The organism is Slackia heliotrinireducens DSM 20476 (genome assembly GCF_000023885.1).
In the GTDB taxonomy this organism is placed as follows: Bacteria; Actinomycetota; Coriobacteriia; order Coriobacteriales; family Eggerthellaceae; genus Slackia; species Slackia heliotrinireducens.
Map to the genome: position 1 here is coordinate 980,066 of NC_013165.1, position 230,686 is coordinate 1,210,751.

200 protein-coding genes, 15 tRNA genes, 2 other RNA genes and 1 other annotated feature (2 of these 218 cut by a window edge) are annotated in these 230,686 nt (G+C 60.7%); of the genes, 180 read left to right on the forward strand and 37 right to left on the reverse strand.

The genetic code is table 11. The features are described 5' to 3' along the window. The 9 genes from SHEL_RS04125 to nifJ form a co-directional block, all read left to right on the forward strand. Positions 1–1,745, forward strand: partial view of a Tat pathway signal sequence gene (locus SHEL_RS04125; RefSeq protein WP_012797999.1) — the 3' portion only. Its footprint begins 163 nt before the window's first position; 1,745 of the gene's 1,908 nt are visible here — the last part of the coding sequence; its start codon lies off the left edge, out of view; its stop codon occupies positions 1,743–1,745. A 93-nt stretch (positions 1,746–1,838) separates the two neighbouring features. Beyond that, positions 1,839–1,976 (forward strand) — a sequence feature (ribosomal protein L10 leader region). A gap of 64 nt (positions 1,977–2,040) precedes the next feature. Beyond that, positions 2,041–2,562, forward strand: a complete 522-nt coding sequence (gene rplJ, locus SHEL_RS04130) for a 50S ribosomal protein L10 (protein WP_012798000.1) — start codon at positions 2,041–2,043, stop codon at positions 2,560–2,562. 129 nt (positions 2,563–2,691) lie between these two features. Continuing rightward, positions 2,692–3,066, forward strand: coding sequence for a 50S ribosomal protein L7/L12 (gene rplL, locus SHEL_RS04135; RefSeq protein WP_012798001.1), 375 nt, complete (start codon positions 2,692–2,694; stop codon positions 3,064–3,066). A 186-nt stretch (positions 3,067–3,252) separates the two neighbouring features. Beyond that, complete coding sequence (ybaK, locus tag SHEL_RS04140) at positions 3,253–3,738, forward strand: Cys-tRNA(Pro) deacylase (RefSeq protein ID WP_012798002.1); 486 nt, start codon at positions 3,253–3,255, stop codon at positions 3,736–3,738. Positions 3,739–3,801: 63 nt separating this feature from the next. After that, positions 3,802–3,876: transfer RNA gene (locus tag SHEL_RS04145), tRNA-Glu, on the forward strand. 125 nt (positions 3,877–4,001) lie between these two features. Further along, complete coding sequence (locus SHEL_RS04150; protein ID WP_012798003.1) at positions 4,002–6,671, forward strand: PD-(D/E)XK nuclease family protein; 2,670 nt, start codon at positions 4,002–4,004, stop codon at positions 6,669–6,671. Continuing rightward, the gene (locus SHEL_RS04155; protein ID WP_012798004.1) at positions 6,664–10,419 is read left to right on the forward strand and encodes a UvrD-helicase domain-containing protein; all 3,756 of its coding nucleotides are present in this window, start codon (positions 6,664–6,666) and stop codon (positions 10,417–10,419) included. Before SHEL_RS04150 ends, SHEL_RS04155 begins: the two co-directional genes overlap by 8 nt. Then, the gene (locus SHEL_RS04160) at positions 10,416–10,856 is read left to right on the forward strand and encodes a very short patch repair endonuclease (RefSeq protein WP_012798005.1); all 441 of its coding nucleotides are present in this window, start codon (positions 10,416–10,418) and stop codon (positions 10,854–10,856) included. The genes SHEL_RS04155 and SHEL_RS04160 overlap by 4 nt, the downstream gene beginning before the upstream one ends. 372 nt (positions 10,857–11,228) lie before the next feature. After that, on the forward strand, positions 11,229–14,822 hold the full coding sequence (gene nifJ, locus SHEL_RS04165) for a pyruvate:ferredoxin (flavodoxin) oxidoreductase (protein WP_012798006.1): 3,594 nt from the start codon (positions 11,229–11,231) through the stop codon (positions 14,820–14,822). Between the two features lie 105 nt (positions 14,823–14,927). On the opposite strand, the gene SHEL_RS14235 is transcribed toward nifJ, so the two are convergent. The 3 genes from SHEL_RS14235 to SHEL_RS04180 all read right to left on the reverse strand — a co-directional run bounded on the left by SHEL_RS14235 (position 14,928) and on the right by SHEL_RS04180 (position 19,564). Next, positions 14,928–16,457, reverse strand: coding sequence for a RyR domain-containing protein (locus tag SHEL_RS14235; RefSeq protein WP_012798007.1), 1,530 nt, complete (start codon positions 16,455–16,457; stop codon positions 14,928–14,930). A 94-nt stretch (positions 16,458–16,551) separates the two neighbouring features. Beyond that, complete coding sequence (locus tag SHEL_RS04175; protein ID WP_012798008.1) at positions 16,552–19,179, reverse strand: TIR domain-containing protein; 2,628 nt, start codon at positions 19,177–19,179, stop codon at positions 16,552–16,554. A 154-nt stretch (positions 19,180–19,333) separates the two neighbouring features. Beyond that, positions 19,334–19,564, reverse strand: coding sequence for a helix-turn-helix transcriptional regulator (locus SHEL_RS04180; RefSeq protein ID WP_012798009.1), 231 nt, complete (start codon positions 19,562–19,564; stop codon positions 19,334–19,336). 302 nt (positions 19,565–19,866) lie between these two features. Here SHEL_RS04180 and SHEL_RS14240 point away from each other — a divergent pair, with 302 nt between their 5' ends. The 6 genes from SHEL_RS14240 (at position 19,867) to SHEL_RS04210 (ending at position 24,586) form a co-directional block, all read left to right on the forward strand. Continuing rightward, positions 19,867–20,613: an ankyrin repeat domain-containing protein gene (locus tag SHEL_RS14240; protein ID WP_012798010.1), complete on the forward strand. Its 747-nt coding sequence runs from the start codon at positions 19,867–19,869 to the stop codon at positions 20,611–20,613. A 22-nt stretch (positions 20,614–20,635) separates the two neighbouring features. Then, on the forward strand, positions 20,636–21,424 hold the full coding sequence (locus tag SHEL_RS04190) for a DUF6273 domain-containing protein (protein WP_012798011.1): 789 nt from the start codon (positions 20,636–20,638) through the stop codon (positions 21,422–21,424). A gap of 22 nt (positions 21,425–21,446) precedes the next feature. Continuing rightward, positions 21,447–21,872, forward strand: coding sequence for an ankyrin repeat domain-containing protein (locus SHEL_RS04195; RefSeq protein WP_012798012.1), 426 nt, complete (start codon positions 21,447–21,449; stop codon positions 21,870–21,872). Between the two features lie 66 nt (positions 21,873–21,938). Next, entirely contained in the window at positions 21,939–22,715 is a 777-nt protein-coding gene (locus SHEL_RS04200) for an ankyrin repeat domain-containing protein (protein WP_012798013.1), read from the forward strand. Between the two features lie 126 nt (positions 22,716–22,841). Continuing rightward, entirely contained in the window at positions 22,842–23,039 is a 198-nt protein-coding gene (locus tag SHEL_RS04205; protein WP_012798014.1) for a hypothetical protein, read from the forward strand. A gap of 302 nt (positions 23,040–23,341) precedes the next feature. Then, a complete protein-coding gene (locus tag SHEL_RS04210) occupies positions 23,342–24,586 on the forward strand; it encodes a BspA family leucine-rich repeat surface protein (protein WP_012798015.1) in 1,245 nt (414 codons plus the stop codon). An 88-nt stretch (positions 24,587–24,674) separates the two neighbouring features. Here the strand turns inward: SHEL_RS04210 and SHEL_RS04215 are convergent, their stop codons facing one another. After that, on the reverse strand, positions 24,675–25,952 hold the full coding sequence (locus tag SHEL_RS04215; RefSeq protein WP_012798016.1) for an aspartate aminotransferase type Ic: 1,278 nt from the start codon (positions 25,950–25,952) through the stop codon (positions 24,675–24,677). 428 nt (positions 25,953–26,380) lie between these two features. Here SHEL_RS04215 and SHEL_RS04220 point away from each other — a divergent pair. From SHEL_RS04220 to map, 11 genes are all read left to right on the forward strand, one after another. Then, a tRNA-Tyr gene (locus SHEL_RS04220) sits at positions 26,381–26,464 on the forward strand. A 5-nt stretch (positions 26,465–26,469) separates the two neighbouring features. Continuing rightward, a tRNA-Thr gene (locus SHEL_RS04225) sits at positions 26,470–26,545 on the forward strand. A 50-nt stretch (positions 26,546–26,595) separates the two neighbouring features. Continuing rightward, positions 26,596–26,672, forward strand: a tRNA-Met gene (locus SHEL_RS04230). Between the two features lie 86 nt (positions 26,673–26,758). Then, positions 26,759–27,961: an elongation factor Tu gene (tuf, locus tag SHEL_RS04235; RefSeq protein ID WP_012798017.1), complete on the forward strand. Its 1,203-nt coding sequence runs from the start codon at positions 26,759–26,761 to the stop codon at positions 27,959–27,961. Between the two features lie 117 nt (positions 27,962–28,078). Then, positions 28,079–28,228, forward strand: a complete 150-nt coding sequence (gene rpmG / locus SHEL_RS04240) for a 50S ribosomal protein L33 (protein ID WP_012798018.1) — start codon at positions 28,079–28,081, stop codon at positions 28,226–28,228. Positions 28,229–28,240: 12 nt separating this feature from the next. Further along, a tRNA-Trp gene (locus tag SHEL_RS04245) sits at positions 28,241–28,316 on the forward strand. Between the two features lie 100 nt (positions 28,317–28,416). Then, positions 28,417–28,797: a preprotein translocase subunit SecE gene (gene secE, locus SHEL_RS04250; RefSeq protein ID WP_012798019.1), complete on the forward strand. Its 381-nt coding sequence runs from the start codon at positions 28,417–28,419 to the stop codon at positions 28,795–28,797. Positions 28,798–28,800: 3 nt separating this feature from the next. Continuing rightward, positions 28,801–29,337: a transcription termination/antitermination protein NusG gene (nusG, locus tag SHEL_RS04255; RefSeq protein ID WP_012798020.1), complete on the forward strand. Its 537-nt coding sequence runs from the start codon at positions 28,801–28,803 to the stop codon at positions 29,335–29,337. A gap of 92 nt (positions 29,338–29,429) precedes the next feature. After that, positions 29,430–29,918 (forward strand): 50S ribosomal protein L11, encoded by a 489-nt coding sequence (rplK, locus tag SHEL_RS04260; protein WP_012798021.1) that lies wholly within the window; start codon positions 29,430–29,432, stop codon positions 29,916–29,918. 63 nt (positions 29,919–29,981) lie between these two features. Beyond that, entirely contained in the window at positions 29,982–30,692 is a 711-nt protein-coding gene (gene rplA / locus SHEL_RS04265) for a 50S ribosomal protein L1 (RefSeq protein ID WP_012798022.1), read from the forward strand. Positions 30,693–30,794: 102 nt separating this feature from the next. Next, a complete protein-coding gene (map, locus tag SHEL_RS04270; protein WP_012798023.1) occupies positions 30,795–31,574 on the forward strand; it encodes a type I methionyl aminopeptidase in 780 nt (259 codons plus the stop codon). A 62-nt stretch (positions 31,575–31,636) separates the two neighbouring features. Here the strand turns inward: map and murJ are convergent, their stop codons facing one another. After that, a complete protein-coding gene (gene murJ / locus SHEL_RS04275) occupies positions 31,637–33,385 on the reverse strand; it encodes a murein biosynthesis integral membrane protein MurJ (RefSeq protein ID WP_126513749.1) in 1,749 nt (582 codons plus the stop codon). 78 nt (positions 33,386–33,463) lie between these two features. Between murJ and SHEL_RS04280 the strand changes: the two genes are divergently transcribed. The 21 genes from SHEL_RS04280 (at position 33,464) to SHEL_RS04380 (ending at position 55,735) form a co-directional block, all read left to right on the forward strand. Next, complete coding sequence (locus SHEL_RS04280) at positions 33,464–34,324, forward strand: NAD(+)/NADH kinase (protein WP_012798025.1); 861 nt, start codon at positions 33,464–33,466, stop codon at positions 34,322–34,324. A 19-nt stretch (positions 34,325–34,343) separates the two neighbouring features. After that, positions 34,344–35,951 carry a CTP synthase gene (locus tag SHEL_RS04285; RefSeq protein WP_012798026.1) on the forward strand — a complete coding sequence of 536 codons (1,608 nt, stop codon included), beginning with the start codon at positions 34,344–34,346 and terminating at the stop codon, positions 35,949–35,951. Positions 35,952–35,992: 41 nt separating this feature from the next. After that, entirely contained in the window at positions 35,993–36,922 is a 930-nt protein-coding gene (locus SHEL_RS04290; RefSeq protein ID WP_012798027.1) for a site-specific tyrosine recombinase, read from the forward strand. A gap of 329 nt (positions 36,923–37,251) precedes the next feature. Next, entirely contained in the window at positions 37,252–37,686 is a 435-nt protein-coding gene (locus SHEL_RS04295) for a division/cell wall cluster transcriptional repressor MraZ (protein WP_012798028.1), read from the forward strand. A 26-nt stretch (positions 37,687–37,712) separates the two neighbouring features. Then, complete coding sequence (gene rsmH / locus SHEL_RS04300; RefSeq protein ID WP_012798029.1) at positions 37,713–38,669, forward strand: 16S rRNA (cytosine(1402)-N(4))-methyltransferase RsmH; 957 nt, start codon at positions 37,713–37,715, stop codon at positions 38,667–38,669. A gap of 33 nt (positions 38,670–38,702) precedes the next feature. Next, entirely contained in the window at positions 38,703–39,218 is a 516-nt protein-coding gene (locus tag SHEL_RS04305; protein ID WP_012798030.1) for a hypothetical protein, read from the forward strand. A gap of 20 nt (positions 39,219–39,238) precedes the next feature. Continuing rightward, positions 39,239–40,912, forward strand: a complete 1,674-nt coding sequence (locus SHEL_RS04310) for a peptidoglycan D,D-transpeptidase FtsI family protein (RefSeq protein ID WP_012798031.1) — start codon at positions 39,239–39,241, stop codon at positions 40,910–40,912. Positions 40,913–40,958: 46 nt separating this feature from the next. After that, on the forward strand, positions 40,959–42,380 hold the full coding sequence (locus tag SHEL_RS04315; protein WP_050749526.1) for a UDP-N-acetylmuramoyl-tripeptide--D-alanyl-D-alanine ligase: 1,422 nt from the start codon (positions 40,959–40,961) through the stop codon (positions 42,378–42,380). Further along, positions 42,380–43,405 carry a phospho-N-acetylmuramoyl-pentapeptide-transferase gene (gene mraY / locus SHEL_RS04320; RefSeq protein WP_012798033.1) on the forward strand — a complete coding sequence of 342 codons (1,026 nt, stop codon included), beginning with the start codon at positions 42,380–42,382 and terminating at the stop codon, positions 43,403–43,405. The genes SHEL_RS04315 and mraY overlap by 1 nt, the downstream gene beginning before the upstream one ends. A gap of 137 nt (positions 43,406–43,542) precedes the next feature. Continuing rightward, entirely contained in the window at positions 43,543–45,012 is a 1,470-nt protein-coding gene (murD, locus tag SHEL_RS04325; RefSeq protein WP_012798034.1) for a UDP-N-acetylmuramoyl-L-alanine--D-glutamate ligase, read from the forward strand. A 12-nt stretch (positions 45,013–45,024) separates the two neighbouring features. Beyond that, positions 45,025–46,458, forward strand: a complete 1,434-nt coding sequence (locus SHEL_RS04330; protein WP_126513750.1) for an FtsW/RodA/SpoVE family cell cycle protein — start codon at positions 45,025–45,027, stop codon at positions 46,456–46,458. After that, entirely contained in the window at positions 46,455–47,555 is a 1,101-nt protein-coding gene (murG, locus tag SHEL_RS04335) for an undecaprenyldiphospho-muramoylpentapeptide beta-N-acetylglucosaminyltransferase (protein ID WP_012798036.1), read from the forward strand. Before SHEL_RS04330 ends, murG begins: the two co-directional genes overlap by 4 nt. A gap of 50 nt (positions 47,556–47,605) precedes the next feature. Beyond that, positions 47,606–49,000 carry a UDP-N-acetylmuramate--L-alanine ligase gene (gene murC, locus SHEL_RS04340; RefSeq protein WP_012798037.1) on the forward strand — a complete coding sequence of 465 codons (1,395 nt, stop codon included), beginning with the start codon at positions 47,606–47,608 and terminating at the stop codon, positions 48,998–49,000. A 5-nt stretch (positions 49,001–49,005) separates the two neighbouring features. Further along, a complete protein-coding gene (murB, locus tag SHEL_RS04345) occupies positions 49,006–49,917 on the forward strand; it encodes a UDP-N-acetylmuramate dehydrogenase (RefSeq protein ID WP_012798038.1) in 912 nt (303 codons plus the stop codon). Next, positions 49,904–50,929, forward strand: a complete 1,026-nt coding sequence (locus SHEL_RS04350) for a cell division protein FtsQ/DivIB (RefSeq protein WP_232001628.1) — start codon at positions 49,904–49,906, stop codon at positions 50,927–50,929. The genes murB and SHEL_RS04350 overlap by 14 nt, the downstream gene beginning before the upstream one ends. Before the next feature lie 200 nt (positions 50,930–51,129). Next, on the forward strand, positions 51,130–52,269 hold the full coding sequence (ftsZ, locus tag SHEL_RS04355) for a cell division protein FtsZ (RefSeq protein WP_012798040.1): 1,140 nt from the start codon (positions 51,130–51,132) through the stop codon (positions 52,267–52,269). Positions 52,270–52,358: 89 nt separating this feature from the next. Then, positions 52,359–53,129 (forward strand): purine nucleoside phosphorylase YfiH/LACC1 family protein, encoded by a 771-nt coding sequence (locus SHEL_RS04360; protein ID WP_169304499.1) that lies wholly within the window; start codon positions 52,359–52,361, stop codon positions 53,127–53,129. A gap of 39 nt (positions 53,130–53,168) precedes the next feature. Then, complete coding sequence (locus SHEL_RS04365; protein WP_012798042.1) at positions 53,169–53,873, forward strand: YggS family pyridoxal phosphate-dependent enzyme; 705 nt, start codon at positions 53,169–53,171, stop codon at positions 53,871–53,873. Positions 53,874–53,893: 20 nt separating this feature from the next. Then, complete coding sequence (sepF, locus tag SHEL_RS04370) at positions 53,894–54,571, forward strand: cell division protein SepF (RefSeq protein ID WP_012798043.1); 678 nt, start codon at positions 53,894–53,896, stop codon at positions 54,569–54,571. Further along, positions 54,572–54,826, forward strand: a complete 255-nt coding sequence (locus SHEL_RS04375) for a YggT family protein (RefSeq protein ID WP_012798044.1) — start codon at positions 54,572–54,574, stop codon at positions 54,824–54,826. 45 nt (positions 54,827–54,871) lie between these two features. Continuing rightward, entirely contained in the window at positions 54,872–55,735 is an 864-nt protein-coding gene (locus SHEL_RS04380; protein ID WP_012798045.1) for a DivIVA domain-containing protein, read from the forward strand. A gap of 313 nt (positions 55,736–56,048) precedes the next feature. On the opposite strand, the gene rnpB is transcribed toward SHEL_RS04380, so the two are convergent. Continuing rightward, positions 56,049–56,407: RNase P RNA component class A (rnpB, locus tag SHEL_RS14655), an RNA gene on the reverse strand. A gap of 85 nt (positions 56,408–56,492) precedes the next feature. Here rnpB and SHEL_RS04385 point away from each other — a divergent pair. The 3 genes from SHEL_RS04385 to SHEL_RS04395 all read left to right on the forward strand — a co-directional run bounded on the left by SHEL_RS04385 (position 56,493) and on the right by SHEL_RS04395 (position 57,545). Further along, positions 56,493–57,134 carry a thiamine diphosphokinase gene (locus SHEL_RS04385; RefSeq protein ID WP_041422489.1) on the forward strand — a complete coding sequence of 214 codons (642 nt, stop codon included), beginning with the start codon at positions 56,493–56,495 and terminating at the stop codon, positions 57,132–57,134. Between the two features lie 236 nt (positions 57,135–57,370). Next, a tRNA-Gln gene (locus SHEL_RS04390) sits at positions 57,371–57,444 on the forward strand. 24 nt (positions 57,445–57,468) lie between these two features. Continuing rightward, positions 57,469–57,545 (forward strand) — tRNA-Glu (locus SHEL_RS04395). A 93-nt stretch (positions 57,546–57,638) separates the two neighbouring features. Here SHEL_RS04395 and SHEL_RS04400 read toward each other — a convergent pair. Beyond that, the gene (locus SHEL_RS04400) at positions 57,639–59,042 is read right to left on the reverse strand and encodes a CCA tRNA nucleotidyltransferase (RefSeq protein WP_012798047.1); all 1,404 of its coding nucleotides are present in this window, start codon (positions 59,040–59,042) and stop codon (positions 57,639–57,641) included. 191 nt (positions 59,043–59,233) lie between these two features. Here SHEL_RS04400 and SHEL_RS04405 point away from each other — a divergent pair, with 191 nt between their 5' ends. The 9 genes from SHEL_RS04405 (at position 59,234) to SHEL_RS04445 (ending at position 72,947) form a co-directional block, all read left to right on the forward strand. After that, positions 59,234–61,825, forward strand: a complete 2,592-nt coding sequence (locus SHEL_RS04405; protein WP_169304500.1) for a BTAD domain-containing putative transcriptional regulator — start codon at positions 59,234–59,236, stop codon at positions 61,823–61,825. A 116-nt stretch (positions 61,826–61,941) separates the two neighbouring features. After that, entirely contained in the window at positions 61,942–64,704 is a 2,763-nt protein-coding gene (secA, locus tag SHEL_RS04410) for a preprotein translocase subunit SecA (RefSeq protein WP_012798049.1), read from the forward strand. 7 nt (positions 64,705–64,711) lie between these two features. Then, positions 64,712–65,821 (forward strand): peptide chain release factor 2, encoded by a 1,110-nt coding sequence (prfB, locus tag SHEL_RS04415; protein WP_012798050.1) that lies wholly within the window; start codon positions 64,712–64,714, stop codon positions 65,819–65,821. Between the two features lie 25 nt (positions 65,822–65,846). Continuing rightward, entirely contained in the window at positions 65,847–66,683 is an 837-nt protein-coding gene (locus SHEL_RS04420; RefSeq protein WP_012798051.1) for a transketolase, read from the forward strand. After that, positions 66,676–67,623 (forward strand): transketolase family protein, encoded by a 948-nt coding sequence (locus tag SHEL_RS04425; RefSeq protein WP_012798052.1) that lies wholly within the window; start codon positions 66,676–66,678, stop codon positions 67,621–67,623. Before SHEL_RS04420 ends, SHEL_RS04425 begins: the two co-directional genes overlap by 8 nt. Positions 67,624–67,756: 133 nt before the next feature. After that, complete coding sequence (gene ftsE / locus SHEL_RS04430) at positions 67,757–68,692, forward strand: cell division ATP-binding protein FtsE (protein ID WP_012798053.1); 936 nt, start codon at positions 67,757–67,759, stop codon at positions 68,690–68,692. Continuing rightward, positions 68,685–69,602, forward strand: coding sequence for a permease-like cell division protein FtsX (ftsX, locus tag SHEL_RS04435; RefSeq protein ID WP_012798054.1), 918 nt, complete (start codon positions 68,685–68,687; stop codon positions 69,600–69,602). The genes ftsE and ftsX overlap by 8 nt, the downstream gene beginning before the upstream one ends. Positions 69,603–69,617: 15 nt before the next feature. Further along, a complete protein-coding gene (locus SHEL_RS04440; protein ID WP_012798055.1) occupies positions 69,618–70,877 on the forward strand; it encodes a S41 family peptidase in 1,260 nt (419 codons plus the stop codon). An 18-nt stretch (positions 70,878–70,895) separates the two neighbouring features. Beyond that, positions 70,896–72,947 carry a ribonuclease R family protein gene (locus SHEL_RS04445; RefSeq protein WP_050749527.1) on the forward strand — a complete coding sequence of 684 codons (2,052 nt, stop codon included), beginning with the start codon at positions 70,896–70,898 and terminating at the stop codon, positions 72,945–72,947. A gap of 40 nt (positions 72,948–72,987) precedes the next feature. Here SHEL_RS04445 and ssrA read toward each other — a convergent pair. The 3 genes from ssrA to smpB form a co-directional block, all read right to left on the reverse strand. Then, positions 72,988–73,353, reverse strand: a transfer-messenger RNA (tmRNA) gene (ssrA, locus tag SHEL_RS14795). A gap of 127 nt (positions 73,354–73,480) precedes the next feature. Continuing rightward, on the reverse strand, positions 73,481–74,179 hold the full coding sequence (locus SHEL_RS04450) for a hypothetical protein (protein WP_012798057.1): 699 nt from the start codon (positions 74,177–74,179) through the stop codon (positions 73,481–73,483). A 10-nt stretch (positions 74,180–74,189) separates the two neighbouring features. Continuing rightward, on the reverse strand, positions 74,190–74,657 hold the full coding sequence (gene smpB / locus SHEL_RS04455) for an SsrA-binding protein SmpB (protein WP_012798058.1): 468 nt from the start codon (positions 74,655–74,657) through the stop codon (positions 74,190–74,192). Positions 74,658–74,921: 264 nt separating this feature from the next. Between smpB and murI the strand changes: the two genes are divergently transcribed. The 5 genes from murI to SHEL_RS04480 all read left to right on the forward strand — a co-directional run bounded on the left by murI (position 74,922) and on the right by SHEL_RS04480 (position 77,465). Next, positions 74,922–75,827 (forward strand): glutamate racemase, encoded by a 906-nt coding sequence (murI, locus tag SHEL_RS04460; protein ID WP_174259103.1) that lies wholly within the window; start codon positions 74,922–74,924, stop codon positions 75,825–75,827. 40 nt (positions 75,828–75,867) lie between these two features. Then, a complete protein-coding gene (gene rph, locus SHEL_RS04465; RefSeq protein ID WP_012798060.1) occupies positions 75,868–76,590 on the forward strand; it encodes a ribonuclease PH in 723 nt (240 codons plus the stop codon). Positions 76,591–76,602: 12 nt separating this feature from the next. Beyond that, a complete protein-coding gene (gene rdgB / locus SHEL_RS04470; RefSeq protein WP_012798061.1) occupies positions 76,603–77,193 on the forward strand; it encodes an RdgB/HAM1 family non-canonical purine NTP pyrophosphatase in 591 nt (196 codons plus the stop codon). Between the two features lie 118 nt (positions 77,194–77,311). Further along, a tRNA-Pro gene (locus SHEL_RS04475) sits at positions 77,312–77,388 on the forward strand. Between the two features lie 3 nt (positions 77,389–77,391). Continuing rightward, positions 77,392–77,465, forward strand: a tRNA-Gly gene (locus SHEL_RS04480). 66 nt (positions 77,466–77,531) lie between these two features. On the opposite strand, the gene rlmD is transcribed toward SHEL_RS04480, so the two are convergent. Further along, entirely contained in the window at positions 77,532–78,857 is a 1,326-nt protein-coding gene (gene rlmD / locus SHEL_RS04485) for a 23S rRNA (uracil(1939)-C(5))-methyltransferase RlmD (RefSeq protein WP_012798062.1), read from the reverse strand. 50 nt (positions 78,858–78,907) lie between these two features. Between rlmD and SHEL_RS04490 the strand changes: the two genes are divergently transcribed. The 4 genes from SHEL_RS04490 to ndk all read left to right on the forward strand — a co-directional run bounded on the left by SHEL_RS04490 (position 78,908) and on the right by ndk (position 81,876). Continuing rightward, positions 78,908–78,983 (forward strand) — tRNA-Arg (locus SHEL_RS04490). A 487-nt stretch (positions 78,984–79,470) separates the two neighbouring features. After that, positions 79,471–80,001, forward strand: a complete 531-nt coding sequence (locus SHEL_RS04495; RefSeq protein ID WP_012798063.1) for a peptidylprolyl isomerase — start codon at positions 79,471–79,473, stop codon at positions 79,999–80,001. 48 nt (positions 80,002–80,049) lie between these two features. Then, on the forward strand, positions 80,050–81,417 hold the full coding sequence (locus SHEL_RS04500; RefSeq protein WP_012798064.1) for a tetratricopeptide repeat protein: 1,368 nt from the start codon (positions 80,050–80,052) through the stop codon (positions 81,415–81,417). Positions 81,418–81,468: 51 nt separating this feature from the next. After that, a complete protein-coding gene (ndk, locus tag SHEL_RS04505; protein WP_012798065.1) occupies positions 81,469–81,876 on the forward strand; it encodes a nucleoside-diphosphate kinase in 408 nt (135 codons plus the stop codon). 108 nt (positions 81,877–81,984) lie between these two features. Here ndk and SHEL_RS04510 read toward each other — a convergent pair whose 3' ends face one another. After that, positions 81,985–82,638 carry a TetR/AcrR family transcriptional regulator C-terminal domain-containing protein gene (locus tag SHEL_RS04510; RefSeq protein ID WP_012798066.1) on the reverse strand — a complete coding sequence of 218 codons (654 nt, stop codon included), beginning with the start codon at positions 82,636–82,638 and terminating at the stop codon, positions 81,985–81,987. Between the two features lie 389 nt (positions 82,639–83,027). On the opposite strand from SHEL_RS04510, the gene SHEL_RS04515 reads away from it, so the two are divergent. From SHEL_RS04515 to SHEL_RS04540, 6 genes are all read left to right on the forward strand, one after another. Continuing rightward, positions 83,028–84,185, forward strand: a complete 1,158-nt coding sequence (locus SHEL_RS04515) for an acyl-CoA dehydrogenase family protein (RefSeq protein WP_012798067.1) — start codon at positions 83,028–83,030, stop codon at positions 84,183–84,185. A gap of 257 nt (positions 84,186–84,442) precedes the next feature. After that, a complete protein-coding gene (locus SHEL_RS04520; protein ID WP_012798068.1) occupies positions 84,443–85,198 on the forward strand; it encodes an adenine nucleotide alpha hydrolase family protein in 756 nt (251 codons plus the stop codon). 18 nt (positions 85,199–85,216) lie between these two features. After that, positions 85,217–86,110, forward strand: coding sequence for an electron transfer flavoprotein subunit alpha/FixB family protein (locus SHEL_RS04525; protein ID WP_012798069.1), 894 nt, complete (start codon positions 85,217–85,219; stop codon positions 86,108–86,110). 396 nt (positions 86,111–86,506) lie between these two features. Beyond that, the gene (locus tag SHEL_RS04530) at positions 86,507–87,835 is read left to right on the forward strand and encodes an FAD-dependent oxidoreductase (RefSeq protein WP_012798070.1); all 1,329 of its coding nucleotides are present in this window, start codon (positions 86,507–86,509) and stop codon (positions 87,833–87,835) included. Continuing rightward, positions 87,832–88,128: a ferredoxin family protein gene (locus SHEL_RS04535; RefSeq protein WP_012798071.1), complete on the forward strand. Its 297-nt coding sequence runs from the start codon at positions 87,832–87,834 to the stop codon at positions 88,126–88,128. Before SHEL_RS04530 ends, SHEL_RS04535 begins: the two co-directional genes overlap by 4 nt. A 151-nt stretch (positions 88,129–88,279) precedes the next feature. Further along, complete coding sequence (locus tag SHEL_RS04540) at positions 88,280–89,446, forward strand: acyl-CoA dehydrogenase family protein (protein ID WP_012798072.1); 1,167 nt, start codon at positions 88,280–88,282, stop codon at positions 89,444–89,446. A gap of 163 nt (positions 89,447–89,609) precedes the next feature. Here the strand turns inward: SHEL_RS04540 and SHEL_RS04545 are convergent, their stop codons facing one another. Beyond that, entirely contained in the window at positions 89,610–90,806 is a 1,197-nt protein-coding gene (locus tag SHEL_RS04545; RefSeq protein WP_012798073.1) for an acyl-CoA dehydrogenase family protein, read from the reverse strand. Positions 90,807–91,099: 293 nt separating this feature from the next. On the opposite strand from SHEL_RS04545, the gene SHEL_RS04550 reads away from it, so the two are divergent. Next, entirely contained in the window at positions 91,100–92,050 is a 951-nt protein-coding gene (locus SHEL_RS04550; RefSeq protein WP_012798074.1) for a LysR family transcriptional regulator, read from the forward strand. Positions 92,051–92,129: 79 nt separating this feature from the next. Here the strand turns inward: SHEL_RS04550 and SHEL_RS04555 are convergent, their stop codons facing one another. From SHEL_RS04555 to SHEL_RS04570, 4 genes are all read right to left on the reverse strand, one after another. Beyond that, complete coding sequence (locus tag SHEL_RS04555) at positions 92,130–92,714, reverse strand: hypothetical protein (RefSeq protein ID WP_012798075.1); 585 nt, start codon at positions 92,712–92,714, stop codon at positions 92,130–92,132. A 53-nt stretch (positions 92,715–92,767) separates the two neighbouring features. Continuing rightward, positions 92,768–94,417: a medium-chain fatty-acid--CoA ligase gene (gene fadK / locus SHEL_RS04560; protein ID WP_012798076.1), complete on the reverse strand. Its 1,650-nt coding sequence runs from the start codon at positions 94,415–94,417 to the stop codon at positions 92,768–92,770. 108 nt (positions 94,418–94,525) lie between these two features. Then, a complete protein-coding gene (locus SHEL_RS04565; RefSeq protein WP_012798077.1) occupies positions 94,526–95,758 on the reverse strand; it encodes a CaiB/BaiF CoA transferase family protein in 1,233 nt (410 codons plus the stop codon). Between the two features lie 459 nt (positions 95,759–96,217). After that, complete coding sequence (locus tag SHEL_RS04570; RefSeq protein ID WP_012798078.1) at positions 96,218–97,540, reverse strand: MFS transporter; 1,323 nt, start codon at positions 97,538–97,540, stop codon at positions 96,218–96,220. Positions 97,541–98,153: 613 nt separating this feature from the next. On the opposite strand from SHEL_RS04570, the gene SHEL_RS04575 reads away from it, so the two are divergent. The 13 genes from SHEL_RS04575 (at position 98,154) to SHEL_RS04635 (ending at position 111,970) form a co-directional block, all read left to right on the forward strand. Next, positions 98,154–98,630 carry a ribosome maturation factor RimP gene (locus tag SHEL_RS04575; RefSeq protein ID WP_012798079.1) on the forward strand — a complete coding sequence of 159 codons (477 nt, stop codon included), beginning with the start codon at positions 98,154–98,156 and terminating at the stop codon, positions 98,628–98,630. Positions 98,631–98,679: 49 nt separating this feature from the next. Further along, a complete protein-coding gene (gene nusA / locus SHEL_RS04580; RefSeq protein ID WP_012798080.1) occupies positions 98,680–99,885 on the forward strand; it encodes a transcription termination factor NusA in 1,206 nt (401 codons plus the stop codon). A 33-nt stretch (positions 99,886–99,918) separates the two neighbouring features. Then, complete coding sequence (gene infB / locus SHEL_RS04585) at positions 99,919–102,744, forward strand: translation initiation factor IF-2 (protein WP_012798081.1); 2,826 nt, start codon at positions 99,919–99,921, stop codon at positions 102,742–102,744. A gap of 102 nt (positions 102,745–102,846) precedes the next feature. After that, complete coding sequence (gene rbfA / locus SHEL_RS04590; protein ID WP_012798082.1) at positions 102,847–103,263, forward strand: 30S ribosome-binding factor RbfA; 417 nt, start codon at positions 102,847–102,849, stop codon at positions 103,261–103,263. A 5-nt stretch (positions 103,264–103,268) separates the two neighbouring features. Further along, positions 103,269–104,279: a DHH family phosphoesterase gene (locus SHEL_RS04595; RefSeq protein ID WP_012798083.1), complete on the forward strand. Its 1,011-nt coding sequence runs from the start codon at positions 103,269–103,271 to the stop codon at positions 104,277–104,279. Next, on the forward strand, positions 104,276–105,280 hold the full coding sequence (gene truB, locus SHEL_RS04600) for a tRNA pseudouridine(55) synthase TruB (RefSeq protein ID WP_012798084.1): 1,005 nt from the start codon (positions 104,276–104,278) through the stop codon (positions 105,278–105,280). Before SHEL_RS04595 ends, truB begins: the two co-directional genes overlap by 4 nt. Further along, complete coding sequence (ribF, locus tag SHEL_RS04605; protein ID WP_012798085.1) at positions 105,264–106,184, forward strand: riboflavin biosynthesis protein RibF; 921 nt, start codon at positions 105,264–105,266, stop codon at positions 106,182–106,184. The genes truB and ribF overlap by 17 nt, the downstream gene beginning before the upstream one ends. 57 nt (positions 106,185–106,241) lie before the next feature. Next, positions 106,242–108,098, forward strand: coding sequence for a DNA primase (dnaG, locus tag SHEL_RS04610; protein ID WP_012798086.1), 1,857 nt, complete (start codon positions 106,242–106,244; stop codon positions 108,096–108,098). Positions 108,099–108,313: 215 nt separating this feature from the next. Further along, positions 108,314–109,429: an RNA polymerase sigma factor RpoD gene (gene rpoD, locus SHEL_RS04615; protein ID WP_126513878.1), complete on the forward strand. Its 1,116-nt coding sequence runs from the start codon at positions 108,314–108,316 to the stop codon at positions 109,427–109,429. A 25-nt stretch (positions 109,430–109,454) separates the two neighbouring features. Continuing rightward, positions 109,455–109,529, forward strand: a tRNA-Ile gene (locus SHEL_RS04620). 369 nt (positions 109,530–109,898) lie between these two features. Next, positions 109,899–110,537, forward strand: coding sequence for a hypothetical protein (locus SHEL_RS04625; protein WP_050749529.1), 639 nt, complete (start codon positions 109,899–109,901; stop codon positions 110,535–110,537). Positions 110,538–110,576: 39 nt separating this feature from the next. After that, entirely contained in the window at positions 110,577–111,656 is a 1,080-nt protein-coding gene (locus SHEL_RS04630) for an alpha/beta hydrolase (RefSeq protein ID WP_041422492.1), read from the forward strand. A 2-nt stretch (positions 111,657–111,658) separates the two neighbouring features. Then, a complete protein-coding gene (locus tag SHEL_RS04635; protein ID WP_012798090.1) occupies positions 111,659–111,970 on the forward strand; it encodes a TfoX/Sxy family protein in 312 nt (103 codons plus the stop codon). 25 nt (positions 111,971–111,995) lie between these two features. On the opposite strand, the gene SHEL_RS04640 is transcribed toward SHEL_RS04635, so the two are convergent. Both SHEL_RS04640 and SHEL_RS04645 read right to left on the reverse strand, forming a co-directional pair. Beyond that, positions 111,996–112,463 carry a helix-turn-helix domain-containing protein gene (locus tag SHEL_RS04640; RefSeq protein WP_012798091.1) on the reverse strand — a complete coding sequence of 156 codons (468 nt, stop codon included), beginning with the start codon at positions 112,461–112,463 and terminating at the stop codon, positions 111,996–111,998. A gap of 201 nt (positions 112,464–112,664) precedes the next feature. After that, on the reverse strand, positions 112,665–112,964 hold the full coding sequence (locus SHEL_RS04645; protein ID WP_012798092.1) for a hypothetical protein: 300 nt from the start codon (positions 112,962–112,964) through the stop codon (positions 112,665–112,667). A 260-nt stretch (positions 112,965–113,224) separates the two neighbouring features. Between SHEL_RS04645 and SHEL_RS15075 the strand changes: the two genes are divergently transcribed. Then, positions 113,225–113,929 (forward strand): CBS domain-containing protein, encoded by a 705-nt coding sequence (locus SHEL_RS15075; RefSeq protein WP_012798093.1) that lies wholly within the window; start codon positions 113,225–113,227, stop codon positions 113,927–113,929. Further along, the gene (locus SHEL_RS04655) at positions 113,919–115,385 is read left to right on the forward strand and encodes a protein kinase domain-containing protein (RefSeq protein ID WP_012798094.1); all 1,467 of its coding nucleotides are present in this window, start codon (positions 113,919–113,921) and stop codon (positions 115,383–115,385) included. Before SHEL_RS15075 ends, SHEL_RS04655 begins: the two co-directional genes overlap by 11 nt. Before the next feature lie 3 nt (positions 115,386–115,388). On the opposite strand, the gene SHEL_RS04660 is transcribed toward SHEL_RS04655, so the two are convergent. After that, entirely contained in the window at positions 115,389–116,171 is a 783-nt protein-coding gene (locus tag SHEL_RS04660) for a hypothetical protein (protein ID WP_012798095.1), read from the reverse strand. An 85-nt stretch (positions 116,172–116,256) separates the two neighbouring features. Next, positions 116,257–117,177, reverse strand: a complete 921-nt coding sequence (locus tag SHEL_RS04665; protein WP_012798096.1) for an acyl-CoA thioester hydrolase/BAAT C-terminal domain-containing protein — start codon at positions 117,175–117,177, stop codon at positions 116,257–116,259. A 338-nt stretch (positions 117,178–117,515) separates the two neighbouring features. On the opposite strand from SHEL_RS04665, the gene SHEL_RS04670 reads away from it, so the two are divergent. From SHEL_RS04670 to SHEL_RS04780, 23 genes are all read left to right on the forward strand, one after another. Further along, a tRNA-Val gene (locus tag SHEL_RS04670) sits at positions 117,516–117,590 on the forward strand. A gap of 3 nt (positions 117,591–117,593) precedes the next feature. Next, positions 117,594–117,668, forward strand: a tRNA-Asn gene (locus tag SHEL_RS04675). A 240-nt stretch (positions 117,669–117,908) separates the two neighbouring features. Beyond that, a complete protein-coding gene (locus tag SHEL_RS04680; protein WP_012798097.1) occupies positions 117,909–118,904 on the forward strand; it encodes an N-acetylmuramoyl-L-alanine amidase family protein in 996 nt (331 codons plus the stop codon). A gap of 205 nt (positions 118,905–119,109) precedes the next feature. Further along, on the forward strand, positions 119,110–119,268 hold the full coding sequence (gene rd, locus SHEL_RS04685; RefSeq protein WP_012798098.1) for a rubredoxin: 159 nt from the start codon (positions 119,110–119,112) through the stop codon (positions 119,266–119,268). Positions 119,269–119,472: 204 nt separating this feature from the next. Next, positions 119,473–121,017: a L,D-transpeptidase gene (locus tag SHEL_RS04690; RefSeq protein WP_012798100.1), complete on the forward strand. Its 1,545-nt coding sequence runs from the start codon at positions 119,473–119,475 to the stop codon at positions 121,015–121,017. A 58-nt stretch (positions 121,018–121,075) separates the two neighbouring features. Further along, positions 121,076–123,169, forward strand: a complete 2,094-nt coding sequence (locus SHEL_RS04695; protein ID WP_050749630.1) for an ABC-F family ATP-binding cassette domain-containing protein — start codon at positions 121,076–121,078, stop codon at positions 123,167–123,169. Then, entirely contained in the window at positions 123,159–123,638 is a 480-nt protein-coding gene (locus SHEL_RS04700; protein WP_012798102.1) for a tRNA (cytidine(34)-2'-O)-methyltransferase, read from the forward strand. The genes SHEL_RS04695 and SHEL_RS04700 overlap by 11 nt, the downstream gene beginning before the upstream one ends. Before the next feature lie 20 nt (positions 123,639–123,658). Further along, positions 123,659–124,333 carry a site-2 protease family protein gene (locus SHEL_RS04705; RefSeq protein WP_012798103.1) on the forward strand — a complete coding sequence of 225 codons (675 nt, stop codon included), beginning with the start codon at positions 123,659–123,661 and terminating at the stop codon, positions 124,331–124,333. A 9-nt stretch (positions 124,334–124,342) separates the two neighbouring features. Then, positions 124,343–125,122 (forward strand): segregation and condensation protein A, encoded by a 780-nt coding sequence (locus SHEL_RS04710; protein WP_012798104.1) that lies wholly within the window; start codon positions 124,343–124,345, stop codon positions 125,120–125,122. Positions 125,123–125,127: 5 nt separating this feature from the next. Next, positions 125,128–125,859: an SMC-Scp complex subunit ScpB gene (scpB, locus tag SHEL_RS04715; RefSeq protein WP_012798105.1), complete on the forward strand. Its 732-nt coding sequence runs from the start codon at positions 125,128–125,130 to the stop codon at positions 125,857–125,859. Continuing rightward, complete coding sequence (locus tag SHEL_RS04720; protein WP_012798106.1) at positions 125,859–126,608, forward strand: pseudouridine synthase; 750 nt, start codon at positions 125,859–125,861, stop codon at positions 126,606–126,608. Before scpB ends, SHEL_RS04720 begins: the two co-directional genes overlap by 1 nt. A gap of 218 nt (positions 126,609–126,826) precedes the next feature. Beyond that, the gene (aroA, locus tag SHEL_RS04725; protein WP_012798107.1) at positions 126,827–128,146 is read left to right on the forward strand and encodes a 3-phosphoshikimate 1-carboxyvinyltransferase; all 1,320 of its coding nucleotides are present in this window, start codon (positions 126,827–126,829) and stop codon (positions 128,144–128,146) included. Positions 128,147–128,291: 145 nt separating this feature from the next. Further along, positions 128,292–128,963 carry a (d)CMP kinase gene (gene cmk / locus SHEL_RS04730; protein WP_012798108.1) on the forward strand — a complete coding sequence of 224 codons (672 nt, stop codon included), beginning with the start codon at positions 128,292–128,294 and terminating at the stop codon, positions 128,961–128,963. 27 nt (positions 128,964–128,990) lie between these two features. Then, positions 128,991–129,797, forward strand: a complete 807-nt coding sequence (locus SHEL_RS04735) for a lysophospholipid acyltransferase family protein (RefSeq protein ID WP_012798109.1) — start codon at positions 128,991–128,993, stop codon at positions 129,795–129,797. Between the two features lie 51 nt (positions 129,798–129,848). Then, positions 129,849–130,679: a 4-hydroxy-3-methylbut-2-enyl diphosphate reductase gene (gene ispH, locus SHEL_RS04740; RefSeq protein ID WP_012798110.1), complete on the forward strand. Its 831-nt coding sequence runs from the start codon at positions 129,849–129,851 to the stop codon at positions 130,677–130,679. A gap of 12 nt (positions 130,680–130,691) precedes the next feature. Further along, the gene (locus SHEL_RS04745; protein ID WP_012798111.1) at positions 130,692–132,065 is read left to right on the forward strand and encodes a DUF512 domain-containing protein; all 1,374 of its coding nucleotides are present in this window, start codon (positions 130,692–130,694) and stop codon (positions 132,063–132,065) included. Between the two features lie 2 nt (positions 132,066–132,067). Further along, a complete protein-coding gene (gene der, locus SHEL_RS04750) occupies positions 132,068–133,384 on the forward strand; it encodes a ribosome biogenesis GTPase Der (protein ID WP_012798112.1) in 1,317 nt (438 codons plus the stop codon). 6 nt (positions 133,385–133,390) lie between these two features. Further along, on the forward strand, positions 133,391–134,035 hold the full coding sequence (plsY, locus tag SHEL_RS04755; RefSeq protein ID WP_012798113.1) for a glycerol-3-phosphate 1-O-acyltransferase PlsY: 645 nt from the start codon (positions 133,391–133,393) through the stop codon (positions 134,033–134,035). Between the two features lie 45 nt (positions 134,036–134,080). Next, on the forward strand, positions 134,081–135,073 hold the full coding sequence (locus SHEL_RS04760) for an NAD(P)H-dependent glycerol-3-phosphate dehydrogenase (RefSeq protein ID WP_012798114.1): 993 nt from the start codon (positions 134,081–134,083) through the stop codon (positions 135,071–135,073). A 251-nt stretch (positions 135,074–135,324) separates the two neighbouring features. Next, entirely contained in the window at positions 135,325–136,269 is a 945-nt protein-coding gene (locus SHEL_RS04765) for a DUF4428 domain-containing protein (protein WP_012798115.1), read from the forward strand. 113 nt (positions 136,270–136,382) lie between these two features. After that, a tRNA-Pro gene (locus SHEL_RS04770) sits at positions 136,383–136,459 on the forward strand. Positions 136,460–136,767: 308 nt separating this feature from the next. Next, entirely contained in the window at positions 136,768–137,448 is a 681-nt protein-coding gene (gene pyrE, locus SHEL_RS04775; protein WP_012798116.1) for an orotate phosphoribosyltransferase, read from the forward strand. A 131-nt stretch (positions 137,449–137,579) separates the two neighbouring features. Then, the gene (locus tag SHEL_RS04780; protein ID WP_012798117.1) at positions 137,580–138,059 is read left to right on the forward strand and encodes an HIRAN domain-containing protein; all 480 of its coding nucleotides are present in this window, start codon (positions 137,580–137,582) and stop codon (positions 138,057–138,059) included. A gap of 146 nt (positions 138,060–138,205) precedes the next feature. On the opposite strand, the gene SHEL_RS04785 is transcribed toward SHEL_RS04780, so the two are convergent. Genes SHEL_RS04785 through SHEL_RS04800 form a run of 4 tightly spaced genes read right to left on the reverse strand, consistent with a single transcriptional unit; the run spans position 138,206 to position 141,449 of the window. Further along, a complete protein-coding gene (locus SHEL_RS04785; protein ID WP_012798118.1) occupies positions 138,206–139,144 on the reverse strand; it encodes an AEC family transporter in 939 nt (312 codons plus the stop codon). A gap of 6 nt (positions 139,145–139,150) precedes the next feature. Further along, complete coding sequence (locus SHEL_RS14810; protein ID WP_012798119.1) at positions 139,151–140,005, reverse strand: carbonic anhydrase; 855 nt, start codon at positions 140,003–140,005, stop codon at positions 139,151–139,153. Between the two features lie 8 nt (positions 140,006–140,013). Continuing rightward, entirely contained in the window at positions 140,014–140,646 is a 633-nt protein-coding gene (locus SHEL_RS04795) for a ribonuclease domain-containing protein (RefSeq protein ID WP_012798120.1), read from the reverse strand. A 2-nt stretch (positions 140,647–140,648) separates the two neighbouring features. Next, complete coding sequence (locus SHEL_RS04800; protein ID WP_012798121.1) at positions 140,649–141,449, reverse strand: MBL fold metallo-hydrolase; 801 nt, start codon at positions 141,447–141,449, stop codon at positions 140,649–140,651. 150 nt (positions 141,450–141,599) lie between these two features. On the opposite strand from SHEL_RS04800, the gene SHEL_RS04805 reads away from it, so the two are divergent. Then, complete coding sequence (locus SHEL_RS04805) at positions 141,600–142,817, forward strand: glycosyltransferase (protein WP_012798122.1); 1,218 nt, start codon at positions 141,600–141,602, stop codon at positions 142,815–142,817. Positions 142,818–142,985: 168 nt separating this feature from the next. Here the strand turns inward: SHEL_RS04805 and mscL are convergent, their stop codons facing one another. From mscL to SHEL_RS04830, 5 genes are read right to left on the reverse strand one after another with little or no spacing between them, the layout of a single operon-like run. Then, positions 142,986–143,384, reverse strand: coding sequence for a large conductance mechanosensitive channel protein MscL (mscL, locus tag SHEL_RS04810; RefSeq protein WP_012798123.1), 399 nt, complete (start codon positions 143,382–143,384; stop codon positions 142,986–142,988). A 14-nt stretch (positions 143,385–143,398) separates the two neighbouring features. Continuing rightward, the gene (locus SHEL_RS04815; RefSeq protein WP_012798124.1) at positions 143,399–144,469 is read right to left on the reverse strand and encodes a 4Fe-4S dicluster domain-containing protein; all 1,071 of its coding nucleotides are present in this window, start codon (positions 144,467–144,469) and stop codon (positions 143,399–143,401) included. Beyond that, positions 144,470–145,948, reverse strand: a complete 1,479-nt coding sequence (gene gltX / locus SHEL_RS04820; protein WP_012798125.1) for a glutamate--tRNA ligase — start codon at positions 145,946–145,948, stop codon at positions 144,470–144,472. It abuts the gene before it with no gap. Between the two features lie 3 nt (positions 145,949–145,951). Then, complete coding sequence (locus SHEL_RS04825; protein ID WP_012798126.1) at positions 145,952–146,809, reverse strand: lipoprotein intramolecular transacylase Lit; 858 nt, start codon at positions 146,807–146,809, stop codon at positions 145,952–145,954. A gap of 1 nt (position 146,810) precedes the next feature. Continuing rightward, complete coding sequence (locus SHEL_RS04830) at positions 146,811–148,172, reverse strand: carboxylate--amine ligase (RefSeq protein ID WP_012798127.1); 1,362 nt, start codon at positions 148,170–148,172, stop codon at positions 146,811–146,813. 271 nt (positions 148,173–148,443) lie between these two features. Between SHEL_RS04830 and metK the strand changes: the two genes are divergently transcribed. The 5 genes from metK (at position 148,444) to SHEL_RS04855 (ending at position 155,216) form a co-directional block, all read left to right on the forward strand. Then, positions 148,444–149,706 (forward strand): methionine adenosyltransferase, encoded by a 1,263-nt coding sequence (gene metK / locus SHEL_RS04835; RefSeq protein ID WP_012798128.1) that lies wholly within the window; start codon positions 148,444–148,446, stop codon positions 149,704–149,706. A 92-nt stretch (positions 149,707–149,798) separates the two neighbouring features. Then, positions 149,799–151,886, forward strand: coding sequence for a replication restart helicase PriA (gene priA / locus SHEL_RS04840; protein ID WP_012798129.1), 2,088 nt, complete (start codon positions 149,799–149,801; stop codon positions 151,884–151,886). A gap of 197 nt (positions 151,887–152,083) precedes the next feature. Next, a complete protein-coding gene (gene def, locus SHEL_RS04845) occupies positions 152,084–152,626 on the forward strand; it encodes a peptide deformylase (RefSeq protein WP_012798130.1) in 543 nt (180 codons plus the stop codon). A gap of 55 nt (positions 152,627–152,681) precedes the next feature. Next, complete coding sequence (gene fmt / locus SHEL_RS04850) at positions 152,682–153,620, forward strand: methionyl-tRNA formyltransferase (RefSeq protein WP_050749531.1); 939 nt, start codon at positions 152,682–152,684, stop codon at positions 153,618–153,620. Continuing rightward, positions 153,621–155,216: an RsmB/NOP family class I SAM-dependent RNA methyltransferase gene (locus tag SHEL_RS04855; protein ID WP_012798132.1), complete on the forward strand. Its 1,596-nt coding sequence runs from the start codon at positions 153,621–153,623 to the stop codon at positions 155,214–155,216. A 56-nt stretch (positions 155,217–155,272) separates the two neighbouring features. Here the strand turns inward: SHEL_RS04855 and SHEL_RS04860 are convergent, their stop codons facing one another. Then, complete coding sequence (locus SHEL_RS04860) at positions 155,273–155,749, reverse strand: methylated-DNA--[protein]-cysteine S-methyltransferase (protein WP_012798133.1); 477 nt, start codon at positions 155,747–155,749, stop codon at positions 155,273–155,275. 109 nt (positions 155,750–155,858) lie between these two features. Here SHEL_RS04860 and rpe point away from each other — a divergent pair, with 109 nt between their 5' ends. From rpe to holA, 33 genes are all read left to right on the forward strand, one after another. Beyond that, positions 155,859–156,554 carry a ribulose-phosphate 3-epimerase gene (rpe, locus tag SHEL_RS04865; protein ID WP_012798134.1) on the forward strand — a complete coding sequence of 232 codons (696 nt, stop codon included), beginning with the start codon at positions 155,859–155,861 and terminating at the stop codon, positions 156,552–156,554. A 6-nt stretch (positions 156,555–156,560) separates the two neighbouring features. After that, positions 156,561–157,739 (forward strand): cysteine desulfurase family protein, encoded by a 1,179-nt coding sequence (locus SHEL_RS04870; protein ID WP_012798135.1) that lies wholly within the window; start codon positions 156,561–156,563, stop codon positions 157,737–157,739. Positions 157,740–157,768: 29 nt separating this feature from the next. Next, the gene (locus SHEL_RS04875; protein ID WP_012798136.1) at positions 157,769–158,644 is read left to right on the forward strand and encodes a Nif3-like dinuclear metal center hexameric protein; all 876 of its coding nucleotides are present in this window, start codon (positions 157,769–157,771) and stop codon (positions 158,642–158,644) included. Positions 158,645–158,649: 5 nt separating this feature from the next. Beyond that, complete coding sequence (locus SHEL_RS04880; protein ID WP_012798137.1) at positions 158,650–159,378, forward strand: zinc ribbon domain-containing protein; 729 nt, start codon at positions 158,650–158,652, stop codon at positions 159,376–159,378. A 124-nt stretch (positions 159,379–159,502) separates the two neighbouring features. Next, complete coding sequence (gene rpmB, locus SHEL_RS04885; RefSeq protein ID WP_012798138.1) at positions 159,503–159,691, forward strand: 50S ribosomal protein L28; 189 nt, start codon at positions 159,503–159,505, stop codon at positions 159,689–159,691. A 337-nt stretch (positions 159,692–160,028) separates the two neighbouring features. Then, positions 160,029–160,376, forward strand: coding sequence for an Asp23/Gls24 family envelope stress response protein (locus SHEL_RS04890; RefSeq protein ID WP_012798139.1), 348 nt, complete (start codon positions 160,029–160,031; stop codon positions 160,374–160,376). Between the two features lie 38 nt (positions 160,377–160,414). After that, positions 160,415–162,046, forward strand: a complete 1,632-nt coding sequence (locus tag SHEL_RS04895) for a DAK2 domain-containing protein (RefSeq protein ID WP_012798140.1) — start codon at positions 160,415–160,417, stop codon at positions 162,044–162,046. Between the two features lie 20 nt (positions 162,047–162,066). Continuing rightward, the gene (gene recG, locus SHEL_RS04900) at positions 162,067–164,238 is read left to right on the forward strand and encodes an ATP-dependent DNA helicase RecG (protein WP_012798141.1); all 2,172 of its coding nucleotides are present in this window, start codon (positions 162,067–162,069) and stop codon (positions 164,236–164,238) included. A 1-nt stretch (position 164,239) separates the two neighbouring features. Next, on the forward strand, positions 164,240–164,833 hold the full coding sequence (gene rsmD / locus SHEL_RS04905) for a 16S rRNA (guanine(966)-N(2))-methyltransferase RsmD (RefSeq protein ID WP_050749634.1): 594 nt from the start codon (positions 164,240–164,242) through the stop codon (positions 164,831–164,833). Next, positions 164,833–165,312 (forward strand): pantetheine-phosphate adenylyltransferase, encoded by a 480-nt coding sequence (gene coaD, locus SHEL_RS04910; protein WP_012798143.1) that lies wholly within the window; start codon positions 164,833–164,835, stop codon positions 165,310–165,312. Before rsmD ends, coaD begins: the two co-directional genes overlap by 1 nt. A gap of 134 nt (positions 165,313–165,446) precedes the next feature. Continuing rightward, positions 165,447–165,914 carry an ATP synthase subunit B family protein gene (locus tag SHEL_RS04915; RefSeq protein ID WP_012798144.1) on the forward strand — a complete coding sequence of 156 codons (468 nt, stop codon included), beginning with the start codon at positions 165,447–165,449 and terminating at the stop codon, positions 165,912–165,914. Beyond that, positions 165,911–166,462, forward strand: a complete 552-nt coding sequence (locus tag SHEL_RS04920) for a YceD family protein (RefSeq protein ID WP_012798145.1) — start codon at positions 165,911–165,913, stop codon at positions 166,460–166,462. Before SHEL_RS04915 ends, SHEL_RS04920 begins: the two co-directional genes overlap by 4 nt. Before the next feature lie 105 nt (positions 166,463–166,567). Further along, entirely contained in the window at positions 166,568–166,759 is a 192-nt protein-coding gene (gene rpmF, locus SHEL_RS04925) for a 50S ribosomal protein L32 (protein ID WP_012799938.1), read from the forward strand. 78 nt (positions 166,760–166,837) lie between these two features. Beyond that, positions 166,838–167,824, forward strand: coding sequence for a phosphate acyltransferase PlsX (gene plsX / locus SHEL_RS04930; protein ID WP_012798147.1), 987 nt, complete (start codon positions 166,838–166,840; stop codon positions 167,822–167,824). Beyond that, positions 167,821–168,723 carry a ribonuclease III gene (gene rnc / locus SHEL_RS04935; RefSeq protein ID WP_012798148.1) on the forward strand — a complete coding sequence of 301 codons (903 nt, stop codon included), beginning with the start codon at positions 167,821–167,823 and terminating at the stop codon, positions 168,721–168,723. Before plsX ends, rnc begins: the two co-directional genes overlap by 4 nt. Before the next feature lie 3 nt (positions 168,724–168,726). Further along, on the forward strand, positions 168,727–172,251 hold the full coding sequence (gene smc / locus SHEL_RS04940) for a chromosome segregation protein SMC (protein ID WP_012798149.1): 3,525 nt from the start codon (positions 168,727–168,729) through the stop codon (positions 172,249–172,251). A gap of 8 nt (positions 172,252–172,259) precedes the next feature. Continuing rightward, complete coding sequence (gene ftsY / locus SHEL_RS04945; protein ID WP_012798150.1) at positions 172,260–173,174, forward strand: signal recognition particle-docking protein FtsY; 915 nt, start codon at positions 172,260–172,262, stop codon at positions 173,172–173,174. 3 nt (positions 173,175–173,177) lie between these two features. Further along, complete coding sequence (ffh, locus tag SHEL_RS04950) at positions 173,178–174,614, forward strand: signal recognition particle protein (protein ID WP_012798151.1); 1,437 nt, start codon at positions 173,178–173,180, stop codon at positions 174,612–174,614. Between the two features lie 250 nt (positions 174,615–174,864). Further along, on the forward strand, positions 174,865–175,866 hold the full coding sequence (gene gap, locus SHEL_RS04955) for a type I glyceraldehyde-3-phosphate dehydrogenase (protein WP_012798152.1): 1,002 nt from the start codon (positions 174,865–174,867) through the stop codon (positions 175,864–175,866). Positions 175,867–175,938: 72 nt separating this feature from the next. Further along, positions 175,939–177,123 (forward strand): phosphoglycerate kinase, encoded by a 1,185-nt coding sequence (locus SHEL_RS04960; protein WP_012798153.1) that lies wholly within the window; start codon positions 175,939–175,941, stop codon positions 177,121–177,123. A gap of 3 nt (positions 177,124–177,126) precedes the next feature. Then, complete coding sequence (gene tpiA / locus SHEL_RS04965; protein WP_012798154.1) at positions 177,127–177,897, forward strand: triose-phosphate isomerase; 771 nt, start codon at positions 177,127–177,129, stop codon at positions 177,895–177,897. Between the two features lie 149 nt (positions 177,898–178,046). Then, positions 178,047–178,958: a prephenate dehydrogenase gene (locus SHEL_RS04970; protein WP_050749635.1), complete on the forward strand. Its 912-nt coding sequence runs from the start codon at positions 178,047–178,049 to the stop codon at positions 178,956–178,958. A gap of 55 nt (positions 178,959–179,013) precedes the next feature. Then, on the forward strand, positions 179,014–180,102 hold the full coding sequence (gene aroC, locus SHEL_RS04975; RefSeq protein WP_012798156.1) for a chorismate synthase: 1,089 nt from the start codon (positions 179,014–179,016) through the stop codon (positions 180,100–180,102). Then, positions 180,102–181,310: a chorismate mutase gene (locus SHEL_RS04980; protein ID WP_169304501.1), complete on the forward strand. Its 1,209-nt coding sequence runs from the start codon at positions 180,102–180,104 to the stop codon at positions 181,308–181,310. Before aroC ends, SHEL_RS04980 begins: the two co-directional genes overlap by 1 nt. 113 nt (positions 181,311–181,423) lie before the next feature. Next, positions 181,424–181,678 carry a preprotein translocase subunit SecG gene (gene secG, locus SHEL_RS04985; RefSeq protein WP_012798158.1) on the forward strand — a complete coding sequence of 85 codons (255 nt, stop codon included), beginning with the start codon at positions 181,424–181,426 and terminating at the stop codon, positions 181,676–181,678. A 68-nt stretch (positions 181,679–181,746) separates the two neighbouring features. Continuing rightward, a tRNA-Leu gene (locus tag SHEL_RS04990) sits at positions 181,747–181,835 on the forward strand. Positions 181,836–182,663: 828 nt separating this feature from the next. Next, entirely contained in the window at positions 182,664–183,674 is a 1,011-nt protein-coding gene (gene aroF / locus SHEL_RS04995) for a 3-deoxy-7-phosphoheptulonate synthase (RefSeq protein ID WP_012798159.1), read from the forward strand. Positions 183,675–183,704: 30 nt separating this feature from the next. Then, positions 183,705–184,784, forward strand: coding sequence for a 3-dehydroquinate synthase (gene aroB / locus SHEL_RS05000; RefSeq protein WP_012798160.1), 1,080 nt, complete (start codon positions 183,705–183,707; stop codon positions 184,782–184,784). A gap of 259 nt (positions 184,785–185,043) precedes the next feature. Beyond that, positions 185,044–185,667, forward strand: a complete 624-nt coding sequence (locus SHEL_RS05005; RefSeq protein WP_232001646.1) for an RNA polymerase sigma factor — start codon at positions 185,044–185,046, stop codon at positions 185,665–185,667. A 5-nt stretch (positions 185,668–185,672) separates the two neighbouring features. Further along, positions 185,673–186,785 carry a DUF4179 domain-containing protein gene (locus SHEL_RS05010; protein ID WP_012798162.1) on the forward strand — a complete coding sequence of 371 codons (1,113 nt, stop codon included), beginning with the start codon at positions 185,673–185,675 and terminating at the stop codon, positions 186,783–186,785. A gap of 332 nt (positions 186,786–187,117) precedes the next feature. After that, positions 187,118–187,849 carry a ComEA family DNA-binding protein gene (locus SHEL_RS05015; protein ID WP_012798163.1) on the forward strand — a complete coding sequence of 244 codons (732 nt, stop codon included), beginning with the start codon at positions 187,118–187,120 and terminating at the stop codon, positions 187,847–187,849. A gap of 136 nt (positions 187,850–187,985) precedes the next feature. Further along, positions 187,986–190,031, forward strand: coding sequence for a DNA internalization-related competence protein ComEC/Rec2 (locus SHEL_RS05020; RefSeq protein WP_169304502.1), 2,046 nt, complete (start codon positions 187,986–187,988; stop codon positions 190,029–190,031). Positions 190,032–190,040: 9 nt separating this feature from the next. Continuing rightward, positions 190,041–191,024, forward strand: a complete 984-nt coding sequence (gene holA / locus SHEL_RS05025; protein ID WP_012798165.1) for a DNA polymerase III subunit delta — start codon at positions 190,041–190,043, stop codon at positions 191,022–191,024. A 151-nt stretch (positions 191,025–191,175) separates the two neighbouring features. Here the strand turns inward: holA and rpsT are convergent, their stop codons facing one another. Beyond that, a complete protein-coding gene (rpsT, locus tag SHEL_RS05030) occupies positions 191,176–191,664 on the reverse strand; it encodes a 30S ribosomal protein S20 (protein ID WP_012798166.1) in 489 nt (162 codons plus the stop codon). Positions 191,665–191,872: 208 nt separating this feature from the next. On the opposite strand from rpsT, the gene yihA reads away from it, so the two are divergent. The 21 genes from yihA (at position 191,873) to SHEL_RS05135 (ending at position 214,658) form a co-directional block, all read left to right on the forward strand. Further along, positions 191,873–192,478 carry a ribosome biogenesis GTP-binding protein YihA/YsxC gene (yihA, locus tag SHEL_RS05035; protein ID WP_012798167.1) on the forward strand — a complete coding sequence of 202 codons (606 nt, stop codon included), beginning with the start codon at positions 191,873–191,875 and terminating at the stop codon, positions 192,476–192,478. A 71-nt stretch (positions 192,479–192,549) separates the two neighbouring features. Next, on the forward strand, positions 192,550–194,355 hold the full coding sequence (gene lepA / locus SHEL_RS05040) for a translation elongation factor 4 (protein WP_012798168.1): 1,806 nt from the start codon (positions 192,550–192,552) through the stop codon (positions 194,353–194,355). Then, positions 194,355–195,473, forward strand: a complete 1,119-nt coding sequence (gene hemW / locus SHEL_RS05045) for a radical SAM family heme chaperone HemW (RefSeq protein WP_012798169.1) — start codon at positions 194,355–194,357, stop codon at positions 195,471–195,473. Before lepA ends, hemW begins: the two co-directional genes overlap by 1 nt. Further along, positions 195,457–196,482 carry a tRNA dihydrouridine synthase DusB gene (gene dusB, locus SHEL_RS05050; protein WP_012798170.1) on the forward strand — a complete coding sequence of 342 codons (1,026 nt, stop codon included), beginning with the start codon at positions 195,457–195,459 and terminating at the stop codon, positions 196,480–196,482. Before hemW ends, dusB begins: the two co-directional genes overlap by 17 nt. Positions 196,483–196,654: 172 nt before the next feature. Next, positions 196,655–197,665 (forward strand): heat-inducible transcriptional repressor HrcA, encoded by a 1,011-nt coding sequence (gene hrcA, locus SHEL_RS05055; protein ID WP_012798171.1) that lies wholly within the window; start codon positions 196,655–196,657, stop codon positions 197,663–197,665. Positions 197,666–197,685: 20 nt separating this feature from the next. After that, complete coding sequence (gene dnaJ, locus SHEL_RS05060) at positions 197,686–198,813, forward strand: molecular chaperone DnaJ (RefSeq protein ID WP_012798172.1); 1,128 nt, start codon at positions 197,686–197,688, stop codon at positions 198,811–198,813. Next, entirely contained in the window at positions 198,800–200,029 is a 1,230-nt protein-coding gene (gene mtaB / locus SHEL_RS05065; RefSeq protein WP_012798173.1) for a tRNA (N(6)-L-threonylcarbamoyladenosine(37)-C(2))-methylthiotransferase MtaB, read from the forward strand. Before dnaJ ends, mtaB begins: the two co-directional genes overlap by 14 nt. An 8-nt stretch (positions 200,030–200,037) precedes the next feature. Next, positions 200,038–200,439, forward strand: a complete 402-nt coding sequence (locus tag SHEL_RS05070) for a diacylglycerol kinase family protein (protein WP_012798174.1) — start codon at positions 200,038–200,040, stop codon at positions 200,437–200,439. A gap of 9 nt (positions 200,440–200,448) precedes the next feature. Beyond that, positions 200,449–200,940, forward strand: a complete 492-nt coding sequence (gene ybeY / locus SHEL_RS05075; RefSeq protein WP_012798175.1) for an rRNA maturation RNase YbeY — start codon at positions 200,449–200,451, stop codon at positions 200,938–200,940. Between the two features lie 261 nt (positions 200,941–201,201). Continuing rightward, positions 201,202–201,546: a 50S ribosomal protein L19 gene (gene rplS, locus SHEL_RS05080; protein ID WP_012798176.1), complete on the forward strand. Its 345-nt coding sequence runs from the start codon at positions 201,202–201,204 to the stop codon at positions 201,544–201,546. Positions 201,547–201,635: 89 nt separating this feature from the next. Beyond that, positions 201,636–202,412, forward strand: coding sequence for a ribonuclease HII (locus tag SHEL_RS05085; protein WP_012798177.1), 777 nt, complete (start codon positions 201,636–201,638; stop codon positions 202,410–202,412). A 273-nt stretch (positions 202,413–202,685) separates the two neighbouring features. Next, a complete protein-coding gene (locus SHEL_RS05090; RefSeq protein WP_012798178.1) occupies positions 202,686–203,189 on the forward strand; it encodes a YraN family protein in 504 nt (167 codons plus the stop codon). Between the two features lies 1 nt (position 203,190). Continuing rightward, on the forward strand, positions 203,191–204,684 hold the full coding sequence (locus SHEL_RS05095; RefSeq protein WP_012798179.1) for a YifB family Mg chelatase-like AAA ATPase: 1,494 nt from the start codon (positions 203,191–203,193) through the stop codon (positions 204,682–204,684). 2 nt (positions 204,685–204,686) lie between these two features. Then, on the forward strand, positions 204,687–205,646 hold the full coding sequence (dprA, locus tag SHEL_RS05100; protein WP_012798180.1) for a DNA-processing protein DprA: 960 nt from the start codon (positions 204,687–204,689) through the stop codon (positions 205,644–205,646). 44 nt (positions 205,647–205,690) lie between these two features. Further along, entirely contained in the window at positions 205,691–207,049 is a 1,359-nt protein-coding gene (gene trmFO, locus SHEL_RS05105) for a methylenetetrahydrofolate--tRNA-(uracil(54)-C(5))-methyltransferase (FADH(2)-oxidizing) TrmFO (protein ID WP_012798181.1), read from the forward strand. Then, complete coding sequence (locus SHEL_RS05110; RefSeq protein WP_012798182.1) at positions 207,042–207,983, forward strand: tyrosine recombinase; 942 nt, start codon at positions 207,042–207,044, stop codon at positions 207,981–207,983. Before trmFO ends, SHEL_RS05110 begins: the two co-directional genes overlap by 8 nt. 130 nt (positions 207,984–208,113) lie before the next feature. Beyond that, a complete protein-coding gene (locus SHEL_RS05115) occupies positions 208,114–209,010 on the forward strand; it encodes a hypothetical protein (RefSeq protein ID WP_012798183.1) in 897 nt (298 codons plus the stop codon). 93 nt (positions 209,011–209,103) lie between these two features. Beyond that, the gene (gene uvrA, locus SHEL_RS05120) at positions 209,104–211,986 is read left to right on the forward strand and encodes an excinuclease ABC subunit UvrA (protein ID WP_012798184.1); all 2,883 of its coding nucleotides are present in this window, start codon (positions 209,104–209,106) and stop codon (positions 211,984–211,986) included. A gap of 90 nt (positions 211,987–212,076) precedes the next feature. Next, complete coding sequence (locus tag SHEL_RS05125; protein ID WP_012798185.1) at positions 212,077–212,559, forward strand: GNAT family N-acetyltransferase; 483 nt, start codon at positions 212,077–212,079, stop codon at positions 212,557–212,559. 97 nt (positions 212,560–212,656) lie between these two features. Beyond that, on the forward strand, positions 212,657–213,025 hold the full coding sequence (locus SHEL_RS05130; protein WP_012798186.1) for a VOC family protein: 369 nt from the start codon (positions 212,657–212,659) through the stop codon (positions 213,023–213,025). Between the two features lie 247 nt (positions 213,026–213,272). Continuing rightward, complete coding sequence (locus tag SHEL_RS05135; protein WP_012798187.1) at positions 213,273–214,658, forward strand: MATE family efflux transporter; 1,386 nt, start codon at positions 213,273–213,275, stop codon at positions 214,656–214,658. Between the two features lie 81 nt (positions 214,659–214,739). Here SHEL_RS05135 and gdhA read toward each other — a convergent pair whose 3' ends face one another. Continuing rightward, the gene (gene gdhA / locus SHEL_RS05140) at positions 214,740–216,095 is read right to left on the reverse strand and encodes an NADP-specific glutamate dehydrogenase (RefSeq protein ID WP_012798188.1); all 1,356 of its coding nucleotides are present in this window, start codon (positions 216,093–216,095) and stop codon (positions 214,740–214,742) included. A gap of 257 nt (positions 216,096–216,352) precedes the next feature. Between gdhA and SHEL_RS05145 the strand changes: the two genes are divergently transcribed. From SHEL_RS05145 to SHEL_RS05160, 5 genes are all read left to right on the forward strand, one after another. Continuing rightward, the gene (locus SHEL_RS05145) at positions 216,353–216,835 is read left to right on the forward strand and encodes a zinc-ribbon domain-containing protein (RefSeq protein WP_169304503.1); all 483 of its coding nucleotides are present in this window, start codon (positions 216,353–216,355) and stop codon (positions 216,833–216,835) included. 77 nt (positions 216,836–216,912) lie between these two features. Then, positions 216,913–217,398, forward strand: coding sequence for a ribonuclease HI (gene rnhA / locus SHEL_RS05150; protein WP_012798190.1), 486 nt, complete (start codon positions 216,913–216,915; stop codon positions 217,396–217,398). A 133-nt stretch (positions 217,399–217,531) separates the two neighbouring features. Then, positions 217,532–217,810 (forward strand): hypothetical protein, encoded by a 279-nt coding sequence (locus tag SHEL_RS15080; RefSeq protein WP_126513752.1) that lies wholly within the window; start codon positions 217,532–217,534, stop codon positions 217,808–217,810. Positions 217,811–217,951: 141 nt separating this feature from the next. Beyond that, on the forward strand, positions 217,952–220,663 hold the full coding sequence (locus SHEL_RS05155; RefSeq protein WP_012798192.1) for a tetratricopeptide repeat protein: 2,712 nt from the start codon (positions 217,952–217,954) through the stop codon (positions 220,661–220,663). Between the two features lie 46 nt (positions 220,664–220,709). Next, a complete protein-coding gene (locus tag SHEL_RS05160) occupies positions 220,710–222,239 on the forward strand; it encodes an AAA family ATPase (RefSeq protein ID WP_012798193.1) in 1,530 nt (509 codons plus the stop codon). Between the two features lie 79 nt (positions 222,240–222,318). Here the strand turns inward: SHEL_RS05160 and SHEL_RS05165 are convergent, their stop codons facing one another. Then, the gene (locus SHEL_RS05165; RefSeq protein WP_012798194.1) at positions 222,319–222,735 is read right to left on the reverse strand and encodes a flavodoxin domain-containing protein; all 417 of its coding nucleotides are present in this window, start codon (positions 222,733–222,735) and stop codon (positions 222,319–222,321) included. A gap of 353 nt (positions 222,736–223,088) precedes the next feature. Further along, positions 223,089–224,339, reverse strand: a complete 1,251-nt coding sequence (gene sstT / locus SHEL_RS05175; protein ID WP_012798196.1) for a serine/threonine transporter SstT — start codon at positions 224,337–224,339, stop codon at positions 223,089–223,091. Between the two features lie 278 nt (positions 224,340–224,617). On the opposite strand from sstT, the gene SHEL_RS05180 reads away from it, so the two are divergent. Further along, positions 224,618–225,616: an IS1595 family transposase gene (locus SHEL_RS05180; RefSeq protein WP_012797493.1), complete on the forward strand. Its 999-nt coding sequence runs from the start codon at positions 224,618–224,620 to the stop codon at positions 225,614–225,616. A 119-nt stretch (positions 225,617–225,735) separates the two neighbouring features. Here the strand turns inward: SHEL_RS05180 and SHEL_RS05185 are convergent, their stop codons facing one another. Beyond that, positions 225,736–228,981, reverse strand: a complete 3,246-nt coding sequence (locus SHEL_RS05185) for an AAA family ATPase (protein ID WP_012798197.1) — start codon at positions 228,979–228,981, stop codon at positions 225,736–225,738. 1 nt (position 228,982) lies between these two features. After that, positions 228,983–230,128, reverse strand: coding sequence for an exonuclease SbcCD subunit D (locus SHEL_RS05190; protein ID WP_012798198.1), 1,146 nt, complete (start codon positions 230,126–230,128; stop codon positions 228,983–228,985). Positions 230,129–230,274: 146 nt separating this feature from the next. On the opposite strand from SHEL_RS05190, the gene uvrC reads away from it, so the two are divergent. After that, a protein-coding gene (uvrC, locus tag SHEL_RS05195; RefSeq protein WP_012798199.1) for an excinuclease ABC subunit UvrC crosses the window boundary here: on the forward strand, positions 230,275–230,686 show its start. The gene runs 1,589 nt beyond the window's last position; 412 of the gene's 2,001 nt are visible here — the first part of the coding sequence; the start codon lies at positions 230,275–230,277; its stop codon lies off the right edge, out of view.

Consider the following 230,686-nt stretch of genomic DNA (forward strand, 5'->3'; position numbering starts at 1 on the left):
CCAGCATGACCAAGAAAGGCAAGGTCATCGCCATCATCGTGCTTCTGCTCGTGCTTGCCGGCGGATACTGGTGGTTCCATCCCGCGCTGAGCATCAACAACATCGACCTGTGGGTCGTCGTGGGCGCCATCATGGTGGCCGTGTTCATGCTGCTGCGCGGCGTGCAGCTCAGCTACGACAAGGGCATCGGCGGAAAAGAGAAGGACGCAGCGAAAGCGAAGCGGTTCAAAGTCATCTCGTATCTGCCGCTGATCGTGGTGGCCATCGGCGTCATCGGCCTGCTTCTGTCCATGTCATTCTTCCCGGGCAACGCCAAGAAGTACGCGAACATCCTGCAAACCGAGAACATGGAATTCACCCAGGACATCGAAGAGGTCAACTACAGCGAGATTCCCGTAATCGACCGCAGCTCCGCCGTCCTTTTGGGCAACCGTACCATGGGTACGATGTCCGACCTGGTCAGCCAGTTCGAGATCTCCACGCTGTACAGCCAGATCAACTACAATGACACGCCTGTCCGCGTTAGCCCTCTGGGATATGCCGACCTGTTCAAATGGCTGCAGAACCGCTCGAACGGCATTCCCGCTTACGCAATCGTGGACATGACGTCTCAGGATGCCCAGATCGTGCGTCTTGAGGGCGACCAGACCATCAAATACTCTCAGAGCGAGCCTTTGGCCCGCAACATCGACCGCTACGTGCAGCTGAAGTACCCCTTCTACATGTTCGGTGAGAAGTCCTTCGAAATCGACGAGGACGGCCACGCATGGTGGATCTGCCCGGTCCGTTCGTTCACCATCGGCCTGTTCGGCGGTGAGACCGTCAAGCGCGCCGTCCTGGTGGATGCGTCCACCGGTGAGACCCAGGACCTGGCGGTCGAAGACATCCCCGAATGGGTGGACCGCGTGTACCCCTCCGAGCTGCTTATCCAGCAGTACAACTGGAAGGGCGCCTACACGAACGGTTGGATCAACAGCTGGTTGGGCCAGAACGGCGTGGTTCAGACCACTCCCGGCACCGACAACTCCCTCGGATACAACTACATCGCCATCGATGATGACGTGTGGATGTACACCGGCGTCACCTCTGCCACGGCCGACAACTCCATCGTCGGATTCGTGTTGGTGAACCAGCGTACGGCCGAGAGCCACTTCTATTCGGTGGCCGGTGCGACCGAAGAATCCGCCATGGGCTCCGCCGAAGGCCAGGTTCAGAACCTTCGTTACGAAGCCACCTTCCCCATCTTGATCAACGTGGCTGACACGCCCACCTACTTTATGGCACTTAAGGACGGTGCAGGCCTGGTCAAGAAGTATGCCATGGTCGACATCGAACGCTATCAGAACGTTGCGGTGGGCGACACGGTTGGCGAAACCCAGAAGACCTACGTGGCACTTCTGGCCACCAATGGCGCCATCGGCGGCGACACGGCTCCGGATAGCATCGCAAACACCTCCGGCGTCATCGAGACGGTGGCGACGGCGGTCATCGACGGCAACTCCCATTTCTACCTCACCCTCGAAGGCGATGACCACATCTACGACTTCGCCCTGCCTGGACTGGTGGAAATCGTCGCGTATGTCCCTGGCGACAGGATCTCGTTCGATTACATCCCCGGCGATACGCTGTGCGTTGCCCAAAGCGTCAGTGGCAGCAAAGCGTCGACCGACTCGATCGCCGTTACGGAGGAGGCTCCGGAAGAAGGGGCGGGCGAAGAGCCGGCTACCCAAGGTGCAGCTGCGTAGTTTTGTGACGTGGTTGTGTTGACCTGCAGATTAACTTGACGCAGGTCTCCATGCTCGATAATATGTCCACTTGCGTTCGAAAGAATGCAAGTGGACAATTTAGTTCCGCTGCCGAAGACAGCAGGCACCCGATTGGGTTCAATTGCGAAAGCAGCCAGCCGAGGTGGTAAGCAAATGGAATTTTGCGGCCCCTGAGTCTTCATGGCACGGGGGCCGTTTTCTTTTCGTTTTGCAAACCGGTCCCACCCACTGATGTGGCGGAACGTGGATGTGAAACGAAAAGGAGGTGAAATACATGCCGAACAAGAACAACATCGCTTCCGTCGAGAAGATCACCGAAGAGCTGAAGGCAGCCAACGCCATGTGGGTTGTTGACTACCGTGGTCTGACCGTGAAGGAGGCTGAGGTCCTGCGTCGCGCTGTCCGTGAGGCAGGCGGCCACATGAACGTGCACAAGAACACGCTGGTCAAGCTGGCGCTCAAGGGTCTCGATCAACCCACTCTGGATGATATCCTGGCTGGTCCTTCCGCATTCATCTTTGCCGATGGCGACCCCGTTGCCGCCGCAAAGGTCGTCAAGGAGTATGCGAAGGACAACGAAAAGATGGTTATCAAGGGCGGCGTCATGGAGGGCAGCGCCCTCACTGCAGACGACGTCGAGGCCATCGCTTCTCTGCCTTCGCGCGAGCAGCTGTACGGTCAGATCGCCGGCGCTATCTCTGGTATGGCTCGCGGTCTGGCGGTCGCCCTCAGCGGCCTGCCCCGCGGTCTGGCAGTGGCTACCGCCGCTGTCGCCGAACAGAAGGATGCTGCATAGCATTCGCCCATGCGGCCTAGCCGCATAACACTGCAGCGTTCTTCGTTGCGAAACGTAAAGTAAGCGCCTAAAGGAACGGCGCACATTTGGACAGATCGCATACCGCGGTCATTTTGAAAGGATACTATCATGGCTCTGACCAATGAAGAGATCATCGAGGCATTGAAAGAGATGACCCTGCTCCAGGCTTCCGAACTCGTTAAGGCTATCGAGGAGACCTTCGGCGTTTCCGCCGCTGCTCCCGCTGCCGTTGCTGTCGCTCCCGCTGGCGACGCTCCTGCTGCTGCTGAGCAGACCGAGTTCGACGTCATCCTCGAGGGCTTCGGCGACAACAAGATCGCCGTCATCAAGGCCGTCCGTGAGATCACGGGCCTGGGCCTGAAGGAAGCCAAGGCTGCTGTCGAGTCTGCTCCTGCTCCCATCAAGGAGAAGGTTGCCAAGGAAGAGGCCGAGGACCTCAAGGCCAAGCTCGAGGCTGCTGGCGCTGCTGTCACCGTCAAGTAACTTCGATTCCTTCAAGGAATTCGGGGCGGGGGATGCGAGTCTCCCGCCCTTTTTCTATTCGCAGGTCGAATGCGTTTGAAGCTCGGGCGGTGCGCCGAGCCGACGGGGAGGGCCGTCGGCGCTTCACAATAGCCAGGTGCTGGCTTAGAATGCGAAGGCGACCGAACTGACAAGAAGGGAAGGGCCATGGCTGCCGACAAGTCGAAAGACAAGACCAATGCGATGCGCATGCTGGATGCTGCGAAGGTCGAATACCGGGTGGAACACTACGACCCCGACCTGCCTTTGTCTGGAACGGAAATCGCGAATCTGTTAGGCCAGGATACCGACCAAGTGTTTAAAACCCTGGTCACGGTGGGCAAGAGCGGAGATCATTACGTGTTCATGGTGCCCGTCGAGGCGGAGCTCGACCTGAAGAAGGCCGCCCAGGTAGCGGGTGAGAAGAGCATCGCCATGATTAAATCGAAGGAGCTGCTTCCTCTGACCGGCTACGTCCACGGCGGCTGCAGCCCCCTGGGCATGAAGAAGCTCTTCCCCACGTTCATCGACGAGACAGTTACACTGTTCGACGTGTTCATGTGCTCTGCGGGCAGGCGAGGTTGCCAGATTCAACTCACGTTGGAGGACCTTTTGAAGGTGATTCCTGTTGAGGTTGTGGATGTAACTGCATAACTTGAAAATTTTACTTGCATCATTTCGGCAGCCTTGCGATAATACACGGGCTGCAAAAAGCATGTCCCCATAGTCTAGAGGTCAGGACGCGGCCCTTTCAAGGCTGAGACACGAGTTCGATTCTCGTTGGGGGCACCACCAAAATCTCCCCGCTTTCGAGCGGGTTTTTTCTTTTCTAGGGCATTGTCGGTCGATGCACGCTCCTTGGGACACCTCGGCAACTCAGGTGGAGTACAATGAGCCAATTGTAGATAGGGGTGTTTGTGAACCAGATTGTGTTGCTTCCGTCATACGCGCAGGCCCAAGAGCACCGAAAGGCTCTGGCCGACGTCGGCAGTCCGACGGCTTTGGGTGTCCAGGTGACCACGCAGGATGCGTGGCTGGATGAGCTGTGGTCTCTTTTCGGGGACGGACGGGCCATCGTGGATTCCATGACACGGGACATGCTGCTGGCGTATGCCATGCGCTCCACCGGCGATTTCCCCGTCACGCCCGGCACCCTCATGCTCATATCCCGCATGGTGAAGGAGGGCATGGGCCTGCCTGCTTTCATGAACGCCATGAAGGGGTCTGTACCTGTTACCATCACCCGGACCGAACGTGCGTTGCTAGGCTGTGCTTCCGAATACCATGTCGTGCTTTCCCGTGCGGGGCTTGTTGAGCCGGGTGAGGTCATGGCTGCGTTGCCTGGCTGCGTGCCCAATCGCTATGACTTGACCGTCAAAGGATTCGGCCTGCTGCATCCCGGTCAGCGGGCGTTCTTCGAGGCCATGGGGGGCGGTTCGTTTGCCGAGGAGCCGGCAAGCGACCGCGTGCACGCCCTGGATCAAAGCATCGAAGCGTCTTTTCTGTTCCCGGGCGGCGCCTATGCGCGTCCGTCTTTGGTGGCGGACCAAATTGCGGCATCATGCGCGGAGGGTGCTACGGCCTTTGTGGCCTGCAAGAAACCGCTGGACGTGTACGAAGCGTGCGCTCCTCTTTTGGCAGCCCAGGGCATCACCTGCGGGGTTCGGGCCCGCAAGCGGTTCTTCGACACGGCCTTCGGACGGGCGATCGTATCGCTGTACGAATTCAAATCCGCAGACGAATGCCGTCCAGCGCTGCTGACCGATTTCCTTACGTCTCCGTTTTCGGGGGTGGGCCGAAGGACCGCTTTCGATTTGGACGCCCGCATGCGCGGCAACCGTCTCATCACGAAGGAGGAGTGCCTCGCCCGGGTTCTGGGCGAAAGTGAGCAGGCTCGCTATTGCGACGAGATAGTTTCCGACCTCGATGCCAGCATCCTCATTGGAAGCCTCATCGGGTCTATGCAGGGCAGAAGCGACTGGAGCGATGCCTGCCGTGTCGAGCAGATTGCGGCGGCGTTCGCGCTGCGTCGGGTCATGGAGACCGCTCGCGCATGCGGGCTGGATCTGCCATGCGCCATGATGTTCCTCGAGTTCATGTACGTGAACGTGTCCCAGGCCACGGCCGAGCCGCCCCAGGTGCTGTTCGCCACGCAACAGGAGGCCTCGAACTACCGTCCAGGGTCTTTCGATGTGGTGGTTGCCACCGAGCTGGACAGCGTGTCCTACGCCGTGAAGAACCGGACTGACTCGGTCACGACGTTGTTCGAGAAGCTTGGCATCGATTCCAAAGATGACGCGCTGGCCCGCGTACGTCGCAATTTCGTGGCAACGGAGAATTTGGCCCGCGTTCAGTTCGTCTGCGAGCGCGCCATGAACGACGAGGATGCCAACCCGACATACCCCTGCATCCCGTTGCAGGAATTCATAGATTGCTACCGCGAGAACCCATCGGCCACCGATGACGTGGACGAGACTTACGGCTTGCCGCAGGAGCTTTTGGCCACCGTCAGGTCGAAAGGCGAGGAGGCGCTGTACGAGAATGCGGCGCACGACCTGCAGCCCCAGCAGCCGCAGGTTGTGGTCGACCGTCCGGTTGCAGGGCAGGTGAGCGATGGGTCGAGACATCTCGTGGTGCTGCCCCGCATCGACCGCACGTGCGTCGTGGAGACGCCTTGCCTGTCGCCCAGCCAGATTGAAAGCTATCTGGAATGCCCGCACAAGTGGTTCGCCCATCGCAGGCTGAGGCTCGAAGGCATCGACGAAGGATTCGGGGCCGTCGAGATGGGCGATTTCGCGCATGCGGTGCTGAACGACTTCTACACGGTGTTCATGGAGGAGGGTCATGCCCGCGTGACGGCCGACAACCGAGACCGCGCGGTGGAGGTGCTTGCCGCATGCTTCGACGGGCGCCGAGCCATCCAGGCCGAACCTGCGCACGGAAGGCAGCGGCGCAACCGCTTGGTCGCAACGACCTCGGTGGAGGAGCTGCAGATCGACGCGCTTAAGGACAAGCTGGTTCGGTTCGTCTTGCGAGAAGCGAATATGCTGCCCGATTTCCATCCCCATCTGCTGGAATATGAGATTCCTATCGCGCAAGCCGTGGATTACGCCGGCGTGAAGGTGTTCGGACGGGTGGACCGCGTGGACATAGACGAGGCAGGACGAGCCGTCGTTATCGACTACAAGGGTTCGGTCAGCGAGCGCTACGCTGCGTTCGGAGAAGGCGGCGTGCTTGCAAACGGCAAGGTGCAGGCCCTGATTTACGCTCAGCTGCTCAGGCGTCATCTGGGGTTGGACGTGCGCGGTGCGCTGTATATCTCTTACGGGAAGACGCCTGTCATTCGCGGCGCCTACGACGGCAGCCTGATGGGCAAACTCGACCTGCCCGGATGCAAGGTTGCCACCTGCGAGTTCCACCCCGTCGACGGACGGGATTTCGGCTCGGTGCTGGATGAGACCGAGGAGCGGGTTGCCGAGCATATCAAACATCTTCTCGAGGGTATCATCGAACCGGCTCCGGCCTATGCAACGGTGTGCGACTGGTGCCCCGTCAAATCCTGTCCGAAGCGAGGCGCAGATGAATAAAGAAACGCTCACACCTCCTCAGAGGGCAAGCGTCGAAACTTTGGACCGGCCGCTTGTCATTTCTGCAGGTGCCGGCAGCGGCAAAACGTTCACGTTGACGCAGCGAATCGCCTGGGCTTTGCTTCCCGGCTCGGGCGAGGGGGGCGATCCTTTCGTCGACAGCATCGATGAGGTCATGGCCATTACGTTCACCACCAAGGCGGCCCAGGAGATCAAGGCGCGTGTGAAGAGTACCCTACGGGCGGAAGGCATGGTGGAGGAGTCGCTGAAGGTCGATTCCGCGTGGATCTCCACCATCCACGGGATGTGTTCGCGCATCCTGCGGGAACATGCGTTGGAAATCGGCATCGACCCGGCGTTCACGGTGTTGAACGAAGCGGACGCGACCGACATGATGGAGCGTGCCATCCAGACCGTGCTCTCCCAGGCCGATGAGCTGATGTCTCCCGAAGGCATGGACGGGCTGTTCGCCGAGTACTCCATCAGACCCAACGCTTTCGGCGGCGAATCCATCGAGCGCATGATTCGCTCTTTGGCAAATGCGGCGGCCTCGTCGCCTGCGGGATTCGATGCCCTGCGCGTGCCGCCAGAAGGGCGCGGTTGGACAGACCTGCTTCGTGCAGCGTGGCAGACCTGGGAAGACATGGGCGGGGTGGTGCGCAACCTGAAGGCCAGCGCCACCAGGGATGCCCTGCTTGCCAAGGGGGATGACGCCGCCGAGGCGGTGCAGGCCTTGCTTATGTCAGGGGAGGAGCCTACTCCTGAGGCGTGCCTGGAGATTCTTTCCCAGTTCCCCGATCCGAACGGCCGTATCGGACGCAGCGACGAGGCGTATTGCGAAGGCAAACCGAGGTGGAAGCAGATGTGGTCGCTTTTGGCGGGAGAGGCTTTGTGCAAGCTGTCTCGCCCGTTCGTCAACGATCTGATCACCTTGTCCAAACGGGTGCTTAAGGAATACGAGGCCCTGAAATCGGCGGCGTACGCACTGGACAACACCGACCTTCTGGTACTGGCGTTCAGGGCGTTCGACCAGCATCCCGAAATAGCCGACCAATACGCGCGAACATTCAAGCTGGTCATGATCGACGAGTTCCAAGACACCGACCAGCTGCAGATAGACATGATCTCCCACATGGCGGGCGAAGGTTTGGAGCGGCTGTGCACGGTGGGCGACGCCCAGCAGAGCATCTACCGTTTCCGCGGGGCGGACGTGGACGTGTACCGCCGGCATGTGGAGCGGATGCAGAAGCGCGACGATGCGGTGTATGTGGAGCTGCACGATAACTTCCGCAGCCATGCAGACGTGCTGTCGTTCGTGGACTGCCTGTTCGGCCGAAGCTGGATGTTCGGCGATGCCTTCATGTCGTTGGCGCCTGGCCGAAACGAAGCCAAGGTGAAGCGGCCGTACCGCAGCGACACACCTCGCATCCAGCTGCAACTGGTGGAACGGGAGCAGCGCGACACCGCCGCCGAGAGGGCGACTGGAGCCGACGCCTGCCGCATCGAGGCGCTGGGCATCGCGAAGCGGTTCTCCGAGCTGCGCCGGGCCGGCCATCCGTCGTCCGACATGGTGGTGCTGCTGGGGCGTATGACCAATGCAGACGTGTACGCCCAGGTCCTGCGCGATGCGGGTTTCGAGTGCGTCATAGCGGGCGGCTCCCTGTTCGGCAAGATGCCCGAAACTCTTGTGGTGCTGCGCCTTCTGCAGGTCGCAGCCGACCCCAACGATGCACCGGCGCTTTTCGAAGTGCTGACCAGCGATATGTTCGCCCTGTCCGCCGACGACCTATTAGAGCTCGCCACGGACCGCACGGCGAAGGAAGGCCTTCGCAAGCGGGACATCTCCAAGGGGCTGTTCCGCCTGCATGCCGATATGGAAGAGGGGATGCCGGCAAGCCCGGCGCTCAGGCATGCGGTGGAGGTGCTTCGGGACATGTGCTTCCGGGCGGGCAGCGATGCGCCTGATCGGATTTTGACTGAGGCGCTGGTGCGCTCCGGATGGCTTTCCCGCCTGCAGGAGCAAGGGGCCCAGGGCATGGCCGTCGCCGGCAACGTTCTCAAAGCCGTGCGCATGGCAGGCGACATCTGCCAAGAGAACGTGTGCGGCGTTGCCGCTGCGGCCCGGGAGATGGCGGCCCGGCTCGAAAGCTGCAAAGAGGCGCCGGGTGCCCTGTCGGCGGAGGCGGGCGACTTCGTGCGCATCATGACCATCCACGCCAGCAAGGGCCTTGAGTTCCCGATCGTCGCTGTGGCCGATTTCGCGAAGGAACGCCGCTCGTCCGCAGGAAAATTCATGTGCGAAACCATCCGCGGCACAACCTATATATCCCTCATGCCTGGCAACTCCGCCTCCGATCTCGAGGTGCTTACCAAGCGTGCGAAGGCCTATGCATCCGTCGACCCCGAAAAAGATGACGTTGACCTGATAGGGGCCATCGAAAGTGCGGCGTCCCAAACGGAGCTGCGCAGCCTGTTGACCGCTTACGGGATTCAGCAGGAAAAGGAGGAATCCCAGCGTCTGCTGTACGTGGCGTTGACCCGCGCCAGCGAGTCGCTGTTCGTATCGATGCACGTGAAACGGACCAAGCAGCCGGCGGTCTACATCGACACGATGTCCGACATCCGTGCAGGCCTGATGGCCGCGCAAGGTAATGCCGAAGGCGATTTTCCTGATCAGGCCGGCGTGCCGGTGCCGCTTGAGTACGGCGGTTCCGCTCCGGCGCTGTTCACCCGGCTTCCCATCTCACGTGACGTATCGGGCGGCCTGTCCTATCCCGATGCGCTGCAGGGGTTTGCGGCTACGCTTGTGCCCACACAGGCGAGTTCCACCGTGACGTTGCCTGATCCCGGGCGGGGCATCGTGGCCGTGGACGGTGCGCCCAGCGTGTTCGACCGGGGCAACGTGCGTAGCTACTCGTCGTTGGAGGAAGCGCTGCCGGCGGGCTTTCTAGAGGGCGAGACCGATGCGTTGGGGACTGCATCCCCGTCGCCTTTCGGTGCGGTTTCGCTGTCCTACGAAACCGAAGACTCCCGAGCCGCCTACGGATCGTCTCAGGATGTGCTGGACGACCCCTTCGCCGATGACGACGCGTTCTGGGATGAGCTTGCGGCCGACTTGTCGTCCGACACGGACAAGGCGACGGATGTGGGATCGGCGTTCCACGCGCTGGCCCAATGGTCGGTCGAAATGGCGAACGGGCAGGTGGAAGGCGAGGGCCATGCGGTTCCTCTTCCTGTTCCCGACGCGCAGCGCATCGCTGCGGTCATGAAGGTCAACGGAGTGGATGCGGCTAGCCATGTCCGCCTTGAGGAAGCGTTGCTCCGCTGGTACGGAAGTGACGCATGCGCCCGAGCGCTGGCCTGTAAGAACCTTCAGGCCGAAGCCCCGTTCTTCGTGACGGTCCCGGATGATGGCGGCACGGAGCTGTATCTGGAGGGCTCCATCGACCTGCTGGCTTCCGATGGAGGCTTCGATCAGGCTTACATCGTCGACTACAAGACCGGCGGGCACGAGGACGAAACGTCTGAGAAGCTGCAGACCAAGCACCTTCTGCAGGCAACATGCTATGCGTATGCGCTGTTCACGCAGGGATATGGTCGGGTCGACCTTTCTTTCGTCCGCGTCGAGCAGGAAGACGCCGATGCCCCAGGCCAGCCCCAGTGCGTGAACTACTCCTTCACGCTCGAGGACGCCCCCGTCTTGGCGAAGCGCATCCTGTCGGCCTACAAGGCAGGCGGGCGGTCATGACGAGCAAGGCTCCCCATTTCGAGAACGTGTCTCCGGCCGTACACAAGAGCATGACGTCGAACAAGGGCAAGAACACCAAGCCTGAACTGCTGGTGCGCAAACGACTTCGCGAAGACGGGCTTCTGGGGTACCGCGTGCACTGGAAGGTGCCGGGGCACCCCGATGTGGCATGGCCTGGCAAGAAGGTCGCGATCTTCGTCCACGGCTGCTTCTGGCACCGTTGCCCGCACTGCCAGCTTCCCGTGCCGAAGACGAATCAGGAATACTGGATCCCTAAGTTCGAGCGCAATGTCGAGCGGGACCGAGAGAACATTGCCAAGCTGGAATCCGACGGTTGGCGCGTGCATGTCATTTGGGAATGCGAGTTGAAAAAGAAGAACGTCGAGGCCACGTTCGACACGCTTCTGCCCGAACTCCATAAGGAATTGGGCAAGTAGCGGACACGCTCCGTCGCCGTAGCTTATCATGCGGGTGAGCGGCGGTCCTCATTCGATAAGAGCCGTTTGCCCCTCGTATCGCCCCGATGCTTCCGCATCGTTTTGCCGAACCTCGCATTTTCGAGAGGGGTTCTCCACGGAGCCGACACATTTTAATCCGCTTGCCGACAAGAGCGGCGTCACTTGCCGTTGAACACCGAAATCGTTCAGGAACGCGCGGTTCGCACTGATATAGTTACGACGTATTTGTGCGTTCTGTCGAAGGTCCAAAGGGTGGGCTGCAGGCGCATGGCTTTAATCTCGAGGGCGCTCCTTCGACTAGCGCCTTCCACGGACCTTTAGGCTGAGCTCTGACCTTCAAAGGGGGAAGACATGACACGAAAATTCAAGTCGATGGATGGCAACAACGCCGCGGCGTACGTATCCTATGCGTTCACCGAGGTTGCCGGTATCTATCCGATTACGCCGTCGAGCCCGATGGCAGACCTGGTGGACCAGTGGTCTGCTCAGGGTCGGAAGAACATCTTCGGCACCACCGTCAAGGTGTGCGAGATGCAGAGCGAAGGCGGCGCCGCCGGCACCGTGCATGGCTCGCTGACCGCGGGCGCGTTGACCACCACCTACACCGCTTCCCAGGGCCTGCTGCTCATGATCCCGAACATGTACAAGATCGCCGCCGAGCAGCTGCCGGCCGTCTTCCATGTGAGCGCGCGTACCGTGGCAACCCACGCGCTGAACATCTTCGGTGACCACTCCGACGTCATGGCATGCCGTCAGACCGGCTTCGCCATGCTGGCCGAAAGCAACGTCCAGGAGATCATGGACCTGTCTGCCGTGGCTCATCTGGCCGCCATCAAGGGCCGCGTTCCGTTCCTGAACTTCTTCGACGGCTTCCGCACCTCCCATGAGATTCAGAAGGTCGCCGTTTGGGATTACGCCGACCTCGCCGAAATGTGCGACTTCGACGCTGTGAACGCATTCCGCGACCACTGCCTGAATCCCGAGCATCCCGCCATGCGCGGCAGCCATGAGAACGGCGACGTGTTCTTCCAGCACCGCGAGGCCTGCAACAGCGTGTACGACGCACTGCCGGCCGTGGTTGAGGATTACATGCACCAGGTCAACGCCAAGCTGGGCACCAACTACGAGCTGTTCAACTATTACGGCGCCGAAGACGCCGACCGCGTGATCGTGGCCATGGGCAGCTTCTGCGACGTTGCCGAAGAGGTCATCGACTACCTGAACGCCCACGGCGAGAAGGTGGGTTTGATCAAGGTTCGCCTGTACCGTCCGTTCGTGTCTGCGAAGTTCGCGGCGGCGCTGCCGAAGACCTGCACCAAGCTGGCTGTTCTGGACCGCACCAAGGAGCCGGGTTCGCTGGGCGAACCTCTGTACCTGGATGTCGTCAGCGCTCTGGCTCATGAGGGCATCACCGGAATCACGGTGTGCGGCGGCCGTTACGGCTTGGGTTCGAAGGACACCCCGCCCGCATCCGTGTTCGCCATCTTCAAGGAGCTCGAGAAGGACGACCCGAAGCGCGAGTTCACCATCGGCATCGTCGACGACGTGACGAACCTGTCCCTCGAAGAGGATCCGAACTGCCCGAACACCGCTTCCGAAGGCACCATCGAGTGCAAGTTCTGGGGTCTGGGCGGCGACGGCACCGTCGGCGCGAACAAGAACTCGATCAAGATCATCGGCGACCATACCGACAAGTACGTGCAGGCTTACTTCCAGTACGACTCCAAGAAGACCGGCGGCATCACCGTCAGCCACCTGCGTTTCGGCGACACGTTCATCCGCAGCCCGTACTATGTGAACAAGGCCGACTTCGTTGCGTGCCACATGCCTGCATACATCACCAAGGGCTTCCCGATCGTCCGCGACGTCAAGCCGGGCGGCACGCTGCTCATCAACTGCCAGTGGGATCTGGAAGAGCTCGAGCATCATTTGTCCGCCGAAGCCAAGCGTTACATCGCGGCAAATGATATCAACCTGTACACCATCAACGCCATCGACCTGGCCATCGAAATCGGCATGGGCAAGCGTACCAACACCATCCTTCAGTCCGCATTCTTCGCGCTGGCCAATGTTTTGCCTGCCGAAGAGGCCATCCAGTACATGAAGGATGCCGCCACGAAGAGCTACATGAAGAAGGGCCAGGACGTGGTGGACAAGAACCATCGCGCCATCGAGGTGGGCGCAACCGCCTTCGTCAAGGTCGACGTGCCCGCATCCTGGGCCGACGCCGTTGACGAGACCGTGGTTGAAGAGCTTGAGGGACGCCCCGAGCTGGTCAAACAGGTCCAGGGCATCATGCGGCCGATCGGTCTGATGAACGGCGACAGCCTGCCTGTTTCCGCCTTCATGGATCACGTGGACGGCCAGTTCGAATTGGGCGCCGCCGCATACGAGAAGCGCGGCGTTGCCGTGAGCGTCCCTGCTTGGAACGCCGAGAAGTGCATCCAGTGCAACCAGTGCTCTTTCGCCTGCCCCCATGCCACCATCCGTCCGTTCGCTCTGGACGCCGACGAAGCCGCCGCTGCGCCTGAGAACACCGTGCTGCTGCCGATGAAGGGCAAGGCCAAGGACCTGTATCAGTACACGCTGGCCGTCTCGCCGATGGACTGCATGGGCTGCGGCGTTTGCGTTGACGTGTGCGCGGGCAACCAGTCAATCCTGAGGAAGAACCCTGAAGCCAAGCCCGAAGAGCTGGTGCTGCACATGGTTCCGTTGGAGAACCGACTGGACGACCAGAAGGTGTTCGACTACTGCGTGGCCAACGTGGCCGAAAAACCCGAAATCCAGGGCAATACCGTGAAGGACAGCCAGTTCAAGCAGCCGATGCTCGAGTTCTCCGGCGCCTGCGCAGGCTGCGCCGAGACCAGCTACGCACGCCTGGTGACCCAGCTGTTCGGCGAGCGCATGTACGTGGCCAACGCCACGGGCTGCAGCTCCATTTGGGGCAACCCGGCTGCGACCAGCCCTTACACCACCAACAAGCAGGGCTTCGGTCCCGCATGGAACAACTCCCTGTTCGAGGACAACGCCGAACACGGCCTGGGCATGCTGCTCGGCTACGAAGCGGTGCGCGACAAGGTCATGGGCGAGACCATGGAACTGGTTGCCCAGGATTGCGGCGACGAGCTTACCGATGCAGCGCTGGCCTGGATCAATGCGCGCAACGACTCCGCTGAATCCAAGGTTGCGGCAGCTGCCTTCATCAAGCAGCTGGAAGCTGCGGCGCAGGGCGAAGGCGAAGCTGCCGAATTGGCGCAGGGTATCCTTGAGAACCGCGAGTTCCTGACCAAGAAGAGCTTCTGGATCTTCGGCGGCGACGGCTGGGCATACGACATCGGTTACGGCGGCTTGGACCACGTCATGGCAAGCGGCAAGGATGTCAACATCTTCGTCTTCGACACCGAGGTGTACTCCAACACCGGCGGTCAGGCCTCCAAGGCGTCCAACATCGGCCAGGTGGCGCAGTTCGCCGCGGCCGGCAAGGAAATCAAGAAGAAGAGCCTGGCCGAACTGGCCATCTCCTACGGCTACGTGTACGTTGCCCAGGTGGCCATGGGTGCCAACCCGAACCAGACCATCAAGGCCATCGCCGAGGCCGAGGCGTATCCCGGACCGTCCATCATCATCGGCTACAGCCCCTGCGAGATGCACTCCATCAAGGGCGGCATGAAGAACAGCCAGGCCGAGATGAAGCGTGCGGTGGAATGCGGATACTGGAACCTGTACCGCTACAACCCGGCTGCCGAGCCTGGCCAGAGGTTCACGCTGGACAGCAAGGAGCCCGCAGGCGGTTACCGCGAGTTCCTGATGAACGAGGCACGCTACAGCCGTCTGACCCGCGAGTTCCCGGAGCGCGCTGAGGAACTGTTCGTGCGCAACGAGGCTGCGGCCATGGAACGCTACAACCATCTGGTGAAGCTGAAGGAGATGTTCTCCGAGGCATAAGGCCTGAAGGTCCATATGGAAACGAAAAGGGAGGGGCTTCGGCTCCTCCCTTTCTTGTTCGCCCCGCTGTTCAGGGGCGGGGTGCACGATTCGTATCGCTTCGGGTTATCGGGTGATGCACAGGCCTCGGGAGGCGAGCAGGGTGGGAAGGTTGCGAAGCTGACGTCGGTTGCAGTCTCGGGCCCGCTCGGGCAGCGCCTCCCAGGGAACCAGGTAGGGCGACTGCTTGGCGGCTGTGTCCTTTGTCGGAGACAGTGTCCAGCCGGCGGCAATTCGCTCTGCAAGCCAGCGTCGGTGCTCCAGAACCGCCAGACATTCCACCTCGCTGGGGGAGAGCCTGTCCACACGCTGGTCTGGGTAGCAGGTGCCGATGGGAGAGATTCGGTATCCCAGGATCTTCAACATGTCGGGAATGCTCTGGATACGCTGGATGCCCGACATGCGCAGGTCGACGGGTTGGTCGTCGTAGGTTTTGAATTCGGGGGAGCCGCCCAGCTCCGTCTGGCCGGAAAGATACACGTCGTAGGAGGACCGGGCCAAGTCTGTGATGATGTCCTCGTGGACGGTTCCGCCGTCCATCGTTAACAGGTCCACGGATTCGACGGCCAGGGGGCGGGCGACGTGCGGACCGTAGACGGCGCAGACCAGCGTGTTCCAGACGAGCTGCTCTTTGTAGATCAGCCACGGGGGCAGAACGGTTCCGTAGCCGTCGGCTTCATAATCGGGATTCATGGCGCGTTGGGCGCGAATGATTTGGAGCAGGTCGCCTACCGGCATGTCCTGCCAGCGGGATTCCATGTCGTCAGCCGAGATTTCCCGCTCGTATCCGTCCAGGGCCTCGCGGAACGAGTCTACGAAATAGCCTCGGGCGGATTCTGCATACCCCACGCGTTTGAAGCAGGCGTCCAGCTCGGACACGACGAGCAGCATGATGTCGGCATTGTCGTACCAGCCGCCGGCTACCATGGGGATGCGGTCCTGCAGACACCACGCCGGCAGGATGTCGAAAAGGGCGTCCAGCGGATTTCCGCCTTCGAGGGTCTGGTAGATTCGGGCCTCGGCCTCCACGTCGGCAACCAATCGCACGATGTCCGCCGCCTGTTCGGCGGGCTTGTATCCGGCAATCTCCAATGCGCAGGTCCGAAACTCTGGAACGGGACCTTTCCCGCCGTTCTTCCCATCGGCGCCGCGGCGGTTGTTGACCGCGAAGGGTGGGCAGAAGCGTCCGAAAGTGGCAGTGACGTCCTCGGGGTCGAGGGTGTTCAGGCGCAGGGTGTGGCTGTTCCACACGGCGATGCTCTTCAGACAGGCACGGGCGTCGCAGGCGTCGGGAAACGTCGAGACGATGCGATCCTCATAGGCCGCCAGCCAGTAATTCGCGTTGAACAGCATGCGGTCCACGGCGCTTTGGGTGCCCCTTGCAAGGCCTTGCCTGTCGTCGGATGCGACGGCTCCGTTGTCGGCGGAGGCGCCTTCGGTGGCGAAGACGTAGGCCTGATAGGCGGCGATGATGGTTTTCAGGACCTCGATGGGTTTAAGCGGGTTGCCGGCGGATGCACGTTTGCGCTCCTCGGCGCGAAGGGCCTCGCGGGCGGCGTCTGCAGCGGTTGGCGGCAGAGGCTTTCGTTTCGTCATCGTCGGCTCCTTTGGTCGGCTTGGTCTGCTTGCCTATGATACGCCTGTGCCAGGCCTTGCCATTGGGCAATGCGCGGGCCGTGGCGCGGACGCGTCATTTCGTCTGGGCCAGGATGCTGCAGGCCAACTCCACGAGCTGGTTGCGGCTGTAGTAGGGCATGGTGAAAACCCCGAGGGCGTCTTCGGCATATATTTCGGTTTCGTCGGCGGATACCGCTATGCCGCAGTAGATTTCGCTTTCGACGGTGAGCCGGCCGTCTTCGATGCGGAGGACATAGAGCGTGGGGAAGTCGTCTGACGCGTCGGCATCGGGGTTGTATGTGGAGGCGAACACGCGGGTTGCATCGCTTGAGAACCTTGCCGTATGCAGGGCCGGCAAAGTCTCTTCGCAGGTTGCCACGGCATTGCCTTGCGGGTCGAGCAGCATGCAGCACCCTGATTCGTCCTGCGCGAATACGCCTATGCCATCAGGGGATTCGACGGCGATCCGAGCTCTGTCGGGCATGGTGTCCAGAGCTGCATCTTGCGTAAGCTGCAGGGCTTCGGCGGCTACGGTCTGTGCGTCGTCTGCGCAGGGCGTTCTTTCGAGCACGTTCCATTGCAAGTCGGTGCGCCATACGGAGATGAGCGACGGGTTGTCAGCGGAACGGCCTATGTGCAGGAACGGCGTGCGGGTGCCGCCGACATAGCTCAGGCCGTTGCCCGCGCTGTCCAGACGAAGGCCTGAATCAAGGTCCATGATAGAGTCGAACCCTTCGGGGGCAAGAGGCTGGCGGATGAGGGTTTTTCCGTCTGCCAACGTGATAAGCAACGCTCCGACAATCGGTTCCTGGTCGCTCCAGATGAAATCGACCTGCACTATGGGCGCTTCAAAGTCGGTTGTGTAAAGGACGGAGCCGTCGGTGCGATCGATGGCGACAAGCGAGGTGCCTGCTCCTGCAATCAGGGCACCCTCGCCTAGATTGGCGATGCCGTAAACGCGAGGTATGCCGTAGTCGAGTGCCGTATCTCCCGACGTGCCGACGGTGCGCCCCGACGATTCGCCGTCGAACTGCCAGATCAGATTCATGTCGGCGTCGAAGGCCTGGATCGCGTAGGGCGTGGCAAGCGATCTGGCAAGCGCGTCTGCATCGTAGGAGGTCACAAAGCAGATGTCATCTGCAACAACAAGGGATGACGCATTCGGATGGGCGAGGGCTGCGGCATGCATGCAGGTGTCGTCGGCGGCCGCCATGTCGATGTAAGCGACGGTATCGCCGGCTGCGACGAAAACGTCGGAGGCTAAGGTGCCGAAACCCATGAGCACAGGTTCGGTTCCGGAGGCGTGGTTCGCGCTGATGGTTGCAGAGGGGTCGTCAAGTCCCGGATTGGGAAGGGTTTTGGTCCCGATGCCGTGCGAAGAGGCCGTGTCTACGACGCCGACGTTCAGGTCCTCGCCGTCCAGCCCGACAAAGCCCAAGCTCTTTCCGTCCGCTGAGACGGTCTGGCCGAAGGTTGCGACGTTCTCGACGTTCCACACGAGGTGCCCGGATGTCGTGTCAAAGCAGGCGAACACGCCGGGGTGCCCGGTGCCCATGCAATAGAGCACATCGCCCCAAGCGGCAAGGCGCAGCAGTTCGGGGGTCTGCTCGAAGGGCGTATCGCCGGGTAAGTCGCAGGTGGCGCGCAATGCACCGGTTGCTGCATCGTAGATGTTGATCTCGGCCCGGTCGTCGATGGTTGCAAACCAGGTGTATTCGGGATTGACGGTCCAGGACACAATAGGACGTTTATGCTCGAGCGTGTAGCAGGGCGACCACCACATGTCGGATTGAGGGTAGGCGCCGACAGCCTGCTCCAAGGCGCGTTGCGCTTCGGGGGTGAGGGCATCCGGGTCGTCGGAAACTGTGGCCAGGATGGCGTCGAGCGCCCCGTATCGGTCGCCGGAGGCGAGCAACACGTCGGCGTCTGCTGCCGCATGGCGCGACTGTTCAAGCCGGGTTTCGACCTGACTGGCTTCGATCTGGGCGTTCTTGGCGTGGGTGTAGAATCCGGTCGCCGTTGCGGCTATGGCGAAGGCGGCGACGATGCCTGCGACTCTGCGGATCTTTCGGACTCGTTCGCGCTGGCGCAGGTCGTCGAAGCCGCAGCCCACGATGCCTGCGATAAGTCGGAGGGCTTCCTGCCTGAAGGGCAGGTTCGTTGCGGGGCGGAAGTCGGCGGCCACATGGCTTGTTGCCCGAAGCCCGAACGACCCGTCGGCGTCTTTCGCCAGGATGTGGGACAGCGCCGGCGGAATTCCTTCTTTGGAGGCACCGTCTGCCAACGCGAGGAATATGCGCTCGCGGCCGTGGTAGGTCGCGAATTCGACGACCTCGCGGTTCACCCATGCGCTTTCCGGAGTCTTAGGCGAACAGACGACGATGAGCGTCCGGGAGCGCCGCAGGGCGTTGGAAATGCGCGTCGGCAGCTCGCCTGAGGCGGGCAGTTCGTCCTGGTCGCGGAAGACGCGTCCGAGTTTGCGGCTGGCGGCGGGGGAGTTCACGCCGCGGGGCAACCGATAGGCCTCGATGGCGGATTGGATGCGTTTTGCCAGGTCGGTGTCGCGATCAACATGGCGGTAGCTGATGAACGCCACGTATTCGTACTCGTCGTAGGAAGGTGCGAAGGGCTGCTGAGCTCCGCAGTGCGGGCAGAATGCGGCGTAATCCGCAATCTCGCTGCCGCAGGCGACGCATCCCATGACCGTTTCCTTTCACTATTCGAACGAACTCATACTACCATGGGTGGCAAAACAGGTGGTGGCGAGCGAAGGGCGCGCGCCCCTCGCATTGGGCAATGGTACGGAATCGCAGGAGTTATAGTTCAAACAGAAGGATTGATTGCCGAATAAGAGGCTAGTAGTGGAACAGCTCTTCGAAGGCGACGTCCAATCCATCAGCGATGCGCATGAGCGTGCTTATGGTTGGATTTGCCGTGCCGGATTCGATTCGGTTAAGGGTGACTCGGTCGAGTTCGAGCACTAATGCCAGGCGGCGTTGGGACATGCCCTTTTCCTCACGGAGCTTGGCTATGCGCACTCCGAGCTTTCGTTTGGATTCGATATGTTCGACAAATTTTTCGGTCATATGACAAGCCTACGCGCCGTGTTTGGTTTGACGGTAGGATATAACCAACCGTTTCCACCAATATCAAAGACCTCTCTGTAGGCGGAGCCGTGAAGGGCAAATGCGAATCACTGTGCCATGCTGAATCTAATCGTATTGTCTTGCCCCAATAGCAATCGATTTGATTCGGCAGAAACTAGCGACCTTTAATCAATTTGGCTTAATGCCAAAGGGGATGTCGCCTCCTTCGCGGTCTGCCTGATGTATCATGCATGGTAGGATAAACCCTACCAAACGGAGGAGAATGTAGGGAAGGTAGTTCGATGTATTTCATCTATGGAGAGAAGGATTCAGCGACGGCCGATCTTTGTAGCAGGCTGTTTGCAGGGAGGTGTGATCGGTTTCAAATAGACGCATTTCTGCGTAGTGGGGCAGATCCAAATGGGCATGTGATGTATTCGCAAAGTGAAATGCCTGCATACTCGAAACAGATAATCTCCCCTTTGGGTATCGCTTGTCTGATGGGGGATTATGAATGTGCTGCCGCTTTGATAGAACGAGGGGCTCGGTGCTGGGACTTCCAAGTGGGGTTGGTGGGCGAGGCGGCGAGAGGAGGAAACGCGCGTATTGTTGACCTGCTCGTGCGAAACGGCGCCAGCGTCGACGGAGAGAACGGCTCTTACCAGAACCCTCCTTTGGTCAGGCTGAGCTGCACGCCGCTTGATGATTGGAGGATGGCGGAATGTCTGCTAAAGCATGGTGCCTACCCTGACATTATGGCTCAAAACGGAGTATTCCCTTTGTATTGTGCCGCCCAGATAGGCAACGTTCAGATGATGAAGTCTCTACTGGAGTACGGTGCGCGAATCAACATGACCACGCCAAGGGGCAATACTGCATTGATGAATGCATGCGATGAAGGAGAGACTCAGGCTGTGAAGCTTCTGTTGGACGAAGGCGCTGATGCCAGCCTGAGAAATGCCATGGGTAAGACATGCATGGATTTTGCTCGTCAGAACGGTTATGGCTGGATTGTACAACTTCTAAATGATTACGGAGTGCGATGGTAGTGTTACTGGAAAGGGGTTCTTCATGGGAAGCGTAACGGGTGTTTATCCAAAAAGCCGGATGGATGATTACTCATGGGATGAACTGGCGCGAATCGCTAGGGTGATGTCTGCCGCTGGTGGCAAGTGGCGGGGAATCGAGGTTGCGAAAGAGTACAACTTGTGTACACCGAGCGGCTCGCTTAATGGTGCTCAGAAAAAGACCTTGAGGTTAAAAAACGGCCTGTGTACGGATGCCGTGATTATCGGTCTTATGCACGATAAACGTGCGTATTCTGACGACCTTGCAGGCATCTCCTTCCAGACCGTTAATTGCGTAACGTTTGTTCCCATGAACAGTTATGGAGGCAATAGGTACGGTTGGCAAGGGTCTGATTTGAGGCATTGGCTCAACTCTGAATTTCTACGTTTCCTGCCCGACGACTTATCAAGAAGTATCATCCCTGTCGAAAAACGGACCAACAACAAAGGGAAGACGAATGGTTCAAGTGATGTAACGGAAACGAATGATCAGATCTGGGTTCCGTCTCTTGTGGAGCTTGTAGGGCTGCTGGATAGGGACAGCTTTCTTGACCATGCCCGTTTTACTGCAGACATCTACAACGCAGAAGGAAAGCAATATGAGCTATACAAATACTACGATGTTGTCTTCGGGGGAGGCTGTAGCGAGATAAGCAAAGAATGGTGTTGGTGGGAACGGAGTTGCTTGCCGACGTACGACGATCTGTGGTGGGTTGTGAACAAGATGGGATTCGTCGACCGGTCGAGGGACCCTGCGTCAAATGGCGGCGTTGCTCCGTGTTTTTGTTTGTGATGCAGATAGGAGGACAGTGGAGATGAGACCCGAGCATCGATTCGAATTCGACACGATCATGTGTCTGCAGCATGGTCTGTACGATGAATTTGAGAGCCGTCTTCAATATTGCAAGCAAGGGGTGTTCTGCAATTTCGACCAGACATTCGAAAACGACCTTGATGGTTTGAACTTCATTACATGTGCGGCCGAGATTAACAGCTGTGAAGGCATTCTCCGCTTGGTTAAATATGGGGTGGATGTGGATATGCCTAACATCTATGGGCAGACCCCGTTGTTTGTGGCTTTGGAATGCGGGCATATTGAGGCGGCCGAACTGCTTATATCGTTGGGAGCCGACCTTCGCCATAAAGATGTTGATGGATACGGTGTTGGAGAGCATTTGGTGATGGGGTTCAAACGAAATCCCAGCATGCGCCAATGGATCGATGACCTGATGGCGAATTGATTATTAATAATTCGGCAGTGACAAATCGAGCATGGTGCCGAATGCATTCAACCGTTTGGAGGGACGATGATTGTCAACAGCGATATTGTGAGGCTTGGGTTTGCCGATTTCGATCGGCGGCAATTCATTATTGATGACATAAATAGAACCAGCGAAGATCTGAAAGCTTCAGCATACATGAAAGGAGAGCTCGACTATGATGAGTGGAATCCTTTTATGGCGGAAGACCCGTCTTACCGATATGCGCCGATAACGGAGTTCGACAGACGGGTCATCAAGAACTACTACCTGCTCTTCAGTGCGCTGAACTTTGATTCCCTGCATGCTGAGAAGGCGTTGAGCTTAGGGGCCGACCCCAATGTGCAGTGCCTTGTTGGAGGAAGGCGCTACTATCCACTCATAGCAGCTGCCACTTCCGGCGATTCTGAAACGGTCAAGGTTCTTGTGGAGAACGGTGCCGACGTGAATATCCAACAGTTAAACGGCGAATGCGCTGTGGCCTTGGCATCTTCGTTCGATCATTACGACATGGCGAGGTACCTTCTGGAGCATGGCGCTAACCCCAATTTGGAAGCTCGAGGAGGAATAACCGCTCTTGCGGTTGCCGAAAACTCCAACATGGTAAAGCTGCTTTTGGCTTATGGCGCCGACCCCAACATTCCTGATTCGGATGGCGATTTGCCCATAGTCGCAAGAATCGACAATGACGATTTCTTATCGGCGGGTGTTCTGGTGCAAGCAGGAACAGATTTAGATTGGAAAAACCACATGGGAGAGAGCGCTCGTGAGCGAGCCATCCGCGTTGGTAGTGATCTCATGCGTCGTGTAATGGGTTGTGATTAGGCATAAAACTGTCCTGCTGGCTTAGGAGGGGGCGAAAGGCTACCCCGGTCATTGCCCAATGGGTCGGCAGCATTGGCCGTATATTCTAATCGTCCCAGATGAGACCACAACCGAGGGGAGGACACGATGGCAAGGCGAGGTTATTCCGGCGGAAGCGGACGCAGCGGCTACAGCGGAGGCGGCTTCACGAACTCCCGCACGGGTTCGTATGTGTCGTCGGCCCGGGCGCACCAGCACGTCGGCCAGAGCTTCGGCGGATACACGAAAGCAAAAAGCTCGTCGACAGGCAACTACTATATGGCGCCGAGCAAAGGCAAAAAGTAGCGAATTCGAACGACGCGGGCCCCGTTTGCGCAAGCAGGCGGGGCTTCGTCATCTAGAGTTCGCATAGGCCCAGGGCTCAGGGGGACAAACGGAGGCTAGCATCGGGCTTTGCCGCCGTTCGTTTCCGAGCAGTCCAAATCGGGTGCCTGCGCCTGGGCTGGGCGGTGGGACAGCAGGCGCGTGAGCAGATGCCGAGTTTTTACTGGTGGGTCATATGTGGCGCAGAAAGCAATGCGGTCGGCTGGTATGATCGGGCGCCGTCTTTCGGGGGCGGTACGGCGAAAGCAGTTTGGGAGGTGGATATGGAACGTGCGCATGAGGCATCTTCGACGGTCTGGGCATTCGATATGAACGGAGAAGGTGCCGAAGAGGAGATTCATTATAGGATAGACGGCGGGATTCTCTATATTGGCGGGCAGGATATGGCAGGATCCCAAGTTGCGACGGCCAAAGAGCTGGGCGGGCGGCCTGTCGGTATGCCGTGGTGCTATAACAAACGTATTGTCGAGGCGTGCATCGTCCAGCCAATTTCTCCCGTCGGGCGTTTCGATTTCGCAGGCATGTCCAAGCTTCGGGCCATCCATGGTTTGGAGCTGCTGGACACGTCCCGCATTACCGATATGGCCGGCATGTTCTCGGACTGCGAATCGCTCGCCGCCTTGGATCTGACGCGCTTCGATACATACAATGTTACAAACATGATGCATATGTTCAGCGGTTGCGAATCCCTCGAATCACTGGATTTGACGTCGTTCAACACTGCCCGCGTCACGAATATGCAGTCCATGTTCGAAAACTGCGTCTCGCTCAGGTCCGTCGACCTCTCGACTTTCGATACCTTTGCCGTAACAACCATGGAAAGCATGTTCGCAGGGTGCGAATCAGTCGGGGCATTGGACCTTTCATCCTTCGACACCACCCGCGTTTCCACTATGAAATACATGTTCAGCCGTTGTTCGCGGTTGGCTTCCGTCGATCTGGCGTCATTCGACACGTCCGTCGTGACGGATATGCAAGGCATGTTCGAGGAGTGCTCGTCGCTTACATCCCTCGACCTCTCGTCTTTCGACGTCTCCCGGGTGAAGGATCTGTCTTACATGTTCGGCCTGTGTACGTCGCTCGAATCCGTCGACCTGCGCGCCTTTGTCACATCGGCGGCCGAAAGCATGCTGGGAATGTTCCTCGGCTGCTATTCCCTTACATCCCTCGACCTGTCCTCTTTCGACACGTCTCGAGTCACATCCATGTGGTGCATGTTCCTTGGCTGCTTGTCCCTCCGGTCCGTGGACGTGTCGTCGTTCGACACGGCTTGTGTGAGCGACATGGCGATGATGTTCCAAAACTGCCTGGAGCTTGAGTCTTTGGACCTCTCGTCGTTCGACACAACCCAGGTCACCAGGATGGTCGGCATGTTTATGGTGTGCAGGTCGCTTGCGTCTTTGGATGTGTCGTCCTTCGACGTTTCCAACGTTGCCGATATGTCCTACATGTTCTCCCATTGCGACTCTCTCGATTTCGAGCAGCTGCCGCAATGGGCGCGCCCGTAGGCCTCGGGACGGTAGACGTTTTGCGTGCAGAAAGAAAGCGCCACCGGCGGATCCGATGGCGCTTCTCATTCGTGTGGTGCGGCGGTGCCTATGCCAGCAGCGACTCCACGGTTGCAAGCTTCGCGCTGCAGCAGAAGACCTCGAGGGCCTGTTCCAGCTCCTCCAGCGGAGGCAGGGTGGGGGCGATGCGGATGTTGCGGTCCAGCGGATCCTTGCCGTAAGGCCAGGTTGCGCCTGCGCCGGTCATCACGACGCCGGCCTCCTTGGCCAGCTGCACCGTGCGCTGGGCAGTGTTGGGCGCGCCGTCGAAGCTGATGAAGTACCCGCCGTTGGGCGTGCTCCAGGTGGCGCCGGTTTCGCCGAGCTCCGCTGCCAGCGTGTTCACGACCAGCTCGAACTTCGGGCGGATGATTGCGGCATGCTTCTTCATGTGCTCGTCCAGCCCTGCGCGGTCTTTCAAGAACTTCACATGGCGAAGCTGGTTCAGCTTGTCGTAGCCCACGGTTTCGGTGCCGATGCGCTTGCGGATCACGGCGATGTTGTCTGCGCTGGCGGCGACGGCTGCGATGCCGGCTCCGGGCAAAGTCACCTTCGACGTGCTGGCGAACTTGAAGTAGCGGTCCGGATTGCCGGCGGCGACGCAGGTGCGGGCGATGTCCAGCACGCGTTCGCGGCGTTCGGTCTCGTCGTACAGGTCATGCACGCAGTAGGCGTTGTCCCAGAAGATGCGGAAATCCTTGGCGGCAACGGGCATGCTCGCCAGGCGCTTCACGACCTCATCGGAATACGTCGTGCCCGTGGGGTTGGAGTACTGGGGGACGCACCAGATGCCCTTGACTGCCGGGTCGGCCACCAGCTCTTCGACCTTGTCCATGTCGGGGCCGTCGGCTCTCAGCTCGATGGGAATTAGCTCCATGCCAAGCGTTTCGCAAATGCGGAAGTGGCGGTCGTAGCCAGGGGAGGGGCACAGCCATTTGATGGTGCCCTGGTCCTTCCAGGCGGGCTCGCCGGAATAACCGTACAGGACTCCGCCTGCAACCAAGTCGTACATGATGTTCAGGCTGGAGTTTCCGAAGACGCAGACGTTGGCGGGGTCGTGGTCCATCATCTCGGCCATAAAGGTTTTTGCTTCTGGAATGCCGTCCAAGACGCCGTAGTTGCAGCAGTCGGTGCCGTCGGAGGCGATCAGGTCCCCGTCGGATGTAACGCAGTCCAGCATGGGCAGGCTCAGCTTCAGCTGCTCGCCGCCAGGCTTGCCGCGGGCCATGTTCAACTTCAGATTGCGGGCCTTCAGCTCGCCGTACGCCTCTTCCAGCTCCGCCTTAAGCGCCAAGAGCTCTTCGTGTGCCAAGTCTGCGTATGCCATCTTCTCTCCTTTATATAGTTAAGCAAGGCAAATCGAAGCCTTCTATCAACCAGATAACTTTACCGCAATGCAGCGAGCTTGTGCGCGGCGTTCGCCAGGTGGATGCAATTCTCATCCATGCAAGCGGAAGCGCAGCACGGACCATCTGTCCCGATTCAGCAGTAAACGGTTGTGAAAAACGAAAAATAGGATGTGGGGAATTTATCGACGAAATTGTGGCATAATGCCCGAAAGTAGCATTGGAGAAAGCGATAAGGCCAGCTCAACCGCAGAAATGTGGAGATGTGAAGATGGATACGCCCGAGGGCGTGTCGGCTGTTGACAGGGTGGGGTGGCTAGCGTATTATTCATTCGCTCGCTGTTCGAGTCGTCGAAATGCGAGCAGGCAGCTTGACAAGTACACATAGTATCGAGCACTTTTCAAAACTGGGCGTGTGCCCGAGTGGTTAAAGGGGACGGGCTGTAAACCCGTTGCTTCGGCTACCTAGGTTCGAATCCTAGCGCGCCCACCAGTTTTGCCCGTGTAGCTCAGTCGGTAGAGCACATCGTTGGTAACGATGAGGTCACCGGTTCAAGTCCGGTCGCGGGCTCCAGTTGTTTTTTTGCTGGCAGCCTCCAATCGGGGGGTGCTTGCGATACATATGGCGGTGTAGCTCAGTTGGTTAGAGCGCACGGTTCATACCCGTGTTGCCACTGGTTCGAGTCCAGTCACCGCTACCATTTAGATAGAACATGCGCCTCGAAAGAGGCGCATGTGCGATATCAAGACCTTTGGTCTTCCGACCCAACCTTTTAGAGGAGGAACAATGGCAAAAGAGAAGTTTGAGCGTTCTAAGCCGCATGTTAACATCGGCACCATCGGTCACGTTGACCATGGCAAAACGACGCTGACTGCCGCCATTTCCAAGACCCTGTCCATGAACGACGGATCTCATGGTACTGCTCATGCAGACTTCACTGCCTTCGAAGACATCGACAAGGCTCCTGAAGAGCGCGAGCGCGGCATCACCATCTCCATTGCTCACATCGAGTACGAAACCGACAAGCGTCACTACGCTCACGTTGACTGCCCCGGCCATGCTGACTACGTCAAGAACATGATCACCGGTGCTGCTCAGATGGACGGCGCTATCCTGGTTATCGCCGCAACCGACGGCCCCATGGCCCAGACCCGCGAGCACATCCTGCTCGCCCGTCAGGTCGGCGTTCCCTACATCATCGTCTTCCTGAACAAGTGCGACATGGTTGACGACGACGAGCTCATCGAGCTCGTCGAGATGGAAACTCGTGAGCTCCTCACCGAGTACGAGTTCCCCGGAGACGACCTGCCCATCATCAAGGGCTCCGCTCTGAAGGCTCTCGAAGAGGATCCCGAGTGGGTTGCCCCCATCTGGGAGCTCATGGACGCCGTTGACGAGTACATCCCCACTCCCGAGCGCGACGTCGACAAGCCGTTCCTGATGGCTGTCGAGGACACCATGACCATCACCGGCCGTGGTACCGTTGCAACCGGCCGTGTCGAGCGTGGTGTTCTGCACCTCAACGACCCGCTGGAGATCGTCGGCATCAAGGAAACTCAGACCACCGTCTGCACCGGCATCGAGATGTTCCGCAAGCTGCTTGACGAAGCTCAGGCTGGCGACAACATCGGCTGCCTGCTCCGTGGCATCAAGCGCGAGAACATCGAGCGCGGCCAGGTTCTGTGCAAGCCCGGTACCGTGACCCCGCACACCGAGTTCGAAGGCCAGGTCTACATCCTGACCAAGGAAGAAGGCGGCCGTCACACCCCGTTCTTCAACAACTATCGTCCGCAGTTCTACTTCCGCACCACGGACATCACCGGCTCCGTCAAGCTGCCCGATGGCGTCGAGATGGTTATGCCTGGCGACAATGTCACCATCGTTGGCGAGCTGATTCACCCCATCGCTATGGAAGAGGGCCTGAAGTTCGCTATCCGCGAGGGTGGCCGCACGGTCGGTTCCGGCCGCGTCACCAAGATCATCAAGTAACTTTGCTGATCTGACTTCGATTTGAAGCTGGGCCCGATTCGTCGGGCCCAGCTTATGAAGTGCTTAGAAATGTGTGTGCTGTCATGAGGCTATACGCTATTAACTAAAGGAGATTTCATGCGCACGTTGGTCACCCTGGCATGCACTGAGTGCAAGCGCCGCAATTACACGACCAAAAAGAACAAGCAGAACAATCCCGAGCGCATCGAGATGAAGAAATACTGCAAATGGTGCAAGACGCACACGTTGCACAAGGAAACTCGATAGACTAAGGAAAACACGCCAGTAGCTCCAATGGTAGAGCGGCGGTCTCCAAAACCGCATGTTGTGGGTTCGAGTCCTACCTGGCGTGCCAGCTTGTTCAAGCAGCTTGCGTGTAAGCTGCTTGTTTTGGGTTTAAGGATATACGCTTTTTGGAGGCGCTTCGGCGCTTTTCCAACGCTTAAGGATAGGGTATGGCGAAGAAGTCTAAAACACAGAGGGCCAAGCATTCCGCTGCACGTCAGGCTCGCAAGGCAGAAGCCGCCTTGCAGGTAACTGACGAGGGCGCTGCTTCCGAGGATTCTGCGAAGGCCAAGGCTGCGATCGAAAAGAAGTCGGATAAGAAGGCCGAAGCCAAGAAGGCAGAAACCAAGAAGCCGAAGAAGGAACGCTTCAAGTTCCTCAAGGACGTGAGTGCTGAAATGAAGCGCGTCACGTGGCCGAGCCGTCCCGAGGTCATTCGTTGGAGTGGCGTCGTGGTCGGTGCTTTGCTGTTCTTCGGCGTCTTTGTTGCCGTTCTCGACAACCTGATCGTCACGCCCTTGATCGTCGCTCTTTCGAATCTGGGGGCGTAAATTATGGCTAAGAAGTGGTACGTCCTGCATACCTATTCCGGGTACGAAAACAAGGTGAAGCAGACCCTCGAAAGCCGTGTCGAGATGATGGGCCTCGAGGATAGCATCGTCGATATACAGATCCCGACCGAGATGGTTACCGAAATCAAAGAAGGCGGCCGTCGCGTCGAGAGCGAAAAGAAGGTATTCCCGGGCTACGTGCTGGTCCGCATGGAGATGAACAACCAGAACTGGTCGGTCGTTCGCAACACTCCCGGCGTCACCGGTTTCGTTGGCGGACAAGGCGAACCTGAACCGCTGACCCGCGAGGAATACAACAAGATCATGAAGCGCACCTCCGTTAAGGCGGGCGCTCCGAAGAAGACCTCCACTTCGCTTGAAGTGGGGCAGTCCGTGAAGGTCACCAGCGGCCCCTTGGCCGATTTCGACGGCACCGTTTCCGAAGTGTCGCCCGAAGCCGGCAAGGTGAAGGTCCTGGTTTCGATCTTCGGCCGCGAGACCCCCGTCGAGCTTTCGTTCGACCAGGTAGCTCGCATTTAACTGGTAATCAGTCCTATGTGCCTCAGTGGACAGGGCTTCTCGCATAGGTAACTGATCATAACTGGAACCTACAAGGTAAGGAACACGTAACAATGGCTGAGAAGAAAGTAACTGGCTTCATTAAGTTGCAGATTCCTGGCGGCAACGCAACCCCGGCTCCTCCGGTTGGTCCCGCGTTGGGCGCTCAGGGCGTCAACATCATGCAGTTCGTTCAGGCTTTCAATGCCGAGACTGCAGACAAGAAGGGCACCATCATCCCCGTCGAGATTACCGTCTACGAGGACAAGTCCTTCACCTTCATTTGCAAGACCCCTCCTGCAGCTGTGCTGATCAAGCAGGCTCTGGGTATCGAGCATGCCAGCGGCATCCCGCAGCTCAAGTTCGTCGGCACCCTGTCCGAGGATCAGCTGCGTCAGATCGCCGAGACCAAGATGCCCGACCTGAACGCGAACGACATCGATGCCGCCATGAACATCATCGCTGGCACCGCTCGTTCCATGGGCGTCCGTGTTGAAGGCCGCGAGATGAAGAAGACCTACGTCCCGTCTCGTAAGGTCGCCGAAATGCTGAAGAACTCGTAAGAGTCGCTTTAACGTAGTGGAAGGGCGAGAAGCGCCCGCCAACACCACGAAAGGAATTCATTCATGAAGAAGACCAAGAATCAGAAGGCAGCTGCCGAGAAGATCGAAGCCGGCAAGCTGTATGCACCCATCGAGGCTGCAACCCTCCTGAAGGAAGTTTCCTCCGCGAAGTTCGATGAGACGGTTGAAGTCCACTTCCGCCTCGGTATCGACACTCGTAAAGCCGACCAGCAGCTCCGTGGCATGGTTGCCCTGCCCAACGGCTCTGGCAAGCAGGTCCGCGTCGCCGTCTTCGCCGAAGGCGCCGCTGCTGAAGCCGCAGAGGCTGCCGGTGCAGACATCGTCGGTTCTGACGATCTCGTTGCCGACATCCAGGCCGGCAAGATCGACTTCGACGCTGCTGTAGCAACGCCGAACATGATGTCCAAGGTTGGCCGTCTCGGTAAGATCCTCGGCCCCCGCGGCCTGATGCCGAACCCCAAGCTCGGCACCGTGACCCCGGACGTCGCCAAGGCGATCGCCGACCTCAAGGGCGGCAAAGTCGAGTACCGTGCCGACCGTTACGGCATCGCCCATGTCATCCTCGGCAAGGTGAGCTTCACCCCTGAGATGATCGCTCAGAACTACGGCGCTGTGTATGATGAGATCGCTCGCATGAAGCCGGCCTCTGCTAAGGGCCGCTACATGAAGTCCATCACGCTCAGCTCCACGATGGGCCCTGGCATCCCCGTTGATCCTGCTGTCAACCGCATGTTCGACAAGGCTGCTGAATAACACCTTACCTCTTAGCATAACGGAGACCCGCCTCGGCGGGTCTCTTTTGTTTTACCCGGGCTGTGCTAGAATGGCCGCGTTCGTACCTAAGGAAGTGAATCTATGGCTGTTATATTGAAAAGCCTTGCTGAGATCGAGGCCATGAAAGAAGCAGGCAGGCTGTCCGCAAAGGTGCTGCGCATAGTAGGCGCGGCCGCAAAGCCCGGCGTATCCACTTTGGAGCTTGACCGGCTCGCCGAAGAAGTCATCAGGGCGGAAGGCGGCATTCCCGCCTTCAAGGGGTACGGAGGTTTCCCCGGAAGCATCTGCGCCTCTGTCAACGATACCATCGTCCATGGCATCCCCAGTGCGAAGACCATCCTTCGCGACGGCGACATCATCTCAATCGATACAGGAGCAACCGTAGACGGTTGGGTGGGGGACAACGCCTGGACCTATCCCGTGGGCCGCATCTCCGAGGAGAAGAAGAAGCTGCTGCAGGTGACCGAGCAATGCATGTGGGAGGGCATAGCCGCGGCACGCCCTGGCAACCGCCTCGGCGACATCGGGCATGCGGTCCAGTCCCTTGCGGAATCGCATATGTACGGCGTAGTCCGCGAATACGTCGGCCACGGCATCGGGCGCGTCATGCATGAAGACCCGAACGTTCCCAACTATGGTCGCCGCCATTGGGGAATCACGTTGGAGCCTGGTCTGGTCATCGCCATCGAGCCCATGATCAACATGGGCACCCGCAAAACGAAACCCATGAACGACGGGTGGACGGTGAAGACCCGCGACGGAAAGCCCAGCGCCCATTTCGAGAAGACCATTGCCGTAACGCAGGACGGTCCCATCTTGATAACGGTGGAGGAGGACCACCGCCGCCCTGTAGACGACTAGACGCCTATGAAAAACGGCCGCTGCGAGCGGCCGTTTTCTTTTTGATTCTATTCGCCCTGAATCTAGCGGCGGAAAAGCCTTCCGGTGATTCTTCCGGTAAGCCGGCTTATCATGGCGGATTCGGGCATCTTCAACTTGATGGCCAGGCCGTAGGTTGTAAACAGCGCTACCAGTCCGCCGACGACGATCATGATGAACGCGTGCGCAATCGAGCCGTCCAGCATGATTTCCGCATTCGGAGCACCGGATCCTCCGATGTCCGCAGGCGCAGGCGCACCGCCACCGAACAGGTAATGCAGCGCCACCAGAACGACGGCGCCTGCCGCTGCGCCGGCAAGACCGATGGCCAGCGATTTGACGCCTGTGCTGATGACGTTGCGGTAGCCGATGGCGCCGAAATGCCTGCGCAGCTGCACGAAGCACAGCACGTCGACGATGGCGAAATACACGGTCTCACTCAACGCTATGCCCGCCATGCCCATAGCGCCGCCCTTGAATACGAGGTGCGTGCCGAAAACGAGCGTGAAGGCGATTTGAGCTACGGCCGCAATGACGATGACGGCAACGTATTCCCTCATGCGACGCAGCGCCGAAAATACGCGCTGCATGTAGGACTGCACGCCGTAAAGTGGAAGCGATATAGAGAACACCGCCAAGTACAGCGCGATGGACAGGATGTTGTCGGTGGTGAAGGCGCCGATGTGGTAAAGCGTCACCAGCGGGATGGAGAAGACGATCAGGTACAGCGCGAAGGGAACCATGAAGAACAGGATTTGCGACGTGCCTGAAACAATGCTACGTTTGAAGCCCTCCATGTTGTCCTTCGCGAACATCTCGGAGATCTCCGTGAACAGCGCCGTGGTGATGGGGACGGTCAAAAAGGCGTAGGGCAGGTTGTACCACAGGCGCGCGTACGTGATGATGGACGGACCGTTTCCGACCACGTCGTAGGCGGCCGCGTTCTTGATGGACACGATGAGGAAGCCGATGGCCGTGGCGATGATGGTGGGCACGCCGATGGACAGCGTCTCCATAAGGGCCGGGTCTTTCAAGTCGATGCGGAACCTGAGCTTGATGCCGTTCTTTTTCAGGGCCGGGATCTGAATGGCCATCTGCACGAAGATGCCAAGGGGGTTGCCGATGCCCAGGATGACGTTCGCCAGATGGGGGTCATGGGGCGCCACCATGGCATACAACACGAACGTAGCGGTGACCACCACGTTGTTCAGGATGGGAGCGGCGCTGTACCAGATATAGTCGCGGGATGCGTTGAGCAGGCCGCTGACGATGGCCGATACGCCGTAGAACAGGATTTGTATGGAGAAGAACCTGAAGAAGAATACTGCGTCGTGCATGTTCTTCTGGTCGCTCAAGAAGCTCTGCGTGAAAATGAGCTGCGGAGCGAAAAGCACGCACAGAAGCGCGATGATTCCTAAGAATATGCAGGTCAGGCTTAGGATGTTGCTGGCGTACTCGTTACCTCGTTCGGCTCCGAGCTTCTGCTTGACGGACATGTAGACCGGCAGGAACGCCGTGGTCAAGATGCCGGCCAAAACCATCTCGTACAGCATCTCCGGCAGGTTGTTGGCCACCTGGTAAGAGCTGGCCAGGACGGTTGCGCCCAAGGCATACGCCATGGCCCAGGTGCGGACGAATCCAGTGATGCGCGACACGATGATGAAGAAGCTCATCATCGCCGCGGATTTTCCTACCTGCTCGCCGACGCCCGTTTCCTGCTCGGGCTCGGCGGACAAAGGTGCATCGGCATCGTCTGCGTTTCTATCCTGTAAGGATTTCTCCCGTGGGTTCATCATCATCTTTCGGTTTGGGTATAATGCATTAATTATGTGCATGATAGCGCGTGCATGAGTGGAATGAAACGAGGCTCTATGAACATCCTGATTATCCGCAACAGCGCAAATCCGGCGGCATTCGACGCATCGATGCTGCTGTGCGCCTATCTCGACTCTCAGGGCATTTCACACCGGGAAACGGAAACCATGCCGCTTTCTATGGAGTCGGTGCAGGACGTCACCACCGAATTGGACATCCCGTCTTTCGACATGGTCGTGTCCTTGGGCGGCGATGGCACCATGCTGCATTCGGCTCGCCTGGTGGGCAAGCATCGCGTGCCCATCCTGGGCATCAACTTCGGCCATCTGGGATTCTTGGTCAACTCTTCCGAGGACGGCGTCGTTCCTATCGTGGCGGCGGCTCTGGCGGGGGACGTCGTTCGTGAAGAGCGCGCCAACCTGCATATCGACCTGATTAACTACGACGACGAGGTCATCGCAAGCCGGTTCGCCCTCAACGAGCTGGCCGTCACCCGCGGGGAGCTGGGCCGGGTTATCGATTTCGACATCCGCATCTCCGGCGATTACGTCATGGCCATGCGCGGTGACGGCCTGGTGGTGTCTACCGCCACGGGTTCCACCGGCTATGCCCTTTCCGCCGGCGGGCCTTTGGTGTCGCCTCTCTTCAAGGGGCTGATCGTGGTTCCGCTGGCACCGCATACGCTTCTGTCCCGCACCATCCTGACGGATTCCAGCGACATCGTCGAAATCGATCTGGAGCGCAATTCCGAAACCCGCGAGGCAAGCCTCTTCGTGGACGGCGAGCTCATCGTTCCCGACGAGCGCATCAAGCGCGTCCTGGTGCGCAAATCGAACAATCCCACCGTCGTCCTTCGCTACAAGAGCAAGGGCTTCTACAGCGCCATCTCCAATACGTTCTTCAAGGTTGGGTATTAACACGTAGGAAGGATTCGCAATGGCCAAGCACATCTTTGTAACGGGCGGCGTGGTCTCTTCGCTTGGCAAGGGGATAACCGCAGCATCGCTGGGACACCTTCTGAAAGCTCGTGGCTTCAAGGTCACCATGCAGAAGATGGACCCGTACCTCAACGTCGATCCCGGCACCATGAGCCCGTTTCAGCACGGCGAGGTGTTCGTCACCGACGACGGTCAGGAAACCGACCTCGACCTGGGCCATTACGAGCGCTTCATCGATGAGAGCCTGACCCGTGACTCCAACTTCACCCAGGGCTCCATCTATCAGGGCCTCATCTCGAAAGAACGCCGTGGCGACTTTTTGGGCGGTACCGTGCAGGTCATTCCCCATGTGACCAACGCCATCAAGGAGCGCATGCGCCGCATCGCCGACCAGACCCGCGCCGACATCGTCATCTCCGAGATTGGCGGCACCATCGGCGACATCGAAGGCCAGCCCTTCATCGAGGCTGCCCGCCAGTTCAAGAAGGACATGCCCGACGGCGACGTCATCTTCGTGCATTGCACCTTGGTGCCTTACATTGCCGCCGCCCACGAGGTGAAGACAAAGCCTACGCAGCATAGCGTGAAGGAGCTCCGCTCCATGGGCGTCCAGCCCGACTTCATCGTGTGCCGCTCCGACCACGCCATTACCACGGGCGTCCGCGAGAAGATAGCGCTGTTCTGCGACGTGCCTACCGAAAACGTCCTGTCCTGCATCGATGCGCCGAGCATCTACTCGGTGCCTTTGTCCCTGTACGACCAAGAATTCGATACCAAGGTGCTGGACGCTTTGGGCCTGCCTCATTACGAAATCAACCTGGAACCGCTGAGGGCATTCCTAAGCGCTCAGGACAACTGCGAGAAGGATGTGGACATCGCCATCGTCGGCAAGTACGTCAGCCTGCCCGATGCGTACCTGTCCATCATGGAAGCCCTGCGCCACGCCGGCGTCGCCAATTCGGCGCTGGTTCATCTGCATCTTGTCGACGCCGAGAAGGTGACTGAACAGACCGCCCCCGAGCTGCTGGGCGGCATGAGCGGCATCCTGGTTCCGGGCGGCTTCGGGCAGCGCGCCTTCGAAGGAAAGATTGCAGCGATCAACTACGCCCGCACCAACAACGTGCCCTTCCTGGGCATCTGTCTGGGCCTGCAGGCCGCCATCTGCGAATACGCCCGCAACGTGGCGGGGCTCGCCGGGGCGACGTCCGCGGAGTTCGACGAGAACGCCGAGCACCAGGTGGTTGCCATGATGCCTGATCAAGTCGATGTTGACGACAAGGGCGGCACCATGCGACTGGGCGCGTACCCCTGCAAGCTCATCAAGGGGACCAAGGCCTACGAAGCCTACGGCGAAGAGGTCGTCTACGAGCGCCATCGCCATCGCTACGAAGTGTCGAACGTGTACCGCGATGTGTTGACCGAGGCCGGTCTGGTCATTTCGGGCGTGTCCCCCGACAACCGTCTGGTCGAGATGATCGAGCTTCCTGGCCATCCGTGGTTCGTGGCCAGCCAGGGCCACCCCGAGTTCAAAAGCCGCCCGACCCGTCCGCATCCGCTGTTCATGGCGTTTGTCAAGGCGTCCCTCGACCGGCAGGCCGAAGATTAAGGCCTAAGACCTATATGGCTCGGGCATCTAAAAAGAGGACATTGGACGAAGGGAGCGCTGCAGTCGCTCCCTTTCTTCCCGACCGCAACGATTATCTGGCCTATTTGTCCGTCGAGCGCGGTTCCTCGTCGTTGACGGTGGGTTCCTACGCGACCGACCTGAACGACTACATCTCCTTTTTGGGGGAGCGGGGCGTGCCCGACAGCGCCGCCATCACCCGCGACGATGTGGTGGCCTACGAATACGACCTGCGCCGCCGCGGCTATGCTGACTCCAGCATCGAACGGCATCTGTCGGCGCTCAAGGGCTTCCATCGGTTTTTGGTGGGAGAGGGTGTGACGAAGGGCAACCCCGCAGACCTGGTGTCGCTTCCCAAAGTCCCCGACCGCCTTCCGGACGTGCTGTCCGTATCCGAAGTGAACGAGCTGTTGGACCAGCCGTTCAAGGATGGTCCTTTGGGTCTGCGCGACCAGGCCGCATTGGAGCTGCTGTACGGATGCGGCCTGAGGGCGAGCGAGCTCATATCCCTCGACCTGGGAGATGTGTTCTTCGCCGAAGGCATCCTTCGGGTCATGGGCAAGGGGTCCCGCGAGCGCATCGTGCCCATTGGCGGCAGCGCGCAGCGGGTTCTTCTGGATTATCTGGAAAACGGCCGTCCCAAGCTGGCCAAACCCTCGAAAACCGACGGCGCCGTCATACTGAACGCCCGAGGTGGAAGGCTTTCCCGCCAGGCATTGCACACGATCGTGCGTACGGCCGGCGCGACCATCGGGCGACCCGACCTGCATCCCCATACGCTGCGGCATTCGTTCGCCACCCACATGCTGGAGGGCGGGGCGGACCTGCGAACCATCCAAGAGATTCTGGGGCATTCCGACATCTCCACCACGCAGATTTACGTGCATGTGGACCGTTCCCACATCCGCGAAGAGTATCTGGCGGCCCATCCTCGCGCCCATCTGAAGGCTTAGCCCGCCTACGTAGGAGCCTCCTTCGGTGTGTTGCGCGTTGTTTCGGGGGCCATTCATGGGATGGTCTCCCACCACGGCCGCATTGCGAATATTTCTGTCACATTTTCTCCCATTTTCTTTGGCCCACCATTCACGGTGGGTCTTTTTCTGTCTGGCACAACATCTAGTGCGGACCATGGATAAAACCGGACTTCCAATCCATATGAGGTGTGCCGGTGGGGGACGATACAGAGGCGATTTGTCTCAAAATGTTGCGAAATGTCATGAAGTGGGATAGAATGTTCGCCATCGGAACGGGAGTACTGTCTGCGAAGGAAGGGGGAAGCCCAATGGCCGCCTTGTTCGGCGAGTATCGCCACAAGATCGATGCCAAAGGCCGCATTTCTCTTCCCGCTGCATTCCGTAAGGCCCTGACCGAGGACACCCAGTTGGTCACCGTCCCCGACAAGACGCAGGGTTCCCTGTCGATCTACACCGTCGAGACCTACGAGGCATGGGTTGCCATGCTGTTCGAGAAGCGCGGCGGGTACGATCCCAGCAACCGCGACCACGTGCTTCTGAGGAAGAAGCTGAACTCGATCGCCACGCCCGGTTATCTGGACAGCGCGTATCGAATCAGCGTCTCTCCGAAGAACCGTGAGCTCGCCGGCTTGGACAAGGACGTCGTCCTCATCGGCGACACCGACCATTTTGAAATCTGGGATGCAAAGCGTTGGGATGACTTCTCTGAAGACATCGACCTCGATTCGTTGATGTTCTCGTAATGAACGAATCCCGAGACGTGAGCACGATGACAAACGAATATCGGCATACACCGGTCCTGCTCGCCGAGTGCCTCGAACACTTACACCTTCAAACACAGCACACGTTCGTGGATTCCACGCTCGGCGGTGCAGGACACTCTTATGAAGCGGCAAAGCTTCTTGGACCCGACTCCCTTCTCATCGGCATCGACCAGGACCAGATGGCTCTGGATGCGGCGCGCAAGCGCCTCGAGACCCTGGGGGAGGATGCGGCTCCGAAGCTGAAGCTCCTTCGCGGCAATTTCGGAAACCTTGACGATTTGCTGGTTGAGGCGTGTGTCCCGGGAATCGATGCGATTCTGTTCGACCTGGGAGTTTCGTCGCCTCAGATTGATTTTGTGTCAAGGGGGTTTTCCTTCAAGGAGGATGCTCCTCTCGATATGCGGATGGATCCGGGGAACCAAACCATAAACGCAGCAGAGCTCATCAACACCTTAAACGAACAAGAGCTCACCCGGATCATCTACGAAAACTCCGATGAGCGGTGGGCCAGCCGGATCGCGAGCTTTATCGTGGCAGCTCGCGAGACGGCTCCCATCGAGACGTCGGGCCAGCTTGTCGACATCATCAAGGCGGCCATCCCGGCGTCGGCCCGACGCGCGGGCGGGCATCCCGCGAAGCGCACGTTCCAAGCGTTGCGCATCGAGGTGAACTCCGAGCTGACGGTGCTCAAGAGTGGTTTGGAGGCGGCCATCCGTTGGTTGAATCCAGGCGGCAGGGTGGCGGTCATCAGCTACCACTCCCTTGAGGACCGAATCGTCAAGAACATGTTCGCGGAGCATTCGAGGACGTGCACATGCCCGCCGGAACTTCCGGTGTGCGTATGCGGTGCAAAGCCGGTACTCAAAGTCATCACACGCAAGCCCATCCTCCCGACGGAGGAGGAGATTGCGAACAATCCGCGCGCACGCAGTGCGAAGCTGCGCGTGGCTGAGAAGTTGTAATTCTGCGGCGCCGAGTTTAGGAAGGAGACGCCCATGGGTCGTTATGACGACATGTATGCCTATCGTGGAACATCTCGCGTGTATCGCGGCGACTACCTGTATGGTGCGGCCGCTCCCTCCCGTAACTCCGGGGCTCCCGCAACCGATCCCGAGATCGGTTATATTCCTGGTACGCGGTCCAATCCCGACGTAAGCGTTCTGCCCAGCAGCATCATCGGCATGATGCGCCTTATCGCCATCGTGGCGGTGGCCCTTGCCATCATCTGCTGCGCGCGTGTGGCGCTGACCGCCGGCAGCATCAACGTTGCCATCGAGACCAGTGCCACCAATGCGCAGATTGAAGAGGCCCGTTCGGTTGGGGACGACCTCGAGGTTCAGCAGAGCCGTCTGGCCAATGCGACCATCATCCGTTCCCAGGCTTCGCGCCTCGGAATGGCGGCCCCCGAATCCACCATGGTCATCAACCTGAGTGACGACGTGGTCGTCACCGACGCACAAGGCAACCTCTCGCTTTCTGGCAGCCTGACGGCCATCGCGGCCGAAGGCTAGCAGCGCGGGGCGGTTGTACGATGCCGACCATTCCTGGTTCCCGCACGCTATCGGGCAGAGTCCTCATCATATTCGTCGCTTTCCTTATCGCCGCGCTTGCGCTCGTCGGTAGGTTGGCGTATCTGCAGCTCATCAAAGCACCCGAATACGCTTCGATGGCCGAATCCAGCCGAACCGTCAACGTGACCATACCTGCGAAGCGCGGCACAATCTACGACCGCAACGGCAACGTGCTGGCCACCAGCGTCGATGCGACGACCATCTACTGCGATCCCACCATGGTGGACGATCCGCGCGAGATGGCCGACGCCCTGGCCGAATGCCTGGGCGGCAAATCCGACGACTACCTGGCCCTCATCACGCAGGACACCACGTTCGTGTACGTGAAGCGCAAGGCCGACGTGAACAAGGCCGAGAGTCTTAAGGAAAAGGGCCTTTCCGGCCTGTATTTCCTGCCGGATTCCCGTCGCGTGTACCCGTACGGCAGTTCCGCCGGCCAAATCGTCGGCGCGTCGAACATCGACGACGTGGGCATCACGGGACTCGAGCTGTACTACGACGACATCCTGTCGGGCGTGCCGGGCAAGATGGTGTATGAGCAGTCGGCCACGGGCATTCCCATTCCCAATGCGACCGTCGTGGAGCGCGACGCCGCCGACGGCCAGGACATCATCATCTCCATCGATATCGACATGCAGATCTATATGGAGGAGCGCCTGTCCCAGGGCGTCGCCGACATGGGCGGCTCTGACGGCACGGCTGTGCTGATGGATGCTGCAACCGGCGAAATCTACGCCATCGCCTCCACTCCGTACTTCAATCCGGGAGACCTGAGCGAAGTGGAGGACGGCGCCACGTCCATCAAAGCCATCACGTCCGGTTTGGAACCCGGCTCCATTTTCAAGACCGTGTCGGCAACGGCCATTCTCGAGAACGGGAAGATGACTCCCGACACCGAGGTGTTCTGCCCGGCGTATCTGGCCGTCGATGAGTATTACATCGAGGACATGCACGAACGCGGCGACATGACCATGACGTTCCGCGATATCATCCGCGATTCGTCCAACGTCGGCATTTCGCTGTCCGTCGACGAGTATCTGGGTTACGACAAGCTGTATGACAAGATTCTGGAGTATGGCTTGCATAGCGCGACGGGCGTCGATTACCCCGGCGAGGAAGTCGGCTTCCTGAGCGATTATTCGGAATGGTCCATGACCCAGGCGTACAACATCTCCTTCGGTCAGGGCATCACCTGCACGCCGCTGCAGATGACGCGGTTCTACGGCGCCTTGCGTAACGACGGCGTGGCTGTGACGCCGCACTTCCTGGTGTCCCTGCCTCAGTCGGGCGAAACGCCGGAATACGAGACCGAACAGATCATTCAGAACACCGAGGCCGTGCCGACCATGGTCGACATGCTTCAGACGGTCGTTGAGGAAGGCACGGGCGTGGACGCCCAGATGGAAGGCTTTACGGTTGTTGGCAAGACGGGTACGGCCGAATTCGCTCTCGAGACCGGCGGGTATTCCACCACCATGTCGAACCGCGACTTCGTCGGGTTCCTTCCGAACTCGACCTCCTCGTTGGTTTGTTATGTGGGCGTCGACCATGTGCCTGTGACGGGCGCGGTCACGCCGATCTTTAGGGATATAATGACGTTCGCCGTTGACCAATACCGAATAGCAGAACAGTAATTTCCGACCGCCTGCGGGCGGTCGTGCTGACGTAGTGAGGACTCGCATGAGATTTAACGCTGAACAGATATGCCGTGCCACGGGCGGGGCGATGCTGGTGGAACAGACCGGCGAAGTGTGCGATCTTACGGGACTGAGCTGGGATTCTCGCACCGTTCAACCCGGGTATGTCTACGCCGCCCTGCCTGGGCAGCGCGTGGACGGCCACGACTTCCTTCCTCAGGCGTTTTCTGCGGGCGCAGCATTGGCATTGGTCAGCCGCGATCTGACGGAATCAGAGTCGGAGGCGGCCCGTGCGGCGCATGCCGCCGTCGTCAAGGTTGACGATGTGGCCCGGGCGATTTCCGATTTGGCTGCGGCCTGGCGCGATGTGCTGAAGGCCGAGATCGTAGGCGTGACCGGATCGGTGGGCAAGACCACCACCCGCAGCCTCATCTACGGGGTGCTGGCGTCGGCCTTCGAAGCCGACTGCACGAAAGGCAACTTCAACAACGAGCTGGGCATGCCCTACACGCTGCTGCAGACGGAGCCGTCCTGCGAGGTGCTGGTGCTGGAAATGGGTATGGACGGCCTGGGGCAGATCGCCGATCTGGCCCGCATCGCCCGTCCGAAGTACGGCGTCATCACCAACGTGGGCGTGTCCCACTTGGAGCGCCTGGGCACCCGCGACAACATCGCCCGCGCTAAGGCGGAAATGGTGGAGGGTCTGCCCGATGGGGAAGGCGTGGCCTTCCTGCAGGCCGACGGCGAATATACGGATTTCATCATCGAGCATGCCCGCGCCGTCGAGCGCGGCATCCGCATCGTTCGCTTCGACGGAACCGCCGAGAACTCCGATGTATACGCCACGGACATCGCCGTGGACGACCAGGGCCGTCCGTCTTTCACGCTCAACGCCCGGGGCGAATCCGCGTCCTGCACGCTTTCCGTCCGCGGCGTCCACAATGTGACCAACGCCTGCGCCGCAGCTGCGGTGGGGCTTGAGTTTGGCATCGCGCTTGACCAGGTGGCTGCTGCGCTTTCCGGCGTAGAGCCCGAATCGGGGCGCCAGGCCCTCAAGCGTTCGAGCCGCGGCTTCCTCGTATTCGACGACGCCTACAACGCCAGCCCCGAAAGCATGGCCGCCGCGTTGAATGTGCTCGCGTCGTTTTCTGCTTCAGGCAGGCGCATCGCCGTGCTTGGGGACATGGGCGAGCTGGGATCGGCCGAGGTCGAAGGGCATATCAATACCGGAAAGGCTGCCGCGCAGGCTGGCATCGACATGCTGGTGTGTGTGGGGGCTATGTCGCGATACATCGCTGACGCTGCCCGCAAGGGCGGTATGGCGGTAAAATCGGTTATCGAAGTTGCCGATGCCGATGCCGCAGCGACCACGGTGCTCGACATTGCGCAGCCCGGGGATGTGGTGCTGGTCAAAGCGTCGCATTTCATGGGGCTCGATCGTGTTGTTGAAAGGGTTGTTTCCTGATGTTCATGACAGCGTATCCGACATTCCAGGTTTTCCTGGGATTCATAATCGCGGCAGGCTTGACCATGCTTTTCATGCATCCGTGGATCAAACTGCTGAAAAGCACCCATATCGGGCAGCAGGTCCGCGCCGACGGTCCCCAGAGCCATCTGGTGAAGCAGGGCACCCCCACCATGGGCGGCGTGGTCATGCTCATCGCGGTCGTCATCGCCATCGTGCTGGTGGCGCCGCTTAAGTTCGGCACCATCGTCACGCTGCTGGCAACGGTTCTCACCGGCGCCTTGGGCCTGTTCGACGATGCGTCCAAGGTCATCCACGAGCGCTCGCTGGGCCTGACGCCCAAGGGAAAGCTTCTGGGCCAGTTCGCCATTGCCACGGCATTCACGCTGATCGTGGTCAACTACTGCGACATCGACCCCCACATCGCCATACCGTTTCTGCCCGCCATCGACCTGGGGGTGCTGACCACCACCATCGGCGGGTTCCAGATTCCGTGGCTGTACGTCATCTTCTGCAACGTGCTGCTGGCTGGCCTGAGCAACGCCGTCAACCTGACCGACGGCCTTGACGGCCTTGCTGCGGGCACGGTCATGGTCACCATGCTGGTCATGGCCGCCATCGCCTACCATGAGGACATCCTTGCGCTGTCCGTGTTCGGCGCCACCATCGCCGGCGCATGCATCGGCTTCCTTTGGTTCAACTCCTACCCGGCGGACATCTTCATGGGCGACACGGGCTCGCTGGCTTTGGGAACCGCCCTGGGCTGCATCGCCATCATGACGAAGACCGAAGTGTACTCGCTGGTCATCGGCGGTCTTTTTGTGGCTGAGGCCCTGTCGGTCATGCTGCAGGTGGTCCACTACAAACGCACGAAGAAACGCCTGTTCCTAATGGCGCCGCTCCACCATCACTTCGAGAAGAAGGGCTGGAGCGAAACCAAGGTGGTCATCCGTTTCTGGATCGTTTCCGGCGTGCTGGCGGGCATCGGCTTCGTGCTGTACTTCGCGCAGACGCTGGTAGGGTAGGGCCGGGCTTTCGCCTGAGGCCCTTCGGTAAAGGAATCGACGGAGCGCCGCCCGCAAGGCGCGGGGCTCCGTTTTCGAGTCGTGTTCATGTTTCGGGCATGTGCACGACTGTCGGTTGTTAAGGAAAGAGGTTCGCCATGGACGCTGGATACATCGACGGCTGCAAGGCTGCACCTGTACACATCGGCAACGTGCTGGTGCTCGGCCTGGGCAAGAGCGGACGTGCTGTAAGCGAATACTGCTTGGGACTTATCGGCACGCGAATCGACAACCTGGTCATCGCGGCGGGCGAGCAAAACGAATCCGCCGCTACGTTCGCCCGCGAGTGCGAACGTCGTGGCGCCACGGTCGTGTTCGACACCTACGTGTTCGAGGGATCCTACGACCTGTGCATCGCGAGCCCCGGCATCTCCCAGTTCTCCCGTTTCTACGAGAACGCTGCGGCATGCTCCGCCGAGGTCATCAGCGAGGTTGAGTTCGCATGGCGCGAAAGTCGCTCCGAATCCGTATGGATCGCCATCACCGGAACCAACGGCAAGACCACCACGACCACGTTGACCTATGAGATTCTGAAGGCCGCAGGGCTGCCCGTGGCGGCCGTAGGCAACATCGGCAACACCTGCATCGAGGCCGTGGCGGAAGACCAGGCGACGTATTACGTGGCCGAGGTGAGCTCCTTCCAGCTGGCGTCCATGAGCAAATTCGCTCCCGACGTGGCGGTTCTGCTCAACATCACGCCTGATCACCTGTACTGGCACATGACTTTCGAAGCTTACGTGGACGCGAAGAAGAGCGTCTATTCCCGTATGAAGCAGGGCGTCGTGGTGATCGACGCAGTCAACGACATCGCCCGCAGCTGCGTCAAAGAGTTCAAGAACGACCCCGACCGCGGCTTCTCCTACATCCCCATCGGCTGTGCGGCCGGCCTCGACCACAGCATGGCCGAGGCGTGCGGATCCGAGAACGCGGCGTACATGCGCGGCGACGACCTGCTCATTAAGCGCGGCGACGAGGTCATAGACCTGCTGAACTTCAAAGAGCTGAACATCAAGGGCGGACACAACGCATCCAACGCGCTGGCCGCCGCATGCGCGGCCCTGTCCGTGGGCGTCTCGGTTCCCGATGTGCGCCGTGCGCTGCGCGCGTTCAAGCCGCTGGAGCATCGCATGGAACCCTGCGGATCCATCGACGGCGTGAATTTCATCAACGACTCCAAAGCGACCAACGTCGACGCGACCTTGAAGGCCCTGGACTCCTTCGAGTCGGGCAAGGCCGTGTTCCTGCTGGGCGGCCACGACAAGGGAACCGACCTGGCGGAACTGGCCGCGAAGGCGGCTGCGAACTGCAAGGCGGTCGTCTGCTTCGGCGCCGCCGGCAAGCGCTTCTACAACGCGTTCGATGACATGAAGGATGCGAAGGTCAAGCGCCTGCTTACCGATCATATGGAAGACGCCTTGGACGCCGCCATCTCCATCTGCGAGCCCGGCGATTCCGTGGTCCTTTCTCCCGCTTGCGCGTCGTTCGACGAGTTCGACTCGTTCGAACACCGCGGCAGGGTGTTCAAGCACCTGGTCGCCTTCCGCGCCTACTCCAAGAAAGGCGAGTAGGCGCCCATGGCCATGAGCTCTGAAACAACCGGTACCGCCTCCAGGGTGAGCGAGGCCCGCGATGTCCGCATGCAGGCGGACGCGCGTGGCGTGCCCGCCAGCATCATGATGCCCAGGCTCATGCTCATCGTAACCACCTTGTGTTTGGTGCTGTTCGGTCTGGTCATGGTGTTTTCCGCCTCAACGGTCCAGCAGATCGCCAGCGGCTCGAGCATCCTGTCCTCCGTGGGCAAGCAGGCCGTCTGGGTTTTGGCCGGTGCCCTCGGGGCCTATGGTCTGGCACGCTTCGTCCCGTACCAGGTGTGGGAAGGGCGGTGGTCCAACGTCGTCTGGGTGGGCGCCTGCCTGCTGCTGCTGGCGGTGGCGGCCTTCGGCACCGAAATCTACGGCGCGAAACGCTGGCTCTATATCGGCGGCATGAGCATGCAGCCGTCCGAGTTCGCCAAGATCGCCTTCGTGCTTATGGCGGCCAAGATGATGCAGAAGCTGGACGAGGGAACCCTTCGCGGCGGACATCTTGTGGCATTCATCATCATTGTGTTCATGATTCCTATTGCCGTTCTGCTGAAGACCCAATCCGACCTGGGAACGACCCTCATCATCCTGCTGGGCGTCATCGCGGTGCTTTGGCTGGCGGAGATTCCGCTTGCGTTGATCGTAGGCGGTGTTGCGCTCGTCGGGGTCCTCGGCGTCCTGGCTATTGCCTTGGGCGGATTCCGATCGGCCCGTATCCAGGTGTGGCTCAACCCTTGGAACGACGGCAGCGACGGATTCGGCACAGGATTCCAAATCATCCGATCCATGTACGCGTTCGCGTCCGGCGGATTGACCGGCGTGGGCTTGGGCTACTCCCACGAGAAGTACCTATATCTTCCCATGGCCGATTCCGACTTCATCTTCTCGGTGGTGGGTGAGGAGCTTGGTCTGCTCGGCTGCGTCGCACTGATAGTGTTGTTCCTGCTGTTCCTGTTTGCAGGTCTGGCCATCGCTCACAAGGCCCCCGACATGTTCGGGCGCACGTTGGCGGGAGGCATGACCGTCATGCTGGTTGGCCAGGCGTTTTTGAACATGTCCTGCGCCTGCGGCCTGCTGCCCACCACGGGCAAGCCGCTGCCGTTCGTTTCGTCGGGCGGTTCGTCCATGCTCGCATCCATGATCATGGTCGGCTACATCCTGTCGGTTTCGTTCGGCTCCAATACGCTGACCACATATGAGAAACGTCGAAACGACCTGCGCGTGGTGTCTGCCAAGCCGGCGCGCGAATCGCAGCCGACCCGCCGCAGGGTGCAGAAGGACCCGGCAGACATCGGTGGTGTGAGCTGGGACAGCTTCAGCCGCCGACGGACGAATGCAGGTTCCGACCTGCCGCTGGCATCGGGGCGTTCAACCAATGGCAGATCTTCTGAATCATCAACATCAAGCGGCTCACGAAGGAGGCGCTCATGAAAATAATCCTTTCAGGTGGCGGCACCGCCGGTCACATCAATCCGGCACTGGCGTTGGCCGAGGTCTTGAAGTCCCAAGGTCACGAGGTGTTCTTCGCCGGCACGCCCAACGGTGTGGAGGCTCGGCTCGTGGGCAAGACGGACATTCCGTTCACGCCCTTCGAGGCAGCCGGCTTCGACCGCGAGAAGCCGTGGACCCTCGTCACGTCCTCGCTCAAGATCCTGGGCTCGATTGGCAAGGCCAAAAAATGGATGCGCTCCATCCGCCCCGATGCCGTTGTGGGTTTCGGCGGATACGTTTCCATCCCCGTCGGCACGGCAGCATCTCAACTGGGCATTCCGCTTGTGGTGCACGAGCAGAACTCCGTCATGGGTATGGCCAACAAGTTCCTGGGCAAGCGCGCCAAGGCGGTCGCGCTCACCTACGATGTTGCCGCCAAGGATGTGGAAGACAGGTCCAAGGTGGTCGTGACGGGCAACCCCGTGCGTTCGTCCATGCTTTCGGCCACCCGCGAAGAGGGGCGCGCAATGCTGAACGTGCCCGAGGACGCCTTGATGCTGCTGGTTTTCGGCGGCAGCCTGGGTGCGAAGCACATCAACGAGCGCATCTGCTCTCTTAAGGACGACCTGCTGGGCCGTGACAACCTGTATGTGGTGCACATCGCGGGTCCGAAGCAGTACGACGCTTGCCGCGAGCTGCTGAACCTGACCGACGAAGAGGCCAAGCGCTGGATCCTCATCCCGTATCAGGACCGCATGGCGGAAACGCTTGCTGCAACCGACTGCATCGTGTCCCGTGCAGGCGCAACCTCGCTGGCCGAGATTTCGGCGCTGCGCATCCCGTCGCTTCTGGTCCCGTTCCCGTTCGCGGCCGAAGACCACCAAACCACCAACGCCAAGTCCTACGTGGAATGCGGTGCTGCGTACATGATCGCCGACGCCGACCTGGATTCCCAGGACTTCGTCGACAAGCTGCATTCGCTTATAGACGACCCGGCCGTCCGCGCATCCATGGCGCAGGCAGCCGCTGAACTGAAAACCGAAGACGCCTCTGCCAATTTGGCGGAGGTTGTCATACGTGCTGCTCAGGCCCGATAGACGCACGTACAATACCCGACGGTCACTATCCAGCAAGGGGGAATGACTTCATGGCCGAACATACTAAAACCATCCATTTCGTCGGTGTCGGCGGAGTGGGGATGAGCGGTATCGCCCGCATCGCTGCCGACTTCGGCATGAAGGTCAGCGGCTCCGATATGGCTTCTTCCGCATACACGAAGCAGCTCGAGGACATGGGCATCAAGGTGTTCGTCGGGCACGACGCCGCCAACGTGCCTGAAAACTGCGATGTGGTTGTGGCGTCGACCGCAATTCCGGACACCAATCCCGAAATCGTGGCGGCCCGCGAACGCGGCATCGAGGTGTGGCAGCGCGCCCATATGCTGGCCGAATTGGGACGCGGCCTGAAAACCCTGGCCGCTGCAGGCACCCACGGCAAGACCACCACGTCGTCCATGCTGGCGACCGCCATCGATGCGCTGGGGCTCGACCCTACCTTCGTCGTCGGCGGCATGGTGGATGCGTACAAGACCAACGCTAAATCCGGTACGGGCGAATACTACGTGGTCGAAGCCGACGAATCCGACGGGTCGTTCCTGAACCTGTCGCCGTACGTGGCGCTGGTCACCAATGTGGAGCCCGACCACCTCGACCATTACACCGGCGGCATCGACGAGATCCGCGACACGTTCGCGAAGTTCATGTCCTCGGTGCCTGACGAAGGCGCCTGCGTGGTGTTCGGCGACGACCCCGAGCTGGTTCGCATTGCCCGGGCAAGTGCCAAGCGCGTGTACACCTACGGCCTTGGCGAGGGCAACGACATCGTCGTGTCCGGATATTCCACCAAGGGCATTTCCAGCACTTTCGACCTGAGCATGCCCGACGGCTCCAACGTCACGTGCACGTTGAAGAAGAACCCTGGCCTGCACAACGCGCTCAACGCCGCAGGCATCCTGGGCGTGGTGTTCGCGCTGGGCCTCGATGTGGCCGCCGCCGCAGAGGGCATCGCCGATTACACGGGCGTCCGTCGCAGGTTCGACCTGGTGGGTGAGGCAGCAGGCGTGACCGTTGTCGATGACTACGCCCATCACCCCACCGAGATCAAGGCGACGTTGTCCGCGGCTGCGGGCTTGGATTTCAAGCGGGTGTTCGCGCTGTTCCAGCCCCATCGCTACAGCCGTACGGCTTCTTTGACCGATGAGTTCGGCAAGGCCTTCGCAGATGCCGACGTGCTGCGCATCATGGACGTCTATCCGGCAGGGGAGGCTCCCATCGAAGGCGTGTCCGGCAAGCTGATCGCCGACGCGGTCGAGGCCTTCGGCGCTCCGACCGATGTGGCATACCTGCCAGACAAGGACGAGGCTGCGGCGCGCGTGCTTGAGGAGCTTCAGCCGGGCGACATCCTGTTTACCATGGGTGCAGGTGACGTGACCAAGCTGGGTCCCGCCATCGTCGAAGAGCTCAAGCGCCGCGAAGAGGCTTAGGGCCTGTGACGCGCAACGCAATCCGGCTGATGGGCGAGGATTTCGAGGGCGAGGTCCTCGAGAACGAGCCTCTCAGCCGCCACACCACATATCGGATCGGCGGCCCCGCGCGCCTGTATGCGCGGGTCGAGTCGCTGCATGCCCTCATAGCGTTTTCCGAATACTGTGTCGAGCAGGGGATTCCCTGGTTCGTGCTGGGCCGTGGGAGCAACCTGCTGGTCAGCGACGCGGGGTTTCCGGGTGCCGTCATAGTGCTCGGCCAGGGCTTTTCCTCCTGTTCCTACGACGATGCGGCCCACGTCTTCACAGCGGGTGCGTCGTGCCCGCTGTCGCGGGTGGTCCACATGGCCTACGAGCGCGGGCGTGCCGGTATGGAATTCGCGGTGGGTACCCCAGGGAGCGTGGGCGGAGCGCTGCGCATGAACGCTGGAAGCCGGCACGAATACATCGGAAGCCGGGTCCTTTCAGTCACCTCCTACCGCCCTGGCGAAGGCCTTGTGCGGCATCGGGCTGCGGATATCGAATGGGGATACCGTGAAAGCACGTTGCCGAATGACGAAATCATGCTTGAATGTGAGCTGTCTTCTTTCGACGGCGATCCAGAGATGATCCGTGCGAGAATGGACAATGCGATGTCGCTTCGCCGCAAGACCCAGCCGCTCGCCGCACCATCCTGCGGCAGCGTGTTCAAGAATCCGAAGGGTGATTCGGTGGGGCGCCTGATCGAGAACGTCGGATTGAAGGGTGCGCGCTGTGGTGGAGCCCAGATATCCGACCTGCATGCGAATTTTATCGTGAACTGCGGCGATGCTCGGGCGGATGATGTGCTGACGCTCATGCATCGCGTACAGGACGCCGTGGCCGAAGCTTACGGCATAGAGCTTGAACCGGAGGTCCGCTTCCTTGGTTTCGCGTAGGAACTCGACATACGGCCAGCGCGGCTCGTCCACGTCCACCCGGTCTTCCAGGTCGGGTGCGTCGCGCACGTCCTCGAACCGTCCGGTACGGTCGAGCGCGTCGCGCACCGGCAGCGTCGGTTCCACCCGCAGGTCTGGGTCTGCCCGGACGCCCCAGCGCACGGGTTCCACCCCTCGGGTGACCTCGGTCCGCGTCGGAGATGTGGCGCGCGAGAACCGTTCGGTCCGCGCCCAGCGTGCCTACAGGTCCTATCTGTCCCGCGTGATTGCCGTGCTTGCGGTGCTCTTCGCGCTGGCGATCGCCGGGGTGGCGGTGTATTCTTCGAACCTCTTCGCTATCGAGGAGGTTACCGTCGAAGGCGTGCAGCACCTCACAGGCGAAGAAATGGCCCAGCTGGCCGCCGTTCCTTCAGGCACCACGCTGCTGCGTGTCGACGCGCAGGCCATTGAGGAGAACCTTCTTCGCGACGCATGGATCGAAAGCGTCACGGTCGACCGCGACTTCCCCCATACGTTGAACCTGGTTGTTACGGAGCGGCAGGTGGGAGCCACCGTGGTCATCAGCACCGAAGAGGGCGCCTCGTCTGAGCTTTGGGCCATCTCCCAGGACGGCATCTGGCTGTGCCCCATTCCCGATCCGGATTCCGAGGCGGCCCAGACCATCAGCCCGCAGATCTACAAGGATGCCGAACAGGCGCTCAGAGTGTCCGGCGTCGCATACGGCGTGACGCCCGAGGTGGGCACCGTCTGCTCCGACGAGAGCATCAACAATGCCCTCAATATTGTCACCAACATGACCACCGAGCTGAAAGACCAGGTGAAAGAGGTATCGGCGGAGGCCCCCGAAAGCGCCACGCTCATGCTGGACTCCAATGTCGAAATCGCCTTCGGGGCTGCCGAGGACATCCGCGACAAAGAGCGCATCTGCCTTCAGATACTCGAGGAGAACCCGGGCAAGGTGGCCTACATCAACGTCCGTGTGGTCTCAAGCCCTACGTGGCGCGCCGCATAGCCCTGCCGATGGGGCAGGTACCTGCAGGTATATATGAATCTTTGGAGCTTAACTGGGACACTTTGCCCTGCTCTCGCTTGCATTGTCGTTATCTTCGTGTAAAGTGGTTCTGTCACGCATGTTCTTTTGAACGGCATGTCAAAATGCAGTTGAAACAGAGAGAACGCAGCCGAAAAACATAGCACTTCTGGAGGAAGACAATGTCTAACAATATTGGTTCGGATCGTTTGGCAGTCATCAAGGTCGTCGGTGTCGGCGGCGGCGGCACCAACGCCGTCAACCGCATGGTCGAAGCCGGCATCAAGGGTGTCGAATTCATCGCCATCAATACCGACCGTCAGGCCCTCAGGCTCTCCAACGCCGACAAGACCATCCACATCGGCGAAGAGCTGACCCGTGGTCTGGGCGCTGGCGCCAATCCTGAAATCGGCGCACAGGCCGCCGAAGAGTCCCGCGCCGAAATCATCGACGCGCTGGCCGAAGCGGACATGGTCTTCGTCACCGCCGGTGAAGGCGGCGGCACCGGTACCGGCGCTGCCCCCGTGGTCGCCGAGATCGCCCATGAGGAAATCGGCGCTCTGACCGTCGGCATCGTCACCAAGCCCTTCGGCTTCGAAGGCCGTCTGCGCCGCAACCAGGCTGAGCAGGGCTGCGATCTGCTTTCCCAGAAGGTCGATACCCTCATCGTCATCCCCAACGACCGCCTGCTGGAGGTCGTTGACAAGAAGACGTCCATGATCGACGCCTTCCGTCTGGCTGACGACACCCTGCGCCAGGGCATCCAGGGCGTCACCGACCTGATCACCATCCCCGGCCTGATCAACCTCGACTTCGCGGACATCCGCACTGTCATGAAGGATGCCGGCACCGCCATGATGGGCATCGGCTTCGGCGTGGGCGAGAATCGCGCAATCGACGCCGCCACCCAGGCCATCAACTCCAACCTGCTGGAAACCTCCATCCAGGGTGCCAGCCGCGTCCTGTTCTCCATCGCCGGCGGCCCCGACCTCACTCTTGCCGAGATCGACGCTGCAGCCCGCGCGCTGGAGTCCGTGGTCTCCGAGGATGCCAACATCATCTACGGCCAGATCGTCGACGAGTCCCTGGGCGACCAGATCCGCATCACCATCATCGCGACGGGCTTTGCCCGCGGCACTCAGTCCGCTATGGACTTCGACGCTGCTCGCAACGACCTGTTCGCTTCCACGGCACCTGCCGCACCGAAGCGCGAGACCTTTACGGCCAACGCAAGCCACCCCACCTCTCCGGTGGCCGCGGCTTCCGCATCGTCCCGCGTGACCGATGAGGAGTACATTCCCGACTTCCTGCGTCGCCGCTAGGACACTTCCTTACCGGCATGCGCATGCCTGATCGCATACCGCCGTCGACCCTCGAACTGCCCTATCCGAGCATGTCCGAGGGTCGACGTGTGTCTATTTCCTTTTATACCGACGAGGCCCTGTTCGAAGCCTGTGGCGTTCGCATGGCGTTCACCGAGCGTTTCGGGGGTGTAAGCGAAGGGCCTTATGAATCGCTTGACCTGGGCACGGCCGCCGCGGGGCTCTGCGATGCGCCTGAGCGAACGGCCGAGAACCGCTCCGTTGCCGCGCGTGCGTTGGGTGCCCAGGGCATGCCCCTCATCGTGCCGAACCAAGTCCATAAAGACACGGTTGTCGTCTGCGGCGATATCAGCGAGGTGTCGGACGTGCAGAAGGCGGCAGACGGTGGCGCCGATGCCGTCGTCGTGACGTGTTCCGGTGTGGCGGCAATGCTTCGCTTCGCGGATTGCGTCCCGGTCGTCGTGGTCTCTCCAACAGGGGCGTTCGCCGTCGTGCACGCAGGTTGGCGAGGCGTCGTGGCCCGCATCGTCGAAAAGGCAATCTGTTCCCTTGCCGAAAAGGATGGAGCGTCCGTTTTCTCGTACAATGCATATATCGGACCGCATATACGCCCTTGCTGCTTCCAGGTGGGGGAGGATGTAGCCCTTACGTTCTCCCGCGAATTCGGTGCCGAGGTTGTGGGAGACGACCGCCACGTGGATATGGTCGCGGCCCTCACCCAAAGCATGACGCGCGTAGGGATGAACCCCGACCGCATCGCCGATTTGGGCGTCTGCACGGTTGAGGACGAGAGGTTCTTCTCGTACCGCCGCTCGGGTGGAGATTGCGGCCGCCACGGAGCCATGGCGTTCCGGATTTAGACCGGCAGCCTGATTGATCAAAGGATGTGAACTGAGCATATGACATTGGAATCTAGGTACGGAACCATCAAGGGGCGGGTAGAGTCCGCCTGCGAACAGGCCGGACGCCCCGCCGATGCGGTGCGAATCATCGGCGTGTCCAAGACCGTCGGACTCGATTCGGTCGCCGAAGCCACCAAGGCCGGCATCCACGATTTCGGGGAGAACCGCCCCGACGAGCTCGTTCGCAAGCATGATGCGTTTCCTGACGAACGTTGGCATTTCATCGGGAACATCCAATCCCGCCAGCTGTCGAACGTGGTCGGCCGTGCATACCTGATTCACTCCCTGTATCAGGAGTCCCATGCGGCGAAAATAGACCGTCTGGCTGCCGAAAAGGGCATCGTCCAGGACGTTCTCATCGAGGTGAACGACGGCGAGACCAACAAGCAGGGCGTCGACCCCGACAAGGTAAAGGAAATGGTCGAGTTCTGCGAAGGTCTCGAGCACGTTCGGGTGAAGGGTCTCATGATCATGGCGCCCATCGGCTCCGCAGAAGAGGCTTCGAAGACCTTCGCCATGCTTGCCCGCGTGCGCGACGAAGTCGTCGAATCCTTCTCGCAACAGGGGAAAGACGTGCAATTAGGTGAACTTTCAATGGGGATGAGCGATGATTACCTCGAAGCGATTCCCCTTGGAGCTACCATGGTTCGCATAGGACGTGCTATATTCAGCGATGAATATGACGCGATTCTTGACAATTAATCGACGAAAGCAGGTTTGCAATGCCATTCCAACTTCCGAGCTTTGATGGACTCAAGGACCGTATCGGCATCGGCGGTCAGCAGGAGTCTTCGTCCCGTCGTTCTCGTCGTGCGTATGATGACGAGCCGGAAGACGATTACGGTTATGAGGATTACGGCGAGTACGGCTACGATGACGACGCCGACTACGCCCAGGAAGGCTACGTGGCTCCGTCGGCTACAACCTCGTCCATGCCCCGTTTGGTGACCGCTGGCGACATCCGCGCGCACCGTGCGACGGCCTCCACGGATTCGGACAGCCGCGTCAGCAGCCGCGAGGCGTACCGTTCCTACGGATCTTCCGATACCAGCGGAACCGACAATCGCTCCGCAGGCCTGCAGAGCCTGTTCACTCCCTCCGAAGGGTCCGACACCTATGCGGCCCGTCGCATGTCCCGCGTGCTTACGATCGTCGAGCCGAAGACCTACGAAGACGCCGAACGCGTGGCCAACGGCCTGAAATCCGGCGACATGGTCGTCCTGGCCCTTCGCGATACCGATGAAACCCTGTCCAAGCGTATCCTCGACTTTTCCTTCGGCGCGGCCAGCGTTTTGGGCGCCCAAGTCGACTGCGTTGCCAGCCGCGTGTACACGTTGGCTGCCGGCGAGGGCTTGACGGCAGATGAAACCACCAGACTTCGCATGCAAGGTTTGATGTAAATGCTGAAATATCTGATTGTCCAGCTAGCGAACATCTACACGACGATCCTGTTCGTGTATGTGCTCATGTCTTGGATTCCCAACAAGCGCGGAATCATCGCTGACATCGACACGGCTCTCGGAAAGCTATGCGACCCGTTCCTGCGTCCTTTCCAGCGCATCATCCCGCCCATCGGCGGCATGGTGGATGTGTCACCGATATTTGCCCTGATTGTATTACAATTCGTGGTGCAACTGATTGTCCGCATACTGTAGCGCCTAGGCGTATTGCAGATTAAACGAACCAGAAAAGGAGCTCGTATGGCCATCAATTCAATTGAGATTCAGAACAAGACGTTCACCGTCACCCGCAAGGGTTACGACATGGACGAAGTCGATGTGTTCCTGGAGCATGTCGGCAAAGAGATCGACGGCCTGAACGCCGAGATCGAGCGTCTGATCGACCAGGTGCAATCTCTGCGCACCCAGCTGAACAACGAAGAGGAAATTGATCTGGATGCCGCTTTCGCCGAGCCGGTCATCGCCGATGAATACGTTGAGGAAGAAGAGCCCGAGGCTCCGGCCCCCGTGTTGACGGAAGACGAGAAAGATGCCCGCATCGCCGAGCTCGAGGCCCAGGTTGCCGCCGAGAAGGCAGATGCCTCCGTCATCGCCGATGCCCTGCTTACCGCACAGCGTTCCGCCCAGCAGGTCACCGACCGCGCTAACGCCGACGCCCGCAAGATCAAGGCTGACGCCGAGTCCGATGCTGCTGGCATCATCAACCGCGCCAATGTCGAGCGTGAGAAGATCGAAGTCGCCATCGCCGACCTCGAGGACACCCATCAGGCCACCTGCGAAGCCTACGCCGCTTCTCTGCGTGCCTTCGTCGAGGACGCCACCCAGAAGATCGCCGAGATTGACGAGGAGCTCGCGCGCGCCAAGAACAACACCCATGTGCGCTCCCAGGGCAAGGCTCAGCAGCCCATGCAGGGTCAGGTTCAGCCTCAGCCGATGTACAACGCGGCTGCCACTGCTTATCAGCAGCCGGTAGGCCAGGCTCCTAACGGTGCCGTGAACGCCGTTCGCCCGACTCCCTATCCGCAGCAGCCTGCTCCCATGGAGAAGGACCTGAGCGGTTACGGCGACGCTTCCGACGCGTTTGATTTGGGTGACATCGACTAAACATCCCGATTGCCGCTGTGAGGCGCTCTGACGTGCGGACTTGCCCCCTTATTCGATTCTCTGCGCGGCCGTAAGGCCGCTCGGTCGCGAAGCGGGGCAATCCGCCTCCGTCAGAGCGCCTCTTGCTGTCTTTGCCTGATCCTTATCCAACTCTTATTGAAACGGCGGGGCACTTTGTCCCGAGGAAGGCCGTCACGCCGGAGCGCTGTTCCTTTCGGCAAAGCGCGCCTCTTCGCTGGCATGGTCGGGCTCGGGTTCGGTGCTCTTCGTTTTGATTCAGAAAAGACGAATGCCACCCTGATGGGTGGCATCATGCCTTAGCGGGCCTGTAAGCCGGGTTCTGTCTTTGAAGACGGCCATTTATCTTGAGTACATGTCACCATGCACCTCTAGCAGGCTACCCGCACGCACGGAGAGGCTGAACCGTATCGCGTGCCTATTTGCCCTTGCTTCGGATGGGGTTTACCAAGCCATGCCGTTGCCGGCATGCTGGTGCGCTCTTACCGCACCTTCTCAGCTTTTCTCTTAACCGCTTGCGCGGCCAGTGGGAGTTTCCTTTTCTTCAGCACTTTCCGTCGGGTTTCCCCGCCCGGCCGTTAGCCGGCATCCCGCCTCTGGAAGCCCGGACTTTCCTCATGGGGGCAAGCCCCACGCGACCGTCCGGCCCGCATAGCCCGCACATTGTAGCACTAGGGAGGGGAAGTGGTGTACCATGCAGACGCTGCCGGCGGACCGAAACCACAAGGAGGCTACGAATATGGACATCGCGAAGACCTGCGCCATCGTGGGTGCCTCGGATTTCAACGCGGAGCACTTCTTGGCGCACCCGTTCGGTTTCGTCATTGCAGCCGACGGCGGATTGGCCCATTTGGAAGCATGCGGCGCGCATCCCGATATGGCATTGGGCGATTTCGATTCGTTGGGCTATGTGCCCGAGCGTCCGGTCGTCGAGCGTCATCCCGTCATGAAGGACGAATCGGACCTGGAGCTTGCCATCGACAGGGCGCTTGAGTTCGGATGCGCGGACATCGTGCTGTATGGGGCTCTGGGCGGCCGTGCAGATCACACCTATGCTACGCAGCAGACGATGGTGCACGCCGTCCGCCATGGGGCAAGGGTTTATGCCGTCGGTGCCGACCATATGGAAACCGTGCTGCATGGCCCCGCAGCTTTGGATTTGCCGGCATGTTCTGCGGAAACGTTTTCCGTGTTCGCCGTAAGCGACAGGGTGGAGGGACTTTGCGAGTCGGGCTCGCTGTACGAAACGGACGGCCTCGTTTTGACGAACGACCTGTCGAGGGGGCTGTCGAACGAGTTCACCGGTTCCCCTGTACGCATAACCCTTGAGTCGGGCGACCTGATCGTATTTCTGCCAGTTCTTCCGTTGGTCGATCTGTAGGGATTCACCACCTTCTGGAGCTCAGATAGAAATCAGGTTCAGTTCAGGTTCGGTTCAGGAAGAAATCAGGAAGAAATAAGGCTCAGTTCAGACTCGTTGTGGATAACTTCGGGAGGGGGGAACCTCGATTGTGCCGAAGAGTGGCCGAATTATGAACGATTTGTAGAGCGGTTGACAGATGGACATGATGTCGGTAATATTCTCACTCGCGCTTGACATGCGACTCGCAAACAAATTGGGGTGTCGTCTAATGGCAGGACAGCGGTTTCTGGTGCCGTATGTGAGGGTTCGACTCCTTCCACCCCAGCCATTACCTTAAGCGCGATTGACATATGGCCCGGTCGTCTAGCGGTTTAGGACGCCGCCCTCTCAAGGCGGAGATCGGGGGTTCGAATCCCCTCCGGGCTACCACGACTTCCGAGGTCGCGAGCTTATTTCGCTCGCGGCTTTTTTATTTTTAGATGGTGTTGCAGGAATCTCCGGGGCGGTGCGGTTCAAGCCGCATCAATGCGCGATGCGGTCATCCAAAAAGGCCAGAAGGTCGTCGCGCGTGTTGTTGACGAGCTCGTCGATTACGGCGTCAAGAGCAGCCTCCAGCGCAGCGCCCACGCTCGGGCCCGCAGGAACTCCCCGCGCTATGACGTCCGTACCGTCAATGGCGAGGTCCTTGATGTCGAAGGCGGCTTCTTTTTTCAGAACGTCGTCGAGAACCAAACCGACTTCCTCTGCGATGGCGGCCCGTTCCTGATGCTCGGGGGCGTGCGCCAAAGCGTCGGCCTTTTTCAGCTCGAGCAGCTCCCTGAGCATACGCACGTTCCCGCCAAGCCGGCGCAGGGCCTTCCTGACGCTTCGGGGCGTTGGAGATATCCTGTCGTCGTGGGCTCCGACCAGCGTGCAGATCTCCGCTGCCTCGTCCTCACGCAGCTTCAGCCTGCTGCAAACCTGCTCGGAGATAACGGCTCCGGCGGCGGCGTGGCCGGGGGAGTGCCCCACGCCTTCTTCGTCAATACGGAACACTTCGGGTTTGCCGATGTCGTGAAGAAATGCGGCGTAGCGCAGCACGCGCTGCTGGGGCGCAAGGCTTACGGTGTAGGCGGTGTGCTCCAGTACGTCGTAGATGTGGTATTTGGTTCGCTGGTCGAGCCCTTTCATGGGCAGGGCCTCAGGAATGAACACGCCGATGACGTCGATCCAATCCATGATGGCTTGGCGTGCGTGGTCTCCTTGGAGCAGGCGTGCGAATTCGGCCTCGATACGTTGCGCCGGTGCGTGTTTGAGCAACGGGGCTGACGCGAGGGCGGCTTCCTTCGTCCGGCTTTCGACGTCGAATCCCAATTGGGAAGCGAACCGTGCGGCGCGCAGGATGCGAAGCGGGTCCTGCCAGAACCGCTCGGAGGGCTCGCCGACTGCCCGTATGGTTTCATTCGAAATATCCTTGACGCCGCCGAACGGGTCGAGGATTCCGCAGTTTGGATTGAAAGCGAGCGCATTCATTGTGAAGTCACGCCGCAAGAGGTCCTTTTCGACGGAATTTGTGAAGCGGAATCGGGAAGAAGGTTCCCAAACTGAAAGTTTCCGATGCTCGGCGTTTTGAAACGCGATTCGGGTGCCTTCGATGGGCTCCTCGGTGCGGAATGTGGTGATCTCGACGAGGTGCGCACCAGTGTTCACCGTCACGGTTCCGCGGTCCGTGCCGGTTTCGTAAACCTTGAATCCCTGGGAGCTGAAAAGGTCGCGAATGGTTTCCCACCGCGCTGACGTGCTGATATCCAGGTCATGGGGAATGCGCCCCATCAGCATGTCGCGCACGTAGCTCCCCGTGACCCAGGCTTCGTGGCCTGCGGCCTCCAACGCGTCGACGATGCTGGCTGCATCGGGCGGAATCGTTATGTCGTGCAGCTTTCCCATGTGTTGAAGTTTAGTGCATACCAGTGTGGAAAACGTTGGGGATTATCTGTCGATAGATAGTGGGTAACACGATTTTAACCTTTTGTGCCCTATGGGTTCCAGGACTAAATACAACCAGACATAGAATCGAACCTCCCTATGACGCACGTAGGGGAAAGATGTTTGGCGTGCGAGTACTGAGGAGTTTGAGCATGAAAGGATTTTTGCGCAGATGCGCTTGCAACGGGCATAGGCCGCAGGCATTGGGGCTTGAAAGCCGATGCTCCCGAGGGCGGCTCGCCAAAAAGATGCTGCAGGAGCGCGGTGTCCCCCGCATACTTGTGGCGCCCACGGGGTTCGGGAAGACATCGTTGGTCGCCGAATATGCGCAGGACATCTTCGAATTCAGAAACACGTTTTGGATCGATTGCACCGATCCGTGTTTTCTGCGGGAGCTGGATGCCAAGCGGTTGGGGCTTCAGCTCGTGGAGGCCGGCGGCGAAGGCTTTCTCGCCGTGTTCGACGACGTGCCCTATCTGGACGATGCCCGTGCCGAAGAGTTCTCCGAAACCATCGACAGCCTGGTGGATTCGGGGTGGGAGGTCGTCGTGTCGACAACACCCGCGTTCTCTTCCATCCTCGATCACCAGACGGTTTGCGTGCGTGTGACCGCTGAGGACCTGCTCGTCGACGATATGGAATACGAAGGGTCGAAGGACCTGTCCTTTATGGACAAACGGGTTCCCATGAAGGACGTCCGCCGCCAGTCGCGCGTGCCTGCCTTGGTTTGGGGGATGCGTCCCGACGTGGACCGGTTCGCCTTGCATTTGGTCGACGACCTTCCGATCGAGCTTCGGCTGTCGCTGTTCATCATGCTGGTGCTACAGCATGGCGTTATGGAGGACGTGACCATCTTCGGACGCGGCGTGAAGAAGGACACGAGGCGTTTCTTTATGGAGAGCTACCCGTTTCTGGGCGTCAATACGGTTTCGGAGAGTTTCGATGCATGCATCATGGACATCGGCCACGTTAGGATGGCTTTCGGCGGCTGCCTGGATGAGATGGTGGCACACTCCTCGAACATGAACGTGGACTCCCTGATTCAGAAAATGGCGGACTATCTGGTGTCGAAGCGCCGCTACTTGCGCGCATGCGAGGTCATGAGCACGTTCTGCTCGCGGTCGAAGCGGGCGTCCTGGCTTACCCAGAAGCAAGGCATGCTTCTGCGCGTGGGCCAGCCGCTGCTGGTTCTGGACCTGTACGAAAGCCTGGGCGAGGGCAAGGGGGCCTGTTCGGCCGAGTTGACGCTGGCCGCCTCCTATGCAGCAGCCCTGCTCGACGACGATGGCCGGTGCGTTCGCTATGCCCTTTCCGTCGGCTCCGACCCCCAGGCCCTGCCTTGGCAGCGGGTGCTCGGGTGCTGCCTGTGCGTGGCCCGCGGCAAGGCGGAAACCAAACAGGGGGCAATCGATGGACTCGAGAAGATGATCTCCGAGAGCCCGTTTGACGGGTACAAGGGGAAAGACGCTCCGCTAGTGAGTGCCCAGGCCATGCAAACCATGCTTCGTGCCATGTGGGATGTGGGGATGGATGACATGCATTACGAAAGCGAACTGGAGGAATGCGCGGATGACCTGCCGAAAAGCCGCGTTGGCGTCCTGATTCTCATCCAGGCGCTGCAGGCGTCCGAACGGCGCGGCGCCCAGCAGGTCCCACTGGCAGACGGCGACCTCATGTCAAACGCGATGCACCTGTCCGACATCGCGCGCGGCTGTTTGTCGACCCGGCGCAGGAAGCTCATGATCCCCGACATGCTGGAAGCGCTGCTCTGCGAAGCTATATGCAACCACGCCGACACGTACCGTGTGCCGCGCCCAGAGACCTCCCCGGAGCGCCAGCACTACATCCGCCTGCTTGTGAACTCCCTCGAAGGGCAGAAGAAAACCGTACGCGCGCGGATGGAGGATGTGGGCGCACCTGCCCAGATCGTTGCGAGCCAGGTGACGCCGGTCCAGGTCATCGATCAGGTTCCTCCGATGTACCTGCGGCTGTTCGGCGGCTTGCAGATACGCATAGGGGATACGGACCTGGGGCCGGACGACCTGAGGAAGGCGAAGACCAAGACGCTGCTCGCCGTGCTCGCCCTGGCGCATTGCCGGGAGGTGCCGCGCATGCGAATTCTGGAGGTGATGTGGCCTGGTTCGCCCAAGAAGAAGGCGCTCAACAACTTCTATTCCCTCTGGTCGTCGCTGCGCCACTCGTTGGAGCTGGAAAGCGGGGAGTGCCCGTATCTGGTCCGGCACCAGCTGAGCTGTATGCTGGACGGCCGCTACGTCACGAGCGATGTCGACGAGCTGGAGAGGTTGTGCGGCAGGCTCATGTTCGACGACCCTGACCCGGATGCCTGGATGCCGATTTACAAGGTGATCCAGAACCAGTTCTCCAACGACCTCATGCCGGCCGAGGAAAACAACGCCTACATCATCTCGATGCGCGAATTCTACCGTTCCCGGATCATCGACTCGTTGGTGCACGGCGCGAACCGTCTGTACGACATCCAGGAGTACCAGGCCGCGCTGTGGTTCGCCAGGGCGGGGTTCGAACGCGATTCACGGAGGGAAGACACGTGTTGCGCGCTGATGAAGGCGCAGATTGCAAACGGTCAGTCGGACGCGGCGGTATCCGTGTACATGCACCTGTGCTCGTACCTGAACGAGGAATTGGGCATCGACCCCTCGGCGCAGGCGCGCCGTCTGTACGAGCGGGCGATTCTGTGCTCCGATGATGGTTCTTTCCTTGGGTGATGGCAGCAGAGATGGGTTGTACGGTTCGACTGTGGTAAAGTTCTACCGATTATGGACACATGTGCGCCGCTTTTGCAGAGCGGTGCGTTTCAGAACATAACGACAAAAGAGGTACTATGGGATTTCTTTCCAAGCTGCTTACGTTTGGCGAAGGCAAGCAGCTCAAAGGCTACCAGGCGAAGGCGGACCGCATCGGAACGCTGGAGCCGTCCATGCAGGCTCTTTCCGATGACGAGCTGCGTGCGCTGACCGCCGCGTACAAGGAGCGTGTCGCCAACGGCGAATCGTTGGACGACATCCTGCCCGAGGCTTTCGCAGCTGTGCGCGAAGCCAGCGTTCGCACGCTGGGTCTGCGCCATTTCGACGTGCAGCTCATCGGCGGCATGGCGTTGCATGAAGGCCAGATTGCAGAAATGAAGACCGGCGAAGGCAAGACCCTCGTGTCCACGCTCGCGGGCTATCTGAACGCCCTGTCCAACGACGGCGTCCACGTCGTCACCGTCAACGACTACCTGGCCCGCCGCGACAGCGAGTGGATGGGCCGCGTATACAAGTTCCTGGGCATGGAAGTCGGCCTGATTCAGAACGGCATGCGCCCCAAACAGCGCATCCCGTCCTACAAGGCCGATGTCACGTACGGCACCAATGCGGAGTTCGGTTTCGACTACCTGCGTGACAACATGGTGACCCGTGCCGGATCCCGCGTCCAGCGCGGGCACAACTTCGCCATCGTCGACGAGGTCGACTCCATCCTTATCGACGAAGCCCGCACGCCGCTGATCATTTCCGGTGCCGGCGTGAAGGCTGCCGACACGTACAAGAACTTCGCCCGCGCGGTCCGCGGGCTGCAGCGCGACCAGGATTACGTCCTCGACGAGGCCAAACGCACGATTGTCGCCACCGAGATCGGTCTGGCGAAGATCGAGGCCCGCTTGGGCATCGACGACATCTACGCCGACCCTTCGGCCCAGCTGGCCAACCACCTGCAGCAGGCCCTGAAGGCGGAGTACGTCTTCCATCTGGACATCGACTATGTGAAGACCAACGGCGAGATCAAGATCGTCGACGAGTTCACGGGCCGCATCATGGAAGGCCGCCGTTACTCGGAGGGCCTCCACCAGGCATTGGAGGCCAAAGAAGGCGTCCGCATCCGCGAGGAGAACCAGACGCTTGCCACCATCACGCTGCAGAACTACTTCCGTCTGTACAAGAAGCTCTCGGGTATGACCGGTACGGCCATGACCGAGGACGCCGAGTTCCGCCAGATTTACAACCTGCCCGTTGTCGCCATTCCGCCCAACAAGCCGGTTATCCGCATTGACGAGAACGATCTCATCTACCGAACCCTCAAGGGCAAGTACAACGCCGTTGCCGACGAGGTGGAACAGCGTCACGCCGCCGGCCAGCCGTGCCTGGTGGGTACGGTCTCCATCGAGAGCTCCGAGCTGCTCTCCCGCATTCTGGATAAGCGCGGCGTTCCACATGAGACCTTGAACGCCAAGAACCATGAGCGCGAAGCGAACATCGTCGCCCAGGCAGGTCGCGTGGGTGCGGTCACCATCGCCACGAACATGGCAGGCCGCGGTACCGACATCCTGCTCGGCGGCAACCCCGAGATTCTGGCCGAAGACATTCTGGCGGAGTCGAACATCGACCCGGCAGAAGCCACCGACGAGCAGCGCGCTTTGGCGCTGCAACAGGCGAAAGCCATCACCTCCGCCGAGCATGACCAGGTCATCGCGGCGGGCGGTCTGGCCGTCATCGGCACCGAGCGCCACGAATCCCGCCGTATCGACAACCAGCTCCGCGGCCGTGCCGGCCGTCAGGGCGACCCGGGCCTGACCCAGTTCTACCTGTCGCTGGAAGACGACCTCATGCGCCGCTTCGGGTCCGATCGCATGGATTCCATCGGGCGTATGATGGAGAAGACCGACATCCCCGAGGACATGCCCATCCAGCATTCCATGGTGTCCAAGGCCATCGAAAGCGCCCAGCACCAGGTCGAGGCAATGCATTTCGCCGCTCGTAAGAGCGTTCTGGAATACGACGACGTCATGAACCTGCAGCGCACCGCCATCTACGACGAGCGCAATGCCATTCTGGACGGCAAGGACATGTCCGAGCGCATCGAAAGCATCGTTCAGGATGCCGTAGAGGCCGTGGTCCAGGACTGCTGTCCGGCCCGCACCGCCAGCGACGACTGGGACATCAAGGGTGTGAACTCCTGGGTGGCGGACATGACCGGTTTGGGCGGTTTCGACGCGAGCCAGGTCGACCACGACGACGACCCGGCCACACTGACCGACATCATCTGCGACCACCTGCTCGAGGTGTACAAGGGTAAAGAGGAGATCCTCGGACACGAGGTCATGCGCGGTCTGGAATCTCAGGTCATGCTTCGCATCATCGACGTTCGCTGGATGAACCATCTTCAGGAGATGGATTATCTGCGCACAGGCATCGGCCTGCGTGCCATCGGCCAGCGCGACCCTCTGGTCGAGTACAAGGGGGAGGCGCACGCCGCCTTCGCCAACTTGACCTCCGGCATGTACGAGGACTTCCTGCGCACGATGCTGCGTCTGCAGGTGGCAACGCCCGAAGAGGCCGAAGCCGTCGAATCGCAAGATCACCCTGATGCCTTGGCCGGCAATGTGAACTACTCGTCGCCCGAAGCCGCGTTGGAAGGCGCCGGCACCGCCAACGCCGCCCGTGCGGCCGCAGCCGCCGCGACTCCGCAGGCTCCCAAGGCCGCGATGCAGAAGGCCAAGACCTACCGCAAGGATGAAGACGACGACCCGTATGCGAATGTGGGCCGCAACGACCCGTGCCCTTGCGGAAGCGGCAAGAAGTTCAAGAAGTGCCACGGTATGTACCGATAGGGCAGTCATGGCTGAAGAACAGATACAACTGGCGTCCCTCGACGAGCTGGCAGAACGAGTAGCTGCTGCTCGAGAGTACCGGCATATTAACGAGAACGAATCGCTGCTCGAGAAGCTCAACGAAGAGATAGCTTCGCCAGATTTCTGGAACGATTCCCAGAACGCCTTGCAGGTGTCCAAGCGTGCCAGCGAGGTGCGCTCGATTCTGGATGAGTATGAGCACGTCGCCAGCTTGCTGGAAGATGCCCGCACAGCCGACGAGCTTTCCGCAGACGACGAGATGTTCGCCGAGGAGCGCGACGAGCTGCGCAGGCAGCTGTCCGACTTGCTGGACGGGCTGGAGGTGTCTTCCTGGTTCTCGGGCGAAATGGATCCTTGCGACGCCATCGTTTCCATCAATCCCGGGCAGGGCGGCCTGGAGGCGCAGGACTGGGTCGACATGCTGTACAAGATGTACAGCAAATACGCCGAGAAGAAAGGCTGGAAGGTCAGGCTTCTCGACATCACCCCAGGTGAGGTCATCGGTTTGGATCGCGCCGTCATCCAGATCGAGGGCAAGAACGCCTACGGCATGCTTCGCAGCGAGAACGGCGTGCACCGCCTGGTGCGCATCTCGCCGACGGATGACAAGAAGCGCCGTCAGACCACCTTCGCCGGCGTTGAGGTTCTGCCCGTGGTCGACGACGAGATCGAGGTCGATCTGAACGTGAACGACGTGCGCGTCGACGTGTACCGCTCGAGCGGACCCGGCGGCCAGTGCGTCAACACCACCGACTCGGCGGTCCGTCTGACCCACATTCCCACAGGCATCGTGGTGACGTGCCAGAACCAGAAGAGCCAACTTCAGAACAAAGACGCCGCATTCAAGGTCCTGCGTGCTAAGCTGTACGAGCTTGAACGCCAGAAGCGCGAAGAGGAGATCGACGCGCTGCGTGGCGAACGTATGGACAACAGCTTCGGCAGCCAGATCAGAAACTATGTCCTTTATCCGTATCAGCTCGTAAAGGACTTGCGGAGCGGGATTGAAACTGGGAATGTTGACGCCGTCCTCAGCGGGGACATAGAGGAATTCGTTATCGGCTATCATCGCTGGCGTGTCGCACAGCGATTGGCATAAGTGCGCATCGGGGGAAAGGACGATAGTGGACTTGAGAGAGTTAGAGGCCAAGGCCTTGGACCTGCGGGTGGATATCATCACCATGCTCGAGCAGGCCAAGAGCGGCCATCCGGGCGGATCGCTGTCCGCGGCCGACATCATGACGGCATTGTATTTCGGCGGCATTATGAACCACGATCCGAACAACCCGACCAAGGAAGACCGTGACAGGTTCGTGTTGTCCAAAGGCCACGCAGCGCCAGCGCTGTACGCCGCATTGGCCGAGGCGGGGTATTTCCCGAAAGAAGAGCTGGTGACATTGCGCAAGCTTGGCAGCAAGCTGCAGGGCCATCCCGATTGCAAGAAACTTGCCGGCGTTGAGGTTTCGACCGGTTCTCTGGGCCAGGGCCTGTCCATCGCGGCAGGCATGGCATGCGGTCTGAAGCTCAAGGGCGCCGAGCAGACCGTGTACACGCTTTTGGGCGACGGCGAATGCCAAGAGGGCCAGGTCTGGGAGGCGGCAATGTTTTCCGCCCATCGCAACCTGGACAACCTGGTGGCTATCGTCGACCACAACAAGCTGCAAATCGACGGCAACATCGAAGACGTGTGCTCGCCTGAAGATCTGGGCGACAAGTTCCGTGCTTTCGGCTGGCAGGTGTTCGTCTGCGACGGCAACGACATGGAAGCCGTCATGGACACGCTGACCTCGGCCAGGGGAATCCATTGCGGAAAGCCCAAGGCGGTCATCGCGGAAACCACGAAGGGCAAGGGCGTTTCGTTCATGGAAGGCCAGGCAGGATGGCACGGCAAGGCTCCCAACGCCGAGCAGTCCGCCCAAGCCGTTGCAGAGCTTACCGGCAAGGAGGTCGAACATGTCTAACGAGAAGAAGGCCACCCGTGCCGCTTACGGTGCGACCCTTATCGAGCTGGCCCAGGCGGGGCTGCCTGTCGTTGCCGTGGACGCCGACCTTACCGGCTCCACCACAACCAAGAAATTCGGCGACGTCTATCCCGACCGCCTGTTCAATGTGGGCATCGCCGAGCAGAACATGATCGACGTGGCCGCCGGCCTGTCCCTCACTGGAAACATCGCCTACACCGGTTCGTTCGCCGTGTTCGGCACGGGCCGCGTGTACGATCAGATCCGCAATACGGTCTGCTACTCCAACCTCAACGTGAAGATCGCCCCGACCCATGCCGGCGTCTCCGTCGGTCCTGACGGCGGCAGCCATCAGATGATCGAGGACATCGCCCTTATGAGGGTCCTGCCCAACATGAAGGTGCTTGTTCCCGCCGACTACGAAGCCGCCCGGGCGGCCCTTAAGGTTGCAGCCGAAACCCCCGGCCCCGTGTACATCCGCATGGGCCGCGCTTCGGTTCCCTGCGTGTACGAAGAGGGCAAGGAGCTCGAGATGGGCCGCGCCTACGTGCTGCGCGAAGGCACCGACGTGACCATCGTCGCATGCGGCGTCGAGATCAACGAGGCGCTGATCGCCGCCGACCAGCTTGCCGAAGCGGGCATTTCCGCCGAAGTCATCGACGCGTTCTGCGTCAAGCCCCTCGACGAGCAGACCATCCTGGCGTCTGTCGCCAAGACCGGATGCGTTGTGACCGCTGAAGAGCACTCCGTCATCGGAGGCCTTGGCGGAGCCGTGGCGGAGCTGCTGGCCGAGACGACCCCGGTGCCGATGTACCGCATCGGCATGCGCGACGTGTTCGGCACCTCCGGCGAGTTCGAAGAGCTTATGGCCGCTTTCAAGCTGGACGCCGCCGCCATCACAGAAGCTGCAAAGAGCGTTATTTCTCGCAAAAACGCCTAGTCGCAGCCTTGTTTTAACCGAATAGCCGTACCTGCGCGCAAGTGGGTATTCTGTGACTGCCGCCTGATAGGGCGGCAGTCGCGGTAAAATGGCCTGGTTGAGTCCAGTAACTATTATTTGAACGGAGCATTCTGTGACGAACACCAATGACGCGTCCGATCGCGCCGCAAGTCCTACGGGCGAAATGGCTCCCGTAACGACTGTGCGTCATGCTCAGCCGACTCGCAGGCGTATGTCGGATCAAGCAACCGGGTCTTTCGCACCCATCACGTTTGATCAGCAAACCAATCGTTTCCCCAACAATGCGGACCTTTCGGAGGCCCTGCCATCCTTCTCCGAGGAGGATTTCGAGCAGCAGCAGTCCATGGGTTCGCCCGTCATCACCTTCGAGCATGTGACCAAGGTGTATCCCGCACAGCCCAACCGTCCCAGCCTGCATGACATTTCCGTGCAGATCTTCGCTGGCGAATTCGTGTTCCTGGTGGGCCACTCCGGATCGGGCAAATCCACCTTCATCCGTCTGATCACCCGCGAGATCAAACCGACCGACGGCAAGATCTACATCGCCGATGAGGACCTGACCACCATGCGCAACTGGCGCGTGCCGTACCTGCGCCGCAACATCGGCTGCGTGTTCCAAGACTTCAAACTGCTCCCGAACAAGACCGTGTTCGAGAATGTGGCCTTCGCCTTGGAGGTAATCGGCAAGAGCCGTCACGTCATCAAGACCCAGGTCCCCGAGGTTCTGCGCCTCGTCGGCCTTCAGGACAAGCTGAACAAGCGCCCCGACCAGCTTTCCGGCGGCGAACAGCAGCGCGTGTCCATTGCCCGCGCCATCGTCAACCGTCCTCCGCTGCTGGTGTGCGACGAGCCTACGGGTAACCTCGACCCGCAAACCTCTCGCGGCATCATGGATTTGCTGGAGCGCATTAACCGCACGGGCACCACGGTGCTTGTGGCAACCCACGACCGCGAAATGGTCGACAACATGCGCCGTCGCGTCATCGCTTTGGACAACGGCCAGCTGACCCGCGACCAGAACAAGGGAGTTTACGGTTACGATGTCTAGTCTGATTTACTTTTTCAAGGAGTCGTTGACGGGTTTCACCCGCAACCTGGGTACCACCCTCGGCTCCATCATCACCATTTTCCTGTCGCTGTTCATCATCGGCCTGTTCCTGGTGAGCGGTGCCATTGTGAACAACATCGTCCTGTCCGTGGAGGACAAAGTCTCCATCACCGCATACATCGGCGACGAAGCCGAGCAGGAAGCCATCGACGCCATGATGGCAACCATCGAAGGTATGGATGGGGTGGAGTCCGTGAACTTCACCTCCAAGGAGCAGGCCCTCGAGAATTTCCGCAATTCCACGAGCTCCAATCCCGAAATCGTAGATCAGCTGGACGGCATGAACCCGCTGCCGGCGTCCATCGACATCGAACTTGATGAGGCTCAAGAGGTCGAAGACGTGGTCGCCCAGATTCAGGAGAACCCTGACTTCCAGGCGATCTGCGACAGCCCCGACAACCCTGCCGACAGCTTGCGCTTCGGCGGCCAAGAGACCGTGGAGCGCCTGTTCAGCGTGACGAACTACATCCGCTATATCGGCATCGCCCTGATTGCTCTGCTGGTCTTCATCGCCTTGGTGTTCATCAACAACACCATCCGTCTGGCCATTCTGGCCCGTCGTCGTGAGATCGGCATCATGCGTCTGGTCGGCGCTTCCAACGGATTCATCCGCGGGCCCTTCCTGATGGAGGCTTCGCTGCATGCGGTCATCGGCGCCGTTCTGGCCATCGGCTGCCTCGAGGTCATCCGCCGCATCGCTTTGCCGCACGTGTCGGAGGCTCTCATGTGGCTGCCCATCGAGCTGTCCACTCATACGTACCTGCAGATGTATCTGCTGCTCGTCGTTGCCGGCCTGATCATCGCCGGCATCGGCTGCACGTTCGCCATGGGCCGTTATCTGAAGGTGTAACCCGGATCGACGCTCATGCAGCATAGCGCACCTACGAAACATATCGACAAGAGCACGCGCGATAAGAAGATTGTAAAGCTCATGCTGGTCTTCATCTGCGCGTGCGCTTTGTTTGCCGCAGGCTTTACCGTACGCGGATACGCTCCGCTCATGGACCGGCTGGGGTTCCAGACCAACGCTGACCCGTCGAAGTCTGCGGAACTGGCACCCGAACAGATTGCGCCCGTCGCCCGTCGCGTGAACGAGGTCGACGGGGTTCTGTCCAGCGGTGCCCTGCATTCCTACGATGACGACGATGCGACGCGGGCGGCCATCGAGGCGTTTCTGACCTCCACTGGCGACCCCTTCGCGCATTATTACGACAGCAACCGGTACACCACGTACGTGACCACATCGAATGCGAACTATCCCGGCGTGGGCGTGTTCTTCGCGGAGTATAACGGTCAAGCCTACGCGCTGGACGTCTTCGAAGGGTCGTCTGCGGCGGAGGCCGGCGTGCAGTCGGGCGACTTCGTGGTGGCCATCGACGGCGACCGCTCCCAAACTTGGACTGCGACCGAAGCCATCAACGCCGTGCGCCGCGAATCCGGCTCCAACGTAGTCATCACGTGGCGTCGCGCTCAGTCGTTGGATTCCACGGAGGGTGAAGAATACACCACTACGCTGGTGACGGCTGAATACGATGAGCCGAACGTGCTGACGCAGCTTGTGGGCGATGTGGGCTACATCACGCTCGAGCAGTTCACTCAGAACGCCGACGCCATGCTGAGCCAGGCCATCGCCGAGCTGACGGACCAGGGAGCCAAGGCGTTCGTGCTCGACCTGCGCGACAATCCGGGCGGCTATCTGTCGAAAGCGGTCGACGTGGCATCGCTGTTCATTCCGAGCGGCGTTGTCGTGCAGATCGATACGGCGTCGACGTCATCCACCCGTTCGGTTTCGGGGGCCGTGGCCACTGATGCGCCGCTGGTCGTGCTGATTAACGGCAACACTTCCGGTTCTGCTGAAGTGCTCGTGGCGGCATTGCGCGACACGGGCCGGGCCACGGTGGCAGGTACCACGTCCATGGGCAAGGGGTCCGTGCAGATCATCACGCCTCTGTCGTTCGGTGGCGCCGTGCGTTACACCGTCGCCCAATACAAGTCGCCAAGCGGCTACGTCATCGACGGTAAGGGCATTTCTCCCGATGTCACTATTGCTCTGGGAGCGAATTCTTCGGAAGACAACCAGAAGGTCGTCGCCATCGAAACCGCCCAGTCCCTGATCTCCTCGTAGTTCTGATCGGAGGTCGATATGGCTAAATCCCGTTCACGCGGGCCGAAGACGCGTCGGGTGAACCGTGCGCGCCCCCGCGGCGTTCTCAACATGACTTCCGCCGGATACGCCTTCGTGCAGACGGCGGAAGGGGAGTTCTTCATTCCCGCATCCAAAGTGCACGACGCGTTCGACGGTGACGTGGTCGAGGTGTCGCGCCTGTCTTCCTCTGAACGGGGGAGCTACGCGCAGGCCGGACCCGACAGGCCCGCCGCGCGTGTGGTGCGAGTCGTGCTGCGGGCTCATGAATCCATCGTCGGTCGCTACGAGGTCGCCGAACCTTTCGGCATCGTGGTGCCCGAAGACCCGCGCATCAAGCACGACATCTTCACGCTGAGGGCGGATGCGCCCCATGTGCAGCATGGCGACATCGTTCGCGTGCGGATGACCGTCTACCCGAATCGCCGCGAGCCGGCACAAGGCGTGGTGGAGGAGGTTCTGGGGCATGTCGGAGATGCCGGCATGGACGTGGAGCTCATAGTGGCCCGTCACAAGTTGGAAACCAAGTTCTCGCCGAAGGTCCTGGAAGACGTGGCCCATGCTGCGGTGGGCGAAGCCGAGGCGTTGTCGTCCGGCGATTACCGCGACATCCGCAATCGCGTAGTGTTCACCATCGATCCGGCGGATGCGAAGGACTTCGACGACGCGCTGTCTTTTGACAAGGTGGGCGGCTACTTGCGCCTGGGAGTGCATATCGCCGACGTATCCCATTACGTTCCCTGGAACTCGCCGACCGACCTGGAGGCCCGTCGCCGGTCGACGAGCGTGTATCTGGTCGACCGCGTGGTTCCCATGCTTCCCGAGGTGCTGTCCAACGACGTCTGCTCGCTGCGGCCGCGCGAGCCGCGCCGCGCCATGACGGTGGATCTGTACCTTACCGAAACGTTTTCGGTCCATCACGTGGATGCGTACCCGTCGATCATCGAATCCTGCGCCCGGCTTGACTACGACACGGTCCAGGAATGCTTCGACCGCGTTGCTGGAGGCGAACGTCCTGCCGCCGTTTCCATGTTGCAGGACGTTTGCAAAGATCCCGAATCGGTGCTGGTCCGCCTGTTGGGGCTCAAACGCGTCTCAGTCGGATTGCACGAACGCCGCCTCAAACGGGGAGGTCTGGACTTCGATGGCGTCGAAGCGAAGGTTCGGCTGGATGACGAGGGTCGTCCCGTGGGCGTCGATATCCGAAAGACAACCCAGGCGACGTCCCTGGTCGAAGAGGCTATGATTGCGGCCAACGAGGCAGTGGCCAGGCTTTTGCGCGACGGCGCCATCCCGTCCATCTACCGTGTGCACGAACCGCCCGCAACCGGGGACCTGTCGGCGCTGATTCCGATTCTGCAGGAGTTCGGATACGACAGCGACGTCTCCATGTCCCGGTTCGCCGCAGGCGACCCCTTCGCCATTCAGAAGGTGATCGCCAAGGCGAAGGGCCGGCTGGAGGAGCCGCTCGTGTCCACCCTTGTGGTGCGCGCGATGACGCAGGCCCGCTACGTGGACGCCTGCGAGCCGCACTTCGGGCTGGGAAGCGAGGCATACACGCATTTCACGAGTCCTATCAGGCGGTATCCCGACCTGGTGGTGCATCGCATGCTCAAGGTGAAGCTGTTCGGGCGCACCGAGACCACATCCGCCGAAGAGGCCGCGCTGGCGACCATTGCGGCCCATGCGTCCGAAATGGAACGCAAGGCCGAAACCGCCGCCCGCGAATCCCAGGAGCTCAAGCTGTTCGAGCTTCTGGAGGAACACATCGGCGAAGAGTTCGACGGCCTGGTTTCGGGTGTGACGGCGTCGGGCTTCTTCGTGCGGCTGGACGACACGTCCGAAGGCTTCGTGTCGCTGCGCCGTGCCCAGGAGTATTTCATCCTCGACCCCGAGCGCTACACGCTGACCGGTTCAGACAGCGGGGTGGTGTACCGGCTGGGAGCCCGCGTCCGCATCCGCGTGAGGGACGTGTACCCGTTCGAGCGCAAAGCCGACTTCGATCTTGTGGCGCGGCTGAGCAGCGCCACCTTGCCCAAGTACAAGGGATAAAGAAAAGGCCGCCCCGAACTGGGACGGCCTTCGACGTTGATGGTGGAGGCGCGGAGAATCGAACTCCGGTCCATACTAGATTCCCGGTCAGGCTCTACAAGCTTAGTCTGGGATCGGGTTTCGGGGGTGCTCGGCTCTCAGACAAGCGTTGCAACCCCTAGCCGGTTCGGTCTTTATTCGAGCCATACCGACTACGTGCTCGAATGCATCTCCCTAAGAATGACGTCGCAGCGGGCTCGGGAGCGTTTCCCGCATTGACGAGCTGCTATTTAATTAAGCAGCAAGGGCCATACGGCCAGTATTGTAAGATTTGCCAATTAACTTGACGGTACCCCTGTTTAGCGTGGCGAGGAGACCACGGCCTGCTCCTCACTTCAAACCTACCATGTCGAAACCAGTCGCCCCCGTAAGAGCCGCACGTGGCGGTAGATGAAGGATGTGCTCCACCATCTGCGTTTGTCAATGTGCCAGGTGAAAACCTGAGAAACGTACCTTAGCACCATCGGGCCAAATGTCAAGCGGTGCGAAAGGGCTTACTTGAACCATTCCCTCGGATCGACGACGCTGCGGATATCGTCCATGGCCTCTTTGAACTCGCGTGCGGTCTGCGCGGTTTCCTTGGCCAGGTTGATTCCGTTCTCGGCGCCCTTCTGCACGTCGCCTTGGGTGATGCCCCACATGATTTCCTCGTCATCGGGGTCGACTTCCTCCTCGGCGGGGCAGTAGTCGTAGTATTCGCATTCGTCGCAGTTGCCGTCGCATCCCGCTTCGTAGTAGGCGTAAGCCGCATCGAACAAGGCCCGTTCCTCATCGGTCAGGGGCTCGTCTTCCTCTTCGGCGGGTTCGTCTTTGGTCTCGTCCTCGGTCTGGGTCATGTCGGCTTCGCCTTCGACCTCGTCCGCCGTTTCCTCAGCAGGGGCTTCTTCGTCGGAGGCCTGCTCGGTCTTCTCTTCGGGCTCGTCGTCTTCCTCGTCCTCAAAGCCGGCGTCGCAGTAGTCGTAATACTCGCAGGAATCGCAATCGCCGTCGCATCCGGCCTCGTACATCTCGCGCCATTCGCGGCGCCAGTCCTCCTCGGTCTTGGGCTCGAATTTCTCCTTCAGACGTTGGAACTCTTCGTATTCGCGCTCTTCGGCCGTCTTGGTGTCGGCGGCCTTGGTGCTCTTCTTGGCTGCGGGTTTAGCGAAGCCGCGCTTGGCTGCGGCAGGCTTCTTGCGAGAGAACAGTGCCATAGATATCCCCCTAATAACGGTTGCGTGACTTCAGGGCACGCTCGATTTCCCGTTTTGTATCGCGTTCTGCCATGCTGGCTCGCTTGTCGTGCAGCTTCTTGCCGCGGGCGACTGCAAGCTCGACCTTGACCAGGCCGTTCGGCGAAAAATAGATGTTGAGCGGAACCAGTGCGAGGCCTTTCTCTTTGGCCTTGGAGTCCAAATAGCGAATCTGCCTGCGATGAAGCAGCAGTTTGCGCTTGCGGTCGGGATCGACGTTGAAGTAGCTGCCGTTGGAATACGGCGCGATGTGCAGACCGTGCAGCCATACTTCGCCATGGCGGACCAACGCGTAGCAGTCCGTGAGCTGGCAGTTGTTCTCACGCAGCGAACGAACCTCGGTGCCCGTCAGCACGATGCCGGCCTCGAAGGTCTCGACGATCTCGTAATCGTGCAACGCACGGCGGTTTTTGGCGATCTGTTTCTTGTCCTGGGCCACGCGAGTCCAACGCCTTTCCGATTTCCAGAGCGGTTCCAATCTCAAATATTATACAGGTTGCAGTCGCGTGTTCCTACGGGCTTGCGCTCGGTCACGGAAATGAAACACGCCTAGCCATACGGTCTGCGGCGAACCGCTCGGTGTTATCCCCATTCGCAACGCCTGGGAGCGCGAGGCTAGGACCAGCCCCTATGGGGAATAGACGCTATCGGGCCGGATTCGCGCGAGTCCAGTCCGAAATGCGCTATGCTGGCATGCATGAACATGACTTCCGCATCAAACATACGCTATGGTTCGCAGTCGTGGGACAATGCGCCCATCGGCGTGTTCGACTCCGGCTACGGCGGGCTGACCTGCGCCCGCGAGATTGCAGAGCTCATGCCCAACGAATCCATCGTCTACTTCGGCGACACGGCGCGCTGCCCCTACGGTCCGCGCGACCAGGCCGAGGTCGACTTGTTCGTCCAGCAGATCGGCGCCTGGCTTATGGACAAAGGCGTGAAGATGCTGGTCATAGCCTGCAACACGGCCACAGCCGCAGGTCTTGAGCACGCCCAACAGACGTTTTCGGTTCCCATCCTGGGAGCCGTGGAACCCGGAGCCCGCGCCGCCGCCCGCACCACGAAGAACCGCAAGGTGGGCGTCATCGGCACGAAGGGCACCATCGAAAGCGGCTGCTACCCGCGGGCCATCCGCAACATCGATGCCGGCATCACGGTGTTCAGCACCGCCACGCCTCGGTTCGTGGAGATCGTCGAGAACGGCATCCGTCTGGCCAAAGGCCCCTTCGAGGATTTGACCAGCTCTGTGTCGAAGGTCTATATCCGCCCGGAATTCCGCACCATCGCCATCGAGTACCTGGAGCCTTTGCGCCGTTGCGAAATCGATACGCTGGTGCTGGCATGCACGCATTACCCCATGCTGAAAGCCCTGATCGGCGGTGTCATCGGCACGAATGTGCGGCTGGTTTCGTCGGCCGAAGAGCTGGCCAAGGACGTGCACGACGTGCTGTCTATGCGCGGGCAGCTGGCCGATCCCAACCATGTAGGGGAGCACCGCTTCTTCACCACGTCGACCGATGTGGACGAGTTCCAGGCCTTCGGGTCCCGCGTGTTCAACCGTCAGATCGAACGGCCTTCCTACGTTTCCCTCTCCGAGCTGGAAGGGTAGCGCCGTCGAATTCCAACAATTTCCAATGGGAAGGAGCCCCATGTTTGCAACCCGTGTCGACAACCGTGCCGACCGAGCCATTCGTCCCGTCACCTTGGAACGGGGCGTCATGAAGAACGCTACCGGCAGCTGCCTCGTGAAATTCGGGGACACCCACGTGCTTTGCGCGGCCACCATCGAGGAGCGCGTGCCCGGCTGGCGCAAGAACTCTGGCCTCGGCTGGGTGACGGCCGAATACGCCATGCTTCCCGCATCCACATCGAAGCGGACGCCCCGCGAATACAAGGGTCGAAAGGGCCGCAGCCAGGAGATCGAACGCCTGATCGGACGAAGCCTGCGCAACGTGTGCGACATGGGCGCCATGGGCGGCGAGGTTCTCATGACCGTGGACTGCGACGTTCTGCAGGCCGACGGCGGCACTCGGACCGCATCCATCACGGGTGCATGGGTGGCGGCCTACGACGCCTTCGAGATGTGGCGGAAATCGGGCAAATGCAAGCGCAATCCGCTGTTCGGGCAGGTCGCGGCCATAAGCGTCGGCATGGTGGGCGGAAGGCTTCTGCTCGATCTGGATTATCGGGAGGATTCCAAGGCCGAAATCGACATGAACGTGGTGATGAACGCCAAAGGCGAGTTCATCGAGATCCAAGGCACCGGCGAGCAGGCTCCCTTCGGGAAGGCGACGCTTGATGACATGCTGTCCATGGCGCAATCCGGCATCGAAGAGCTGTTGGCGCTGCAGCGCGCAGCCGTCCAGCTGTAGGGGAGGTTCCGTATGAAAAAGGTCGTTATCGCAACCAACAACGCCCACAAAGTGGAAGAGATCAGCACGGCGCTGGACTTCGAGGGTTGGGAGTTTCTGAAGCTGAGCCAAGTCGATCCGTACGAGGAGCCGGAAGAGGACGCCGACACCTTCGAGGGCAACGCGCTCATCAAGGCGCGGGCGGCCCACGAGCACACGGGTCTGGCGGCACTGGCCGACGATTCGGGCCTGGTGGTGGATGCCTTGGGCGGCGCGCCCGGGGTGTTTTCCGCCCGTTACGCCGGTGTGCACGGCGACGACGAAGCCAACAACGCGAAGGTCTTGGCCGAGCTGGAAGGCGTGCCAGACGAGGAGCGCACGGCGCGGTTCGCCTGCTGCATCGCGTTCGTGGATGAGGACGGCACCGAGATCACAGCCACGGGCACCATCGAAGGCCGCATCGCCCACGGGCTTGCGGGCGACGGCGGGTTCGGCTACGACCCCATGTTCCTGCCCGACCATTTCAACGGGGAGAAAACGTTAGCCCAGGTCACGCAGGATGAGAAGAACGCCATATCGCACCGCGGCAATGCGTTGCGGGCTCTTAAGGAGAAGCTCGCCTAAGTGGTGCGGCGCTGCGATTCGTCGGCGTTTTGTGCAGGCGGCGGTTTTCGGGGCAACGTGTTCTTGATGATGCCCTGTGGTTTGGTATAATATCCAATCGCTGTCGCGAGGCAGGACCCGGGACGTGGCGCAGTTTGGTAGCGCGCTTGCTTTGGGAGCAAGATGTCGCAGGTTCGAATCCTGTCGTCCCGACCATTTGCGGGTGTAGTTCAATGGTAGAACTCCAGCCTTCCAAGCTGATAACGCGGGTTCGATTCCCGTCACCCGCTCCAGAAATTAGGAGCGCTGACCAGTTGGTCAGCGCTTTTTTCATGTTTCAGCCCCGATTCTTCAGATCGTCAGTTCTTGCGGTTCGTGAAGATGCTGACTATTTCGACATGGTGGGTCTGGGGGAACATGTCCACCGGCGTGGCCTTGACCAGTTCGAACCCTTGATCTTCAAGTCGCTTGACGTCGCGGGCCCACGTGGCGGGGTCGCAGCTCACATAGGCGAGTCGACGGGGACCGGCCGCGGCTATGGCAGGAATGATCGTCGCGTCCAAACCGGCGCGGGGCGGGTCCACCAGCAACGCGTCCAGATGTCCCAAGCCCGGCAACTCGCGGGCGGCATCGCCGCCGATGACGTCGATGTAGAGCCCCTCTTCCTCGGTGATGCGACGCAGGTCGCGCACGCTGGAGCCGTAGCTTTCGACCGCCATGACTTCGGCGCCGGTCTTCGCCATGGGGATGGTGAAGGTGCCCACGCCGCAGTACAGGTCGGCTACCACTGAGCCTTCGTCGATTTCGAGCCCGTCCAGGGCCAGTTCCACCAGGGTTTCGGCCTGCTCGGTGTTCACCTGGAAGAACGACGGGGCGCTCACCTTGAACGGCTGGCCTGCGACACGTTCCTTCCAATATCCGTCGCCTGCTAGCAGCTCGACGCCTTTGAGCTTGCGGGCCTTCTTCCCTTCGCCTGTCATGACACGAACGATGCTCGTACACTTCATGGCGTTGCCCAGAGTTTTGGCCACGGTCGCTCTGGGGAAGGGACCGGGGGTGGTCCAGAGCGCGATCTCGGTGGATCGGGTGCGGGCCGACTGCCTGACGCCGACGCGGTAGATGCCCAGGTCGTTCGAACCGCTCAGGTAACGCAGGGCTCCCTTGAGGGCTTTAGGCGTCTTGCTGAGCGGACCTTGGGCCAAAGGACACGAGTCGACGGGCAGCACATCGTCGGATCCTCGGCGGTGCAGCCCCATGAGAAAACCACGTTTCGGGTCGATTTGGCACCCGAATTCAAGCTTGTTTCGGTATCCGAACTGCTTGGGGGAGGGTTTGCATTCCGCAACGATGGCCTCGGCCCGGTCGGGGTCGAAGTGTGCGGTGCGCTGCAGCTGGGAAACCACGTTGGCGCGCTTTTCGACGAGCTGCCAATCGTAGGCAACGTGCTGCCAGCCGCACCCTCCGCATACGGATGCCAAGGGGCATTTCGGGGTGACGCGATGTTCGGAAAGGGACACGATTTCCTTAATTGAACAGGTAAGATAGTTACCGTTGTCCTTCTCGACCGCAACCTCGAGGACGTCGCCGGGGCAGGCGCCGTCGACGAATGCGGCGCGGCCGTCGGACAGGTGTCCGATTCCCGCGTCGCCGTAAAGAAGGCGTTCGATGGTTATTTGTTCAGACATGGCCCCTCGTTTCATTTGGAAAAGGTTTGGTCTATAATACCAGTCGCCGTGCCCTTGTAGCTCAGGGGATAGAGCGTCTGCCTCCGGAGCAGAAAGCCGCAGGTTCGAATCCTGTCAAGGGCACCATCTGAGCATACCGACGTTCGCCGCCTTCAGGCGGCGTTCGCTTTTTGGGCCATATCCGGCAAACACAGATGCAGTCTTGTCGGTTGGCGTGCAATCTGGAGCGTTTAGGTTTTTACAGCCTCGCTCACAGCTCTCGATTGCGGTTGCAAACGAATAGCGGGATCGTTTCGGGCCCGTTTTTGGCGGGAGGAGGCGGTTGCGGGCGCAGGTCTTCGGGGCGAACGCATGAAGAGGATCGTGTTTCCGTTCGAACGAATAAGGCTGCGCTTCGGATGCCCTCGGCGGCGGACATTTCTTCTCGATTGGGTAGATTTGGAGGCAGAAACGTGGAATGGCCGTGTTATCCGTCCCTCCATAAAGCAACTATTCGCTGAATATTCAAGGAATTTCGCATAGGAAATGAATAACCTGATAAACTGACTGACGTATGAGTTTTTACCGCCTGTTCCTAAACGCCACAGGTTCACACGACAAAAAGGAGCGAGACATGGCACTCTACACACCGGCATACAAACCGAATGGTAATGAAATTGCGGTCATCAAGACCTCCAAAGGCACTATCCGCTGCCAGCTGGCGGGCAACGACGCCCCCATCCATGTTGGCAACTTCGTCGAACTGGCCCAGAAGGGCTTCTACGACAATCTGAAGTTCCATCGTTACGTCCCGAACTTCGTCATCCAGGGTGGATGCCCCAATACTCGCGACATGACTCCCCAGCAGGTCGCTTCCGGCATGCCCGGCCCCTCTGGCAGGCCCGGCACCGGCAATCCCGGATACAGCATCCATGAGGAGTACACCACCAACCCCAACAACAGCCACGAGGACGGCGCGCTGGCCATGGCCCGCTCGCAGATGCCCAACTCCGCAGGTTCCCAGTTCTACCTGTGCCTGGGTGCCCAGCATTTCCTGGATCCCAACTACACCGTGTTCGGGCAGACCATCGAAGGCAAGGACGTCATCGGCACGCTGCGTGCAGGCGACGTCATCGAGACGATTGAAATTGAAAACGCGAATTAAAGACCGACGTCACGTCATGTCTGTTTCGTTGTAAGGAAGTAACCGTTTATGGAAAATACCTACATCGATCAAGCGAAGGCCGCTTACGCCTCCCATGATTTTGCAGGCGCCATCGAAGCGTATACGCAATGCCTGCAGGACGAGGAGGTCGAAAAGGCCCCCGGTGATACCGGGTTCCTGTACCACCAGATTGGCAACAGCTATTTGCAGATGCGGGATTTCGAATCCGCCATCGGCGCGTACAGCCAGGCCGTCGCCGACAGCGCGTACGACGCCTGCGGCGCGGTCAACTGCAACATGGGCAAGGCCTATGCGGCTCTGAAGGATTATGAGAACGCAGTAGCCTGCTTCGAAATCGCCACGTCCGACGCGAAGTACGCGTCCCGCTACAAGGCCCATCTGGGCATGGGCAATGCTCTGCTGCAGCTGGGGAAGAACGCCGAAGCCGGCGCCGCTTTCCGCGAGGCCGCTCTGGACCCTGCCAATCCCGACCCCACGAAGGCCCTGCTCAACCTGGGCGTGTGCTTCATGGCTCTCGACCGTCCCCAGGCGGCCGTCCAGTCCTATGAGAGCGCGCTGCAGTTCGACATGGACCCCGCAATGCGCAACAAGATGCAAGCCAACCTGGGCCAGGCCTATGTCGCCTGCGGCCAGATGCAGAAGGCCATGAACGCCTTCGAAGCCGCCCTTGCCGACAAGACGTACTTCCTGACCGGTTCGGCCAGCGTCGACTACAGCAAGGCCGCCACGGCAGTCGCAACGGGCACCGCATCCATCGCGCCTGTCGACGTTCCCCAGTCCGACATAGGGCTGCAGGATATGACCGGCCTTGACGTCGCCGCCGATGGCATGCCCATCGACACCGACATGCAGTATGTGGATGATCCTACGCACTATCCGGCAGACCACTACGGCTATGAGGTCGACGACGGCTACGCCTCCGGCGACGACCGCTTCTTCAACGCGACGGACGAGGAGCTTGAAAGCTACTCCAAGAATATCGCCCGCCAGGACCGCAAGCGTCGCAACGTGGGTTTGAAGATCCTCGTGTTCTTCTTCGTGCTGCTGCTGGCCGCCGCTGCTGCAGGCGTGTACCTGTACACCCAGGGCTACGGCTATCCTCAGCAGCAGGACGTCGTTGCCGACCTGTTCGCCAACACCGACAACGCCGCCGAATACTTCGTCGACGGCCTGGCCGATGCCGATATCGCCGAAATCATGAACGAGGTTGTCCAGGACGACAGCATCACCATCGACGGCGTCGACAGGTCCATGTCCACCTCTACGGTGTATGTGACTGCAAGCACCTCCGAGGGCGGGGATGTCAACTACAAGGTCAGCCTTGCGCGCGACATGATTGGCTGGAAGGTTTCTGACGTCGAGCTGTTCTTCCCGTCCGAAGAGCAGTCTGAATAAAGCGGATTTCAGGGCCGAACCGCGGCCTTCAGATAGCGAAAGGAACAAGGAATGGCAATCGAAAAGACCTACTCCATGCTCAAGCCCGATGCGGTGCGCAACCACCACATCGGAGAGATTATCGCGCGCATCGAGCGTGCCGGGCTGACCATCGAACGCATGGTTCTGGAACCGGTCACTCCTGAACAGGCGGCTGCGAACTATGCCGAGCATGAAGGCAAGCCCTTTTATGATGGGTTGATCGCTTACATCACCAGCGGTCCCGTGGTCAAGATGGTTGTTTCCGGCGAAGGCGCCGTCAAGAAGATGCGCACGCTGATGGGACCCACCAACCCGGCCGAAGCCGCCCCCGGAACCATCCGCGGCGATTTCGGCCTGATCATGGATGAGAACGTCATCCATGGTTCCGACTCCGTGGCTTCCGCCGAGCGTGAGATCAACATCTTCTTCGGCGAATAACCGACACGTCATATCGAAACGAAACGAGCCCGCACCTGCGGGCTCGTTTTACGTTGCGCGTCAATCGGGGGTTAGCTGCGCAAAGGGTTTTGGAGCGGTTCGGCGGCGCTACGCCATGCGGCGAAGCTGCTGCTGGTTGATCTGTTCTTCCAAAGACGAATGAACGATGTTGGTGAAATGCTTCATGTCCTCGAGGATGTCCTCGTCATCGGATGTGGAAAGCTTCGTGATGATGTATGTGATGATGGCGCCCGAGTAGAACTCCGCCAGAAACCGGATGCTGGATTCGGAAAGCCAGCGGTTGCTCAGGATGAAGCGGATGTCGTCTTCCAGTGCGGGCGTGTACAGGTTGATGAGGTACGTCCGCAGGCTGTCGGGTTCGTTGGACCTCAAGGCTCTCCTATAGTAGGTCTTGCGCTCCTGAAGGACATCGGCGAACGCACGCAGAAACTCCGACGAGTCGAGTGAACGCACGCCCGTCTTGAGCCGCACGTAGTAGGGGAGGTCCGGCATGGACTCTTCGGTCATGGGCTCGAAAACCAACTGGGATTCTTCGAATCGGTCGCGCAGCATGCGCGCCAGATCGCTGCGGAAGATCCAGCGAATGAGGTGCGTCTTGCTCTCAAAATGATAGTAGAACGTTTTGCGGTTCTTTTGGGATGCGGCAACGATGTCCGAAACAGAGATTTTGTCAAAGGGCAGATTTTCGGACAATTCTACAAAAGTGTCCCCAAGAAGCATCATTGTGTCGATGGATCCCATGCGCCGACCTCCAATCTGTTTCAGCCATTCTTTCCAATACGCTTGATTGAACTCGGATTATCACTGATGTGTCAACCAGTATCATACGCGCTTTTGCTACGGATATGAAGATTAGCACAACAGATATTCAATTCTGACCCCTAAGCGGATGGCCTAGCAAAACCCCTGATAGACTACTAAAAAGCCCTGTTAAAGCAGTAAAAAGGCAAGAAACTCCGATACTTTACCATTGATATATATGAAGTGGTTATGAATGGTTGATATGGCCACAAATCGGTACAAAATTGAGAAGTTGACCATCCCTAAATGATATGGAGCGACGTAAAGTCTTAGCTGTCATATGGAAGGCGTAGCTTCCGTACCAAAGGACTCAATATAAGGAGGACGTAATGGATTTCGCATTGACCGACGAGCAAGAGCTGTTGCTGGAAAGCGTACGTGAATTCTGCGAGCGTTACTTTACCGAAGACGTCATCAAGGAAATGTACGAGAAGGGCGATATGCCTGACGAAATCGCTCTGGCCTATGCAGAGAACGGCTTCGGCTTGATGGGCATCCCCGAGGAATACGGCGGAATCCCTTGCGACAAGGTCACTCTGGGCCTCATGATCGAAGAGCTCTACCGTTCCTCCGGCTGCATGCACATCCTGTACCAGAACTCCCTGTCGATGTTCGACATCATGGAGTTCGGCACCGAAGAGCAGAAGCAGCAGGCTGTCGAACACTACATGGAGACCGGCTGGCCCATCGCTTCTCTGTCCATCTCCGAGCCGGGCGCAGGCTCCGACAACGGCTCCATGACCTGCACCGCTGTGAAGCAGGAGGATGGCACCTATCGTCTGAACGGTCAGAAGACCTGGGTTACCATGGGCGCCAAGCTTCCGTACACCATCGTGGTCGCCAAGGACGAGGACCCCTCTCGCGAGAACCGCAACATGAGCCTTTGGTACATCAACATGGACCGCGAGGGCGTTTCCACCGCTCCGCTGCATAAGATTGGCCAGCAGTGCATTCCGTTCTGTGAGGTCTACCTGGACAACGTCGTCGTTACCGAGGAAGACCGCATGGGCGAGCCGGGCAAGGGCTTCATGATGCTGATGAAGAACTTCGAGGTCGAGCGTGCCTTCATCGTCGCCGAGCAGGTCGGTCTGGCTCAGGCGGCTCTGGAAGACGCCACCAAGTACGCTAACCAGCGCATCGCCTTCGGCAAGCCGATCGCCCGTCAGGAAATCATCATGGAGTACCTGACCGACATGGAGATCGCCGTCCAGAACACCCGTAACATGCTGTACAAGACCCTCTGGCAGCTCGACAACGGCATCCCCGTGCAGCTGGAATCCGCCCTGCTCAAGCGCTACGGCTGCTCCGAGTGCTTCAAGGTCGCCGACAAGGCCCTGGGCATCTACGCCGGCCTCGGCTACACCACCGAAGTCCGCATCGGCCGCATCTGGGCCGACCTGCGCGGCAACATGTTCGGCGGCGGTACGCACGAGATCATGGCCTACATCGCCGGCCGTCAGGTCGCCAAGAAGTACGCCGACAAGTAGTCAGGCGCCTTCCATCCGGCATGCCGCCGACGAAGGCGGCCATGCAATGGCATGCAACATCCGGCGTCGGCGCTGCATCCGCAGCACACAGCCGACGCCGGTTTCAAGCAAACGTTATCCCGATGGAAACATTTGCCAACAGCGCCAAGCAAGCACCCGCAAGTCGTGTTCGCATCGTAGCCCAGCCAAGCAAAAGCCAGGTGCTGGGCAGGCGCAGACAGAACAGGTTTCAACGGATCCGAAAGGAAAGGAACGTAATGAAGATCGCAGTTGCAATCAAGGTCGTTCCGGACGACCAGGACATCCAGGTCGCAGCCGATGGCTCGCTGGATTACTCCAAGGCTAAGAACAAGGTCTCCGAATACGACAGGAACGCCATCGAGGCTGCAGCCCAGCTCGCAGCCGCTGCCGGCGACTCCAAGGTTTACGTCGTTACCGTGGGTGGCAAGGGTATCGATGACTCCAAGACCAAGAAGGACATCCTGGCCCGTGGCGCCGACGAACTGTTCATGATCGCCGACGACGCCGCTGCCGACCTGGACGCCAACGCAACCGCTGCCGCCCTGGCCGACCTGGTCGCCAAGGTTGGCGACGTGGACGTCATCGTCTGCGGCGACGGTTCCGCCGACAACTACGCCCAGCAGGTCGACGTTCAGCTGGCCGCCAAGCTCGGTCTGCCTTCCGTAAACGGTGCGACCAAGATCACCCCGGCCGCTGGTTCGCTCACCGTCGTGCGCGCTCTCGAGGACGCGGTCGAGACCGTCGAGATCCCGACCCCCTGCGTCGTCGCCGTGGCTCCCGACATCGCCGTGCCCCGCATTGCCGGCATGAAGGACATCCTCGCTGCTGGCAAGAAGCCGATGGACGTCTCCGGTGCCGCCAGCGCTTACACCAACACCCTGGAAGTCGTCGACTGCAAGGCTCCCGAGCAGGCTGCTCGCGCTTGCGAGATCGTCGACGCCGGTGATGAAGCCACTGCCAAGATCGTTGCCGCCATCAAGGCTGCGCTGTAAAGAAAGGGTAGCAAGACAATGAAGGCATTTGTTATTGCAGAACATTCTGACGCGGCTGCCCAGCTCGCCGCTGGCGCCCGTACCGTGGCCGACGAAGTCGCCGTTGCCGTGATCAACGCCGAGGTGCCCGCAGGCATCGCCGACGCCGCCTACCATGTGGCCGTTCCCGAAGGCGCCATCGCTGACGACGCCTATGGTGCCATCGCCACCGTTCTCGACGCTGACGTCGTCATCGCCGAGCCCACCCGTCACGTCAAGTCCGTCGTCGGTCGTCTGGCCGCCGCCAAGGGCGCTGCCGTGATCACCGACTGCCTGTCCATCGCCGACGGCGCTGCTGTCAGCATGTACTTCGGCGGTGTTGGCCAGATCACCCGCAAGGCCAAGGGCACTGCATTCTACACCGTGGCTCCCTCCGTGTTCGGCGATGCTGCCGCATCCGGTTCCAACGGTGCTGCCGAGGAACTGGCATGGGTCGCTCCGGCCAACGCTGCCAAGCTGGTCGCCTCCGAGCCGGTCGTCAAGTCCGGCGTCGATTTGACCAAGGCCGATGTCGTCGTGGCCTGCGGCCGCGGCTTCGTGGGCAAGACCGGTCTGAACACCGAGCTCATCGGCGTCGCCGAGCAGATCGCTGCCAAGACCAACGGCGGCGTGGGTTGCTCCCGTCCGCTGGCTGAGGGCGTCGAAGGCTCTGACTTCGATTCCTACATCGGCGTTTCCGGTCTGCAGCTGACCCCGAAGGTCTACATCTGCGCCGGCATCTCCGGTCAGATGCAGCATATGGTCGGTTGCAACCGTTCCGGCGTGATCATCGCCATCAACAAGGACAAGAACGCTCCTATCTTCAAGCAGTGCGACCTGGGCGTCGTGGGCTCCGTCGAGGATGTCCTGCCTGCTCTGGCAGCTGCGCTGTAAGCACTTCTCCACTGAAGCGGCGAGGGCTGTCTCCGCGCCGCTTCAGTGGCTCTTTTTGTCCATCAACAAGCTTTACTGTTGGGCGAGATTGAGCACCTTCGCGTCTGTCGTACCTTTTTCGTGTGATGCAACGAGCTGGTTCGCATGGCATGATGGTTCGTGCATAGGATACGGTTTTCCTATGGGCAGACGCAAAGGACTCATGCGGTTTTTCAAATGGGGGATACGACGTCTGGATTGGTGCCGTCCTTCGGTTTCAAAAAGCCGTTTCGGCCGTAGGCTATGTGGTAAGGGGGTTGGGTTCGCTCTGGAAACCCTGCGGGTTCCCAAGGCAAATCGCAACCGCATACGTTGGCGTGACAACGCCTGATTACGACAAAGAAAGGATGTGGCACCATGGCTGATTTTGAGCCTGATTTCGATGCGATCGTCGTCGGCGCAGGCCTAGCCGGCTCCGTGGCCGCATACGAACTCGCGAAGGCGGGCAAATCCGTCCTCGTCGTAGAACGCGGCAACTTTGCAGGCGCCAAAAACATGACCGGCGGGCGCATCTACGCCCACTCGCTGCACAGCGTGTTCCCGGACATGGACTTCTCGGAGCTTCCATTCGAGCGCAAGGTTTCGCATGAGCGCATCTCGCTGATGGCTCCGGATTCCAACTTCACCATCGACTTCACCTCCGAGGACCTGACCAAGGATGGTCAGGAGTCCTACACCATCCTGCGCGCCGTGTTCGACCCGTGGTTGGCCGAGCAGGCTGAGAACGAAGGTGCCGAAATCATCTGCGGCATTCCCGTGGAAGACCTCCTCAAGGACGAGGACGGCTCCGTCACCGGCACTGCTGGCAAAATCTACGGCGTGCGTGCGGGCGAAGACGAAATGACCGCATCCGTGGTCATCCTCGCAGATGGCGTCAACTCCCTGCTGACCGAGAAGGCCGTCGGCTACAAGCGCCCCGAAGCCAAGTTCATGGCTGTCGGCGTCAAAGAGGTCTACGAGCTTTCCGAGCAGCGCATCAACGACCTGTTCCAGGTTGCTGACGGCGAAGGTGCTGCATGGCTGTTTGCTGGCGATGTCACCCATGGCCTGTTCGGCGGCGGCATCATCTACACCAACAAGGATTCCATCTCCATCGGCATCGTCGCAGGCATCGAAGCCATCGCGAACGGCGCCACGCGTCCTGTTTACCAGATGCTCGAGGATCTGAAGGCCCATCCGGCCGTGGCTCCTGTCCTGAAGGACGCCAAGATGGTAGAGCACTCCGGCCACATGGTTCCCGAAGGCGGCATCAACATGATGCCCGAGCTGACCGGCGACGGCGTCATCGTCGCTGGCGACGCGGCCATGATGTGTGTCAACCTGGGCTACACCGTGCGCGGCATGGACTACGCCGTGGCCGCCGGCCAGTACGCCGGCCAGGCCGCTGTGGAGGCCCTTGATGCTGGCGACACGTCCAAGAGCGGCCTTGCCGGTTATGTGAACCGCCTGAACAACTCCTTCGTCCTGAAGGACCTCAACCAGTTCAAGCTGGTCCCCGGATTCATGGAGGGCTTCGACCGCATGTTCTGCGGCTATCCCGAGATGATTCGCGACATGATGAACAAGATGTTCGTCATTGATGGAACGCCTGTTCAGCCCATGAAGAAGACCATGATGCCTATCGTGAAGGAAGTGGGCTTCATGAACCTCTTCAAGGATGTGAGAGGAGCAATGAAGGCCCTATGAGCAACATCGAGATCGAGGTGAACGTTGACGAGTACCTGTCGCTGAACAAGTACGAGGTCGACGAGGAGAACGCACACATCGAAGTGGACCTTGAGGGTTCCGATGCGGAATTCGACAAGCTGATTCGCGTGTGCCCTGCGGCGCTGTACAAGCGCGATGAGGACGGCAACAAGTCCTTCGACTATGCCGGCTGCCTGGAGTGCGGCACCTGCCGTATCGCCTGCGGCGACACCATCATCAAGAAATGGGTCTACCCCGGCCCCACCATGGGTGTCGAGTATCGCTTCGGATAATGGGATAAACGGCGCATAGTATTTGATGCTCAACTTGCGAGGATGCTCTACAATGAAGCGGGGCATCCTCGTTTTGCGTATATGGGGCGAAAGATTGGTCCCGTATGCGGGTTCGAGGATAAGAGAGAAAAAATGACGGAAAGGCCATGCCATGTACGATGGTCTAAGCAGAGATGAGCAAAGGCTGCTCAATCACGTTCGGGAGTACGGAGAGAAGTACTTCACCCCGGCGTCCATTTCGAAATGGCGCAAAGATCAGGGATTGCCGGACGAGGTGGTCAAAGCTTTTGTGGATTTGGACTTCAACGGGTTCGGGGTCATCCATCGAAGGAACCACAGGACCTACGACCTGTTCGCACAAGTGCTGGTCATCGAGGAGCTGAGCCGTATTTCCGGAGCCTGCCTGCCGTTCCAGAACGATCTTCTGCAGCTGCAGATCCTGGAGGCGTTCGCCAGCTCGGCACAGACATCGCCGTTCCGCACCGAATACCAGGACACAGGACGTCTGTCCTATGCTCTGGCCATCTCTGAGCCTGAGGCCGGCTCTGACACCCGCAGCATGCGCACGCACGTGACGCGTGAAGGCGATACGCTGGTCATGAACGGAACGAAGATGTTCGTGAACAACGGGGAATACGCTCCTGCGCTGCTCGTGTCGGCTTATGACAAGACCGGAGACGACGGCGAGCCGGAATTCTCGTTTTGGATGGTCCCTCGTTCCGCCGCGGGCATCTATGCATACCCGGAACAGAAAATCGGCCAATCCATGCTTCCGTTCGCCACCGTCAGGTTCGACAACGTCGAGGTTAAGGAATCATGGCGGCTTAAGGGCTCTTCCAAGGGCTTCTCCCAGCTGTACAGCCTTCTGGAGTACGGACGCGTGTTCACGTGCGCAGCGGCCCTCGGAGAGGCTCAGGCGGCCATGGAGGACGCCGTTGCGTGGGCCCGCGGACGCGAGGCCTTCGGACAGCGCATAGCGGATCTTCAGCAGGTCCAGATGAAGCTGACTGAGATGGAGGTCAAGCTGACCAACATGCGCAATCTGGTTTACGGGGCCGCGCGGGAATACGACAGGGGAGAGCATAAGCGCCTGAGCGTCGCCCTGATGAAATACTACGTGCCCAAGGCGGCGACCGAGGTGGCAAGCGATGCCATGCAGATTCTGGGCGGCCGCGGATACATTCAGGAGAACAGGGTTTCTTCCATCTGGCAGGACTGCCGCGGCTACCAGTTTGCCGACGGTACCGACGAGGTCATGGTCGTCATCGCTGCACCGCTCATTCTGGAGCAATACAAGGCCTCGAAAAACAATCGATAACGGCGTTTCGCACCGCAATACGAAAGCCCCGCTGCTCGCACTTGCGCAGCGGGGCTTATTCTGTGTCGCGTTGACCTCACCATAACAGAAAGAAGACCGCCGGCAAAGGCGGTCTTCTTCGCTTTTGAAGCTAAGGTGTCCTGATGGGACGTCTGAGTATAACTTAGAAGTTGTACTTGACGACGCCGCCGAACTTCTGGCACTCGCGAGCGATGGTGATCTTCTGAACGTTGGGAGCACCTTCCTCGAGCCACATGGCGCGGCAGTCACGATACAGACGCTCGGTCGGGCCGTAGGGGCTGTCCTCGAAGTAGCCGTCGCCACCGAAGATCTCCAGCATCTCGTCGGAGACTTCCTTGACGGTCTCGATGGAGACCAGCTTGCAGATGGCGGCCTTCTCGGTGACGTACTCGTTGTACGGATCGATGTCGTAGTCGCGAGCGAAGTCGTAGATGGCGCAACGCAGGGTGTGGATGTGAGCCTGCATGCGGGCGATCTTCTCTTTGATCATCTGGCGAGAAGCGATCGGCTTGCCGAAGGTGATGCGGTCATTGGCGCGCTTGAGGGTGATCTCGAGCATACGCTGAGCCATACCGAGGTTGGACATGGCGATGTGGACGCGGGAGACGGAGAGGGAGTGGATGGCGACTTCCATGCCCTGGCCCTCTTCGCCGAGCAGGTAGATGGGCTCGAGTTCAACGTTGTTGAACTTCAGGCCTGCATGGCCGGCGCCGCGGCAGCCCATCATGTGGGGCATTTCGACGATTTCGAAGCCAGGAGCATCGTTGGGAACGAAGAATGCGGACAGGCGGGAATCCTTGTCGCTTTCGGGGTCGGTCACAGCGATGACGTAGGTGAAGTCAGAGCAGTCGGTGTGGGAGATGAGCCACTTCTCGCCGTTGAGGACGTAGTTGCCCTTCTCGTTCTTCAGAGCGGTGGTGTGAAGGTCAGCACCGGTGCCGCCAGTCTGCTCGGTGATGGCGAAGTTGCAGTAGATGGTCTTGTCCTGGAACTTGTCCATGTACTTGGCCTTGAGCTCCGGTTTGCCGTAGTCGTCAAGGATGCGCCAGTTCATGTCAGCGGCATGATGGAGATGCATGCGCATTCCGCCAGGGCCACGGGAGAACTCTTCCTGGACGCGCAGGATCTCGAGCTCGTTGAGGTTCCATCCACCGTACTCTGCGGGCAGGTAGAAGCGGTACAGATCGTTCTTGATGGCGAGATCATAGAACTCCTGCGGGAACACGTTGGTGACTTCGACCTCCTTCTGAATCTCCTCAAAAGGACCTTCCACCAGTTCGCGGATCTGCTTGAGGTAAGCCTCAAACTGCTCGTCGGTGATAGTCGCGTTCGGATTCATTAAAACCTCCTTCAGTAGGTAATCCGTAGAGCCCCGTTCAGCAGAACTCTTTCATGTCTGTCATTATGGGGGCCTGACCTCGGAATATCCAATTAGAGTCACCATGGCAATATCGTGTAACCTATCAGAACGGCTCATAATAAACGGAAATTATGGATAGCATGTATACCTATCGTGGCAACTTGTGAATAACACCACACTATTGCAAGATTGACCCTGTACCGACGTTCGGATTTTCAGTTTTATAAGCATTGACGATATTTCAGCTGAAAAGTGTCTCGGAGGTAACATCAATGAGCATGAACCTTTCGCAGCTTTATTATTTTCGGAAACTTGCGGAACTTCAGCACTACACGAAGGCGGCGAAAGAGCTCTACATCACCCAGCCTGCTCTGTCCGATGCCATCAAGTCTTTGGAGAAGGAGCTGGGCGTTCCTCTGTTCCAGCGCAAAGGCCGCAACGTGTGCCTTACCAAATATGGAAAAGAGTTCGCGGTCTACGTAAACGATGCCTTGCGCGAGCTGGATAAGGGCATCGCCGTCATGAAGGAGTACACGGGCAGCCTGTCCGGCCGCATCAACATCGGCGGCATCTACACCATCACCGGCGACTATCTGCCGGCTTTGCTGCGTTCCTACCATGCCGAATACGGCGACGCCGTGAAGTTCGTGGTTTCCCAGGGCGTCACGTTAGAGCTTATCGAGGACTTGAAGAACGACAAATACGACGTGGTGTTCTCGGCGTTTAAGGACAACGAGCCTACGCTGCGATTCTTCCCGGTTGTGGCCCATCAGCTGGTCGCCTGTGTGAAAGCGGACCACCCCTTGGCCGAGCGCAAGTCCATTCGAATGGATGACCTGCGCAAATGCGGGTTCGAAATCTACACCTACCGCACCGACATCCCCATCGGAGCCGAGGTTGCGGCCGTGACTGACGAATACGGCATCAAGACGCATCAGCGCTTCGACGACGAGATCACCCTGTGCGGCATGGTGTCCAACGAGCGAGACGATTCCGTGGGCCTGCTCACGTACACCATCGGCATGAAGCCCTTCACAGACCTGGTCATCATTCCCATCGACGACCGCGACGTGCCGGTGGACTTCCACCGCATGTACATGGTGTACAAGAAGGACGAGTTCAAGAACCGCGCCTTGGAAAGCTTCATCGACCTTGCGAAGGAGTTCGTGCCTCCTGAGGGTACGCTTCCCACCTGCAAAGTGGTTCGCGAGAACGCCGAGTAAAACCCTTACGGTATACGAAAGCCGCCCGATCGGGCGGCTTTTTTCGTCGGATGAGGAATGTTTCGTGCGGCTTCGAGCGTTATTTCTCCAGCTTCAGCAGGCTGATGCGGGTCATGGGCTTGCGGACGATGCCCAGACCCTTGATGTGGTAGTAGATGACGAAGCCGCTCTTGCACCGGAAGGCGCATTCCTCGCAGGGCTGCTTGTTGCAGTAGACGTAGGCGTCCTCCCGGGCCAGTGCGAAATACAGGGGAGGGAACTTCTTCGGCAGGACGTATTTCATCTGCATGCCAGTGAAGGTTTTCAGGGCGACCCAGTCCACCTGGTACAGGTCCTTGTTCTTGATGGTCCAATCCACAACGATGCAGTTGTTGTTGAAGCCGCCGTCGATGCGGTAGTCGAGCTCGACGCCTTCGGGCAGGTCGTCTTCGGTCAGGATCTGCTGCCGCTCGGGCAGGCCGCCGTCCTCTTCGCCCAGATACATGTAAGGCATCTCGGCGACGACGGTGGAGCCGGATCCCGAGTAGAAGATGTCGTTGGCTCCGCCGAACCCGACGGTCACATCGCCGTTGGCATCTTGGTAGAACGGCAGGTCGTTGTCGCTGATGCGCGGCTTGAATCCGTTGCGGGTGCGGGTGATGCTGAACTCGCGTTTCTCGGCCACGATGTACCCCCTTTAAGCATGCGGTCGGCGCTGATGGCCGACCGTCGTTCATTCTATTCTTCGGGAAGCCCCATGCGGCGCTTCAGAATGCGGAGCAATTCGTTGCGACGCACTTTGCCCGTGGGCGTGCGGGGAATCTCGTCGATCAGTTCCAGACGCTCGGGCCACAGGCGCTTGGAGACTCCTTTTTCGCGCAGGTGTTCCAAAAGGTCCGCCAGCTCGGGCGTGTGTTCCAGATGGGCCGCCGGCACGGCGAACAGGCAGATGCGTTCGCCCATGCGGTCGTCGGGCGCGCCGATGGTGGCTTGGTCGACGATGTCCGCCCAGTCCATGACGTTGTCGTCCACTTCAAGAGCGGAGATGTTCTCGCCGCCGCGAATGATAATCTCTTTCTTGCGGCCGTTGATGCGGATGCGGCCTTCTTCATCCATGTAGCACAGGTCGCCGCTGTAGAACCAGCCGTCATCGTCGAGCGCCTTGTTCGTTTCCTCCGGGTTGTTGAGGTAGCCCACGAACATGTGGGGACCGCGGCTGATCTCTTCGCCCTGCACGCCGCAGGGGACGGGCTTGCGGTTCTCATCTACAACGCCGACTTCGATTCCCTCCAAAGCCACACCCGACCAGGCTCCGTTCCATTCGGTGCACTTCTCAGGCGGCACGTAGGCGTGCGGGCAGCTTTCCGTGGAGCCGTAGCACTCGCAAAGCAGGATGTTGTGCCGTTTGGCGCGCTCGATGAGGCGGCTGGGCAGAGGAGCGCCGCCGCTCAGGAATAGTTTGAGCGTGGGCACATGGCTGTGCGCGGCCTCGAGCTCGGTCAGGATATCCATGATGAAGGGCGTGGCGCCCATGGACCAGGTGACCTTCTCTTTGTTGATGATGCGGATGGCGGTGGATGCCTTGAACCGCTCTTCCAGAACGGTGGTCTGTCCCAGCAGCATAGGCGAGATCAAACCGTGGAAGAATCCGGTAGCGTGGTTGAGCGGGGACGGCATAAACATGATGTCGTCGCTGGTCAGGTGCAACCCGCCAGTGAATGCGCGCTCCGAGAACAGGATGTTGTTATGGGTGAGGAGCGCTTGTTTGGGCTTGCCGGTCGTGCCGCTTGTGGACAGGATGCAAGCCACGCTGTCAGAGGACGCATTCGGGAATTCTGACAGCGGCTCATAGGTTTCGATGACTTTGGCATAGGTCATCAGGTCGGAGTTTGCCGGCTTCCCGTTCTTGTCGAAAAGCAGCACTCGGGAAGCGTCCAGGGTGTCGACGCGCTCGATGCACTCCAGGGCCATGGGCTCGTGGTCTATCGAACGTTCGTAGGTGGGGCAGATGAACGCGCGCGATCCGACCAGGTTCATGACGTAGACCAGATCCTCCACGCTGAAGTTGCGCGGCAGCGGATGCATGACGGCGCCGGCTTTGGTGATGCCCAGGTAGAAGATGCAGAATTCCGCCCAGGTAGGGAACTGGAAGGTGACGATGTCGCCGACTTCGACGCCCGCATCGACGAGCCATGCCGCGACGCGTGAGGAAAGTTCATCGCATTCCGCATAGGTGTATGAAGCGCCGAGGTCGTCCTTGACGTAGGTCTTATCGGCGAATGCCTTGCACTGGCGAGCCCATACGTCTGCGATGGTGTCTTCGGTCCAGTAGCCTTTTTCGTAGTACTGTTTCTTGGCTTCTTCGTTGATCTTCAAATCAGTGATCATGGCGCGTGCTTCCCTCTTGGCTCGGTGGTGCTGGGGTTAAAGAAAGGGCAGGCTGAGCCACCTGCCCTTTCTTTTTGCTCATTTGGGATCGGGTGTGCCCGTTGGAACTTAGATGAGCTCGTCCAGGCTGGTAGCGCCCTTGATGGAACCGTCGGCCAGAGCGGCAGCGATCTGCTCGTCGGTGTAGCCGAGCTCCTTCATGACGGCCTCGGTGTCTTCGCCGAGCTTGCCGGTGGGCTCGAAGGGAGCCATGTCGTTGATCTCGAACTGAACCGGGATCGTGGGGCACCAACGGCCGCCCTTGGGATAGGGGACCTGCTTGATGTACTCGTTCTCGATGGCGTTCTGGTCTTCGTAGATGTCCGTCGGGGTCTGAGCAGGCTCGCAGGGCATGTCGTTCTCTTTGAACATCTTGAGCAGCTCGTCGCGGGTGAACTGAGCGAAGCCCTCGTCCAGGATGCGGACGACCTGAGGAGCCAGGCCCTTGCCGTTGACGGTGAAGATGTCGGCCATATCGGTGTCTTCCAACAGGTCTTCACGATGGATGAGCTTCAGGACGCGCGGCCAGTCGCGGTTGTACTCGGGGAGGCACAGGACGACCCACTTGCCGTCGCCGGAGCGGAAGACGTTGTTCAGCGGGTTGTTGACCTCGAGGCGGCTCTTGGGGTAGGGGTTGCCGTACTGGGCGGAAACCATGCCCGTGGACAGGGCGTAGATGCCGGCGTGCTGCAGAGCGCAGGTGACGTAGTCGCCTTCGCCGGTGGTCTCGCGGCCGATGACGGCAGCCAGGATGCCTGCGGCCAGGAACATGGAGGCCTGGAAGTCACCGTAGCCGTTGGTGGGGATCATAGGGAAGGAGTCCTTGTCGACGGTGGTGCCGAAGACGCCGCCGCGGCCCATGTAGCAGGTGACGTCGAAGCCGGCAGCATCCTTCTCGGCGCCGACCTTGCCGTAGCCCAGGCCGTGGCCCATGATCAGGCGAGGATACTTGGCATGCAGGCTTTCCCAGTCGAGGCCCATCTTGCGCAGGGACTTGGTGCGGTTGTTGGTGATGAAGATGTCAGCGTCAGCGAGCAGCTTGTTGAACGCCTCAAGGCCGGTTTCGGACTTCAGGTTCAAGCTGATGCAGCGCTTGTGCATGTTTGCCATGTCGAAGGCGAGGTTTTCGTCGTCGGCCATCGGCATGCCGTAAACGGGAGCCTGGTTGACGCGGGTAGGGTCGCCCTTGGCGGCTTCGACCTTGATGACCTCGGCGCCCATTTCACCGAGCACGCGGCCGGTCGTGGGGGTGGCGAGGAAGGTGGTAAGATCGACGACCTTAAGACCCTTGAGTGGTTGCATAGTCTGACCTCCTTGGTTTCCGCTTCAGCGGAACCTCGTAATGGGTGGATATAGAAAAACCACTTACGACCTGCAAGCGGTCATTCTCCGGATGGAAACGAAACGGTGTGCCTTCGGGTAATCTCGGAATAGGTTTCAGACGGATCGACGGTGGGTCTTCCCAGGGCCGACCACCTTTCTTGTCTTTATTATGGTGGACGTGTGAAGAGGTGTCTAATCGTTGCTTTGAGGTATCTTCAGGCCTATTCATAGGCTCGATTTATGGTTGGCCAAACAATGCGATTCTGTGCTGTTCATCTGCGGTTATATGCATTGCGACAACCAGGGGGAGAAGGGTGTGGGGCGAAGGTTCCAACCGGGGCTGCGGGGCCGGAAAAAAGAAGAACCCGGCCCTCTTTGGGAGCCGGGTTCCAATGCGATCGCTTTTTGCAAGCGCTGTGGGCTATCGAATGTTAAGGCTTAGTCCTGAGGAGCCATTGCGCTCTTGCCGAACAGACCCTTCCAAGCAGCCACCAGGTAGGCGCTCATGGCGCAGGAGATCAGGGCTGCGACGAGCAGCAGGATCATCATGACCCAGACGGCCTGGGTTTCACCCACGGCAGAGGTCATGCTGCCGACGATGAAGGGCAGGAAGACGGAGGCGAAGCCCATGAAGGTGTAGTACATACCGACGTTACGACCGCGAGGACCGGGGCAAACCGTCTGACGCAGGGTGACGCCAGTCTGGAGCATGCCGCCAGCAGCGCCGAAGCCGAGCAGGGCGATGGCGATGTAGACGACGCCGGCACCGAGGCCGAGAGGCAGGGCCAGGATGACCATGGCCAGAGCGACGGTGGCGATGATGGAGTCGATCAGGATGACCTTGATCGGGCTCCAGCGGAGCTTGCCCATCATGAATGCCCAGAAGAGGACGGCGATGATGGAACCGGCGGTGTAGATGGAGGTCATGCCTGCAGCGGCAACGTCGGACAGGCCGAGGTTGTTGATGCCGAAGGCCTTGGAGTACTGCTGTGCGCCGTACATGATGAACATGATGATGAAGCCGAAGAACAGGGTGACGAAGTTCTCGAGGCCGTTGGGCTTACGCAGCATGGCGTCCCTAGCAGCCTGGATTTCAGCTTCGGCAGCGTTCTTGGCGCCGGCGGTATCCTTCTCGACACCCTGCTTGCGCTCGTCGTCATACACGAACGGGGTGATGATGGCCAGCACGGTGGCGATGACGGACATGACGATGGGGATCCAGATGTTGATGTGCCAGTTGGCGCCGGAGTTCATAGCGGCGAACAGCGGGTACACGATACCGGACACGGAGATGACGGCCTTGATGCCGATGGTGGTGGAGCCTGCATACTTCGGCGAAGCCTCGGCGATTGCCGGGTACAGAGCGCCATCCCAGAAGCCAGACGTAGCAACGCCGGACAGGAAGCCTGCGACGCAAGCGACGGTAGCGCTGTTGGTGACCAGGAAGATCACGAAGCAGATGATGTACAGGACGCCACCGAGGACAGCGGGGATCTTACGGCCGATGCGGTCGGAAATCTCGCCGCCGATCCAGACGCTGACGAACTTGCCGACGCCGGTCCAGGTGATGGCCAAAGACACGGCAGCGGCGCCAGCGGCGAAGGCTGCGGAGTTGGGGTCAGACATGTCAAATCCCCACTGAGTGGCGAAATTGACCTTGTTCTGGCTAAGAATGATTGCCTGGACGCCATGGGTCAGGTAGCACATGTACGTCGTGGCGATAGCGAGAAGGTACTTCTTCGCTTGTTGAGCTGCACTCACTACAATCTCCTCCTAATGTTGATTGATTCGGCTCAATATGGAGATCACCATCCGCCGTCTTTGAAACTCGCCCACATAGAATTTCAACGACTGCGGACCGTTCTCTTCACCACGTATTATCCATAACCCCGATATCGAACGCCAATAGATTCAATTGCGGGTTTTCTGGTCGATTCATAGAGGAAAACATTCGATTTGCCTCTTGACTTAAAATCGGTGGATATAACGGTACAGAATGGCCGGTATAAGGCGTTATCGGGTGAAAAAGTACCGTTCGCTGAATATTTGTAACGTATTGGTTTTCATATCGCTTGGCTTGTGCATAGGATGCGTTTATAGGAAGGCGCCCACAATGGGAGTATCTCTTATATGTAAATCCTTATGGCAAACCGAGTCCTTCTCCGTACCCAAGGCGCATTGGGGCGAGATGCTTCGTTTGTGGAGCCGATTGCGCCCCGCTTGAAGCGGCAATGTCCCGTGTGGTATAAAAGATGAGGTTTCAGCAGGAACCAATACAACTTTTTCGGTCTTTGAGAAAGTGGGCTTTGTCCCGCTTTCTTTTTGTATGAGGACCCGATACGTGCAAGTGAGTGCAAAACGGAAGGAGGTCAGGATGCTGTCTGCAAAAGAAGCCGAGCTGCTGGCTTCGTTGGAGCCCCGCGCTCAGCAGGAGGGTATGGAGATCGTGACCATCGAAATCGTCGGTTCGCGAAAAGCGCCCACCATCAGGGTGTACCTCGATACGCCTGAAGGCGTCACATTCGACGACATCGCTGCCGCCCAGGTGTGGGTGAACGAGATCGTCGAGGAAATCGACCCGTTTCCCGGAGCGTATACGCTCGAGGTGAGCTCCCCGGGCATCGATCGCCCCTTGCGCACCCCCGAGCATTTCGCACGGTTCGCGGGCGAGGATGTGTATGTCATGACCGCCAAGCCCTTCGACGGACAAAGCAGGTTCAACGCGCAGCTCAACGGGTTCGACGAGGAGTCCGGTTGCGTGCTCATCGGCTTGGAGAGTGGCGAAGAGCTCGCCATCGCTCTGAACGATGTGAAGAAAGCTCACGTCAAAGGCAAGATTGAATTCAATTAGTACCGAACGGGCCGCATGCAGCCCACCTATATATAGAAAGGAAAACGCCATGTCTTCTGAATTGATGGATGCCCTTCAGGCGCTGGCCCATGAGAAGAAGATCGACGAGATCTACCTCATCGAACGCCTCGAGGCCTCCCTGGCCAAGAGCTACCAGTCCATTCTCAATCTGGAATGGGATGCTCGCGTGACCATCGACCGCACCACCGGTCAGATCTACGTGTACGAGCTCGTCCCCACGGGCGAGATGGACGAAGATGGCTACTGGACCGAGTTCGAAGAGCGCGACGTAACGCCTTCCAACGTAAGCCGCATCGCAGCCCAGAACGCCAAGAGCGTCATCGCCTCCATCGTCCGTGAAGCCGGCCGCCAGAGCATCTACGACGAGTTCCGTGACCGCGTTGGCGACATCGTCACGGGCACCGTGCTGCAGGGCACGCCTGACTTCACCATCGTGAAGATCCGCGACGGCGTCGAGGCCGAGCTGCCGCATTACGACGAGAAGCGCAACCCCGGCGAACGCAACGAGGTTCCCGCAGGCGAGCGCTACCGCCACAACCAGCGCATCAAGACCCTGATCATCGACGTCCGCGACCCCAATTCCGTGGAGAACCGCGGTCGTGGCGACCAGGCCCGTCCCGCCATCGTCGTGTCCCGTACCCATCCTGACCTGATTCGCCGTCTTTTCGAGCTCGAGGTTCCCGAGATCTACGACGGCATGGTCGAGATCAAGTCCATCGCCCGTGAGCCCGGCGCTCGTTCCAAGGTGGCCGTGGCTTCCCGCGAGCCCAATCTGGACCCGGTGGGTGCCTGCGTCGGCCCCAAGGGCAGCCGCGTGCGCATGGTCGTCGAGGAGCTGCGCAACGAGCGCGTCGACGTCATCCAGTGGTCGGAAGACCCCGCCAAGTACGTCGCCAACGCCTTGAGCCCGGCCCGCGTCACCCGCGTGTCCGTTGATGAGGAAAACCAGTACGCGACTGTCATCGTGCCTGACGACCAGCTGTCTTTGGCCATCGGCAAAGAGGGTCAGAACGCCCGTCTGGCGGCTCGCCTGACCGGCTGGCACATCGACATCAAGTCCACCAGCTTCGCTGGACAGCCGGCCCCCGAGGTCAACATGCTCATCGACGAGGAGCCCGAGGATGAGGACGTCGAGTTCTGCTCGTACGTTTCCGAAACCGGCGTCGCCTGCCGCAACCACGCCCGCCCCGGCAGCCGTTTCTGCGGCATTCACGCCGAGTACGAAGAGAAATAGCTCTTCAGAGCAAGGATAGAGAAGGAGTACCGCATGCCGAATATGAGAGTTCTGGAATTAGCCAAAGAATTCGGTATGGACAGCAAGGAGCTTCTTGCGAAGATCCATGATCTGAAGATCCCCGCCAAGAGCCATGCTTCGCCGCTTACCGAAGAGAACGTCGAAAAGATCCGCAAGGCGCTGGCACCCGAAGTCGGTGCCGCCGCAGCGGGCCTCGACAGCAAAGAAGCCGCTGCCCTGAAGGCCGAGCAGGAGGCGGAAGCCGCCAGGAAGGCCGAAGAGGAGGCGGAGCGCCGCAAGGCCATGGAGCACGAGCGCGCCATGCGTGACGCCGAGCGTGCCGCCCGTGGCGTTTCGACGCCTGCGCCGGCCCCCGAAGAGCCTGCGCACACGGTGAAGCCGGCCCCGAAGGTCTCTTCGGGCCTGTCCAGCCTTGCCCAGCAGATAGAGGAGCAGCGCCAGGCCGAAGCGGAGCGCAAGGCCAAGCGCGAGGCCGAGGCCCGCGCTGCCAAGCTGTCAGCCGAGGTGGCCAAGAAGAAGGCCGTGGCAGAGGCTCTTGCCAACCGTAACGGCAAGAAGTCTTCCGCCAAGACCGAGGAGACGGTCCAGCGGGCCCCCAAGAAGCCCGCGCCGGCTCCCACGCCGACCCGTCGCACCTCCGCGTTCAACTCGCTGCTTTCGCAGATAGAGTCCGAGAACGCGCGCATTAACGCCGAGGCGGAGGAGCGCAAGGCCGCCAAGAAGAACAGCAACCGCAATGCCGGCGGCAACCGTCCTGCGGCTGCCCACAACGACGGCAAGGCCGGCGTTCAGGACAACCGTGGCGGCAAGAAGCGCGGCAAGCGCAACGAGCATCGCTTCGAGCCCGATGTGCCTGAGCTGAACGCCCAGGAAGCGGCGTCCGGCGAGGACAGGTATGCCCAGATGGCCGTTCAGGCCGAAAAGCTGCAGCGCGACAAGGTGCTGGCCGAGGCCCGCGCCGCCGTGGCCGCAGCCAGCAGCAACGAGGGCGAAGGCCGTCGCCGCAAGCGCAAGGAGAAGCGCGAGGCCGAGCAGCGCGAGCGTCTGGCGATGGAAGCCATCGAGCACGGCATCGACCCCGACCTGGTGCTCGACGACAGTGTTGTCGAGGTGGGCGAGGGCGTAACCGTCGGCGAATTCGCCGAAGCCCTGGGCGTTCCCTCCAGCGACGTCATCAAGCGACTGTTCATGCTTGGGCAGGCGTTCACCGTCACCCAGACCATGCCTGAGGAGATGGTCGAACTGATCGCCGACGACATGGGCCGCAAGGTCCGCATCGTGTCGCCGGAGGAGGAGTACGCCATCGTCTACAACGACTCCGAAGAAGACCTGAAGCCCCGCCCGCCGGTGGTCACGGTCATGGGCCACGTCGACCACGGCAAAACCTCGCTGCTCGACGCCATCCGTTCTTCGGGCGTCGCCCTGTCCGAGGCCGGCGGCATCACCCAGCACATCGGCGCATCGGTGGTCAACGTGCAGGGCCGTCAGGTCACGTTTATCGACACCCCCGGCCACGAGGCGTTTACCGCCATGCGTGCCCGCGGTGCTGAAGTGACCGACGTTGTCGTTCTGGTCGTTGCGGCCGACGACGGCGTCATGCCCCAGACCGTTGAGGCAATCAACCACGCAGAGGCCGCAGGCGTGCCCATCGTGGTTGCCGTCAACAAGATCGACAAGCCCGGCGCGAATCCCGACCGTGTGCGCCAGGAACTTGTGGAATACGGCGTCATCCCCGAAGAATGGGGCGGCTCCAACATGTTCGTCAACGTGTCCGCCAAGAAGAAGGAGGGCATCGACGATCTGCTCGAGACCATCCTGCTGCAGGCTGACGTGCTCGAACTGAAGGCCAACCCCGACGCCATCGCATCCGGCTTCGTCATCGAGGCGAACCTGGACAGGGGCCGCGGCCCTGTTGCCACCGTTCTGGTGCAGCGCGGCACCTTGAAGCCTGGCGATGTGGTCGTCGCAGGTCAGAGCTATGGTCGCGTTCGCGCCCTGGTCGACCCGCGCGGCAACCACACCAAGGCCGCCAAGCCTTCCGACCCGGTTGAGATCTTGGGTCTGGGCAGCGTGCCTACCGCAGGTGACGAGTTCCGCGTATTCGAAGAGGAGCGCGACGCCCGCAAACTGGCCGAAGAGCGCCAGATGCGTGCCCGCCTCAAGGAGCAGGAAGCCCGCGGGCATGTCTCCCTGGACGACTTGTTCAGCCGTATCGAAGAGGGCATGGCCGACCTCAACCTGGTGGTCAAGGCCGACGTTCAGGGTTCCATCGAGGCTCTGCGCGACGCCTTCGCCAAGATGGACCAGTCCGAGGTCCGCATCAACATCATCCATGCCGCTGTCGGCGGCGTGACCGAGACCGACGTCACGCTTGCTGCCGCGTCGGACGCCATCATCATTGGCTTCAACGTGCGTCCCACGGCCGGCGCCCGCAAGTCCGCCGAGCGCGAGAAGGTCGACATCCGCCTGTACCGCGTCATCTACCAGGCCATCGAGGACATCAATGCCGCGCGCGTCGGCATGCTTGCCCCCGAAATCATCGAGCGCGACACCGGTTCGGCCGAGGTCCGCGACGTGTTCCGCGTACCCAAGGTGGGCAACGTCGCCGGCTGCTACGTCACCGAAGGCGAGCTGTCCCGCGACGACCGTGTCCGCGTGGTCCGCAACCAGACCATCATCTTCGAAGGCACGTTGTCTTCGCTGCGCCGTTTCAAGGACGACGTCAAGACGGTCAAGCAGGGCTACGAATGCGGCATCAGCGTCGACGGCTACAACGACGTCAAGGTGGGCGACATGATCGAAGGTTACCGCATCGAGCAGGTCGCACGTACCGAATAACCGCTGAATATCGCGGCCTGAACTGCGATATCACAAATACGCGCCTGTCGCTTCCTCTTTTTCGGGGGAGCGCAGGCGCCTTTTGCACAAGGAGGATTGGCCATGAAGCAATCGAACGCCAACCGTAAAACCAACGAGCAGGCCAGGGAGATTCTGGCGAATATTCTGCTGTTCGAGGTGTCCGACCCGCGTCTGAGCATGGTGACCATCACCGGATGCGAGGTCAGCTTCGACCGCAGCTACTGCAACGTCTTCTATACCGCCGAGCCCGGAACGTACGAGGGCGCTGCCGCTGGCTTCGAAGCGGCCAAAGGTCGCATCCGTTCGCTCATGGGCCGCAGCCTGTCCTGGCGCGTGACGCCTGAGTTGCGTTTCCTGTTGGACCCCAGCGTTGATGAGGCCGAACGCATCGCCCGTGCCCTGGCTGCCGACGCCGAGCGCAACGCGGCCAGCGCCGCGAAGAACGCTGGGTCGAACCTGGACGACACCTACGACTGGGAAGACGACGAGGAGGACTAACCGACATGGCCGTCACCCCGCAGACCAACGCGACGCTGGCGGACATCGCCCGCGAACTGAAGAAGCACGACACCTTCGCGCTGTGCGGCCACGTGAGCCCCGACGGCGATTGTCTGGGCAGCCTGTTGGCGCTGGCCTTTGCGTTGGAGTCGTTGGGAAAGCGTGCCGACGTGCTGCTGGCCACATCCGACCCCATTCCCGCCGACCTGGCGTTTCTGCCTGGTGCGGAGCGTCTTGTGCCGGCGAAGGAGTACCAGGGCTCGCCCGAGGCGTTCGTCGCCTGCGACGTGCCTACGACCGAGCGTCTGCGCGATGCGTCGGAGGTGCAGGCCCGAGCGCAGGTCAGGTTCACGATAGACCACCATGCCGTGCCTACGGTCATGTCCGAGTTCAACTACGTCGACCCCGATGCGGCGGCGGTGGGCATCCTCATGTGGGACCTGATCAAGGAGCTCGGCGTGGAACCGACCGTCGACATGGCCGTGTGCTGCTACGTGGCGCTCATGACCGATACGGGCCGCTTCCAGTTCCAGAACGCCGATGAACGCGCCTTCCGGGCAGCCACCGAGATGGTCGCCGCCGGCGCCTCGCCTTCGGAGGCTTCCCAGGCGGTGTACCAGTCCCGGACGCTGGCCTCCTTCAAGTTGGAGAGGCGCATGCTGGAACGCATCCGCGTGTCCGACAGCGGCAAATGGGTGCTGTCCTACGTGACTGTTGCCGACTATTCCGAATCCGGGGCCGTGGATGCCGACGCCGAGATCCTTATCGACTCCATCCGTTCCCTTGGAGGCATCTATACCGCTTGCATCCTGCGCGAACGTGAGAACGTCATCCGCGGATCCATCCGTTCCAAGGTGGATGACATCGACGTGGCCGAAATCGCCCGCAGCCTGGGCGGAGGCGGCCACAAGGCGGCTGCAGGATTTACGTTCAAAGGCTCGCTGGAAGACGCGATAGAGGCCGTTTCGAAGGCCATGGACAAGGCCGTTGCCGCATACGACCAGGAGCGCGCATGAAACGTGGGGAAAGCGGCCTGTCGCTTGTAGTGGGCGTGGACAAGCCTAAAGGCATGAGTTCCCATGACGTGGTCAACCGGTGCCGCCGCATCTTCGGCGAGCGCCGCGTGGGCCATACCGGAACGCTCGACCCTTTGGCAACGGGCGCCTTGGCGGTGTGCATCGGGCCTGCTACCAGGCTTGACGCGTACTTCGTCAACCACGACAAGGTCTATGACGTGCGAATAGCCTTCGGTACGGCAACCGACACCGACGACAGGTGCGGCCAGGTCATCCGTACGGCCGAGGTGCCGCCCGAGCTGTCTGACGAGACCCAGGCCAGAGCCTTTCTCTTCACATGTCTGGGCAAGCAGCTGCAGACGCCGCCGCAGTATTCGGCCATCAAACGCGACGGCAAGCGCGCCTACGAGGCCGCCCGTGCCGGCAACGTCGTCGAGCTGGATGCCCGCGAGATTACCGTGTACGCCGCCGACCTGCTGCAAACGGGCCGCACCGAGGACGGCGTCCTGTTCTGGGACGTTCGGTTCGGCGTTTCCAAGGGGACGTACATCCGCTCGCTGGCCCGGGACATCGGAGTTCGTCTGGGGACGGCCGCCCACGTGTCGGAGCTTCGCCGCATCGAGGCGGGCGGGCTGCATGTGGACCAGTGCGTGACTCTGGAGGAGCTGGAGGCCGCAGGCCCGAAGGCGGCCATCGATCCCGTGCGGCTGCTGGGCTTCCGCACGGCGTTTCTCAACGAGCGGCAGCAGGCCGACGTGGCCAACGGAAAGCGTCTGCCTGCGAAGACCCTGCAGCTGTTCGAGGCGCCCCGGAACGACCAGGGCGATTGCTGCATGACGGCACACGCCAAACGGTCGAGTGCGCCTTTGGCGGACGGCGAGACCATAAGCATGGTCGCAGGCAATACATTGGTTGCCCTCTATTCCGCACAGGTGAATCGTGGTATGGTTTCACCCTGCTGCGTCTTTGCTCAAGGAGTGTATCGTGGGTCTAATATATAGTATTGACGAAGCGTTTGAGAAACGCGTGCTTGTGGGTGCATCCTGCGCGTTCGGCGTGTTCGACGGCGTGCATAAGGGGCATCAGTTCCTCATCGATTCGGCCTGCGAGATGGCTCGGGAGAACGGCGGCGCTTCGGTGGCTCTGACCTTCGACATAGATCCTGACGAGGTGTTTCGTCCTGACAAGCTGAAAAAGCTCATGACGAACGAGGAGCGCATCCAGGCGCTTTCGCGGACCTGCGCGGATTACGTCGTGGTGCTTCCCTTCACAAGGGAGTTCGCATCCCAGCTGCCCATGGACTTTCTGGCCACGACGTTCGGCGAGGAGATCATCTACTCGCTGCACGTCGGCAATGATTTCCGGTTCGGCTGCAAGGCGCAGGGCACAGTCGCCGACCTGAAGGCATGGGGCGACGGACTTGGCGTGAGGATCTGTGACCACGACTTGAAGAGCAAGTACGGCTCGCCCATTACGGCAACGCGCATCCGGGGCCTTCTGTCTTGCGGCGACTGCGAAGTGGCCACGAAGCTTTTGGGACATCCGTACACGTTTACGGGCAAAGTTCTGGAAGGACGTCACGAAGGCGCTGACATGGGGTTCGCTACAGCCAACCTGGAACTGCCGGCCATGCGCCAGGTGTTGGGCGAAGGCGTGTACGCCGCCTACGGATATGTCGACGGCAGGAAATACAAGGTCGCCATGAGCGTCGGCGTTGCTCCGACCTTCGAGGATGCGACGGCCACCTGCGAAGCCCATATTCTGGATTTCGAAGGCGACATCTACGGCGACACGATTACCATCGAACCGGTTCATTACCTGCGTCCGATGATCAAGTTCGAGAGCACGGATGAGCTCATCGCCACGGTGATGGACAACATCGCATGGACGCGGGAGAACCTGTAGCGGTTCATACGTGGTAGAGTAGGGGAGTTCGAAGGCGTCGGAAAGGAGGACGGGCGCGTGGCATCCATTCCCGAGGATGATATTCGCAAGGTGCGTGAGGCGAGCGATCTGGTGGCCATTGTGGGCGACAGGGTTCCGCTGCGCCAGCGCGGTCGCGACTTCTGGGGCTGCTGCCCGTTCCACAACGAGAAAACGCCGTCGTTCAAGGTCGACCCGAACACCCAGCTTTGGCATTGCTTCGGCTGCGGCGAAGGTGGCGACGTCATCAGCTTCGTCATGAAGCTTGACGACATCGGGTTCGCCGATGCCGTTCGTGAACTGGCCCGACGTGCTGGCATCCAGATTACCGAAGACGAACGCGAACGTGCGGTGCGCGGCAAGAAGGCGCGCCTGAAAGAGGTGTGCGAGGCCACGGCCGCGTTCTATCATACGCAACTCATGCGCTCCCGCGACGAAGGGGCCGCTTCCGCCCGCTCGTATCTGGGGTCCCGCGATTTGGGCGGCACCATTCCCAAAACATGGAATCTGGGGTTCGCGCCCGGACGAGGAGCATTGGTCAGGCACCTTCGCTCGCTGGGTTTCACCCAGCAGCAGATGATCGACGCCAATGTGGCGCTGATCTCCAACCGCACCAACAAGCTGCAGGACCGGTTCTACAACCGCATCATGTTCCCGATTCGCGACGCCGAAGGCGACACCATCGCGTTTGGCGGCCGCGTCATCGGCAAGGGCGAGCCCAAGTATCTGAACACCCAGGAGACGGCGCTGTTCCATAAGTCGCAAGTGCTGTTCGGGCTGGATATGGCCAAAGGCGCCATGGCCTCGACGGGCATCGCGATCATCGTGGAGGGTTACACCGACGTCATCGTGCTGCACGAGGCTGGCGTGAAGAACGTCGTTGCCACGCTTGGCACGGCGTTGACGGCGCAACACGTGCGTCAGCTCTCGCGCCACGCCAAGAACAAGATCGTCTATCTGTTCGACGGTGATGAAGCAGGCCAGCGGGCCGCCGACCGTGCCGCACGGTTCGTGGACGAGAGCATGTTGCCTGAAGCGGGGCGCAAGCAGGTGGGTCTGTACGCCTGCACGCTGCCCGACAACCTGGACCCGGCCGATTTCGTGCAGCAGCGGGGCGCCGACGCGCTCAAGGTGTTGCTGGATGACGCCAAGCCGCTGATGCGCTACGCCATCGACCGGAAGCTGGCGGCTCGGGATTTGACGGACTATGCGGAAAAGAGCCGGGTGCTGCCCGAGGTCATCGAGCTTCTGGCTCCCATTCGCCAGTCGCTTATGGCGCAGGAGTACGTGAACTACCTGGCCGACCGGTTGCAGGTGGATTCCAGGGTCATTCAGGACAAGCTCGCCAACGCCCGCGTGCCGCGTCCGATGGGGGAGGCCGCCGACGGCCCCGCCCAGCAGCCTGCCGCCCCAGCGAATGCACAGCCCGCCTTCGAGCTGTCTTCGAAGGAGCGGGAGCGTCTGCGCATCGAGCAGGAATTCTTGGCTTTGGCCGCCACGCATCCGCAGATAGGCATCCAGTTCGCCGCCCAGATAGCGCGAACCATGTGGCGCAGCCGCAACCACGGCGCCATCGCCGAAGGGCTGCTGACCATGTTGGCGGAATATCCCCAGGCCACAGCAGCGGAGTTGATTACCGCCCTTGATGCGGCCTGTCCCGGCTCGCGTTCGGTTCTCACATCGGCCTCGTCCTACGACGTGTCCGATCCGGTGCGCTTGGCAACGTTTTTGTCCGAGGAGCTTGCGATTCGCGATATGGAGCAGAACATCCTGTCCATGAACGCCGAAATCAAGGATTCGTCTCTGACCGACGACGAACGCAACATTCTGTATGCCAGCGTCGTGGCTCTGCAAAAGGAACTGGCTGCGCTGCGGCGGTCCCATACTGTCGTTTAACGTGACTGTTCAGGGCCTTAAACGTACGGATATGTAATAAGCTTGAATATAGGAAATCGATTATTTCCACGGGTCTTCAAAACGTGGTATAGTTAAGAGCCTTTTTAAACAGGTGTACTATACGCATTCGACGGAAGGACTTGTCTGTGTCTGCAGCCAAAGCTACGAAAATCGATGATATTGATATTGAAGAGCCCCAGGTTGAAGACGATGTCATGACGGAGGATGACATCGCAAGCGCAGAAGACAAAGACGATACCGCCATCGAAGACGAAGACTTGCTCGAGGGAATTCCTGAAGAGGAGCTGAAGGCTCCTTCGGCCGCTGCGGCAACACTCCCCAAGATCAAGAACAACCGCTCTTCGCGTTCGCGCGTTCGTCGTTCCGCGGACACGTCGGTGACCATGCTTACCGGCGACCCTGTTCGCATGTACCTCAAAGAAATCGGCAAAGTCCCGCTGCTTACCCCTTCGGAGGAAGTCGACTTGGCCATGAAGATCGAGGCCGGCGTCGCCGCTACTGCCGAACTGGAGAAGGCGGAAGAGGAGGGCGTCGAGCTCGACCGTCGTGAGCGCCGTCGCCTGACCCGCGTGGAGCAGGTCGGTCTTGACGCGAAAGACCAGCTTATCGAAGCGAACCTGCGTCTCGTGGTCTCCATCGCCAAGCGTTATGTCGGTCGTGGCATGCTGTTCCTGGACCTCATCCAGGAAGGCAACCTCGGCCTGATTCGTGCGGTCGAGAAATTCGACTACACCAAGGGCTTCAAATTCTCCACGTACGCCACGTGGTGGATTCGTCAGGCCATCACCCGCGCCATCGCCGACCAGGCGCGTACCATCCGCATTCCGGTGCACATGGTCGAGACCATCAACAAGCTTGTCCGCATCCAGCGCCAGCTGCTGCAGGAGCTGGGCCGCGATCCCAGCCCCGAGGAGATCGGCGAGAAGATGGGCCTGTCTGCAGAGCGTGTGCGCGAGATCCAGAAGCTGAGCCAGGAGCCCGTGTCCCTCGAAACGCCCATCGGCGAAGAGGAGGATTCCCAGCTCGGCGACTTCATCGAGGATGACTCCGCCATCGTTCCCGTGGACGCGGCCAGCTTCGCTATGATGCAGGAGCAGCTTTCCAAGGTGCTCGACACCCTGGGCGAGCGCGAGCGCAACGTGGTCATCAAGCGCTTCGGCCTGGAAGACGGCCAGCCTCACACGTTGGAGGAGGTCGGACGGGAGTTCGGCGTCACTCGCGAGCGTATCCGCCAAATCGAGAGCAAGACCTTGGCGAAATTGCGTCATCCCAGTCGTTCTTCCAAGTTGAAGGACTATTTGGAAGACTAGTGCGCTACAATAGCGTGCGCAATTTGGGCCTGTAGCTCAATGGTGGAGCAGGGGACTCATAATCCTTTGGTTGTCGGTTCGAATCCGGCCGGGCCCACCACTTAAAACCGTGCCCCGTCAGGCGTTACGCGCTGGCGGGGCTTTTTCGTGTTCTCGGCTGCGGCCAGGCTCGGCCGCGCCGTGGCCGTTCGGATTCCGGTTTTCTAAAGCGTGCCGACGGGCCGCCGCGGGCCGAAGCGGATCGCGGACCTTGCCCGAACCGCCCTTTGCAACTTCTGAGACATGGATGAGGTAGGATAAGCGAGTCTTCTATATCGTTGGTTCGGATCGATGGTCCGAAAAGCCCGTTTTGCTGTCTTAAACAGCGTTTCGGACACGAAAATCAGTCGTTTAGACCATGCAAAAGTCGGTTGAGGATATAGAAAACTCGCAAGTCCTACCTCAAAGGGATCTTGCTCAGGTTAGACACATGGGAGAGAAAGGAATCTCTGCAGGAGCCGAGGGTTTCCTTCGGGGTTCAATATCCGCTGCGCTTCAAATCATGTGTGATAGCGGCGCTTTGGGAGAAGCACTCAAGGGCATCAGCCCGACACTTCTTGGTACAGTTGTTGCTCTGGTTTTGCAGACTACAAAGAACAGCATTCTCGTCGCCGCTGGAAAGATGACCACACAGCAGATGGGTGCGGCGTTCGTGGACATGGTTGTAGTGTCCGACGGATACCTTGTCGGAGCACATATCGGAGGCGTCATAGGTCAGGCACTCGGGTTCCAGCTTCCTGTTCTCGGGTACCTGCTGGGCAGCCTGATAGGAACCTCCTTCTGCGTCATCTACAACATCGGCAAGAAGAAGCTAATCTCGTTCTGTGTCGATACCGGGTTCACCTGTTTCGGACTGGTAGAGCAGAACTATGAGCTTCCAGAGGACGTGCTCCATGAGATGGGAGTAGCGACGATAGAGATACCGCGCACCAGAATCGAGACAACGGAAACCCCGAGGATTGCCATCAGTGCGTCGGAAATAAAGAGAGCGGACTACGATACAATCGATATCACCGTCCTGCGCCGAGGCGTTATTGGCGTAAACAAGGTCGGGTATGTTTTCTCATAACAGAAGAAATAATAGACTAAGGTGGGGTTATTACTCTGAATGGAAAAGAAAAGATCAAAAAAGAAAACCGCATTGATCGTCGTGTTATGCGCCCTTGTCCTATTGCTGGGTGCATGGCAGGGCTTTTGCGCATTTATATACAACGAGAACATCAATCAACGGTTTGAAAGCTACGAGCCGCTAGAGCTGCGTGTTGAAGACTTCGATGGACTGCAGTGCACGGAGTACAAGTTCCCCTCTGACAAGGGACAAATGCTTGCTGGGTACTTATACAGTGCAAGCAGCGATCCGCGCGGAATCATTATCATCGCCCACGGGTACGGGGGCGGCCACAACTCGTATATGGACTGCGCAAACTACTTTGCACAGCACGGGTATTACGTGTTTGCCTACGATGCCACCGGAAACGATGCCAGCGAAGGCGATGGCGTAGGCGGCTTCCCGCAAGGAGTAGTCGACCTCGATTATGCCATTTCGTTTGTGGAGGAGAGCGGGAACTTCCCCGATCTGCCGATAGGATTGTTCGGGCACAGTTGGGGCGGCTACAGTGTATGCAGCGTGCTTACCTACCATCCCGAGGTGAAAGCCGTCATCGAGTGCTGTGGGTGCAATCGCGCCTCGGATCTGTTTGAAGTGGGCGGCAGAGCGGAGGTGGGCGACGGAATCGAAGCCATGATGCCATTTGTGAGAAGTTACGAATGGTTCAAATACGGAAACTACGCAACCAATACAGCAATGGATGGATTCGAGGCAAGTGAAGCAGCGGTGATGGTTGCGCACAGCGAAGACGATGATGTGGTGCCTATGAGCTACGGCTATAACCTGTATTACGGGAAATACAAGGACGACCCACGGTTCACCTTCCTGCATTTCGAGGACAAGGGACATAGTGACTTTTTCATTGATGGTAATGACACTTATAAGGATGAGTTCGACGCCGAGTTTGACAAATGGTTCGAAACGCTTGGATACGACCGCGAAGCTGATGAAAACAAGGAACGGTTTGCAAAGGACAGAGCTGAATACATAAATACCCACCTCGATAGAGTAAGGTGGAGCAATCGGCTGGATAAAGAACTCTTCGATCAGTTCTTGGACTTTTACGATAGGAACATGTAGCTATGGCATCGAGTAAAGAGTATCTGGATTACATATTGGAGCAGCTTTCCGACTTGGAAGACGTATCCTGCCGCGCCATGATGGGCGAATATATCATCTACTACCGGGGCAAGGTCATCGGCGGCATTTACGACGACCGCTTTCTGGTGAAGCCCACGAAGTCAGCGCAGGCGATGATGCCGGATGCGGAGATGGAGCTTCCCTATGAGGGCGCGAAGGATATGCTTCTTGTTGATGGTGTCGAAAACCGGGAGTTCTTGGAAGAACTGCTGAAAGCAATGTATGTGGAACTCCCTGCTCCGAAGAAGAAATGATGAATGATTTCCGCTAACGAGATACCTATTTGTGGTATTCAGTGCTATGCCGGATGCGAACGTTATTGTCGTGGAGGATCTTCGAGACGCTCTTAGGTGAGATATCCAGCTCGGTTCCGATTTGCTTGGCATGCATCCTGTCGGCATACATCTGGAGGACACGCTCCACCAGCGCCGGACGGTCGATGACCTTGTTGGAAACCGTGATACCCTGCAGCCTCAGATGCCTGCTTATGGTGGAGCGGTGGCAGTCGAAGTCCCGGGCGAGTTCATAGACGCTGGCACCTTCGCTGTAACGTCGAGTAATTTGCAGGATTTCGTCGTCCGTGAGATCTTTTTGTTGCTGCTGTATCTCGGTGACGATATAATTAGGGTCGTAGGAAGTGTCTGTGATATTGGTGCTGACCAGCGGAAATGCACCGGAATCACTGGGATTCAGGTACTCAGGCTTGAGACTGATTAACCGGGGGGCAAAGTTAGAGTAGCGACTCAACAGTCCCACCACTTAAAACCATGCCCCGTCAGGCGTTACGCGCTGGCGGGGCTTTTTCGCGGCGCAGCTTGCGGCCAGGTTCGGACGCATCTTGGCCGCACATCTTTTCAGATGGCGTTCGGACGTCTGTTTCGAAGGCGTGCCGACGGGCTGTTCTGCATGAAGGGCGGTGGGTTCGTGCGGGGCGATTCCCCCGTCGGTTTACGAGCGGGCGGCGTCGCGCTCGACGCTGAGGTCTTCGAGAAGCCGTGCCATGCCTTCGAGCTCGTCCATGCATTCGAGCAGGCTGTCGTGTACGGCAAGCGCGGTATCGGGATGCTCGGTGGTGGAGGGCAGCGCCTCGATTGCCGCCGTGCATAAAACCAGACGTCGACGGATTCCTTCGGTAGAGCACGCAAGCACATGGACGGGATTTCGGTTCTCGCCATTGAACTTCTTCTCGTATTTAGGCAGGTTCTCGTGGATGGTCTTCTGTGTCGTGGGAGTTGTCGAGAATCTCATAGGACATCCCTTTCCGCCCCTCGGTGATGCATGTCGAGAGGTCTTCATGTGGTATAAGACTGTAATGCAACTATCGCGCAAATGCAGATTCTTTGAAATAGCTACGCATTTAGAAGCGTACGCGCTTCGAGAACCTTTCCAACACGCGACATTCCCCAGAGTTGTTTGCTCCGAATTGTACAGCGACGGGGCGGCAGACAGGCGGCGATGGGGCTGATACAATGCTCCGAAGATGAATCCTTTCGCACGAGGAGCCTGTTTTGAACGATTTGACGGAAACGTATCTGGATTTGTACCGGCAGCTTGAGACGATTGTCAGGGGCACGTACAGCTTGGATGACCGGGCGTCGGTGGTCACGTTTTTGAGGCGGCAGCCCCGTTACGAGCGTTGGCGGGACCGCATCGAGTACTGCGCCGATGTGCGCAACCTGCTGTCCCATCGGCCGAAGGTGGGCAGCGAGTTCGCCGTGCAACCGAGCCAGGAGATGGTCGACTTCCTCCAGCGGCTCATATTCGACATCCAGGGCGGGACGTCCGCGATGGACGCCTGCGTGCGCAAGGAAGACATGCTGACCTGCACGTGGGACAGCGATGTGCGGCCGGCCATCGAGGAGATGAACAGGCGTGGATTCTCCTATCTACCAGTGGTGGAGGACGGTCGCGTGACTGCGGTATTCGGCGCCGACTCGCTGTGCGCGTACCTTGCGGAATGCGACATCGTATCCTTCGATGAGCTGCGGTTCTCCGACTTGCGCGAATGGATGGGCTTCGATGGGCGCGACAGGATCGTGTTTCTGTTCCGGCCGCGCAACGCCAGCCTGGACAGCATCGCCCAAGACTTCGAAGATCAGTTTCACATCGGCAAGCGCGTCGGTGTGGTGTTTCTGACCAACTTGGGCAGGCAGGGCGAACGAGTGCTGGGCATGCTGACGGCATGGGATGTGTTGGGTCACGATGACGAATGATGCCAAACCCGACAACCTGCGGCCGCGGCCGACGAGCACCGGTCGTGCGGGTGCTCGGAACACCTCGGCTCCGTCTGGCGGGACGATTCGCGGCATCGGTTCGAGCGGCGGCGTTTTGCACCTTCGCATTCGCGATTCGTACGGCAAGTCCGGCATACGCTTTGCTTCTGATTTGAACGTCCGCATCGTGCAGCAGCTGGGTTCGGGCGGCCAGGGGCGCGTGGTTCTGGTGGCCGACGGATCGGGCCAGCGGTTCGCGCTTAAAACCTTCGAGAGCGAGCGGGCCATGCAGGTCGAATGGGAGGCCTTGCTTCTGCATGCCAACGAGCGCATCGCGCCTATGCCTTATGCCTGCGGGGTGCTGGCGACGAACCCGGCCGCCGCAGCGGACGCGTTCGTGCTGATGGAATACATCAGCGGAACGAACTTGGCATCTGAATTGGCCCACCCGAACAGGTGGCCGCTGGATCTGTGCCAGGCGCTCGAAACAATCGGTCCCGTCATCCGGTTCGCCGCACACGCCTGCGCCGCCCGCAACGTGCATGCCCACTGCGACATCAAACCGTCCAACATCGTGGTATCCGAAGGCGGGGTCCGCCTTATCGACTTCGGCATTTCCAAGGGGCCGGATGGGCGCGGCCTTGCCCGAGGAACGTACGGGTTTTCCGCTCCTGAACAGTACTTTCAAGAGGCAGGGCTGGGGGTTGGCACGGACGTCGACGCCGTTGCCCGCATAGATGCTTACAGCATCGCGGCCACGTTCTACGCGTTGATGAACAAAGGGAACCCGCCTGGGTATCCGGCCGTTGAGGCCGTGGCTGCCATGAAGTTTCCGGAGTTTCGACCGAACACGAAGCGCATCGTCGATGCGGAGCGGATTGCAGCTGAGGAAATCGCCCGCGAGACCGGGTTTCCCGCTGACGATTCTGCCGTGCGCTCGATCGTGCAGGCCGCATACCGCGACGTCGTCGAGCGCATGCGCAGCCTAATGGCCCAGGCCCTCGACAGCGACGCCTCGATGCGTCCCACGCCGCTGCAGCTGGAGGACACGTGGCCCATCCGTCCTGGCGAGTTTGCCGAAGAGGTCCGCACCCGCGTACGATATCTGGCTTTGAAGCATGCGAAGGAACGCTTGTCGTGGATGTCCGGCGTGTCTGAAATGCTGACTACCTTGGATGCGGCGGCCGAGGGCGTGTCGCTTCTGTTCGACGATGACGAGATGGAAGAGGCCATGGCCATCTCGGTGGACGATTGCCGCAAAGAGTTTCTGGCCCTCGATCCTGATAGCGAGGACTGCTTCGACCTGGCTTTCGGCATACTCGGGGTGCTGTGCATCCAGGAGCCGGATGATGTGGGCGGGGTTCTGAAGGCCGTGTCCTTCGGCAATGCGAAAATAACGCCAGCCACGCCTCAGGGCGAGCTGGCGCTTGAAATCATCGGTTCGCTTTTCAGCTAGGGCTTACAGCTCTACGGGATCCCAGCCGAAGTCCTGGTATGCCGTCACGTTCAGGCCGTTTTCCTGCACGTAGGCGCGGATGGCATCCGTGCGAATGCCGGCTTGCGGCTCTGCCGACAGGTCGGTCGCGGCAGCAATCTCATCTGCCAGCGCACTGTCGCCGCCGCAGATTTCGACCAGGCTGCCGTACCACCTCTCTCCGTCTTCGGCCACATCCATCGAGGTCACCTCGTAGCCGCCTTCTGCGGTTTTGGCGAGGTGCACGCATCCGGGGTAGTTGCCTCCGCAGGTGCATTCGAGTGTGGTGCCGTTTTGGTTGTAACCCAAGATCCAGTAGCTGCCCCAGCATTTGATGTCTTCGGCGTTCGATTCGTCGACGGCAACGGTTTGCACGACGGGAATCCATGTGTCAGGCGCTTCGTAGCCGGCTGAGAATTCTGCAATCAGGTAGTTTGCAATGTTTCCGTCGAGGGTGCTTGTGTCGCCTGCATAGGGCGGCAGCGGCTCCGCAGCGGAATCCTCGACCGTGGGGTTTGCGGCACCCGTGGATTCCGGGTCGGTGTCGCCTTCATTCTCCACGGCGTCTTCGGTCTTTGTAACGGTTTCCTTTTCTGTGGCGTTTTCGTCTTCTGCGGTGCCTTCGGACTCTTCGGCCGCGGGGGTGTCGCTGGTCGCAAGGCTGCCGCCGTCTTCCTTTTCGGCTGTGCTTGCCGAGCAGCCCAGGCAGGCCATGCCCAAAGCCGCGGCTACGGCGAATGCGACCATCGTCATCATCGGTTTGTTCATAAGCACCTCCAAACCTTGTTTTGCCTGAACGGTATTTTACGTCTTGCGCCCGTGAGTCTCCCTCAAACCGCCAATGGGTTTTCAGCTACCATTGCTCGATGGCCCGCCGAATGCTCCGGTCGATGTCGATGCGGGCCTGGCGGCATTCCTTCGTGTAGCCTTTCGCCTCCCGAAAGATTCTGGTGAGCAGAAAGTCGAACCCTATGGGCAGCATGGTCTTCACCATGCCTTCCGGAAAGACGAAATGCGTCCCGTGCTCAAACAGGTGCGATTCCCAAGAGCAGGTGTGCGGGCGCTCCGCCAGGCGGGCTTCCATGCGCCGGATGTAGGTGCAGGTGTCCCAAAGGACGTCGTCCTCGGCGCCGACGAACACGATGTGCCCGTGGATGTTCTCCACTTTGATCCGTTCATCCTCCTGCACAGGATGGCGGCGCTCCGACTCGTCGAACAGAGGGCGGGACACGACCATGTCCTTGCGCTTTTTCGATTCTGCCTGGATGTTTTGCCAGTATTCAGGGTGCCTGTAGGCGTAGGGGAGGAAGGGCAGCTGCTCGCCACGCCAGGTCAGCGACGATTCGAAGTCGCCTGGACGTTCCGTCATGCCGTCCAGGCCGTCCCGATAGAACCCTTCCATCACGAAGTCGGGCGGGGTCAGGGCGATGGTCAAGGTGATGTCGGGGATGAGCGATGCGGCAACCAGGGCGAGCATGCCGGTGGTAGACGCGCCCACAACGCCGATTTTCTCGAAGCCGTGGGATTTGAGGAATGCGACGGCCGATTCGACGCGCTCGACAGGGTAGCTGTGGTGGCCGTAATCCTTCTTTTCGGGGGACATGGTCACTACGGGGATGCCCAGCCCGTGCAGCCACTTCACGGCGCAGCGGGCCATGTAGTCGTCGGGGTCGTCGCCGATCATACCGATGACAGCTTTTGATCCTGCCTGTTCAAGCGGGTAATACGTTCCGTAAAAGCCTTCTTCGGCCACGGTGCAGTGCTGTGCGTTCATGCTTCTCGTTTCCTTAGGGGGTCGGTGTGCGAATGTGTGCGCATGCGCTTTCGGGCAGATGATACCAGAACAGAAGACGTCTATGACGTCGTGGGCAATCGCGCCGCTCAGGAGGTGTCGCGCTGCAGAGGCGATCGTTCCGTCTGGAGGCAGTCGGTCCGCCTCGGGTGGCTACATCATAATTCCACGTCGAAGGGCCGATGGACGGTGGTACAATGCACTCGCGCCAAGCGAGGGCGGAGTTTTGAAGACGTCTCCACGGTTGGCGGGATTTTTGAAAATGGGTCTTGCGCCCGCTGGGCTTTATCGCTAATATTACGTCTTGCGTTTGACGCAATGGGCGTTTGGCTCAGGGGGAGAGCGCTTCCTTCACACGGAAGAGGTCACAAGTTCAAATCTTGTAACGCCCACCATATTCCTCGGTAGCTCAACGGCAGAGCCCGCGGCTGTTAACCGCGTTGTTGTAGGTTCGAATCCTACCCGGGGAGCCAGAAACGATACAGGCCAGGCAGAAATGTCTGGCCTGTTTTCTTTTCGCGTCAAAAAAGTGGATTTAGGGTTATGGGCCTTCCCTTTGCTGTTCTTCTCGCCTCGCGACCGCATACGCATCGCCCCTTCTGTTCACGCCTTATTTTGACCGCAGCGCCGTTTTGCCTGATGAATACCCAATTCTGCATGTCATAGTGCAATTATGCCATGCGGGCGGTTTTTACGAGCGATGGGAGGACCCAATGGAAAAACGGACGAACTTCGTACTACACGCCGCAATCGCGTTTGTGCTGGGATGCCTGCTATTAGGCTCTGCTGCCACCACCTACGCATACGCCGATGAATGGAAAAACGAATCCGACGGCTGGCACTGCTACGACGACTACGGCTGGGAGTATGCCGACGGCGTTTTCTGGATCGAACCCGACGGCGCCTATTACTATTTCGACGCTAACGGCGTCATGCAGAGAAACTGCTGGAAGAACACCGACCTGGGCTGGATGCACTTCGAAAAGAACGGCAAGGGTACGAACGGTTGGTTGAAATCAGGTGGCAAATGGTATTACTGCCTCGACGGGATGATGTCGACCGGCGCGGTTTTCGACGGCACGGCCTGGTATTTCATGGGTGACGACGGGGTTTGGGACACCACGCCCGGTTGGCGCAGCTTCAAGGATTTCGAAGGCACAAAATACTGGACTTACGTCGATACGAACGGGAGAATCCACGAGGGCTGGCTGAAGTTCGGCGGCAAGTGGTACTGCATCGACCAGGGTATCATGGCCACCTACTGGCTGTGGTGGGGCACGGAAGTGGACGGCAGCTACTATTACATGGGCACCGACGGCGCCATGCGGACCGGCTGGATCAAATGGGTCGACGAAAACGGCGACACCATTTGGAGCTATCAGGACAGCAACGGCAGAAGCCATGAGGGCTGGCTGAAGTCCGGCGGGAAGTGGTATTACTGCATCGGCGGTGACATGGTTTCGAATGACTGGGTGAAAGACGGCGGGAAATGGTACTGGTTCCCCGCGAACGGCGTGATGCAGACCGGTTGGGCGAAAATCGGCGGCTCGTGGTATTACTTCAGCGGCGGTGGAGTGATGCAGACCGGCTGGCAGAAGATCAGCGGAAGCTGGTACTACCTGGGCACGAACGGCAAGATGGTCACGGGCACGCAGACCATCGGCGGCAAAACCTATACCTTCAGCAGCTCGGGCGTCTGGATGCAATAAGGCTCGCTTGGGAGCATTCGAAGCAACGTGGCTCTATATTAATACTCGGTCGCTCTCAAAGCTTGCACGGGTTTGAGCTGTTGCGCCTGGGGCCGCGGCTGCGCCAAGGGCGGCACGTCCCCTCGGAAAGGTGGCGCGTCAGGGCTGCGTAATGGTAGAATCAAACCAGCTTCAAGGGGGGCGCAACGACGTTTAGGAGGCAACTATGAAGTACATCTGCGTTTGCGGCTGGATCTACGATCCCGAAATCGGCGATCCTGACAACGGCATTGCTCCAGGAACCGCCTTCGAGGACCTGCCCGAGGATTGGGTTTGTCCCGAATGCGGCTTGGACAAGGACAATTTCGAGCCGTACGAGGAATAATTCGGCTCTTAAAACCGATTGAAAAGGGCGTGCCTGACAAAGGCGCGCCCTTGTCTGTTCAGGGGCAAAAGACCATGGGGAAGGGGCTGTACGGCTCGAGAGGTGCGTATTTCGTCGATATTCGTGAAATACTCGCCGAACGCGACTCTGATGTGGCAATATAAACCAACTTATGTATACGGTCCTGAGAGGAACACACCATAGATGAAGCATGCTAACGTAGAGGAGCCGGCTGAGGACTTCGCAGCCGTCAATCCTGCGGGCATCCAGGGCTCGATTGCTGGTTATTCGCGCGATTCCTACGCGGGTAGGACTTCGCAGAAAAATGGCAAGGGTGGCCGTGTTGCCCTGATCACATTTGGAATATTCGCCGCTATCGCAGGGGCTGCGTATGGTGCCGGCGCATATTATTTCGGCAACCATTTCTACCCGAACACCACCATGGGTCCGCTGGATCTGTCTCTGGCCACCCATGAAGAGGTCATCTCCCAAATCGAGGATGTCGAATCCTACTATTCCATCAACGTGAAGGGCGAAGGCATCGACTTCAACATCACGTCCGCTGACGGCGGCATCGATTTGGACGCGGAAAGCGTGGTTAAGGCCGCTGCCGATACGGTCGATAAATGGAAGTGGCCCGTCCAGGTCATGGATGACCACGACCTGACCGAAGTGCTGGTGGCTTCTTCCTCAGGCGACGTGCTGAGCGGATACGTGGCCGAACAGGTGGCCACGTTCAACGAGCCGCAGACGGTTTCCGAGGACGCGTACATCACGTACAAAGACGCCGAAGACGCCTTCGTCATCGTGGACGAGGTATACGGCACCCAGATTAACCCCGATGCTGTTCTGGCCAAGGTGGAGTCTGCCATCGTCACGCTGGACGAAACCTGTGAAGTGACCGAAGACGACCTGATTAAGCCCCAGGTGCTCGCCACCGATGAAACGCTGGTCGCCAACTGCCAGGCGGCAAACGACATCGTCGCCTGCGATGCGCTGCTCGTTTCGGACGTGACCGGCGCCGAAATCACCCGCGTCAACGCCGACGTGGTCAGCCAGTGGGTGGTCTTCGACGAAAGCGGCGTGCCGTCGCTTGACGAAGCAGCCATGACCGAGTGGGCATCGGGTCTTGCTGACGGCATGAGCACCATCGGCACCGAGCGCACCTACGAACGCCCCGACGGGAAGACCGTTACGGTGTCGGGCGGCGATTACGGCTGGAGCATCTCTTCCGACGCTATCGTCGAGGCCGTAACCGATTCCGTCCTGAATCACGTGAGCGGCGAGGTGGACATCGAAGCCACCAGCTCGGGCAACGGCTATGTATCCGAGAATCGCGACTGGGGCTCCTGGGTGGATGTGGACTTAAGCGAGCAGCACGCCTACCTGTATGACGCATCGGGCAACCTGCTGTGGGATTCGCCTATCATCACAGGCAAGACAGACGGCCACCAAACGCCGACGGGCGTGTACTACCTGAAGGCCCATCAGACCAATGTCGTTCTGAAGGGCCAGATCGACCCGGAGACGAATGAACCGGAATACGAGTCGCACGTGGAGTACTGGATGCCCTTCATCGGCAACGCCGTGGGCATGCACGATGCGCCATGGCAATCCGACGCGGCGTTCGCCGATCCCAACGCGTACACCTACCGGGGATCCCACGGATGCGTGAACCTGCCGCCCTCGAAGGCAGAGGCGCTGTTCGGCCTCATCGACGTGGGGATTTGCGTCGTCTCTCATTACTAGAAATGCGAAGGGTGCGGGCGATATGCTTCGCACCCTCTTCTTGAACGGTGAATTGCTCTTGTTACTGCAGATCGAACATATCACGAAAAGCTTCGGAGGACGCGTGCTGTTCTCCGATGCGTCTTTTGGGCTTGATGCCCATGACCGGCTTGCGCTTGTCGGCCCCAACGGAGCCGGCAAGACCACGCTGCTCAACATCATCATGGGGGAGGAGGACTTCGACGAAGGCCACGTGGTGCTGGCTCATGGCGCCCAGGTGGGCTACCTGCGCCAGGAAGCCATCGAGATGGAGGACAACACCATCTTCGACGAGGTCATTTCCAGCCAGCAGGACGTGCTCGACGCCGAGCGCCGCCTGCATCAGCTGGAGGCGAACCTGGGCGACAACCCCACGGAGGCGCAGCTCGCGCAATGCGGCCGCGCCCGGGACGCCTACGAGGCCATGGGCGGCTACCGCTTGGAATCGGACGTGCGCAGCGTGCTGTTCGGCCTGGGCTTCGGCGAAGACGACATGCGCCGGTCCACCTTGGAGTTTTCCGGCGGCTGGCAGATGCGCATCGCCCTGGCGAAGCTCCTCATCCGCAAACCCGACATCCTGCTTCTGGACGAGCCCACCAACCACCTGGACCTGGAAAGCGTCAAGTGGCTGGAGAAGTTCCTGCGCGCCTACGACGGCGCCGTCATCGTCGTGTCCCACGACCGCGCGTTCATGGACAACATGGTGGACCGCGTGGCGGAGATCGACCTGGGGCAGATCCACCTGTACAAGGGCAACTATGCGTCGTACCTCAAGCAGCGTGAGGAATGGATCGAACGCCTGAAGCAGCAGGCCGAAAAGCAGGCCGAAGAGCGCGCCCACATGGAAGCCTTCGTCGAGCGCTTCCGCTACAAGGCCACCAAGGCCAAGCAGGTGCAGGACCGCGTCCGCAAGCTGGAGAAGATGGACGTCATCGTCGTGCCTGAAGAGAAGAAGACGGTGCATTTCAACTTCGTGCAGCCGCCCCGTACGGGCGACATGGTGGTTTCCGTGGACGGCGTGCAGAAGCACTTCGGCGACAAGCACGTCTACGACGGGCTTGACCTGAAGCTGTACCGCGGCCAGAAGATCGCCCTGGTAGGGCCCAACGGCGCGGGCAAATCCACGCTGCTCAAGATGATCGCCGGCGTGATGGAGCCCGACGCGGGCACCATCACTTACGGTACCAACGTCACCAAGACCTATTACGCCCAGCACCAGCTGGAAGAGCTTCACGGCGGCAACACCGTGTTCGAGGAGCTTGACCATGTGGCGCCGGGTTGGACCATCAGTCAGGTGCGCACGCTTTTGGGCGCGTTCCTGTTCAATGGGGACGACGTCAACAAACGCGTGAGCGTGCTGTCCGGCGGCGAGAAGAGCCGTCTGGCTCTGGCGAAGATGCTGGTGTCGCCCAGGCCTCTGCTGTGTTTGGACGAGCCCACCAACCACTTGGACATCGCGTCCACGGACATCTTGGAGCAGGCGCTGCTGTCCTTCGAAGGCACCATCCTGCTCATCACTCACGACCGTCATCTGATCCGCAGCGTAGCCAACCGCATCGTCGAGGTGCAGCCGGGCAAGCTCACGGTGTACGACGGCGACTACGATTACTACCTGTACAAGACCGGCCAGCTGGAAGACGACCTGGATGCCAAGACCGAAGGCGCCGCGCAAGGTTCGGACAAAGGCCCTGGCAAGATGCCTGCATCGCAGGTCAAAAGCTCGAAGGGCGTTTCCAACAAAGGTCGCCGCAAAGACGCCGACGGCAGGGCGGCAACCCCGGCCCCGGCGCCTGCGGGCAGCCAGCTGACGGCCCCGAAGCAGAGCGCGCCGAAGTCGAAGGAGCAGAAGCGCCGCGAGGCCGAGGCCCGCAACCGTGCCTACGCCGCACTGAAGAACCATCGCAAGCGCATCGCCGCCCTGGACGCCCAGATGGAGGCGGATTCCAAGCGTATGGCGGAGCTGATCGAGCTCATGAGCGACCCGGACTTCTACATCAACGAGGATGCTTCCACCGACGCCATCGCCGAGCATGCGGCTATCAAGCAGCGCATGGCCGCCGCCGAAGAGGAATGGCTCATGCTGAACGAGGAGCTGGAAGCCGAAATGGCAAGGCAGGCCGCCGGTGTCCGATAAGCCCCATATCCATGTCGTGCTCTTCGAGCCTGAGATCCCCCAGAACACGGGCAACGTCGCCCGCACCTGCGCGGTGGTGGGGGCCACGTTGCATCTGGTGGAGCCCATGGGCTTCCGTCTGACGGAGCGCAACCTGAAACGTTCGGGCTGCGACTACTGGGACGACGTGGACGTGGTCAAACATGCCAGCGTGGAGGCGTTTCTGTCTCAGCACGGCAACGACGAGCTGCATCTGTTCACTTCCCATACCGAAACGTGCTATACCGATGTGCGCTACGGCGAAGGCGGCGGCGACGTGTATCTGGTGTTCGGCCGCGAAAGCCGGGGCATCGACGAGGACGTGCTGGCGGCCCATGTTGACAGGTGCGTCCGCATCCCCATGAGGCACAACATGCGCAGCCTGAACCTGTCCAACGCCGTGGCGGTGGGCGTGTACGAAGTCATCCGCCAATGGGGCGGTTTGGAATAGGAGACTGACGAAAAGGGCTTATGGACGAACTGATCTACATCATCATCCAAGTGCTGTGCTTCGTGCCGGCCATCGTGTTCCACGAGGTGTCGCACGGATTCGCAGCCATGAAGCTGGGCGACCCCACGGCGAAGTCCCGCGGGCGCTTGAGCCTGAACCCGCTCAAGCACATCGACCCCTTCGGCACGGTGCTCATGCCGCTCATGCTCATGGCCATGAACATGCCCATCTTCGGCTACGCCAAGCCGGTGCCGTACAACCCGCGGTACTTCAGGGACATCCGCAAGGGCGAGGCCATCGTTGGCGTCGCAGGTCCGGCGGCCAATCTGGCCATGGCGCTGCTCGCGTCCGCCGTCGCATGGCTGCTGTGGCCCGCAGCCCAGAACCTGGTCAACACCAGCGAAGTGTTCGTGTGGTTCTACCTGGTGTTCATCCCCATGTTCGTGCTCATCAACCTGTACCTGATGTTTTTCAACCTCATTCCCATCCCGCCTTTGGACGGCGCCAGCATCATCGCGCTGTTCCTGCCGGCGAAGGCCCTGCCCACCTACTACCGCATCCAGCAGTACGCCATGCCGGTGTTCATGGTGGTCGTCATCCTGCTTCCGTACCTCACGAACATCAACCTGTTCGGCATGTACCTCAACGCGACGGCGGGCAATCTGGCGAACCTGCTTTTGCCCTTCAACGTGTAAAGGGGCGCCATGAGCTACCGCGTGCGACTTGACAATTTCGAAGGGCCCTTCGACCTGCTGCTGTACCTGGTGAGCCGCCAGCGCGTGGACATCGGGTCGATCAGCGTGTCCGAGATCGTGGACCAGTATCTGGCCTACGTCGACCGCATGCAGAGGCTCGACCTGGACGTAGCCAGCGACTTTCTGCTGGTGGCGTCCACGTTGCTGGACATCAAGGCCGCATCCCTCATCCCGTCGGACGCTCCGGAGGACGTGGACCTGGACATGGACGAGCTCACGCCCGACGAAGCCCGCGACATCCTGGTCCAGCGCCTGTTCACGTACCTGCAGTACAAGAATGCGGCCGTCGACATGAACCGTCGGTTCGAAGCGGAGGGCCGCCTGCACACCCGCGGCGTGGGTCCCGATGCGGAGTTTCTGAACCTCATGCCCGACTACCTGCACGGCGTGAAGTTGGACGATTTGGCGGGCATGTGCGCGAACATGATGGCCCGCCGCGAGGTGGTGCTGTTGGAAAGCGAGCACATCGCGGCCAAGCCCATCCCTTTGGAGCCCCGCGTCCGTTCGTTCTACCAGCGCATCTCCCAGGAGAAGCACGTGAAGTTCTCGCAGCTCATGGAGGAGTCGCCTTCCGTTCCCCTTCGTGTGGTGAGCTTTCTCGCCATTCTCGAGCTGTACAAGCAGACCATGGTCGAGCTGCTGCAGGAAGAGCAGTTCGGCGACATAGACATCGATTTCATCGAGGATTCGGGCGAGCTGGTGCTTGACTCGCTGGATGAGGAGGCGTAGACGCCGTGGAATTTGCCGAAATGAACCCGGAAGAGCTGATGGGGGCCTGCGAGGCCATGCTGTTCGTGAGCGCCGAGCCCGTGAATGCCATCACCATGGCCGACATGATGGGTGTGGATGTGGAAGCCGCAGAAACCGCGTTGAACGGCCTTCGGGACCGGCTGGCGCACTCCGACTCCGGCATCCAGCTGCGCCAGGTGGCGGGCGGATGGCAACTGGCGACGCACCCGCGTTACCACGAGCTCATCGAGAAGTACGTGATCTCCTGGGACACGAGACGCCTTTCGCAGGCGGCCTTGGAAACCCTGTCGATCGTCGCATACAACCAGCCCATCACGCGCAACGGCATCCTGGCCATCCGCGGCGTGAACTCGGACAGCTCCATCTCGTCGCTGATCGAAAAGGGCCTGGTCCGCGAGGCGGGCCGGGAACAGAGCCCGGGCCAGCCTATTCTGTATGCGACCACGCGTTCTTTCCTGGAGCGCTTCGGGCTGACATCCTTGGCCGACCTGCCCGACCTGGAATCCTTCGCTCCCGACGAGGAGAGCCGCGAGCTCATTCGCGAGCGCCTGGGCATCACGCGCTCCGACGACTTGGAAGCCAACGAGGCCCTGTTCGACGATTCCGCGCTGGACATCGATTTGGCCGACGATATCGTGGACCTGCGGGCGGAGGTCCAGCTCGACCTGGCGTCCTTCGCCGCCGAGCAGGGGCTCGAAGACGAGGACGGCGAATAATGCCTCAGCAGGAAGAGCGCATCGTGCCCATGCGCGTGCAGAAGTTCCTGGCGCGCGCCGGCGTGGCCAGCCGCCGCAGGTCGGAGGACCTGATGACGGCAGGGCGCGTCTGCGTGAACGGGGAAGTGGTGACCGAGCTGGGCGCCAAGGTGGACCCGCGGGTCGACACCGTGACCGTGGACGGCCGCGAGGTACGCCTGACCGACGGCCCCGTCACCATCATGCTGAACAAGCCCTGCGGCTTCATCACCACCATGTCTGATCCTTACGGACGAGCATGTGTGGCCGAGCTGGTGCCCTCCGACGACTATCCCGGGCTGTTCCCCGTCGGCCGGCTGGACACCGATACCTCGGGCCTGCTGCTGTTCTCCACCGACGGCGAGCTGGGAAATTCCCTTCTGCACCCGCGCCACCACGTGGACAAGACCTACGAGGCCTGCGTGCAGGGGCGCATTTCCGACGAGGCCCTGCAGACCCTTCGCGACGGCGTGGAGCTGGACGACGGCGTCACGTCGCCGGCTGCGGTCACCCTGGTTTCCCGGTCGAAGGAGAAGTCCCGCATCACGCTGGTCATCCACGAAGGGCGCACCCGCCAGGTCCGCCGTATGTGCCAGAAGGTGGGCCATCCTGTCTTGGAACTGCATCGCGCCCAGTTCGGGCCGCTGACCTTGGGCGATTTGCCGGAAGGGTCCTGGCGTGAACTGACGAAGGCCGAAGTGGAGTCGCTGCGCAGCGCCCCGCGCCGGTAGGTCTTCTTGTCGAAGCGCGGGCGGTTTGCCCCCTTGCATCTGATAAACCATGTTTTACCAGGGAAAACGCGTTTTGATGATTATGTAAATCGCAACGGCGGCGCTCCCGTGCCCAGTTCATGTGCTTTCCTCGGCTTTGAGTTGCTATAATCAGGAAGACAATAAGCATGGTCTGCAACGAGTTTTCCGCTTCATGCTAAGGGAAGAAGTGAGGGGTCATGAGCGAAATTACCGTCATAAATCCGTTGAATCGTCCGTTGGTTGGAAGCATCGCAGTTCCTGGTGATAAAAGCATTTCGCATCGCAGCGTGCTCTTTTCCGCTATGGCGGAGGGCACGTCGCGCATTTCCGGCGTTTTGGACTCCGACGACGTGCGCTCTTCCATCCGCGTCGTCCAGCAGCTGGGCGCCCAGGTCAATTTGGAGAAGATGCCCGACGGCAGCCTGTCCGGCGGCATCACCGGGTGGGGCGCGGCCGGCCCCAAGCAGCCCGACGAACCTGTGGACTGCGGAAACTCCGGCACCACGGCCCGCCTTATCATGGGCATCCTGGCACCTTGGGATATCCAGGTCGAAATCACCGGCGACGCGTCGCTTCGGAGCAGGCCCATGCAGCGCGTGGCCACGCCGCTTGCCCGCATGGGTGCGCGTTTCCTTCCCGAGGGAACCTACACGCTGCCTATGACGGTATGCGGAACGAGCAAGCTCAAGGCCATCACCTATGAAACCCCGGTGGCATCCGCCCAGGTAAAAACGGCCGTCTTGCTGGCTGGCCTTTCCGCGGAAGGAGAGACGCGCGTCGTTGAGCCGGCGCCTTCCCGCAACCATACCGAGCTCATGCTGCCCGAATACGGAGCCGAGACCATCGCTGCCACGCGCTTGGCCGGCGTCACCGGCCCCGTCACCTTGAAGGCCGCAGAAATCACCGTGCCGGGCGATCCGTCCTCCGCGGCGTTTCTGCTGTGCGCGGCGGCCATCATCCCCGGCAGCGCCGTCCAGATCGAAGGCGTCTCTTTGAACCCGGCCCGCATCGGGTTCCTCCGTACCTTGGAGCACATGGGCGTGGACGCGTCGCGGCGCAGCGTCACCGAGGGCGGCAAAGAGATCGTCGGCCTGCTGAACGCCGAATACTGCCCGCACCTGCGCGGATGCGAAGTTCCCACCGAGAAGATCGCCTCGCTGGTCGATGAGGTCCCCATCCTGGCGTTGGTGGCGGCACATGCCCACGGCATCACGGTGTTCCGCGGCATCGACGAGCTCCGCGTGAAGGAGACCGACCGCGTGGCCGCCGTCATCGAGGGGCTGGGGGTGCTTGGCGTGGATGCCTGGACCGAAGGCAGCGACCTGTATGTAGAAGGCAACCCCGGGCTGAAGGTGCCCAAGGGTGCTCGGTTCAACGCCCACAACGACCATCGTCTGGCCATGACCTGGGCTGTCGCCGGCCTTGCCGGAAACGAGCCGGTACAGATCGAAGGCTACGACTCCATCGCCATCAGCTACCCCACGTTCATGCAGGATATCGACAGGCTCGCGAGATAGTTGTGATGGTGTGCCGAGCGTGACCCTCGCCTGGCCGCCACCTGCTAAAATACCCCCTGTGACTTTACGATGCGGCGCACATTCGGGCGCCGCATCTTGATGCGGACGGGTGTCCGGACGGGCGCCTTAAAGAAAGGTACGACTCATGATCATCGCAATCGACGGCCCCTCCGGAGCCGGTAAATCCACGGTGGCCACGGCTGTGGCCAGGCGACTCGGTTTCCATTGCCTGGACACCGGCGCCATGTACCGCTCCATCGCCTGGAAGGCCATCCAGCAGGGCGCCGACCTGGCCGACGAGGCTGCGGTGGGCGCCATCGCCCAGACCTTCGACATCGCCTTCGAGCATGAAGAAGGCGACCCCAGGCCCAGCCGCGTGCTCATCGGGGGCGACGACGTGACCGCCGCCATCCGCACGGCCGAAATCGACCGTTCGGTCAGTGTGGTGAGCGCCCATCCCAGCGTGCGCGCCGCCCTGGTCGAGCAGCAGCGCCGCATCGCCGAGGGAGGCGACTACGTCATCGAGGGCCGCGACATCGGCACGGTGGTGTGCCCGAACGCCGAGGTCAAGGTGTTCCTGACGGCAACCAACGAAGCTCGCGCCCGCCGTCGCGTGGCCCAGAACGCCGAGCGCGGCGTGGGCTCTGTGGACTTCGAAGAGGTACTGGCCGACATCATCCGCCGCGACGAGCTGGATTCGAGCCGCGCCACGGCTCCGCTGGTCCAGGCCGACGACGCCGTGCTGGTGGATTCCTCGGACAAGACCATCAACGAGGTCATCGACGCGATCTGCGCCATGGCCGATGCCCGGGCGTAACCGCCGAGGTTCGTGAAAGGACCATCCATGATTTCCTACGAGAAGATCTGGGACATGCCTGTCATGACCGCGGCCCAGCGCGGACAGGGCGACGACAAGACCGAGCCGTACAGTTCGCAGGTCATGGGCAACATCATCTACGCGGTGGTGGGCCTCATCTGCAAGGTCGCCTTCCGCTACAACGCCGAGGGGTTGGAAAACTTCCGTCAGTTTGCCGGCAAACAGGGCTGCGTGGTGGTGAGCGCCCACAGGTCGTTTTTGGATCCGGTGTTTCTGTGGCTGACGGCCCGTCCCAGCCAATGGATCCGCTTCATGGCCCGCGAGAACATCTTCCCCAAAGCCAACGGGCTTTTGGGCTGGATCTGCTCCAAGGTGGGGGCGTTTCCCATCAAGCGCGATTCCGCCGACCGTACGGCCATCAAGCGCGCGGCGGCCATGCTGAAGCGCGGCGAGAACGTGGGCATCTTTCCGGAGGGAACCCGTCGCGGCCGCGGCACGACGAAGCTTTCGCTGCACAGCGGTGCGGCGTTCATCGCCCGCATGGGCAAGGCGCCCATGGTGCCGACGGGCATCCGCAACGTCGAGAACATCAAGCCGCCCGAGGCCAGGTTCGTCCGCTTCCCGAAGGTCACGGTGGTGTACGGCACGCCTGTGAACTTGGAAGATTTTGATTTTCTTCCGAAAGCGGAGCGTTTGGACGCGGCCTCTTGGTATGTCATGCGAGAATGCTATGCATTGCATGACGGCGTGCCGCGCGAGGATGTGGACATGGCGTCCCTCTTCCCAGAGGCGAAGGACTACACCCAAGTGTTCGCCGAACACGCCATTCCGTAAACGATCATGCGCCGCCCCTTACGGGGCGCGTATTCATTGGAGGTAACACACATGGAGATTCTCCGTGCCAAGCATGCCGGCGTCTGCTACGGTGTCGAGCGCGCGCTCGACATGGTATCGGCCGCATCCATGGATGGCGACGAAGACACCTTCACGCTGGGGCCGCTCATCCATAATCCGCAGGTGGTTGCCAAGCTGGAAAGCCGCGGCGTGCGTGCAGTCGACGGCCCCGAGCAGGTCGACCACGGCATCGTCATCCTGCGCACCCACGGGGTTGAACCTCACATCGCGGCCGATCTCAAGTCCCGCGACCTGACGGTCATCGACGCGACGTGCCCGCATGTGGCCAAGGCCCAGCGGTCCGCCGCCAACCTGGCCGACACCTGCGGCACGGTGCTCATCATCGGACGCGCCGAGCATCCGGAAATCCGAAGCGTTCGCGAATACGCAGGCGAGAAGGCCATCGTCGTGGCCGACGTCGACGAGGTGCCCGAGCATCTCGAAGAGCCGGTGGGCGTCATCGTGCAGACCACCGAAAGCAAGGAGAAACTGCAGGCCGTGGTGAACGAGCTTGAGGCCCGCGGTGTCGAGACCCAGGTCAAGAACACCATCTGCTTTGCAACCCGCCAGCGCCAGGATGCCGCGGCGGCCCTGGCAGACGAGGTTGACGCCATGGTGGTCATCGGCGGTAAGAACTCGTCGAACACCACGCATCTCTACGAGATCTGCCGCGACCATTGCGACCGCTCGTACTTCGTCGAGACCAAAGAGGAGCTCGACCCGTCCTGGTTCTCGGCCACCGACCGCGTGGGCGTGACGGCCGGCGCCTCCACTCCCGACTACCAGATCGAGGACGTCATCTCGTATTTGGAATCGCTGTAAGTCGGTGGTTGCATGACGGAGAAACGAACGGTCCACGAATACCCAGGCAACCCCGCCCGCCCCATGGCGCGCATATTGGAGGTCGAGGAATATTCCCCTGCCTTTGACGCCGGTTTCGAGCCGGGATGCATCGTCACGGCCGTCAACGGACATCCGTTGCGGGACATGATCGACTGGCAGTGGTATTCCGACGGCTACGAGGTGGAGCTGTCCTACATCGATTTGGACGGCGACGAAGGCACCGTGGTGCTGGAGCGGGAAGAAGGGGAGTCCTGGGGCATCACCTTCGACGGCGCCATCTTCGACGGTATCCGCGTCTGCCGCAACGCGTGCATGTTCTGCTTCATGCGCATGCTGCCGAAGGAATCCCGCGACACGCTCATGTTGCGTGACGACGACTGGCGGCTCAGCTTCCTGCAGGGCAACTTCACCACGCTCACGAACCTTTCCGAGGAGGATGCCGACGAGATCACCGAGCGCCACGTTTCTCCTCTGCGCGTGTCGCTGCACTGCATCTCGCCCGAGGTGCGCAGCAAGATGATCGGTCGCCATGCCGACCACGGCGTGCGCATGATGGAGAAGCTTCTGGCCGGCGGCATCGAGCTGTACATGCAGATCGTGCTGCTGCCGGGCGTCAACGACGGCGCCGAGCTCATGAAGACCCTGGCCTGGGCCTATCTGCATGAGGGCATCGCCAACGTTGGCATCGTGCCTTTGGGTTTCACCAAGCATCAGACCGCCTTCGACAAAAGCTTCAACGATCGCGAGGCCGCCCTTGAAGTGGTCGAAGCCGTCGAGGCGTTCCAGAAGCATGCCATGGCCGAACGCGGCTGCGCGTGGGTGTATCTGGCCGACGAGTTCTACAGCAACGCCTATCCGGACGACCTTCTGGACCACCTGCCGCCTGCCGAGCATTACGGCGCGTTCGACATGTTCGAAGACGGCATCGGCATCATCCGCTCCTTCGTGGACGATTGGCAGCAGCAGGGCCAGGCCGTATCCGAGCTCGCGCAGGTGCTTGAGGACGAAGGCGTCCGCGTGTACTACGTGTTCGGCGAAGCCATGCGCGAGACGTTCACGCCGCTGGTGGAGGCGAGCCCGCTGAAAGGCCTGCTCATCCCCCTGTACGTGAAGAACGAGTTCTTCGGCGGCAACGTGGACGTGACGGGTCTTCTAAGCGGCGTCGACGTGGCGCGGGCCATCCGCGGCGTATCGGCCCACGATTACGTGGTGCTGCCCCGGGTCATGTTCAACTCCGACATGATCACGCTTGACGATATGACTGTTGACGATATTCGGGATACGGCAGGCATGCCCGTGACCGTGGTATCCTGTAATGCATACGAATTTCTTCCCGAGATTCGGGAACTAGTTGAAGGATATTAATTATGTCTCTGCCTATTGTGGCCGTTGTCGGCCGCCCCAACGTGGGCAAATCCACGTTCGTGAACCGCATCGCCCATGCTGACGATGCCATTGTCCACGAGATGCGCGGCGTTACCCGCGACCGCTCCTACCATAACGCCGACTGGCGCGGCGTCCACTTCACGCTCATCGATACCGGCGGTATCGAGATGGGTGACGACGACGCGTTCCAGAGCTCCATCCGCGACCAGGCTTTCATGGCGGCCGACGAAGCCGACGTCATCCTGTTCATGGTGGACGGCAAGACCGGCATCACCGCCGACGACGAAGAGGTCGCCCGCGTGCTGCGCAAGGTGGACACGCCGGTGTTCCTGCTGGTCAACAAGATGGACAACCCGTCCAAGATGGAAGAGAACTGGGAGTTCTACAGCCTGGGGCTGGGCGATCCCCGCTCCATCTCGTCCACCCATGGGCACGGCACGGGCGACCTGCTCGACGAAGTGGTCGCCATCCTGCGCGAGCTGCCGGAGCGCGAGGACGAACCCGCTGAAGAGGGCATCAACGTGGCCATCATCGGCCGTCCGAACGCCGGCAAGTCGTCGTTGACCAACCGCCTCATCGGCAGGGACCGCTCCATCGTCAGCGACGTGGCCGGAACCACCCGCGACGCCATCGACACCCGCGTCGAGCATGACGGCAAGGTGTACACCATCGTGGATACCGCAGGTCTGCGCCGCAAGAGCCAGATCGACGAGGATGTTGAATACTACAGCTACGTCCGCGCCATGCGCGCAATCGACCGCGCCGACGTGGCCATCCTGGTGATGGACGCTACGCTGGGCCTGACCGACCAGGACCAGCGCGTCGCGGGCTACGCCAACGAGCGCGGCTGCGCCCTGATCATCCTGCTCAACAAGCGCGACGTGGTGGAGTCGGGAGATGTGCTCGACGGCTTGCGCGAGGATGTGGGCGACCGCATGACCTTCGTGAACTACGCGCCTGTGATCAGCATCTCCGCCCTGACGGGCAAAGGCGTGCTGCGCATCTGGGATGCCATCGACGAGGTGTACGCCAACTACTCGCAGACCGTTTCCACCAGCAAGCTCAACAACTGGCTGGAAGGCATCCGACAGTTCGGCCACACCGTCAACAAGGGCAAGCGCACCCTGAAGCTCAAGTACATGACGCAGACCCACAATCAGCCGCCTCAGTTCACCATCTTCTGCAACCATCCGGATTTGGTGACCGACAACTACGAGCGATTCCTGGAGAACCGCCTGCGTAAGGAGTTCGACTTCACGGGCACGCCCATCAACCTGAAGTTCAAGAGAAGGGACTAACCTGGGATGACTGCGATTGCGGTACTGATTACGTTCGTTGCTTCATTCGCTTTGGGATCCGTACCTTGGGGTCTTATCATCTCGCGCGTGTTCTACCACACGGACATACGCGCCCACGGCTCGGGCAACATCGGCACGACCAACGCCATGCGCACCATGGGCAAGAAGGCGGGCGTCGCGGTGTTCCTGCTGGACTTCGGGAAAGGCGTCCTGTCGGGGCTTATCGGCATCGCCTGCGCCCACTTCCTGCTGCCCGACAACGCGGCGGTGTCCCGCGATGCGCTGCTGGCCTTTGCCATGGCGGGCTGCGTCTGGGGCCATATCTTCAGTCCGTGGCTGAACTTCCACGGCGGCAAAGGCATCGCCGTGGCCATCGGCGCGCTGTACGTCACCTTCGGGTTTGTGCCGGCAAGCGTCGAGCTGTTCGTCATTTTCGCCATCCTCGTGCTGGCCACACGCTACGTGTCGCTGGGGTCGGTGGCCGCAGCGGCCGCCTGCCCGTTTATCGCCGCGTTCCTGTACTGGGGCGACTGGCTGACCATCCTACTGTATCTGGCTGCCGCCTCCACCGTCGTATGGGCGCATCGCGGCAACATCAAGCGGCTGCTGGACGGCACCGAACGCCGTATCGGCGACCCGAAAGAAGAATAGGCCGGCGGCTTTTTCATTCCTGTCCGACCGTCAAGGAGGCATGACATGAAAGTATCTGTTATCGGAGCGGGGTCTTGGGGCACTGCGCTGGCGAACCTGCTGGCGTCCCAAGGCAACGACGTATGCATGTGGGCCCGCAAGCCCGAGGTGTGCGAATCCATCAACACCCGTCACGTGAACCCGCGCTATCTGGTCAACTCCACGCTTGACGAGCGCCTGCGCGCATCGTCGGACTTCGCGGAGGTGCTCAAGGGCACCGAGGCCGTGGTTGTGGTCACGCCTTCGTCCATCCTGCGCCAGACCGCCGAGGCCATCGCGCCTTACATCACCAGCGTGACGCCCATCGTCATCTGCAGCAAGGGTGTGGAAGAGGGGACGGGCCTGCTTCCTGTCGAGATCTTCGAAGACGTTTTGGGACACCTAGGGCGCCTTGCCGGCCTGACCGGACCGAACCATGCCGAAGAGGTGATCAAAGCCCTGCCTTCAGGCACGGTCATCGCGGCTTTCAGGTTGAAAACAGCGAAGTTCTTCCAGGAGCTGTTCGCAGCGCCTTATTTCCGCACGTACGTGTCCAGCGATGTGATCGGCGCCGAAATCTGCGCGGCCTACAAAAACGTGGTGGCCATCGCCGTGGGCGCCGCATACGGCATGGGGCTGGGCGACAACACCGCATCGCTTATCATGACCCGCGGCCTGGCCGAAATGGGCCGGCTGGTCACGGCGTGCGGCGGCAACTCCATGACCTGCATGGGCCTGGCCGGCGTGGGCGATTTGGAAGTCACCTGCATGTCGGAGCATTCCCGCAACCGCACCTTCGGCTACCGCCTTGCCAAGGGCACGACCCTTGAGGAGTACAAGGCCGAGACCCACATGGTGGTGGAGGGTGCCGTGGCATGCCGGACGCTGCACACGCTGGCGTCGGAGCATGGCGTCGACCTGCCTATCGCGCAGGCCGTGCGGGCCATCGTCTGGGAGGGTGCAACCCTTCAGGATGTGGCTGTGGCGCTGCTGGACCGCCCTCTCAAGGCAGAGTTTTAAGGCTTGGCATCATGCCGCACCTGCCGCAGCGGTGGAGCGGACAACGTCTTCCATAAGAAATAGGGGCGTCAACACGGCGCCCTTTCCATACGGGGCATCTGGTTGCCCCCTCTTCGGCGACCAAGGGTCGAGGTCGTTCTTCCTGACGCTCTCGATGCCGTCATGGCCCGTTTTCCGTTCGCTTCCCGAAGATGCATCGCATATCGGGTATGATGGCTTCGAACCGAACGTCGTTGGAAGGAGTCCGAACCATGGGATTGTTTGACGGCTTGACGAAAGAGAAGCACTGCGCGGTCTGCGGCAAAGAAGTCGGCCTGTTCGGCAAGGCGAAGCTGAAGGACGGCAACTACGTATGCGATGACTGTTCCGCTAAGTTCTCGCCGTTCATGAGCGGCTGGAAGGCCTATCCCATCGAGAAGATCAACGACCATCTGGCGTACCGCGAGGCAAACGAGATGGCGTTGCAGGAATTCGCGGCCACCGACACGTTCGGCGCCGCCACCAAAGTGGTGGTGGACTCCCGCAAGGGCTGGTTCATCGTGACGAGCCGGGACCCGTGGCGCGAGGGCAACCCCGACATCATCGGGTTCAACCAGGTTGCGAACTGCTCGTACAGCGTCTCCGAGACCAAAACCGAGATCTACAAGGTGAACGAGCCGGGGCACCGCGAGTCTTACGAACCGAAACGGTACGACACCGATTACGACATATTCGTCACCATCGAGGTCGATTCGCCCTGGTACAGCACCATCCGGTTCAAGACGAATCCGTCGCGCATCAAGGTGAAGGGCAGCAAGGAGTGGGACGCCGCCGAAGCCGAGGCCCAACGCATCCAGGACTTGATGATGGGCGTGCGCAACCTGTCCCGTCAGGCCGAAATCGAAGCGCAGCTGTCGGCTCTGCGGGTCGAGAAGGCCGCTGAGCCCGAACCTGCGAACGAGGTCGCGGCCGCGCCTGATGCAGGCGCATGGGCGTGCTCTTGCGGGCAGCAGGGCAACACAGGCAACTTCTGCCAGAACTGCGGAAGCCCCAAGCCCGGCCCCTCCGAGTGGACTTGCGAATGCGGCGCGGCCAACTCCGGCAACTTCTGCCAGAACTGCGGAAAGCCCCGTCCCGAGGCCGCATCCTGGCAGTGCGAGTGCGGGTCCGTGAACACCTCCAAGTTCTGCGGCAATTGCGGCAAACCCCGTCCGTAGGGAAGCGGGGTCTGCCTGAGATTGTCTGCAAAACATGAATTCGTGAGGTTTTGCAGATTGGCTCTTGCCCTGAGCGTAAGAAACCGCTAATATTCTTTTTCGCGTTAACGCATCGGGTGATGGCGCAGTTTGGTAGCGCACTTGACTGGGGGTCAAGGGGTCGCAGGTTCGAATCCTGTTCACCCGACCATTGAAACAGCAGGCCAGAAGGCAAATTTGCTTTCTGGCCTTTTTTTGTGTCCTGGGAATGTTCCCAAATGGTTCTGTTACGCTTGCGGGCCGATTCAATCGAATCGCATGCAGATGCATCTCCTGAAAAGCGGATCTGTCGTCGCATTCTCAGGGGATTCTGGAACGCTTGCGGCTGACGGTGGCTTGAAAGACTCCGGTTCGCAAGGCCTGCCAGGTGTAAAGCCCGTTGATTCTCAGGCCCTTCTGCTTAGATGCGGTATGATGATGCCCGTCATAAAACGGCCGCATGCGTAGGAAGGAATGGCAATGGAGCAGTACAAGCAGGAGTTCATCGAGTTCATGGTGGAAAGCGATGTGCTCAAGTTCGGCGACTTCACCCTGAAGAGCGGCCGCAAGTCCCCGTTTTTCATGAACGCGGGCGCCTATGTCACCGGCTCTCAGCTCAAGCGTCTGGGCGAGTACTACGCCCGTGCCATTTACGCCAACTTCGGTCTCGACTTCGACGTGGTGTTCGGTCCTGCCTACAAGGGCATCCCGCTGAGCGTCGTGACGGCCATCGCGCTGGAGGATATCTACGGCAAAGAGGTACGCTACTGCTCGAATCGCAAAGAGGCCAAGGACCACGGCGCCGACGCCGGCATGCTGCTGGGCTACGAGCTGAAGGACGGCGACCGCGTGGTCATGGTGGAGGACGTCACCACCTCCGGTAAGTCCATCGACGAGACCTATCCGCTGATCAGCGGCGTTGCGAACATCACGGTCAAGGGCCTGATGGTGTCCCTGAACCGCATGGAAGTGGGCAAAGGCGGCAAGATGGCCGCCATCGACGAGGTCTCCGAGAAGTACGGTTTCCCCACGGCCGCAATCGTCGACATGAAGGAAGTCACCGAATACCTGTACGACCGCGAGGTCAAGGGTCGCGTGGTCATCGACGCGGCTACCAAGGCCGCCATCGACGCCTATTACGAAACGTACGGCGTCCGCTAGTTCGGCCAAACGAAGCATCCAAGCCCGCCGGTGTCGGCGGGCTTTTCTGTGTATGGGAGTTTGTCGAGGCGAACTTCTAGCTGCGATGTGGTTAAATGGTTCAGACAGAAACGACGCAGAACGGAAGAGCCATGTTTTTCAGGAAGCAACGCGAAGCCGCCATCAAGCAGGCGGTCGACGAGAAACGCACCGAGGAGATCGACGCCATCAAGGAGCTCATCAAGCCCCTCGCGAAAAACGAGCTCACGCGCATCCAGACGGACTTCGAACGCATCCGCAAGATGCGAGCCGCCCAACAGATGGATTGGGTGGTGTTTTGGCGCGCCAAAGGGTTCAAGGCCTTGCGCGACATCGAAATCAAAGCCGCTGACGAGCTGGGCCACAGGTTCATCCCCGGCGAAGTGCTGTATGTGGTTACGGACACCACCAACGAATACGACCCCTTCGCCCTGCGCGTTGTCACGCGCCGCGGCAATCTGGTAGGCTATGTACCGATGAACGATGACTCCCGCGCCGCATCCTGGAGCGCCATCGCCGACGGCCACGTGCTGGTCGCGTTGGTGAAGGAGAAAGGGAAGGCGAGCGCGCTGCTGTTGGAGAAAACGGACTAGCGACATCGGCTTTTCGAGAGAGGGGACCACGTGTTCGACGCATTCAAACGCCACCTGCCGTTCCTGATCGGCATCATCGTGCTGGGCGTTCTGGCCCTGGGATACGTGGTTACGAAGTACTAGCGGCGTTTTGGCCGGCGTGGGCGTTAAAGCAGGCCGGCGGTTCCCAACGCGACAATCCAAACGAATAAGGTGCCGACGGAAACCACGGTGCTCAAGACCACAAGCTCGCCTGCCAACGGCCCGTCGCCGTCCATGGTCGACGCCATGGGGAAGGTGGCCGTAGCGACAGGTGCCGCATACATGACGAGCAGCACGAACCGCTCGACGCCCGAAAAGGGGAGGGCCAGGCTCAACGGCAGGATGCAGAGGGGCAGGACGATCATTTTGATGATGAGGACAGGCACCATGAGCCCCATGTTGTCCTGCATCTCGTGGATGTGCAGGGTGCCGCCCAGCGCGATGAGCGCCAGAGGCGTCGCGATGCTTCCCAGCGTGTGGATGGGAGCATCCAGAAAACCAGGCAGGTCGATATGCAGGAAGCGGACGAGCGTGGCCACGATGAATCCCTGGATGAGCGGGTTCTTGATGACGCTTTTCGCGAGCGACAGCGGGGTGGGGGAAGCGCCGCGGAAGTATTCGAATATCATGACGGCGACGATGTTATAGGTGGGGACGATCAGCGCGATGACCGACGTGACGGGAATGAGGCATTCGTCCCCGTAGATGCTGTAGGTCAGCGGCAACGCGAACAGGATGATGTTCGAACGGTGCAGCGCCTCCACCACCACGGCTTGGCGCGGCGGGCCGCCGACCAGGCGCGGCACCGCGGCCATGGCGATGCCGATGACGATAAGCACGCTGGCGAGTGCGGTTCCTACGAAAAGCCAGTTGACGGCGTAATCGGTCTCCACCTGGTAGACGGTGCTGAACATCATGATGGGGAACAGCGTGTTGAACGAGAAGGTGTTGAGTCTGCTGAAGAAATCCTCGTCGGCCCAATGCAGGGCACGCGCGATCTTGCCCACCATCAGGTAGACGAAAAACGGCATGACCGCGTTGAGTGCTACAGCCAGGCTTTCCATGGGGTCCTACAGAAAATCGACCAAGCCCGAATGGGTGTGGTACACGGCGGCGCACACCCGCATGCCGTCGTCGATGCAGGCCTCGATACGCTCGTTTTCCGTCAGCGTGCCGACGCCGGCCAGCGCATTCAGGGCCGCGGCGGCATAAGGGTCGCGCTCGTCGCCGATTGCGGCCGCGATGGGGCCCGCCAAGGCTTCGACGCCGTCGGTGTGCCCGTGCATGACCGATTCGATGGCACCGCAGTGGGAATGCCCCATGACCACCATCAGCTTGGTGTGCAGGTGCTCGGCCGCATACACGGCACTGGCCAGGGCGGCCTGGTCGATGACGTTGCCGGCGATGCGTATGACGAACAACTCACCCAGCCCCGTCATGAAGATGTGCTCCGGCGCCACACGCGAATCCGAGCAGCAGGTGACGGTGGCGAAGGGCTTCTGGCCGTCTTCGAACAGGCTGGTTATCAGCTCGGATGAGATGTTGCCCGTGTTGCTGTGGGCGTCCAGAAACGCCTCGTTGCCGCGTTTCAGCCGCTCCAGCGCCATCGCGGCGTCCAGTTCGGAATTCTCGTCGATTTCGTCTTCATCAAGGTCGTCGACGTAGGAGAAAGCCTCCACCTCGTCGATCAGCCGACCTGCTCGTAGGATGACGCGTTCAATGACGTCGAACCCTTCGATCTGCCAGCGCTCGTCGGCGGCGCGGCGGACGACGATGCGCACGGGCTGCGTCACGTCCCCCAGGCAGTCCCAGAGCGCCGATGCGTTGCGGCCGTAGTAATCGGGCAGGTCCAGCTCGCGTGCCAACAGGTCATGGACCTCGTCGAGGGAATCGAGCTTCGTCTCGTCAAGAATGATCTCGCGCATGTCCGCTCCTAATACAGCTGTTCGAAGGTTTCGTAATGGTCGCTCGTGTAGAAGATGAGTCCGTCGTTGGAGAATACGATGCGCTCGGCGCCGCGGTTGCCGCCGGTGTAATTGATGTCGCATTCGGTCCAGGTGCGGCCGTCGGCATCGGGTAGCAGCCCCTCATCGTTGTAGAAGCGGCTTCCGCCTATGCTTTTGCCGGGGCACACTTCGTCAAGGTCGTACGAGACGGATTTCCATCCGGCGTCTTTGGCTTTCGTCTTCGAGATGAAGTTGCCTGGCAGATGTCCGAACTCGTGGATGTAGGCGGCCACCTCGTCCTTGGTGATGTACTCGCCGTTCTCGGTGACGGCAATGCTCGGCGCGCCCGATGCCGCAGGCTCGCTGCCGCCGTCCGATGCGCTTTCGGCTTCGACATCGGCGCCTTCCTGCTCGGCCTGCCCGCCTGCGGGCGTGGGCTCCGTTTCTGACGATTCGTCGGCGGCGTCGGCTTCGGTCGCCTGCTCCGTGACGGCTGCGGTGTCGGAGGCGTTGTCGGCATCCGAGCCGCCGGCCACGCTGGGGAGCACGATCCAGGCAAGCGCCAGCAACAGCAGCAGCGCGGTGCCTACGATGAGGGATTTGGTACGGGATTCTTGCATGGTTACACCTCGATGGTTTCCAGGTCGTCGGGAACGAATATCTCGCCGTCGTACGCGGTTCGGGCTTCAGCGGTGTAAGCCTGCCTGCGGGTGGGCAGGGTGGCGTCTTCGGTGTGGTAGAGCAGCACGCGTTTGCAACCCAGCCGCTGCGCCGATGCGGCGGCCTCCTTCACGGTCGAGTGGTTCTTCGCATGCGGGTGGAAGGTCTCCTCGTCTTCCGACAGGCAGAAGGCCTCGGTAAGCAGCCAGTCGACGCCTGTCAGGTAGGGGTCGTTCACGGCGTGGGCCGGCTCGTCGCCCGTGCATCCGATGACGGTTCCGTTGGCAAGCACCGCCCGATAGCCCATCTGCGGTTCCTTCTCCGATTCGATGTCGAAGGCCGTCCAGCGCATGCTTAGCACGTCGAACTCGTCGCCGTGCTGCAACGTGACGAACCGCAGCGGCTCGCCGAACTGCTTGAGGTACGGCGCCGGCAGGCACATGTCGGCGATGGTGCCCAGCACGCGCATGACCTTCTCGTTCGCGTAGACGGTGAACGGCCTGCTGCGCTGCCCGCGGTGCATCGACGCCGCCACCATGCGTATGATCCAGACGGCGCCCAGAACGTGGTCGGTATGGGCGTGGGTGATGAACATGCCCTCCATATCGGCCAGCTCGAGCCCGGCTTTCTCCAACTGCGAAAGGATGCCGTTTCCGCCGCCCGCGTCCACCAGGAAGGACCTTCCGTCCTCCTCGTAGGCGTAGCAGGTGTTGTAACATTTGGTGACGGTCGCGTGTCCGGTTCCGAGCATGACGATTCTCATGGCACCTCCTCGTGTTTGCCGTCCATGGTACCAAAGTTTCGCAGTGTCGATGTGGCTTTGCACCAGAATGCCTTTCGTAGGCTATCATGTGACGGGACATGGCTTGATGCAACATCCGATACGGGTGTGTTTGTTGGAGATGAGACAATTATGCCGGTAAGCAACCCTGATATTTCCGTCATCGTCCCCGTGCGCAATGCGGAGCAGCGCCTGGGAAGAACTTTGGAATCCGTTCTGGCGCAGACGTTCTACAACTTCGAGATCGTGGTTGTCGACGATGCGTCCACCGATGCGACGCCGAACGTGGTTGCGGCGTTTGAAGCCCAAGACGAGCGCGTGCATGCGGTTCGCCACGAGCAGCCCAAAAGCCTGGGCGAGGCCTGCAACACGGGCGTCGAGTATGCGTTGGCGCCGTATTTCCTGTTCTGGAACGCGGGGGACACGTTTTCCCAGAACGCGTTGGAAAGCCTGTTCGCCCGCATGTCCGAAACGCAGGCCGAGGTGTGCGTCTGCGGCGTCGAGGAGCTGCGCGAAGGCGACGACGTGCCCACTCCGGCCGCATGGTATCTGAAGACCCGTTTCGTGCCTGCGGAAAACGCCGTTTTCAACCGTGCGACCAACCCCGAGCGCATACTGGATTTCACCACCACGGACGTGTGGAACAAGGCGTTCTCCCGCGAGCTGGTCGAGCGCGAGGGCCTGCGGTTCGCCGCCGCCGATTTCGATGGGGACGTGCCGTTCACCATCGCGGCCCTGAGTTCGGCCGAGACCGTGACCTGCCTGCCCGAGGTCCTGATCTGCCATATGAAAGAGGACGGGGATCGTCTGGCGAAGCGCCTGCCCCAGACGTGGCGGGCCACCGTGGACGCCTGGGTGGCCGCAGCCAAGGGGCTCGATGAACGTGACATGCTGTTGGAGCGCCAGTTCGCGGCGAAGATTACCGGCAACCTGGTGTATCTGCTGCGCAACATATCCGATGCGGAGACGTTTGCCGAGGCGGTGTCCTACATCCAGAACGAATGCCTGGATTCGCTCCATATAGGTAAGGCCGAAGACGGCGACTACACGGCGTCGTGGCATTCGGATTTCGTCGCTGCGCTGCGGTTCGGCACGCCCGTGGACGTGATGGCCTATCTGCAATGGCGCAACTACCGCCAGCTTGAAGCCGCCAACGCGCGTCAGCGGGTGCTGGCCAAGGACACCACCTGGAAACGGAATCAGGACGCCAAGACCATAACGGCCCTGGAGCAGCGCCTCCACGAGCTTGAGGCCCGAAACGGCCAGCTGGAAGCAGCGGTGGAACAGCTTCAATCGTCGGTCGCCTACAAAGCCGAGCACGCCATCGGAAGCCTGTTCAAGAAGGATTAACGCAAACGCCCTGGCCAATTTGAGGCCAGGGCGTTTTTTTGCCTCGCAACACAGGCCTCGGACTCGGGCGGTCTGCGAAGTCGAGGTGTCGGCCGGGCGGCTACCAAGGTTGGTTTAAGGCATAAAGAAAGCGCCCCGCAGGGCGCTTTTCCTCTGAAGTGCGATTCTTTAGATCTCGCCGCCGCAATGCGGGCAACGGGTGGCGCCTTCCTTGACCTCTTCGAGGCAATGGGGGCAGGTGGGGGCAGGCGCTTCGGCAGGCTTTTCCATGCCGGCAAGCTTCTGCAGCTTGTTGACGCTCTTGACCAGCCAGAACACCACGAATGCGATGATCAGGAAGTTCAGGATGGCGGAGATGAATGCGCCGAAGTCCATGCCGGCGATGTTCAGAGCGCCCACGCTGTCAACGCCGCCGCCCGTGATAAGGGTGATGAGCGGGTTGATGATGTCTTCGGTCAGGGCCGTGACGATAGCGGTGAACGCGCCGCCGATGATGATACCGACAGCCATGTCCATGACGTTGCCTTGGGCGATGAACTCTTTGAACTCATCCATGAACTTCTTCATCTTGTACCTCTTTCCTACTTGCGTCCGTCAACGAGGATCGGAGCAACCTCGCCGGGACCGTTTGGCATAACGCTCTGTGCCGTCGCATCAATCATGGTAATTGCTGCCACGGGGCAGGCATCGACGCATGCTCCACAGCCGATGCAATAGCGCACGTCATATGATACAACACCTGAAGCGGAATCGAGAGCACGTGCCCCAGATATGCAACATTCGGTACAGTCATGGCATGATACACATGCATCCGTGTCAGTAAAGCTGACCGTCATGGTTACGCGCTCTGCCATTTCGGGGAGCTGCTCGATGGCTTCAAGCAGCATACGGCGGCGGGGCATCATGATGCGTCCCGGTCCGCCTTTCTTGGAGCGCATCACGTCCTTCTCGCTGTCATGCAGCTTGAGCTGGTCGCGCATGCGCTGGCGCTCTTTCCGCAGGTAATACTCCTTGAGGGTGTCCGAATTGCGAAGGCGCCGGCGTCCCGACACGATATCCAAGGCGTCGTCCTTCACGCTGTCGAAGGCTTCTCGGCGACCGTATTCGCCGAGGGGCTTGTTGTCCTTGGTCGCCTGCTTCTCAGGAATCTCTCGGTCGAAGTGGGTTTCCCGGCCGGTCCAAGTCTCGGCCATCTCCACGGCGTGGGTGAACAGCAGCTCGCCGCGGCCAGGTGCTCGGCTGCAGTCGTCGCAGTAGCGCAGGTCGCAGGCGATGCAGATCGGAGCGTTCTCGGCCAGCAGCAGCGTCCACAGCTCGGGGGGCATGCAGCCGATGCAGGGGAGGACCGTGACGTTTTCCGCCGGCTCGAAGCCGGGGAATATGTTCTCCTTGCAGGTGACGTACACCAGCTCGCCCCGCATGGCCACCTTGCGCAGGTGGTCATACAGGCGCTGGGAGTTGGTTGTGGTGGAGCTGAAGGCGTCGCACACGCCCATGCAAAGGCCGCATTTGGTGCAGGCTTTCTCGTCGATGACGGGACCGTTCGTCTCGGCGTCGAAGGAGATGGCGCCAACAGGGCATGCGATGGCGCAGCGCCGGCATTCGGCCCCGCGCGTACGCACGCAGTTCTCGGCGAGTGCGATCATCTTCATTTAGAACACCTGCTCCAGAACGGTGTCGATGCGGGCGACGATGTCGGCACGTTCCATAAGCTCGATGGATTCGAACAACGGGGGCGAAACCATGTTGCCGCAGACGGCCACGCGGATGGGCTGGAAGACGAGCTTCGCCTTCATGTCCAGTTTCTCGGTAAGGGCGCGGCAGGCGTCCTGCAGCGGGTCGCAGGCCCATTCGATGGACTCGTCGGCGATGATGTCCCGGGCGGCGCGCAGCACCTCTTCGGCGCGGGCGCCCTCTTTGAGCAGGACCTTGTTGACGGACTTCTCGTCCAGCTCGACCTTGGGACCCCAGAACAGGTACGGAAGCTTCTCGGCCGCATCGGACAGGCGCTGCTCGCGTTCGGCCAGCAGCGGGTACATGGCGGCGTACTTCTCGGGGTTGGCGTCGATGTCCTCCTCGGTGGCGCCGGCCTCGATCAGCCAGGGACGGCTCAGGCGAACCCATTCGGCGGGGTCCATCTCCTTGATGTACTGGCCGTTCATCCACAGCAGTTTGGTTTCGTCGAAGACGGCGTCTTTCTTCGTGATGCGGTCCAAGCTGAATTCCTTGCACAGCACATCGCGGGGGATGATGGTGGTTTCGCCGTCCAGGCTCCAGCCCAGCAACGCCAGGAAGTTGACCATGGTGTCGGACAGGAATCCCTGGTCGCGGTACTCTTCGACGCTGGTGGCGCCGTGGCGCTTGGACAGTTTCTTGCCGTCGCCGCCCAGGATCATGGACAGATGCGCGAAGGTAGGCGGGGTGAGGCCCAAAGCCTCGTAGATGAGAATCTGACGCGGGGTATTGGACAGATGGTCGTCGCCGCGGATGACATGGGTGATGCCCATGTTGGCGTCGTCGCAGACCACGGCGAAGTTGTAGGTGGGCGTGCCGTCCGTGCGCACGACGATCATGTCGTCCATGACGTCGGCGGGGAAGCTCATATGGCCGTACACGGCGTCGTCGAACTCGATGGGGCCGTGGTCCTCGGGAACCTTCAGGCGCCAGCAGCACTTCTCGCCGGCGTCCAGACGGGCCTGCACCTCTTCGGCGGACAGGTTGCGGCAGGTGCGGTCGTAGCCGGCGTAGGCCTGGCCTGCGCTTTCGGCGGCCTGGCGCTTGGCGTCCAGCTCCTCTTTGGTGCAGAAGCACGGATAGACGGCATCGCGCTGCTTGAGGGTTTCAAGGGCGGCGGCGTATGTGTCGAAGCGCTGGGTCTGCAGATAGGGGCCGAAATCGCCGCCTACCTCGGGACCTTCGTCCCAGTCCAGGCCGAGCCAGCGCATGGCGCGCAGGATGACCTGCGTGTTCTCTTCAGTAGAGCGCTCGGGGTCGGTGTCTTCGATGCGCAGGACGAAGGTGCCGCCCATGGCGCGGGCGAACGCCCAGTTGTAGATTGCGGTTCGCGCTCCGCCGATGTGCAGCTTGCCGGTAGGCGAAGGCGCGAAGCGGACGCGCACGGTGTTGTTCATAGATCAGTTCCTCCTGGGTATATTGAGCTCAAACGCATATTTGCGCCTGAGGTGACCACCAATAATAAGACAAAGAATGCAGCCTGCAACCGTCACGAGCAGCCAGACGGCGCCCATGCCGATCCAGAACTTTTCGGGATACATGCAGATGAGAAGCGAATCCCAAGAGAATTGCCAGGTTCCGTCGACGAAGAACAGCGAATGAAACGCCGCGAAGAATCCATCGAAGTCGACTGTCACCCAAATCGCCAGGGCGGCGAACGCCGCAAGCACCAGCCCGCCCGCTGCTGTCAGGGCCCGTCCGATGGTGCGGCCGGACAGGAGCAGCGAGCTTAGGATGAGCAGCACGATGGCAGCGATGGCCACGACGTTCAAGACGTTTCGGGCCTTCCCGATGACCAGGTAGCAGTCGTCCAGATGCGAAAGCGCGGCTGCGTCCAGCACGTACTGGTCGGCAACGCCGTCGAAGGATGCGAGCAGCTCTTCGGTGGAGGCGTTCTCCCAATCCTGCGGCAGCACGGGGGCGCCTGCGGGATCCGTATTGCGCCCGTCGGCTGCTGCCTGGGCGTTGATCTTCGCCACCTGGGCAACCATGGCGTCCAGGTCGTTGTCGGTGGCCGTGTAGCGCTTGCTGACCACGGCGGTTTCCACCAGCTCGTCATGTGTGAAAGGGGAATCGGCGTCGTTGCTGAAGGCGTTCGCCAGCAGACGGGTGGTCTGGTCGGGCACTGCGCAGGCGGAAAAACCCGCGTAGACCAAGCTGACCGCCATGGTGCAGGCGATGAGCACCCCCATGACGATGCTTAAGACGGGGTGTATTGGCCGCTGCGCTGCGGCGTCGGACGCTTTGGCGTGCTTCATGTTAACAATCCACCCAGATCGAGGCGGCGGTGATGCCCCGAGTCTTCTTGGAGATGATGGGGTTGGGTCCCAGGCGCGAGAAAACGCCCGCGAACCGGCCGTTGTATATATAGACGCCTGACATGTTGCTGTACGCCAGAGCCGGGTTGTCGCGGTAGTCTGCGTCCTCCCCGTACAGGGGCAGTGTCAGCGTCTTGTACAGGGTGCAGTAGGTCTGGATCAGGAAGGGAGCGCCGGCGGCACCGTTGGCGAACTTGTCGATGAGCTGGCCCCATGCCGCATCATCGAAGTCCTTTCCGGCGTATACGTCGGCCGAGCCGTAGCCGTCGGTGGGTTTGATGATCCACTTGGTGCGTTCGGCCTTCACGTCGTCCAGGTTGATGCATTCGCTGTCCAGGAAGGTGGTGTAGGGTACGAAGTCGCGCACGAAGGCGTTCTCCTCGTCGGTGAGGATGGCCTGGGTCTCGGGCTTGAACAGCACGCTGAAGATCTGCTTGTCGTGGACCAGATGCCCGGCGAAGCTGCCGATGAGCGCAACCTTCTCGGCGCGGACGGCCTGGATGAGGGGTTGGGACTCCTCCCAGTGCTCGATGATGTCGTTGGTCACGCTGCGGCGCCAGATGGCGTCGATGACCTCGCCGTTCTGGTCGATGAGGTGTTCGCCGTCGAAGGTCAGGTCGCGCACGTCGGAGATGGTGCAGTGGTAGCCGGCCTCCTCGAACATGCCGCAGAAGATGCCGAATTCGTCGACGATGGCGTTCTCCAAAAAGTCGACGATGGCGATGTGGGGATGCTCCACCTTGTAGGCGTAGGTGCTGTAGATGTTGAGGAACTCGCGGACCCAGCCGCCGAACAGCGACTCGGTGCAGGTTTCCAGCTTGTGGCGGCGTCCGAACTCCTGGTAGGAGGCGGTGCCTTCCACCGAGCGTGTGATTTCGCGGTTCTCGTTCATGCCGCTGGACCCGTCGCCGTTGAACTCGCAGAACTGGCCCTCGAGGGTGTCTTCGTTCAGGAACACGTCGACGCGGGCGAAGGGCAGCAGAGCGTCGTAGTTGCGGGGGAGCAGCACCAGATCGACCAGGCGCTCGTCAAAGTCGTAGACGTGGCGGTAGTCCGGGTTGTCGATGTATTCCTGCATGACCTTGCACAGGATGGAATAGGTCGTTTCGGCGATGTAGGTGAAACGGGCCTTGGTTTCGGCGTCGAACAGGCGCGGCACGAAGGCCGAATCCACGATGACGCCATGGTAGATGGCCGTCGAATTCCCCATGTACGTGCGGGCCTTGCGCTTTCCTTCCACGTCGCCATCGAGCTGCGAGACGATGCTCAAGTATTCATTGGTGTAGGTGCTGTTCAGAGTCACAGGCCACCGTCCTCTCAAGGCAGGTATCACGTTAATCCCATAAACCGAAAGTGTATCATGATGCGGCGTTTCGCACTTCCGCGTGAACGGAAAACGGCGAATCACCCGCATCTTCCGCGCGGATCGGTTCGGGCGTGTGAAGGGGCGTGGCCTCTGGGAAACAAATTGTGTGCAGGCGTGGCTATTGCGCAGGTGCCCGAGCCCGCCTGTGGTAAAGTGCACACAACATATCCGCGAAGCGTTAGCACATTTTCAGCAAGGAGTCATACCTATGACCGAGATCAAAGACTCGTATCTGTTCACCAGCGAATCGGTGACCGAAGGACATCCTGACAAGATCTGCGACCAAATCTCCGACGCGATTCTCGACGCCATTCTGGCTAAGGAAATCGAGCTCCAGAACCGCGGCTATATCGCACCCAACGGCGCACCTGCCGATGTGACGCAGGTCCGTTGTGCCTGCGAGACCATGGCCGTGACAGGCATGATCATCGTCGGCGGCGAGATCCGCACCCAGGCCTACGTCGACGTGGACACCATCATCCGCGATGTGGTCCGTGAAATCGGCTACGACCGCGCCAAATACGGCTTCGACTGCGACACCTGCGGCGTGCTTAACGCCATCCACGGCCAGAGTCCCGACATCGCCATGGGCGTCGATGCGTCCTACGAGGCCCAGCACAACGAGGCCGTCGACGAGACCGACAAGATCGGCGCGGGCGACCAGGGCATGGTGTTCGGCTACGCTTGCAACGAGACGTCGACCCTCATGCCGATGCCCATCTACCTGGCCCATCGTCTGTCCGAGCGCCTGACCGAGGTGCGTAAGGACGGAACGCTGAACTACCTGCGCCCCGACGGCAAGACCCAGGTGTCTGTGCGCTACGTCGACGGCAAGCCCACTCAGGTGGAGAAGGTGCTCATCTCCACGCAGCATGCCGAAGAGGCAACCATCGATCAGATCCGTCATGATCTGATTGAGCACGTCATCAACCCCGTCTTCGAGAAGGAAGGCGTCAAACTGGCCGATGACCTGGAGATTTACGTGAACCCCACCGGCCGCTTCGTGTTGGGCGGACCCAAGGGCGACTCCGGCCTGACCGGCCGCAAGATCATCGTCGACACCTACGGCGGCATGGGCCGCCACGGCGGCGGCGCGTTCTCCGGCAAGGACTGCACCAAGGTGGACCGTTCGGCCGCCTACGCCGCGCGCTGGGTTGCCAAGAACGTGGTCGCCGCAGGTCTGGCCGACCGCTGCGAGGTCCAGATTGCCTACGCCATCGGCGTGGCGCATCCTATCTCGGTCATGGTGGACACCTTCGGCACCAACAAGGTGCCCGTGGCAGACATCGAGAACGCTGTCAACCAGGTCTTCGACCTGCGCCCCGGCGCCATCATCCGCGACCTCGACCTGCGTCGTCCCATCTACCGCATGACCTCCAACTACGGCCACTTCGGCCGCGAGCTTCCCGAGTTCACCTGGGAGCGCCGCGACAGGGTCGACGCGCTGCGCGCCGCCTGCGGCTTGGAGTAAACGCACCGTATATCCGGGCTTTGCACGCAAGCGGCGTCGGGTTTTCTTCCGGCGCCGCTTTTCCATCCCTCCGATCCGATGTCTGAGACACTATGAAGACCGCTTCCGTCATACTCGATATCAACACGCAGTCGCTCGACTCGTCCTACACCTACGCCGTACCTGATGACATGGAAGGTGTGGAGGTGGGCTGCCCGGTGCTGGTGGAGTTCGGGCGCCGTCAGGCGGTGGGCTATGTCATGAGCGTGGCCCCGCTGGACGAGGCGGACGAGTTGCCGGACGCATCCAAACTCAAGCCCCTTCTCGCAGTGCTTGGCGAATCATGTTTTGACGAACATGCCGCAGCGCTGATCGAACACATGGCTTACACATACATCGCGCCTTTGAGCTCATGCATCCATCTGTTCACGCCGGCCGGTCGCACGCCCAAGGTGGTGAAGGACGGTGACGGATGGCGGTTGCAGAAACCTGCCAAGCGCCGTGCCAGAAAAGACGCCGTCGACGACGGTGAGCCCGAGGTCCGAACGTCAAATGACGATTTGTCGTTGACCGAGGGGCAAAAGGCGGCTTTCGACGCCATATCCGAGGCCATCGACGGCAAGCCGGACGCCGGTCGCTGCATCGTGGTGGACGGCGTGACCGGCTCTGGAAAAACGGAGGTCTACCTGCGCTCCATCGGAAAAGTGCTCGAGGTGGGGCAGGGCGCCATCGTCCTTGTGCCCGAAATCGCACTGACTCCTCAGACGGTGGCCCGCTTCAAAGGACGATTCGGCAACACAGTGGCGGTCATGCACTCCAACATGACCCAGGCCCAGCGCTACGACGAATGGACCGCCGTCAAACGGGGTGAGCGCCGTGTAGTGGTGGGTGCCCGAAGCGCCCTGTTCGCACCTGTTGGTCGGCTGGGGATCATCATCATCGACGAGGAGCACGAAAGCACCTACAAACAGGAAAGCGCCCCGCGCTACCATGCCCGCGACATCGCCGTATGGCTCGGTGACCGCCTCGGGATCCCGGTGGTTCTGGGGTCGGCAACGCCTTCCATCGAGTCGCTTCACGCCTGCGCTACCAAGCCGGGCTGGCGCAAGGTGGATTTGCCGGAGCGTGCCAACGGCAAGCCCATGCCCGATGTGGAAGTGGTTGACATGGCGAAGGAGTTCCACTCCGGGTCGCGTTCCATGTTCTCGAAGCGCCTGACCCAGGCCCTGTTCGAAACCGTGGACGCGGGACACAAGGCCGTGCTGCTGCTCAACCAGCGCGGGTTCGCCAATTTCATGCTGTGCCGCGATTGCGGGTTCGTGCCCGAATGCCCCACATGCTCGGTGTCGCTGACCTACCACGAGGTTGAGCATGCCCTGATCTGCCACCATTGCGGGCGCCGTCAGCCCGTTCCCGCACGCTGCCCCGAGTGCGGAAGCCCGTACCTGCGCAAGTTCGGGGCCGGCACGCAGCGGGTCGAATCCGAGCTTAAGGCTCTGCTCGAGGGGCGGGACGTGCCTGTCATTCGCATGGATTCGGACACGACCTCCACCCGGAACGCCCACGAGGAGCTGCTGAAACGGTTCGCCCGCCCGGGCGCGTCGGTGCTTCTGGGCACGCAGATGATCGCCAAGGGACTGGACTTCGACGAGGTGACGCTGGTCGGTGTCATCAATGCGGACACCCAGCTCAAGCTGCCCGATTTCCGCAGTGCGGAGCGGACCTTCGACCTGATTCAGCAGGTGGCGGGCCGAGCGGGCCGCGGCGTTTTCGCAGGCAAGGTCTACGTGCAGACCTACGTTTCCGAAAGCGTGGCCGTGCAGGCCGCGGCGCATTACGACCGAAAGCGGTTCCTTATCGACGAGCTGCCTAAACGCAAGATGCTCAGGTATCCGCCCTACGCGCGCATCGCCGACGTGCTGGTCTGGGGACATGACGCCCAAGAGGTCCAGAAGGCCGCCCAGGCGCTGGCGCAGCGGGTCGAAGCGGCCTTGCACGACAACGGGGGCGAAGGCTGGGTGTCCTTCGGTGCGGCTCCCTGTCTGCTCAGCAAGATCCGCAACATGTACCGCTGGCACATCCTTGTCAAGGCGCCCGCAGGCGCAGACGTCTCGGCGGTGCTTTCGCCGGTCATGCGCTCCCGAAAGGCGTCCAAGACGGTCAACGTCGCCTGCGATGTGGACCCGTTGAGCGTCCTTTAGCGGCCGTACGGGTTGTGTTGGCTTCGTTCGCAGGCATTTTCCCAGTACACAATGGGGTAGGCTCTGGTATACTCGCGCTCACGAAACAATCTGATACGCACGTGAAAAGCTAATGCAAACGCAGCCGTCTGTGCCGCCTCACGAGGTGCTTTATGGGGACGATTGGTCAGACTGCGTACAATGGAAGAGGAATAGACGTGAAACTCAATACACTGCCTGTGGTTACCTATCCGGATCCTACGCTGCGCGAGGTGTGCGTCCCTTGCGACCCGTCTGACAAGAGCCTGAAGAAGTTGGCCCGCCAGATGGCCAACACCATGTATGCCAACAATGGATGCGGCCTGGCTGCACCGCAGGTGGGCGTCAACAAGCGCATCATCGTCATCGACTGCGACCAGGACAGCGGCACGCGCAATCCCATCACGCTTCTCAACCCCGAGATCATCGAGACTCGCGGACCCGAAGAGCTGGATGGCGAAGGTTGCCTGTCCTGTCCGGGCATCACCGTGGAGATCCGCCGTCCCACCTATGCCATCGTGAAGTACACCGACCTGAACGGCGAGGACTGGATCATCGAGGGCGACGGTCTTTTGGGCCGCTGCCTGCAGCATGAGATTGACCACCTCAACGGCATCACGCTGTTCGAGTCTTGCGACATGAACGCCCGCATCAAGGCGCTCAAGGACTACAAGGCGGCGCAGCAGGCGGGCGCCAAACCTGGCGACACCAGCGTCGAATAGAATGTACTTCGTGCTCTGCACGGTTTCATGCTCGTAGAACATTAAGGGGGGACTCATGCGGGTTGTATTTATGGGTACGCCGACGTTTGCGGCTAACATCCTCATCGAGCTGAAGGAGCAGCATGACGTGGTCTGCGTCTACACGCGGGCCGATGCCGTTCGGGGCAGAGGGAAGGCGCTGGTCCCCTCGCCGGCGAAGCAGGTGGCCCTCGAGGCCGGCATCCCCGTGCGGGAACCCGATACCCTTCGCGATCCCAAAGAAATCGCCTTCTTGAAAGAGCTCGCGCCCGACGCCATCGTCGTGGCCGCATACGGCAAGATCCTGCCCAAAGAAGTCCTGGACATCCCGCCTTTCGGATGCATCAACGTCCACGGCTCCCTTCTGCCTAAATACCGCGGCGCGGCGCCCATGGAGCGCGCCATCCTCGACGGCGAGGCGGAGACCGGCGTGTGCATCATGCGTATGGAGGAAGGTCTGGACACCGGAGATTACTGCATCAGCCGCAGCTGCGAGATCGGCGACCAGAAGCTTGAGCATCTGGCTGGCGAACTTGCCGACAAGGGTGCATATGCGCTGCTCACGGCGCTGTATGCCATTGAGCAGGGCGAGGCCCGTTGGACGAAGCAGGATGATTCTCAGGCCACGTACGCCGAGAAGCTGGGACACGACGAGCTGATGCTCGATCCTGCCGACAGCGCCGTCATGAACGCGCGGCGCGTGCAGGCATCCAGCGACGCGCATCCTTCGAAGTGCCAGCTGGCAGGCCGCGGCGTCACGGTTCTGGACGCCCGCGTTGCTGCTGGGGAAGATGCGCCCGAACTTGAGCCCGGTCAGGTGGCGCTTCAGGCGAAAAACCTGTACATGGGCTGCTCCGACGGCGCAATCCGGCTGATCGAGGTCAAACCCGACGGCAAAAAGGCCATGTCGGCTGCGTCGTTTGCGGCCGGCATCCAGAATCTGAAATCCCAAGGTTCCACGTGGGGGAGACTGTAAATGTGCGCATACAGAGGCCGTGAGGGCATGAACTCGAATCGCGGTGACGGACAGGGCGGCCGAGGCGGATCGCCCCGGGATGCGCATGGCGACCGCGGCGGCTACAAAGGCCGCAGCGACTCCCGCGAACGTTCGAATGGGCGCAAAGACGCGGACGGCAGACGCGTCGGCGGCGGCCGCCGCGTGTATGTGGGAAACGGCGGCCGCAGCGGCGGCAACGCCCGGGCATCCCATTCGGGAAGGTCGTCCCAGGCTCCGCGACGGCTCGAGAACCATGCGTCCCCGGCCCGTATCGCCGCCTGTTTGAGCTGTCGGATCGTACGAGAGCGCGATGCATTCGTCTCCGAGGTCGTGCCCGGCGTGGTCTCTCGCATGGGGCCGATGAAACCCGAGGACGTAGCCTTCGCCACACGGCTTGCCCGAGGCGTGGTGGCGACCAGCGGCGCTTTGGACGATTTCATCAACCGCAACCTGTACAGCCCGGCCGACATCCAGCCCAACGTGCGCGATGCGCTCCGCGTGAGCGCCTACGAGCTTCTGTACCTGAAGAAAGACGACTACGTAGCCGTCGACCAGGGTGTCGAGCTGGTGGCGTACGTAGAACCGAAAGCCCGGGCGCTGGCAAACGCCGTGCTTCGCAAGATGGCGCGAACGGCTTCGCGCTGGCCTTTCGGCGACGTGGGCACCGATGTGGTGGCGCTGTCCCGCAAGGTCGCCTTTCCCTCTTGGATGGCTAAGCGGCTCGTGGAGGAGATGGGTCGCGAGCAGGCCGCCGCGTTCATGGAGGCTTCCAACGGCGATGCCCCCGTGCATGCGGCCGTCAACGCCATTCGCGCCACGGACGAAGAGGTGTTGGCCGTGCTGCAGGAGCAGGGGGCCGACCCGAACCTTGTGGAAGGCATCCCCGGGTGCATCCGCATCGGGACGCCTAAGGCCATCCGCAGCGATGTGGTGACTAAGCTGTTCGAGGACGGCAAGGTGCTGATTTCGGACCCGTCGGCCCAGAAGGTCGCCTCCTTCGCCCTGCCTGGCGAGCCTCCTTCGGCGTTTATCGAGGTGGGAAGCGGACGCGGAACCAAAACCGTGCTCATGCAGAGCAACGCGATGCGCAAGTACGGCAAGCAGTTCCCGATCGTGTCGGTGGACGACCATCCGTTCAAGGCCAAGCTGCTGCGCAACAGGGCCCGCGAATACGGCCTCACGTCGGTGCAGACGAAGGTGGCCGACGGTAGGAAGCTCACGTCGCTGTACGAGAAGGGCAGCTTCGACGCGGTGTTTGTGGACGCTCCCTGTTCGGGGGTGGGCACGCTGCGCCGCCACCCCGAGATCCGCTGGCGCCTGACAGAGCGAGACGTGGCCAAGATGGCCGATGTGCAGCTGGACATCCTCATCGATGCGGCGTCGCTCGTCAAAACGGGCGGCCAGGTGGTCTATTCCACCTGCACCGTCTTCCGTGAGGAGAACGAGCGGGTGGTGGAGCGCTTCCTGAAAACCAAGTTCGGCGAGCGGTTCGAGATGACCGAAATGTTGAAGATGTCGCTTGAGGAAGACGGCCCCGACGCCCATTTCGCGGTGCGCCTGACCAAGCGTTTCTAATTCGGTTGCTGCAAAAGGAACGGGGCCTCAGTTGCCCCGTTTTTCGTGTGTGCTGCCTATCGGCGTTTGAGCCCGTCCACGTCGACGCCCTCAAGCTCGAGCAGGAACCGCTTGAGCTTGAGCCCGTACGCGTAACCTACCAGATCGCCGTCGGATCCTACCACCCGGTGGCACGGGACGACGATGGGCAGCGGGTTTCGGTTGTTCGCCGAGCCCACCGCGCGGAAGGCGTTCGGGCGTCCCGCAGTCTCTGCGATTTGGGCGTATGTCCTGGTTTGGCCGTAGGGGATGTCGCGCAGCGCGTTCCAAACCTCAAGCTGGAACGGCGTTCCCTTAAGCTGGATGGGCAGGTCGAACGAGGTGCGCTTCTTCGCGAAATACTCTTGGAGCTGCGTTGCGGCGTCGTTGGTTATCTTGCTGGGCGCGAAGGGCATGTCCAGCTCTTTGACTCCGAAGTAGATGTTCGTGAGGGCGGTTTCGCTTGCGACGATCGTCAGGCGGCCTTGCGGCATGGCGTAAACGAAATGGTTCATGGTCCTCCTCAGTGTGCTCCCGACAGGATTATAGAACAGTTGCGGCGGCGTGCGAAGCGCAGGCGAGTTTGAGGTAAAATGTATGGGTTGCCAATGCAAGGAGACCACAATGTTCACTGAGCCGAAAATCGCCCCGTCAATCCTGTCCGCGGACTTCATGAACATGGAGAAGGACATTCGCGAAATCGAGGAGGGCGGAGCCGCGTTCATCCACGTCGACGTCATGGACGGCCATTTCGTGCCGAACCTCACGCTGGGCGTTCCTTTTGTCGCCGGGCTCAAGCGCATCGCGAACATTCCCCTTGACGTGCATCTTATGATTTCGAACCCTCTTGAGCAGCTTCCCTGGTACCTGGAGCACCAGCCCGATTTCGTCACCGTGCACTTCGAGTCTTTGGACGAAGCGGCGGGCGAGGTCGACAAGGCCGTCGACATGATCCACGATGCCGGCTGCAAGGCGGCCATCGCTTTGAAGCCCGACTGCGACGTGGAGGTGCTGCGCCCCTACATCTCCAAGCTGGAGATGGTGCTCATCATGAGCGTGTACCCGGGATTCTCCGGCCAGTCCTACATCGAGGGAAGCGACCAGCGCGTCGCCGCGGTGGCCGCCATGGCCCGCGAGGCGGGGGTCGATCCGCTCATCGAGGTCGACGGCGGTCTTTCTGTCAACGATCCCACCCGACTGGTTGCAGCGGCCGGGGCCGACGTGCTTGTGGCAGGCAGCGGGTGCTTCAAGGCGGCCGATCGCGGCGCGGCCATCCAGGCCATCAAGGCAACCGCCGCGAAAGCCCAACAAGGAGCCTAAGCAAACATGTCTTACGTATATCTGGACAACGCCGCCACGACGCCCCTGTGCGCCGAGGCGATTGCCGCCATGGCACCCTACATGGATGTCGAAGGCGAGCATTTCGGGAATGCGAATTCCCTGTACACCATCGGGCGCAACGCCTTCGCAGAGCTTGAGTCAGCCCGCGAAACGGTGACCCGCGCTCTGCACGCATCGCGTCCCGACGAGATCGTGTTCACCTCGGGCGCAACGGAGTCGGACAACGCCGCGCTTGTCGGCTTGTCGCTGGCCCAGATGGAAAAACGCAGGCTGAAGGGCAAGTTGAACCCTGGACGCATCGTCGTGTCGCGACTCGAGCACCATGCGGTGCTGCACGTGGAACCTATGCTGAAGGCGCTGGGCTTCGCCGTGGATTTCGTGGGCAACGACGAGACGGGTCTGGTCACGCCCGCCGATCTGGAAGCGGTGCTGTGCGAAGACACCGTGCTGGTCAGCATCATGATGGCCAACAACGAGGTGGGCATCGTCGAGCCGGTCGCCGAGCTTGCCCAGGTCGCCCATAAGGCCGGGGCGCTGTTCCATACCGATGCCACGCAGGCGGCGGGGAAGGTCCCCATCGACCTGAAGGGCATGGGCGTGGATGCCGCGTCGTTTTCGGCGCATAAGATCAACGGTCCGAAGGGCGTGGGAGTGCTCTACCTGAAAGCCGGCACGCCGTTCATGCCGTACCTGGTCGGAGGCGGGCAGGAGCGCGGCATGCGCAGCGGCACGCAGAATGTCATGGGTGCGGCGGGCGCTGCGGCCGCGTTCAAACGGGCTGCGGAGAACGTCGGCGTCTATCAGACTCGCGTGGCGCAGCTGCGGGATTACGCGTACGAGCGGCTGTGCAAGCTACCGGGGGTGTCCCGCATGGTCGAGGCGTCTGCCGAAAACCCGGACGGGTACCTTCCCAACATCGTCTGCGTCTCCGTTCGCGGCTGGGAGAGCGAATCCCTCATCCTGCGCATGGACCTGGCCGGATACTGTGTGTCGGGCGGATCGGCGTGCTCGTCGAACTCCCTGGACCCCTCGCACGTTCTGGCTGCCATGGGCGTTGACCGCAAGAGGGCACTGGGCATGCTTCGCCTGTCGCTTTCCCTCGAAACCACACAGGAAGACATCGACGGGGCCGTCGAGGCCCTGGGCACCATCATCTCAAAATGACGCCTCGCGCGTCGGGTAAGGAGGCCGCTGTGGCTGAATTCAAAGAGCATGCGCTAAGGACCGTTTCGACCGGTACGCTGCTGAACCCGGACCAAACCTCGATGACGGTGGGGGAGCTCACCCGCTATCTGCTGGGACGTTTCCCGGCGCAGGATGCGGAGGATTGGGATAAGACCGGGCTTCTGGTGGGCGATCCCGCCGAAGAGCTGCGGGGCGTGGCCATCGCGCTCGATCCGACCGCCGCAGCCGTGCGGGCCGCCGCGGGTATGGGCGCCAACGTGCTTCTGACCCACCATCCGGTGTTTCGGGAAGGCCCCGAATCCATCGTCGCAGGCGGTTGCAGCTATTCCGGATCCATCGTGTTCGAAGCCATCCGCTCCGGCGTCGCTCTCATGAACTTCCATACAGCGCTCGATGTGAGCCACGAAGCCCAGCTCATACTGCCGGGCCTTCTGGGTTTGGAGTGTTCGGGCGTGCTCGAACCTTTGGAGCGCGATGAGACCAAGGGCTATGGCCAGGTGTGCGAACTTGACGAGGCGCCTATGACGTTGGACGAGCTGGCGCGCCGCTGTCTGGCCGTGTTCGGCCGCACGCCCCGCGTGTGGGGTGACCCCGCCACCGAGCTGCATACGGTGGCGACGTGGACGGGTTCCTGCGGTAACGCCACCGAGCTGTGCCTTGACCAGGGTGTGGACGCCATCGTGTGCGGCGAGGTCAAGTACCATGCTGCCCTGGATGCGAGCCAGCAAGGACTCTGCGTCGTCGATCTGGGCCACGATGTGTCGGAATTGCCGTTTACCCGTGTATTGGCTGACGCCTGCGTCGAAGGCGGCGTCAGTTCGGATATCATCAGCATCGTCGAACAGAACGACAATTGGTCGCATCCTGAGGCGAGGAGGGCGTAACGCGTATGCAGGCTACCCTTGAACAGCTCGAGGCCCTGGACAAGCTCCAGCAGGTCGATTCCGCCATGGCGAAGCTGCAGAAGCAGATCGACGGGTTGCCGCAAAAGCAGGCCATCCTCGAGGTTCGCCACAAGATCGCCGAGCTGTCCGACAAACACCGTTCGCTTCTCGGTATGCGCAAGGATGCCGAGGCCGATTTGGAGGACCTGAACGCGAAGGACGCCGAGCAGCAGGCCAAACAGGTCGAGGCCCAGCGGGCCATCGACGAGGCCAAGGGCGATTACCGCTCCGTGTCCACGCGCACGAAAGCTCTGCAGAACGCGACCGAAAAGCGTGAGAAGATCGCCGCCGAGGTCGACGCCTTGGAACAGCGCATCCTCGAGATGGTCGACTTGGAACAGAACGTGGCATCCGCCGTGGAGAAGCTCAATGCGCGTGAGAAACAGCTCATCTCTTCGTATCAGAGCGAAGGCGGCGAGCTCGTGAACCGTCTGAGCGCGTTCAAAGCAGCCCGGGCAAAGCTTGCGGCCGCGATAGGAGACGACCTGGTCGCACGGTACGACCGCGTTGCAGCCGCAAAGCAAGGCGTGGCCTTGGCGAAGCTGGCCGACGGCCGATGCTCTGTGTGCCGGACCGCCGTAGATGCCGACCGGCTGTTATCTGTAAAGCGGGAGGCGCCCCTTTCCACCTGTCCCAACTGCGGTCGGCTCATGGTAGTGGGGGATGACGAGTAGGGTCATGTGCGGATTCCGTGATGGGGTGGCAAATTGGTTCTTGTGTACCCCGTCTGGCCGTGTTATAGTTGTCCAGCTTTTTGCAATTATCCAGATGACAATCTGATTGATGGAGTTGAGAATTATGTCCAAGGTTTGTGAAATTTGCGGCAAGCATCCCGTGGCCGGTCGTAGCATCAGCCACTCCCACCGTGTGTCCAATCGCGTGTTCCGTCCGAACATCCAGAAGATTACCGTTCTGGAGAACGGCCACCCGGTGAAGAAGAACGTCTGCACGCAGTGCATGCGCTCCGGCAAGGTTACCCGCGCGTAGTTCCTGCCCCATACAAACGCGAAAACCGGCCCGCTTCGGCGGGCCTTTTCGCGTTTGTATGGGGCAGGAACTACGCGCGACTCGACGCTGCGGCGCGCCCTCGCGGGCGCTTCGCCCGGAGCATGCCGCCTCCTCATTGCCTTGCTCGGGGCAAGGCTGTGGGCTGTTTTTTACGCCTTGCTTGAAGGGCCGGATCGACGTTGGATACGCGTTTGTGCCCGTGTGGCTCATTTTCCTTGCGGTTTGTGGAATTGGGCGGGGGAGCGGCTGTTTCGTGAGAAGTTAGCGGCAGTTGGGATATACTTTAAACCTTGAAGTCGTGAGAAAGGACACTTCAATGACCAAAGAGATCTCCGGCAATTTGCATGTTTCCAATGACGTGCTTGCTGACCTGGCTGGTTATGCTGCGCTTCGCGTGTATGGTGTTGTAGGAATGGCTGCCCCGACGGTTCAGGACGGCATCGCAAAGCTGCTTCCTGCAAGCCGTCTGCGCCGTGGCATCGAAATCACCAACACGGCCATCGGTGTTCATGTCGACGTCTACGTCATCCTGGAGTACGGCGTCAACATCAACTCGGTTTCCCAGAACCTGATCGAGAGCATCACCTACGACCTGTCCACCTTCGCACAGGTCCCCATCGACAGCATCGATGTCCACGTTCAGGGCGTGAAGATTCGCAAGTAACGGCATCTTTTTTCCATTCCCTAGGAGTATCAATTCTGATGAGCGAGATAACTACGAGCAGCGTGCTCAACGCTATTGCTGTGGCTGCAAAGACGCTTGAAAGCCGTAAGGACGAGGTCAACAGGCTCAACGTGTTCCCCGTGCCCGACGGCGACACCGGCACCAACATGTCTTTGACCCTGCAGATGGTGGTCAAGAACGTTGCCAAGCTTCCCATTGGTTCTACCGGCGCCGAAATCCGCAAGGCCATCACCACCGGTGCCCTTATGGGTGCACGCGGTAACTCCGGCGTCATCACCTCGCAGATCCTGCGCGGTCTGTGCGAGGGTCTCGAAGGCGTCGAGGAGCTCGACGTCAACGCCATCGACTCCGCTCTGGACAGCGCCCGTACCGTGGCGTTCCAAGCTGTGCGCAAGCCGGTCGAAGGCACCATCCTCACCGTCATCAAGGATGCGGCCGCTTCCGCCCGCAAGGCGAAGCGCAAGAAGATGTCCGTGGAAGACGCCCTGGAAACCGTCGTCAAGGACGCGTACGCTTCCGTCCAGAACACGCCTGAGCTGCTGCCGGTCCTGAAAGAGAACGGCGTGGTGGACGCGGGCGGCTACGGTCTGGCCATCCTGCTGGACGCTTTCGTGGCATCGCTTCTTGGTAAGGAGGGCTTCACCGAGGATGCGATTTCCTTCGCACGCCCCGCACCCAAGGTCGCAATCGAGCAGATCGACGACTGGGATCCCGATTCGGCGTTCCGCTACTGCACCGAGTTCTTGGTCCACTCCGACACCGTCGACGTGGACGAGGCCAAGGCGTTTTTGCCCACCATGGGCGACTGCGACCTGATGGTCGGCATGCATCCCAACTTCAAGGTGCATGTGCACTCCAACCGTCCCGACCAGGTGCTGGGATGGTTCCTCGACCATGACTCCCAGATTTCCGAGGTCCACGTCCACAACATGGGCCTGCAGAGCGAAGAGCGCACCGAGAAGATCGAGGCCGAACGCGCCGCCGAGCACAAGACCGTCGGCATCGTCGCCGTGGCTCCGGGCTCCGGCAACGCCAAGATTCTGGAATCCCTCGGCGTGGACGTCGTCGTCTCCGGCGGCCAGACCATGAACCCCTCCACGGCGGATCTGCTGGAGGCTGCCAACAAGGTCAACGCCGACCAGGTCATCATCATGCCGAACAACAGCAACATCGTCATGGCCGCCCAGGCTGCCTGCCAGGTCTCCGAGAAACCCTGCATCGTGGTTCCCACCAAGACCGTCCCGCAGTCCTTCAGCGCCATGTTCGGCTTCAATCCCGAAGCCACCTTGGAGGAGAACGCCGAGGCCATGGCCGAGGCATTCGCCGACACCAAGACCGGCGAAGTGACCCATGCCATCAAAGATTCCAAGGACGCCCATGGCAACCCCATCAAGAACGGGGACGTCATCGGCATCGCCGACGGCTCCATCGAGTGCGTGGGTTCCTCTCTGGAAGATGTGGTTCTGGACCTGCTTGAAGTCATGGAGGCTGACGACGCCGACACTGCCACCATCCTGGCCGGTGCCGACTACTCCGACGAGGAGCTCGAAGCCCTGGTCGCCCGCATCGAAGAGACCTACGAGGACCTCGAGGTCGAGTCCCACCGCGGCGAGCAGCCGCTGTACCCGATCGTGTTCTCCGTCGAATAGACGGGAACGCGCATCGACCCATGCAAGACCGCCTCGCTGCAACGCTCGAGCTTGACGCGCCCGTAACCTCGGTTTCGGGTGTGAGCTCGGGCAGGGCAGCGGGGCTTTCTCGTTTGGGGATCCGCACCGTCCGCGACCTGCTGCAGCACTTCCCGCACCGCTACGTGGACATGTCCCGGATATCCACCATCGAAGGCGCCGGCATCGGCGACAGCGTCACCATCGTGGGCACCATCCACGAGGTGCGTCTCAAGCGACCTCGGCCGCGCCTCAGCCTGACCGAAGTCACCATCGTGGACGGCACAGGCACCCTTATCGCCACGTTCTTCCGCCAGCCCTGGATCGCGAAGACCCTCAAAACCGGCACCCGTGTCAGCGTCGCCGGCACGCTGGAGTTCAATTACGGCTACAAACGCATGACCGCGCCGTTTTTGGACGTGCTTGAGGACGACCAAAACCCCATGTCGGGCCAGATCGTGCCCGTGCACCACGCCACAGGGAAGGTGACGCCGGGCATCATGCGGCTCATCGTACGCAACGCGGTGGATTCCGCCTGGGGCGCATACGACCCGCTGCCCTTGGAGCTGCGCACGAAGTACCGCCTGATGAGCCGCTCGAACGCCTACCGTTCGATCCACTTCCCGCAGGACATGCGCGACGTGCATCAGGCCAGGCGCAGGCTCGCCTACGAAGAAGTGCTCATGCTGCAGATGCACATGCTCATGTCTGCCCGCGACCGCCAGGACGACGGGCCCGCCCACGAGCATGTCTTCGACGGGCCATATTCCGAAGCGCTCATGAAGGCGCTGCCTTTCTCGCTCACATCCGACCAGGAACGGGCCGTGGCCGAAATCCAGATGCGCATGGCGCAGCCGAAGGTCATGTCCCACATGCTGCTGGGCGACGTGGGCACGGGCAAGACGGCCGTGGCGGGATTCGCCATCGCAGCCGCCGCCGACGCGCGCTTCCAAACGTTCATGATGGCGCCCACCGAGGTGCTGGCAACCCAGTACGCCGCATCCTTGGGCGGGCTTTTTGACCAGGCGGGCATCAGTTGGGCGCTGCTGACGGGTTCCACCCCTGCGGAGGACCGTGAGGACATCCTCATGCGTCTGGCCTCGGGGCATACCGACGTCGTCTTCGGCACCCATGCGCTTTTGGAAGACGATGTGGTGGCGCACGACTGCGGGCTGGTCATCATCGACGAGCAGCAGCGATTCGGCGTCGATCAGCGCAAACGGCTCATCGAGAAGGGCCGCAACGCCGATGCCCTGTTCATGACGGCCACGCCCATTCCGCGCACGCTGGCTCTGGCGCTCTACGGCAATCTGTCGCTGTCGTACCTGCGCCAGGTTCCCTTCGACCGTCCGCCCCGCAAAACCCAGGTGGTGGATTTCCGCGACCGGGGCAAGGCCTACGACGCGGCTCTTGCCGCCTGCCGCCGTGGCGAGCAGGTGTATGTGGTCTGCCCGCTGGTGGGGCAGAAGCGCAAGGCCGACGACGACAAGAAGAAGGACGACCGGGACGCCGAGGAAGAGACGCCTTCCTACATCGAGTCCGACGAGGACATGCGGCAGGACGACCAGAAGGCCGCCGAGGCCGAGGCTGCGTTTCTGCAGTCGAAGGTGTTCGCAGACTTCAAGGTGGGGCTGCTCCACGGTCGCATGGATGCCAAAGCGAAGCATGCTGCCATGGAGGATTTCCGGGCGGGGCAGACCGACGTGCTGGTGTGCACCACCGTCATCGAGGTGGGCGTGGACGTTCCCAACGCCACGGTCATGATCATCGAAGACGCCGACCGGTTCGGCCTGTCGCAGCTGCACCAGCTGCGCGGGCGCGTCGGGCGTGGGACGAAGCCGGGCGAGGTGTACCTGATCGCCGCCACGTCGTCGGAAGACGCGCTGGAGCGCCTGTCGGCCATGGAGGCCACCGACGACGGCTTCGAGCTGGCCGAACGTGACCTGGCGCTGCGCCGTGAGGGCGACATCCTGGGCAACCGGCAGCACGGCGCTTCGGTCCTGCGGCTGGTGAACATCGTGCGTGACGGGAAGCTCATCGAGCTGGCCCACGAAGACGCCGAAGCCCTGCTGGACGCCGACCCCGAATTCGAGACGCCTGCCATGCAGGCGCTGGTCCACGAGGTGCGGGCGTGGTTCCCGCATACCGACGAAGATACGACGATTGGAGGATGACGTGCGCGTCATCGCAGGTGAATTCAAGGGCCGCCGCCTGAAGGCCCCCGAGGGCATGGGCACCAGGCCCACCATCGACCGCGTGAAGGAATCGGTCGTCAGCTCCATCTACTCCGCTCGGGGCGGGCTGGACGACGCCGTGGTTCTGGACGCCTTCGCCGGCAGCGGGGGGCTGGGAATCGAATGCTTGTCCCGCGGTGCGAAAACCGCCCTGTTCTACGAGTACGACCGCAAGGCCCAACGTGCCTTGCGCGAGAACATCGACATGCTCAAGCTGCAGGCGGGGCGTGCCCGCATCGTGCAATCCGATGTGCTCAAGCGTCCGCCCACGGTGGTCGCCATGCCCTTCGACGTGGTGCTGCTGGACCCTCCGTACGCCTACGACCTGCAGGTCATCGTCGATTTCCTGCGAACGTTGCGTGATGCGAAGGCCCTGGCCGACGGAGCCATTGTCAGCTACGAGCACGATTCATCCTGTGCTCTTGCCCCCGTTCTGGAACGAAGCGGGCTTGATATGGATATACTTACTACGAAACGGTTCGGCGGCACGACCATCGACATCTGCCGAATCGCATGTCCGGATGAGGAGGAATGATGAAGCGGGCTTTGGTACCCGGTACGTTCGACCCGATCACGAACGGCCACATCGACGTGGTCGAAAGGTCGGCGGATATTTTTGACGAAGTGATCGTCGGTGTTGCCCAATCGCGCAAGAAGGGACCCACCTTCAACCTCGACGAGCGCATCGCGTTGGCCCAGGAGGCCACGGCGCATCTGCCCAATGTGAAGGTCATGGGCTTCGACGATCTGCTGGTCAACTTCGCCAAGAAGATAAACGCCCACGTCATCGTCAAGGGCCTGCGAGCCATCACCGACTTCGAGTACGAGTTCCAGATGACCTCCATGAACTACGCGCTGGACGAATCCATCGAGACGCTGTTCATCATGTCCCAGCCGCAGCACATGTACCTTTCGAGCTCCATCGTGCGTGAATTGGCGGCTTTTCATGGTGATATCAAGGCGCTTGTCCCTCCCTGTGTGGAGAAAGCCCTCAATGAGAAGTTCATGCGGTAATTTTCATGTTACAATCCTTTAAACATATGTACTGAAAAAGGATTACCGCACGTAAGCCGTCTCAGGTGCAAGGGGTGCCGGGATGTGTTCCGTGCCAAATGCAGTAGTAACGCAGCAAGGTAGGAAGGGTCGTTATGGACGAAACAGGAGTACTTGGTCTTATCGAGGAGCTTGCGATCTTGCTCGAAGACTCGAAGCCGGTTCCCTTCGGCAAAAGCAACATGCGCCAGGTGGACATCGACTTGGCCGGTGAAATCATCGACGACATCCGCGGAACGTTCCCGAGCGAATTCGCCCAGGCCCGCCAGATCGTTCGCGAGCGCCAGAGCCTTCTGGACGACGCCGAGGCCGAAAGCGTCCGTCTGATCGAAGACGCCCGCTCCCAGGCGATGACCATCGCCTCCGAGCAGGAAATCGTCCGCATTGCGCAGCAGCAGGCCGACGCCATCATGGCCGACGCCCGCGAGCTTGAGCGTCAGACCCGCGCCGGCGCCGAAGATTACGCCGACGAGGTTCTGGGCCATGTCGAGCAGAGCCTGTCTTCGCTGGTCACCAGCGTGAGCCGCCAGCGCGAGCGCCTGAACAACCAGAGCACCCGATGAGGATCGAGGGTCTGGTAGTAGATGTTCCTCAAGCGCTCTTCGCAACCGCGGAGAGCGCTTCTTATGAGGGCATCTTCGAAATCGATGCAATTGACATGGGTCCCGACGTCTACACGCCGGAAGGTCCCTTCGAATGGAGCGCCCTGCTGACGAACGTCGGCGGCGCCATCCTGGTATCCGGAACGGTTGCCGGCTCGGTGTACACCGACTGCGCGCGTTGCCTGGAGAAGGCGTCCTTCGATGTGGAAGGCGAGATCGAGGGCTACTTCATCATCCCCGGACAAGGTGAGGCCCCCGAGGATATGGACGAAGACGAGTTCGACGAGCTGCCCGAGGACAACCGGCTCGATTTGGAGCCGCTGGTCATGGCGGGCATCGTCATCGACCTGCCGCTCGTTCCGCTGTGCAGCGAGGACTGCAAGGGCCTGTGCAGCCAGTGCGGCGCCAACCTGAACGAAGGCCCGTGCGGATGCACGCATGACGAAGAGGAAACTATCAGCGCAAGCAATCCCTTTGCGGTGTTGAAAAACATAGAATTCGAACAATAGAAGTATTGCGAGAGCATCGCGGGTTTGTTAACATTCTACTTCGTCTGATTTCAGTTAAATATGTTCGGCCGGCAATTCGGCCGGCTGGATAAGGAGATGATACATATGGCAGTCCCTAAACGTAAGACCGGTCGTGCTCGCACCCATTCTCGCCGCAGCGCCAATGACGTCGCAGCGATCCCCGCACGTTCCACCTGCCCGCAGTGCGGTCAGCCCAAGCTCCCGCATCGCGTGTGCGGCAACTGCGGCTACTACGGGGCCGGCAGCACCAAGCGTGAGGTCATCGAAGTCGACTAAAGGTCGTCTTGCAAAAATGTAGCTGACGGGAACTGCCGACTTACGGGTCGGCAATTCTTGTATAAGGAGGGTACGCATATGGATAAAGTAACCATCTGCGTTGATGCCATGGGTGGCGACAACGCTCCTGGCGTCGTTCTCGAGGGCGTCGAGGCCGCCCTGCGGGCCGACGAGGATCTCGAGGTCATCCTCGTCGGCCCGCAGGACGTTGTCGAAACGTTCGCAGACGGCCACGACCGCTGCACTGCGGCGTTCGCATCCGAGGTCATCGAGATGGGGGAGCACCCCGCCAATGCCGTGCGCAGCAAGAAGGATTCTTCCATCGTGGTTGGCTGCAACCTGGTGAAAGAAGGCAAGGGCGACGGCTTCTTCTCCGCCGGATCCACAGGAGCCGTGCTGGCTGGCGGCGTCCTGAGAATCGGGCGCATCAAGGGCGTCAAGCGCCCGGCGCTTTGCACCATCATCCCGTCTCCCGTCAGGCCTGTCGTCATGGCCGACGTGGGGGCCAACGCCGACTGCAAGCCCGAATACCTGGTTCAGTTCGCCCATATGGCAACCATTTACGCCGAGAAGATCATCGGCATCGACAACCCCAACGTGGCGCTGCTCAACATCGGCTCCGAAGAAGCCAAGGGCTCCCAGTTCGCACAGGAGGCCTTCGCCCTTATGAAGGAGCAGGTGCCCAATTTCGTGGGCAACGCCGAGGGCAATGACATCATCCCTGCAAACTACGACGTGTTCATCACCGACGGCTTCACGGGCAACATGGTGCTCAAAACCATCGAAGGCACGGCCAAAACCCTGTTCAAGAGCGTCAAGGGCGTTATGATGTCGTCCACGCCCCGCAAGTTGGCGGGCTTGGTGCTCAAGGGGGGCCTCAAGGAGCTGGCCGATTCCATCAGTTCCGACACCTACGGCGGAGCCCCGCTTCTGGGCGTCAAGGGCGCCTGTATCGTGGGCCATGGCTCCAGCAATGCCACCGCAATCAAGAACGGCGTGCTCATCACGGCGAAAATCGCCCGTCAGAAGGTCCCTGACCTCATTGCGGAGGCGATTGCCCGATGAACGACCATACCGCTGAACAAGAGCAGAAGATCCAGCGTGCCCAAGAAATCATCGGCACGCAGTTCGGCAACACGGACATCCTTCTGCACGCCATAACCCATCCTTCCGCAACGGAGGGCAAACCTGTCAAGCTGAGCTACGAGCGCCTGGAGTTTCTGGGCGACAGCATTTTGGGCGCCATCGTCGCCAACGAGGCGTTCCATCGCTATCCGGATTTGGACGAAGGCGGCCTGACCCGCATCAAGGTGGCGCTGGTGTCCGGCGCCAGCCTGTCCAAAGTCGCCGCCGAACTGGGATTCGAGGATATCATCGTCTTCGGCTCCAGCGAGCAGGGCACGGGAAAGCGAGGCCTGCATTCTGCACTTGAGAACGTCTACGAAGCCGTGGTCGCGGCTCTGTATCTCGATCAGGGTATGGAAGGCGCCCGCTCCTTCGTCATGAAGACGCTGGTGCCCCGCATGTCCCGTGAGCTTGCCACCGAACCCGAGAATCCCAAGAGCGCCCTGCAGGAGAAACTGCAGGAAGAAGGTATCACGCCCACCTATAAGCTGGTGGAAACCCAGGGACCGCCTCACGACCGCACCTTCGTCAGCCAGGTGTTCGCCGGCATGAAGGCGCTGGCGTCCGGCATGGGCCGCACCAAAAAGGAATCCGAAAGCCAGGCCGCCAAGGCCGCGCTGGAGCTGTTCAACTTCGGTAGGGACAAAGACGAGGTCGCCGCGGCCAAGCTGGCCAAAGAGGCGGCCAAGGAGGAGCAGCGCCGCCAAAAGGTGGAGCAGAAGCGCCTGAAGGAAGAGCAGAAACGAGCCCGCGCGGCGGAGAAACAGAGGCAGAAGAACATGGCGTTGCCCCAGGGCAAACCCGACTCGATCGTCGATGACGCGTCTACGCAGGTGTAGCGCATGTATCTGAAATCGCTCGTCCTCAAGGGCTTCAAGTCCTTCGCCGATCGCCAGGTCATCTCGCTTGAACCCGGCATTACGGCAATCGTGGGCCCCAACGGCTCGGGTAAATCGAACATCTCCGATGCCGTGCTGTGGGTCCTCGGCGAGCGCAACCCCAAGCATCTGCGCGGCCAGGCCATGGAAGACGTCATCTTCGCAGGCTCTTCGGCGCGCAAGAGCGTGGGCGTCGCCGAGGTCGAACTGGTTCTGGACAATTCCGACGGCACCCTGCCCGTCGACTACGCCGAGGTGTCGCTGACCCGCCGCATGTACCGTTCCGGCGAAAGCGAATACCTCATCAACGGGGCTCCCGCCCGCCGCATGGACTTCATGGACATCCTCCATGACACCGGCCTGGGCACGGGTACCCATTCCATCATCGGCCAAGGCAATCTGGACGCCATCCTGTCCAGTAAGCCCATCGACCGCCGGGCGCTCATCGAGGAGGCGGCCGGCGTTCTGAAGCACAAGCAGCGCAAGGAGCGTTCTGCCCGCAAGCTGGCATCCATGGACAACCACCTGCTGCGCGTCAAAGACGTGGCGGCCGAGGTGGAGCGGCAGCTGAAGCCCCTCGCCCGCAAGGCGAAGCGCGCCGAGGCCTACCAGGGGCTGTCTAGCGAGCTGGCCCAGCTGAACCTGCTTTTGGCCGTGGACGACCTGCGCCGTCTGCAGCGCGCCTGGGACGGCGCTCTGAAAGAGGAGACGGAAGCGGCCGCGCTTATCGACGTGAAGCGGTTCGAGCTGGAGCAATCCAATGAGAAGCTGGAGAAACTCCAGGTCATGCTTCAGGAGAAGGGCCTGTACGTAGGCGATCTGACGGAGCGCCGCGGCAGGTTCCATATGGTGGTCGAACGCATCGACTCCGCCGACATGATTCTGTCCGAAAAGGCCCGCTCCATCGCAAGCCGCCTGGAAAACGCCCGCAACACCTCCTCGGGTTCGGCGCGGCGCATCGGCCTGCTTTCCGACGAGGTGGATGAGCTGTCCGCACGCCTCGACGCCGAAGTGGCCAAGCGCGACACGTTGGAGACGGAAACCAAGGAGCTCGAAAGCCGCGTCGCGGTGCTTCGCGCGAACCTTTCCGCCTTCGACACGCAGGCAGGCGAGGTGCAGACGCGTCTGCGCACCTGCGAGCGCGACATCGAGAAGAAGAACGCCGCCTTGGTGAAGATGCAAGAGTCTGCAGCATCGGCCACGGCGCGACGCACCATGCTGACGGAGCGCCGCGCCGAGGTTCTGCAGGACCTCGAGCGAGCCAAGGCCGAGCTGGATACGCACTGCCAGGGCATCGACGCCCAGGCAGCCGAAATAGAGAAACTGACCGAGGACAGCCGCAAGGCAGCCTTGGAGGCCGATGCGGCCGACAGGGCCGTCAAGGTGGCGCGCCAGGAGCGCAAGGACGCCCGCGACGCGCTGCAGTCGCTGCAAGGCGAGATCCGCGCGCTCAAACAGGTCGTGCGCAGCATGCAGACCAAAAGCGAAGCGTCGGAGCTCATGAGCCGCCAAGGCTTCGAGCTTGACGGGGACGCAAAGTCGCTGGCGTCCCTCATGCGCGTGCGCGACGGGCTCGAGCCGCTGGTCGAGCGTCTGCTAGGCGACGATGTCGCCAGCTTGTTCGTGCATGATGCCGACACTGCCCGAAACCTGGTGAGCGATGTGAACGCCGCCGGTTTGAACGGCGAGGCGTCCGTGCTGTTCCCTGGAGCGCAGGGCCGCCATGCGGACGGCGCGCGCCTTCTGGACCGCATCGACGCCGATGCCGATGTCATGGGCGCGTTGGAATCCCTCATCGGCGACGTCGTGGTGGTGGACACCGTTGACGAGGCCTTCGCCGGCTCTGCCGAGGCCGGGGTGCGCTACCTGACCCGCGACGGCGTGCTGGTCTGGCCTGGTTCTAAGGCCAGGGTTTTGGGGCGTGTCGAAGAGGGCGAAGGCATGCTGGCCTACGAGCGCCGCATCGCCGAGCTTGAAGGCAAGGTGGGCGGCCTGGAAGCCGCGGTGGCATCTGCGGAAGCCGCCTTGACCGCCGCAGACGAAGACCTGGAGCGCAAGCAGGCCATGAGCCTGGATCTGGCCCGCACCAGCGCCCAAAAGAAGGGCGACCACGCATCCGCCCAAGCCGAACGGGGCCGCCTGGCTGCCCGCGTGGGCACGTTGGAGGCGAACCTCCAGTCCTTGGGCACCGAGCTTGCCGCCGTGGAATCCAAGCTGTCCGATTCCGACCCGCAGATTGCCGACGCCCAGGCGGCTTTGGCCATCCTGCGTGCGGAACGCGACGAGCTGCAATCGAAATCAGCCGAGAGCCAAAGCCAGCGCGCGGCGCTGTCCGACGACGTCCAGCAAGCGTCGTCGAAGGCCTCGGAATCCAAGCTCGCCTTCGCCACATCCAAGGAGAGGGTGTCGTCTCTCATCCGCGAGCACGGTGAGCGCCGTCGCGACCTCGACCGGGCCCGCCGGGCCTGCGAGCGCGCCGACGGAGACATCCGCCTTCTGTCTGCCGCTGAGGCCCGCATTGCCCCGCTGCATGCGATTTTCGCAAGCCTGAGGGAATCGGCCCAGGCTTACGTGGACGATCTGGCCGGCAAGGCCGCCTTGGAGCAGAGCAGCTCCGCGGGGCTCAACGACGCCATCGGCGCCGCACGCACGGCCAGCCGCGACGCCCAGAAGCAGCTGGACGACGCCACCCAGCGCCTCAACGACATCCGCGTCAGCAAGGGCAAGTTGGAAGTCCAGGTGGAAGCCGCCATCACCACGATTGTGGACGAATGCGGCGTGCCCTTGGACGTGGCCCTGGAAACCGCCGAGCCCGAAGACCGGGCCACGGCGGAAAGCCGGGCCTTCGAGCTGCGCCGCAAAATCGAGCGCATGGGCACCATCGACTCGTCAGCCGCCGAAGAGTACGAAGCCATGAACGAGCGCTACGAGTACCTATCCTCTCAGATCGAGGATATGGAGGCCGCCCGCCGTTCGCTCATGCGCATCATCGACGCCATCGACGATCGCATGCAGGAGCAGTTCAACGCCACCTTCGAGGCGGTCAACGCGAACTTCTCGGATATCTTCGCACGCCTGTTCCCCGGCGGAAGCGGCTCGCTGGAGCTGGTGGACACGGGGGAGGGCAGCCCGCAGGGCGTTGAGGTGAACGCGCAGCCCCGCGGCAAACGCCTCACCAAGATGATGCTCATGTCCGGCGGCGAGAAATCGCTGACGGCATTGGCCCTGCTGTTCGCCGTATACAAGATTCGCTCCACCCCGTTCTACATCCTGGACGAGGCTGAGGCCGCACTTGATGACAGCAACCTGCGCCGCCTGACGGCGTACCTGGAGGCGCTGCGCCACGAGACGCAGCTGATCCTCATCACCCATCAACGCCGCACCATGGAGATGTCGGATGTGCTGTATGGTGTATCCATGCAATCCGACGGCGTCACCAAGGTCGTGTCGCAGAAGCTCGACCGCGCCTTGGCCGAATCGAAACGATAGGAGCCACCATGTCCTGGTTTGACCGCATGAAAGCCGGCTTGTCCAAGAGCCGCGAAAAGTTCCAAGAGTCCATCAACGTCCTGACCTTCAGCGGTCCGGATGTGGATGACGACTTTTGGGACAACCTGGAAGAGACCCTCATCATGAGCGATATGGGCGCCCGCGCGGCCACCAAGATCGTCGAGGAGATGAAAGACACCACCCAGCGCAAGGCCCTGGCCAACGCCGACGCCATCATGGACGTGCTGTGCGACCGCATCGCCGACACATTCACCGTGGCCAAGGACGGCGAAGGCCTGGACCAAGATCCGCTGTGCCTGCTGCTGGTGGGCGTGAACGGTTCGGGCAAGACCACCACGGCGGGCAAGATGGCTGCCGAGGCCAAGGGTAACGGCAAGACCGTGGTCCTGGGCGCCGCCGACACCTTCCGCGCAGCCGCCATCGAGCAGCTGGAGGAGTGGGCCCGCCGCAGCGACGTCACCATCGTCGAGCGCGAGCGCGGGTCCGACCCCGCGTCTGTGTGCTACGAGACCTTGGAGGTCGCCGAGAGGGAAGGGGCCGACCTGGTGGTGGTCGACACCGCCGGACGCCTGCACACCTCGGCCGACCTCATGCGCGAGCTGCAGAAGGTCACGTCCGTCGTGCGCAAGCGCGCCGCATGCCCTGTGATGACGGTGCTCGTGATCGATGCCACAACGGGTCAGAACGGCCTGGTGCAGGCACGCACCTTCAACGATGCGCTTGATCTGGACGGCGTCATCGTCACGAAACTGGACGGCACGGCGAAGGGCGGCATTGCGCTGGCCATCTCGTATGAGCTGGGCCTCCCTATTCTCAAGATCGGCGTCGGCGAAGGCATCGAGGACCTGCGTGACTTCGATGCGCACGATTTCGCCCGCGCGCTTACCGGAAGCGAGGAATAACGCATGTTCGAAAGCCTTTCCGACCGACTTCAAAACATATTCAGCGGGCTGCGCGGCAAGGGCCGCCTGACGGAGGACGACATCAACTCCGCCATGCGCGAGATCCGCATGGCGCTGCTCGAGGCCGACGTCAACTTCAAGGTTGTCAAGCAGTTCACGGCCGACACCAAGCAGCGCTGCCTTGAGGCCGAGGTGCTGGAGTCGCTGACGCCCGCCCAGAACGTGGTGAAGATCGTCCTTGACGAGCTGACCAAGCTCTTGGGCGAAAACGACGCCAAGCTCAACACCTCGAGCCGCATCCCCAACGTCATCATGCTGGTGGGCCTGCAGGGCTCCGGCAAGACCACCGCCGCGGCCAAGCTGGCGTACCTGCTCAAGGGCAAGGGGCATGTGCCCCTGCTGGTCGCAGGCGACGTGTACCGTCCCGCAGCGGCCGACCAGTTGGAAACCCTGGGCGGCGAAATCGGCGTCAAGGTGTTCCGCGGCGACGGCAAAGATCCCGTCCAGATTGCCAAGGACGGCGTCCGCTACGCCATCGACAACCTGCGCGACGTGGTTATCGTCGACACCGCCGGCCGTCTGCATGTGGACGAGCAGATGATGGACGAGGCCGCGGCCATCAAGGAGGCCGTCAAGCCTGAGGAGATCCTCATGGTGGTCGACGCTATGACCGGCCAGGACGTGGTCAACGTGGCGTCTGCCTTCGCCGAGAAGGTGGAGTTCGACGGCGTGATCATGTCCAAGATGGACGGCGACGCCCGCGGCGGCGGCGCCCTTTCCCTCAAGCAGGTCACCGGCAAGCCCATCAAGTTCATTTCCGCAGGCGAGAAGCCTGACAGCCTCGAAGAGTTCCATCCCGACCGTATGGCCAAGCGCATCCTGGGCATGGGCGACGTGGTGTCCCTCATCGAGCAGGCGTCCAAGATCCAGGCGGAAGAGATCGAAGAGGAGCAGGCCGAGCGTTTGGCCCGCGCCGACATCAACCTGAACGACTTCCTGGAGATTCGCCGCCAGGTGAACAAGATGGGCGGCATCTCCAAGCTGCTGTCCGCCATGCCGGGCGGCGACAAGGCCATGGCCGAAGGCAACGTGGACATGAAGGCCCTCGACCGCATGGAGACCGTCATCTACTCCATGACCGCCCACGAGCGCGAGCATCCCGAAGTGCTCAACGCGTCCCGCCGCCAGCGCATCGCCGCCGGCTGCGGCCTGACCGTCCAAGACGTCAACCAGGTCATGAAGCAGTTCAACGAGACCCGCAAGATGGTCAAGCAGATGATGCGCAAGCAGGAGCAGGCCATGGGCAACCGGGCCTCCCGCCGCAAGGGCAAGAAGGGCAAGAAGGGCAAGCGCGGCATGGGCCGCGGCCTGATGCCCGGTGGCATGTCCATGGGGCAGATGCGCGACCTGCAGAAGATGTTCGAAGACGCCGGCATGTAGGCGCCTTCGCCCAACGATAGCAAGGGGGACGGGCCGACCGGTCCGTCCCTTTGTGTTTATGGGGCGCGGCAGGGCGTTTGCGCTGCAGGTGGTCGGCGTTTTTAAAGAAACCGTCAGAGAAAACCCGCTTGAGCCGTTTCGGTGTGTCGCTCGTCTGCGTTATCGGCCGCAACACCGTTGCAACCATGTTCACAGCACCTTCCTTTGGTCTATAATCAAACAGTATGGTAAACCTAGAAAGGGGTTTCGAATGACGACACGTGTAGGTATTAATGGTTTCGGACGCATCGGTCGCCTTGTTTGCAGGGTTATGCTCAACGATCCCGATTTCGAAGTAGTAGCCATTAACTACAGCCACAGCTTTGAATCCGCCGCGCATCTGTTGAAGTACGACTCCGTGCAGGGCCGCGCCTTCGACAAGGTTGAAGTGACCGAGAACGGCATCAAAGCCAACGGTCAGGAGATCAAGATCGTCTCCTCCCGCAATCCTGAGGAGATTCCCTGGGGCGAGCTGGGTGTCGACCTCGTTATCGAGTCCACGGGCAAGTTCCGCGACCGCGAAGGCTGCGAGAAGCACCTTGCCGCCGGCGCCAAGAAGGTCCTGGTGACCGCTCCCGCCAAGGGCGAGGACATCACCATCGTCATGGGCGTCAACGACGAGCTCTACGACAAAGAGAAGCACCACATCGTCTCCAACGCCTCTTGCACCACCAACTGCCTGGCACCCTTCGCCAAGGTCCTTCTGGAGGAGTTCGGCATCGTCCGCGGCTACATGAACACTATCCATGCGTACACCAACGACCAGCGCATTCTGGACGGCACCCATAAGGACCTGCGTCGCGCCCGCACCGCCGGCATGTCCATGATCCCCACCACCACCGGCGCCGCCCGTGCCGTGTCCTTGGTCCTTCCCGAACTGAAGGGCAAGCTCGACGGCTTCGCAACCCGCGTTCCCACGCCTGACGGATCCATGGTCGACCTCACGGTCCAGCTGGCTCGCCCGGTCACCAAGGAAGAGATCAACGCCGCCATGAAGAAGGCCGCGGAAGGTCCTCTGAAGGGCATCCTGGAGTACTGCGACGAGCCCATCGTCTCCATCGACATCGTGGGCAACCCGGCATCCTCCATCTTCGACAGCATGCTGACCATGGTCCTGGGCGACAACAGCGACCTGGTCAAGTGCGTTTCCTGGTACGACAACGAGTGGGGTTACTCCAACCGCGTCGTCGACCTTGCCAGGATCATGCTCTAACGCTTTGCAACGCGTAAGGCCGCCTCATACCACAGGCGGCCTTTTTTATCGAATCGAAAGGAGAGCCTGCCTATGGCCATCAACAGCATCGAGGGCGTCGACGTAGCCGGCAAGCGCGTCATCGTCCGCGTTGACTTCAACACTCCCATCAAAGACGGTGTCGTCACCGACGACACCCGCATCCGCGCAGCCCTTCCCACCATCAAATACCTGGTGGACGGCGGTGCCCGCGTCATCCTTATGAGCCATCGCGGCCGTCCTTCGGGTACGGGCTTCGAGGCCGACTTCTCGCTGGCGCCCGCCGCGGCCCGTCTGGCCGAGCTGGTGGACGCGCCCGTCACCATGGCAGCCGACATCGCAGGCGAAGACGCTCAGGCGAAGATCGCGGCCATGAACGACGGCGAGATCGTCGTGTTGGAGAACCTGCGCTTCGACCCCCGCGAGAAGAAGAACAACCCCGAGTTCGCTGCCGAGCTCGCAGGCCTTGCCGATATCTACGTCAACGACGCCTTCGGCACGGCGCATCGCGCCCATGCCTCCACGGCAGGCGTGGCCGACCTGCTGCCGGGCTATGCGGGATACCTTCTGAACAACGAGGTGGAGACCCTTTCCGGCATGCTGGACAATCCCAATCGCCCCTTCGTCGCCATCCTGGGCGGCTCGAAGGTCTCCGACAAGGTGGGCGTCATCGACGCGCTTATCGACAAGGCCGACACCATCATCATCGGCGGCGGCATGTGCTTCACGTTCCTGCTGGCCCAGGGCTATTCCGTGGGCACGTCCCTCAAGGAGGACGACTGGATCGAGCGCGCGGGCGACATGCTCAAGAAGGCCGAGGCCGCCGGCTGCAAGATCCTGCTGCCCGTCGACATTGTGGCGGCGGACAAGTTCGCCGAGGATGCCAACACCGTGACCTGCGGCGTTGACGCCATCCCCGAAGACATGATGGGCCTGGACATCGGCCCTGAAACCGAGAAGCTCTACGCCGACGCAATCGCCGGCGCTGCCACGGTGTTCTGGAACGGCCCCATGGGCGTGTTCGAGATGAAGGCCTTCGAGCACGGAACAAAGGCGGTGGCCGAAGCCATGGCCGCCAACGCCCAGGCGGCGACCATCATCGGCGGCGGCGACAGCGTTGCTGCGGTGAACAAATTCGATATGGCCGACCAGATGACCTTCATCTCCACCGGCGGCGGCGCCTCCATGGAGCTGGTCGAAGGGAAGGCCCTGCCCGGCGTCGAGGCCCTGAGGAGGTAACCTATGGCCCGCAAACCTTTGATGATCGGCAACTGGAAAATGAACAAGACCCCGGCCGAAAGCGTCGTGCTTTCCCAGGGTATCTCCAACCGCTACAACCGCAAGTGGGACAAGGTCGGCGTGGTGCTGTGCCCGCCGTCCATCGACCTGCGTCCGGTGGTCACCGTGTTGGACTATGACAAGTCCCTCATCGAGGTGGGCGCCCAGAACGTGCATTGGGAGCCCAGCGGTGCCTTCACGGGCGAGATCAGCATCCCCATGTTGAAGGACGTGGGCGCCACCTGGTGCATCGTGGGCCACTCCGAGCGCCGCGAGATGTTCGCCGAGACCGACGAGACCGTGAACCTCAAGGTTCGCGCCCTGGTCGACGCCCGGCTGCATCCCATCGTCTGCGTAGGGGAGAGCCTGGCCGTCCGCGACGCCGGCACCACCATCGGCTTCGTGACCGACCAGGTCCGCGCCGCGTTCGCCGGCCTGGAGCCCGCCGAGGCCGCCCTTGCCGTGGTCGCCTACGAGCCCATCTGGGCCATCGGCACGGGCCGCACCGCCACGCCCGAGCAGGCCCAGGAAGTCTGCGCCGCCATCCGCGCCACGCTGGCCGACATGTTCGGTACGGAAACCGCCCAAAGCATGCGCATCCTGTACGGCGGCTCGATGAAGCCCGCCAACGTGGACATGTTCATGCCCTGCGAAGACATCGACGGCGGCCTGATCGGCGGAGCCGCCCTGAAGGTGGAGGACTTCACCGCACTGGTGGAGGCGGCAGGCAAGTAGGACGTCGCTTCGGCCATACGCCCGTTTCGCAACCCGCACCCTGTGTGCGGGTTGTTCTGTATCGAGGGATTGGGCTTGCATCGGCGCATTCGATGGTATGATGCTTCGATACGTCAACGATTATAGACCTGCAATGAGGAGTGATGGACATGGCCGAAACCGAGGAGCACGGCGTAGATGCGATCCTTGCCAACGGCAAGCCCCGCAAGGTCGGCATCGCCGGACTGGGCCTGATCGGCGGCTCGTTTGCCAAAAGCTATTCCGAGGCCGGCTGCACGGTCTACGGGTGGAACCGGACGGAAAGCACCTTGGCCGCGGCCATCAACGAGCGCTCCGTGTCCGCAAAGCTCGACGAAACCAACATCGGCGAGTGCGATTGCATCCTGGTTGCCCTGTATCCCCAGGTCACCATCGATTGGGTTACCCAGATGGCGCCTTACATCGAGCCGGGCACCCTGGTCATCGACTGCGGCGGCGTCAAGCGCGTGATCTGCGAGCCCCTCTTCGAGCTGGCAGAACAGCACGGCTTCGTCTTCATGGGAGGCCATCCCATGGCCGGCACGCAGTACTCCGGTTTCCGCTACGCGAAGTTCGACCTGTACGCGGGCGAACCCTTCGTTTTGGTGCCTCCTGCCATCTACGACCCCCGCATCATCCAGGCTGCCGAGCTGGCCTTGGCGCCCTGCGGGTTCGGCACCTTCTCGGTCACCACGCCCGAGAAGCACGACGAGCTCATCGCCTATACCTCGCAGCTGGCCCATGTGGTGAGCTCCGCGTTCATCAAAAGCCCTACGGCCTTAAAGCACCGCGGCTTTTCGGCGGGAAGCTACAAGGATTTGACCCGCGTTGCCGAGATGAACGCAGCCATGTGGACGGAATTGTTCTTGGACAACGCCGACAACCTGACGACCGAGATAGACCGCGTCATCTGCGAGCTTGAGCGTTACCGCGACGCTATAACCGACGGCGACAGCGAGCATCTGCAGGAGCTTCTGCAGGCCGGCACCGACGCCAAGGCCAAGGCCGACGGGCGGTGGCCCGACCGCAGTCGCAGTTCGTAAACTCGCAGCGGCACGTGCCGCCGACCGGACCCATAGACAGAAGAAGGAGAACCCCTTGGCATCGAACATCGGGAAGAACGTTCGCATACAGGTTTTCGGGCAGAGCCATTCTGCCGCCATCGGCGTGACCATCGACGGAATCCCTGCCGGCAAACGCATCGATACGGATGAGCTGCAGGCGTTTCTGGACCGTCGGGCACCTGGGCGGCTGCCGTGGGTGACCCCTCGGAAAGAAGCGGACCGCGTCGAGTTTCTGAGCGGCCTTGTCGACGGTGTGACCTGCGGCGCTCCCATCGGTGCCGTTATCGCCAACACCAACACCAGGTCTTCCGACTACGCCCGTCTCGACCGCGTGCCCCGGCCGGGCCATGCCGACTACGTGGCCCGGGAGAAGTACCACGGCGCCCAGGATTTCGCGGGGGGAGGGCATTTCTCCGGACGTCTGACCGCGCCTTTGTGCGTGGCCGGCGGCATCGCTTTGCAGCTGCTGCGTGAGGAAGGCGTGCGCATCGGCGCGCATCTGGCCCGTGCGGCCTGCATCGACGACGCGTGCTATCCGTTGCAGGGCATTACGGCCGACATGCTGGACGCCGCCAAGGGAAAGGACATGCCCGTGCTTGACGACGCGGCCGGCCAGGCCATGGCCCAGGCCATCCTTGCTGCCCGTGAGGCCTGCGACTCCGTGGGCGGGGTGGTGGAATGCGCTGCCATCGGCGTGCCGGTAGGGCTGGGCGACCCCATGTTCGACGGCGTCGAGAACGTCATTGCGAAGTACTGCTTCGGCATACCGGCCGTGAAGGGCATCGAATTCGGCGTCGGGTTCGAAGCGGCTGACCTGGCAGGTTCCGTCAACAACGACGCCTACCGTTTCGAAAACGGAAAGGTGCGCTTCGAAAGCAACAACGCAGGCGGGGCCTTGGGCGGCATCTCCACGGGTGAACCCGTGGTGTTCCGCCTGGCTTTCAAGCCCACGCCTTCCATATCCGGCGTGCAGCACAGCGTGAACCTGGACACCGGGCAGAACGAAGACCTGTCGGTCCGCGGCAGGCACGACCCCTGCGTGGCCGTGCGCGCGGTTCCCGTGGTCGAGGCCGTGTGCGCGCTGGCCCTGTACGACATGATGCTGGAATCGAGGATGCGATGATGGATACGAACAAGACGGATGCCGCTGCGGACACCACGCCGGAGCATGTGGTCGACCTGGTTCGGTCCCGCGAGCGCATCGACGAGATAGACAAGAAGATAGTGGAGCTGTTCTGCGAGCGCATGGACGTAGTCAAGGACGTGGCCGTGTACAAGGCTGCCACGGGCAAGGCCGTGTTCGATGCGGAGCGCGAACGCCAGAAGATCGAGCGCGCAACCGCCCAGGCCGATGCGAAGTACGGCGAGTTCGTCGCGCCGCTGTTCACCATGCTTATGGAGCTCAGCCGGTCTTACCAGGACCGCCAGCTGCATCCCCAAAGCGAACTGTCCCGGTTCGTTTCGTCCATCCCGCGTAAGGGGGCGTTTCCCCAGAAGGCCCGTGTGGCGTGTCAAGGCGCGCTCGGCTCGTGGGCCTATTCCGCCACGAAGCGCATGGTCCCCGGTGCCGACATTGATTTCGAGGACACATGGGAAGGGGTCTGCGACAAAGTGGCGGCCGGCGAGGCGGATTTTGGCGTCATGCCTCTTGAGAACACCACCACAGGCACGGTGACCCGCGCATGGGATCTGCTGCACGCCAAGGGGCTGTACGTGGTCCGCTCAGTGAACCTGCGCATCGACCAGTGCCTGCTGGCGAAGCCGGGCACCAAGCTCGAGGACATCCGCGAGGTGTTCTCCCATGAACAAGGCCTTCGCCAATGCGCGAGCTACCTCGAGTCGCTCGATGCTGGCATGAGGCGCTCCATTCGCGAGAACACCGCAAGCGCCGCCCGAGCGGTTGCACAGAGCGAACGGACCGATGTGGCCGCCATCGCATCGGCCGATTGCGCCGAACTGTACGGCTTGGAGGTGCTGGTCCCTTCGATCCAGGACATGAAGGAGAACCTGACCAGGTTCGCCTGTTTCGCCAAATCGCCCGTGGTCTACGACGAGGCCGACCGCACGTCGCTTATGCTGATCACGCCCCATGAGCCTGGCTCGCTCTTCCGGGTCATATCGCGGTTTGCAGCCCTGGGCATCAACATGGCCAAGCTGGAGAGCCGTCCCATCCCGGGTCGCGAGTTCGAGTTCATGTTCTACCTGGATGTCGAGTCGACGCCGAAAGACGAAGTGTTCATGAAGGCTGCGGCGCAGATTCCCTACATCAGCGAGCAGCTGCATTTCCTCGGGAGCTACGCCGACGTCTCGCAGGGGAGCGAAGGCCGTTAGGAGACCGTGAGCATGTCGGGATTTGTTGTATTTCGATTCTACCTTGCGTGTCCCAGGTTCCAGCAGGTATAATTCATAACTTGCGTATTGATACATTCGAAGGAGTTTGAGTCGTGACTGCTCTGCTTGTTATTTTCTTGATTCTCTGGGCCGTTTCGGGCGTCGGCCTGATTGTGTTCGTGCTGCTGCATTCCGGCAAGGGCACGGGCCTGTCCGATATGATCGCCTCTTCTCTGTATTCCACGCAGACGGGTACGAACATCATCGAGAAGAACCTCGACCGCATCACCATCATCCTGGCGGTCGTGTTCCTGGTGTGCCTCATCGCCCTGATGTTCGTGTATCCCCAGGGAACCATCAGTGCATAAAGTCCCTACAATTTGCATCTTGCAATTGCGGGGGAGTTTGTTAAAATAACGAACCGCACCTTTCACACGTCGGAGTGGTGGAACGGCAGACACGCTAGCTTGAGGTGCTAGTGCCCACATACCGGGCGTGCGGGTTCAAATCCCGCCTCCGACACCAGAAATCAAAAGCCCCGTTCAGGGGCTTTTTTAATGCACCGGAAGGGATGCTTTCCGCCGGCCGTAAAACACCTGGCATGTACAGCGCTTTCCTCCTGCTGAAGCAGGCTTCGTGACCGTCGGACGCCTGCTCCTTTCGGCAAAAACCCGCTTCTGCGCCAATAAAATCAACTAGTGTACGACCTGGGAGGTGCTCGAAGGCCATGCTTCGGCCGTCGACAATATGCCCGAAGAGAATCCCCAGGTCAGACAGCCGCCGCATTTCATGGCAAAATCCGATGGCCCCGGCAAGTCGTACACTACCTGCTTTTCTTGGCGCGGAAGGCCGTTTTCGGGAAAAGTTGCAGACCGAGGAAGCGGATAGGGTGGGCCGGTCCTGCCCGCAAACAGAATCCATCAACTCGTTTTAGCCTTCAATCCCACTTCATAATGTTGCCGGGGCGGATGCGCGATGCTCCGCCTCTCAGAAGCCCGGTGTGCGGTTTGCTGGTTTTACACATATTGCAAAAATTGTTGGAAACACTATTGCACACTAAAGTGGCTCCTGCTAGACTTCCCTCATCGTTGGAAAGGATTGAGACCTGTGATGTACGCCATTAACAGCTGCTTTTATTTTGGGTATTGGTTTACCAAGCCTCAAAGCGTTGCGGCCGGATGCGTGCATGATTAGTTTCAAACATTGCAAAGAAGCAGATCAAGCCTCCGAAGCCTAACGCTACGGAGGCTTTTCTTATGGGTCGCATGATCGTCGCGGCCGGGCGTTGGATGGAATAGAGGCTGCCGACAACGACGGTGCCCTGGGCCGAGCTTTTGGAAAGGTGAGAAGAAGATGATTGTTATATTGAAGCAGCATGCGACGGAAGAGGATCGCCAGAACTTGATCGAGGAGCTTGAGCGCTATGGCGTGAAGGTGCATCTTTCCGAAGGCGACCAGCGGACCGTGCTGGGTCTGGTGGGCGACACCACGAAGATCGACAAATCCGTCCTCGAGGCGAATGATGCCGTGCACGCAGTAAAGCGGGTGGCTGAACCGTACAAGAAGGCGAACCGCAAGTTCCACCCGGAAGACACGGTCGTAAAGGTGGGCAACACCCAGGTCGGCGGCGGGAACCTCACGGTCATGGCGGGTCCCTGCAGCGTCGAGAGCCGCGAGCAGATCCTGGCTGTCGCCCATGCTGTCAAAGCGGCCGGTGCGACCATGTTGCGCGGCGGCGCCTTCAAGCCCCGCACCAGCCCCTACAGCTTCCAGGGCATGGGTCCCCAGGGGCTCGACCTGCTGCGCGAAGCCAAAGAGGAGACGGGTCTGCCCATCGTGACCGAAATCATGGATCCCAATGACCTGAAATACTTCCGCGATATCGACGTGCTGCAGGTGGGCGCGCGCAACATGCAGAACTTCGACCTGCTGAAAGCCCTGGGCAAGACCGACCAGCCCATCCTTTTGAAGCGCGGTCTTTCGGCAACCTACGAGGAGCTTCTGATGAGCGCCGAATACATTATGAGCGAAGGGAACCCCAACGTCATCCTGTGCGAACGAGGCATCCGCACCTTCGAAACCTACACCCGCAACACCTTGGACGTAGCGGCTGTGCCCGTGCTGCGCAAGCTGACGCATCTGCCGATCATCATCGACCCCAGTCACTCGGGCGGCCGCCGCGAGCTGGTGGTGCCGCTGTCGCTGGCGGGTATAGCCGCCGGGGCCGACGGCATCGAGGTGGAGGTCCACAACGATCCCGCCCACGCCCTGTCCGACGGTCCCCAGCAGCTGCTGCCCGAAGCCTTCGAGGTCCTAATGGCGCAGCTCAAGACGGTTCATGCCGCAGTGCATGCAGAGGCGTAAAACGTAGAGGGAAGACGGCGAGGTGTTGAAGTGATCCGGACGGACGGCAACGGCAATTCGGTCGTACATGTGGCAACGGGCGAGCAATACGACGTGACGATTGGGAAGGGGCTCATCGGTCGGGTGGCATCGTTTGTGCCCAGTTTGGAGAAGGTGTCCCGTGTGGCCGTCGTTACCGACGATGTTGTGGAAGGGCTGTTTCTGGGCGATGTGACGGACGGCCTGAAGCGTGCGGGGTTCGAGGTGTCGGCCTTCGCGTTTCCGGCAGGTGAGCCCAGCAAGAACATCCATACCTTCGCAGCCGTGCTCGAGCATCTTGCGGAGCACCGTATGACCCGAAACGACATGGTGGTGGCCTTGGGCGGCGGCGTAGTCGGAGACGTTGCGGGATTCGCGGCGGCATCGTACATGCGGGGCTGCCCCTACGTGCAGGTGCCCACGACCATGCTGGCGGCCGTGGATTCCAGCGTCGGCGGCAAGACCGCCATCAACCTGCAGGCGGGAAAGAACCTCGCCGGCGCGTTCTACCAGCCGTCGGCCGTCGTATGCGACATCGACTGCATCGCTGCGCTGCCATCGGGCGAATTCGCAAACGGCATGGCAGAGTCCCTCAAATACGGCGTGCTCTGCGACGCCGGTCTGTTCGACGATCTGGGCGACAATCCCCGCGACCACTTGCAGGAGCTCATCGCACGCTGCGTGAACATCAAACGACGCTACGTGGAGGCCGACGAGCATGAAGGCGGGCTGCGCAAGTTTTTGAACCTGGGGCACACCTTCGGCCATGCCATTGAGAAATGCAGCGGATACGCGGTGCCCCACGGCAGTGCGGTTGCCATAGGCATGGTCATGGCGGCGCGGGTGTCGGCATCGCGCGTCATGGCTGACCAGGCCTTGGTCGACCGGCTTGCACGCGCCCTTGAGTCGGCGGGCCTGCCGACATCGACCGACATTCCGGCTGAGGAGCTTGCCTGGGCCGCGCAATCGGACAAGAAGCGTTCCGGCGACACGGTGACGTTCGTGCTGCCGAAGACGATTGGGAATTGCGAGCTGGTGGATGTCGGCGTGGCCGAGCTTGGCGGGGTGTTCGAAACCGCCTGCCAGAAATAGCAATCATAGCCAACGGGTGGATTGCGCTTGTTGCGCCGCCCGCTGGCGTTCATATTATATGGTCTATGCGTTACCTATTCGAGTAAACGGCATGTTCGCAAGTCAGAATGCAAAAGCAATTCTGCCAGCCTTATCTTTTTTTCAACGGTTCGAAACAATGCGTCAGGATTCGCAACGCTGAATCGTGTTGTAGGTAAGCAACGTTGCAGAACCATAAGACGATATGTGTCGAATCATGAAAGGAGGGCGCCTTGTGACTATGTTCGATTCGCCATCTGCTGCGAATATCCCCTCATCGGAGTTGCAAGCCTCCGCAGACTGGCAACCACGAGTGGTTGAAGGTGGAAAGCCGCCGTCATCAAAGGATTCAGGCGCGGCTATGCGCAACGTCGTGTCGGTCGCACCACCGCATGCCTCCGAAGAGGAGGCCGAAGCTAAACGTGTGGTGCAGTCCTATTCCGACTTGATACTGCGCTTGAGCTATACCTATTTGAAATCGTTCCATGACGCCGAAGATCTTTGTCAGAACATCCTGATCAAGATGTTGACGAAGGCCCCGCGCTTCGAGGATGCCGAACACGAAAAGGCATGGGTTATACGCGCTACCTCGAATGCGTGCAAAGACGTTCTGCGAAGCGGGGCGCGCGTTCGCAATGTGAGGCTGGAGGCGGCTTCTGACGAATCGGTCGAGATGCCGGAAGATTCGGAGGTGCTGGACGCCGTGTCCGCATTGCCAGAGGCTCAACGGGAGTCGGTTTTCCTGCATTATTACGAAGGATACTCCATTGCGGAAGTCGCACGGCTGACGGGGCGCACCGAAGCTGCGGTCGCCAAGCAGTTGAGCCGAGCCCGTTTTGCTTTGCGTCGGATGCTGAAAGGATAGATACCATGAGCAATTTGCATTTTGATTCTTACGACGACCTGCGTTTTTCCGATGCGGCCAAAGATCGTTTGACTCGTGCGGTCGCGCAAGGTGTTGCGTCCTCGAGACTCGTTGGTTCCGACGACAGGGGTGCCGCACCGCTCCGTGCTCCGGTCCGCAGCGGCAAGCGTGCCCGCCGTCCATTTGCCGTTGCCGTCGCCGCAGCGGCAGCTGCTCTTGCCATCGGGGGTGCCGCCTATGCCACTGGAGCCTTCGTCACCGTAGGCGAATTCGCTGCCGATATGTTCGGCGGCGTTGCGGATACCCAGGTGGTGGATTCCATCGGCCACCCCGTCGAAGCGAGCGCTAGCAGCGGAGGGGTGACCGTGACCGCAGATGCCATCATCGGCGACCGTGAGAACTACGCGGTCGTATACAGCATCGTGCGTGATGACGGACAGCCTTTCGACCTTTTGGAAACCACGGAAGACGGCCTGATACTCGCGGGGTTCGACACATATGATGCCGATTTCGGCATGAACAACGGAAGCAACGGCTCGATGTACTTCTACGATGCAGACCCCGCCGACAACGCAATCCAGATGGTCGACCGATGCTCGATCGACATTTCTGGAGGCAGCATCGTTGGCAAGACCATGCGTGCGCACTTCGAAGGGTTGTACGCCTACGGGGCCGACGACACCATGGTTCGCTTGGCAGACGGCACATGGGATCTGCGTTTCAAGGTGGATTACGAAGACACTTCGATCGATCTTCCTGCGGGACAGGACGTGTCGTATAACGGGCTATCCGGCGTAGTGAAAAGCGCAAGGATTTCGCCAATCGCTCTGACGTTCGACCTGGTTGTGAATGAGGCCATGGACTGGGAGGAGCAGTCGAGCGGTCAAATGAGCGACCACAATTCCCAACTCGTCGATCGGTTTTTGAACACGCCGGACGTTGTGGTGACCATGCGTGACGGAAGCAGCGTCATCGGCCACGACCTCGGGGGAGGTACAACAGAGGATCTCGGAGACGCCACGCTGGTGCACAAAGCTGTGACCTTCGATGAGATCGTCGATGTGGACCAGATTGTCTCTGTCGCGTTCTGCGGTACAGACGTTCCGATTTCCGAATAACCTGAGGCTGCAGGCGAAAAACCCGATGGCCGAGAAAGCGCCCGACGGACAGTCTGTCGGGCGCTTCCGTTTGTCCGGCTTTCGGGTTCGAGATGCTCTTCGCGCGCAGATAGGCGGCTCCTCGGCGGCAGGAGAGGATCTCGGTGCGGCCTGCCTATGCAGCGCGAAATCGCCGACAAAATCGCATGTGGTATCTGAACTGGGGAATCAGGCCGAATTCAGATTCAGATCGAAACCGGTTCAGGTTTTGGCCCTGTTTCGATGCAAAGTTTACATACAGTTCGGCAAGGTTTGTCTGGCATGGTGAAGTGAACCGATGAAGGAGGTTCGCCATGTCGTTTCAAGAATCTGCGGAAACATTCAGGGCCCGTGCCCATCTGACGGACGTGCCGACACCCGCTTTGGTGGGCGCGGCGGTTCTGGCCGTCCTAGGGCTTGCGGGCGCAGCGCTCGGCGTGGGCGTTTTGACCCACGAGGAACCGTTGGTGGTGGAAAAGGCCGAGGCCGCCCAGGAGCAGCCGCCGCAAACGGAGGCCATCGCCGAAGTGGATCCAGCCGAAGAAGCTCCTGCGGAAGGGGAGGCCGAGCCCGGGAATGAGGCCGCATGCATCCAGGTCCATGTGGCAGGGGCGGTGCAGGTGCCAGGGGTCTACACGTTGCCGGAGGGGTCGCGGGTATGCGATGCAGTGTCTGCGGCATCGGGCTTTTCCGACCAGGCCGCTCAAGACGCCATCAATCAGGCCCGGGTGCTGGCGGACGGCGAGCAGGTGTACGTCCCGACGGCCGACGATGTGGAATCGGGCGCCTTTGCAGGGCCTGCCGCCGCGTCCGAGCAGGCGTCCACCGGTGCGGGCGAGGCTGCTTCGCCATCGGGCAAAGTGAACATAAACACCGCCGACGCCTCCGAGCTCCAGCAGCTTTCGGGCATCGGGCCCGCCACGGCCGAAGCCATCGTGAAGGACCGGGAGGCCAACGGGCCGTTCGCTTCGGTTGAGGACCTGCAGCGCGTCAGCGGCATAGGGGAGAAGAAGTATGCCAAGATTGCAGACGATATCTGCGTCTGAGGCGCGTGCTGCGGCAGGAGTCGAGCCCGGCTTCCAAAAACCCTTCCTTCCTCCAACCGCATATGTTGCGGCAGGGCTTTGGCTTGCAATCCTGGTCGGATTGGGCTTGTACCTGTCATGTCTGCAGGGTGAAGGCGTGCCTCAAGGCCTTTCGCCGGGTGAGCGGACCTTCACGCTTGAGCAGGACGCCAAACGGACCGAGTTCGGATGGCATGCCGTGGCCACGGTCCGAGACGATGCGGGCAAAAGCCGCCGGGTGCAGGTGTCCTTTGACGATTGCGAGCGGTTTCTGGCTCGGGACAAGGTGGTCTCCTACGCGTTGTTCTCGGAGTTCGAACCCGACCGCGAGATGCGCTACCTCCAGCAAGGCGTGTGCGCCCGAGCGCGCCTGACCAGGCCCGACCGATGCGAACGCACAGGGTTGACGGGTACGATGCTTTCGGTCCGAGCTTGGTGCATGGACCGGATCGAAGCCCGAGACGGCAAAGGTTCGGCTCTGCTCGCGGCCGTGCTTCTGGGGGATCGGCTGCGGCTTGAAGAGGGCGGCCTCTACGACGACATGAAAGCCGTGGGCATGGCCCACATGGTGGCGGTGTCGGGGGCGCACCTGTCGGTGGTTTCGGCCTTCGTGATGATGGTCCTGAAGCGGATCGGCATGCCGAAAAGGGCGGTCGTCTGCGTCATCATGGGATTCTTTGCGGCATATGCCCTGTTCACGGGGATGTCCATACCGGTGCTTCGGGCAGCGCTCATGTCATCGGTGCTCATCGGGGCCGTCTGGGGCGGAAGGCGTGGCTCGCCTCTGGCGGCGCTTTCGGTGTGCGTCTGCCTGCTGCTGGCTGCAAACCCTTACAACGCCTTCTCGCTGTCGTTCCTGCTCTCGGTGGGCTCGACGTTGGGAATCATCCTGTTCACAGGGCTTTTCGAGACGTGGCTTGGCAAGGCTTTAGGCGGAAGGTTTCCCACGGTGTGCAACACGGTGGCCTTGACCATGGCTGCCAATCTGGTGATCTTTCCAGTGGTGGCATCGGTATTCGCCCGGCTGCCCCTGCTATCGCCCGTGGCGAACCTGATTGCGGCGCCGGTGTTCTCGGTGCTGCTCATCGGGGGCCTGGCCGCGCTCGCGCTGTGTGCGGCGGCGCCTCCCTTGGGGTCTTTGGCGCTTGCGGTGTGCGCAGGTGCGGCGGATTTGTTCTGTTCGATCATGCATGCGTTGGCCCAAGTACCCTATGCAAGCCTGTTCAGCAGCTGGTCGGCGGGCGCTTCGACGGCCGTTTCGGTGGCGCTCATGGCCCTCATATGGAGGGTTTGGCCCAACCCCCGTGCGAAAACGGTTCGCCGCGCGCTGTGCGCTGCGGCTGCGGCGCTGCTCGTGTTCTTGCTTGTCGCCCCTCACATGGCCGGGGACGAGATCGTCATGCTGGACGTAGGGCAGGGGGACGCCTTCCTCATCCGTAGCCAGGGGAGGACGCTTCTGGTGGACACGGGCAACCAGGAGACCATGCTGTCCCAGGCGCTTGCACGGCATGGGGCCAACCGGCTGGACGCGTTGCTGGTGTCCCACCACGATGATGACCACTACGGTTCGCTTCCCGTCTTGAAATCCGCCCTTGCCGGCGGTAAGGTGTACGTGGCCCGCGAGACCTTCACGACGGAGGACAGGAACAACGACCTGCTTCTGGAAGCCGCCAAGCAGACGGTGGGCGCCGACGATGTGCGCGGCCTGTCGTTCGGCGACGTGCTGCAGGTGGGGCGGTTCACCTGCACGGTCGTGTGGCCCCATGCGTTTTGCGACAAGGGAGGCAACGCCGACAGCCTGTGTCTGCGGGTGGAATACGACGGGGACGGCGACGGTTCCTGCGATTTCACGGCGCTGTTCACAGGCGACGCCGAAGCCGACCAGATTTCCGCCATGGTGGAGGAGGGGACCGTGGGAGACATCGATGTGCTGAAAGAAGGGCACCACGGCAGCCGCGCCGGTATGACGCCGGAGTTGGCGTCGGCGCTTCGGCCGGAAGTGGTCCTGATCAGCGTGGGTGCTGACAACGATTACGGGCATCCCGCGCCCGAGACTGTCGAGACGCTGGAGGCTGCGGGCGCCCAGGTGTTCCGCACCGATGAAAATGGAGATGTGTCTTGCAGGTTCCGTGCCAACACCCTCGAAGTGCGCGCAATGCGCTAGACTGGTGCCATGGCTGAATCTCAAGGGCTGTTGCCGGCATATCTCATCGTTGGTGAAGACGAATTGAAGCGCAATACCGTGCTCAAGCGTCTGCGCTCGCGCGTGGCCGCGTTGGGCGACATCGACTTCAACTCCGACTATTTCGAAGGTCCTAACGTGACCGGTGAAGACGTCGTCACATCCTGCAACACGGTGCCTTTCGCCAGCGACGTGCGCCTGGTGGTCGTCAAGAGCGGCGAGGGTTTGAAAAAAGCCGCAGCCACCGCCATCGCCGACTATCTTAAAGAGCCCTGCACCACCACGGTGCTTGCCGTCGTGGCCACCAAGATGGCCAAAAACACCGCGCTGTACAAGGCTATGGCCAAAGTGGGGCGTCAGGCGGTCATCGACTGCTCGCCTATGACGAAGAAGGAGCTTCCCGATAAGGTTCGGGGTATGGCCCTGACCCATGGCTTCGGGATGAATCTGGATGCCGCCTCGCGTTTGGTGGACCTGGTGGGCGAAAACACCGTGCGGATCGATGCCGAGCTGCAGAAGATTGCTTTGGCTCATACCGGAAAGCAGCCCGTGGGCGTTTCCGAGGTGGAGGCGCTTGTGGCCCGCACGGCCGAGGCCAAGCCTTGGGATTTCTCGGACGCCTTCGGCGCGCGCAACGTAAACCAGATGCTTGCGGTGTGGAACCGTCTGGACAGCGGGTCGGTGTTCGTCCTGCTGGGTAGATGCGTAACCGTGCTGCGCGAGCTTCTGACCTGCAAGGCGCTGGCCAAGCGAGGCCAGACCAGCCAGCAGGCCCTGGCGGCGGCTTTGGGCAACGTGCCTACCTGGAAGGTGAGGAACCATCAGGCTTGGGCGCGCCAATGGACCGCCGAGGAGTTGCGCCACGCCCTAAGCGCAGCCCGAGACTGCGAGCGCGCCATGAAGAGCGGATCGAACCCTGAAGACGCGTTTCTGAAATGGGTGCTCGAGACAGCACGCCGCCGTCCTGCGCGTTAGAACGAATCTATATAACCATCAACAGAAAAAGGCCCGTTCATCGGGCCTTTCTGCATGGTGTGCGAAAGCGTTTGAGAATACTGGTTTTCGCCCCAACCAGAAAAAGCCCCGCGTGAACGGGGCTTGGCGTTTCATCGGATTGAAGCCGAAGTTATTCGGCGGCTTCTTCCTCAGCGGCGGCTTCGGCAGCCTCGGCAGCCTTGCGGGCGGCGGCAGCGGCCTGAGCCTTCTCGGTGGCAGCGCGACGCTCGGCCTTGGCGGCAGCGGCAGCGGCGTAAGCCTCGGCCTTGGCAGCCTTCTTAGCGGCCTTCTTGGTGCCACCCTTGACGACGTTCTCCTTCTTGACCGGCTTGGGAGCAGCAGCGATGTCTTCGGGAGTGACGATGGTGTTCGCCAGCTTCATGACACCGGACTTGCGGTTGGCAGCCTGGTTCTTGTGGATGACGCCCTTGGTAGCAGCCTTGTCCAGCAGGCGGCAGGCCTTCTGGGCAGCCACGTAAGCCTCGACGCCGTTGCCGGCAGCGACAGCTTCGCGGACCGCACGCACAGCGGTCTTCAGCTCGGACTTGATAGCCTTGTTGCGCATGCGAGCCTTCTCGGCGGTCAGGATGCGCTTCTTCTGACTCTTAATGTTCGCCACAGTTCATTCCTCCGATATTAAAATTATCATTCTCAAGCGAAAACCCGAAAAGTTTAGCACAGGACTTTCCAGTTTGCCATGGTCTGTTCGTTTGATATACCGTATCAGCACAATGACCACAATCCTGCCTTCATAAGGTAGGATAGACACAGGTGGTCTCTGGCCGATCCACGCATATCATGTCGGACAAACGCGACACGGAGTATACATGAATTACAACGAAGTTTCATTCAAGGCAGCATACGGCACCATAAATCAACTACCAAAATCCGTACGGCCGGAGATTTCCTTCGCCGGAAGGTCCAATGTGGGTAAGTCTTCGCTGCTGAACAAGCTGTTCAACCGCAAGGGTTTGGCAAAGGTCTCGTCCACACCGGGTAAAACCGCGACCATCAACTTCTTCACGGCGTCCTCGGCGGATTTCGTGGACCTGCCCGGATACGGCTATGCCAAGGTGTCGAAGACCGAGCGCCAGCGTTGGTCGGGCCTCATCGAGGGCTACTTCCATCAGGACCGCAGGTTCGCGTTGGTGGTGTCGCTGATCGACATCCGCCATGCCGCAAGCGAACTGGACGTTCAGATGATAGATTTCCTTATGGAGGAGGGGCTGCCGTTCGTCGTGGTGCTCACCAAGGCGGACAAGCTTTCCAAATCCCAGGTGAACAGGCAGGTGGCCGCCATTCGCAAACAGCTGGGCTTCGAGCCTGAAGACCCCATCATCGCGGTCTCGTCCGAGAAGGGTACAGGCATCGACGTGCTCAAGCGTACCATCGAGTACGCCATCCAGGAGGAGAAGAAGGAGTTTAGGGGATAGCCCGTGGTTTCTTCGCGATGCCGCCCGCGGCGCGCATACCTTGGGCCCAACCCTGCTAGAATACGCCCATTATGACTATGAATCCTGAATACATACGCAATTTCAGCATCATCGCCCACATCGACCACGGCAAGTCCACCATTTCGGACCGCATCCTGGAGCTTACGGGAACCGTGGCGAAGCGCGATATGACCAACCAGCTGCTTGACAGCATGGATATCGAACGCGAACGCGGCATTACCATCAAAAGCCAGGCGGTCCGCGTCATGTACGACGCCGATGACGGCAACACCTACCAATTGAACCTGATCGACACCCCGGGCCACGTCGACTTCACCTATGAAGTCAGCCGAAGCCTTGCCGCGTGCGAAGGCGCCGTGCTGGTGGTGGACGCCACCCAGGGCGTCGAGGCCCAGACGGTGGCCAACGCCATGATGGCCATGAACGCCGATCTGGAGATCGTGCCTCTTATCAATAAGATCGATCTGCCTTCCGCCGAGCCCGAGCGGGTGAAGACGGAAATCGAGGACGGTCTGGCCATCTTGGCCGACGACGCCATCTTGGCCAGCGGCAAGACGGGGGAGGGCATCCACGGGCTGCTCGAAGCCGTGGTGGGCCTCATTCCGCCTCCGGAGGGCGACTCCGAGGCGCCGCTGCGTGCGCTGATCTTCGACTCGTATTTCGACGCCTACCGCGGCGTGGTGGCCCTCATCCGTGTGGTGGACGGCCGTATCAAAAAGGGCGACCAGGTGCGCTTGATGGCCAACGACGCCCAAATCCTGGTTGAAGAGGTGGGCGCCCGCCGTCCCGCCGAGGTTGCCATGCCCGAGCTTGTTGCCGGCGAGGTGGGATACCTGGTCACAGGCCTGAAAGACGTTTCCCAGGTACGTGTCGGCGACACGCTGACTTCGCAGGTCAACGGCGCGAAGGAGCCGCTGCCCGGTTACCGCGAGGCAAAACCCATGGTGTATACGGGCCTGTTCCCGATCGATTCCGACCAGTACGAGCCGCTTAAAGAAGCCCTGGAGAAGCTGGCGTTGAACGACCCGGCGCTCGTCTGGGAGCCTGAAACCAGCCATGCGCTGGGCTTCGGCTTCCGCGTGGGCTTTCTGGGCCTTCTGCACATGGAAGTCATCAAGGAGCGCCTGGAGCGCGAGTTCAATCTGGACCTCATCGCCACGGCCCCTTCGGTGGAATACCATGTATATATGACGAACAAGGAGATGCTCAGCCTGCATTCGCCGCAGGACCTGCCCGACCCCTCCGAAATCGAGCACATCGAGGAGCCGTACCTGCGCGCCACCATCATGGTGCCGCCGGATTATGTGGGCGCCGTCATGACGTTGGCCACCGAGCACCGCGGCACGTTCAAAACCATGAACTATCTGTCCACCACCACGGTGGAGATGATCTGGGAAATCCCGTCCTCCGAGCTCATCATGGACTTCTTCGACCAGCTGAAAAGCCGCACGAAGGGCTACGCCAGCCTGGACTACGAGTTCTCGGGCTATAAGGAAGGCGCCCTGCAGAAGCTCGACATCCTGCTTTCCGGCAAACCCATCGACGCGCTGTCGTTCATCGTGCACAAGGACAAGGCCTATGACCGCGGCCGTGTGCTTTGCGAGAAGCTCAAGGAGATCATTCCCCGTCAGCTGTTCGAGGTGCCTATCCAGGCGGCTGTGGGCGGACGCGTTCTGGCTCGTCAGACCGTGCGCGCCAAGCGCAAGGACGTTCTGGCCAAATGCTACGGCGGCGACATCTCCCGTAAGCGCAAGCTGTTGGAGAAGCAGAAGCAGGGCAAGAAGCGCATGAAGGCCATCGGCAACGTCGAGGTGCCGCAAGAGGCGTTCATGGCCATTCTGAAAGTTGACGAATAATGGCGTACGATCCTTACAAGGCGCTCTACATACATCTGCCGTTCTGCAAGCATCGCTGTGCGTACTGCGATTTCACCACGCGGGCTATCCCAAAGGATTCACCGGAGATCGGCGAGTATATCGAGAACCTGGTGCTGGACATCCGCCATGCCTCCCGCGAGGGCTTCCTTTCGCAGATCGAAACCGTCTACATCGGCGGCGGCACGCCCAGCTACATCGGCACGAAGCACCTGTCCAACCTGCTTTACACCCTCGGGGTGTCCATGCACCTGACGCCTGAGGTGGAATGCTCCATGGAGGCCAATCCGGAAAGCGTGACGCCCGAGCTCATCCGCGACATCTACGCGCTGGGGGTGAACCGCCTGTCCATCGGCGTGCAGAGCTTCGACGACGAGCTGCTCAAGCGCATGGACCGTATCCACGATGGGGCCCGCGCCAAAGAGGCCATCGCCATGGCCCAGGAGCGCTTCGACAACGTGTCCGTCGATCTGATGTGCGGCATCCCCGGCCAGACGCCGGAGATGTTTCTGGACAGCGTGCAGCAGGCCGTCGACCTGGGCGTCAAGCATGTCAGCATCTATCCGCTTACCATTGAGGAGCACACGCCTCTGCAGCGCATGGTGGACGCCGGCGAAATCGAGATTCCGGAGGACCACGAAGACCGTGAGGCGCTCATGATGGGCATGGCTCCCAACGTGCTGCTTCCCGCGGGGTTCCACCGCTACGAGGTGGCGAGCTACGCCCTTGACGGGTACGAGTGCGAGCATAACAAGAAATACTGGACCGGCGTGCCTTACTACGGCATTGGCGTGTCGGCCGTGACCATGACCCAGAACGATTCCCGCCGCATGCGCAAGCAGGACGGGTACGTTGTGGACGACCTGAACCGCCGCCAGATGATGGCCGAGGACCTCATGATGAAGATGCGCATGTCGCAAGGCGTGTCCGTCGACGAGGTCAAGGCCGCCGCCACCCTGCTGCCCAAAGTGCTCCAGGTGTTCCGCGACCTGCAGAAGGACAACCTGGTCAAGCTGGAAGACGACCGCTACAAGCCGACGCTTGGCGGCTGGCTTCTGGGCAACGAGCTCTACGGACGCATCTATGAGCTGGCCCCTTAGCGACCTTGCACCTGCCGGGCGCGTTCCCGTGGTTCTCGCCCCCATGGCGGGTGTGAACGACGTCATGTACCGCAGCATCTGCGTCGAAATGGGCGCCGACCTCACATTCACCGAGATGGTGTCTTCAAAGGCGCTTTCGTTCGCCAACGAGAAGACCCGCCGCCTGCTTGACACCGCACCCAACGAGCTGCATGTGGGCGTGCAGCTGTTCGGCCACGAACCCGATACCATGGCCCGCGAAGCGGCGTGGGTAGAGGATTCGCTGGGCGAGAAGCTGGTCTGCATCGATGTGAACATGGGCTGTCCTGCCAGAAAGATAATCAAGAAAGGCGACGGCTCGGCGCTGTTGAACACCCCGGATGTGGCACAGCAGATTGTCCGTCAAATCAAATCCCAGGTCAGTTGTCCTGTGACTGTGAAGTTCCGCAAGGGCTTCGCGGCAGGGGAGGACGTTGCCTGCGATTTCGCGAAACGCATGGAAGACGCCGGAGCCGATTGGATGACGGTGCATGGGCGTACCACGGCCCAGATGTATTCGGGAGATGCCGATTGGGATGTGCTCGGACGCGTGAAGCGGTCGGTGTCGGTGCCTGTCATCGGCAACGGTGACATCAAACGCGGCGAAGACGCCCGCGCTATGGTGGACGCCACCGGGGTGGACGGCGTGATGATCGCCCGCGGAGCCCAAGGCAACCCTTGGATTTTCCCAGAGGCCGCAGCGGCTTTGGCGGGCGAGCCCGCCCCTGCCGAACCGACCGACGAGGAACGCGTCGCCATGGCTCGCCGCCATGCGTCGATGCTGGACGGATACATGGGCAACACCATCGTCTACATGCGCAAACACGTCATGTGGTATCTGCGCGGCGTTCCTGGCGTGCGCGAAGCCCGCGGCGCTTTGAACTCCTGCGTCACCATGGATGATTTCAACCGCGTGCTGGACAAGATACTGGTGGATGCGGCCGACGTGCGTGCCCGCGAGGCGGCGTACCGCGCTGCGCCTGGCCGTTAAAGGGGCCGTTTGAGCCGTTAGGGCCGTCTCGCAATATGACGGGCTGGTAACTTTTCGCCACTTTTTTGGCACTTGACTGTTTCGGCTGCTAAAATCTCACCGTACAGAAGCCCGAAGGGCTTTTTTCGTCATGCGTGTATTCGGATGGACTAGGGAAGGACGGTGATCGCAGATGCTTTCGGAACGTAGGCAGCGTGTGCTCGAAGCGCTTATCGAAGAGTACGTGGCCTTTGCCCAGCCTGTCGGATCCCGCACCCTGGTCGACCGCTATAAGCTCGGGGTTTCTCCCGCTACGGTCAGAAACGAGCTATCGGTTCTGGAAGACGAAGGCTACATCCGTTCGCCCCACACCTCCGCGGGGCGTATTCCCACCGATGCGGGCTACCGCGCGTTCGTCGATGAGCTGCTCGAACGCGAATACGGCACCGATGTAGACGGCTCCACCTTCGACGAGCTGCGTTCGGCGGCCACGGCGGTGGACGAGCTTATGGACCAGACGTCCGCGGCGCTGTCGCGGCTGACGGACTGCCTGTCGGTGGTGCTTGCGCCATCGGTCATCGGTGTGTCGGTCAAGCAGGTGTCCTTGGTGTCCATGACGCCGCATCGCGTTTTGGTGGTCGTCGTGACCGACGACGGGCAGGTGTTCAACCGCACGGTCGAGTTCAACGAGGAGATTCCCTCCGACGAGCTGGCCCACCTGCAGAATGCCATAAACGGCCTTGTGAACGGAGCGAACGTTTCCGACATGCGCAAACGCATGTCCCAGGTCGACTCCGAAACGCTTGCATCGCCTTTGGCCCACGCCATTATCGAGGAGATCATCCTCTGTATCAACCAAGGCGACGCGTCCCGAACCCATCGTCTGGGGCTCTCGTCGCTGCTCCGCAAACCCGAATTCAGCCACGCCCAGACGGCCTTGCCCGTCTTGCAGGTGTTGGAGGACGACACGGTGCTCATGCAGATGTTCGACCGGGCTCTTGCCGACACCGCCAAGGAAGACCTCAAGGTCAGCATCGGCCGCGAGAACGGTACGGAGGAGCTCTCCGGCGTATCGGTGGTCGCAGCCCAGTACGGCACGGGTGCCGGCAGTGGCATCGTCGCCGTCATCGGGCCCACGCGCATGGATTATTCAACTGTCATACACGCTGTGCGCGCTGCGAAAAACGCGCTGCGTGATTTGTAGGGTAGAAAGGTACTCGCTTCATGGCTCAGGATTTGTATGAGGTTCTAGGCGTTTCCAAGAACGCCACAGATGACGAGATCAAGAAAGCGTTCCGCAAGAAGGCCCGAACGCTGCATCCCGACGTCAACAAAGAGCCCGATGCCGAAGAGAAGTTCAAGGAGCTTAACGAGGCATACGACGTGCTTTCCGACCCCTCGAAGCGCGCCCAGTACGATCGTTTCGGCACCATTCCGGGTGCTGCGGGCGGAAGCGCAGGCGGCGGATACCAGTACATGGACCTTGACGACCTGTTCGGCATGGGGGATTTGTTCTCGAGCTTCTTCGGCGGCGCTGCAGCTGGCGGCCAGGCGTCTGTGCGACGCGAAGGCCGCGACATGGGTGTTGGTCTGCGCCTTACGCTTGAGGAAGTCGCCACGGGCGCCAAGAAAGAGATTGTGTACGATCGTCTGGCACCCTGCGATACCTGCGGGGGCTCCGGCATGGGCGAGGGCGGACACGAGGTCGAATGCCCCGACTGCCACGGCCGTGGCCGCGTGGTTACGGTCCAGCGCACGTTCCTGGGTGACATGCAGACTGCATCCACCTGTACCACCTGTGGCGGCACCGGCCAGGTCATCGACCATCCTTGTGAGGAGTGTGAAGGCCAGGGCCGTATTCCCGACCGCCAGCATGTCACCGTGGAGGTGCCTGCCGGCATCCGCGAGGGCCAGCAGCTGCGCGTGGGCGGATTCGGCGAAGCGGGCATGCACGGCGCTCGCCCCGGCGACCTTATCGTCACGTGCCGCATCAAACCTCATGAGTTCTTCGAACGTGAAGGGGACAACCTGCACGCGCGTGCCAACATCAGCTTTATTCAGGCCATCCTGGGTGCTGACATCGAAATCGACGGTATCATGCCTGATGAGAAGGTCAAGGTTCATATCCCTGAAGGCTGCCAGAACGACCAGGTCATCCGCGTGCGCAACATGGGCATGCCTCGCTTGCGCAGTGATGCCCGCGGCGACATGCTGGTGCATGTGGGCGTGGTCATCCCCAAGAAGGTGTCCAAAAAGCAGCGCGAGATGCTTGAGAACGTCGCCCGCGAGTTCGGCGAGGAAGTAGCCGCGCCGCGCTCGCCGTTGCAGAAGCTGCGCGATGCCTTCAACTAGGTTCCATGTCGTCAACCTGGGTTGCAGGGTCAACCGGGTTGAAAGCGATTCTTTCGCGGCATCGCTCGTCGCCCATGGCGGCGAATCGGTCCCCGTGGAAGACGCCGACCTCGTCATCGTCAATACCTGCACTGTCACAGGCGAAGCGGAAAAGAAGACCCGCAAGGCCGTGCGTCGCGTGCTGCGTGAAAACGCATCGGGCACCGTGGTGGTTACCGGGTGCGCCGCCGCCATCGACCCGGATACTTACGGCAACATGGACAGCCGCGTAGTCGTGGTTCCCAAGGGGTCTATGGCTGCGTACGTGTCTCATGCCGTGTCGGGCGAAAGCCCCGTCGCCGTGGCCGAAGGCGGAGCGGTGGGGTCGCTGTTCGGCGACGAGTTCCGCATGGGGGAGGATTTCCCGACCCGCGTGGGCATCAAGGTCCAAGACGGCTGCAACAACGCCTGCACGTTCTGCATCGTGCATGTGGCCCGAGGCCGTGCGTGGTCTCGTCCTTATAAAGATGTGGTTGCCGAAGCCGGCGAATATGCGCGCCGAGGTGTGCGGGAAATCGTTCTGACCGGCATCAATCTGGGAGCTTACCGGACGGAGGATGCCGATCTGGTCCGTCTGCTGGACGGCCTGCTCGAAGCGGCGCCGAATACGCGGTTCCGCTTGTCCTCGGTCGAGCCGCATACCCTCTCGGATGACTTCATCGGATTGATGGCCGCCTCCGACGGACGCATCTGCCGACATCTGCACCTGCCTCTCCAGTCGGGTTCGACGAAGGTTCTCAAGGAGATGGCGCGGCCCTATACGGCTCAGGATTTCATGGGGTTGGTGGACCGTATGTATGAAGCGGTGCCGAGCCTGTCGCTGTCCACGGACGTCATCGTGGGTTTTCCCGGCGAGACGGAACGGGACTTCCAAGACACCTGCGATGTAGCGCGGGCCTGCCGGTTTTCCAAGATGCACATCTTCAGGTACTCCATGCGTGCGGGTACCCCTGCCGCATTGAGGTCAGACCAGATATCGCCCGAGGTGAAAGCCGAGCGGGCTGCAAAGCTGGATGCGATCGAACATGAACTGTGCGCACAGGATCTGGCCCGTCGCAAAGGGACGTGCGAGTTGGCGTTGGTGGAGACCGACGGAATTGCCACAACCGAGAGCTATCATTCGGTTGCAGCGCCTGTACAATCGCAGGTAGGCGATTTGGTTCCCTATATCTTCTAGGAGGCAAGATGGTCGACCAGGTTGAACATGAGGGCCGGCAGCTCAAGAGCAACAACAACCTGCTGAAGTCGTTCGGCTATGCTTTTGCGGGGCTGAAGGTTGCCGCCCAGGAGCGCAATTTCAAGATCGACCTGGCATTCGCTGTGTTCGCCCTGGTCGTGTGCGGAGTGTTGCGGGTCGATGCGCACGGCTGGCTCGCGGTCATCCTGTGCATCGGGGCGGTGCTTTCCCTCGAATGCGTCAACACGGCCATCGAGGCAGCCGTCGACCTGGCCAGCCCCGACATCCATCCTCTGGCCAAACGCGCCAAGGACTGCGGAGCTGCAGCACCCCTGATAGCCGCCATGATATCGGTCGTCGTAGGCCTGTTCGTTTGGATTCCCGCGCTTATCGAGCTGCTGCAAGGTTAGGGCTTATATATGAATATCATCGTTGATGTGCTGCATGGCGAAGACCTGGTCTCGCAGGTCGATGTGGAACGTCTGGCCGAATACGTGCTGACCCAGGAGGGGTGTCCCGAAAACACCGAGGTCAGCATCACCTTCGTGGATGACGAGGAGATTCAGCGGCTGAACCTCGAGTACCGGGGCATAGACAAGCCCACTGACGTGCTGTCCTTCGAATGCGACGGTTACGACGACGAGTTTGACGATGGCGATGCCTACGAGGATGCGGGCGTGCCTGATGACGAGCCGTTTTTGCTGGGGGATATCATCATCGCCACCGATGTGGCCAACGCCCAGACGGCGCAGTTCCACACCACGCCTTCCGAGGAGCTCCATGTGTTGCTGGTGCACGGGCTTCTGCACCTCAACGGCTGGGACCATGTCCATAGTGACGAGGAGGCCGAAGAGATGGAGGCCCGCGAACGCGAGCTGCTGGCGGGCTACGGGCTGCCAGGCATCCGATGATGCCGCGAATGTGAAACCGTCGCGGTTTTTAAGGATGCTGCGTTTCATCAGGGCTTGAAGGTCCGTATAATGAGCGGGCTTCGTAAAACGGCGGCTTCTGTAGAGGATTGTCGGCTGATGGGGCAGGACGTCGATTCCGTCACAAGGGCTACACACATCGAAAAAATGTTGCACCTGCTTGCCGGTTTAGGGTATACTATCAAATCGCGTCTTTAGCAGTTTACTTGCAGTATGCAAATGAGGTTATAGAAGGAAACGAACATGGATATCATCCGCGCACTCGAGCAGCAGCAGATCAAAGAAGTCACCGACTTCAACGTCGGCGACACGGTCAAGGTTCACTATCGCATCGTCGAAGGCAAGAACGAGCGTATCCAGGTCTTCCAGGGTGTGGTCATCAGCAAGAAGGGTGAATCCAGCCGCAAGACCTTTACCGTTCGTAAGATCAGCTTCGGCATCGGTGTCGAGCGCGTCTTCCCCCTGTATTCTCCCAAGATCGACAAGATCGAGGTTGTGCGTCAGGGTTCCGTCCGTCGTGCAAAGCTCTACTACCTGCGCAACAAGGTGGGCAAGGCTGCCAAGATCAAGGAGAAGCGTTCCAACTAAATCGCTTCCGCGTGTATGTTCGAAAGACCGCTTCGGCGGTCTTTCTTCGTATGGGGCCTCAAGGGTCCGTCCAGATGAAAGGTGGGGCCATGCGTACCGTGGCCGAGATTCGCAAGGCGTTGCAGAACGCCGATGAAGAGCAGTACGAGGTGCTGTCGCGCGCTTTGGTGGCCGATGAGCGCAAAGGGGTGAAGTCGGCGCTGGCTGCAGCCCGAAAGCGTCTCGATGCTCAAGCCGCAGAGGCTCTGCGGCTTGAAAGCATGTATGCGACGGCGTCTGCTCTGGCCGGGGGCGGATTGGCCATGGGTCTTGACGAAGTGGGGCGGGGACCTGTCGCCGGCCCCTTGACGGTCGCCGCTGTCGTTCTGCCAGACGCACCCCGGATCGAAGGGCTGAACGATTCCAAGCAGGTGGCGCCTGCTGCCCGCACCCGCATGGCTGAAAGCATCAAGGCCTGCGCATTGGCCTGGGATATCGAATTCATCGAACCTCACGACATAGACGCTTACGGCATGTCCGCCTGCTTGAGGACTGCGTTTGGGCAGGCCATCGCCGCGATAGACGAGCAGTTGTCTGGCGTGGCCGCCGTGCTTCTGGACGGCAACCCGTTGCATATCGATCCCCGAGAGCGAAACATCATCAAAGGCGATGCGAAGTGCGCCCCGATTGCTGCGGCATCCATTATCGCGAAGGTCGAGCGGGATGCGCTCATGTGCGAATATGCCAAGGAGTACCCGCAGTACGGGTTCGACTCCAACAAGGGGTACGGCTCGGCCGACCATATCGAAGCCATCCGCACGTACGGCCTCACCCCTGTCCATAGGGCGAGTTTCTGCCATGCGTGGGCTCAGGAATCGTTGTTCTGATACGTTCCTATTTGAAATACGATCACCAGGGAATCAGGCTCGAATAGAGTTTTCGGGCCTGATTTCTGTTGTGAAGGGAGGAATCAAGGCTGGGTTCAGACCGAGGCAAGGCTTGCGTCAGACTTGGTTAGAACGTCAGTTCAGACGCAGCTCAGATTCGGTTCAGGTTTTACATAATCCCAGCTCAGGTTTTACATACAGTTTGGCAAGGTTTCTTCGGTACCGTGGTGTGCACGCTCTGCAAACGCAATGTTTAGAAATGGAGGATGCATAATGGACAACATGGTATACGGGAAGAACCCGGACGAGCCTGCAGAGGTCGAGCCGCGCCATGTGGTGACCGAAGAGGTTGATGAGGAGTCGTTCGGAAACGACGAACCCTTCGGTCCCTATCGGCTTTCGCGCGAGATGGATCCCAAAGAGCTGGGACGCAGGGGAGAGGCCTGCGCTTGCATGCTGCTGGATTACAAGGGCTACGAGATTCTTGAGCGGAATTGGAAATGCCCGGCGGGAGAAGCGGACATCATCGCGATCGATGAGAACGGGACGCTGGTGTTCGTCGAGGTCAAAACCAGACGAGGGGTGGAAAACGGCCTTCCTGAAGAGGCAATCGGTCGTGCCAAGCGGGCGCGGTACGAGAAGATTGCGGCGTACTACCTGTCCCAGTACACGGGTCCCGATACCGCATTGAGGTTCGACACGATAGCCTTGTTGGTGATGGACAACTACCGAGCCCTGGTCAGACATATCGTCAACGCGTTCGGGCAGGGGGATTAGCATGCAGCGCCGCTGTTCGGTGCAGTCCGCCGCGCTGGTGGGCGTCGAGGCCATTCCTGTGCACGTGGAGGTTGTGGTCATGAGCGGCCTGCCGGGCATCTCCATAGTCGGAATGCCCGACGCCGCTGTACGCGAATCGCAGGAACGGGTGAAATCCGCAATCAAGGCAAGCGGCTTCACCATGCCTGGAGACAAGATCGTCATCAACCTGGCACCCGGATCCATCCGAAAAACCGGGGCAGGGTTCGACCTGCCCATCGCATGTGCGATTCTCGGAGCCACAGGGCAGGTGGATCCGCGGGTCATGAGCTCGTTTCTCCTGGTGGGTGAGCTGTCTTTGGGAGGGAAGGTCCGTCCTGTGCCCGGCACGCTGCCCTGTGCGCTGCTGGCCCGTCATCTGGGGCTGAAATTCGCGGTGCCGGCAGATGCCGAAGACGCCGTGCCCCTGGAGGGCTTGGACCAGCGCCAGATAAAATCCTTGGGCGAGATGCGCTTATGCGATTTGCTGCCCGCTCATTTCAAGGAGCCTGGTCAGGCGCCTCCACTCTTGGACTTCTCGGAGATCCACGGTCATGCGGCAGCCAAGCGCGCGATGCAGATCGCATCGGCAGGAGAGCACGGCATTCTGCTCATGGGCCCTCCCGGCTCAGGCAAGACCATGCTGGCCCGCGCCATGCCTTCCATCCTTCCACCTCTAAGCGAGTCGGAAGCCTTGGAGGCGGCCGCCATCCACTCGGTGGCCGGGGAGCCGGTCGACGGGATTCTTGCCGGTATGAGGCCCTTCAGAAAACCGCATCACTCGACGAGCATGGCGGGACTTGTGGGAGGGGGAAGTCCTGTGCGGCCTGGCGAGATATCGCTTGCCCACAAAGGGGTACTCTTTCTGGATGAGATCGCCGAATTCAAGCCGGCGTCGTTGCAGGCGCTGCGCCAACCCATGGAGGCCGGGTCCATCTCGGTCACGCGCGTCCATGGCAATGTGGATATGCCTGCAGAGTTCATGCTGGTGGCGGCTTCGAACCCGTGTCCGTGCGGCTATTACGGCGACCCTGAGAAGCCCTGTTCCTGCAGTGAGCAGGCAGTCAGACGATATCAAAACAGGATAGGCGGACCTTTGCTGGACCGCATAGATATGCATGTGGATGTGTGGCGCACCGATCCTGGAACCATTCTCAGCAGCAGCTCGGAGGAGCTGACGTCCGCCCGTCTGCGGGAGGGCGTGATGACCGCCCGATCGTTTTCGTCATGGCGCCACGAGCATTTAGGGGATGCAGAACGCACCCGCAACGTGCAAGAGCTGGTTGCGTCGTGCCGTATGACACCTGCCTGCCGGTCGCTGTTGGAGCTGTCGGCCAAGACCCACCACATGTCAGGGCGTGGCATCTCCCGTGTGCTTGCCGTGGCGCGCACCATAGCCGATTTGGAGGAAAGCGAAACGGTGTCCGACGAGCATATCCTGGAAGCTTTGGGGTTCCGCATGAGAAAGGGGGCGTGACTATGGCGTCGGCAGTTGTTCAGGTTCGACGGCTTACGGGCCCGCGAAGCAAGCTGTCTTTGGGCGAAGAGGGGTTTCCTGCCGCTTTGCAGAGTATCCCGCATCCGCCTAAAGAGCTGTACGTGGTGGGTGATCCAGGCGCTTTGCGTGAAGGATTGGCGGTGGTCGGCGCCCGAAAGGCCACGCCTTATGGAAAAAACGCGGCTTCGCTGTTCGCCGGCATGGCCGCCCGCCATGGCGTGGTGGTCGTCTCCGGAGGAGCCAAGGGGTGTGACGCTGCGGCGCATCGGGCGGCCCTCGAGGCGGGCGGAACCACCGTCTGCTTTCTGGGCGGAGGCTGCGACATGCCCTATCCGGTTGAGAACTTCGACCTGTTCCAGCAGGTGGTCGATGCCGGAGGGGCGGTCGTGTCCGAACATCCTTGGACGTTTCATCCCAAACCCTACACCTTCAGAACGCGCAATCGGCTCATTGCAGGGTTGGCGAAGGCTACCTTGATTGTGGAGGCGGGGCTTCCCAGCGGTACGTTCTCTACGGCCGATGAGGCGTTGTCGGCGAACAAGGATGTCCTGGTGGTTCCCGGGTCCATCTTCTCGGCCACATCCAAGGGGGCCAACCGCCTGCTGCATCAGGGTGCGACCCCTGTGGTGGACGAGGAGACCTTCGACATGCTGCTGCAGTCGCTGTTTCCGCATTATCTTCCGGATGTGGGGCAGCAGGCCCATCTGCCGCTGTTCGGCAACGTGTCGGCAGCGAGCTCGGTTGCGACGCGCAAGCTCGAAGGCCTGTCGCTGGAGGTGTTCAGGTCCTTGGAGGCGAACCCCATGCGTATGGATGAAATCATCGAGAAGTGTTCGGAAGGCGTCGGGCAAGGTCCTCAAGGTATCGTGAAAGCCATCGCTGAACTCGAGGCCAGAGGGGTGGTCGAACGGTATCCTGATGGACGTTTCGGGCCGCGTTGACAGGCGGGGTCAATCAGGGCACGGTGCTGTGGTATGCTCGTGACATGAATAAAACAGTTGACATCATCGGCGCCGGTCTTGCCGGCAGCGAAGCCGCCCTCCAATTGGCGCAGCGCGGCGTGCATGTGCGTCTTTTCGAGATGCGCCCCCAGGTCAAAACGCCTGTCCATAAGACGGATGGGTGTGCCGAGCTCGTGTGCTCGAACTCGTTGAAAAGCATGAAACCGCAAAGCGCCGCCGGCATGCTGAAGTCGGAGCTGAAGGCTCTTGGAAGCAATCTGATAGGGTTCGCCTACGATTCCAAAGTCGATGCTGGCGGGGCTTTGGCGGTCGACAGGGATGAGTTCTCCCGTTTGACGACCGAGGCCGTGCGCAACCATCCGCTTATCGAATACGTGGTGGGGGAGGTCGCCGAACCTGATTTTACCGACGGCGCAGACGCTGTGGTGCTGGCCAGCGGTCCTTTGACTTCCGATGCGTTGGCTGCGTGGGTCTCTGAGAAAACGGGCAGCGAGAACATGGCGTTCTACGATGCAGCCGCTCCCATAGTGATGGCGGATTCCTTGAATATGGACGTCCTGTTCAGGCAGTCCCGGTACGAGGATGAAGCCCCTGGCGACTATCTGAACGCACCGTTCACTCGAGAACAGTACGATGCGTTCATCGACGAGCTGGTGGCGGCCGACCGTGTCATCCGACGTGATTTCGAGACGAAAGACCTATTCCAAGCATGCCAGCCCATCGAGGAGATCGCCCGCAAAGGGCATGACGCTCCGCGTTTCGGAACATGCAAACCTGTGGGTCTTACTGACCCCGCAACGGGTCGTCGTCCTTGGGCCGCCGTGCAGCTTCGTGCAGAAAACGCGCAGAACACCGCGTACAACCTGGTAGGATTCCAGACGAATCTGACGTTTCCCGAGCAGAAGCGCGTTTTCAGCATGATTCCGGGTCTCGAGAACGCCGAGTTCGTGCGATACGGCGTCATGCATCGCAACACGTTCATCCAGGCGCCGGGCCTGGTGGAGCGATCCCTTCGTTTGAAGGTGGAAACGCCAGCGCCTGTGTTCGTGGCGGGCCAGCTTTCGGGCACCGAGGGGTATTGCGAGGCCATCATGTCGGGCCTGATGTGCGCTTTGAACGTATATGCGCTGCTGAACGGCATCGAGATGCCCGCCATGCCTGAGACGACCGCTTTCGGGTCGCTGCTTGCCTACGCAACAGATCCTCAGACCGAGGATTACCAGCCCATGCACGTGAACTTCGGCATCCTGCCGCCTCTCGAGCACCATGAGCGGAATAAGAAGCTTCGTTACGAGCAGTATGCCCAGCGAGGCGGCCAGGCCATGGAGGCGTACGTCGAGAAGCTTCGTGAATCGGGGCTGATGGAGCGCGTCCATGTCTGATGTCGATGCTGCCCGGAGCGAAGCCGACCTCGCCATTGACGACGTATATCTCAAACATGTCGATGATTATTGTCTCGAGATGGCCCAGGTCAAGAATGCATCGGCCCATACTGTGCGAAATTACCGGATCGACCTGCTTGATTTCGGCAGGTGGGCTGTGCGCTGCCATGTGGATCCCATGCGTATCACCTATAGGCAGGTGCGCCGCTACCTCGGCGAGCTGACGCAGGCGCAGTATTCCCGCAAAACCATCAACAGAAGGCTTTCAGCCATAAAAGGGCTGTTCAGATGGATGAATCTGACGGGTGTCATCGATTCTGACCCCGTAAGCGTTATCCAAGGCCCGAAGTCCGCCAAAGGACTCCCCAGAATGATTCCCGCATCCGATATGGGCAGGATTCTCACGGTATACAAAGACAGCGACGACCCGGCCGACATGCGCAATCAGGCTATCCTCGAGTTCCTGTACGCCTGCGGAGCCCGTATATCCGAGGCCTCGGGGCTCATGCTTGCTGATGTGGATTTCGACGCTAAGCAGGTGAAGGTATTCGGCAAGGGGAGCAAGGAGAGGATTATTCCCCTGCACGACATGGCGGTTAAAACCATGAAATCCTATGCGTGGCGCGCCCGCCCTGTTCTGTTGAAGGGAAAGCCCAACGAGTTCTTTTTCGTGTCGACCCGGGGAAATCGCATGGGTCCGGACGCTATGCGCAAAATGTTCAAGAACACCCTGATCATGGCAGGGGTCGACACATCGTATACGCCCCACGACATGCGGCATACTTTCGCCACCGACCTGGTCGAAGGGGGAGCGGACTTGAAAAGCGTCCAGGAGATGCTTGGTCACGAGAGCCTTTCGACGACGCAGATCTACACGCATCTGTCGGTCGACCATTTGAAGCAGGCCGTCCATCAGGCTCATCCCCGCGGATAAAATTGCCATCTCGGCTTGATTTTGCGAACATATGTACTATAATACGAACAGACGTTCTTAAACCTTGGCTGGATTCGTCCTAACCGTGCATCTGCGGGACACCCATTTCGAAGTCAAGGAGGCTTGCATCATGTTCAAGAATCAAGACCACACGTATTTCCACCATCTTCCTACAGTTCGGGAAGAACTGTCCTTTGCTGAGATGGAATACCTTGTCAGAGCGGTAAAATCTCCACTTGTCGCTGACGACAGCTGGGTTTCGTGCGTCCCTGAAAGCCCGCTGCCCGACCTGTCAGAGGATGACATCGCTGATTTCATCCGGAAGGTGCGTTTGCTGCATCTCGATTGGGGGTCCCATGTTTCTGAGCATGAGGCCTGTGGATTGCCTACGGTCATGAGCTCTGACGGGCAGCATGCATATCCGTGTATGGTTTTTGTGCCTGTCGAGCGGTTCGGTTACACCGAAAGCGGCATGCGTTGCGGTTTCGGGTCGGCATACGTCGGCTTCGACGAGGTGTTCGGTTCTGCCCGTGTGAGTGCTCTCTTGCGGTTGGCGTCCCAGACGAGCGATCTTGACGATGCGGGAGGTGAATGCCTGAAGAGCCTGCGGGATTGCTGCTCTGTGCCTGTTGGTGGGGTGACGTCTGCGGAGGTTCCGTGGCATCTCATTCTGGAATCGCGAATCTGGTACGGCGTACGCAGCAGCAGGTTCGAAAGGGCGGCTCTGCTTGCGTCCGTCTTGCGGAACATGACGGCGTTCGGAATTGATGAGACGTCGGCCTCATCTGCAGCTGAACGGTGGGTCGAAGATTCCTCGGCCGAATGCGATGTTTCCGATGACGTTGTCGTCAGGGATTACCGATTCGATGACGACAGCGATCGGGCCGTGTTGGAATTAAGCGGCATAATGGAGCGCGTCTTTGATGTGAGGCGGTTCGAAAACCAGGCCGATTTGGCAAGCGCCCTTGCCTGGGTGAACGCTGATCCGGATGCATTCGATGTGGTCTGCTCGGCCCTTGCCGGATAATGGTGCTTCCATCGGCATGGGGTGCATCTTCCTAGATGTGAGTTCTGGTGGGGTACAATGCTCATTTGCTGAATAGGTTTGAATTGGAGTGTGATGGTTTTGGCAAGCGAGAACATCGTTATTCGCGGAGCCCGTGAACATAATCTAAAAAACGTCGATGTGGACATTCCTCGTGACAAGCTTGTGGTCATCACTGGCTTGTCCGGAAGCGGAAAGTCCAGCCTTGCGTTCGATACCATCTTTGCTGAGGGACAACGCCGATACGTGGAAAGCCTTTCTTCGTATGCACGCCAATTCTTGGGCCAGATGGACAAGCCCGATTTGGATCGTATTGACGGGCTGTCGCCCGCTGTCGCCATCGACCAGAAAACCACTTCTCGAAATCCCAGGTCGACGGTGGGCACGACGACGGAGATCTACGACTACCTGCGTCTTCTGTACGCCCGCATCGGCATTCCGCATTGTCCTGAGTGCGGTCGAGAGATTCGTAAGCGCACCACTGATCAGGTTGCCGACGAGGTTTTGGAGCTGGGTGAGGGCAAGCGCGTCCTCATCCTTGCTCCTGTTGTCGTGGGTCGTAAGGGCGAGCACACGAAAGTTTTCGAGGACCTTCAGAAAGAGGGATTCTCGCGTGTACGCATCGACGGAGAGGTCCAGCGACTTGACGGCACGCCTATAAAGCTCGACAAAAAGTTCAAGCACACCATCGATGTCGTCGTCGACCGCATCGTGCTGAAGGATTCTGCCATCGGACGTATCGCCGAGTCGATTGAAACAGCAACCAAGCTTGCGGATGGCCGAGTCGTCGTGCATGTCATCGACGAAGAGGATGCTGCTGCCGATGCACAGAAGAGCACCCCTGGTTTTTCGACCATGTCTGCCGCCGATCATTTCTACTCTCTGGCGTTGGCGTGCCCTGAGCACGGTCACTCCATGGATGAGCTTCAACCTCGTGATTTCAGCTTCAATGCTCCTTACGGTGCTTGTCCGGACTGCTCTGGCCTCGGCAGCAGGGAAGAGGTCGACCCCAGCCTGATGATTCCCGACCCCTCGCTGTCTTTGAGCCAGGGCGCCATCGCGCCTTTCGTGTCGGGCAACTACTACCCCCAGGTCTTGGCGGCGGTGTGCAAACATATGGGACAAGACGTGGACACTCCTTGGGAGGATCTGCCCAAAAAGACGCAGAACGCTCTGCTGTTCGGTCTCAAAGGCGAAAAGGTCCGCGTCGATTACCGTACCGTGGATGGCAGGGAGACATATTGGTTCATCGATTGGACGGGCGCCATCGATGCGGTCATGCAAAGGTACCGCGATGCCCAGTCCGACGCCCAGCGCGAGAAATACGGAAAGTACTTTGCCACCATTCCTTGTGCGACCTGCGGTGGAAAGCGCCTGAAACCCGAGATTCTCGCGGTTACCGTCGGCGGCAAGAGCATCGACCAGGTTTGTGAGATGAGCGCCGTCGAATGCCTTGACTTCTTCAACGGAATCGCGCTTTCCGAGCGAGAGGCCGTCATCGCCACGGCCATCGTCAAAGAGATTCGAGCTCGTCTGCGGTTCTTGGTGGATGTGGGGTTGGACTACCTCACCCTTGAGCGCGCAACGGCCAGCCTATCGGGTGGCGAGGCCCAACGCATCCGTCTTGCTACGCAGATCGGGGCAGGCCTCATGGGGGTTCTCTACATCCTGGACGAACCCTCCATCGGACTGCATCAACGTGACAACGAGCGGCTTATCGCCACGTTGGAGCGCCTACGTGATTTGGGCAACACGGTTATCGTCGTCGAGCATGACGAGGACACCATCCGTTCTGCGGATTACGTCATCGACATGGGCCCTGGCGCAGGCGAGAAAGGCGGTTATCTGGTTTCGGCGGGAACGCCCGAGGAGGTTGCCGCATGTGAGAAGAGCATTACAGGTGCATATTTGCGTCGTGACAGCGTTATTGAAGTGCCGAAAAAGCGCCGCAATCCGAAACGCGGCTCCATCAAACTGGCGGGCGCCAAGGAGAACAACCTCAAGAATGTGACGATCGATATCGAAATCGGAACGTTCACCGTGGTCACGGGCGTGTCTGGAAGCGGCAAGAGCTCGCTTATCACCGATACGCTGGCCCCTGCCTTGGCAAACCGTCTTAATCATGCCCATAAGCGCACGGGCGCGTACCGCAAGCTCAGCGGCTATGAGGAGCTGGACAAGATTATCGATATCGACCAGAGTCCCATCGGGCGTACGCCCAGGTCGAATCCGGCGACGTACATCGGTCTTTGGGATGACATCCGCGCGTTGTTCGCCTCGACGCCCGAGGCGAAGGCCCGCGGCTATGCCCCTGGCCGGTTCAGCTTCAACGTGAGCGGCGGCCGGTGCGAGGCATGCAAGGGTGATGGCCAGCTTAAGATAGAAATGCATTTCCTGCCTGATGTATACGTGCCATGCGAAGTATGCGGTGGTAAACGCTACAACCGCGAAACGCTTCAGGTGACGTATCGCGGCAAGAACGTTTACGACGTGCTCGATATGACGGTGGATGAGGCCTTGGAATTCTTCAAGAACATTCCCGGCCTGTCCCGTAAGCTGCAGACGCTGCATGATGTGGGTCTCGGCTACATTCGCCTCGGACAGCCTGCCACCACGCTTTCGGGCGGCGAGGCGCAACGCGTGAAGCTCGCAAGCGAACTTCAGCGCCGTCAGTCGGGCAAGACTATCTACGTGCTGGACGAGCCCACGACCGGTTTGCACATGGAAGATGTTAAACAGTTGCTCGAGGTGCTTCAACGCCTGGTCGACTGCGGCAACACCATGCTGGTAATCGAGCACAACCTCGATGTGATCAAGTCTGCCGACCGAGTTATCGACTTGGGTCCCGAAGGCGGCGACCGCGGCGGTACTGTGGTGGCCAAGGGCACGCCTGAAAAGGTCGCCAACAACGAAAACAGTCATACAGGCAGGTTCTTGAGGTCTGTGCTTGGAATGTAAGAGGATTGACGGTTTCGGCGCGTGCAAACGCTGCCGTCAGTATGCGGTGATTTCCCTTTGGCGGGGGCTTCCGCGGAAAGCGATGGTTGCATGATTGAGGTTCGGGCTTATACGCAAGAAGATGTGGCCGGGATGGTCGAAGTGTGGAACGAAGTCGTGGATGCAGGCATTTCGTTTCCTCAGGAAAAAGGCCTGACGGTAGAAGAAGGGGCCGCTTTCTTCGGCGAGCAGACGCATTGCGCCGTTGCCGTGGAAGACGGGGTTGTTCTCGGGCTCTACATTCTGCATCCCAACAACGTCGGACGCTGCGGTCATATCGCCAATTCAAGCTATGCTGTACGTGCGAATCGGCGTGGAAAAGGCATCGGGCGAATGCTCGTGTCTGACTCTTTGAGGATGGGGCGCGAATGCGGATTCCGTATTTTGCAGTTCAACGCCGTGGTAGCCACGAATGCGGGCGCCCGTCATCTGTATGAGAGTCTGGGCTTCAAGCAACTGGGCACGATTCCGGGAGGCTTCCACATGCCGGACGGTAGCTACGAGGACATCTGCCCGTACTATCACGAGTTGTAAAAGACCCGTTGTGGGCGGAGGATTCGGAAAACGGCTCTTAGACCCGCATGATATGCGGCATAAGGCTGTTTCCAAGAGAATCTGACAGGAGTTGTTCATGAAAGCAAGGTTCGTGCATCGTTGCACCCATGTGCTCGACAAAGAGGCAACGATAGCGTTTTACGAGAAGGCGCTCGGATTTCGTGTCGTGCGTGAAAAGGGGCCAGAAGACGGGTCGTGGACCAATACCTTCATGGTGAATGACGAGTCCCCGTTTGAGCTCGAACTCACGTGGAACCGCGGTTATACGGAGCCATACGAGAACGGCGGCAAAGACACGCATATTGCATTCCGTGTGGATGACTATGACGTATACCATGCGTTGCATGATGAAATGGGCTGCATCGTTCGCGAGAACCCTCGCATGGGTCTGTATTTCATTACCGACCCGGACGGTCAGTGGATTGAGATTCTGCCCGAGCAATAGATGCTGCCGATTGCGGGCTGCCACGAGTTCGCAGGGTTGCTGCAGGGTCTGTTGCCACGTATGGGGGTGTGCTTCGGCGCCTCCAAAGAGGCTTGCGGTCCAAGGCGGTTTGGCAAGTCGGACGGCTCTGTCGCGTCTTACCCATGATTTACGGTGCGCCAATGCGGCATCGGCTGGCGACGTTGACGTGCTGGGCTTCATAAATAGGATGGCACGAGGGATGCTCTGGTCGCAGATGGAGGAATCAATGCCTGTTGACATGTCTCGGCATTTCACGTTGCCGCAGCTCATACGATTTACTCTTCCCACCATCGGCATGATGCTGTTCATGTCGCTCTATGTGATGGTGGACGGGTTCTTCGTCTCGAACTGGTGCGGCCAGACGGCACTTGCGGCCGTGAACTTCGCGTATCCCATTCCCATGATTCTGGGCACGTTGGGGTTCATGTTCGGCACAGGCGGCAGCGCCATCGTCGCAAAGACGCGAGGCGAGGGGGACGACGCCCGCGCGAATCGGCAGTTTTCCTTGCTGGTGTACGCTGCCATCGTTGCTGGTGCGGCATTCGCTGCGCTGGGTGTGTTGTTGCTACGTCCCTTGCTTGTGGCGCTGGGTGCGCAAGGGGAAATGCTCGATCTATGCATGGTTTACGCCATGCCTCTCGTGATGGGCGTGCCTGCAACGGTTCTGCAATACCTCTTCCAGGAGCTATTGGTGACGGCCGGTAAGCCTGAGCTGGGGTTCGGCGTAACGGTTGCCGCCGGATTAACGAACATCGTGGTCGATGCCGTTCTTATCGCACTGCTTGATTTTGGTGTGGTCGGTGCTGCAATCGGCACCATTGCCGGCGAGGCTGTGGGTGGCATCATCCCGCTCGTCTACTTCGCACGACCCAACAAGAGTTTCTTGCGGCTGGGTCGCACGAACATGGACTGGAGGATGTTGGGGCATGCGTGTGTGAATGGGTCGTCTGAGATGGTCTCAAACATCGCTATGTCGTTGGTTTCCATGGCCTACAACGTGCAGCTTCTCGTGTATCTGGGGGAGTCGGGGGTGGCGGCCTATGGCGTCATCATGTACGTGGGCATGGCGTTCGTCGCCGTGTTCATGGGCTACGTTTTCGGGTCGTCTCCTTTGATGAGCTTCCAATACGGCGCCAACAACAGAATAGAGATGCGCAGTCTCTTCCGTAAGAGCCTGCTGTTCGTCTCGATCTGCGGTGTGGCCATGTTCATAGCCACCCGAGTGTTCGCACGCCCGTTGGCGCTCGTGTTCGTGGGCTACAGCGAAGGCCTTGCCGAGCTTACCGTGCACGCGATGCTTCTGTATTCGGCGTCGTTGCTGATTGTCGGCTTCAACATGTATGGATCGGCGTTGTTCACAGCGCTTGGAAACGGCCTGGTGAGCGCCATCATTTCGTTTGTTCGGACGTTGATTTTCGAAATCGGCGCCGTGTTTTTGCTGCCGACGCTTTTCGGAGCTGACGGCATATGGGTGTCGGTAGTGGTGGCGGAGGCTGCGGCACTTGTGCTCACCACGACATGCATCCTGGTTCTCGAACCCCGGTACGGTTACATCCGCACAGACGCGGATGTCTCTAAAAGAAGCGGCAACAGCTCTGATGGACATGTTTAGAGGCTGTGCCAACTCTGACGTGCGCATAAAGAAAGGGCCGGGGAAGAACCCCGGCCCTTGAAACGATCTATGGGTCTGGGCTTAGACGATGCCCTGAGCCATCATGGCGTTGGCGACCTTCAGGAAGCCTGCGATGTTGGCGCCGGCAACGTAGTTGCCTTCCAGGCCGTATTCGCGGGCAGCATCGTCAGCGGCATGGTAGATGTTCTTCATGATGCCCTGAAGCTTGCTGTCGACCTCTTCGAAGGTCCAGCTCAGGCGCTCGGAGTTCTGGGACATCTCCAGACCGGAGGTGGCCACGCCACCGGCATTGGCAGCCTTGCCAGGGAAGAAGGCGACGCCGTTCTCCATCAGGTAGGTGGTTGCATCCGGCGTGGTGGGCATGTTGGCGCCTTCGCCGACAATCTTGCAGCCGTTGGCGACGAGCTTCTGGGCGTCTTCCAGATGCAGCGTGTTCTCGCGAGCGCAGGGCAGGGCGATGTCGCAGGGGACGCCCCACACGCCGCGGCCGTCTTCGGCATGGTATTCGGCGTTCGGACGCTCGTCGGTGTACATGGCCAGGCTCACGCCCTTGTCATGGCCGGAGCGCTTCGCGGCGTAGATGTTCTCGAGGATCTTGTAGTCGATGCCTTCTGCGTCGTAGACCCAGCCCTTGGTGTCGGAGCAGGCCACAACCTTGCCACCGAGCTGGGTGGCCTTCTGGATGGCATAGATGGCCACGTTGCCGGAGCCATGGACCACAACGGTCTTGCCCTCGAAGCTGTCGTCGTGGCAGCGCAGATATTCGTCGGTGAAGTAAACCAGGCCGTAGCCGGTTGCCTCGGTGCGGGCCAGGGAGCCGCCGAAGGGCAGGCCCTTGCCGGTCAGAACGCCGGTGAACTCGTTGCGCAGACGCTTGTACTGGCCGAACATGTAGCCGATCTCACGGCCGCCAACGCCCAGGTCGCCGGCGGGAACGTCGGTGTCGGGACCGATATGGCGGGAGAGCTCGGTCATGAAGGACTGGCAGAAGTGCATGATTTCGTTATTGGACTTACCCTTGGGGTCGAAGTCGCTTCCGCCCTTGCCGCCGCCCATGGGCAGCGTGGTCAGGCTGTTCTTGAAGACCTGTTCGAAGCCCAGGAACTTCAGCATGCCGAGGTAGACCGTGGGGTTGAAGCGCAGGCCGCCCTTGTAGGGGCCGATGGCGGAGTTGTACTCGACGCGGAAACCGCGGTTGACCTGGACCTTGCCCTGGTCGTCAACCCACGGAACGCGGAACTGGATGACGCGCTCAGGCTCGACCAGGCGCTCGAGCAGGCCGGCCTCCTCATACTCGGGATGCTTCTCAAGAACGGGATCGAGGGTTTCGAGAACCTCGGTAACGGCCTGGATGAATTCGGGCTCGTTGGCGTTCTTCTCCTTCACCTGTTCGATGATGCGCTCTGCGTACGTCATGTGTCCTCCTCGGGCGTGTCTGGTCGAAACCCACTATTCAATCGTCGGTTCGACCGTGAATGAATCTGGCGTTAGACCAACATAGAGTTGTTTTGTTTCAGACGTGTTACGGAATTCCCTTAAAGGCGAAAAAACGGAAAATTACGGTTATTCGCCAGCTTGGTTACCGTTCAGAAGCCGCTGGTATGATGGGGCTGCAGAAAGCAAACGCCATCGCGACGTCGAGCATAGCTGCCGACGAGAAAAGGGGGATGACAATGGGATTCTTTGAAGACTTGAGCGCAACCGTCAACCGCGGACTGGACGATGCCAGCCGCATGGCCGACAATGCCGGCGCGAAATTCAAGCTGGCAGAGGCAAAGCGCCGTCGCCGCGAAGCCATGGCCGACTACGGCGAGAGCATGTTCGAGGCCTACTCGCAGGAGCCGACGTTCGCGCAGGGTAGGGAAGAGCTCATCGCGGCCGTTGCCAAGATCGATGAGGAAATCGCCGCCATTCAGGCGAAGATCGACGAGAACGAACGCCGCACTGCCGAGAAGAAAACGGTGCTCAGCTGCCCGACCTGCGGTGCCACGTTGGCCGAAGGTGTCAACTTCTGCTCGAACTGCGGAACCGCCATCGCCTACGAGCCGCCGGCGGAGCCCGCGCAGCCTGTGGAGCCCCAGCAGCCCGCCCAGCCCCAGCAGCCTGCGGCAACCGTTGATTTCGAGGTTGTGGACAATCCCGAAACGCAGGCATAGTCGATTTGGTACACTCCTGATTCTGAACGTAGCGCGGCATGGCTTCGGCCATGCCGCTTCAGTAGAGGGGTTTTCACATGCATGTTGAGATTTATAGCGACGGGTCGTCGCGCGGCAATCCAGGTCCCGGCGGGTACGGGTCGGTTCTGCACTACACGGACGCCCAGGGCCAGCTGCATGTGAAGGAGCTTTCGCAGGGGTTCGTGACCACGACCAACAACCGCATGGAGCTTTTGGGCGTCATCGTGGCCCTTGAGGCGCTGAAGCGGCCCTGCTCTGTGGATGTGTATTCTGACTCGCAATACGTGGTGAAGGCTTTCAACGACCACTGGATCGACGGCTGGTTGAAGCGCGGATGGAAGAACTCAAAAAAGGAACGCGTGAAGAACCAGGACCTTTGGCGGCGTTTGCTGGCTGCCAAAGCGCCGCATCAGGTGTCTTTCCATTGGGTGAAGGGCCATGCGGGGCATCCTGAGAACGAACGGTGCGACCAGCTTGCCACCGAGGCCGCCGACGGTTCGGGTCTGATTCTCGACGAGGGCTTCACCTCCGAAGACGTTTAGAGCCTTTTGAAACGGCCTTTCGGCCTCTGATTCTGCATATGACTACCACTTCCGATTTGTTTTGACCCTTTACGGTTCAAAAGCCGTTTTCGTCTGCGTTGAGTATCATTTGGCGGTAGGATTTCCATGTCTGATGATCAAGCGTTTTCTGGGAACGTTTTCTAAAGCAAGGTATTTTCGAAGCGATGCGTTTCCGCAGCGCCATGCCTTGCCTGTATTGAAAAGGAGGTGCTTTGTGACCGAGGCCGACACAGCGAGTCCGTCAGAGACGAGCGATGTAACCGAGAAGGTCCTTTCAGAAGAAGAAGCAGACTTCCTTGTAAACTACCTGGCCGGTCTCGTCGAAGAAATCGGCGATTCAGAGCCGACAAACACCGCAGGTCGTTTCGCCACGGCGGTTTCAGAGGAATAGTTGCAAATCCATTCATCCATTCGCAGAACGCATACGCCACTCAGACGTGTGCGTTTTCGTTTTGGCACCAATACCGCATCTTCCGTCCGGATGCCCATATAATAGACACGACAAACGACCGAATTAACGAAAGTGCAGACTATGAATCCAGCCGATTACCCCTATAAGCTTCCGTTCCTCACGAGGTTCGAGTACGTGGACGGCGCGCCGCTCGCTCCTGACGGCGGCCAGTGGGGGACCCTGTACGGCGGCAACTGCCCTCTGCCTCAGAACGGATACCGCTATATCGCCATCCGCAACCCTCAGAATCAGAAGCAGGTCCGCATCGTCGGATATGCCGACATGAACGGTCGCGCCTTCGACTGCGACGAGCCTACGACCATGCCGCCGGCGAAAGAGGCCCGCATCACGCTGACCCATTACACCGATAAGCCTGGCATGGGTGCCGTCATAGCGCTTCTGCCGGACAACAAGAAGACCATTCTGGCCCATTTCATCATCACGGGGTCGTCCAAGGCCATGTTCAATTTCGAAAACGGCCTGTACGGATCGAATGCGCCGCGCCCGATGACTTACACAGAGGCGGTGGTGGCGTCGTTCGTCAAGCTGAAAACCGAGCCGATTTCTGTCGCTCAGGAAGCCTCGTCGACACCTCCTGCCGCCCACCGTGGCCCGTTCGACCCGGACCTGTTCGACAGGATGATCATGAAAGGCGGCTTGTTCGAAGGCGTGCGCGGTTACGTTGAATCGCTCCGTCAGAAAGCTGTCGGCCCGGAGGCCCTGACCGGATTCGAAGCCTGGGCTTTGCAGGTGCTGACCGAAGAAGGCGTCGCGGACGCCAGCGAAATCGACTTCATTGGAACGACGAAGGACGGCAAGCCCGCAATGTTGGAAGGCGGCATCATCCGGACCTCCCGCCACGCCGACTTGTTCTATCTTGACTATGTGTTCAAGACGGAGGACGGGGAAGTGACAGAGAACGGCACGTGGCTCGCCGATCCGTCGCTGCGCCATTACCGCGAACAGATGTGGGGCATCGAAGGTGCGCTCAACCGCATCCTGATCCTGAAGGACTACAGCGCCACCGAAGAGTTCAAGACCACCTATGGCAGCCTGGAATCGTTGACGGTGGGGCAGTGCTCCCAAATGGACAAGTGGCTGATCGACCGAATAGCGCTCAATGCTGCCGACCCCACAAAGCCGGACCTGAAGCTGAGCCGGTGGGCAGGGCGGCTGTCGTTCGCCGAGCTGTCCGAGAACGTGCGCATGCCGTACCGCGCATACTACGACTTCCGAACCACCAAAGACGGCTCGAGCATCGTCGTGAACGCCCAATCGCCCTCGATCGGCTCGCTACCCAAGTCGCGTTGGGACGAGGCCGACGGTCGGTTTGTCAAAACGTCTTTTGAGGAACAGGTCGCGGCCGAAGCCCGGTATGCGGCACATCTGGCCATCGTGCACGGATGCAATGCGTTCGCCAGTTCGCCCACGTTCGATATCGCCGTGGTCAACATCTTCCGCTGCGGCACCGATGACGTGGTGACAAGTGTGGTCTTCGACAGGCCTACCTTCACAAAGGCATACGCCGAACAGGCGAAGGGCGGCTTTGCGAACCCCTTCGGATTCTTGAAGCTGTTCGGCCATGCCTATGCCTTCGATTCCGAGGATCGTCTTGCGAAGGTCGAGCCGTATGCCACGTTCGCCGACGCTCGCTTCGCCAACGATTACGACGCTCCCGCCGAAGACCTGTCCACCGAGCTGCCCGCAAGGCTGCAGTCGTTGCTGCATGCGCGCACTCTGGGAGACATCTGCATCGACGAGAAGCTTCAGCGTGCCGATGTGGCGGAAGAGCTTCTGCGACTTCTGGATTGCGATTCCGATGCTGCGGCCCGTTATGCACGCGACGTCATCGAGACGAGCACGGACCCCCTGACGCGCTCCCTTTGCAGCCAGGTTGCCGAGCAGATCGACACGGGACTTCTGGGCCCCGAATCCTACCTGGAAGTCAAAACGGCTTTTGACGATCCTTTCTCATTCGAATCCGATGCCACACGGGCGCGGGCCATGGCACGTGCCGGTGACATCAAGGCCGTCAACACCATGGAGGATATCGTCGCTCGGGAGCGTTCGCTCGACGCATACAAGGATACGGACACGGAGTGCTACCGTGCGTTCACGGACCATGCCGACCGATGCCTGTACGAGCTGCGCTGCGCCGACGACGCCAAAGGCAGGAAGGTCAAGCCGTACCCTGCCGACCTCATGTACGTGCACGACAACCTCGCCCATATGCTGATGGAGTCGGCGGGGGCGAGCGACGAATCCATCGTCCACGCTCTGATCACCATCGACGAGGCACCTTCGTCAACCCTCGGCTACAAGACGGCATCGCGCATCTATGCTGCGGAGAACGATTTCGAGAACGCGCGCTACATGTGCTGCAAAGCGTTGTCGATGACGTGCAGCCTGGAGGACTATCAGCTCTGCCTGTACTGGCTTGCCTTCGCGTTCTTGCAGACCGAGCATTATGAGGAAGCCGCTGCCTGCTACCGCAAGGCGATTCAGATCGGAGGACCGTTTACGGCCTACGCGGAAAAGGAATACGGCGACCTGGTCGAGAAGGTCAAGGGAATCAGGCGCCGCTCCTTCGAAGAGAACGACGAGCTGCTCCGTGCGGCAGGCGTTCCCATCGACCAGGTGGAGGAGAACATCGACTTTCTGTTCGACTGCGCGGTGGAATTCATCAACCACGGACATGACGAACAGGGGCGCGTCCTGCTGGCGCATGTCAGCTCCATAAGACGCGACGATGCTTTCTCCATGGCGGTTCGGTCATTCTGCATCCAGCCCTAATCATGATTTGATACCATAGGGTCATCCGATTCAGAGAGGTGATCGTATGGCTTTTATCGGTCGTGTTCAAGATCTTGAGTATCTGGAGACCTTCTACGAAGCGGACGGCCCTCAGTTGGTCGCCGTCTACGGTCCGCGCCATATCGGCGTGAGCGAAATGCTGAAGCGGTTCTCCTACGGCAAGAAGTGCGTGTACTACGCCGCCCAGGAGCAGGTGGCCCAGCGCCAGGCACGGGATTTCGCGAAACGTTTCAATTCGCAAATTGATAACGTCGAAACCTGGAAGGACGCCCTTGCACAGTGCATCGGCCAATACGATGGTGAGCAGAAGCTGGTCGTTCTCATCGACGGTCTGGGGGCCGTCGTCGCATCCGACCCCTCCTTCTTGGACGGGTTGGCGGACCTGCTTACGGTGCAGCTGTCGCAGGCCGACGTGCTTATCGTTTTGGCAGGGCACAGCATCGAGCTTTTCGAGAGGCATGTGCTTGCCGAAGACGGTCCGTTGGGAGAGTTGGTCGGCGGGTCGGTTCGCCTTGGTCCTTTGAGCCATTGGGAATCCGAGTCGTTCTTCCCGAAATACGAAGCCGCCGACAAGGCGCTCATGCATGCGGTTCTGAACGGCTCGCCCCATTACCTCGCCATGGTCGATCCGTCGGTTGATGCGTCCGAGAATATCAAACGTCTGGTGCTCGAGCGCGGTTGCCTGCTTGAAAACGAGACTGAGCTCATCCTGCATCAGGACTTCCGAGAGGTGGCGACGTACAATGCGATTCTTGAGGCTTTGGCTTCGGACGCCACCCAGTTTTCCGGGCTTTCCGAACAGACGGGTGTGGAGAAACGCAAGCTGAGCGTGTACGTGAAGAACCTCGTGGACGCCGGCCTGGTGGAGCGCGTCTCGCCGGTGCGCAAGCCCGATGCATCCGGTAAGCGCCAGGGTGATGCCTCCCGCAACTCCCGGAGCGAATACCGCCTGGCATCCACGTTCCTTCGTTTCTGGTACGCCAATGTGGTGCCATCCAAGAGCGATCTGTCTTTCGGCGACATCGAGAACGTGTACCGGACGAGCATCGTGCCGCGCATGAACGCATATCTCAAGGACCCGTTGACCACCATGGTCAAAGCGTGGATTGAACGGGCGAACGCCCTGGGCCTTCTGTCCAAAGAGGTGGGGGAGGTAGGTCCCGCGTGGAAGACCGACGCCAATGTCGATCTGGTGGGATACTCCGAAGACGGGTCGTATGCCGTGGCGGCAATCGTTCAGGTACAGGACGGAAAGACCGGAAGCGCCGACATCCCGTCGGTCGACGAGGTGCGCGATGCGCTGCAGGTGGAAACCGTCAGCCTGTTCGTGTTCGCCATGGACGGTTTCACCGGGGAGCTTAAGGCGCATGTCGAAGACACCGGCGAGCTGACACTGCTTACCGTCGACGACCTGTATGCCGAAGCGAAGGAGCCTACGGTGGTCGTGAAGGAGCGCCGTCCGGCGCCTGCGGCCAAGCCGAAGAAGGCGCTGCCGTTCGTGGTGGAGGATGATCAGCCACGCAACATTCGCGGCTACTATGCCGAGCGGCGTTAGGTGCTGCATCAAACCATGATACGAAAGAAGGGACCCTTCATACGAAGGGCCCCTTCTCAGTCGGTTCACGGGTGTGCGTCTATGCCATGAGGGCTGCGGCGCGGGCGATTTCGGCCTCGGCGGAGGCGTCGGGGTAATCCTTGGCGATGACGGTTTCAAGGACGTTCAGGCCGGCGTCTTCGGCGCGCTTGCCCCAGATTTCCATCCATTCGCCGTCGTTCCAGTCGTAAGAGCCGAACAGGATGACCTTCTCGCCTTCCAGCAGCGGCTCGACTTCGTCGTACATGGGGGCGAATTCGGAATCCTCCAGCTCCTCGTTACCCATGGCAGGGCATCCGAAGGCGAAGCCGTCGAAGTCGGGGATGCGGGTGAGGTCGAAATCCGAGCACTGGATGACCTCGACGTCGTTGCCGTTGCCTTGGAAGGCCTTGGCGAACAAAGACGCCATGGCTTCGGTGTTGCCGGTGCCGGACCAGTAGACTACAGCGATTTTCATATTGGTTCTCCTTTACGAGTTTGGACACAAAAAAGGGCGGGCCGGCATCGTCTGCGCCAAGGGGGTGAGCGCTCAGCATGCCGCCCGCCTCGCGGGTGGGTTACATCAGGGGGCATGGCACCGGGAAAGAGTTCCACAGGACTGACGCGGAAAAGAAGGAAGAGACATCGGTCCTGTGGTGCTTCCCAGTGGATGTTAGCCACGAGCAACTTTATAACGGCATCAAGCCGTCAGGTCAAGGGCATTTTCAAAAAATGTTGCAAACGGTTAACAATGTGTGCGAATGATGGGGAAAGAAAAGGCGCCGCGGATGCGACGCCTTTTGCAAGTTGGGATGTGAACGGTGGGGGAAGCTACTTCTCCCAAGCGCTGAAGTCGACCTTGCGGCCTTCCTGCTTCCAGGTGCGGTATTCGGCGGTTGCCGTGAACACCACGTCGGAGGAGGAGTTCAGTGCGGTCTCGCAGGAGTCCTGGATAACGCCGACGATGAAGCCGACGGCGACGACTTGCATGGCGATGTCGTTGCCGATGCCGAACAGCGAGCAAGCCAGCGGGATGAGCATCAGCGAACCGCCGGGAACGCCCGAGGCGCCGGCTGCCGAGATGGCTGCCAGGGCGGACATGATGACCGCGGTAGGGATGTCGGGCAGGGTGCCAGTAACGGTGTAGTGGGCTGCCATGGCCATCACGGTAATGGTGACGGCAGCGCCTGCCATGTTGATGGTGGCGCCCAGCGGGATGGACACGGAGTAGTTGTTCTCATCCAGATGCATCTTGCGGCACAGCTCCAGGTTGACCGGGATGTTCGCAGCGGAGCTACGGGTGAAGAACGCCGTGATGCCGGAGTCGCGCAGAGCGCGCAGCACCAGCGGATAGGGGTTGATGCGGGCGGCGATGAACACGATCAGCGGGTTGGTGACCAGCGCGATGAAGATCATGCACAGGACCAGCACCGCGACCAGGTGTCCGTACTCGGTGAAGATTTCGGGGCCCGAAGTGGCGACGGCGTTGTAGACCAGGCCGAGGATGCCGAAGGGCGCGAAGTTGATGATCCACTTGACCACGGTGGTGATGGCGGTGGCGATGTCCCCGAAGACGCTGCGGGTGTTTTCAGAAGCGGCGCGCAGGGCGATGCCGATGATGACGGCCCACACGAGGATGCCGATGTAGTTGGCGTTGACCAGGGAGCTGACCGGGTTGGCGACCATGTTGGTGACCAGGGTGGTCAGAACCTCGCCGATGCCGGAGGCCGCGGTCTGTTCGACGCCTTCAGCACCCTGCAGGGTGAGGCTGGTGGGGAACAGGTAGCTGGCGAGCACGGCGACCAGGGAGGCCACGAACGTGCTGACCAGGTACAGGACGATGACGGTCTTCATGCCGCCTGCGGTCTTGGCGTTGGCCAGGGCGCCGATGACGAGGAAGAAGACCAGGATGGGCGCGACGGCCTTCAAAGCGCCGACGAACAGGTTGCCCAGCAGAACGAGGACCGGCGTGACCACAGGCACATCGGGGATGATCAGGGCCAGGATAAGGCCCACGACCATGAAGATGAGGATACGCACGATCAGACTCGTGCCGATCCATTTGGACCATAGTTCTTTCATAACGTACCTTCCTAAACAGGACGGGCTCGACATGACGAAGGAACATCCCGGTCTTTCGCCATATCGGCCGTTTTATAGATTTCACCATTGTACCCGTTTTTCATATTTCCTACAGTCAACCAACGTAGGCATGCTAGGCACTCCCGAGCAGTCGGCCGCCGTGCTGTGCAAAAGGCTATAATGGCGGAGCCAAACAATGATCAGCCCAGGTGCCCATCCGGTCCATTGTTTGGCGACGATCCCGATCGGATGGGCGCCTGGGCGGATGGGATACCGCCATGTCCACCCGTACGAACCCGTTCGCGAAGCGGGTCAACGCCCTCGATGAGGGCGATTTCGCGCTCTTGCAAGAGGCCGTCGAGACGAGAAGGTGCCGCGAGTCCGTCGGCGTCGGAGATTACGACGAGGCTGCCGACGAGTGGAGGCCCCGGCCCCCGTGCCCGAGATGCGGTTCCGGCGAGACCGTCGGCCGAGGCCGCACGGGTGCCGGCCGCAGGTTCTGGGAATGCCGCGACTGCGGTCGCAAGTACACGTCGTTGGCCGGCACGATATTCGAATCCTCGAAGAAGCCCCTGTCCGCATGGGTCCTCTTCATCCGCCTCATGTGCTACAACGTGCAGCTCGACGCTGCGGCGGAGCTCTGCGGGATGTCGCACCAGACGGCCTGGGAGTGGCGCCACCGGGTCATGAGCACGATAGACGGCTACCAGGACCGCATCGTCCTGCGGGACAAGGTCTGGATAGACGAGATGTACGTCACGGACTCCGACCTGAAGGGAGGCCCGGGCTGGAGGCCGAAGAGGGGCCTGAGCAAGGACAAGGTCTGCATAGCGGTCGCGATCGACGTCCACAAGAACGTGGTCGCCGTGCGCTGCGGCCACGGCAAGCCCTCGGCCAGGCGCATCAAGGACGCGCTGCAGGCCAGCATCGCCGAGGGCTCCGAGATCTTCCACGACATGGAGAAGTCCCACAAGTCGCTGGTGAAGGCCGTGAAGGGCGTCGACCGGCCCTACAAGGCCGACACGAAGGACCCGGAGTACCTCGAGAAGATGGCGATGGTGAACAACCTGTGCTCCTGGATCAGGCGCTACCTGCACGGCTACGTCGGCATGGACGTCAAGAACCTGCAGTCATATCTGAACTGGTACGCGTACCTGTTCAGGGTCAAGCGGGCCGAGGAGAAATGGCCCAAAGTGGAAAGGGTGCTCCGCCATTTGTTCATGGCCGACGCCACTTTCCGCAGCTCGCGCAAGCGCGGTCACGCCTACGTTGGTTGACTGTAGGGTTCATATTTATATGTCGAAACGTTGGCAAAACCCCTCGGCTGGAGCCTAGAAAGCCGTGCCGAGTGGCGGAAAGGTGCCGAGCATGCAGTTGGGCCAGCCCGATTTGCGGTTTAGGTTTCGACGTGGATGGATGACCCGTCTCGGCCGCGCTCCACGACGATCTTCCGGTCGATGTTGTCCTTGAGCTCGCTGATGTGGCTGATGATGCCGATGTGCTTGTCGCTTCCAGAAAGCTCCGTCAGCACCTTGAGCGCCAGCCGCAGCGACTCGTCGTCCAACGATCCGAAGCCCTCGTCTATGAACATGGTATCGAGCTGGATGCCGCCGGCGTGGGCCTGCACGGTGTCGGACAGGCCAAGTGCCAAGGCCAACGACGCCTTGAAGGCCTCGCCGCCCGACAGCGACGAGGCGTCGCGGGTCTTGCCGGTGTAGTGGTCCTTCACGTCAAGATCCAGTCCCACCTGGCGGTTGCTGAATCCCTTCTCGCGTCTCACCAGTTCGTAGCGGCCGTCGGACAGGGTGTCGAGCCGTCGGTTGGCGGCGGAGATCATCTGCTCGAAGTACCGGCTCTGCACGTAGGTTTCGAAAGCGTAGTGGCTTGCCTTGACCATCCGCCCGTTCGCCACGTCGGACACGATGGCGACCTCTTTGTACTGCGCCTCGATGTCGGCCGAGCGTTTCAGCTCGTGTTCGATGCGTTTGAGCAGCGAGGTGTTCGTGTGGATGCGCCGCTCGATGGCGTTCGCGGCGTCCTGCGCCTCCTGCAGCTGCTGCTCGGCTTCGGCCAGGTCCTGTTCGAGTTGGGAAACGTCCTGACGACGGGCGTCGTCTCCCGCCTGGCGGACCAGCTCCTCGGCCCGTGCGGCGGCTTCGGCTGCGGCGATGGAAGCCTGGTCGAAAGCGTCTTTCTGCTTCTGACGGGTTTCGAAGGAGGCGTCGGCCTGTGCGGCTGCTTCGTCGATGGCCGCTTCGAGCTCCTGCTTCGTGGGGAAGGGGAGCTTGGCTGCTGCGGCCTGTGCTGCGGCTTTCGCCGTGATCGACGCGGTGGTGGCCTCTTGCTGGGCGGCAGTCGCCTGTTCCAGCTCAGCCTCGAGGTCGTCAAGGGCCTGCGCAGCGGAACCAGCCTGCTTGACCAGCTCGGATAGTCGGTCAAGGAGATCGACGGCCTCGTCGAAGGCGCCTTGGGTCAGAAGGAACTGCTCGTGGGCCTGCTGAGCCTGGCTGCGGATGGTCTTTTCATCTGTCGTCTCCAGGCCATCTTGCAGGGTCGCCCGGGTGGCCTCGGCCGCAGACAGTTGGGATTTGAGGGCTGCCAGGTCGTCAAGCGCGTTCTGCAGGTCGGCACGTTTGGCCTCGACGACTGCGCGCTTTTCCTGTGCGGTTTTCGCCTGCTGCTCGCAGCGGGCTTTGGCCTGCTCGGACCGATCGATGCGCGCTTCGGCTTCGGCCAGGGCTTTTTCGGCAGCAGCACGCAGCGCTGCGAGTTCTTCGGCGCGGCCGTGCTCCTGGATGTGGGCGTCGAGCCGCGCGCGCTTCCCGTCGGCGTCGGACTTGAGCGCACCTGAGTTCTGGGACGCTTCGTTAGCTACGGCCAGAGTCTCGTTGTAATGCTCTTGCAGCTCATCCAGGTCGGCGCTGCTCGGAATGTCGGTACGGGCCTGCGCCGGGGCGGGGTGGTCCGTCGATCCGCAGACCGGGCAGGGGCTGCCCGGCTCAAGCCCGGCAGCGATGATCCCGGCCTGTTCGTCTAGATAAGCCTTGCGTGCCTCGGCAAGCTTCGTCTGGCACTCTAAGAACGTGCTCTGTGCCTGAAGGTAGGCCTCCTGTGCGGCGGCGGCGTCTTTCGCGGCCGCCGCGGAGGCATCGGCGAGCTCCGTGCGTTCGGCGGAGCATGCGTCCAGACGCGCGATGTCGGCTTGGGCTGCCCGTTTGTCGTTTTCGGCGTCGAACAGGTCCTCGGTCGCCGCGCCCAGACCGCTTGCCTCGGCTGCGGCCTGTTCGATGTCCGAAACGCCTTGCTCGATGGCTGCGTTGATAGCGGCCTGGGCGGACTTCGCCTCTTCGACCTGCTGCTTGAGCTTGCCTATGAGTTTGTCGGCATCCAATATGTTGTCGTAGGTCTTGGCCTGGGCAGCGCAACGCTCGTCGTTGGCCCGGTCGATTTTGAGCCTTTCGGCCAGCATGTCACGATTGTGCTGGGCTTTCGCCTGCTCGTCGGCGGCCTGCTCGGCTTCGTCGCGACGCTTTCTGGCCTGTGTCAGCTCGGTTTCCACCTGCGTTTTCGCCTGACGTGCCGACTCCAGTACGCGAGCGGCCTCGTCGAAGGCGGATTGCAGCCGCCCATACTCGTCGTAGGAAGGAAGGTTCGAACGCAGGTCGCGTTCGCGGGCCCGAAGCGCAGCTATCTCATCATCCAGATGTGCATCCGCATCCAGGGCCGCCTTCGCCTGGGTTTTGGCACCCAGCGCCTGTTCGGAGACTTGCAGGGCCGCATCCCTCCGGTCGATGAGCCCGTTGTTGGTTTGGGCCGACTCCAAAGCCGCCTTCGCCTCGTCGCGAATGGCCTGAAGCTTGGCCGCTCTCTGTTTGGCGGCATCCGCGGCCGACGTGTCGGCCTCGACGAGCCGCTCGGCCTCACGCAGGGCGGTTTCCGGCTGCACGCCGCCTGACAGTTCCTCTTTCAGGCTGCGGGCGTGCTCGTCCGTTTCGTCCACGGCGATCATGTCCGCGTAGTTCTGCACGCTTGCCATGACCCGGTCGTGGTCCGCCTCCAAGGCGTTCTTGCGCTCGGCCATGCGTTTCTGGAAGCCCAGCAAAGGCTCGGTGGCGAAGATCCGGCGGAAGATGGGCGCACGTGTCTGGGTGTCGGCGGACAGCAGCTTGCGGAAGTCGCCCTGGGCGATCATCACGATCTGCATGAACTGGAGCCTCTCGATGCCCAGGATGCCGACCACGGTTTCGTCCACGTGCTGCTTGCCGGCGATCGTCGAGCCGTCGGGCAGGGTTATCTCGGCCCGTTCGTTTTCGGTAGTGAACCCCTCGCCCCGTTTCTTCGGGCGCTGGTAGACGGGGTTTCGCCTGATGCGGTAGGTGCTGCCGCGGTAGCTGAAATCCAGCTCCACGAAGGTGGGCGTGTCCGGGTCGGCGAAGTCGCTTCGCAGCATGCTTGACGTGCGGTTCTCGCCCGACGGTGTGCCGTACAGAGCGAAGGCGATGGCGTCGAAGATGATGGTTTTGCCTGCACCGGTGTCGCCGCAGATCAGGTACAGTCCGCTGTCGCCGAAGGTCGTGAAGTCGATGGAGACTTCGTCGGCGTAGGGGCCGAAGGCCGACATGGTGAGATGCAAAGGTTTCATGCTACTTCGCCCCGCATTCGGTCAAGACGGCATGCACCAGGTCTGTCTGGGCTTGCGTCAAAGGGATGCCCGTCCGCATCTCGAAGAACTCGGCGAACAGGTCCTCGGACGACATCGATTCCAGTTCGCCGGGAGCGCTAACGGCCGCCTGCGACGCGGAGCGGGTGGCGGCGTTGTCGTAGTCCAGCCGCATGACGTTGGGGTAGTGCTCGCGGAGCCTGCTCATGGCGTCGATCCAAGGCTCCTCGTCGGTCAGCGTCACATGCAGGTAGTCTTCGGCGTCGGCGGCGCCCACCACGTCCGGGGACGTGAGGTCTGCAAGCGGCCCGCGAATCTCGCGCAGGTCGTGCAAAGGCTTAAAGGGGACGAGCTCGAAGTCAACCGAGCCTTTCTTCCCAAGGGTGACCAGCGGCATGCTCTTGGGCCACGGGGCCTCCGAAATCGAGTATTTGAGGGGCGAGCCGCTGTATCGGACGGTGTCGCGGCCGATACGCTGCGGCCGGTGGATGTGGCCCAGCGCCACATAGTCGAACACGTCGAAGGCGCGGGCGTCGATGTTGTCCACGCCGCCGATGTTGCCGATTTCCGAATCCGAGCGTTCGGGCTGCACCGACTGCCAGGTGACGAACTGGTGGGCCAGCGCGACGTTGCGTTCTTCGGGGTTCACGCCGCTTTGCCCGATCAGCTTCGCCATGGCGTCGGTGTAGTCGCCGTCGAACTCGTCAAAACAGGATTTGATTTCCGAGAACCGCAGGTACGGGATGAGCCAGAACGTCACGGGGCCGTGCTCGTCATGCAGCGTGACATGGTCGATGGCGCCGTCGAACACGGGGGACAGGTACACGTTGCGGCTCGCCAGAAGACGGGAGGCGTAGGCGATGCGCTCCTGCGAGTCGTGGTTGCCGGCGACGGCCAGGCACGGCACGTTCAGGTCGGCCACGGCGCACAGGAAATCGTCGAATAGTGCCACGGCCTCGGCGCTGGGGGAGGACTTGTCGTAGATGTCGCCCGCGATGAGCAGCGCGTCCACGTCCCGTTCCCGAATCGTGTCGACGATCTGGGCCAGGATGTGGCGCTGATCCTCGATCATCGGGAACTCGTGGACGCGTTTGCCTATGTGCAGGTCGGATACATGCAGCAGCTTCATGAAACGGAAGGCTCCTTACGGAAACGGTGTGTTCGGTCCTCTATGGTACCGCACGGAAGGCTTTGCGGGGGCGGGCATCCGCGGACTTTTGGAGAGTGCGGGCAAGCACGCGTCGGTCGCTGCAGCAATGGTTGTATACTTGCCCCATGGCTAACGAATCACGCATACAGGACATCAAACATCAGCTGGCAAGCGTTCCCACGCTGCCGGGCGTATACCTATGGAAGAACAAGGACGGCGAGGTCATCTACGTAGGCAAGGCCAAGCAGCTGCGGGCCCGCATGCGCCAGTACGTGAATTTCCAGGACGACCGCGCCAAGATCCCGCTGCTCGTGGACCAGATCGATTCCTTTGAATACATCGTCGTCGAAAACGAGCACGAGGCGCTGGTGTTGGAGAAGAACCTCATCAACCAGTACGCTCCGTTCTTCAACGCGGACTTCAAAGACAACAAGAGCTATCCGTTCATCGCGCTGACCAAAGGCGACGTGTTCCCGGCCATCAAATACACCCGTGAGAAGCATGTGGCTTCCACCCGGTATTTCGGGCCGTACACGG

What these genes read in the sequence shown, in the direction of transcription:
- rplJ (WP_012798000.1), top strand. Translation starts at nt 2,041, where the DNA reads ATGCCGAACAAGAACAACATCGCTTCCGTCGAGAAGATCACCGAAGAG.
- rplL (WP_012798001.1), top strand. Translation starts at nt 2,692, where the DNA reads ATGGCTCTGACCAATGAAGAGATCATCGAGGCATTGAAAGAGATGACC.
- ybaK (WP_012798002.1), top strand. Translation starts at nt 3,253, where the DNA reads ATGGCTGCCGACAAGTCGAAAGACAAGACCAATGCGATGCGCATGCTG.
- SHEL_RS04155 (WP_012798004.1), top strand. Translation starts at nt 6,664, where the DNA reads ATGAATAAAGAAACGCTCACACCTCCTCAGAGGGCAAGCGTCGAAACT.
- SHEL_RS04160 (WP_012798005.1), top strand. Translation starts at nt 10,416, where the DNA reads ATGACGAGCAAGGCTCCCCATTTCGAGAACGTGTCTCCGGCCGTACAC.
- nifJ (WP_012798006.1), top strand. Translation starts at nt 11,229, where the DNA reads ATGACACGAAAATTCAAGTCGATGGATGGCAACAACGCCGCGGCGTAC.
- SHEL_RS14235 (WP_012798007.1), bottom strand. Translation starts at nt 16,457, where the DNA reads ATGACGAAACGAAAGCCTCTGCCGCCAACCGCTGCAGACGCCGCCCGC.
- SHEL_RS04175 (WP_012798008.1), bottom strand. Translation starts at nt 19,179, where the DNA reads ATGGGATGCGTCGCCTGCGGCAGCGAGATTGCGGATTACGCCGCATTC.
- SHEL_RS04180 (WP_012798009.1), bottom strand. Translation starts at nt 19,564, where the DNA reads ATGACCGAAAAATTTGTCGAACATATCGAATCCAAACGAAAGCTCGGA.
- SHEL_RS14240 (WP_012798010.1), top strand. Translation starts at nt 19,867, where the DNA reads ATGTATTTCATCTATGGAGAGAAGGATTCAGCGACGGCCGATCTTTGT.
- SHEL_RS04190 (WP_012798011.1), top strand. Translation starts at nt 20,636, where the DNA reads ATGGGAAGCGTAACGGGTGTTTATCCAAAAAGCCGGATGGATGATTAC.
- SHEL_RS04195 (WP_012798012.1), top strand. Translation starts at nt 21,447, where the DNA reads ATGAGACCCGAGCATCGATTCGAATTCGACACGATCATGTGTCTGCAG.
- SHEL_RS04200 (WP_012798013.1), top strand. Translation starts at nt 21,939, where the DNA reads ATGATTGTCAACAGCGATATTGTGAGGCTTGGGTTTGCCGATTTCGAT.
- SHEL_RS04205 (WP_012798014.1), top strand. Translation starts at nt 22,842, where the DNA reads ATGGCAAGGCGAGGTTATTCCGGCGGAAGCGGACGCAGCGGCTACAGC.
- SHEL_RS04210 (WP_012798015.1), top strand. Translation starts at nt 23,342, where the DNA reads ATGGAACGTGCGCATGAGGCATCTTCGACGGTCTGGGCATTCGATATG.
- SHEL_RS04215 (WP_012798016.1), bottom strand. Translation starts at nt 25,952, where the DNA reads ATGGCATACGCAGACTTGGCACACGAAGAGCTCTTGGCGCTTAAGGCG.
- tuf (WP_012798017.1), top strand. Translation starts at nt 26,759, where the DNA reads ATGGCAAAAGAGAAGTTTGAGCGTTCTAAGCCGCATGTTAACATCGGC.
- rpmG (WP_012798018.1), top strand. Translation starts at nt 28,079, where the DNA reads ATGCGCACGTTGGTCACCCTGGCATGCACTGAGTGCAAGCGCCGCAAT.
- secE (WP_012798019.1), top strand. Translation starts at nt 28,417, where the DNA reads ATGGCGAAGAAGTCTAAAACACAGAGGGCCAAGCATTCCGCTGCACGT.
- nusG (WP_012798020.1), top strand. Translation starts at nt 28,801, where the DNA reads ATGGCTAAGAAGTGGTACGTCCTGCATACCTATTCCGGGTACGAAAAC.
- rplK (WP_012798021.1), top strand. Translation starts at nt 29,430, where the DNA reads ATGGCTGAGAAGAAAGTAACTGGCTTCATTAAGTTGCAGATTCCTGGC.
- rplA (WP_012798022.1), top strand. Translation starts at nt 29,982, where the DNA reads ATGAAGAAGACCAAGAATCAGAAGGCAGCTGCCGAGAAGATCGAAGCC.
- map (WP_012798023.1), top strand. Translation starts at nt 30,795, where the DNA reads ATGGCTGTTATATTGAAAAGCCTTGCTGAGATCGAGGCCATGAAAGAA.
- murJ (WP_126513749.1), bottom strand. Translation starts at nt 33,385, where the DNA reads ATGAACCCACGGGAGAAATCCTTACAGGATAGAAACGCAGACGATGCC.
- SHEL_RS04280 (WP_012798025.1), top strand. Translation starts at nt 33,464, where the DNA reads ATGAACATCCTGATTATCCGCAACAGCGCAAATCCGGCGGCATTCGAC.
- SHEL_RS04285 (WP_012798026.1), top strand. Translation starts at nt 34,344, where the DNA reads ATGGCCAAGCACATCTTTGTAACGGGCGGCGTGGTCTCTTCGCTTGGC.
- SHEL_RS04295 (WP_012798028.1), top strand. Translation starts at nt 37,252, where the DNA reads ATGGCCGCCTTGTTCGGCGAGTATCGCCACAAGATCGATGCCAAAGGC.
- rsmH (WP_012798029.1), top strand. Translation starts at nt 37,713, where the DNA reads ATGACAAACGAATATCGGCATACACCGGTCCTGCTCGCCGAGTGCCTC.
- SHEL_RS04305 (WP_012798030.1), top strand. Translation starts at nt 38,703, where the DNA reads ATGGGTCGTTATGACGACATGTATGCCTATCGTGGAACATCTCGCGTG.
- SHEL_RS04310 (WP_012798031.1), top strand. Translation starts at nt 39,239, where the DNA reads ATGCCGACCATTCCTGGTTCCCGCACGCTATCGGGCAGAGTCCTCATC.
- SHEL_RS04315 (WP_050749526.1), top strand. Translation starts at nt 40,959, where the DNA reads ATGAGATTTAACGCTGAACAGATATGCCGTGCCACGGGCGGGGCGATG.
- mraY (WP_012798033.1), top strand. Translation starts at nt 42,380, where the DNA reads ATGTTCATGACAGCGTATCCGACATTCCAGGTTTTCCTGGGATTCATA.
- murD (WP_012798034.1), top strand. Translation starts at nt 43,543, where the DNA reads ATGGACGCTGGATACATCGACGGCTGCAAGGCTGCACCTGTACACATC.
- SHEL_RS04330 (WP_126513750.1), top strand. Translation starts at nt 45,025, where the DNA reads ATGAGCTCTGAAACAACCGGTACCGCCTCCAGGGTGAGCGAGGCCCGC.
- murG (WP_012798036.1), top strand. Translation starts at nt 46,455, where the DNA reads ATGAAAATAATCCTTTCAGGTGGCGGCACCGCCGGTCACATCAATCCG.
- murC (WP_012798037.1), top strand. Translation starts at nt 47,606, where the DNA reads ATGGCCGAACATACTAAAACCATCCATTTCGTCGGTGTCGGCGGAGTG.
- ftsZ (WP_012798040.1), top strand. Translation starts at nt 51,130, where the DNA reads ATGTCTAACAATATTGGTTCGGATCGTTTGGCAGTCATCAAGGTCGTC.
- SHEL_RS04365 (WP_012798042.1), top strand. Translation starts at nt 53,169, where the DNA reads ATGACATTGGAATCTAGGTACGGAACCATCAAGGGGCGGGTAGAGTCC.
- sepF (WP_012798043.1), top strand. Translation starts at nt 53,894, where the DNA reads ATGCCATTCCAACTTCCGAGCTTTGATGGACTCAAGGACCGTATCGGC.
- SHEL_RS04375 (WP_012798044.1), top strand. Translation starts at nt 54,572, where the DNA reads ATGCTGAAATATCTGATTGTCCAGCTAGCGAACATCTACACGACGATC.
- SHEL_RS04380 (WP_012798045.1), top strand. Translation starts at nt 54,872, where the DNA reads ATGGCCATCAATTCAATTGAGATTCAGAACAAGACGTTCACCGTCACC.
- SHEL_RS04385 (WP_041422489.1), top strand. Translation starts at nt 56,493, where the DNA reads ATGGACATCGCGAAGACCTGCGCCATCGTGGGTGCCTCGGATTTCAAC.
- SHEL_RS04400 (WP_012798047.1), bottom strand. Translation starts at nt 59,042, where the DNA reads ATGGGAAAGCTGCACGACATAACGATTCCGCCCGATGCAGCCAGCATC.
- SHEL_RS04405 (WP_169304500.1), top strand. Translation starts at nt 59,234, where the DNA reads ATGAAAGGATTTTTGCGCAGATGCGCTTGCAACGGGCATAGGCCGCAG.
- secA (WP_012798049.1), top strand. Translation starts at nt 61,942, where the DNA reads ATGGGATTTCTTTCCAAGCTGCTTACGTTTGGCGAAGGCAAGCAGCTC.
- prfB (WP_012798050.1), top strand. Translation starts at nt 64,712, where the DNA reads ATGGCTGAAGAACAGATACAACTGGCGTCCCTCGACGAGCTGGCAGAA.
- SHEL_RS04425 (WP_012798052.1), top strand. Translation starts at nt 66,676, where the DNA reads ATGTCTAACGAGAAGAAGGCCACCCGTGCCGCTTACGGTGCGACCCTT.
- ftsX (WP_012798054.1), top strand. Translation starts at nt 68,685, where the DNA reads ATGTCTAGTCTGATTTACTTTTTCAAGGAGTCGTTGACGGGTTTCACC.
- SHEL_RS04440 (WP_012798055.1), top strand. Translation starts at nt 69,618, where the DNA reads ATGCAGCATAGCGCACCTACGAAACATATCGACAAGAGCACGCGCGAT.
- SHEL_RS04445 (WP_050749527.1), top strand. Translation starts at nt 70,896, where the DNA reads ATGGCTAAATCCCGTTCACGCGGGCCGAAGACGCGTCGGGTGAACCGT.
- SHEL_RS04450 (WP_012798057.1), bottom strand. Translation starts at nt 74,179, where the DNA reads ATGGCACTGTTCTCTCGCAAGAAGCCTGCCGCAGCCAAGCGCGGCTTC.
- murI (WP_174259103.1), top strand. Translation starts at nt 74,922, where the DNA reads ATGACTTCCGCATCAAACATACGCTATGGTTCGCAGTCGTGGGACAAT.
- rph (WP_012798060.1), top strand. Translation starts at nt 75,868, where the DNA reads ATGTTTGCAACCCGTGTCGACAACCGTGCCGACCGAGCCATTCGTCCC.
- rdgB (WP_012798061.1), top strand. Translation starts at nt 76,603, where the DNA reads ATGAAAAAGGTCGTTATCGCAACCAACAACGCCCACAAAGTGGAAGAG.
- rlmD (WP_012798062.1), bottom strand. Translation starts at nt 78,857, where the DNA reads ATGTCTGAACAAATAACCATCGAACGCCTTCTTTACGGCGACGCGGGA.
- SHEL_RS04495 (WP_012798063.1), top strand. Translation starts at nt 79,471, where the DNA reads ATGGCACTCTACACACCGGCATACAAACCGAATGGTAATGAAATTGCG.
- SHEL_RS04500 (WP_012798064.1), top strand. Translation starts at nt 80,050, where the DNA reads ATGGAAAATACCTACATCGATCAAGCGAAGGCCGCTTACGCCTCCCAT.
- ndk (WP_012798065.1), top strand. Translation starts at nt 81,469, where the DNA reads ATGGCAATCGAAAAGACCTACTCCATGCTCAAGCCCGATGCGGTGCGC.
- SHEL_RS04510 (WP_012798066.1), bottom strand. Translation starts at nt 82,638, where the DNA reads ATGGGATCCATCGACACAATGATGCTTCTTGGGGACACTTTTGTAGAA.
- SHEL_RS04515 (WP_012798067.1), top strand. Translation starts at nt 83,028, where the DNA reads ATGGATTTCGCATTGACCGACGAGCAAGAGCTGTTGCTGGAAAGCGTA.
- SHEL_RS04520 (WP_012798068.1), top strand. Translation starts at nt 84,443, where the DNA reads ATGAAGATCGCAGTTGCAATCAAGGTCGTTCCGGACGACCAGGACATC.
- SHEL_RS04525 (WP_012798069.1), top strand. Translation starts at nt 85,217, where the DNA reads ATGAAGGCATTTGTTATTGCAGAACATTCTGACGCGGCTGCCCAGCTC.
- SHEL_RS04530 (WP_012798070.1), top strand. Translation starts at nt 86,507, where the DNA reads ATGGCTGATTTTGAGCCTGATTTCGATGCGATCGTCGTCGGCGCAGGC.
- SHEL_RS04535 (WP_012798071.1), top strand. Translation starts at nt 87,832, where the DNA reads ATGAGCAACATCGAGATCGAGGTGAACGTTGACGAGTACCTGTCGCTG.
- SHEL_RS04540 (WP_012798072.1), top strand. Translation starts at nt 88,280, where the DNA reads ATGTACGATGGTCTAAGCAGAGATGAGCAAAGGCTGCTCAATCACGTT.
- SHEL_RS04545 (WP_012798073.1), bottom strand. Translation starts at nt 90,806, where the DNA reads ATGAATCCGAACGCGACTATCACCGACGAGCAGTTTGAGGCTTACCTC.
- SHEL_RS04550 (WP_012798074.1), top strand. Translation starts at nt 91,100, where the DNA reads ATGAGCATGAACCTTTCGCAGCTTTATTATTTTCGGAAACTTGCGGAA.
- fadK (WP_012798076.1), bottom strand. Translation starts at nt 94,417, where the DNA reads ATGATCACTGATTTGAAGATCAACGAAGAAGCCAAGAAACAGTACTAC.
- SHEL_RS04565 (WP_012798077.1), bottom strand. Translation starts at nt 95,758, where the DNA reads ATGCAACCACTCAAGGGTCTTAAGGTCGTCGATCTTACCACCTTCCTC.
- SHEL_RS04575 (WP_012798079.1), top strand. Translation starts at nt 98,154, where the DNA reads ATGCTGTCTGCAAAAGAAGCCGAGCTGCTGGCTTCGTTGGAGCCCCGC.
- nusA (WP_012798080.1), top strand. Translation starts at nt 98,680, where the DNA reads ATGTCTTCTGAATTGATGGATGCCCTTCAGGCGCTGGCCCATGAGAAG.
- infB (WP_012798081.1), top strand. Translation starts at nt 99,919, where the DNA reads ATGCCGAATATGAGAGTTCTGGAATTAGCCAAAGAATTCGGTATGGAC.
- rbfA (WP_012798082.1), top strand. Translation starts at nt 102,847, where the DNA reads ATGAAGCAATCGAACGCCAACCGTAAAACCAACGAGCAGGCCAGGGAG.
- SHEL_RS04595 (WP_012798083.1), top strand. Translation starts at nt 103,269, where the DNA reads ATGGCCGTCACCCCGCAGACCAACGCGACGCTGGCGGACATCGCCCGC.
- truB (WP_012798084.1), top strand. Translation starts at nt 104,276, where the DNA reads ATGAAACGTGGGGAAAGCGGCCTGTCGCTTGTAGTGGGCGTGGACAAG.
- rpoD (WP_126513878.1), top strand. Translation starts at nt 108,314, where the DNA reads ATGACGGAGGATGACATCGCAAGCGCAGAAGACAAAGACGATACCGCC.
- SHEL_RS04625 (WP_050749529.1), top strand. Translation starts at nt 109,899, where the DNA reads ATGGGAGAGAAAGGAATCTCTGCAGGAGCCGAGGGTTTCCTTCGGGGT.
- SHEL_RS04630 (WP_041422492.1), top strand. Translation starts at nt 110,577, where the DNA reads ATGGAAAAGAAAAGATCAAAAAAGAAAACCGCATTGATCGTCGTGTTA.
- SHEL_RS04635 (WP_012798090.1), top strand. Translation starts at nt 111,659, where the DNA reads ATGGCATCGAGTAAAGAGTATCTGGATTACATATTGGAGCAGCTTTCC.
- SHEL_RS04645 (WP_012798092.1), bottom strand. Translation starts at nt 112,964, where the DNA reads ATGAGATTCTCGACAACTCCCACGACACAGAAGACCATCCACGAGAAC.
- SHEL_RS04655 (WP_012798094.1), top strand. Translation starts at nt 113,919, where the DNA reads ATGACGAATGATGCCAAACCCGACAACCTGCGGCCGCGGCCGACGAGC.
- SHEL_RS04660 (WP_012798095.1), bottom strand. Translation starts at nt 116,171, where the DNA reads ATGAACAAACCGATGATGACGATGGTCGCATTCGCCGTAGCCGCGGCT.
- SHEL_RS04665 (WP_012798096.1), bottom strand. Translation starts at nt 117,177, where the DNA reads ATGAACGCACAGCACTGCACCGTGGCCGAAGAAGGCTTTTACGGAACG.
- SHEL_RS04680 (WP_012798097.1), top strand. Translation starts at nt 117,909, where the DNA reads ATGGAAAAACGGACGAACTTCGTACTACACGCCGCAATCGCGTTTGTG.
- rd (WP_012798098.1), top strand. Translation starts at nt 119,110, where the DNA reads ATGAAGTACATCTGCGTTTGCGGCTGGATCTACGATCCCGAAATCGGC.
- SHEL_RS04690 (WP_012798100.1), top strand. Translation starts at nt 119,473, where the DNA reads ATGAAGCATGCTAACGTAGAGGAGCCGGCTGAGGACTTCGCAGCCGTC.
- SHEL_RS04705 (WP_012798103.1), top strand. Translation starts at nt 123,659, where the DNA reads ATGGACGAACTGATCTACATCATCATCCAAGTGCTGTGCTTCGTGCCG.
- SHEL_RS04710 (WP_012798104.1), top strand. Translation starts at nt 124,343, where the DNA reads ATGAGCTACCGCGTGCGACTTGACAATTTCGAAGGGCCCTTCGACCTG.
- SHEL_RS04720 (WP_012798106.1), top strand. Translation starts at nt 125,859, where the DNA reads ATGCCTCAGCAGGAAGAGCGCATCGTGCCCATGCGCGTGCAGAAGTTC.
- aroA (WP_012798107.1), top strand. Translation starts at nt 126,827, where the DNA reads ATGAGCGAAATTACCGTCATAAATCCGTTGAATCGTCCGTTGGTTGGA.
- cmk (WP_012798108.1), top strand. Translation starts at nt 128,292, where the DNA reads ATGATCATCGCAATCGACGGCCCCTCCGGAGCCGGTAAATCCACGGTG.
- SHEL_RS04735 (WP_012798109.1), top strand. Translation starts at nt 128,991, where the DNA reads ATGATTTCCTACGAGAAGATCTGGGACATGCCTGTCATGACCGCGGCC.
- ispH (WP_012798110.1), top strand. Translation starts at nt 129,849, where the DNA reads ATGGAGATTCTCCGTGCCAAGCATGCCGGCGTCTGCTACGGTGTCGAG.
- SHEL_RS04745 (WP_012798111.1), top strand. Translation starts at nt 130,692, where the DNA reads ATGACGGAGAAACGAACGGTCCACGAATACCCAGGCAACCCCGCCCGC.
- der (WP_012798112.1), top strand. Translation starts at nt 132,068, where the DNA reads ATGTCTCTGCCTATTGTGGCCGTTGTCGGCCGCCCCAACGTGGGCAAA.
- plsY (WP_012798113.1), top strand. Translation starts at nt 133,391, where the DNA reads ATGACTGCGATTGCGGTACTGATTACGTTCGTTGCTTCATTCGCTTTG.
- SHEL_RS04760 (WP_012798114.1), top strand. Translation starts at nt 134,081, where the DNA reads ATGAAAGTATCTGTTATCGGAGCGGGGTCTTGGGGCACTGCGCTGGCG.
- SHEL_RS04765 (WP_012798115.1), top strand. Translation starts at nt 135,325, where the DNA reads ATGGGATTGTTTGACGGCTTGACGAAAGAGAAGCACTGCGCGGTCTGC.
- pyrE (WP_012798116.1), top strand. Translation starts at nt 136,768, where the DNA reads ATGGAGCAGTACAAGCAGGAGTTCATCGAGTTCATGGTGGAAAGCGAT.
- SHEL_RS04780 (WP_012798117.1), top strand. Translation starts at nt 137,580, where the DNA reads ATGTTTTTCAGGAAGCAACGCGAAGCCGCCATCAAGCAGGCGGTCGAC.
- SHEL_RS04785 (WP_012798118.1), bottom strand. Translation starts at nt 139,144, where the DNA reads ATGGAAAGCCTGGCTGTAGCACTCAACGCGGTCATGCCGTTTTTCGTC.
- SHEL_RS14810 (WP_012798119.1), bottom strand. Translation starts at nt 140,005, where the DNA reads ATGCGCGAGATCATTCTTGACGAGACGAAGCTCGATTCCCTCGACGAG.
- SHEL_RS04795 (WP_012798120.1), bottom strand. Translation starts at nt 140,646, where the DNA reads ATGCAAGAATCCCGTACCAAATCCCTCATCGTAGGCACCGCGCTGCTG.
- SHEL_RS04800 (WP_012798121.1), bottom strand. Translation starts at nt 141,449, where the DNA reads ATGAGAATCGTCATGCTCGGAACCGGACACGCGACCGTCACCAAATGT.
- SHEL_RS04805 (WP_012798122.1), top strand. Translation starts at nt 141,600, where the DNA reads ATGCCGGTAAGCAACCCTGATATTTCCGTCATCGTCCCCGTGCGCAAT.
- mscL (WP_012798123.1), bottom strand. Translation starts at nt 143,384, where the DNA reads ATGAAGAAGTTCATGGATGAGTTCAAAGAGTTCATCGCCCAAGGCAAC.
- SHEL_RS04815 (WP_012798124.1), bottom strand. Translation starts at nt 144,469, where the DNA reads ATGAAGATGATCGCACTCGCCGAGAACTGCGTGCGTACGCGCGGGGCC.
- gltX (WP_012798125.1), bottom strand. Translation starts at nt 145,948, where the DNA reads ATGAACAACACCGTGCGCGTCCGCTTCGCGCCTTCGCCTACCGGCAAG.
- SHEL_RS04825 (WP_012798126.1), bottom strand. Translation starts at nt 146,809, where the DNA reads ATGAAGCACGCCAAAGCGTCCGACGCCGCAGCGCAGCGGCCAATACAC.
- metK (WP_012798128.1), top strand. Translation starts at nt 148,444, where the DNA reads ATGACCGAGATCAAAGACTCGTATCTGTTCACCAGCGAATCGGTGACC.
- priA (WP_012798129.1), top strand. Translation starts at nt 149,799, where the DNA reads ATGAAGACCGCTTCCGTCATACTCGATATCAACACGCAGTCGCTCGAC.
- fmt (WP_050749531.1), top strand. Translation starts at nt 152,682, where the DNA reads ATGCGGGTTGTATTTATGGGTACGCCGACGTTTGCGGCTAACATCCTC.
- SHEL_RS04855 (WP_012798132.1), top strand. Translation starts at nt 153,621, where the DNA reads ATGTGCGCATACAGAGGCCGTGAGGGCATGAACTCGAATCGCGGTGAC.
- SHEL_RS04860 (WP_012798133.1), bottom strand. Translation starts at nt 155,749, where the DNA reads ATGAACCATTTCGTTTACGCCATGCCGCAAGGCCGCCTGACGATCGTC.
- rpe (WP_012798134.1), top strand. Translation starts at nt 155,859, where the DNA reads ATGTTCACTGAGCCGAAAATCGCCCCGTCAATCCTGTCCGCGGACTTC.
- SHEL_RS04870 (WP_012798135.1), top strand. Translation starts at nt 156,561, where the DNA reads ATGTCTTACGTATATCTGGACAACGCCGCCACGACGCCCCTGTGCGCC.
- SHEL_RS04880 (WP_012798137.1), top strand. Translation starts at nt 158,650, where the DNA reads ATGCAGGCTACCCTTGAACAGCTCGAGGCCCTGGACAAGCTCCAGCAG.
- rpmB (WP_012798138.1), top strand. Translation starts at nt 159,503, where the DNA reads ATGTCCAAGGTTTGTGAAATTTGCGGCAAGCATCCCGTGGCCGGTCGT.
- SHEL_RS04890 (WP_012798139.1), top strand. Translation starts at nt 160,029, where the DNA reads ATGACCAAAGAGATCTCCGGCAATTTGCATGTTTCCAATGACGTGCTT.
- SHEL_RS04895 (WP_012798140.1), top strand. Translation starts at nt 160,415, where the DNA reads ATGAGCGAGATAACTACGAGCAGCGTGCTCAACGCTATTGCTGTGGCT.
- recG (WP_012798141.1), top strand. Translation starts at nt 162,067, where the DNA reads ATGCAAGACCGCCTCGCTGCAACGCTCGAGCTTGACGCGCCCGTAACC.
- coaD (WP_012798143.1), top strand. Translation starts at nt 164,833, where the DNA reads ATGAAGCGGGCTTTGGTACCCGGTACGTTCGACCCGATCACGAACGGC.
- SHEL_RS04915 (WP_012798144.1), top strand. Translation starts at nt 165,447, where the DNA reads ATGGACGAAACAGGAGTACTTGGTCTTATCGAGGAGCTTGCGATCTTG.
- SHEL_RS04920 (WP_012798145.1), top strand. Translation starts at nt 165,911, where the DNA reads ATGAGGATCGAGGGTCTGGTAGTAGATGTTCCTCAAGCGCTCTTCGCA.
- rpmF (WP_012799938.1), top strand. Translation starts at nt 166,568, where the DNA reads ATGGCAGTCCCTAAACGTAAGACCGGTCGTGCTCGCACCCATTCTCGC.
- plsX (WP_012798147.1), top strand. Translation starts at nt 166,838, where the DNA reads ATGGATAAAGTAACCATCTGCGTTGATGCCATGGGTGGCGACAACGCT.
- rnc (WP_012798148.1), top strand. Translation starts at nt 167,821, where the DNA reads ATGAACGACCATACCGCTGAACAAGAGCAGAAGATCCAGCGTGCCCAA.
- smc (WP_012798149.1), top strand. Translation starts at nt 168,727, where the DNA reads ATGTATCTGAAATCGCTCGTCCTCAAGGGCTTCAAGTCCTTCGCCGAT.
- ftsY (WP_012798150.1), top strand. Translation starts at nt 172,260, where the DNA reads ATGTCCTGGTTTGACCGCATGAAAGCCGGCTTGTCCAAGAGCCGCGAA.
- ffh (WP_012798151.1), top strand. Translation starts at nt 173,178, where the DNA reads ATGTTCGAAAGCCTTTCCGACCGACTTCAAAACATATTCAGCGGGCTG.
- gap (WP_012798152.1), top strand. Translation starts at nt 174,865, where the DNA reads ATGACGACACGTGTAGGTATTAATGGTTTCGGACGCATCGGTCGCCTT.
- SHEL_RS04960 (WP_012798153.1), top strand. Translation starts at nt 175,939, where the DNA reads ATGGCCATCAACAGCATCGAGGGCGTCGACGTAGCCGGCAAGCGCGTC.
- tpiA (WP_012798154.1), top strand. Translation starts at nt 177,127, where the DNA reads ATGGCCCGCAAACCTTTGATGATCGGCAACTGGAAAATGAACAAGACC.
- SHEL_RS04970 (WP_050749635.1), top strand. Translation starts at nt 178,047, where the DNA reads ATGGCCGAAACCGAGGAGCACGGCGTAGATGCGATCCTTGCCAACGGC.
- SHEL_RS04980 (WP_169304501.1), top strand. Translation starts at nt 180,102, where the DNA reads ATGGATACGAACAAGACGGATGCCGCTGCGGACACCACGCCGGAGCAT.
- aroF (WP_012798159.1), top strand. Translation starts at nt 182,664, where the DNA reads ATGATTGTTATATTGAAGCAGCATGCGACGGAAGAGGATCGCCAGAAC.
- SHEL_RS05005 (WP_232001646.1), top strand. Translation starts at nt 185,044, where the DNA reads ATGTTCGATTCGCCATCTGCTGCGAATATCCCCTCATCGGAGTTGCAA.
- SHEL_RS05010 (WP_012798162.1), top strand. Translation starts at nt 185,673, where the DNA reads ATGAGCAATTTGCATTTTGATTCTTACGACGACCTGCGTTTTTCCGAT.
- SHEL_RS05015 (WP_012798163.1), top strand. Translation starts at nt 187,118, where the DNA reads ATGTCGTTTCAAGAATCTGCGGAAACATTCAGGGCCCGTGCCCATCTG.
- holA (WP_012798165.1), top strand. Translation starts at nt 190,041, where the DNA reads ATGGCTGAATCTCAAGGGCTGTTGCCGGCATATCTCATCGTTGGTGAA.
- yihA (WP_012798167.1), top strand. Translation starts at nt 191,873, where the DNA reads ATGAATTACAACGAAGTTTCATTCAAGGCAGCATACGGCACCATAAAT.
- lepA (WP_012798168.1), top strand. Translation starts at nt 192,550, where the DNA reads ATGACTATGAATCCTGAATACATACGCAATTTCAGCATCATCGCCCAC.
- hemW (WP_012798169.1), top strand. Translation starts at nt 194,355, where the DNA reads ATGGCGTACGATCCTTACAAGGCGCTCTACATACATCTGCCGTTCTGC.
- dusB (WP_012798170.1), top strand. Translation starts at nt 195,457, where the DNA reads ATGAGCTGGCCCCTTAGCGACCTTGCACCTGCCGGGCGCGTTCCCGTG.
- hrcA (WP_012798171.1), top strand. Translation starts at nt 196,655, where the DNA reads ATGCTTTCGGAACGTAGGCAGCGTGTGCTCGAAGCGCTTATCGAAGAG.
- dnaJ (WP_012798172.1), top strand. Translation starts at nt 197,686, where the DNA reads ATGGCTCAGGATTTGTATGAGGTTCTAGGCGTTTCCAAGAACGCCACA.
- mtaB (WP_012798173.1), top strand. Translation starts at nt 198,800, where the DNA reads ATGCCTTCAACTAGGTTCCATGTCGTCAACCTGGGTTGCAGGGTCAAC.
- SHEL_RS05070 (WP_012798174.1), top strand. Translation starts at nt 200,038, where the DNA reads ATGGTCGACCAGGTTGAACATGAGGGCCGGCAGCTCAAGAGCAACAAC.
- ybeY (WP_012798175.1), top strand. Translation starts at nt 200,449, where the DNA reads ATGAATATCATCGTTGATGTGCTGCATGGCGAAGACCTGGTCTCGCAG.
- rplS (WP_012798176.1), top strand. Translation starts at nt 201,202, where the DNA reads ATGGATATCATCCGCGCACTCGAGCAGCAGCAGATCAAAGAAGTCACC.
- SHEL_RS05085 (WP_012798177.1), top strand. Translation starts at nt 201,636, where the DNA reads ATGCGTACCGTGGCCGAGATTCGCAAGGCGTTGCAGAACGCCGATGAA.
- SHEL_RS05090 (WP_012798178.1), top strand. Translation starts at nt 202,686, where the DNA reads ATGGACAACATGGTATACGGGAAGAACCCGGACGAGCCTGCAGAGGTC.
- SHEL_RS05095 (WP_012798179.1), top strand. Translation starts at nt 203,191, where the DNA reads ATGCAGCGCCGCTGTTCGGTGCAGTCCGCCGCGCTGGTGGGCGTCGAG.
- dprA (WP_012798180.1), top strand. Translation starts at nt 204,687, where the DNA reads ATGGCGTCGGCAGTTGTTCAGGTTCGACGGCTTACGGGCCCGCGAAGC.
- trmFO (WP_012798181.1), top strand. Translation starts at nt 205,691, where the DNA reads ATGAATAAAACAGTTGACATCATCGGCGCCGGTCTTGCCGGCAGCGAA.
- SHEL_RS05110 (WP_012798182.1), top strand. Translation starts at nt 207,042, where the DNA reads ATGTCTGATGTCGATGCTGCCCGGAGCGAAGCCGACCTCGCCATTGAC.
- SHEL_RS05115 (WP_012798183.1), top strand. Translation starts at nt 208,114, where the DNA reads ATGTTCAAGAATCAAGACCACACGTATTTCCACCATCTTCCTACAGTT.
- uvrA (WP_012798184.1), top strand. Translation starts at nt 209,104, where the DNA reads ATGGTTTTGGCAAGCGAGAACATCGTTATTCGCGGAGCCCGTGAACAT.
- SHEL_RS05125 (WP_012798185.1), top strand. Translation starts at nt 212,077, where the DNA reads ATGATTGAGGTTCGGGCTTATACGCAAGAAGATGTGGCCGGGATGGTC.
- SHEL_RS05130 (WP_012798186.1), top strand. Translation starts at nt 212,657, where the DNA reads ATGAAAGCAAGGTTCGTGCATCGTTGCACCCATGTGCTCGACAAAGAG.
- SHEL_RS05135 (WP_012798187.1), top strand. Translation starts at nt 213,273, where the DNA reads ATGCCTGTTGACATGTCTCGGCATTTCACGTTGCCGCAGCTCATACGA.
- gdhA (WP_012798188.1), bottom strand. Translation starts at nt 216,095, where the DNA reads ATGACGTACGCAGAGCGCATCATCGAACAGGTGAAGGAGAAGAACGCC.
- SHEL_RS05145 (WP_169304503.1), top strand. Translation starts at nt 216,353, where the DNA reads ATGGGATTCTTTGAAGACTTGAGCGCAACCGTCAACCGCGGACTGGAC.
- rnhA (WP_012798190.1), top strand. Translation starts at nt 216,913, where the DNA reads ATGCATGTTGAGATTTATAGCGACGGGTCGTCGCGCGGCAATCCAGGT.
- SHEL_RS15080 (WP_126513752.1), top strand. Translation starts at nt 217,532, where the DNA reads ATGATCAAGCGTTTTCTGGGAACGTTTTCTAAAGCAAGGTATTTTCGA.
- SHEL_RS05155 (WP_012798192.1), top strand. Translation starts at nt 217,952, where the DNA reads ATGAATCCAGCCGATTACCCCTATAAGCTTCCGTTCCTCACGAGGTTC.
- SHEL_RS05160 (WP_012798193.1), top strand. Translation starts at nt 220,710, where the DNA reads ATGGCTTTTATCGGTCGTGTTCAAGATCTTGAGTATCTGGAGACCTTC.
- SHEL_RS05165 (WP_012798194.1), bottom strand. Translation starts at nt 222,735, where the DNA reads ATGAAAATCGCTGTAGTCTACTGGTCCGGCACCGGCAACACCGAAGCC.
- sstT (WP_012798196.1), bottom strand. Translation starts at nt 224,339, where the DNA reads ATGAAAGAACTATGGTCCAAATGGATCGGCACGAGTCTGATCGTGCGT.
- SHEL_RS05180 (WP_012797493.1), top strand. Translation starts at nt 224,618, where the DNA reads ATGTCCACCCGTACGAACCCGTTCGCGAAGCGGGTCAACGCCCTCGAT.
- SHEL_RS05185 (WP_012798197.1), bottom strand. Translation starts at nt 228,981, where the DNA reads ATGAAACCTTTGCATCTCACCATGTCGGCCTTCGGCCCCTACGCCGAC.
- SHEL_RS05190 (WP_012798198.1), bottom strand. Translation starts at nt 230,128, where the DNA reads ATGAAGCTGCTGCATGTATCCGACCTGCACATAGGCAAACGCGTCCAC.